The 230,686-nt window shown below is 70.0% G+C and carries 203 protein-coding genes, 2 tRNA genes and 5 pseudogenes (2 of these 210 only partly in view); 87 read left to right on the top strand and 123 right to left on the bottom strand.

What is annotated here, in order from left to right; all coding sequences use genetic code 11:
* The 3 genes in view from gltB to pyk are tightly spaced (at most 43 nt apart) and all read left to right on the top strand, a layout consistent with a single transcriptional unit that may run on beyond the window.
* On the top strand, positions 1 to 1,317 hold the 3' portion of the coding sequence (gene gltB / locus QM720_RS11365; RefSeq protein WP_415126591.1) for a glutamate synthase large subunit. 3,270 nt of this gene lie to the left of the window's left edge; only the last 1,317 of its 4,587 coding nucleotides appear in the window; its start codon lies off the left edge, out of view; its stop codon occupies positions 1,315 to 1,317.
* Entirely contained in the window at positions 1,310 to 2,779 is a 1,470-nt protein-coding gene (locus QM720_RS11360; protein ID WP_415126589.1) for a glutamate synthase subunit beta, read from the top strand. The genes gltB and QM720_RS11360 overlap by 8 nt, the downstream gene beginning before the upstream one ends.
* 43 nt (positions 2,780 to 2,822) lie before the next feature.
* On the top strand, positions 2,823 to 4,271 hold the full coding sequence (gene pyk / locus QM720_RS11355; RefSeq protein WP_415126587.1) for a pyruvate kinase: 1,449 nt from the start codon (positions 2,823 to 2,825) through the stop codon (positions 4,269 to 4,271).
* Positions 4,272 to 4,407: 136 nt separating this feature from the next.
* Here the strand turns inward: pyk and QM720_RS11350 are convergent.
* Positions 4,408 to 4,490, bottom strand: a tRNA-Leu gene (locus QM720_RS11350).
* A 51-nt stretch (positions 4,491 to 4,541) separates the two neighbouring features.
* Between QM720_RS11350 and QM720_RS11345 the strand changes: the two genes are divergently transcribed.
* The 4 genes from QM720_RS11345 (at position 4,542) to QM720_RS11330 (ending at position 8,192) form a co-directional block, all read left to right on the top strand.
* Positions 4,542 to 5,174, top strand: coding sequence for an ANTAR domain-containing response regulator (locus QM720_RS11345; protein ID WP_415126585.1), 633 nt, complete (start codon positions 4,542 to 4,544; stop codon positions 5,172 to 5,174).
* Positions 5,175 to 5,407: 233 nt separating this feature from the next.
* Positions 5,408 to 5,635, top strand: coding sequence for a helix-turn-helix transcriptional regulator (locus QM720_RS11340; protein ID WP_415126583.1), 228 nt, complete (start codon positions 5,408 to 5,410; stop codon positions 5,633 to 5,635).
* 121 nt (positions 5,636 to 5,756) lie between these two features.
* Positions 5,757 to 6,806: a tyrosine-type recombinase/integrase gene (locus tag QM720_RS11335; protein ID WP_415126581.1), complete on the top strand. Its 1,050-nt coding sequence runs from the start codon at positions 5,757 to 5,759 to the stop codon at positions 6,804 to 6,806.
* Between the two features lie 78 nt (positions 6,807 to 6,884).
* Positions 6,885 to 8,192, top strand: coding sequence for an ISL3 family transposase (locus tag QM720_RS11330; RefSeq protein ID WP_415126579.1), 1,308 nt, complete (start codon positions 6,885 to 6,887; stop codon positions 8,190 to 8,192).
* 325 nt (positions 8,193 to 8,517) lie between these two features.
* Here QM720_RS11330 and QM720_RS11325 read toward each other — a convergent pair whose 3' ends face one another.
* From QM720_RS11325 to QM720_RS11315, 3 genes are all read right to left on the bottom strand, one after another.
* Positions 8,518 to 9,771 carry an ISL3 family transposase gene (locus tag QM720_RS11325; protein WP_415127910.1) on the bottom strand — a complete coding sequence of 418 codons (1,254 nt, stop codon included), beginning with the start codon at positions 9,769 to 9,771 and terminating at the stop codon, positions 8,518 to 8,520.
* Between the two features lie 426 nt (positions 9,772 to 10,197).
* Positions 10,198 to 10,554: a sulfate permease gene (locus tag QM720_RS11320; protein ID WP_415126577.1), complete on the bottom strand. Its 357-nt coding sequence runs from the start codon at positions 10,552 to 10,554 to the stop codon at positions 10,198 to 10,200.
* 327 nt (positions 10,555 to 10,881) lie between these two features.
* Positions 10,882 to 12,246 carry an IS1380 family transposase gene (locus tag QM720_RS11315; protein ID WP_415124034.1) on the bottom strand — a complete coding sequence of 455 codons (1,365 nt, stop codon included), beginning with the start codon at positions 12,244 to 12,246 and terminating at the stop codon, positions 10,882 to 10,884.
* Positions 12,247 to 12,497: 251 nt separating this feature from the next.
* Between QM720_RS11315 and QM720_RS11310 the strand changes: the two genes are divergently transcribed.
* On the top strand, positions 12,498 to 13,949 hold the full coding sequence (locus QM720_RS11310) for an Abi family protein (protein ID WP_415126575.1): 1,452 nt from the start codon (positions 12,498 to 12,500) through the stop codon (positions 13,947 to 13,949).
* Positions 13,950 to 13,957: 8 nt separating this feature from the next.
* Here the strand turns inward: QM720_RS11310 and QM720_RS11305 are convergent.
* Positions 13,958 to 14,479 (bottom strand): annotated as a pseudogene (locus QM720_RS11305) (DUF6349 family protein); the annotation flags it as partial.
* An 85-nt stretch (positions 14,480 to 14,564) separates the two neighbouring features.
* Positions 14,565 to 15,929, bottom strand: a complete 1,365-nt coding sequence (locus QM720_RS11300) for an IS1380 family transposase (protein WP_415124034.1) — start codon at positions 15,927 to 15,929, stop codon at positions 14,565 to 14,567.
* Between the two features lie 359 nt (positions 15,930 to 16,288).
* Between QM720_RS11300 and QM720_RS11295 the strand changes: the two genes are divergently transcribed.
* Positions 16,289 to 18,628 (top strand): AAA family ATPase, encoded by a 2,340-nt coding sequence (locus QM720_RS11295; RefSeq protein ID WP_415126573.1) that lies wholly within the window; start codon positions 16,289 to 16,291, stop codon positions 18,626 to 18,628.
* 138 nt (positions 18,629 to 18,766) lie between these two features.
* Here QM720_RS11295 and QM720_RS11290 read toward each other — a convergent pair whose 3' ends face one another.
* Positions 18,767 to 20,020: an ISL3 family transposase gene (locus QM720_RS11290; protein ID WP_415127910.1), complete on the bottom strand. Its 1,254-nt coding sequence runs from the start codon at positions 20,018 to 20,020 to the stop codon at positions 18,767 to 18,769.
* Between the two features lie 255 nt (positions 20,021 to 20,275).
* Between QM720_RS11290 and QM720_RS11285 the strand changes: the two genes are divergently transcribed.
* Complete coding sequence (locus tag QM720_RS11285) at positions 20,276 to 21,583, top strand: ISL3 family transposase (RefSeq protein WP_415126571.1); 1,308 nt, start codon at positions 20,276 to 20,278, stop codon at positions 21,581 to 21,583.
* A 199-nt stretch (positions 21,584 to 21,782) separates the two neighbouring features.
* On the opposite strand, the gene QM720_RS11280 is transcribed toward QM720_RS11285, so the two are convergent.
* Positions 21,783 to 22,208 (bottom strand): hotdog fold thioesterase, encoded by a 426-nt coding sequence (locus QM720_RS11280; RefSeq protein ID WP_415126569.1) that lies wholly within the window; start codon positions 22,206 to 22,208, stop codon positions 21,783 to 21,785.
* A gap of 66 nt (positions 22,209 to 22,274) precedes the next feature.
* Between QM720_RS11280 and polA the strand changes: the two genes are divergently transcribed.
* Positions 22,275 to 24,920: a DNA polymerase I gene (polA, locus tag QM720_RS11275; RefSeq protein ID WP_415126567.1), complete on the top strand. Its 2,646-nt coding sequence runs from the start codon at positions 22,275 to 22,277 to the stop codon at positions 24,918 to 24,920.
* Between the two features lie 33 nt (positions 24,921 to 24,953).
* Positions 24,954 to 26,628: pseudogene (locus tag QM720_RS11270) on the top strand (DUF885 domain-containing protein).
* 3 nt (positions 26,629 to 26,631) lie between these two features.
* Here the strand turns inward: QM720_RS11270 and secA2 are convergent.
* A complete protein-coding gene (gene secA2 / locus QM720_RS11265; protein ID WP_415126565.1) occupies positions 26,632 to 28,956 on the bottom strand; it encodes an accessory Sec system translocase SecA2 in 2,325 nt (774 codons plus the stop codon).
* A 270-nt stretch (positions 28,957 to 29,226) separates the two neighbouring features.
* Here secA2 and QM720_RS11260 point away from each other — a divergent pair, with 270 nt between their 5' ends.
* Entirely contained in the window at positions 29,227 to 29,991 is a 765-nt protein-coding gene (locus QM720_RS11260; RefSeq protein WP_415126563.1) for an SGNH/GDSL hydrolase family protein, read from the top strand.
* Positions 29,992 to 30,003: 12 nt separating this feature from the next.
* Here the strand turns inward: QM720_RS11260 and QM720_RS11255 are convergent, their stop codons facing one another.
* The 3 genes from QM720_RS11255 to QM720_RS11245 form a co-directional block, all read right to left on the bottom strand.
* Positions 30,004 to 31,254, bottom strand: coding sequence for an MFS transporter (locus QM720_RS11255; protein ID WP_415127908.1), 1,251 nt, complete (start codon positions 31,252 to 31,254; stop codon positions 30,004 to 30,006).
* Between the two features lie 216 nt (positions 31,255 to 31,470).
* Positions 31,471 to 32,211, bottom strand: coding sequence for a class I SAM-dependent methyltransferase (locus QM720_RS11250; protein ID WP_415126561.1), 741 nt, complete (start codon positions 32,209 to 32,211; stop codon positions 31,471 to 31,473).
* Positions 32,212 to 32,220: 9 nt separating this feature from the next.
* Positions 32,221 to 32,706 carry a DUF2087 domain-containing protein gene (locus tag QM720_RS11245; protein ID WP_415126559.1) on the bottom strand — a complete coding sequence of 162 codons (486 nt, stop codon included), beginning with the start codon at positions 32,704 to 32,706 and terminating at the stop codon, positions 32,221 to 32,223.
* A gap of 87 nt (positions 32,707 to 32,793) precedes the next feature.
* On the opposite strand from QM720_RS11245, the gene QM720_RS11240 reads away from it, so the two are divergent.
* From QM720_RS11240 to QM720_RS11225, 4 genes are all read left to right on the top strand, one after another.
* Entirely contained in the window at positions 32,794 to 33,042 is a 249-nt protein-coding gene (locus QM720_RS11240; protein ID WP_415126557.1) for an antitoxin, read from the top strand.
* Positions 33,042 to 33,479, top strand: coding sequence for a type II toxin-antitoxin system VapC family toxin (locus tag QM720_RS11235; RefSeq protein ID WP_415126555.1), 438 nt, complete (start codon positions 33,042 to 33,044; stop codon positions 33,477 to 33,479). The genes QM720_RS11240 and QM720_RS11235 overlap by 1 nt, the downstream gene beginning before the upstream one ends.
* A 105-nt stretch (positions 33,480 to 33,584) precedes the next feature.
* Positions 33,585 to 34,514: an AEC family transporter gene (locus tag QM720_RS11230; RefSeq protein ID WP_415126553.1), complete on the top strand. Its 930-nt coding sequence runs from the start codon at positions 33,585 to 33,587 to the stop codon at positions 34,512 to 34,514.
* A 131-nt stretch (positions 34,515 to 34,645) separates the two neighbouring features.
* Positions 34,646 to 35,200, top strand: a complete 555-nt coding sequence (locus tag QM720_RS11225; protein ID WP_415126551.1) for an HdeD family acid-resistance protein — start codon at positions 34,646 to 34,648, stop codon at positions 35,198 to 35,200.
* 84 nt (positions 35,201 to 35,284) lie between these two features.
* Here QM720_RS11225 and QM720_RS11220 read toward each other — a convergent pair whose 3' ends face one another.
* Together QM720_RS11220 and QM720_RS11215 are read right to left on the bottom strand one after the other, a co-directional pair.
* The gene (locus QM720_RS11220; protein ID WP_415126549.1) at positions 35,285 to 37,303 is read right to left on the bottom strand and encodes a S9 family peptidase; all 2,019 of its coding nucleotides are present in this window, start codon (positions 37,301 to 37,303) and stop codon (positions 35,285 to 35,287) included.
* Between the two features lies 1 nt (position 37,304).
* Positions 37,305 to 38,069 (bottom strand): SDR family oxidoreductase, encoded by a 765-nt coding sequence (locus QM720_RS11215; RefSeq protein WP_415126547.1) that lies wholly within the window; start codon positions 38,067 to 38,069, stop codon positions 37,305 to 37,307.
* Positions 38,070 to 38,245: 176 nt separating this feature from the next.
* Here QM720_RS11215 and QM720_RS11210 point away from each other — a divergent pair, with 176 nt between their 5' ends.
* From QM720_RS11210 to QM720_RS11195, 4 genes are all read left to right on the top strand, one after another.
* Positions 38,246 to 38,737 (top strand): NfeD family protein, encoded by a 492-nt coding sequence (locus tag QM720_RS11210; RefSeq protein WP_415126545.1) that lies wholly within the window; start codon positions 38,246 to 38,248, stop codon positions 38,735 to 38,737.
* A complete protein-coding gene (locus QM720_RS11205) occupies positions 38,734 to 39,678 on the top strand; it encodes an SPFH domain-containing protein (RefSeq protein ID WP_415126543.1) in 945 nt (314 codons plus the stop codon). The genes QM720_RS11210 and QM720_RS11205 overlap by 4 nt, the downstream gene beginning before the upstream one ends.
* Positions 39,675 to 40,445 (top strand): glycerophosphodiester phosphodiesterase family protein, encoded by a 771-nt coding sequence (locus tag QM720_RS11200; RefSeq protein ID WP_415126541.1) that lies wholly within the window; start codon positions 39,675 to 39,677, stop codon positions 40,443 to 40,445. Before QM720_RS11205 ends, QM720_RS11200 begins: the two co-directional genes overlap by 4 nt.
* A 124-nt stretch (positions 40,446 to 40,569) precedes the next feature.
* Positions 40,570 to 40,944, top strand: a complete 375-nt coding sequence (locus QM720_RS11195; RefSeq protein ID WP_415126539.1) for an RNA polymerase-binding protein RbpA — start codon at positions 40,570 to 40,572, stop codon at positions 40,942 to 40,944.
* Positions 40,945 to 40,947: 3 nt separating this feature from the next.
* Here the strand turns inward: QM720_RS11195 and lnt are convergent, their stop codons facing one another.
* The 9 genes and pseudogenes from lnt to QM720_RS11150 form a co-directional block, all read right to left on the bottom strand.
* A complete protein-coding gene (gene lnt, locus QM720_RS11190) occupies positions 40,948 to 42,531 on the bottom strand; it encodes an apolipoprotein N-acyltransferase (RefSeq protein WP_415126537.1) in 1,584 nt (527 codons plus the stop codon).
* 241 nt (positions 42,532 to 42,772) lie between these two features.
* The gene (locus QM720_RS11185; protein ID WP_415126535.1) at positions 42,773 to 45,220 is read right to left on the bottom strand and encodes a DEAD/DEAH box helicase; all 2,448 of its coding nucleotides are present in this window, start codon (positions 45,218 to 45,220) and stop codon (positions 42,773 to 42,775) included.
* On the bottom strand, positions 45,217 to 45,966 hold the full coding sequence (gene tatC / locus QM720_RS11180) for a twin-arginine translocase subunit TatC (RefSeq protein ID WP_415127906.1): 750 nt from the start codon (positions 45,964 to 45,966) through the stop codon (positions 45,217 to 45,219). The genes QM720_RS11185 and tatC overlap by 4 nt, the downstream gene beginning before the upstream one ends.
* 66 nt (positions 45,967 to 46,032) lie before the next feature.
* Positions 46,033 to 46,287: a Sec-independent protein translocase subunit TatA gene (tatA, locus tag QM720_RS11175; RefSeq protein ID WP_415126534.1), complete on the bottom strand. Its 255-nt coding sequence runs from the start codon at positions 46,285 to 46,287 to the stop codon at positions 46,033 to 46,035.
* A 57-nt stretch (positions 46,288 to 46,344) separates the two neighbouring features.
* Entirely contained in the window at positions 46,345 to 47,307 is a 963-nt protein-coding gene (locus QM720_RS11170; RefSeq protein WP_415126532.1) for a helix-turn-helix transcriptional regulator, read from the bottom strand.
* Positions 47,304 to 48,251 (bottom strand): helix-turn-helix transcriptional regulator, encoded by a 948-nt coding sequence (locus QM720_RS11165; protein WP_415127904.1) that lies wholly within the window; start codon positions 48,249 to 48,251, stop codon positions 47,304 to 47,306. Before QM720_RS11165 ends, QM720_RS11170 begins: the two co-directional genes overlap by 4 nt.
* Positions 48,252 to 48,384: 133 nt before the next feature.
* The gene (locus QM720_RS11160; RefSeq protein ID WP_415126530.1) at positions 48,385 to 49,332 is read right to left on the bottom strand and encodes an FKBP-type peptidyl-prolyl cis-trans isomerase; all 948 of its coding nucleotides are present in this window, start codon (positions 49,330 to 49,332) and stop codon (positions 48,385 to 48,387) included.
* A 4-nt stretch (positions 49,333 to 49,336) separates the two neighbouring features.
* Positions 49,337 to 50,404 (bottom strand): tRNA (adenine-N1)-methyltransferase, encoded by a 1,068-nt coding sequence (locus tag QM720_RS11155; RefSeq protein WP_415127902.1) that lies wholly within the window; start codon positions 50,402 to 50,404, stop codon positions 49,337 to 49,339.
* A gap of 132 nt (positions 50,405 to 50,536) precedes the next feature.
* Positions 50,537 to 51,082 (bottom strand): annotated as a pseudogene (locus tag QM720_RS11150) (HAD family hydrolase); the annotation flags it as partial.
* Between the two features lie 118 nt (positions 51,083 to 51,200).
* Between QM720_RS11150 and QM720_RS11145 the strand changes: the two are divergent.
* The gene (locus QM720_RS11145) at positions 51,201 to 52,064 is read left to right on the top strand and encodes a PAC2 family protein (RefSeq protein ID WP_415126528.1); all 864 of its coding nucleotides are present in this window, start codon (positions 51,201 to 51,203) and stop codon (positions 52,062 to 52,064) included.
* Between the two features lie 3 nt (positions 52,065 to 52,067).
* Here QM720_RS11145 and QM720_RS11140 read toward each other — a convergent pair whose 3' ends face one another.
* Both QM720_RS11140 and QM720_RS11135 read right to left on the bottom strand, forming a co-directional pair.
* Positions 52,068 to 52,901, bottom strand: a complete 834-nt coding sequence (locus QM720_RS11140) for an undecaprenyl-diphosphate phosphatase (protein ID WP_415126526.1) — start codon at positions 52,899 to 52,901, stop codon at positions 52,068 to 52,070.
* Between the two features lie 10 nt (positions 52,902 to 52,911).
* Entirely contained in the window at positions 52,912 to 54,246 is a 1,335-nt protein-coding gene (locus QM720_RS11135; RefSeq protein ID WP_415126524.1) for a M20/M25/M40 family metallo-hydrolase, read from the bottom strand.
* A 260-nt stretch (positions 54,247 to 54,506) separates the two neighbouring features.
* Here QM720_RS11135 and QM720_RS11130 point away from each other — a divergent pair, with 260 nt between their 5' ends.
* Genes QM720_RS11130 through QM720_RS11120 form a run of 3 tightly spaced genes read left to right on the top strand, consistent with a single transcriptional unit; the run spans position 54,507 to position 57,229 of the window.
* Complete coding sequence (locus tag QM720_RS11130) at positions 54,507 to 55,139, top strand: response regulator (protein ID WP_415126522.1); 633 nt, start codon at positions 54,507 to 54,509, stop codon at positions 55,137 to 55,139.
* Positions 55,140 to 56,261 (top strand): sensor histidine kinase, encoded by a 1,122-nt coding sequence (locus QM720_RS11125; protein ID WP_415126520.1) that lies wholly within the window; start codon positions 55,140 to 55,142, stop codon positions 56,259 to 56,261.
* Positions 56,258 to 57,229, top strand: a complete 972-nt coding sequence (locus tag QM720_RS11120; protein ID WP_415126518.1) for a hypothetical protein — start codon at positions 56,258 to 56,260, stop codon at positions 57,227 to 57,229. Before QM720_RS11125 ends, QM720_RS11120 begins: the two co-directional genes overlap by 4 nt.
* On the opposite strand, the gene QM720_RS11115 is transcribed toward QM720_RS11120, so the two are convergent.
* Complete coding sequence (locus QM720_RS11115) at positions 57,226 to 58,806, bottom strand: trypsin-like serine peptidase (RefSeq protein ID WP_415126516.1); 1,581 nt, start codon at positions 58,804 to 58,806, stop codon at positions 57,226 to 57,228. The two genes, QM720_RS11120 and QM720_RS11115, sit on opposite strands and share 4 nt — an antisense overlap.
* Before the next feature lie 329 nt (positions 58,807 to 59,135).
* Between QM720_RS11115 and QM720_RS11110 the strand changes: the two genes are divergently transcribed.
* Positions 59,136 to 59,525 carry a tautomerase family protein gene (locus tag QM720_RS11110; protein WP_415126514.1) on the top strand — a complete coding sequence of 130 codons (390 nt, stop codon included), beginning with the start codon at positions 59,136 to 59,138 and terminating at the stop codon, positions 59,523 to 59,525.
* A gap of 485 nt (positions 59,526 to 60,010) precedes the next feature.
* Here the strand turns inward: QM720_RS11110 and QM720_RS11105 are convergent, their stop codons facing one another.
* Positions 60,011 to 60,163, bottom strand: coding sequence for a hypothetical protein (locus QM720_RS11105; RefSeq protein WP_415126512.1), 153 nt, complete (start codon positions 60,161 to 60,163; stop codon positions 60,011 to 60,013).
* 66 nt (positions 60,164 to 60,229) lie between these two features.
* Here QM720_RS11105 and QM720_RS11100 point away from each other — a divergent pair, with 66 nt between their 5' ends.
* The 3 genes from QM720_RS11100 to QM720_RS11090 all read left to right on the top strand — a co-directional run bounded on the left by QM720_RS11100 (position 60,230) and on the right by QM720_RS11090 (position 62,580).
* Positions 60,230 to 60,421, top strand: coding sequence for a hypothetical protein (locus QM720_RS11100; protein WP_415126510.1), 192 nt, complete (start codon positions 60,230 to 60,232; stop codon positions 60,419 to 60,421).
* Positions 60,422 to 60,476: 55 nt separating this feature from the next.
* The gene (locus QM720_RS11095; RefSeq protein ID WP_415126508.1) at positions 60,477 to 61,595 is read left to right on the top strand and encodes an FAD-dependent oxidoreductase; all 1,119 of its coding nucleotides are present in this window, start codon (positions 60,477 to 60,479) and stop codon (positions 61,593 to 61,595) included.
* Between the two features lie 82 nt (positions 61,596 to 61,677).
* Positions 61,678 to 62,580 (top strand): IS982 family transposase, encoded by a 903-nt coding sequence (locus QM720_RS11090; RefSeq protein ID WP_415124060.1) that lies wholly within the window; start codon positions 61,678 to 61,680, stop codon positions 62,578 to 62,580.
* A 187-nt stretch (positions 62,581 to 62,767) separates the two neighbouring features.
* Here the strand turns inward: QM720_RS11090 and QM720_RS11085 are convergent, their stop codons facing one another.
* The 9 genes from QM720_RS11085 to QM720_RS11045 all read right to left on the bottom strand — a co-directional run bounded on the left by QM720_RS11085 (position 62,768) and on the right by QM720_RS11045 (position 69,280).
* The gene (locus QM720_RS11085) at positions 62,768 to 63,115 is read right to left on the bottom strand and encodes a hypothetical protein (protein WP_415126506.1); all 348 of its coding nucleotides are present in this window, start codon (positions 63,113 to 63,115) and stop codon (positions 62,768 to 62,770) included.
* 10 nt (positions 63,116 to 63,125) lie between these two features.
* Complete coding sequence (locus QM720_RS11080) at positions 63,126 to 63,881, bottom strand: ABC transporter permease (RefSeq protein ID WP_415126504.1); 756 nt, start codon at positions 63,879 to 63,881, stop codon at positions 63,126 to 63,128.
* 10 nt (positions 63,882 to 63,891) lie between these two features.
* Entirely contained in the window at positions 63,892 to 64,647 is a 756-nt protein-coding gene (locus QM720_RS11075; protein WP_415126502.1) for a hypothetical protein, read from the bottom strand.
* Positions 64,644 to 65,399 carry an ABC transporter ATP-binding protein gene (locus QM720_RS11070; protein ID WP_415126500.1) on the bottom strand — a complete coding sequence of 252 codons (756 nt, stop codon included), beginning with the start codon at positions 65,397 to 65,399 and terminating at the stop codon, positions 64,644 to 64,646. Before QM720_RS11070 ends, QM720_RS11075 begins: the two co-directional genes overlap by 4 nt.
* Positions 65,400 to 65,459: 60 nt before the next feature.
* Positions 65,460 to 66,119 carry a response regulator transcription factor gene (locus tag QM720_RS11065; RefSeq protein WP_415126498.1) on the bottom strand — a complete coding sequence of 220 codons (660 nt, stop codon included), beginning with the start codon at positions 66,117 to 66,119 and terminating at the stop codon, positions 65,460 to 65,462.
* Entirely contained in the window at positions 66,116 to 67,285 is a 1,170-nt protein-coding gene (locus QM720_RS11060) for a sensor histidine kinase (protein WP_415127900.1), read from the bottom strand. Before QM720_RS11060 ends, QM720_RS11065 begins: the two co-directional genes overlap by 4 nt.
* A gap of 84 nt (positions 67,286 to 67,369) precedes the next feature.
* A complete protein-coding gene (locus QM720_RS11055; protein WP_415126496.1) occupies positions 67,370 to 68,155 on the bottom strand; it encodes a Fic/DOC family protein in 786 nt (261 codons plus the stop codon).
* Between the two features lie 16 nt (positions 68,156 to 68,171).
* Positions 68,172 to 68,378, bottom strand: coding sequence for a hypothetical protein (locus tag QM720_RS11050; RefSeq protein ID WP_415126494.1), 207 nt, complete (start codon positions 68,376 to 68,378; stop codon positions 68,172 to 68,174).
* Positions 68,379 to 68,713: 335 nt separating this feature from the next.
* On the bottom strand, positions 68,714 to 69,280 hold the full coding sequence (locus QM720_RS11045; RefSeq protein WP_415126492.1) for a hypothetical protein: 567 nt from the start codon (positions 69,278 to 69,280) through the stop codon (positions 68,714 to 68,716).
* An 82-nt stretch (positions 69,281 to 69,362) separates the two neighbouring features.
* Here QM720_RS11045 and QM720_RS11040 point away from each other — a divergent pair.
* The 3 genes from QM720_RS11040 to QM720_RS11030 all read left to right on the top strand — a co-directional run bounded on the left by QM720_RS11040 (position 69,363) and on the right by QM720_RS11030 (position 73,201).
* Positions 69,363 to 70,606 (top strand): IS3 family transposase gene (locus QM720_RS11040; protein WP_415125651.1). Its coding sequence is split into 2 segments (ribosomal slippage): positions 69,363 to 69,669 and positions 69,669 to 70,606, totalling 1,245 coding nucleotides; the frame shifts between segments, so codons are not numbered across the junction.
* A 43-nt stretch (positions 70,607 to 70,649) separates the two neighbouring features.
* On the top strand, positions 70,650 to 72,398 hold the full coding sequence (locus QM720_RS11035; RefSeq protein WP_415126490.1) for an AAA family ATPase: 1,749 nt from the start codon (positions 70,650 to 70,652) through the stop codon (positions 72,396 to 72,398).
* Between the two features lie 134 nt (positions 72,399 to 72,532).
* Positions 72,533 to 73,201 (top strand): hypothetical protein, encoded by a 669-nt coding sequence (locus QM720_RS11030; RefSeq protein ID WP_415126488.1) that lies wholly within the window; start codon positions 72,533 to 72,535, stop codon positions 73,199 to 73,201.
* A 93-nt stretch (positions 73,202 to 73,294) separates the two neighbouring features.
* Here the strand turns inward: QM720_RS11030 and QM720_RS11025 are convergent, their stop codons facing one another.
* The gene (locus QM720_RS11025) at positions 73,295 to 73,498 is read right to left on the bottom strand and encodes a helix-turn-helix domain-containing protein (RefSeq protein ID WP_415126486.1); all 204 of its coding nucleotides are present in this window, start codon (positions 73,496 to 73,498) and stop codon (positions 73,295 to 73,297) included.
* 110 nt (positions 73,499 to 73,608) lie between these two features.
* On the opposite strand from QM720_RS11025, the gene QM720_RS11020 reads away from it, so the two are divergent.
* Both QM720_RS11020 and QM720_RS11015 read left to right on the top strand, forming a co-directional pair.
* Positions 73,609 to 74,169 (top strand): helix-turn-helix domain-containing protein, encoded by a 561-nt coding sequence (locus QM720_RS11020; RefSeq protein WP_415126484.1) that lies wholly within the window; start codon positions 73,609 to 73,611, stop codon positions 74,167 to 74,169.
* A gap of 30 nt (positions 74,170 to 74,199) precedes the next feature.
* A complete protein-coding gene (locus tag QM720_RS11015) occupies positions 74,200 to 75,486 on the top strand; it encodes a tyrosine-type recombinase/integrase (protein WP_415126482.1) in 1,287 nt (428 codons plus the stop codon).
* Between the two features lie 79 nt (positions 75,487 to 75,565).
* Here QM720_RS11015 and QM720_RS11010 read toward each other — a convergent pair.
* From QM720_RS11010 to QM720_RS11000, 3 genes are all read right to left on the bottom strand, one after another.
* Positions 75,566 to 75,650, bottom strand: a tRNA-Leu gene (locus tag QM720_RS11010).
* A gap of 71 nt (positions 75,651 to 75,721) precedes the next feature.
* The gene (locus tag QM720_RS11005) at positions 75,722 to 76,807 is read right to left on the bottom strand and encodes a VIT1/CCC1 transporter family protein (protein WP_415126480.1); all 1,086 of its coding nucleotides are present in this window, start codon (positions 76,805 to 76,807) and stop codon (positions 75,722 to 75,724) included.
* A 107-nt stretch (positions 76,808 to 76,914) separates the two neighbouring features.
* Positions 76,915 to 78,741, bottom strand: coding sequence for a DEAD/DEAH box helicase (locus QM720_RS11000; protein ID WP_415126478.1), 1,827 nt, complete (start codon positions 78,739 to 78,741; stop codon positions 76,915 to 76,917).
* Between the two features lie 117 nt (positions 78,742 to 78,858).
* On the opposite strand from QM720_RS11000, the gene QM720_RS10995 reads away from it, so the two are divergent.
* Positions 78,859 to 79,731 (top strand): SGNH/GDSL hydrolase family protein, encoded by an 873-nt coding sequence (locus tag QM720_RS10995; RefSeq protein WP_415126476.1) that lies wholly within the window; start codon positions 78,859 to 78,861, stop codon positions 79,729 to 79,731.
* A 54-nt stretch (positions 79,732 to 79,785) separates the two neighbouring features.
* Here QM720_RS10995 and QM720_RS10990 read toward each other — a convergent pair whose 3' ends face one another.
* Positions 79,786 to 80,580 carry a TrmH family RNA methyltransferase gene (locus tag QM720_RS10990; RefSeq protein ID WP_415126474.1) on the bottom strand — a complete coding sequence of 265 codons (795 nt, stop codon included), beginning with the start codon at positions 80,578 to 80,580 and terminating at the stop codon, positions 79,786 to 79,788.
* Between the two features lie 72 nt (positions 80,581 to 80,652).
* On the opposite strand from QM720_RS10990, the gene QM720_RS10985 reads away from it, so the two are divergent.
* Both QM720_RS10985 and QM720_RS10980 read left to right on the top strand, forming a co-directional pair.
* A complete protein-coding gene (locus QM720_RS10985) occupies positions 80,653 to 81,498 on the top strand; it encodes a Sir2 family NAD-dependent protein deacetylase (protein WP_415126472.1) in 846 nt (281 codons plus the stop codon).
* 27 nt (positions 81,499 to 81,525) lie between these two features.
* Entirely contained in the window at positions 81,526 to 82,131 is a 606-nt protein-coding gene (locus QM720_RS10980) for a histidine phosphatase family protein (RefSeq protein WP_415126470.1), read from the top strand.
* A gap of 974 nt (positions 82,132 to 83,105) precedes the next feature.
* On the opposite strand, the gene QM720_RS10975 is transcribed toward QM720_RS10980, so the two are convergent.
* The 3 genes from QM720_RS10975 to QM720_RS10965 are packed head-to-tail and all read right to left on the bottom strand — an operon-like array spanning position 83,106 to position 85,601.
* On the bottom strand, positions 83,106 to 83,915 hold the full coding sequence (locus tag QM720_RS10975) for an HpcH/HpaI aldolase/citrate lyase family protein (protein WP_415126468.1): 810 nt from the start codon (positions 83,913 to 83,915) through the stop codon (positions 83,106 to 83,108).
* Positions 83,912 to 84,421: a MaoC family dehydratase gene (locus tag QM720_RS10970; RefSeq protein ID WP_415126466.1), complete on the bottom strand. Its 510-nt coding sequence runs from the start codon at positions 84,419 to 84,421 to the stop codon at positions 83,912 to 83,914. The genes QM720_RS10975 and QM720_RS10970 overlap by 4 nt, the downstream gene beginning before the upstream one ends.
* A gap of 10 nt (positions 84,422 to 84,431) precedes the next feature.
* Positions 84,432 to 85,601: an acyl-CoA dehydrogenase family protein gene (locus tag QM720_RS10965; protein ID WP_415126464.1), complete on the bottom strand. Its 1,170-nt coding sequence runs from the start codon at positions 85,599 to 85,601 to the stop codon at positions 84,432 to 84,434.
* Positions 85,602 to 85,757: 156 nt separating this feature from the next.
* On the opposite strand from QM720_RS10965, the gene QM720_RS10960 reads away from it, so the two are divergent.
* Positions 85,758 to 86,363, top strand: coding sequence for a TetR/AcrR family transcriptional regulator (locus QM720_RS10960; protein WP_415126462.1), 606 nt, complete (start codon positions 85,758 to 85,760; stop codon positions 86,361 to 86,363).
* Between the two features lie 5 nt (positions 86,364 to 86,368).
* Here the strand turns inward: QM720_RS10960 and QM720_RS10955 are convergent, their stop codons facing one another.
* Genes QM720_RS10955 through QM720_RS10945 form a run of 3 tightly spaced genes read right to left on the bottom strand, consistent with a single transcriptional unit; the run spans position 86,369 to position 89,849 of the window.
* Positions 86,369 to 87,727: a dihydrolipoamide acetyltransferase family protein gene (locus QM720_RS10955; RefSeq protein ID WP_415126460.1), complete on the bottom strand. Its 1,359-nt coding sequence runs from the start codon at positions 87,725 to 87,727 to the stop codon at positions 86,369 to 86,371.
* Complete coding sequence (locus QM720_RS10950; RefSeq protein WP_415126458.1) at positions 87,724 to 88,734, bottom strand: alpha-ketoacid dehydrogenase subunit beta; 1,011 nt, start codon at positions 88,732 to 88,734, stop codon at positions 87,724 to 87,726. Before QM720_RS10950 ends, QM720_RS10955 begins: the two co-directional genes overlap by 4 nt.
* The gene (locus QM720_RS10945) at positions 88,734 to 89,849 is read right to left on the bottom strand and encodes a thiamine pyrophosphate-dependent dehydrogenase E1 component subunit alpha (protein ID WP_415126456.1); all 1,116 of its coding nucleotides are present in this window, start codon (positions 89,847 to 89,849) and stop codon (positions 88,734 to 88,736) included. The genes QM720_RS10950 and QM720_RS10945 overlap by 1 nt, the downstream gene beginning before the upstream one ends.
* A 181-nt stretch (positions 89,850 to 90,030) precedes the next feature.
* On the opposite strand from QM720_RS10945, the gene QM720_RS10940 reads away from it, so the two are divergent.
* Positions 90,031 to 90,513, top strand: a complete 483-nt coding sequence (locus QM720_RS10940) for an Lrp/AsnC family transcriptional regulator (RefSeq protein WP_415126454.1) — start codon at positions 90,031 to 90,033, stop codon at positions 90,511 to 90,513.
* Here QM720_RS10940 and QM720_RS10935 read toward each other — a convergent pair.
* Positions 90,496 to 91,470 (bottom strand): EamA family transporter, encoded by a 975-nt coding sequence (locus tag QM720_RS10935; protein ID WP_415126452.1) that lies wholly within the window; start codon positions 91,468 to 91,470, stop codon positions 90,496 to 90,498. The genes QM720_RS10940 and QM720_RS10935 overlap by 18 nt on opposite strands.
* A 69-nt stretch (positions 91,471 to 91,539) precedes the next feature.
* Here QM720_RS10935 and QM720_RS10930 point away from each other — a divergent pair, with 69 nt between their 5' ends.
* Positions 91,540 to 92,094 (top strand): CGNR zinc finger domain-containing protein, encoded by a 555-nt coding sequence (locus tag QM720_RS10930; protein ID WP_415126450.1) that lies wholly within the window; start codon positions 91,540 to 91,542, stop codon positions 92,092 to 92,094.
* Here the strand turns inward: QM720_RS10930 and QM720_RS10925 are convergent.
* From QM720_RS10925 to QM720_RS10910, 4 genes are all read right to left on the bottom strand, one after another.
* Entirely contained in the window at positions 92,054 to 92,953 is a 900-nt protein-coding gene (locus QM720_RS10925; protein ID WP_415126448.1) for an alpha/beta fold hydrolase, read from the bottom strand. The two genes, QM720_RS10930 and QM720_RS10925, sit on opposite strands and share 41 nt — an antisense overlap.
* 166 nt (positions 92,954 to 93,119) lie before the next feature.
* Positions 93,120 to 93,734, bottom strand: coding sequence for a hypothetical protein (locus QM720_RS10920; RefSeq protein WP_415126446.1), 615 nt, complete (start codon positions 93,732 to 93,734; stop codon positions 93,120 to 93,122).
* Positions 93,731 to 94,300 carry a helix-turn-helix domain-containing protein gene (locus QM720_RS10915; protein ID WP_415126444.1) on the bottom strand — a complete coding sequence of 190 codons (570 nt, stop codon included), beginning with the start codon at positions 94,298 to 94,300 and terminating at the stop codon, positions 93,731 to 93,733. Before QM720_RS10915 ends, QM720_RS10920 begins: the two co-directional genes overlap by 4 nt.
* A 109-nt stretch (positions 94,301 to 94,409) precedes the next feature.
* A complete protein-coding gene (locus QM720_RS10910; protein ID WP_415126442.1) occupies positions 94,410 to 95,381 on the bottom strand; it encodes a CPBP family intramembrane glutamic endopeptidase in 972 nt (323 codons plus the stop codon).
* Positions 95,382 to 95,406: 25 nt separating this feature from the next.
* Between QM720_RS10910 and QM720_RS10905 the strand changes: the two genes are divergently transcribed.
* Together QM720_RS10905 and QM720_RS10900 are read left to right on the top strand one after the other, a co-directional pair.
* Positions 95,407 to 96,006, top strand: a complete 600-nt coding sequence (locus QM720_RS10905) for a TetR/AcrR family transcriptional regulator (RefSeq protein ID WP_415126440.1) — start codon at positions 95,407 to 95,409, stop codon at positions 96,004 to 96,006.
* Positions 96,007 to 96,125: 119 nt separating this feature from the next.
* A complete protein-coding gene (locus QM720_RS10900; RefSeq protein ID WP_415126438.1) occupies positions 96,126 to 96,896 on the top strand; it encodes an exonuclease domain-containing protein in 771 nt (256 codons plus the stop codon).
* A 79-nt stretch (positions 96,897 to 96,975) separates the two neighbouring features.
* Here QM720_RS10900 and QM720_RS10895 read toward each other — a convergent pair whose 3' ends face one another.
* The 3 genes from QM720_RS10895 to glgA all read right to left on the bottom strand — a co-directional run bounded on the left by QM720_RS10895 (position 96,976) and on the right by glgA (position 99,335).
* Positions 96,976 to 97,227: a type B 50S ribosomal protein L31 gene (locus QM720_RS10895; protein WP_054683186.1), complete on the bottom strand. Its 252-nt coding sequence runs from the start codon at positions 97,225 to 97,227 to the stop codon at positions 96,976 to 96,978.
* 98 nt (positions 97,228 to 97,325) lie between these two features.
* Complete coding sequence (locus tag QM720_RS10890; protein ID WP_415126435.1) at positions 97,326 to 98,126, bottom strand: ABC transporter ATP-binding protein; 801 nt, start codon at positions 98,124 to 98,126, stop codon at positions 97,326 to 97,328.
* A 9-nt stretch (positions 98,127 to 98,135) separates the two neighbouring features.
* Positions 98,136 to 99,335, bottom strand: coding sequence for a glycogen synthase (gene glgA / locus QM720_RS10885; RefSeq protein ID WP_415126433.1), 1,200 nt, complete (start codon positions 99,333 to 99,335; stop codon positions 98,136 to 98,138).
* Positions 99,336 to 99,381: 46 nt separating this feature from the next.
* Here glgA and glgC point away from each other — a divergent pair, with 46 nt between their 5' ends.
* The 3 genes from glgC to QM720_RS10870 are packed head-to-tail and all read left to right on the top strand — an operon-like array spanning position 99,382 to position 102,047.
* The gene (gene glgC, locus QM720_RS10880; RefSeq protein WP_415126431.1) at positions 99,382 to 100,626 is read left to right on the top strand and encodes a glucose-1-phosphate adenylyltransferase; all 1,245 of its coding nucleotides are present in this window, start codon (positions 99,382 to 99,384) and stop codon (positions 100,624 to 100,626) included.
* Between the two features lie 47 nt (positions 100,627 to 100,673).
* The gene (serB, locus tag QM720_RS10875; RefSeq protein WP_415126429.1) at positions 100,674 to 101,309 is read left to right on the top strand and encodes a phosphoserine phosphatase SerB; all 636 of its coding nucleotides are present in this window, start codon (positions 100,674 to 100,676) and stop codon (positions 101,307 to 101,309) included.
* Positions 101,310 to 101,342: 33 nt separating this feature from the next.
* Positions 101,343 to 102,047, top strand: coding sequence for an alpha/beta fold hydrolase (locus QM720_RS10870; protein WP_415126427.1), 705 nt, complete (start codon positions 101,343 to 101,345; stop codon positions 102,045 to 102,047).
* Positions 102,048 to 102,170: 123 nt separating this feature from the next.
* On the opposite strand, the gene QM720_RS10865 is transcribed toward QM720_RS10870, so the two are convergent.
* Positions 102,171 to 102,881: a beta-ketoacyl-ACP reductase gene (locus QM720_RS10865; RefSeq protein ID WP_415126425.1), complete on the bottom strand. Its 711-nt coding sequence runs from the start codon at positions 102,879 to 102,881 to the stop codon at positions 102,171 to 102,173.
* Between the two features lie 95 nt (positions 102,882 to 102,976).
* On the opposite strand from QM720_RS10865, the gene QM720_RS10860 reads away from it, so the two are divergent.
* From QM720_RS10860 to QM720_RS10835, 6 genes are all read left to right on the top strand, one after another.
* Entirely contained in the window at positions 102,977 to 103,591 is a 615-nt protein-coding gene (locus tag QM720_RS10860) for a DUF4190 domain-containing protein (RefSeq protein ID WP_415126423.1), read from the top strand.
* A 51-nt stretch (positions 103,592 to 103,642) separates the two neighbouring features.
* Positions 103,643 to 103,999: a DUF3099 domain-containing protein gene (locus QM720_RS10855; protein WP_415126421.1), complete on the top strand. Its 357-nt coding sequence runs from the start codon at positions 103,643 to 103,645 to the stop codon at positions 103,997 to 103,999.
* Positions 103,996 to 104,199, top strand: coding sequence for a hypothetical protein (locus QM720_RS10850; protein ID WP_415126419.1), 204 nt, complete (start codon positions 103,996 to 103,998; stop codon positions 104,197 to 104,199). Before QM720_RS10855 ends, QM720_RS10850 begins: the two co-directional genes overlap by 4 nt.
* The gene (locus QM720_RS10845; protein ID WP_415126417.1) at positions 104,196 to 105,077 is read left to right on the top strand and encodes an SURF1 family protein; all 882 of its coding nucleotides are present in this window, start codon (positions 104,196 to 104,198) and stop codon (positions 105,075 to 105,077) included. Before QM720_RS10850 ends, QM720_RS10845 begins: the two co-directional genes overlap by 4 nt.
* A gap of 65 nt (positions 105,078 to 105,142) precedes the next feature.
* Entirely contained in the window at positions 105,143 to 106,741 is a 1,599-nt protein-coding gene (abc-f, locus tag QM720_RS10840) for a ribosomal protection-like ABC-F family protein (RefSeq protein ID WP_415126415.1), read from the top strand.
* Between the two features lie 98 nt (positions 106,742 to 106,839).
* Positions 106,840 to 108,144: a DUF222 domain-containing protein gene (locus QM720_RS10835; RefSeq protein ID WP_415126413.1), complete on the top strand. Its 1,305-nt coding sequence runs from the start codon at positions 106,840 to 106,842 to the stop codon at positions 108,142 to 108,144.
* A 159-nt stretch (positions 108,145 to 108,303) separates the two neighbouring features.
* On the opposite strand, the gene QM720_RS10830 is transcribed toward QM720_RS10835, so the two are convergent.
* Entirely contained in the window at positions 108,304 to 109,275 is a 972-nt protein-coding gene (locus QM720_RS10830) for an NAD-dependent epimerase/dehydratase family protein (protein WP_415126411.1), read from the bottom strand.
* 95 nt (positions 109,276 to 109,370) lie between these two features.
* Positions 109,371 to 109,904 carry a GNAT family N-acetyltransferase gene (locus tag QM720_RS10825; RefSeq protein ID WP_415126409.1) on the bottom strand — a complete coding sequence of 178 codons (534 nt, stop codon included), beginning with the start codon at positions 109,902 to 109,904 and terminating at the stop codon, positions 109,371 to 109,373.
* Positions 109,905 to 110,027: 123 nt separating this feature from the next.
* On the opposite strand from QM720_RS10825, the gene QM720_RS10820 reads away from it, so the two are divergent.
* Positions 110,028 to 110,660, top strand: coding sequence for a biotin transporter BioY (locus tag QM720_RS10820; protein WP_415126407.1), 633 nt, complete (start codon positions 110,028 to 110,030; stop codon positions 110,658 to 110,660).
* A gap of 59 nt (positions 110,661 to 110,719) precedes the next feature.
* Here QM720_RS10820 and QM720_RS10815 read toward each other — a convergent pair whose 3' ends face one another.
* Genes QM720_RS10815 through QM720_RS10785 form a run of 7 tightly spaced genes read right to left on the bottom strand, consistent with a single transcriptional unit; the run spans position 110,720 to position 118,127 of the window.
* The gene (locus tag QM720_RS10815; protein WP_415126405.1) at positions 110,720 to 111,748 is read right to left on the bottom strand and encodes an ABC transporter substrate-binding protein; all 1,029 of its coding nucleotides are present in this window, start codon (positions 111,746 to 111,748) and stop codon (positions 110,720 to 110,722) included.
* Positions 111,749 to 111,767: 19 nt separating this feature from the next.
* Positions 111,768 to 112,589 (bottom strand): ABC transporter ATP-binding protein, encoded by an 822-nt coding sequence (locus QM720_RS10810; RefSeq protein ID WP_415126403.1) that lies wholly within the window; start codon positions 112,587 to 112,589, stop codon positions 111,768 to 111,770.
* Complete coding sequence (locus QM720_RS10805) at positions 112,586 to 113,641, bottom strand: FecCD family ABC transporter permease (protein ID WP_415126401.1); 1,056 nt, start codon at positions 113,639 to 113,641, stop codon at positions 112,586 to 112,588. Before QM720_RS10805 ends, QM720_RS10810 begins: the two co-directional genes overlap by 4 nt.
* A complete protein-coding gene (locus tag QM720_RS10800; protein ID WP_415126399.1) occupies positions 113,638 to 114,645 on the bottom strand; it encodes a FecCD family ABC transporter permease in 1,008 nt (335 codons plus the stop codon). The genes QM720_RS10805 and QM720_RS10800 overlap by 4 nt, the downstream gene beginning before the upstream one ends.
* Positions 114,642 to 115,568, bottom strand: coding sequence for a siderophore-interacting protein (locus tag QM720_RS10795; RefSeq protein ID WP_415126397.1), 927 nt, complete (start codon positions 115,566 to 115,568; stop codon positions 114,642 to 114,644). The genes QM720_RS10800 and QM720_RS10795 overlap by 4 nt, the downstream gene beginning before the upstream one ends.
* 19 nt (positions 115,569 to 115,587) lie before the next feature.
* Complete coding sequence (locus QM720_RS10790) at positions 115,588 to 116,913, bottom strand: MFS transporter (RefSeq protein ID WP_415127898.1); 1,326 nt, start codon at positions 116,911 to 116,913, stop codon at positions 115,588 to 115,590.
* Positions 116,914 to 116,966: 53 nt separating this feature from the next.
* Positions 116,967 to 118,127, bottom strand: coding sequence for a MalY/PatB family protein (locus QM720_RS10785; protein ID WP_415126395.1), 1,161 nt, complete (start codon positions 118,125 to 118,127; stop codon positions 116,967 to 116,969).
* A gap of 123 nt (positions 118,128 to 118,250) precedes the next feature.
* Between QM720_RS10785 and QM720_RS10780 the strand changes: the two genes are divergently transcribed.
* The 6 genes from QM720_RS10780 (at position 118,251) to QM720_RS10755 (ending at position 126,667) form a co-directional block, all read left to right on the top strand.
* Positions 118,251 to 119,246 carry a LacI family DNA-binding transcriptional regulator gene (locus QM720_RS10780; RefSeq protein ID WP_415126393.1) on the top strand — a complete coding sequence of 332 codons (996 nt, stop codon included), beginning with the start codon at positions 118,251 to 118,253 and terminating at the stop codon, positions 119,244 to 119,246.
* Between the two features lie 119 nt (positions 119,247 to 119,365).
* Entirely contained in the window at positions 119,366 to 121,495 is a 2,130-nt protein-coding gene (locus tag QM720_RS10775; RefSeq protein ID WP_415126391.1) for a beta-galactosidase, read from the top strand.
* Positions 121,492 to 122,841, top strand: coding sequence for an ABC transporter substrate-binding protein (locus tag QM720_RS10770; protein WP_415126389.1), 1,350 nt, complete (start codon positions 121,492 to 121,494; stop codon positions 122,839 to 122,841). Before QM720_RS10775 ends, QM720_RS10770 begins: the two co-directional genes overlap by 4 nt.
* Positions 122,842 to 122,898: 57 nt before the next feature.
* Complete coding sequence (locus tag QM720_RS10765) at positions 122,899 to 123,813, top strand: carbohydrate ABC transporter permease (RefSeq protein WP_415126387.1); 915 nt, start codon at positions 122,899 to 122,901, stop codon at positions 123,811 to 123,813.
* Positions 123,810 to 124,700, top strand: a complete 891-nt coding sequence (locus QM720_RS10760; RefSeq protein WP_415126385.1) for a carbohydrate ABC transporter permease — start codon at positions 123,810 to 123,812, stop codon at positions 124,698 to 124,700. The genes QM720_RS10765 and QM720_RS10760 overlap by 4 nt, the downstream gene beginning before the upstream one ends.
* A gap of 29 nt (positions 124,701 to 124,729) precedes the next feature.
* Positions 124,730 to 126,667 carry a beta-galactosidase gene (locus QM720_RS10755; protein ID WP_415126383.1) on the top strand — a complete coding sequence of 646 codons (1,938 nt, stop codon included), beginning with the start codon at positions 124,730 to 124,732 and terminating at the stop codon, positions 126,665 to 126,667.
* Between the two features lie 183 nt (positions 126,668 to 126,850).
* Here the strand turns inward: QM720_RS10755 and QM720_RS10750 are convergent, their stop codons facing one another.
* The 5 genes and pseudogenes from QM720_RS10750 to sufB all read right to left on the bottom strand — a co-directional run bounded on the left by QM720_RS10750 (position 126,851) and on the right by sufB (position 131,008).
* A complete protein-coding gene (locus tag QM720_RS10750) occupies positions 126,851 to 127,180 on the bottom strand; it encodes a metal-sulfur cluster assembly factor (RefSeq protein ID WP_415126381.1) in 330 nt (109 codons plus the stop codon).
* Positions 127,181 to 127,190: 10 nt separating this feature from the next.
* Positions 127,191 to 127,961 (bottom strand): Fe-S cluster assembly ATPase SufC, encoded by a 771-nt coding sequence (gene sufC / locus QM720_RS10745; protein WP_415126379.1) that lies wholly within the window; start codon positions 127,959 to 127,961, stop codon positions 127,191 to 127,193.
* 21 nt (positions 127,962 to 127,982) lie between these two features.
* Complete coding sequence (locus QM720_RS10740) at positions 127,983 to 128,312, bottom strand: non-heme iron oxygenase ferredoxin subunit (RefSeq protein ID WP_415126377.1); 330 nt, start codon at positions 128,310 to 128,312, stop codon at positions 127,983 to 127,985.
* Positions 128,309 to 129,589, bottom strand: coding sequence for a Fe-S cluster assembly protein SufD (gene sufD, locus QM720_RS10735; protein ID WP_415126375.1), 1,281 nt, complete (start codon positions 129,587 to 129,589; stop codon positions 128,309 to 128,311). Before sufD ends, QM720_RS10740 begins: the two co-directional genes overlap by 4 nt.
* Positions 129,589 to 131,008 (bottom strand): annotated as a pseudogene (gene sufB, locus QM720_RS10730) (Fe-S cluster assembly protein SufB). Before sufB ends, sufD begins: the two are co-directional and overlap by 1 nt.
* A 250-nt stretch (positions 131,009 to 131,258) precedes the next feature.
* On the opposite strand from sufB, the gene QM720_RS10725 reads away from it, so the two are divergent.
* On the top strand, positions 131,259 to 132,221 hold the full coding sequence (locus tag QM720_RS10725; RefSeq protein WP_415126373.1) for a COX15/CtaA family protein: 963 nt from the start codon (positions 131,259 to 131,261) through the stop codon (positions 132,219 to 132,221).
* Positions 132,222 to 132,304: 83 nt separating this feature from the next.
* The gene (locus tag QM720_RS10720; RefSeq protein WP_415126371.1) at positions 132,305 to 132,790 is read left to right on the top strand and encodes a dinucleotide-utilizing enzyme; all 486 of its coding nucleotides are present in this window, start codon (positions 132,305 to 132,307) and stop codon (positions 132,788 to 132,790) included.
* 125 nt (positions 132,791 to 132,915) lie between these two features.
* On the opposite strand, the gene QM720_RS10715 is transcribed toward QM720_RS10720, so the two are convergent.
* Positions 132,916 to 133,836: a heme o synthase gene (locus QM720_RS10715; protein ID WP_415126369.1), complete on the bottom strand. Its 921-nt coding sequence runs from the start codon at positions 133,834 to 133,836 to the stop codon at positions 132,916 to 132,918.
* A 187-nt stretch (positions 133,837 to 134,023) separates the two neighbouring features.
* Here QM720_RS10715 and tkt point away from each other — a divergent pair, with 187 nt between their 5' ends.
* The 6 genes and pseudogenes from tkt (at position 134,024) to pgl (ending at position 142,142) form a co-directional block, all read left to right on the top strand.
* Complete coding sequence (tkt, locus tag QM720_RS10710; RefSeq protein WP_415126367.1) at positions 134,024 to 136,105, top strand: transketolase; 2,082 nt, start codon at positions 134,024 to 134,026, stop codon at positions 136,103 to 136,105.
* Positions 136,102 to 137,226 (top strand): transaldolase, encoded by a 1,125-nt coding sequence (tal, locus tag QM720_RS10705; protein WP_415126365.1) that lies wholly within the window; start codon positions 136,102 to 136,104, stop codon positions 137,224 to 137,226. The genes tkt and tal overlap by 4 nt, the downstream gene beginning before the upstream one ends.
* Positions 137,223 to 138,851, top strand: a complete 1,629-nt coding sequence (locus tag QM720_RS10700; protein WP_415126363.1) for a glucose-6-phosphate isomerase — start codon at positions 137,223 to 137,225, stop codon at positions 138,849 to 138,851. The genes tal and QM720_RS10700 overlap by 4 nt, the downstream gene beginning before the upstream one ends.
* Positions 138,852 to 138,872: 21 nt before the next feature.
* A pseudogene (gene zwf, locus QM720_RS10695) lies at positions 138,873 to 140,422 on the top strand (glucose-6-phosphate dehydrogenase).
* A complete protein-coding gene (locus tag QM720_RS10690) occupies positions 140,419 to 141,348 on the top strand; it encodes a glucose-6-phosphate dehydrogenase assembly protein OpcA (RefSeq protein WP_415126361.1) in 930 nt (309 codons plus the stop codon). Before zwf ends, QM720_RS10690 begins: the two are co-directional and overlap by 4 nt.
* Positions 141,349 to 141,365: 17 nt before the next feature.
* Positions 141,366 to 142,142: a 6-phosphogluconolactonase gene (pgl, locus tag QM720_RS10685; protein ID WP_415126359.1), complete on the top strand. Its 777-nt coding sequence runs from the start codon at positions 141,366 to 141,368 to the stop codon at positions 142,140 to 142,142.
* Between the two features lie 122 nt (positions 142,143 to 142,264).
* On the opposite strand, the gene QM720_RS10680 is transcribed toward pgl, so the two are convergent.
* The 6 genes from QM720_RS10680 to QM720_RS10655 all read right to left on the bottom strand — a co-directional run bounded on the left by QM720_RS10680 (position 142,265) and on the right by QM720_RS10655 (position 146,735).
* Positions 142,265 to 142,621, bottom strand: a complete 357-nt coding sequence (locus QM720_RS10680; RefSeq protein ID WP_415126357.1) for an RNA polymerase-binding protein RbpA — start codon at positions 142,619 to 142,621, stop codon at positions 142,265 to 142,267.
* Positions 142,621 to 142,869: a preprotein translocase subunit SecG gene (gene secG / locus QM720_RS10675; protein WP_415126355.1), complete on the bottom strand. Its 249-nt coding sequence runs from the start codon at positions 142,867 to 142,869 to the stop codon at positions 142,621 to 142,623. Before secG ends, QM720_RS10680 begins: the two co-directional genes overlap by 1 nt.
* Before the next feature lie 94 nt (positions 142,870 to 142,963).
* A complete protein-coding gene (gene tpiA, locus QM720_RS10670; RefSeq protein WP_415126353.1) occupies positions 142,964 to 143,746 on the bottom strand; it encodes a triose-phosphate isomerase in 783 nt (260 codons plus the stop codon).
* Positions 143,746 to 144,963 carry a phosphoglycerate kinase gene (locus QM720_RS10665; protein WP_415126351.1) on the bottom strand — a complete coding sequence of 406 codons (1,218 nt, stop codon included), beginning with the start codon at positions 144,961 to 144,963 and terminating at the stop codon, positions 143,746 to 143,748. Before QM720_RS10665 ends, tpiA begins: the two co-directional genes overlap by 1 nt.
* Positions 144,964 to 144,972: 9 nt before the next feature.
* The gene (gene gap, locus QM720_RS10660) at positions 144,973 to 145,983 is read right to left on the bottom strand and encodes a type I glyceraldehyde-3-phosphate dehydrogenase (RefSeq protein ID WP_415126349.1); all 1,011 of its coding nucleotides are present in this window, start codon (positions 145,981 to 145,983) and stop codon (positions 144,973 to 144,975) included.
* Positions 145,984 to 146,114: 131 nt separating this feature from the next.
* The gene (locus tag QM720_RS10655) at positions 146,115 to 146,735 is read right to left on the bottom strand and encodes a superoxide dismutase (protein WP_415126347.1); all 621 of its coding nucleotides are present in this window, start codon (positions 146,733 to 146,735) and stop codon (positions 146,115 to 146,117) included.
* Positions 146,736 to 147,062: 327 nt separating this feature from the next.
* Here QM720_RS10655 and QM720_RS10650 point away from each other — a divergent pair, with 327 nt between their 5' ends.
* Complete coding sequence (locus QM720_RS10650; RefSeq protein WP_415126345.1) at positions 147,063 to 148,085, top strand: hypothetical protein; 1,023 nt, start codon at positions 147,063 to 147,065, stop codon at positions 148,083 to 148,085.
* Between the two features lie 113 nt (positions 148,086 to 148,198).
* On the opposite strand, the gene whiA is transcribed toward QM720_RS10650, so the two are convergent.
* The 12 genes from whiA to rpsA form a co-directional block, all read right to left on the bottom strand.
* Positions 148,199 to 149,185, bottom strand: a complete 987-nt coding sequence (whiA, locus tag QM720_RS10645; protein ID WP_415126343.1) for a DNA-binding protein WhiA — start codon at positions 149,183 to 149,185, stop codon at positions 148,199 to 148,201.
* A 46-nt stretch (positions 149,186 to 149,231) separates the two neighbouring features.
* Positions 149,232 to 150,110 (bottom strand): RNase adapter RapZ, encoded by an 879-nt coding sequence (rapZ, locus tag QM720_RS10640; protein WP_415126341.1) that lies wholly within the window; start codon positions 150,108 to 150,110, stop codon positions 149,232 to 149,234.
* 51 nt (positions 150,111 to 150,161) lie between these two features.
* The gene (uvrA, locus tag QM720_RS10635) at positions 150,162 to 155,018 is read right to left on the bottom strand and encodes an excinuclease ABC subunit UvrA (RefSeq protein WP_415126339.1); all 4,857 of its coding nucleotides are present in this window, start codon (positions 155,016 to 155,018) and stop codon (positions 150,162 to 150,164) included.
* Between the two features lie 59 nt (positions 155,019 to 155,077).
* Entirely contained in the window at positions 155,078 to 156,592 is a 1,515-nt protein-coding gene (locus QM720_RS10630; RefSeq protein WP_415126337.1) for a Mur ligase family protein, read from the bottom strand.
* Positions 156,593 to 156,789: 197 nt separating this feature from the next.
* Positions 156,790 to 157,122 carry a TfoX/Sxy family protein gene (locus tag QM720_RS10625; protein ID WP_415126335.1) on the bottom strand — a complete coding sequence of 111 codons (333 nt, stop codon included), beginning with the start codon at positions 157,120 to 157,122 and terminating at the stop codon, positions 156,790 to 156,792.
* 20 nt (positions 157,123 to 157,142) lie between these two features.
* The gene (uvrB, locus tag QM720_RS10620; RefSeq protein ID WP_415126333.1) at positions 157,143 to 159,224 is read right to left on the bottom strand and encodes an excinuclease ABC subunit UvrB; all 2,082 of its coding nucleotides are present in this window, start codon (positions 159,222 to 159,224) and stop codon (positions 157,143 to 157,145) included.
* A 119-nt stretch (positions 159,225 to 159,343) separates the two neighbouring features.
* Entirely contained in the window at positions 159,344 to 159,955 is a 612-nt protein-coding gene (gene coaE / locus QM720_RS10615; protein ID WP_415126331.1) for a dephospho-CoA kinase, read from the bottom strand.
* Between the two features lie 136 nt (positions 159,956 to 160,091).
* A complete protein-coding gene (locus tag QM720_RS10610) occupies positions 160,092 to 165,101 on the bottom strand; it encodes a hypothetical protein (protein ID WP_415126329.1) in 5,010 nt (1,669 codons plus the stop codon).
* A complete protein-coding gene (locus tag QM720_RS10605; protein WP_415126327.1) occupies positions 165,098 to 169,000 on the bottom strand; it encodes a hypothetical protein in 3,903 nt (1,300 codons plus the stop codon). The genes QM720_RS10610 and QM720_RS10605 overlap by 4 nt, the downstream gene beginning before the upstream one ends.
* A 193-nt stretch (positions 169,001 to 169,193) precedes the next feature.
* The gene (locus tag QM720_RS10600; RefSeq protein ID WP_415126325.1) at positions 169,194 to 170,390 is read right to left on the bottom strand and encodes a diguanylate cyclase; all 1,197 of its coding nucleotides are present in this window, start codon (positions 170,388 to 170,390) and stop codon (positions 169,194 to 169,196) included.
* A complete protein-coding gene (locus QM720_RS10595; RefSeq protein ID WP_415126323.1) occupies positions 170,387 to 172,033 on the bottom strand; it encodes an ATP-binding protein in 1,647 nt (548 codons plus the stop codon). Before QM720_RS10595 ends, QM720_RS10600 begins: the two co-directional genes overlap by 4 nt.
* Before the next feature lie 116 nt (positions 172,034 to 172,149).
* Entirely contained in the window at positions 172,150 to 173,598 is a 1,449-nt protein-coding gene (rpsA, locus tag QM720_RS10590; RefSeq protein ID WP_415126321.1) for a 30S ribosomal protein S1, read from the bottom strand.
* A 187-nt stretch (positions 173,599 to 173,785) separates the two neighbouring features.
* On the opposite strand from rpsA, the gene QM720_RS10585 reads away from it, so the two are divergent.
* From QM720_RS10585 to QM720_RS10575, 3 genes are read left to right on the top strand one after another with little or no spacing between them, the layout of a single operon-like run.
* Entirely contained in the window at positions 173,786 to 174,304 is a 519-nt protein-coding gene (locus tag QM720_RS10585) for a hypothetical protein (protein WP_415126319.1), read from the top strand.
* Positions 174,298 to 175,050: a hypothetical protein gene (locus QM720_RS10580; RefSeq protein WP_415126317.1), complete on the top strand. Its 753-nt coding sequence runs from the start codon at positions 174,298 to 174,300 to the stop codon at positions 175,048 to 175,050. Before QM720_RS10585 ends, QM720_RS10580 begins: the two co-directional genes overlap by 7 nt.
* A gap of 28 nt (positions 175,051 to 175,078) precedes the next feature.
* The gene (locus QM720_RS10575; RefSeq protein WP_415126315.1) at positions 175,079 to 176,005 is read left to right on the top strand and encodes a 5'-3' exonuclease; all 927 of its coding nucleotides are present in this window, start codon (positions 175,079 to 175,081) and stop codon (positions 176,003 to 176,005) included.
* A 188-nt stretch (positions 176,006 to 176,193) separates the two neighbouring features.
* Here QM720_RS10575 and trpD read toward each other — a convergent pair whose 3' ends face one another.
* Positions 176,194 to 177,246 (bottom strand): anthranilate phosphoribosyltransferase, encoded by a 1,053-nt coding sequence (trpD, locus tag QM720_RS10570; protein ID WP_415126313.1) that lies wholly within the window; start codon positions 177,244 to 177,246, stop codon positions 176,194 to 176,196.
* A gap of 121 nt (positions 177,247 to 177,367) precedes the next feature.
* Here trpD and QM720_RS10565 point away from each other — a divergent pair, with 121 nt between their 5' ends.
* From QM720_RS10565 to QM720_RS10545, 5 genes are all read left to right on the top strand, one after another.
* Positions 177,368 to 178,012 carry a cytochrome c oxidase subunit 3 gene (locus QM720_RS10565; RefSeq protein ID WP_415126311.1) on the top strand — a complete coding sequence of 215 codons (645 nt, stop codon included), beginning with the start codon at positions 177,368 to 177,370 and terminating at the stop codon, positions 178,010 to 178,012.
* Between the two features lie 20 nt (positions 178,013 to 178,032).
* Positions 178,033 to 178,833 carry a c-type cytochrome gene (locus QM720_RS10560; protein WP_415126309.1) on the top strand — a complete coding sequence of 267 codons (801 nt, stop codon included), beginning with the start codon at positions 178,033 to 178,035 and terminating at the stop codon, positions 178,831 to 178,833.
* Positions 178,834 to 178,863: 30 nt separating this feature from the next.
* Positions 178,864 to 179,955 (top strand): Rieske 2Fe-2S domain-containing protein, encoded by a 1,092-nt coding sequence (locus QM720_RS10555; protein ID WP_415126307.1) that lies wholly within the window; start codon positions 178,864 to 178,866, stop codon positions 179,953 to 179,955.
* Positions 179,952 to 181,778 (top strand): cytochrome b, encoded by a 1,827-nt coding sequence (locus QM720_RS10550; protein ID WP_415126305.1) that lies wholly within the window; start codon positions 179,952 to 179,954, stop codon positions 181,776 to 181,778. The genes QM720_RS10555 and QM720_RS10550 overlap by 4 nt, the downstream gene beginning before the upstream one ends.
* Before the next feature lie 239 nt (positions 181,779 to 182,017).
* A complete protein-coding gene (locus QM720_RS10545) occupies positions 182,018 to 182,431 on the top strand; it encodes a rhodanese-like domain-containing protein (RefSeq protein ID WP_415126303.1) in 414 nt (137 codons plus the stop codon).
* Positions 182,432 to 182,564: 133 nt separating this feature from the next.
* Here QM720_RS10545 and QM720_RS10540 read toward each other — a convergent pair whose 3' ends face one another.
* From QM720_RS10540 to QM720_RS10515, 6 genes are all read right to left on the bottom strand, one after another.
* On the bottom strand, positions 182,565 to 182,999 hold the full coding sequence (locus QM720_RS10540) for a cytochrome c oxidase subunit 4 (RefSeq protein WP_415126301.1): 435 nt from the start codon (positions 182,997 to 182,999) through the stop codon (positions 182,565 to 182,567).
* A 13-nt stretch (positions 183,000 to 183,012) separates the two neighbouring features.
* Positions 183,013 to 184,725, bottom strand: coding sequence for a cytochrome c oxidase subunit I (ctaD, locus tag QM720_RS10535; protein WP_415126299.1), 1,713 nt, complete (start codon positions 184,723 to 184,725; stop codon positions 183,013 to 183,015).
* Complete coding sequence (gene coxB, locus QM720_RS10530; protein ID WP_415126297.1) at positions 184,725 to 185,630, bottom strand: cytochrome c oxidase subunit II; 906 nt, start codon at positions 185,628 to 185,630, stop codon at positions 184,725 to 184,727. Before coxB ends, ctaD begins: the two co-directional genes overlap by 1 nt.
* Before the next feature lie 127 nt (positions 185,631 to 185,757).
* On the bottom strand, positions 185,758 to 186,120 hold the full coding sequence (erpA, locus tag QM720_RS10525; protein ID WP_415126295.1) for an iron-sulfur cluster insertion protein ErpA: 363 nt from the start codon (positions 186,118 to 186,120) through the stop codon (positions 185,758 to 185,760).
* A 174-nt stretch (positions 186,121 to 186,294) separates the two neighbouring features.
* Positions 186,295 to 186,507, bottom strand: coding sequence for a hypothetical protein (locus tag QM720_RS10520; protein ID WP_415126293.1), 213 nt, complete (start codon positions 186,505 to 186,507; stop codon positions 186,295 to 186,297).
* A 33-nt stretch (positions 186,508 to 186,540) separates the two neighbouring features.
* A complete protein-coding gene (locus QM720_RS10515) occupies positions 186,541 to 187,944 on the bottom strand; it encodes a dipeptidase (protein WP_415126291.1) in 1,404 nt (467 codons plus the stop codon).
* A gap of 60 nt (positions 187,945 to 188,004) precedes the next feature.
* Here QM720_RS10515 and QM720_RS10510 point away from each other — a divergent pair, with 60 nt between their 5' ends.
* The gene (locus QM720_RS10510) at positions 188,005 to 188,562 is read left to right on the top strand and encodes a DUF3043 domain-containing protein (RefSeq protein WP_415126289.1); all 558 of its coding nucleotides are present in this window, start codon (positions 188,005 to 188,007) and stop codon (positions 188,560 to 188,562) included.
* 76 nt (positions 188,563 to 188,638) lie between these two features.
* Here the strand turns inward: QM720_RS10510 and QM720_RS10505 are convergent, their stop codons facing one another.
* From QM720_RS10505 to dnaE, 5 genes are all read right to left on the bottom strand, one after another.
* A complete protein-coding gene (locus QM720_RS10505; RefSeq protein WP_415126287.1) occupies positions 188,639 to 189,661 on the bottom strand; it encodes a quinone-dependent dihydroorotate dehydrogenase in 1,023 nt (340 codons plus the stop codon).
* Between the two features lie 227 nt (positions 189,662 to 189,888).
* Positions 189,889 to 190,350: a transcriptional regulator NrdR gene (gene nrdR / locus QM720_RS10500; RefSeq protein ID WP_415126286.1), complete on the bottom strand. Its 462-nt coding sequence runs from the start codon at positions 190,348 to 190,350 to the stop codon at positions 189,889 to 189,891.
* Positions 190,351 to 190,353: 3 nt separating this feature from the next.
* Positions 190,354 to 191,667: a histidinol dehydrogenase gene (gene hisD / locus QM720_RS10495; RefSeq protein ID WP_415126284.1), complete on the bottom strand. Its 1,314-nt coding sequence runs from the start codon at positions 191,665 to 191,667 to the stop codon at positions 190,354 to 190,356.
* Positions 191,668 to 191,675: 8 nt separating this feature from the next.
* Positions 191,676 to 192,866, bottom strand: a complete 1,191-nt coding sequence (locus QM720_RS10490; protein WP_415126282.1) for a hypothetical protein — start codon at positions 192,864 to 192,866, stop codon at positions 191,676 to 191,678.
* Between the two features lie 56 nt (positions 192,867 to 192,922).
* Positions 192,923 to 196,441: a DNA polymerase III subunit alpha gene (gene dnaE / locus QM720_RS10485; RefSeq protein WP_415126280.1), complete on the bottom strand. Its 3,519-nt coding sequence runs from the start codon at positions 196,439 to 196,441 to the stop codon at positions 192,923 to 192,925.
* A 144-nt stretch (positions 196,442 to 196,585) separates the two neighbouring features.
* Here dnaE and QM720_RS10480 point away from each other — a divergent pair, with 144 nt between their 5' ends.
* From QM720_RS10480 to QM720_RS10470, 3 genes are all read left to right on the top strand, one after another.
* A complete protein-coding gene (locus QM720_RS10480) occupies positions 196,586 to 198,406 on the top strand; it encodes an amino acid permease (RefSeq protein WP_415126278.1) in 1,821 nt (606 codons plus the stop codon).
* Between the two features lie 12 nt (positions 198,407 to 198,418).
* Complete coding sequence (locus QM720_RS10475; protein WP_415126276.1) at positions 198,419 to 199,330, top strand: universal stress protein; 912 nt, start codon at positions 198,419 to 198,421, stop codon at positions 199,328 to 199,330.
* Positions 199,331 to 199,391: 61 nt separating this feature from the next.
* Positions 199,392 to 199,865 carry an NUDIX hydrolase gene (locus QM720_RS10470; RefSeq protein WP_415126274.1) on the top strand — a complete coding sequence of 158 codons (474 nt, stop codon included), beginning with the start codon at positions 199,392 to 199,394 and terminating at the stop codon, positions 199,863 to 199,865.
* A gap of 129 nt (positions 199,866 to 199,994) precedes the next feature.
* On the opposite strand, the gene QM720_RS10465 is transcribed toward QM720_RS10470, so the two are convergent.
* From QM720_RS10465 to murC, 9 genes are all read right to left on the bottom strand, one after another.
* Positions 199,995 to 200,915 carry an RluA family pseudouridine synthase gene (locus QM720_RS10465; RefSeq protein ID WP_415126272.1) on the bottom strand — a complete coding sequence of 307 codons (921 nt, stop codon included), beginning with the start codon at positions 200,913 to 200,915 and terminating at the stop codon, positions 199,995 to 199,997.
* A gap of 2 nt (positions 200,916 to 200,917) precedes the next feature.
* Positions 200,918 to 201,499, bottom strand: coding sequence for a signal peptidase II (locus QM720_RS10460; protein ID WP_415126271.1), 582 nt, complete (start codon positions 201,497 to 201,499; stop codon positions 200,918 to 200,920).
* A gap of 5 nt (positions 201,500 to 201,504) precedes the next feature.
* On the bottom strand, positions 201,505 to 202,137 hold the full coding sequence (locus tag QM720_RS10455) for a DivIVA domain-containing protein (RefSeq protein ID WP_415126270.1): 633 nt from the start codon (positions 202,135 to 202,137) through the stop codon (positions 201,505 to 201,507).
* Between the two features lie 109 nt (positions 202,138 to 202,246).
* Positions 202,247 to 202,552, bottom strand: coding sequence for a YggT family protein (locus QM720_RS10450; RefSeq protein WP_415126269.1), 306 nt, complete (start codon positions 202,550 to 202,552; stop codon positions 202,247 to 202,249).
* 2 nt (positions 202,553 to 202,554) lie between these two features.
* Complete coding sequence (locus QM720_RS10445) at positions 202,555 to 203,022, bottom strand: cell division protein SepF (protein WP_415126267.1); 468 nt, start codon at positions 203,020 to 203,022, stop codon at positions 202,555 to 202,557.
* 31 nt (positions 203,023 to 203,053) lie between these two features.
* Complete coding sequence (locus QM720_RS10440; RefSeq protein ID WP_415126265.1) at positions 203,054 to 203,767, bottom strand: YggS family pyridoxal phosphate-dependent enzyme; 714 nt, start codon at positions 203,765 to 203,767, stop codon at positions 203,054 to 203,056.
* Positions 203,764 to 204,909 carry a cell division protein FtsZ gene (gene ftsZ / locus QM720_RS10435; RefSeq protein ID WP_415126263.1) on the bottom strand — a complete coding sequence of 382 codons (1,146 nt, stop codon included), beginning with the start codon at positions 204,907 to 204,909 and terminating at the stop codon, positions 203,764 to 203,766. The genes QM720_RS10440 and ftsZ overlap by 4 nt, the downstream gene beginning before the upstream one ends.
* A 177-nt stretch (positions 204,910 to 205,086) precedes the next feature.
* On the bottom strand, positions 205,087 to 206,142 hold the full coding sequence (locus QM720_RS10430) for an FtsQ-type POTRA domain-containing protein (protein WP_415126261.1): 1,056 nt from the start codon (positions 206,140 to 206,142) through the stop codon (positions 205,087 to 205,089).
* A 3-nt stretch (positions 206,143 to 206,145) separates the two neighbouring features.
* Entirely contained in the window at positions 206,146 to 207,570 is a 1,425-nt protein-coding gene (gene murC / locus QM720_RS10425) for a UDP-N-acetylmuramate--L-alanine ligase (RefSeq protein WP_415126259.1), read from the bottom strand.
* 296 nt (positions 207,571 to 207,866) lie between these two features.
* Here murC and QM720_RS10420 point away from each other — a divergent pair, with 296 nt between their 5' ends.
* Both QM720_RS10420 and QM720_RS10415 read left to right on the top strand, forming a co-directional pair.
* The gene (locus QM720_RS10420; protein WP_415126257.1) at positions 207,867 to 208,229 is read left to right on the top strand and encodes a PadR family transcriptional regulator; all 363 of its coding nucleotides are present in this window, start codon (positions 207,867 to 207,869) and stop codon (positions 208,227 to 208,229) included.
* Complete coding sequence (locus QM720_RS10415) at positions 208,220 to 209,026, top strand: hypothetical protein (RefSeq protein ID WP_415126255.1); 807 nt, start codon at positions 208,220 to 208,222, stop codon at positions 209,024 to 209,026. Before QM720_RS10420 ends, QM720_RS10415 begins: the two co-directional genes overlap by 10 nt.
* Before the next feature lie 189 nt (positions 209,027 to 209,215).
* Here QM720_RS10415 and QM720_RS10410 read toward each other — a convergent pair whose 3' ends face one another.
* The 10 genes from QM720_RS10410 to QM720_RS10365 form a co-directional block, all read right to left on the bottom strand.
* Positions 209,216 to 210,292 (bottom strand): UDP-N-acetylglucosamine--N-acetylmuramyl-(pentapeptide) pyrophosphoryl-undecaprenol N-acetylglucosamine transferase, encoded by a 1,077-nt coding sequence (locus QM720_RS10410; RefSeq protein WP_415126253.1) that lies wholly within the window; start codon positions 210,290 to 210,292, stop codon positions 209,216 to 209,218.
* A 10-nt stretch (positions 210,293 to 210,302) separates the two neighbouring features.
* Complete coding sequence (gene ftsW / locus QM720_RS10405; protein WP_415126251.1) at positions 210,303 to 211,541, bottom strand: putative lipid II flippase FtsW; 1,239 nt, start codon at positions 211,539 to 211,541, stop codon at positions 210,303 to 210,305.
* 33 nt (positions 211,542 to 211,574) lie between these two features.
* The gene (murD, locus tag QM720_RS10400; protein WP_415126249.1) at positions 211,575 to 213,083 is read right to left on the bottom strand and encodes a UDP-N-acetylmuramoyl-L-alanine--D-glutamate ligase; all 1,509 of its coding nucleotides are present in this window, start codon (positions 213,081 to 213,083) and stop codon (positions 211,575 to 211,577) included.
* Positions 213,080 to 214,189, bottom strand: a complete 1,110-nt coding sequence (gene mraY / locus QM720_RS10395; protein ID WP_415126247.1) for a phospho-N-acetylmuramoyl-pentapeptide-transferase — start codon at positions 214,187 to 214,189, stop codon at positions 213,080 to 213,082. Before mraY ends, murD begins: the two co-directional genes overlap by 4 nt.
* On the bottom strand, positions 214,186 to 215,622 hold the full coding sequence (locus tag QM720_RS10390) for a UDP-N-acetylmuramoyl-tripeptide--D-alanyl-D-alanine ligase (protein WP_415126245.1): 1,437 nt from the start codon (positions 215,620 to 215,622) through the stop codon (positions 214,186 to 214,188). The genes mraY and QM720_RS10390 overlap by 4 nt, the downstream gene beginning before the upstream one ends.
* 32 nt (positions 215,623 to 215,654) lie before the next feature.
* On the bottom strand, positions 215,655 to 217,466 hold the full coding sequence (locus QM720_RS10385) for a peptidoglycan D,D-transpeptidase FtsI family protein (RefSeq protein ID WP_415126243.1): 1,812 nt from the start codon (positions 217,464 to 217,466) through the stop codon (positions 215,655 to 215,657).
* A 4-nt stretch (positions 217,467 to 217,470) separates the two neighbouring features.
* Entirely contained in the window at positions 217,471 to 218,058 is a 588-nt protein-coding gene (locus tag QM720_RS10380) for a hypothetical protein (protein ID WP_415126240.1), read from the bottom strand.
* A complete protein-coding gene (gene rsmH / locus QM720_RS10375; RefSeq protein ID WP_415126238.1) occupies positions 218,055 to 219,056 on the bottom strand; it encodes a 16S rRNA (cytosine(1402)-N(4))-methyltransferase RsmH in 1,002 nt (333 codons plus the stop codon). The genes QM720_RS10380 and rsmH overlap by 4 nt, the downstream gene beginning before the upstream one ends.
* 98 nt (positions 219,057 to 219,154) lie before the next feature.
* The gene (gene mraZ, locus QM720_RS10370; RefSeq protein WP_415126236.1) at positions 219,155 to 219,586 is read right to left on the bottom strand and encodes a division/cell wall cluster transcriptional repressor MraZ; all 432 of its coding nucleotides are present in this window, start codon (positions 219,584 to 219,586) and stop codon (positions 219,155 to 219,157) included.
* A gap of 167 nt (positions 219,587 to 219,753) precedes the next feature.
* Entirely contained in the window at positions 219,754 to 220,149 is a 396-nt protein-coding gene (locus QM720_RS10365) for a DUF3040 domain-containing protein (protein ID WP_415126234.1), read from the bottom strand.
* Positions 220,150 to 220,213: 64 nt separating this feature from the next.
* Between QM720_RS10365 and QM720_RS10360 the strand changes: the two genes are divergently transcribed.
* Positions 220,214 to 221,308: a polyprenyl synthetase family protein gene (locus QM720_RS10360; protein WP_415126232.1), complete on the top strand. Its 1,095-nt coding sequence runs from the start codon at positions 220,214 to 220,216 to the stop codon at positions 221,306 to 221,308.
* 142 nt (positions 221,309 to 221,450) lie between these two features.
* On the opposite strand, the gene QM720_RS10355 is transcribed toward QM720_RS10360, so the two are convergent.
* The gene (locus QM720_RS10355; RefSeq protein WP_415126230.1) at positions 221,451 to 221,825 is read right to left on the bottom strand and encodes an Rv2175c family DNA-binding protein; all 375 of its coding nucleotides are present in this window, start codon (positions 221,823 to 221,825) and stop codon (positions 221,451 to 221,453) included.
* A gap of 143 nt (positions 221,826 to 221,968) precedes the next feature.
* Here QM720_RS10355 and QM720_RS10350 point away from each other — a divergent pair, with 143 nt between their 5' ends.
* On the top strand, positions 221,969 to 222,952 hold the full coding sequence (locus QM720_RS10350) for a LysM peptidoglycan-binding domain-containing protein (protein ID WP_415126228.1): 984 nt from the start codon (positions 221,969 to 221,971) through the stop codon (positions 222,950 to 222,952).
* Between the two features lie 69 nt (positions 222,953 to 223,021).
* Positions 223,022 to 224,986, top strand: coding sequence for a Stk1 family PASTA domain-containing Ser/Thr kinase (pknB, locus tag QM720_RS10345; RefSeq protein WP_415126226.1), 1,965 nt, complete (start codon positions 223,022 to 223,024; stop codon positions 224,984 to 224,986).
* A gap of 201 nt (positions 224,987 to 225,187) precedes the next feature.
* Here the strand turns inward: pknB and QM720_RS10340 are convergent, their stop codons facing one another.
* On the bottom strand, positions 225,188 to 225,913 hold the full coding sequence (locus QM720_RS10340; protein ID WP_415126224.1) for a hypothetical protein: 726 nt from the start codon (positions 225,911 to 225,913) through the stop codon (positions 225,188 to 225,190).
* 432 nt (positions 225,914 to 226,345) lie between these two features.
* Positions 226,346 to 228,178 carry an AMP-dependent synthetase/ligase gene (locus QM720_RS10335; RefSeq protein ID WP_415126222.1) on the bottom strand — a complete coding sequence of 611 codons (1,833 nt, stop codon included), beginning with the start codon at positions 228,176 to 228,178 and terminating at the stop codon, positions 226,346 to 226,348.
* A 132-nt stretch (positions 228,179 to 228,310) separates the two neighbouring features.
* On the opposite strand from QM720_RS10335, the gene QM720_RS10330 reads away from it, so the two are divergent.
* The 3 genes in view from QM720_RS10330 to QM720_RS10320 are tightly spaced (at most 41 nt apart) and all read left to right on the top strand, a layout consistent with a single transcriptional unit that may run on beyond the window.
* Positions 228,311 to 229,246 carry an ROK family glucokinase gene (locus tag QM720_RS10330; protein WP_415126220.1) on the top strand — a complete coding sequence of 312 codons (936 nt, stop codon included), beginning with the start codon at positions 228,311 to 228,313 and terminating at the stop codon, positions 229,244 to 229,246.
* A gap of 2 nt (positions 229,247 to 229,248) precedes the next feature.
* Positions 229,249 to 229,929, top strand: coding sequence for a lysophospholipid acyltransferase family protein (locus QM720_RS10325; RefSeq protein ID WP_415126217.1), 681 nt, complete (start codon positions 229,249 to 229,251; stop codon positions 229,927 to 229,929).
* A 41-nt stretch (positions 229,930 to 229,970) separates the two neighbouring features.
* Positions 229,971 to 230,686: the 5' portion of a class II 3-deoxy-7-phosphoheptulonate synthase gene (locus QM720_RS10320; protein WP_415126215.1), read on the top strand. The gene runs 622 nt beyond the window's last position; the window shows 716 of its 1,338 coding nt (coding positions 1–716); the start codon lies at positions 229,971 to 229,973; its stop codon lies beyond the right edge, outside the window.

Genomic DNA, 230,686 nt, shown 5'->3' with positions numbered 1-230,686 from the left:
GACATGCGCGACCGCGTCGTGGTGCAGGCCGACGGCCAGCTCAAGACGGGACGCGACGTCATCGTCGCGGCGTTGCTCGGTGCCGAGGAGTTCGGCTTCGCGACGACCGCGCTCGTCGTCGAGGGGTGCATCATGATGCGCGTGTGCCACCTCGACACGTGCCCGGTGGGCGTCGCGACGCAGAACCCCGTGCTGCGCGCGCGGTTCAGCGGCAAGCCCGAGTTCGTCGTGAACTTCATGGAGTTCATCGCGCAGGAGGTGCGCGAGTACCTCGCCGAACTCGGCTTCCGCTCCATCGAGGAGGCCGTCGGGCACAACGAGCTCCTCGACGTCAACGGCGCGATCGAGCACTGGAAGGCGGGCGGGCTCGACCTGACGCCGATCCTCGACGGCCCGGCGTTCGCCGCCGACGCGCCGCGCCGCCACCAGCGTGACCAGAACCACGAACTCGACGAGCACTTCGACGTGCGGCTCATCGAGCTCTCCCGCGACGCGCTCGTGGACCGCGAACGGGTCGTCATCGAGCTGCCGATCCGCAACACGGAGCGCGCCGTCGGCACCATGCTCGGCCACGAGGTGACCAAGCGGCACGGCGCCGACGGGCTGCCGCGCGAGGCGATCGACGTGACGCTGCACGGCACCGCCGGCCAGTCGTTCGGTGCGTTCCTGCCGCCGGGCATCGCCCTGCGACTGGAGGGCGATGCCAACGACTACGTCGGCAAGGGTCTGTCCGGCGGCGACATCACGATCCGCCCGCACCGCGAGGCCGCCTTCGCGCCGCACGAGAACGTCATCGCGGGCAACGTCATCGGGTACGGCGCGACGGCGGGCACGATCTTCATCTCCGGCGTCGCGGGCGAGCGGTTCCTCGTGCGCAACTCCGGTGCCACCGCCGTCGTCGAAGGCGTCGGCGACCACGCCCTGGAGTACATGACCGGCGGGCTCGCCGTCATCCTCGGCGCGACCGGCCGCAACCTCGGCGCCGGCATGTCCGGCGGCACCGCCTACATCCGCAGGCTCCGCCGCGAACTCGTCAACGAGCAGTCGCTGGCCAGCGGCGAGCTCCTTCTCGGCGAGCTGGACCGCGCCGACCTCGAAGTGCTGCGGAGCCTGCTCATCGAGCACGTCGAGCGCACCGGATCGCCGTTGGCGGCGGAACTGCTCGCCGACTTCGAGACGACGGCGGACGAATTCGTCAAGGTCACGCCGCGCGACTACGCCGCGGTGCTGCAGACCCGCCAGGACGCCGTCGACGAGGGACTCGACCCCGACAGCGACGTCGTCTGGACCCGCATCCTGGAGGTGACCGGTGGCTGACCCGAAGGGCTTCCTGAAGACCACCGAGCGCGAGCTCCCGGCGCGCCGGCCGGTTCCCGTGCGCATCATGGACTTCAAAGAGGTCTACGAGCCGGGCGACTCCGCGACCCTGCGCCGCCAGGCCGGACGCTGCATGGATTGCGGCGTGCCGTTCTGCCACAAGGGCTGTCCGCTGGGCAACCTCATCCCGGAGTGGAACGACCTCATGTGGCGCGGCGAGGGCCGCGCCGCCATCGAACGCCTGCACGCGACCAACAATTTCCCGGAGTTCACCGGGCGGCTGTGCCCGGCGCCGTGCGAGAGCGCGTGCGTGCTGGGCATCAACCAGCCGGCGGTGACGATCAAGCAGATCGAGGTGTCGACGATCGACGACGCCTTCGCGAACGGCTGGGTCGAGCCCGAGCCGCCCGCACGCATCACCGGCAAGACGGTCGCCGTCGTCGGCTCGGGGCCGGCCGGTCTCGCCGCCGCGCAGCAGCTGACCCGCGCAGGCCACACCGTCGCGGTCTTCGAGCGCGACGACCGCATCGGCGGGCTGCTGCGCTACGGCATCCCCGACTTCAAGATGGAAAAGCGCCACCTCGAGTCGCGCCTGCGGCAGATGCAGGACGAGGGCACGCGCTTCCGCGCCGGCGTGGAGATCGGCGTCGACATCACGTGGAGCGACCTGCGGGCCCGCTACGACGCCGTCGTGATCGCCACCGGCGCCACGGTGCCGCGTGAGCTGGCGATCCCCGGCCGGGACCTCGCCGGCGTGCACTTCGCGATGGAGTACCTCGTCGAGTCGAACAAGGCCGTCGCCGGCGACCAGGTGCCGCACCAGATCTCCGCCGAGGGCAAGCACGTCATCGTCATCGGCGGCGGCGACACCGGCGCCGACTGCATCGGCACTGCGCACCGGCAGGGTGCGCTGTCGGTCACGAACCTCGCGATCGGCGCGCAGCCGCCGGCCGAGCGCCCCGGCCACCAGCCCTGGCCGATGATGCCGACCGTGTTCGAGGTGTCGTCGGCGCACGAGGAGGGCGGCGAACGGTCGTACCTGGCGTCGACCGTCGAGTTCCTCGGCAACGAGGCCGGTGAGGTGCGCGCCCTGCGCGTCGCCGAGACCGAATACCTGCCCGACGGCCGGCGCGTGCCCCGCAGCGGCACCGAGCGCGAGATCCCGGCCGACCTCATCCTCATCGCCATGGGCTTCACCGGCCCCGAGCGCGCCACCCTCGACGAGCAGCTGGGCACCGTGTTCACGGGCCGCGGCAACGTCGAGCGCGACGACGACTACCAGTCCACCGCTCCCGGTGTCTTCGTCGCCGGCGACGCCGGTCGCGGGCAGTCGCTCATCGTCTGGGCGATCGCCGAGGGCCGGGCTGCCGCGGCATCCGTCGACGAATACCTCATGGGCCGCACGAGCCTGCCCTCGCCGGTGCGCCCGCGCGATGCCGCCATCGGCCTGCAGCCCGCCTAGGCTGAGACCATCCCGAAAAGAAGAAGACCGGAGAGTCAGTTACGTGAGACGCGCGAAAATCGTCGCCACCCTGGGGCCCGCCACCGAGTCGTATGAGATGATCCGCGCGATCATCGATGCGGGCGTGGACGTGGCCCGGATGAACCTGAGCCACGGCTCGTACTCGGACCACGAGGTCCGCTTCGCCAACGTGCGCAAGGCGGCCGACGACGCCGGCCGCGCCGTCGCGATCCTCGTCGACCTGCAGGGTCCCAAGATCCGCCTCGGCAAGTTCGCCGACGGCCCGCACGACCTCGCCGTGGGCGATGTCTTCAAGATCACGACCGAGGACGTGCCCGGCTCGAAGGAGATCGTCTCGACGACCTTCGCGGGCCTGCCCGGCGACGTGAAGGCGGGCGATTTCCTGCTGATCGACGATGGCAAGGTGCGCGTGCAGGTCACGAGCGTCGACGGTCCCGTCGTGACCACCGAGGTGATCGTCGCCGGCACCGTGTCGAACAACAAGGGCATCAACCTGCCCGGAGTCGCCGTGAGCGTCCCGGCGCTGTCGAAGAAGGACGAGGCCGACCTGCGCTGGGGTCTCGGCGCCGGTGCCGACCTCATCGCACTGTCGTTCGTGCGCGACGCGAGCGACGTCGCGCGGGTGCACGAGATCATGGCGGAGGAGGGGCGCAAGGTTCCCGTCATCGCGAAGATCGAGAAGCCGCAGGCCGTCGACAACCTCGAGGAGATCATCGACGCCTTCGACGGCATCATGGTCGCCCGCGGCGACCTCGCCGTCGAACTGCCGCTGGAAGCGGTTCCCATCGTGCAAAAGCGCGCGGTCGAGCTCTGCCGCCGCATGGCGAAGCCCGTCATCGTCGCGACGCAGATGCTGGAGTCGATGACCCACGCGCCGGTGCCCACCCGCGCCGAGGCCTCCGACGTCGCCAACGCCGTCCTCGACGGCGCCGACGCCGTGATGCTGTCGGGCGAGACGAGCGTGGGCGACTACCCGGTCGTGACGGTGGAGACGATGGCGCGCATCGTCGCATCCACCGAGGAGCACGGGCTGGAGCGCATCCACCCCGTCAACACGCGCCCGCGGACGCAGGGCGGCATCATCACGCTCGCGGCCAACGAGGTCGCCGAGTTCATCGAGGCGAAGTACATCTGCCTGTTCACCGAGTCGGGTGACACGGCGCGTCGCATGTCGCGGCTGCGCCCCCGCATCCCGATGATGGCCTTCACCGTCGACCCGGCGATCCGCCGCCGCATGGCGGTCACCTGGGGCGTGCAGTCCACGCTCGTGGAGCATGTCGCCCACACCGACCTCATGTTCATCCAGGTCGACGAGTTCTTCCTCGGCCGGGGTCTTGCCGCCGAGGGCGACAAGGTCGTCGTGATCTCCGGGTCGCCTCCCGGGCTGATCGGCTCGACCAACGACATCCGCGTGCACAAGATCGGCGACGCCCTCAACGGCAAGGCGCCCGCCTACCAGGCCGAAATCTGACCTCGACGGGGGCGGATGCCCCGGCATCCACCCCTACCGCCCGCGAGACTGCATCCGTGCACCGAGACTGCGGATGCCGGCTGCAGTCTCGGTGCACCGATGCAGTCTCGCCGGGTGTGTAGCCGGGGGGAGTACGTGCCGGTGGTGGGAGTCGAACCCACACGCCCTTGCGGGCAACCGAGTTTGAGTCGGTCGCGTCTGCCATTCCGCCACACCGGCGCACGTCGCGCTCTTCACGCGTCCGCATTGACCATACCGTAGGATTCAAACGTGACTGAGCAGGAACCGAGCACGACTCCCACCGCCTCCGCCTCCGGATCGGCACCGCGCCGCGTCGTCGTCGCGGAAGACGAATCGCTGATCCGCCTCGACATCGTCGAGATTCTCCGCGACAACGGATTCGACGTCGTCGGCGAGGCCGGCGACGGCGAGACCGCCGTGCAGCTGGCCACCGAGTTGCGGCCCGATCTCGTCATCATGGACGTGAAGATGCCGGTCCTCGACGGCATCAGCGCCGCGGAACGGCTCAGCAAGGCGCACATCGCGCCCGTCGTGCTGCTCACCGCCTTCAGCCAGAAAGAGCTCGTCGAGCGCGCGAGCGAGGCCGGTGCGCTGGCCTACGTCGTGAAGCCCTTCACCCCGAACGACCTGCTGCCGGCGATCGAGATCGCGCTGGCCCGGTACGAGCAGATCATCACGCTCGAGGCCGAGGTCGCCGACATGGTCGAGCGCTTCGAGACCCGCAAGCTCGTCGACCGCGCCAAGGGGCTGCTGAACGAGAAGATGGGCCTCACCGAGCCCGAGGCGTTCCGCTGGATCCAGAAGGCGTCGATGGACCGCCGCCTCACGATGCAGGACGTCGCCAAGGCCATCATCGAGCAGCTCTCGCCCAAGAAGGGCTGAACCGGCATCCGATTCGGCGAGACGGGGTCGCAGGTTCAAATCCTGTCATCCCGACCACTAGGCCGCGGAAACTCAACGGTTTCCGCGGCCTTTGAGGTTTCTGAAATTGAACCGTCCACGTAAAACCCACGTAAAACCCAATCCCGACACCCTCCCTGCGGCATGGCTCTCCGACCGAGAATGGTTGCTCCAAGTTGACCCTGTTTCTTGTCCGACCAGCGCACCTCGCTGGCATGGATACGAAGCCCACCCCTCACCGCTCCCTCGAACCACTGTTCGACATCACCGAGCTTGCCGACTATCTCGGGGTTCCGGTCTCGACGCTCTACGACTGGAGGGCACGCGGACTCGGCCCTCGCGCCTACCGATTCGGCAAACGGCTGAAGTTCGCGCTCTCCGACGTGCAGACCTGGATGGAGACGCAGCGCGATCCCGGCAGCCTCGAATCGGATCGGGGGTGAAATGATGAGCAGGCCACGTCTCCCCATCGGTACCTTCGGTGACATCTGGTTCATTTCTAGGCCGAACAATCGCGTTGAGGCGCGCGCAAATATGCGAGATTGGGATGGAGCCACCCGCCCCGTGCAGGCCACCGCTGCGACGAAGAAGGCCGCCGAGGCTGCGCTTAAGGTGAAGCTCGCTGAGCGCACTCAATTCCAGCCTTCGAACCTGACCCTCACGCCAGACAGCCCGTTCACTGAACTCGTGACCTACTGGCTTGAAGACCTGGAACTTGAAGATCATCTTGCCAAGGCCACCAAGCAGCTCTACGAGCGGAACATGCGAACTCTCGTGCTCCCCGCGTTCAAAGACTTCACGCTGCGGGAGATTGGCGTTGCTCGCTGTGACCGACACATTAAACAGCTTGCCCGTCAGAGCTACAATCGCGCGAAGCAGGCGCGCAACGTCATGCGTCTCGCTTTCGGGCTTGCCGTGCGGCATGAGGTTCTGCCACGTAACCCGATGGACGGCATCGCCAAGCTGCGGAAGCCACAACACACTCCTGATGCGTTGACCTCGGCTGAGGTAAACGCGGTGCGCGCCGCAATCGCTCATTGGGAAACTGGCCTTTCATCGTCTGGCCCAAAGCCAGACGGTCAGCTTGGGCAGATTGTTGAGGTGCTGCTGGGCACTTCCAGCCGTATCGGAGAGGCGTTGGCTTTCCGGCGTATGGATGTCGATGTGGCTTCGGCTGTGCCGACGATGGAGGTTGCGGGCACGATCGTTTGCCCGAAGGGTGAGCCAGTGCAACGCCAGGATCATCCGAAGACCTCGAAGTCGAAGCGCACGGCAGCGATTCCTTCGTTCACTGCCGAAGCAGTACGCAGCCGCCTGAGCAAACTCACCGATACCTCGCCAGAGGCACTGCTGTTCTGCTCCCGCGAGGGCACTCCGCTCTCTCCGGCGAATGTGCGCCGTCAACTTCGTCAGGCTTTGAACCTGGCAGGACTCTCGGGCATCACCCCGCATATGTTCCGCCGAACCGTCGCTACCGCAGTAAGTGAAGCGGCCGACGTGGAACTCGCTGCTGAATTGCTCGGGCACACTGATCCGAGGATCACGATTCAGCACTACATCCGCCGCAATCAGATGGTTAATGGGCTCTTCACGATCGAGGGTGTAGCTGGGTGAGCGCGTCGTTGGCTGGATAGGGGTCGAGGTCTCCCTGAGGATGGAAGTTCTCACACTCCCCATCCGGAAGACCTCGACGTGCCCCACCCTACTTTCAGCGCGCCCTGCTTGACCACGTTCTGCCGTCTCGACGAGCTCGGCCTCGAAGCCATCGGACAACACCTCGACGCGGAGCGGGCGGTGTTGGAGTGCCGGCCTATCGAGCCGGACCCGTGGTGCCCGAAGTGCGGGTGCGAGGGGACGCCGCGTGACACCGTGGTCAGGCAGCTGGCGCATGAGCCGTTCGGGCACCGGCCCACGACGCTGCTGATCCGCGTCCGCCGCTACAAGTGCACCGGGTGCGGGCGAGTGTGGCGTCAGGACACGACGAAGGCGGCGCCGCGGCGGGCGAAGATCTCCCGCGGCGGGCTGGCGTGGGGCCTTGCTGGTCTCGTGCTCGACCACCTGTCGGTTTCCCGTGTCGCAGCAGGCCTCGGGGTGTCGTGGTCGGCGGCGAACACGGCGATCCTCGCGGAGGGCAGACGCCGTCTGATCGATGATCCCGGCCGGTTCGACGGTGTCACCACGATCGGTGTCGATGAGCACGTCTGGCGTCACACGAGGCTCGGAGACAAGTTCGTGACCGTGATCATCGACCTCACCCCAGTGCGCGAGAAGACGGGGCCGTCGAGGCTGCTGGACATGGCCCCGGGCCGCTCGAAAGCCGTGTTCAAGCAATGGCTCGCCGGGCGGCCGAAGGCGTGGCAGGACGGGGTCGAGGTCGTCGCGATGGACGGGTTCACCGGGTTCAAGACCGCCGCCGCCGAGGAACTGCCCGACGCGATCCCGGTCATGGACCCGTTCCATGTGATCCGACTCGCTGGCGACGCGCTGGAGAACTGCCGGCGCCGTGTTCAGCATGACGTGTTCGGCCGCCGCGGGATGAAGGGCGACCCGCTCTACCAGGCACGCCGCACCTTGCTCACCGGCGCCGGCCTGCTCACCGAGAAACAACAGAGCAGGCTGACCACACTGTTCGACGACGAACGACACATCGAGGTACAAGCGACGTGGGGCGTCTATCAGGACATGATCACCGCCTACCGGGAGAAGGACCGCGCCCTGGGCAAGTTCTTCCTCCAGCACACGATCGACCGGATCAGCACCGGCATCCCGGCCGAGCTCGCCGAGGTCCACAAGCTCGCCCGGACACTCAAGCAGCGCGCCGCTGACGTGCTGGGATACTTCGACCGGCCGGGAACGAGCAACGGCCCGACCGAGGCGATCAACGGCCGGCTCGAGCACCTCCGCGGCACCGCCCTGGGCTTCCGAAACCTCACTCACTACATCGCGAGAAGTCTGCTCGAAACCGGCGGATTCAGACCACACCTACACCCTCGATCGTGAAGAGCCGGTTAATGCGAAGACCGCCGACATTCTTGAGAGCGCATTCGCAAAGCCAGAGTAGAGTTCAGGAGCAATGGCTGAGGCCCCGAGTCGAGTTACTCGGGGCCTCAGCCATTTCTGAATTTCAGTAGGTTTTTGCGCTCTTCACACGGAGGTGCGGGAACGTGAAGACTCATCTTCAGCTAGAAGTCGGAAGTAGGCATCTTCGTCGGCACGGCGCGAAGCCACATCGGCTTTGACGAACTCTACGAAGTCAGCATCGCGGTCAACGATGGGAGTCTCCGCCCCGGTCGGGTATGGGGGCTCTTCGGACATTCGGTGGGGGTCATGGGGTGAGTCCGCCGGCGGCGATGAGCATGCGTAGGCGGTAGTTCTCGTGGTTGCGGAATCCTCTCGCGAGGCGCCGGTGGAGCTCGATGATTCCGTTGATCGCTTCGGTGCCGCCGTTGTTCGCCCGATGCGTGGCGAAGTAGGCCAGGAACGCGTCCCGCCAACGGCGTAGCGTCCGGCCCAGACGTGCGATCTCGGGGATCGGGCAGGTGTGGAACGAGTCGACGACCTTCTGCGCGATGCGCCGGCCCTCGGCGAGGTCCTTGGCGTGGTAGGCGGAGCGGAGTTCTTGCGCGGCCTGCCAGGCGACGTGCACTTCGACGTGAGCTTCGTCGGCGGCGATCGCCGCGTCCAGTCGGGCGCGTTGCCGTTCGGTGAGGTTCTCCTGCCCGGCGCGGAGGATGGTCTGGATCCCGAACAGCGGGTCGCCCTTGCGGCCGCGGTGGCCGAGGGTGTCCTGCTGCACCCTTCGGCGGACCTCGTCGACGGCGGCGGTGCCGAGTTTCACGACGTGGAACGCGTCGAGCACGGCGGTAGCGTCTTGCAGCTTGTCGTCGATCGCGGTCTTGTAACCGGCGAACGGATCCAACGCCGCTACTTCCACGTTGCGGCGAAACGCGTCGCCGCGCTGGTCGAGCCAGGACGCGTAGGCTTTCCCGGACCGGCCCGGCACCAGATCCAGCAACCTCGCCCGCGTCTTTCCGGTGCTGTCGCGGCTCAGGTCGACCATCCCGGTCAGCTCCTTCGGTCCTCTCTTGCGGGGGTCGACGTGATGCCAGATGTGCTCGTCGACACCGAGGGTCGTGACGCCCTCGAACCGGGACTCGTCGGCCGCCAGCTTCACGAGCTCGGGTTCGATGGCCCGCCAGACCGTCTTCCACGACGTCCCGAGCTGACGGGCCAGGCCGTGAACGGTCGCGTGCTCACGACGTAGTTGCCCGATCGCCCAGGAGACGGCGCGCCTGGTGATCGACCCGCGCGCTGCGACGAGTGTCGGGATCTGCTCGACGAACGTTTTCCGCGGGCAGCCCTCGTCCCCGCACCGCCAGACCCGTTGCCGCCACACGATCCGCACCCGCGTCGCGCCCGGGACATCGTGCAGCACGCGGCGGCGACGGCCCCGACCGACAGCGAGAACCCCGCACCCTGGGCACCCGGTCCGCGTCGACGGGCTCGAGACCGTCACGACCAGCAACCCGTCGCGGCGGTCAACGTGCTCCACATGCACGCCATCCAGGCCAAGCAGCAGATCGCAGCGGGAACACGGGCAGAAGGCAGAGCGCGCGTCAGCGCACCCCGAAGTAGGGTGAAGCACATCGAGGTCCTCGATCGGAGTCAGAGAGTTAGCGCTTCTGATCCTCGGGGACCTCGACCCCTACCCGCCAACCATCACCCAGCCAGCCTCACCCCCACCGAATGTCCGAAGAGCCACATTACCGAACTGCAGCCTGAGTCGCCGCTCGAACCAGGAGTGAAACTGTATGAGCTCCGGCCCCCTGGGCAAGCATTCTTCCGGGTTTGGGCACCAGAGCAGGTGCAGGTTTCAAGTGACGCTGATCTCGCTTCGCCTGTTCCCTGGGGCCTGCCGGGGATACAGGAGGCCGAGCCTCTGGAAACGGATGCTGCGTTGATCGAGCCAGACCAGCAGGAGCAATGAACTGCGCGCAAAACGAGGTTACCCAGTTCTTTGATCCTGGGAGGGCTGTCGAGTTCGAGAGGCGCTGACTCGCTTTGCTTCGCGGAATCTCGCTTTGGCGAGGTAAAGGAGGCTGACCGGCCCCCATACGAGGAACTTGATCGCGTTCCAGATGCAGAGAATGAACACGAGATACAGCCACTCGGGAGCACCCACCTCGATCAGAGCGAGAGCGCCGCGTGCGATCAACAGGTAGGGGATCGAGAGCAGCATCGCCGGTACACCGTAGCGGAGGTTCTCGCGGCGGCGCAGGAACCAGATCAGCCGGTTCGTCGGAGCGTACCTCTGCAACAGATCGTTCGCGAAGCTGCTGAGATGCCAGATGAGAGTGAGCATGACGAAGTCCTTTACAGATCAACCGGCGGTCAGATTCGTGTAAAAGCACTTCGCAGCCGAGGCTGCTCCGTCATTCCCCAGGCGGGGCTTGTTTGCCGTGTGCTCCCACTGTACGCCCGAAATCTTGAAAGCGCAGTAGTTGGTGAGCCGGAGGTCGATATCGTTGGGACGTTCGCTGCATCTCAGCCCTGATCCACCGTGTCGGTTTTGACGGGGTGGGACTCTGGTGTTGGTTCAGTGGTGGCCTTTGTGGGCGTGCGGGTGCTGCCAGCTGGTGCTCTGGCTCTTCCACTTCGGCTCCGGTCGCGCCCGTCATGGGCTGGGTGGTCAGGGCGTTGCCGTGCGTGGCGGGTCGGTCGCGGTCGCCCAGAGCAGCGCCCATGCTGGCGCCCAGGGCCAGTGCGTGGGCAGGTGCATCACGAGCCGCCGCCCTGTCGAGGCGAGTCTTGCGGGGGTGCTGATGATGGTGCGCTGTAGCGTCGCCATGCGTGCTCTGCCGAGGCCGGCGGCAGTGGCTGCGGCGCGAGAGAGGTTGTGAGCGATGACTGCGAGCTGGAGCCAGGCGTGGTTCGCGGTGAACTTCCCGGAGGGCAGATGAGCGAGTGGGCCGCTCTTGAGCTCGGCGATGACCTGCTCGATGATCGCGTGACCGCGGTGGAGCTTGTCCGCCTCGATCTGGTCGAGGTCGCTGTTGGTGATGAACGCGTGATACCGCCAGGTGTCGAACAGCGTCTCCTGCCCCTGCGCGGCGTTGACGTTCAGGCGCTTGACGCGGCGCACGATCAGCCGGCAGGCGATGTGCTCGTCTTTGGGTCGGGACACGAACGCGGTGAACGGAGCCTCGGCGACCTCGGCGTCGCTGATCCATTCGCCGGTGTCCTCGTCGCGGACCGCGTTCGTGTATTTGATCTTCGTCCATGCGTCTTCGCGGATGCCCGCGATCGCGGCCTGCACGGTGCGCCATTGCGGGATCGTGAACGAGTACCACGCCCCGCCTCGGGCCGCGGCGGTCACGTTCTCGTGGGTGCAGAACGCCGAGTCCGCCCGGGTCAGAACCCGCCGCCGCGGCATTGTCTCCCTCACCGTCGTCAGCGCGCGGGCGAGGTGGTGGGCGGCGTTGTCGCCGGAGCGGACGTTCCCGCGCCGCAGCGACGCCTCCGCGACCAGCGGGGCCGCGTCTTGCCCTGTGATCGTCACGACCAGTGCGTTCAGCCCGCGGACCCCGGAGTATCCGAACGCGGCGGCCTGCTTCTGGTAACCGTGGACCTCACGGATCGTGTCGTCCATGTCCACCAACACCAGCCCGCCCTCCGTCCCTGACAACGCGGGAACCTCGCCCAACAGGCGACGCAACAGAACCCGGTTAACCTTCCCGAACTGCAGGACGTGACCATGGGTGAACGAGCGCAGGAACGTGCCGATCGTCGACGGCGCCCGCACCTGCCCGAGCACCCGGGCCGTCGCCCCAGAGCGCAGCACGCCAAGATCGTCGATGCTGTCCGCCCCGGCGAGCATCCCGCCGAGGATCGTGCGGACCTTGATCGCCACGCTCGCCGCCGGAAGCGTCGAGGACGCTTCGACCAGCTCGGTCAGGCCCGCTTTCTCGGCCAGCTCCAGCACCGGTACCAGGCCCGCGTGCGACACGAGGTTCCGGTCATCGAACACCGGAGCGATACCGTGAGATGCTTTCACTTACGAGATGTCCTTCCGGACTGCGGAACATTGATCTAGACAATCAACATTTTCCCAGACCAGAAGGACATTTCACTTCACGCCACGCGGTCCACAACCCAACCACCACGGTGGATCAGGGCTCAGTAGAAGCTGTGGGCGTGGGCAAATTCGCCCACCGAGTGGGCGTGAAGTGGGCTAGACTATAGACACCACGGCTGGCCGCTAGTTCCGACAAGGATAGGCGGCCAGTTCTTTTTCTAGGTAAGGCAATGGCAGACAGCACCTACGAGAAGCCGTTTCTCACCGTCGATCAGCAGATCGACCGGATCGAGCAGCGTGGCATGGTGCTCGGGGACCGAGATGCCGCTCGGAACGCGCTGCGGCGCATCGGGTACTACCGACTGTCGGGCTACTGGCACCCCTACCGCGTACCTGCCGAGCCGGGAGAAAAGCGGTCATCCGAGTTCCTGCCGAATACGCGACTCAGTGATGCGCTCGACCTCTATACCTTCGACGAGCACCTGCGCGCTGCACTGCTCGAAGCGATCGCTCAGATCGAGGTAGCGTTGCGGTTCGAACTCGGGCATCGGCTCGGCAGGCACGGCCCGTTCGCGCACCTTGACGAATCCCACTTTAACGCCGGGTTCACGAAGCCCCGAGACCGGGTATGCAAGCTGCCCGGCTGTGACGGTGACTGCCGCTGGGAGGAATCAGACCATCACGAATGGGTCGACCGGCAACGCCAGACTGAGCAGGTCTCGACCGAGGCGTTCGCGGCGCACTTCCGCGAGCACTACGGCGAACCGCTGCCGATCTGGGTAGCGACCGAGGTGATGTCCTTCGGCAAGCTCACCCGACTGCTCGATGGTCTTGACTCGACTGAGCGTGAACGCCTCGCGGCTGAATGGGATGTGATCGACAGTACCGGACAAGGCGACCCGTCGGCGCTATCAAACTGGATGGAGCATCTGCGTCAGGTGCGCAACATCTGCGCGCACCACGCCCGCATCTGGAACCGCAATATCAACGCGACTATCGCCATACCCTCCGGCCTGCCGGAACTGCAACATTTGCTTCTCGAAGTCCCGCGCGGTGACGAGTACACACCCCCGATGGTGCGCCGAGTCTATGGCACGTTCGCCATCCTGACGCATCTGCTCGCTGTGCTCGACGCACCCGTCCGCTATCGTGACCGACTCCGCACCCTACTCACAGATTTCCTCGCCGTGCGCCCGCAGGCAGAGGCGAACATGGGTTTTCCCACAGACTGGCAAGCGCATCGGATCACGGCTGAGGATTATCGGCGGGATCAGCAGCGTGCTGCACGGTTGGCGATGCTCAAAGCGACCGAGATGTTCGGTTCGGGTGAGGCAGCTGATGCGTTGACCGCTGTGCCGGAAGGGAAACCGCGCAGGTCGAGAGTGAACTACTATCGCAAGAACGGGGCGCTGCTCTCAGTGATGTGGAACGCTCGCCGAGCATACCCCGCATTCCAGTTCGGTTCAGCAACGGGCGACGTACCTGAACTGGTGATCCTCGCCAACCGGCGTCTGCTCGACGGCGGGAATGTCGACGAGGACGGGCAGTGGGCGGCGCTCGAGTGGTGGCTTACCCCGAACATCTCGATGCCAGACGAAACCAGCCCAGCAGAAGCGATGGATCGTGGCACTCTCACGCGTGAGGCGCTCGACCGGCTCCTGTCGCCGCGTGAGGATGAGTAACGCGAGCATTACCGAGTGATCCCGTTGGGAACTTGGGCTGATCGTGGAGACTCCATACTTGCCGTGATGAGCGCAGCGAGCGGCCGTAGCGCGTCGGACTTGGTAGTCGTTGGTCTGTTGAGCGCGGTCGATGAAAGGTCATAGCCACCCCAAGGCGAGTAACCGGCGACGTGGCGAGTCGCGTAACATGCACGTTCGGTGATGATCGGTGCACCAGACACTTGCATCTCGGCCGGGTAGTGCGCTTCGATCCATTTGCGGCCTAACTTGGTCAAGCCACCGCCATCGCGCACACGAATCTGCGCGGGCACGACTGGCAGCTCCCACCAGTTCGGGATCGCGTGATTGTGCCACCCCTCGACGCTATCGTTTTCCGAGTCGCTGACCTGATGCCATTCGCATGGTTCGCAGACCGCGAGATACATAAGGTCGCCCGGCCCTTCACACCTCGGCTCGGGGCGCAGGTCTGCTGAGCCCTGATCCACCGTGTCGGTTTTGACGGGGTGGGACTCTGGTGTTGGTTCAGTGGTGGCCTTTGTGGGCGTGCGGGTGCTGCCAGCTGGTGCTCTGGCTCTTCCACTTCGGCTCCGGTCGCGCCCGTCATGGGCTGGGTGGTCAGGGCGTTGCCGTGCGTGGCGGGTCGGTCGCGGTCGCCCAGAGCAGCGCCCATGCTGGCGCCCAGGGCCAGTGCGTGGGCAGGTGCATCACGAGCCGCCGCCCTGTCGAGGCGAGTCTTGCGGGGGTGCTGATGATGGTGCGCTGTAGCGTCGCCATGCGTGCTCTGCCGAGGCCGGCGGCAGTGGCTGCGGCGCGAGAGAGGTTGTGAGCGATGACTGCGAGCTGGAGCCAGGCGTGGTTCGCGGTGAACTTCCCGGAGGGCAGATGAGCGAGTGGGCCGCTCTTGAGCTCGGCGATGACCTGCTCGATGATCGCGTGACCGCGGTGGAGCTTGTCCGCCTCGATCTGGTCGAGGTCGCTGTTGGTGATGAACGCGTGATACCGCCAGGTGTCGAACAGCGTCTCCTGCCCCTGCGCGGCGTTGACGTTCAGGCGCTTGACGCGGCGCACGATCAGCCGGCAGGCGATGTGCTCGTCTTTGGGTCGGGACACGAACGCGGTGAACGGAGCCTCGGCGACCTCGGCGTCGCTGATCCATTCGCCGGTGTCCTCGTCGCGGACCGCGTTCGTGTATTTGATCTTCGTCCATGCGTCTTCGCGGATGCCCGCGATCGCGGCCTGCACGGTGCGCCATTGCGGGATCGTGAACGAGTACCACGCCCCGCCTCGGGCCGCGGCGGTCACGTTCTCGTGGGTGCAGAACGCCGAGTCCGCCCGGGTCAGAACCCGCCGCCGCGGCATTGTCTCCCTCACCGTCGTCAGCGCGCGGGCGAGGTGGTGGGCGGCGTTGTCGCCGGAGCGGACGTTCCCGCGCCGCAGCGACGCCTCCGCGACCAGCGGGGCCGCGTCTTGCCCTGTGATCGTCACGACCAGTGCGTTCAGCCCGCGGACCCCGGAGTATCCGAACGCGGCGGCCTGCTTCTGGTAACCGTGGACCTCACGGATCGTGTCGTCCATGTCCACCAACACCAGCCCGCCCTCCGTCCCTGACAACGCGGGAACCTCGCCCAACAGGCGACGCAACAGAACCCGGTTAACCTTCCCGAACTGCAGGACGTGACCATGGGTGAACGAGCGCAGGAACGTGCCGATCGTCGACGGCGCCCGCACCTGCCCGAGCACCCGGGCCGTCGCCCCAGAGCGCAGCACGCCAAGATCGTCGATGCTGTCCGCCCCGGCGAGCATCCCGCCGAGGATCGTGCGGACCTTGATCGCCACGCTCGCCGCCGGAAGCGTCGAGGACGCTTCGACCAGCTCGGTCAGGCCCGCTTTCTCGGCCAGCTCCAGCACCGGTACCAGGCCCGCGTGCGACACGAGGTTCCGGTCATCGAACACCGGAGCGATACCGTGAGATGCTTTCACTTACGAGATGTCCTTCCGGACTGCGGAACATTGATCTAGACAATCAACATTTTCCCAGACCAGAAGGACATTTCACTTCACGCCACGCGGTCCACAACCCAACCACCACGGTGGATCAGGGCTGAGAGCCCGACTCTTGTGCTGACGAAGGGGGTTACGTCATTGTCGCCTCGGTATTCTTATGTCATGTTGATGACTGGTGCCTTCGTTGATGTGGCTGGGTATGCGGTCGGACGTGACTCATGCGCTGTCTTTGACGGCCAGAATTCTGGTGTCTGCGTTGTGGCCATGCACGGAAGTATCCAAGCGCGCGCCTCGGGTTCATCTGCGGTGTCACGTCACCAGACGGAGAAATGACTATGCTCCAGAGCTTCACCAGCGACGTGGCCTTTCGCGGCCTAAGCAAGACTCCATTCGACGGAGCTTCGCCCTGCAGGCTAGGTAAGCGAACGGTGATCTACGGCCGAAACGGCACGGGAAAGACGAGTCTGTCAGAAGCTCTCAGGCTCGCTGAGGGTTCCGGACGCGCGGACAGTGCCACTCTTCAAGCCCGAATCATTGCGAATGGTTCTTCTTCGAGGATACGCCTTGAGCCCGGTAGCGCACCGTTTCGGCTGTTTGTCTACAACCGCTTTTACGTTCAGGAGTCTTTGCGGCTTTTCCTTAGCGGCGATGGTCACGCATCACCGATTGTGCAGCTCGGCATTGACAACATTAAGGCCGAAGCCGAACTGAAAGAGCATCAGGCATATTTGGCTGTGCTTGAAGCACGAGAAATCTCTATTCGTGAAGCTGTGAAGCGTATTGAACGTGATCGCGAGACGCTTGAGAAAGAAACCAAAGCTGAGATCATCTCAGTTCTCGCGCCAGCGGACGCAGCGTACTACAATCCGACCAGGTTCCAAGTCACTCAGGTGAGAAAACTGCTCGATGACCAGAACGCAGCTGTCCTATCGAAAGAGGAACTCGCTTCAGAGTTGAACGCGGCAACAGCCGCTCTGTTGGGTCAGGTCGACCTACCTCCTGCGCCCGAACAAATAGCAGCGAACCTGCATCTGACGGTCAACGATGAACTCCTCAGTGCGCCCGTGGAATCAGTGCCTTTATCTCGGTTAACCGAGAATGCTGATCTCTCGACTTGGGTCGAAGATGGATTGGCATTTCATAGCGAAGGTGATCTTTGCGAGTTCTGCCAGAACGGTACTGTCAACTCCGATGTTCTCGCGGCATACCGACAGCATTTCAGTGCGGCTCTCGACTCTCTACGAGAACGACTTGGAAAAGCAATCGCATACTTTGAGCGTCAGCGTGATGCTTTAGATTCTTGGCTCCAGAGTATCCCCAGTGAAAGCGAGTTTCTGCCGGACTTCCAGGAGCGCGCTAAGGATGCGATGGCTGATGTGAGGAAGGACGTCGAGGCTCTCCAGGTTGAGATTGGTAAAGCGATTGCCGCCATTCAGAGACGGCAAGCCGATCCTCTTCGTGTGAGGCCGGATGCAGACCTCCTCACAGAGTCATTCGCTGTAGTGGATGTTGCTGGGCTCAATCAAGTTCTGTCTGAGAATAATGCGGCTTGCGGGTCGCAAGCCGCACGTATAAAACGGGCGCGTGCATCCGTTGAGCTGCATTTCGGCGCTCAGAAGGGTGCCGAATACCGATTTGCTGCACGACGCCTGGAGCTAGCCCAAAGGGCGCTGTCGACGCTTCAACAGCGAACTGTTGAAGTGGATGCAAAACGGCTTGCGGCTCAACAGGAACTGCAAGACGTCGGGCAGATGGCGAACCTTATCGACGTGGATCTTCGAGAACATTTCGGTCATGCACACTTGAGGGTCTCGGTCACGCCGGACGGAACTGGCTATGTTGTGACGCGCTCCGGGAGCGTGGCTACTCATCTGAGCGAAGGCGAGCGAAACGCTATTGCCTTTACCTACTTCTTGCGCTCGCTTGAGGAAGAAGGCGTCGATCCCGAGCAGGCCATCGTGGTGATTGACGACCCAGTGACGAGCCTCGACAAAGAGTCACTATTTGCTGCATTCGCATTCGCCCGCGAGCGTACAGAACAGTTCATTCAAACTATATTTCTTACCCATGACTACGAATACTTCAGGTTGAACCTCATCGACTTAAAGAACCGTTGGGGGAGCTCTCAAAAACGCATTCGCATGAACGACGCGGCCGAGAAGCAAATGCCTGAAGTCTCATTCTTGGAGGTTCGTGCAGTCTCGCAGGCTGCGAACTCGCGACATGGAGAGGTGCGAGAACTTCCTCGAAGCCTGGTGCAACACCCTAGTGAATACCACTTCTTGTTCTTTCACGTGGCAGAAACATCTGTGGGAACTTCGCAAGAGTATCTACCGTTGGTCGGAAATGCGGCTCGGCGACTTCTTGAGGGTTTCCTCTCCTTCCGAGCCCCGGACAAAATCAATTTCCAAGAGAAGGTCAACGCGGTCGCAGCGAATGCGTCTATTGATGGAGCGTTGAAGGAGCGCGTCGTCAAGTTCCTCCATAGTCAATCCCATCGAGAAGAACCCCGGCCTTCGTCAGCGCTCGACTTTCCTTCGATTGAGGCGGAACTAGCCGCTACGTTGAAGTTCATCCATGCTGCAGACGGCCCCCATTTCGAAGCGATGTGCAAGTCGGTGGATCTCGACCCGGTCGCGATCCTTCAAAATTTGGCCGCGCAGCAGGTGGTGTAGGCACGGAGGAACGTGCGTCGGCCCAAGCGATGTGAGCCACGGGAAACCCATGCCAATCAACCGTGACGAGTCAGAAATAACCGGGTACACTCGGAAGTGGCGTAGCGCCAATTCGGCTCTTCGGACATTCGGTGGGGGTCATGGGGTGAGTCCGCCGGCGGCGATGAGCATGCGTAGGCGGTAGTTCTCGTGGTTGCGGAATCCTCTCGCGAGGCGCCGGTGGAGCTCGATGATTCCGTTGATCGCTTCGGTGCCGCCGTTGTTCGCCCGATGCGTGGCGAAGTAGGCCAGGAACGCGTCCCGCCAACGGCGTAGCGTCCGGCCCAGACGTGCGATCTCGGGGATCGGGCAGGTGTGGAACGAGTCGACGACCTTCTGCGCGATGCGCCGGCCCTCGGCGAGGTCCTTGGCGTGGTAGGCGGAGCGGAGTTCTTGCGCGGCCTGCCAGGCGACGTGCACTTCGACGTGAGCTTCGTCGGCGGCGATCGCCGCGTCCAGTCGGGCGCGTTGCCGTTCGGTGAGGTTCTCCTGCCCGGCGCGGAGGATGGTCTGGATCCCGAACAGCGGGTCGCCCTTGCGGCCGCGGTGGCCGAGGGTGTCCTGCTGCACCCTTCGGCGGACCTCGTCGACGGCGGCGGTGCCGAGTTTCACGACGTGGAACGCGTCGAGCACGGCGGTAGCGTCTTGCAGCTTGTCGTCGATCGCGGTCTTGTAACCGGCGAACGGATCCAACGCCGCTACTTCCACGTTGCGGCGAAACGCGTCGCCGCGCTGGTCGAGCCAGGACGCGTAGGCTTTCCCGGACCGGCCCGGCACCAGATCCAGCAACCTCGCCCGCGTCTTTCCGGTGCTGTCGCGGCTCAGGTCGACCATCCCGGTCAGCTCCTTCGGTCCTCTCTTGCGGGGGTCGACGTGATGCCAGATGTGCTCGTCGACACCGAGGGTCGTGACGCCCTCGAACCGGGACTCGTCGGCCGCCAGCTTCACGAGCTCGGGTTCGATGGCCCGCCAGACCGTCTTCCACGACGTCCCGAGCTGACGGGCCAGGCCGTGAACGGTCGCGTGCTCACGACGTAGTTGCCCGATCGCCCAGGAGACGGCGCGCCTGGTGATCGACCCGCGCGCTGCGACGAGTGTCGGGATCTGCTCGACGAACGTTTTCCGCGGGCAGCCCTCGTCCCCGCACCGCCAGACCCGTTGCCGCCACACGATCCGCACCCGCGTCGCGCCCGGGACATCGTGCAGCACGCGGCGGCGACGGCCCCGACCGACAGCGAGAACCCCGCACCCTGGGCACCCGGTCCGCGTCGACGGGCTCGAGACCGTCACGACCAGCAACCCGTCGCGGCGGTCAACGTGCTCCACATGCACGCCATCCAGGCCAAGCAGCAGATCGCAGCGGGAACACGGGCAGAAGGCAGAGCGCGCGTCAGCGCACCCCGAAGTAGGGTGAAGCACATCGAGGTCCTCGATCGGAGTCAGAGAGTTAGCGCTTCTGATCCTCGGGGGCCTCGACCCCTACCCGCCAACCATCACCGGCTCTTCACGATCGAGGGTGTAGCTGGGTGAGCGCGTCGTTGGCTGGATAGGGGTCGAGGTCTCCCTGAGGATGGAAGTTCTCACACTCCCCATCCGGAAGACCTCGACGTGCCCCACCCTACTTTCAGCGCGCCCTGCTTGACCACGTTCTGCCGTCTCGACGAGCTCGGCCTCGAAGCCATCGGACAACACCTCGACGCGGAGCGGGCGGTGTTGGAGTGCCGGCCTATCGAGCCGGACCCGTGGTGCCCGAAGTGCGGGTGCGAGGGGACGCCGCGTGACACCGTGGTCAGGCAGCTGGCGCATGAGCCGTTCGGGCACCGGCCCACGACGCTGCTGATCCGCGTCCGCCGCTACAAGTGCACCGGGTGCGGGCGAGTGTGGCGTCAGGACACGACGAAGGCGGCGCCGCGGCGGGCGAAGATCTCCCGCGGCGGGCTGGCGTGGGGCCTTGCTGGTCTCGTGCTCGACCACCTGTCGGTTTCCCGTGTCGCAGCAGGCCTCGGGGTGTCGTGGTCGGCGGCGAACACGGCGATCCTCGCGGAGGGCAGACGCCGTCTGATCGATGATCCCGGCCGGTTCGACGGTGTCACCACGATCGGTGTCGATGAGCACGTCTGGCGTCACACGAGGCTCGGAGACAAGTTCGTGACCGTGATCATCGGCCTCACCCCAGTGCGCGAGAAGACGGGGCCGTCGAGGCTGCTGGACATGGCCCCGGGCCGCTCGAAAGCCGTGTTCAAGCAATGGCTCGCCGGGCGGCCGAAGGCGTGGCAGGACGGGGTCGAGGTCGTCGCGATGGACGGGTTCACCGGGTTCAAGACCGCCGCCGCCGAGGAACTGCCCGACGCGATCCCGGTCATGGACCCGTTCCATGTGATCCGACTCGCTGGCGACGCGCTGGAGAACTGCCGGCGCCGTGTTCAGCATGACGTGTTCGGCCGCCGCGGGATGAAGGGCGACCCGCTCTACCAGGCACGCCGCACCTTGCTCACCGGCGCCGGCCTGCTCACCGAGAAACAACAGAGCAGGCTGACCACACTGTTCGACGACGAACGACACATCGAGGTACAAGCGACGTGGGGCGTCTATCAGGACATGATCACCGCCTACCGGGAGAAGGACCGCGCCCTGGGCAAGTTCTTCCTCCAGCACACGATCGACCGGATCAGCACCGGCGTCCCGGCCGAGCTCGCCGAGGTCCACAAGCTCGCCCGGACACTCAAGCAGCGCGCCGCTGACGTGCTGGGATACTTCGACCGGCCGGGAACGAGCAACGGCCCGACCGAGGCGATCAACGGCCGGCTCGAGCACCTCCGCGGCACCGCCCTGGGCTTCCGAAACCTCACTCACTACATCGCGAGAAGTCTGCTCGAAACCGGCGGATTCAGACCACACCTACACCCTCGATCGTGAAGAGCCCCATCACCCAGCCAGCCTCACCCCCACCGAATGTCCGAAGAGCCGCCAATTCCCTAGACAACACCAGGGAACCGTTGCTATTCGTATGGTCTCGAAACTAATCGTGATCAGGGGTTTTTAGAGACCCAGGCTCTGGATCGAGACCGCCGCCGCAGACGCGGGTCTCGACGCAGAAGCGGGGTCTCGACCGCGACTACAGGTCGCGGATCATGTTGGTGATCCGCACGGTCGAGCAGCGGCGGCCCTGGTCGTCGCTGATCGCGATCTCGTGAACCGTCAGGCTGCGGCCGAGGTGGATGGGCGTGCACACGCCCGTGACGATCCCCGATGTCGCCGAACGGGTGTGCGTGGCGTTGATGTCGATGCCGACCGCCAGGCGATCGGGCCCGGCCCACAGGTTCGCCGCCATCGAGCCGAGCGATTCGCCCAGCACGACGTAGGCGCCGCCGTGCAGCAGGCCGACCGGCTGCGTGTTGCCCTCGACGGGCATCGTGGCGACCGATCGTTCGACCGTGAACTCGACGAACTCCATGCCCATCTTCGCGGCGAGGGCGCCCATGCCGCGCTCGCGCACCCAGGCCAGGCCATCGACGTCTGCGGGGGAGTAGTCGGCGCTCATCGTCCACCTTCGGATGCTGCGGGTCGGGGTAGGTCGGGCGTCCGTGCCCACGTCTAGGCTGGCAGGGTGACGGACTCCGCAAAGCCTACCCTTCTCGTCGTGGACGGCCATTCGCTGGCCTACCGCGCGTTCTTCGCTCTTCCGGTCGACAACTTCACGACGAAGGACGGGCAGCACACCAACGGCATCTACGGGTTCCTGTCGATGTTCGTCAACCTCGTCAAGGCCGAGAAGCCGACGCACCTGGCCGTCGCGTTCGACACGTCGCGGCACTCGTTCCGCACGGATCGGTACGCCGAGTACAAGGCGAACCGCTCCGAGTCGCCGGCCGAGTTCACGGGGCAGATCCCGCTGCTGCAGGAGTGCCTGGCCGCGATGAACGTCACCGTGCTGACGCACGAGGGCATCGAGGCCGACGACATCCTCGCCACCCTGGCGACGCAGGGCGCCGCGCAGGGCTACGACGTGCTGGTGTGCTCGGGCGACCGCGACACCATCCAGCTGGTCACCGACGACGTCACGCTGCTGTATCCGAGCGTGCAGGGCGTGTCGCAGCTCAAGCGCTACACGCCGGATGCCGTCGTGGAGAAGTACGGGCTGCCGCCGGCGAACTACCCCGACATCGCGGCCCTCGTCGGCGAGACGAGCGACAACCTGCCCGGCGTGCCGAAGGTGGGGGAGAAGACCGCCGTCAAGTGGCTCACGCAGTGGGGGAGTCTCGACGCCCTGCTGGAGAACGCCGACAAGGTCACCGGCGTCGTGGGCGGCAACCTGCGGGAACACCTCGACGACGTGCGGCGCAATCGCTCGCTGAACGCCCTGCTGCGCGACGTCGATCTCGGGGTCGCCCCGGCCGACCTCGCGGTGCAGGCGCTCGACGCGCAGGCGGTGCGCGACATCTTCGCGCGGCTGGAGTTCCGCACGCTGCTGCCGCGCGTGTTCGACGCGATCGGCGGCGACCCCGACGAGGTGGCCGCCGCCTCCGCCCCCGCCGTCGCCGCACCCACGCCGGTCGAGCTCGACGGCGCGGCGCTGGCCGGCTGGATCGCGGCGCTGCCGGCCGACGCCGAGGTCGCCCTCACCCTGACGACCGAGGGCGGCCTGCCCGCGCGGCTCGGCCTCGCGACGGGGGACTTCGCCGCCGAGGCGAGCTGGGGCGACGCCGTGACCGACGCGCTGCGCGCCTGGCTCGAATCCGACACCCCGAAGGTGTTCGCCGATGCGAAGCCTCAGGTCAAGGCCCTGCGACGCGCCGGAGTGCGGCTGGGCGGACTCGTCTTCGACCCGGTCCTCGCGGGCTGGCTGCTGCGTCCGAGCTTTCCCGACAAGGGGCTCGCCGACCTCGTCGACCGCTACCTCGACGAGAAGCTCCCCGAGGCCGACCCCACCCAGCTCGTCCCCGAGACCGAGGGCGCGACCCCCGGTCAGCTGTCGTGGTACACCCTGCGGGTGACCGAGGCCATGCGGCCGGAGGTGCCGGCATCCGTCGCGGCGGTCCTCAGCAACATCGAACTGCCGACGCTCGACACGCTCGCCGACATGGAACTGGCCGGCGTCGCCGTGTCGCACGAGAAGCTGTCGGGCTTCTCGGCCGAGCTCGCCGCGCGCGCCGAGGGCGTCGCGCAGCTGGCGTACGCCGAGATCGGCCGTGAGGTGAACCTCGGCTCGCCCAAGCAGTTGCAGGAGGTGCTGTTCGACCAGCTCGAACTGCCGAAGACGCGCAAGACGAAGACCGGATATTCGACGGATGCCGCCGTCCTCGCCGACCTGCAGGAGTCGAACCCGCATCCCTTCCTCGATCTGCTGCTGCAGCATCGCGAGGCGACGAAGCTGCGCCAGATCATCGAGTCGCTGGATGCGGCGATCGACGCGAGCGGCCGCGTGCACACGACGTACGTGCAGACCGGCAGCCAGACCGGGCGCCTGTCGAGCACCGACCCCAATCTGCAGAACATCCCGATCCGCACCGAGGAGTCGCGCCGCATCCGCGCGGCGTTCGAGGTCGGCACCGGCTACGAGACACTGCTGACGGCCGATTACTCGCAGATCGAGATGCGCATCATGGCGCACCTCTCCGGCGATGCGGGACTGATCGAGGCCTTCAACTCCGGCGAGGATCTGCACCGGTTCGTCGGCGCCCGCGTCTTCGGCGTCGATCCGGCCGACGTGACGCCGTTCATGCGCACGAAGGTCAAGGCGATGTCCTACGGGCTCGTCTACGGCCTGAGCGCGTTCGGACTGTCCAAGCAGCTGCGCATCGAACAGGCCGAGGCGAAGCAGCTCATGACGGAGTATTTCGCGCGTTTCGGCGCCGTGCGCGACTATCTGCGCGCCTCGGTGCAGCAGGCCCGCATCGACGGGTTCACCGAGACGATCTTCGGGCGACGACGTCCGTTCCCCGACCTCGCCAGCCCCAACCGCGTGCTGCGCGAGAACGCCGAGCGGGCGGCGCTGAACGCCCCGATCCAGGGCAGCGCGGCCGACATCATGAAGATCGCGTTGTTCCGCATCCACGACGAGTTCCGGTCGGAGGGGCTTGCGTCGCGGGTGCTGCTGCAGATCCACGACGAACTCGTCGTCGAGGTGGCGCCGGGGGAGTGGGAGGACGCCGCGCGCATCGTGCGGGGCCGCATGGCCGACGCCGCCGAGCTGTCGGTGCCGCTCGACGTGCAGATCGGGCGTGGCGCGAACTGGGACGTCGCGGCGCACTGACACCCCGCGCGGCCCCGGGTTTAGGCTCGAGGGATGACGAACCTCCAGCGCACCCCCACGCCGATCGACGAGGTCGCCGAGGCCTGGGTCGACACCGCAGCCGAGCTCTCACCGGGGCTTGCCACCTACATCGGACGCTTCGAGCACAACGGACGCCTCGACGACCTGTCGCCCGCAGGCACCGCGGCGGGCCTGGCAGCCCAGAAGGAGACGCTCGCCGCGCTGCGCGCCGCCGAGCCGGTCGACGACGTCGACGTCGTCACGAAGGCCGACCTCGCGGGCGATCTCGAGCTGTCCCTCGCGCTGCACGACGCCGGGGCGCACCTGCGCGACCTCAACGTCATCGCCTCGCCGGCGCAAGAGCTGCGCAACGCCTTCGACCTCATGCCCACCGACACCGAGGACGACTGGTCGGTGATCGCGACACGCCTGGGCGCCGTGCCCACCGCGATCGCCGGCTACGTGCAGACCCTGCGCGAGGGCATCCGCACCGGGGTCGTCCCGGCGCGGCGCCAGGTCACCGAGGTCGTCGAGCAGATCGCCCGCTACACCGGTGCCGACGGGTTCTTCGCGACCTTCGTGGGCGACGCCGCTCCGGCCGGCGCCGGCGCTCTGCCGGCATCCCTCGTGCGCGACCTGTCGGCCGGCGCCGACGCGGCCCGCGCCGCCTACGACGGGCTCGCGGGCTTCTTGCGGGACGAGCTCGCTCCGGCGGCATCCGAGGTCGACGCGGTCGGTCGCGAGCTCTACGCGTTGCACTCCCGACGCTTCCTCGGGGCCGAGATCGACCTCGACGAGACATACGAGTGGGGGCGCGAGGAGCTTGCCCGCATGGTCGCCGAGCAGGAGGCGATCGCGAACGAGATCCTCCCCGGGGCGACCGTCGAAGAGGCCGTGGCGTTCCTCGAGAACGACCAGGCGCGCAAGCTCCACGGCACCAGGCCTGCAGGAGTGGATGCAGGCCACCAGCGACCGCGCCGTCGCAGAGCTGGGCACGACGCACTTCGACATCCCCGAGCCGATCCGCCGGCTGGAGTGCATGATCGCGCCGACGAACGAGGGCGGCATCTACTACACCGGCCCGACCGACGACTTCTCGCGCCCCGGCCGCATGTGGTGGTCGGTGCCGGAGGGCGTCGACTCGTTCGACACGTGGCGAGAGCTGACCACGGTGTACCACGAGGGCGTGCCGGGGCACCATCTGCAGATCGCGCAGGCGGTGTACAACCGCGCCGAGCTGAACTCGTGGCGGCGGCTGCTGGCCGGCTCCAGCGGCCACGCCGAGGGTTGGGCGCTGTACGCCGAGCGGCTCATGGAACAACTCGGGTACCTCGACGACCCGGCCGACCGCCTCGGCATGCTCGACGGGCAGCGCATGCGCGCCGCCCGCGTCGTGCTCGACATCGGCGTGCACCTGGGCAAGCCGCGTCTCGACGGCGACGGCACGTGGGATGCCGACTATGCGCTGGCGTTCATGCTGCGCAACGTCAACATGCCCGAGGAGTTCGTGCGCTTCGAGGTCAACCGCTACCTCGGCTGGCCGGGGCAGGCGCCGTCGTACAAGGTGGGCCAGCGCATCTGGGAGCAGATCCGCGACGAGGCCGCCGCCCGCGAGGGCGCCGGCTTCGACGTCAAGCGCTTCCACATGCGTGCGCTGCGCCTGGGTGGGGTGGGGCTGGATACCCTGCGGATGGCGCTCGCGCAGTAGCGCTCACTCTATGGCGAGCACGCGTGAACGCCACCACCGTCCCAGGGAGCGCGCGGCGCGATCCAAGGGGCTGCCCAGCGGATTGTCGCTGACCATGTACGTCCACGTCGCCGACGGGCGGCGCAGGCCGAGCGCCGCGATGTCCTGACCGAGCTGGTCGGCCGTCACGCCCGCGATGATCCCGGCGGCACGGTCGTAGGCCTCGTCGAAGAACCCCGCGAACGCGCGCAGCGCGAGGCGGTGGAACTCGTCGCGCGGGTTCACGCCGGCGAGCGCCCGCAGATGGATGCCGTCGCGCACCTCGCTCAGGTACGCCAGATGATCGCACCAGTGCTCGTCGAGGCACCAGAGCGTCACGTCCCGGGTCAGCGCGCCGACGACGTCGGGGGCGGATGCCGCGGTTAGCTCCGCAAGCGGACCCGCGGCCCGCTCTGCCACCGGCATCCGTTCCCCGGACATCACCTCTTCGCGCTCGACCAGCACGGTGTGCCGTTGCCGGGCGATGGCCCGGTTGAAATCCCACGTGGCGCGGTGACGGTCGCGGCGCACGCCCTCGGCGATGGCCTGCGCCTTGTCGACGATCTTCCCCAGCTCCTTCTGGTCGAGCCGGGCGCCGCGGCGACGGAGCTTGTCCACCAGGAACTCGGGCGCGTTGGCCTGCACGAGCTCGTCGGCCGCACTGACGAGCGTGACGGACTCGCCGGGGTCGCCCTGCCGGCCCGCGCGTCCGCGCAGTTGCGCGTCGAGCCGTCCGGACGGGTAGCGCCCCACCTGCACCACGGCGAGCCCGCCGATGCCGGCGACCCGGGCATGGTCGTGCTCGTCCTGGCCGCCGAGGCGAATGTCGGTGCCGCGCCCCGACATCTGCGTCGAGATGGTCACGGCGCCGAACTCACCCGCCCGGGCGATCACGGCCGCCTCCTGCGCGTCGTTGCGGGCGTTGAGCACGCGCGTCTCGACGCCGGCGACGCCCAGCACGGCGGCGAAGCGCTCCGACTCGGCGACGCTCTGCGTACCGACCAGCACGGGCTGGCCGTTCTCGTGCCGGGAGCGGACTTCCGCGACGGCGGCATCCGTGCGGCTCGCCTCGTCGAGGACGACCCGCTGCGGATGATCGACGCGCCGGTTCGGTCGCCGCCGCTCGACGCGGCCGGAGCGCAGGTCGTAGAACTCGGCCAGGTCTTCGGCGACCGCGACGACGGTGCCGCTCATCCCGACGAGAGTGCCGTATTCGCGCAGCAGATCCTGCACGGTGAGGGTGTCGAGGATGACGCCGGGGGAGGAGACCTGCACCCGCTCCTTCGCCTCGATCGCCGCGTGCAGCCCGTCGGGCCAGCGCTGCTGCTGCGCGACGCGTCCCCGGGCGGTGTTGATGAGCCGGATCGCGCCGTCGTCGACGAGGTAGTCGACGTCACGCGCGATCAGCACGTGCGCGTGCAGCGCGAGGTTGATGCGCGTGAGCGTCGCGGTGTGGGCGGTGTCGTAGAGGTTGATCCCGCCCAGACGGCGTTCCAGCCGGTCGAGCCCCGCGTCGGTGAGGGTGACGGTGGCGCGGTCGGCGTCGACGGCGAAGTCGCGACCGCCGTCGAGGTCGCGGACGAGCGCGTCGGCGAGGGCGAAGTCTTCCGGCGCGTCCGGGGCGGAACCCGCCAGGACCAGCGGCGACATCGCCTCGTCGATCATGACGGCGTCGGCCTCGTCGACGATCGCGACGCCGAGCCGCGGGCGCACCCGGCCGGCATCCGTCGTCGCGAAGCGGTCGCGCAGCACGTCGTATCCGATCTCGCTCACCGGGGCGTAGACGACGTCGCGGCGGTAGACCTCGCGCCGCGTGGTGGCGTCGGTGTCCTGGCCGATCCAGCCCGTCGTGAGATCGAGCACCTCGAACAGCGGCGCCATCCACTCCGCGTCGCGCCGGGCGAGGTAGTCGTTGACCGACACGACATGGATGCCGGAGCCCGCCGTCCCGGGCCTGACCGCGAAGGCGGCGGCCGCGAGGGCTCCGACCAGGGTCTTGCCCTCGCCGGTGTCGAGCTCGACGGCATGGCCGGTCAGCAGCGCGCACGCGGCGAGCAGCTGCTCGTCGAACGGTCGCTGGCCGAGCGCGCGTTCGGCGGCGACCCGCAGCACGGCCAGCAGGTGCGCCTGCGGCGCCCCGCGGCGGTCGGCCGGGCCGACGAACGCATGCGCGCGGGCGGCCGCGGCGAGAGCCTCGTCGCCGAGGGCGTGGGCCCATGCCTCGTGCTCGGCCGCCTCCCGTACGACGGGCTCCAGTCGAGCCAACGACGCGCTGCCCGGGGTGCCGATCGCTCGCGACAGCCACCCCATCCCGGCAGTCTATGGTCGCGGCGACCGCCGCCGCACCATTTCCCGAACCGTCCGGGACGCTCTCGACCTACGCCCCCTCCGGCCCCCGGCCGCCGTCACCGCCGTCACCGCCGTCACCCGCCGAGCCAGCCTCTTGTTGTCGAGCCTGCCGGTTGCGAACGGTCTGCAAGCGGCAGGGTCGTGCATATCGGGCTGATTCGACGACGAGAGTGGTGGGCACGGATGCGTGTGAGCGACGGCGCCGCCCTGCGGCGGCCGTAGGCTGAACGGGTGGCATCCGTTCGCTTCGTCGCCATCGGCGACTCCTTCACCGAGGGTGTCGGCGACGAGCTGCCGGACGGCACCGTCCGCGGCTGGGCCGACCTCGTCGCGCAGGGGTGGGCCGATTCGCGCGGCGAGAGCATCGAGTACGCGAACCTGGCGATCCGCGGCAAGCTCGTGTGGCCGATCGTCCGCCAGCAACTGGAACCCGCGCTGGCACTGCATCCGACGCATCTGTCGTTCAACGGCGGCGGCAACGACATGCTGCGCCCGCGGACGTCGATCGCGCATATCGCCGACGCGTTCAGCCAGGTGCTGCGCCGCTGCGACGAAGCGGGGGTGCGGCTCGTGCTGCTGTCGGGTGCGAATCCGTCGGCGCAGCTGCCGCTGGGCCGGCTCATCCAGCGCCGCGGCGACCTCATGTCGGAGGCGGTCATGGATCGGATGGGGGAGCGCACCGACGTCGTCCGCGCACTGAACTGGCCGGATGCCGCGTTGTCCGCCCCGTCGTTCTGGTCGGAAGATCGCCTGCACATGAACAACCGCGGCCACCACCGGGTCGCGGCGCGCGTGCTCGAGGCGCTGGGTGAGCGGGTGCCCGACGGCTGGTGGTCGCTGCCGGAACTCCCCGAGCGCGACGTGCTCGGCAGGCGCGACTATGCACGCGAGCATCTCGGACCGTGGGTCAAGCGGCGCCTGACCGGAACGTCATCGGGCGACGGCCGGGAGCCGAAGTTCGGCGGCGGGTGGATCGAGGTCGCGCCGCGGGCGTGACGGCATCCGTCGTCAGCTGCGCGGCCTGCGCGGCTCGTCGATACCCATGACGACGCGGGTGCGGCGCCGTTCGATCACGATGAACGTCCACCCCAGCACCCACAGCGGCACCTGCGTGAGGAACGCGAGGCGGAACGCGTCGAGGTCGTAGGTGGCGGGCGTGCCCGCGCCCTGCAGGTCGAGGGCGAGCCCGATCGCGAAGATGGCGATGAGGGCGGCGAGGAATCCGCCGACGTTCGTGATGCCGGTCGCGGTGCTCAGCCGGTGGGCGGGGTTGTGCGCGCGGGCATGGTCGAACGCGATCATGGATGCCGGTCCGCCCATCGCGAGCGCCACGGCCAGCGCATACAGCAGCCACAGCGGGGCCGGCCCCGGCCAGGCGATCACCGCCATCCACGCGACGAACTGCGTCGCGATCGCCGGCAGCACGAGCACGCGGGAACGCCGATAGGGGTTGCGGCGCGACAGCTCGCCCATGACGGGGCCGAGCACCATGCCGACGACGACGTAGGTCGACAGCACGGCGGCGGCATGCCCCTTCGAGAGTCCCTCGCCGGCCGTGAGGAAGGGCATGCCCCACAGCAGCACGAACGCGGTGCCGGCGAACGGCGTCGTGAAGTGCGACCAGAACGCGAGCCGCGTGCCCGGGTGCGCCCACGCCGCACGGATGCCGACGCCGGTGTCCATCGACGACCGCACGACCCGGATCGCGCCGGTGTTCGTGTCGACCGAGATGTCGGCACCGCGTTCGGGCGGGTGGTTGCGGATGAGGGCGAACACGAGCACGGCGAACAGCACGCACAGCCCGGCGATGCCGCCGAACACGGTCTCCCAGCTGGTCGCGTGCAGGATCGCCGCGAGGGGAGCGAGGGCGAGCAGCTGCCCGGATTGCCCGACGAGTCCGGTGAGCTGGCTCATGAGCGGCCCGCGCTGCGCGGGGAACCAGGTCGCGATCAGGCGCAGCACGCCGGGGAAGATGGCGGCGTCGCCCGCGCCGAGCAGCATCCGCGCGAAGATCGCGACGCCGACGCTGGGGGAGAAGGCGAGCGTCAACTGGCCGACCGCCATCAGGAGCATGCCGATCGTCATGATCGGGCGCGCGCCGTAGCGGTCGAGGAGCAGCCCGACCGGGATCTGCATGCCGCCGTACACGGCGAGCTGTACGACCGCGAACATCGACAGGGTCGCGGCATCCGCCCCGAAACGATCGGCCGCATCGACACCGACCGCCGACAGCGAGCTGCGGTTGATCACGGCGAGCATGTACGCCGCGACGCCGACGCCCCAGATGAACCACGCCCGCCAGGCGGCGCGGCGGTCATAAGTCACCCGTCCACGCTACCCCGCCGCCGCCCGCCCGCCGCGCCGCCGCCGCCCGCCCGCGTGAGAAACCACATCCTGCGTGAGAAACCACTGCAGATGTGGTTTCTCGGGCGCGATGTGGTTTCTCGCCGCCGGTGTGTGCGCGGCGGCGGGGAGTTAGCGCTTCTGTAGGGTGACGATGCGGGTCGCCATCCACGGGCCGCTCCACCACATCCGCCAGCCGACGCCGCGCACCTCGGGTGCGCCGCCGCTGAGATCGCGCAGCACGGCGGGATACTCGCGCACCTTGCCGATGTCGACGATGAGCAGTCGGCCGCCGGGGGAGAGGACGCGCCAGGCTTCGTGCAGAGCCGTGCGTCGGCCCGCGGCGGAGGGGATGTTGTGGATCGACAGGCTCGCCGTGACGAGGTCGAACTGCTCGTCAGCGAACGGCAACTGCGTCATATCCCCGGTCGTGACGTGCACGCGGTCGGCGACGCCGTTCTCCCGCGCGTTGGATGCCGCCGCCTCGGGGGAGTTGCCCGACTGATCGATGCTGCGCCACAGGTCGATGCCTTCCACCCGGGCGTAGGGAAACCGGTGCGCGATCATGATCGAGACGGCGCCTCGCCCGCATCCCAGATCGAGGACGCGTCGCGGCGACGGGTCGAGGTTCGCGAGGAGCTCGTCCCACACGAGAAATTTTCCGCGCAGCGTGGCATACCAGAACAGCGCGCCGCACGCGGCGAACAGGGCCGCGAGGATGACGACGATGACCGTGATGACGACGGGGGTTTCCCACCAGAGCGCGCCGCACACGGCAAGCGCGACGTAGGCGACGGCGAGCGCGATCCACAGCCACGGCACCCACGGTGCGTCGTTGCCGTAGCTGCCCGCGGGACGAGGAGGCGTCGTCATGCGCTCATGCTACGCGCGTGGCGCGGGCGCGTACTGCGAGCCCGAGCGGGTGCGCTCCAGCAGTCCGTGGTCGACGAGGTAGCGGCGCAGCACGGCGACGTCGCCGCCGGGAGCGTAGCGCTCGAGCCGCTCGCCGACCTCGGCTTCGGTGAGCACGTCGTCGGGCGCGAACGCACGGGCTGCGATCCACGCGAGCAGCGTGCGACGGTCGCCGGCGCCAGACGGATACCGGTCGATGCGGCCGTCGCGATCGAGGAAACGCTCCGGCCCGGTCGGCTGGGGACCGGTGGCCAGCAGCCCCCGCACGACCGCCGGGTCGAAGACGACGGCGTCGTGCTCGCGCCGGACGACTCCGAGCTCTTGCAGCCGCTCCAGCGCGCGCTCGCGTCGGCGCGCGGTGGGCGGGGCCGCCGTCTCGGCGAGGACGGCACGGACGTCGTCGTTCAGCAGCGCTGCGACGACGCCGCGCCACCGCTCCGGTTCCGTCGTCTCCACGCACCCACGCTAGCGGCGGTCGGCCCGCGACTGCATCGCCGAACAGTGATATCAAAGCATCAAATTTGGTGATGCTATGCTGTCAAAATGCGAACGACCGTGACTCTGGACCCGGATACGGAAGCGCTCGTCCGACGCCTCATGGCCGAACGCGGAGTGTCGTTCAAGCGCGCGCTCAATGACGCGATCAGAGGTGGAGTCACGGCGAAGCCGCGGGGGAGTGTCACGCGCACGCGCGCGATGGGAGCGCCGAGGATGGACCTCGACCGTGCGCTGACGATCGCGGGTGCGCTCGAAGACGAAGAGCTGGTGCGCCGCCTGCAGGTGGGCACGTAGTGAGAGTCGTCGACGCGAACGTCCTGCTGTATGCCGTCAACGAAGACGCGCCCCAGCACGACGCCTCGAGGGAGTGGCTCGACCGGGCACTGTCGGGGGAGGACACGGTGGGATTCGCGTGGGTGGCCATGCTCGCCTTCGCGCGGCTGTCGACTCGCGGCGACATCTTCGCTCATCCGCTGTCGCCCGGCGAAGCGTTCTCCCAGTTGGACGACTGGGTCTGTGCGCCCGGTGGACGTGTCGTGCACCCGGGGGAGCGCCACCTCGGCATCCTCTCGTCGCTTCTGGCCGAACTCGGGCTCGGCGGCAATCTGGTGAACGGCGCGCACCTGGCGGCCCTTGCGCTCGAACATCGAGCGAGCGTGGTCAGCTATGACAGCGACTTCACGCGGTTCTCCGGTTTGCGCTCGCACACGCCGGCTCAACTCCTGAGGTAGATGGGCGGAGTCGGGGGAAGCGGCATCCGAATCTAAACTGACATAATGTGTATTATCAGCGAACCGAAGAAGAGGCAGCGCCCGCACGGACCGTAGCATCGAAGGATGCTGGAGACGCTCACCGGGTTCGTCGTGGTCGGCGTCGCCATCGCGGTGGGATACGTCCTCGGGCGCATCGATCTGCTCGGGCCGCATGCGCGCCACGTGCTCAGCCGGCTCACGTTCTTCGTGCTGTCGCCGTTCCTGCTGTTCGTCGTGCTCGCGCAGGCGGATGTCCACACGCTCTTCTCGGCGCTGCTGCCGGTCTCGGCGATCGCGGCCGCCGCCGTGTTCGTCGTGTACGCGCTCATCGCCCGCTTCGCCTGGCGGCGCGACGTCGGCGAGACGCTGATCGGCACGCTGTCGGCTGGTCAGGTGAACTCGAACAACATCGGCATCCCACTGTCGCTGTATCTGCTCGGCAGCGCCGCCTATCCGGCGCCGGTCATCCTCATGCAGTTGCTCGTGTTCACGCCGATCTCGATGGCGATCTTCGAGGCCGTCACCGCGCACAGGCCGGGCCAGCGCCGGCTCGGGCCGATCCTGCGTCGCACGGTGACCAATCCCGTCGTGGTCGGGTCGGTGCTGGGCGTCGCGGTGTCGGTCTCCGGCGTGAAGCTCCCGCCGATCGTCCTCGACCCGGCGCAGCTCATCGCGAACGCGTGCGTACCGGTGCTGCTCATCAGCTACGGCATCTCCCTGCACGGCCAGCGGGTGCTGGGCAGCGCCGGCCGCCGCCGCGACGTGCTGCTGGCGACCGGCCTCAAACTGTTCCTCATGCCCGTCGTCGCCTGGGTCGTGGCGGCGTTCGTGTTCCATCTGCCCGCGCACGAAACACTCATCGTCACGGTGCTCGCGGCGCTGCCGACGGCCCAGAACGTCTTCAACTACGCGCAGCGGTTCGACATCGGCGAGACCGTCGCACGGGACACGGTATTGCTCACAACCGTGGGATGTGTGCCCGTACTGGTCGCGATCACCGTCCTGCTGGGATGACCGGTGTGCTCGACCCGGTCCCCACAAGTGAGGATCATGACGGCGTCTGCGCACGTCGTCCACGCTCCGCATCACTGCGGGCATAATCTGAAACTGCATCCCACACAGGGGATATTCAGAAAGGGCAAGTCATGACCACGGAAACCTCGTTCGAGAAATCGAGCGTCAACGGCATTCGTATCGCGCTCGGACTTGCGGGGCTATTGACGCTCATTGCGGGCGTCCTTGTCCTCGCGTGGCCCGGCCAGACCGCCGCGGTCGTCACGGGGATCATCGCGATCTACATCATCGCGACCGGCCTCGTGTACGCGGGCCTCGGCATCTTCTCGAAGACGAAGGGCGGATGGGCTCGCATCGGCCACATCGTCCTCGGACTCCTCTTCGTCATCAGCGGCATCGTCGCGTTTGCAAACCTCACGGCCACAAAGCTTCTACTGGCCATGTTCGTCGCGATTCTCGTGGGAATCTCATGGATCATCGAAGGGGTCGTATCGCTGTCGACGATCGGCGACAGCGGTTCGAAGGTGTGGACCGTCATCTTCGCGATCATCTCGATCATTGCCGGAGGCTACCTTCTCCTCTCGCCACTGTGGGGAGCCGTCGTACTCTGGTGGCTTCTGGGCATCATGCTGATCGCGATGGGGCTGGTGAACGTCATCCGCGCCTTCACTTTCGGCAAGGGCTGACATTCGCGCGTGCACACACGAAGCGCCCCGGTCCCTACGGCCGGGGCGCTTCGAGGTTCCGAGGCGAGGATGCCGCTCCCCCTCCTACCCCACCGGCAGGTGGCGGTTCCACCAGTCCAGCACGGCCTCGAACCGTTCGATGCGGTGACGCGGACGCCCCGAGCGGGTGAGTTCGTGGTCCTCCCCCGGGAACACGAGCAGTTCCGCCGGCGTCCCCTGGCGCTTCAGCGCCGTGTAATACCTGGTGGCCTGCTCGAGCGGGCAGCGGAAGTCGAGTTCGGAGTGGATCACGAGCGTCGGCGTCGTCACGTCGCCGACCACCGCCATCGGGCTCTGCGTGGCGATCTGCTGCGGGTCGAGGCCGACGTACTCGTCGCCGAAGAACGAGCCGATGTCGCTCGTGCCCTGGAAGCTGACCGGGTCGAGGAATCCGCGCTCGACGATCGCCCCGGCGAAGCGGTGGTCGTGCGCGATGATCCACGCCGTGAGGTATCCGCCGTACGAGCCGCCCATGATGCCGACGCGCGACCCGTCCAGCCGCGCATCATCCGCGACGACCCCGTCGAAGAAGTCGATGACGTCGTCGAAGTCGACCGTTCCCATCCGGCGCTGGATGCTGCGCCCGTGCGCACGGCCGTAGCCGGCACTCCCCCGCGGGTTGCTGTACACGACCGCGTAGCCGGCGTCGACGAGCACCTGCGTCTCGTCGAAGACATGTATGCCGTACGAGGCATATGGTCCGCCGTGGATCTGCAGGATGACCGGGAACGGCCCCTCCCCCTCCGGCACGGCCACCCAGCCGTGGATCGGATATCCATCGCGACCGGCTATTTCCCGCTCCTGCGGGACGACGATCCCGCTGCCACGCAGGCCGGCGCCGAAGTCGGTGACCGACCCCTCACCGACGACCGCGAGTTCGCCGAAGGTGTCGCGACCGGCGAGCGAGACGACCACCCGCTCCCCCGACGGGCTGTCGGCGCGAACGCTGACCGCGTGCCCTCCGACCTCGACGTCGCCCGCGAACACGGGTCGCACGGTGCCGTCGCGGCCGACCCGCAACAGGTCCACGCGCCCGCGCGTGCGATGCTGCACCAGGAAGTCGTCGCCGATCGGGGTGATGTGCGAGCCGACCTCGCCGAGGTCGATCGTCTCGGGGTCGGTGAGCGGCCGGGCGTCGCCGTCGCTCTCGATGACCCACAACCCGACGCCCGGCGCGACGAAATCGACGTGCGCCCCGCCGGCATCCGACGACCCGACCGCGAACGCCAGCAGCGCGATCGCGCCGTCGCCGGCCACCGCGACCTCGTCGATCGACAGCCCGGCGGCACGCCCGAGCACCTCCCGCGATCCGGAACCGTCGACCGCCACCGCGAGCAGCGGCGTGCGCAGATCGCGCGGACCGTCCTCGATCTCGTCGGCGATCGACAGGATCTCCGACCCGTCGGCGGAGAACGCGACGCCGAAGTGCGACACGCCGCCGTCGGTGAGCTGGGCCGCCGTCGCGGCGACCCGCACCGGCTTCGGCGCCGGCTCCCCCTCGGGCCGCACGGCGGCGGCCGGCGCGTAGAGGGGCTCGGCATCGACGTCGGGCGCATCGATCACGAAGAGGTGCGAGGGCCGGTCGCCGATGTACCCGAGTCCGTTGGCGTGCCAGCGGATGCCGGTGATCCGCCGCGGCGCCTCGGCCGCGGCATCCAGACCCTCGATCGTGCCGTAGCGCCCCTGCGCCGGCACGCGCGCCGTGAAGCCCAGGCGCGCCCCGTCCGGCGACCAGGCGAACCCACCGACGCCGCCGCGGGCATCGGTCGCCTGCACCGGCTCGCCGCCGGTGGCGGGCACGACGAACACCTGCGGTGTGCCGTCGGCATCCGCCCGGACGAACGCCACCCGCGACCCCTCCGGCGACACCCGCGGCTGCGCGTCGGCGACGCCGCGCGTCAGGCGTCGCCGGGCACCGCCCGGCAGCTCGACCCGCCACAGCTGGCCGACGTTGCGGCCTGCCGCGAGATCGGGCCGCGAGGTGGCGAAGACGGCGAACGAACCGTCGGGGGCGATCGTGGGCCGTCCGACCGCGATCAGGTGCTCGATGTCGGTGGCGCGCATGTCACTGCCCGCGGAACGAGCTCACGTCGCCGACGAGCCGCGTGTTGTCGGCGGGCACGGGGTCGACGGCGGCCTGTGCGACCTCGGCGGCGAACTCCGCGACGTTGTACAGCTTGCCTGCCTCTTCGCGGCGCGACGCGATCGCGCCGGGGTTCACACGCTCCAGCAGCGTCGCGGTGATCGTACCCTCGATCATGTCGCCCGAGACGACCGTGAAGCCGATGCCCCGCTCGGCGAGCCCGGGGATGAGCTCGCGCAGCGCATCCTCGCCGGCGCGCTTGGACAGCGCGACGCCCTCGTAGGCGTCCATCGTCGGCGTCGTGCGGATGAAGTGCGCCTGGTGGCTCGTCACGAACACGACGCGCGACCCCTCCCCCAGCAGCGGCAGGGCGCTCTCCAGCACATTCACCTGCGCGTCGCGGTTGAGCTTCAGGGCGTAGTCCTCGGCCATGCCGCCCTCCATGCCGCCGGAGGCGTTGAGGACGAGGATGTCGAGCGAGCCGAACTTCTCGCGCACGTCGTCGAACATCGCCTGCACCGAGGCCGGGTCGGTGAGGTCGGCACCCACGACGAGCGCCTCGACGCCGAGCCCCCGCACCTCGGCGGCGAGCTTCTCGGCGCGCGGCGCCTTGTTGCGGAAGTTGATGACGACATTCGCGCCGGCCTGCGCGAAGTACCGCACGGTGTCGGCGCCGATGCCGCGCGACGAACCGGTGACGAGTGCGGTCTTGCCGGCGAGGGTGCCGGCGGGGATGGGCTGCGACATGCGTGCTCCTGCGATGCGACGGGGTGGCCAGGCGGCCTCGTCCCGGCGATGCCGGGACGGTTCCGACACTACCAATCGCGCCGCGACGCCGAAGTCGGCGGCACGGCGCACGCGCAATGTTAGGGTTCGAGCAGGGAAACCAGCCCGGGACGGGCGGAACGAGGAAGGGAGCGAGGATGCTGCCGGATCTCACCGAGTACATGTGGATCGCCTGGCTCTCGCTGGCGGTGATCTTCGTCATCATCGAGCTGCTGACGCTCGAGTTCACCTTCCTCATGCTCGCCGCCGGCACGCTCATCGGCGGCCTCGGCGTGAACCTGCTCGGCGGCGTCTGGTGGCTGCAGATCCTCGCCGCCGCGGTCATCGCGGCCCTGCTGCTGTTCACGATCCGCCCGCTGCTGCTGCGGCTGCTGCACCGGTCGAGCGGGCTGCACCCCACGAACGTCGATGCCCTCTACGGCATGGGCGCCCGCGTCGTCGCGGCGTTCGTCGACGGCCGGGGGTCGGTGCGCCTGGACAACGGCGAGCAGTGGACCGCGGAGATCGCCGACGGCTCCGTCGCGCCCGCGATCGGCACGCGTGTCACCGTCACCGCCGTCCGCGGCGCCACCGTCGTCGTCGCGCAGACCTCACCAGAGAACCCCACCGAGAGGGGCACGGAATCATGATCGACATCGGCAGGTTCATCGGGCAGATCTTCATCATCGTGCTGCTGGTCGTCGTCGCGATCTTCGTGATCGTCGTCATCTTCCGCTCGATCCGGATCATCCCGCAGGCGTATGCGGGCATCGTGGAGCGGCTGGGCCGCTACCAGCGCACCCTCTCCCCCGGCCTGAACGTCCTCGTGCCGTTCATCGACCGCCTGCGCCCGCTCGTCGACATGCGCGAGCAGGTCGTCTCCTTCCCGCCGCAGCCCGTGATCACGGAAGACAATCTCGTCGTCTCGATCGACACGGTCGTCTACTTCCAGGTGACCGACGCGCGCGCCGCGACGTACGAGATCGCGAACTATCTCGGGGCGGTCGAGCAGCTCACCACGACGACGCTGCGCAATGTCGTCGGCGGTCTCAACCTGGAAGAAGCGCTCACGAGCCGCGACGAGATCAACGGTCAGCTGCGCGTCGTGCTCGACGAGGCCACCGGCAAGTGGGGTCTGCGCGTGTCGCGCGTCGAGCTGAAGGCGATCGACCCGCCGCACTCCATCCAGGACTCGATGGAGAAGCAGATGCGGGCCGAGCGCGAGCGGCGCGCGACGATCCTCACCGCGGAGGGCTCGAAGCAGTCGCAGATCCTCGAGGCGGAGGGCCGCCGCCAGGCTGACATCCTGCGCGCCGAGGGCGAGAAGCAGGCCGCGATCCTGCGCGCCGAGGGCGAGGCGCAGGCGATCCAGGCGGTGTTCGACGCGATCCACGCGGGGCGCCCCGACGACAAGCTGCTGGCCTACCAGTACCTGCAGACGCTCCCGAAGATCAGCGAGAGCGCGTCGAGCAAGCTGTGGATCATCCCCAGCGAGTTCACCGAGGCGATGAAGGGTCTCGGCGGTGCCTTCGCGGGCAAGGCGGCGGATGCCGGGTCGCACCCGCCCGCTCCCGGCGACACCCGCCCGTGACCCACCCCTGGTTCGCCGCACCCGCGCCGCGGGTGCTGGCGCACCGCGGTTTCGTGCCCCGCGACGCGGAGGGGATCGTCGAGAACACGCTCGCCGCCTTCGCCGCCGCCCACGCGGCGGGCGCGCGCCACGTGGAATCGGACTGTCACCTCACCGCCGACGGCGTCGTCGTGCTGTTCCACGACGTCGACCTCCGCCGTGTGACCGGCGACCCGCGCAGGATCGCCGAGGTGACGCACGCCGAGCTGGCGCGCATCATGGCCGATCGCGGCGGGCTCGCGACGGCGAGGGACGCGCTCGAGGCCTTCCCCGCGCTGTGTTTCAACCTCGACGTCAAGGCCGCCGCTGCCGCGGTGCCGCTGGGGCGCATCGTGGCGCCGCACGCCGACCGTGTGCTGCTGACGAGCTTCTCCGATGCGCGCCGCACGGCGGCGATGGATGCCGCGCGCGCCGCCGGCGGCTGGCCCGCCACCTCGGCCGGCCAGGCGACGGTCGCGCGGGTGCTCGCGGCGGTGACGACGCGCTCCGGCGCGCTGACCCGTCGGGCGCTGCGCGGCCTCGACGCCCTGCAGATCCCGGAGCGGCAGGGTGCGCTGCGCATCCTCACCCCGCGGCTGCTGCAGTTCGCGCACGACCACGGCGTCGAGGTGCACGTGTGGACCGTGAACGACGCGTACACCATGGGGCGCCTGCTCGATCTCGGGGTCGACGGCCTCGTCACCGACCGCACCGATCTCGCGCTGCGGGCGGTCGCCGAACGCCGCTGACGGCCGCGCCGCGGACTCGCGGAAGGGCTGAGCATCCGCTGTGAAACCGTGATGGAATCGGTCGGTTCGGATGATGCACACAGGTGGGGGCGTTATACCTGACACCTGACGAGAGGACCACAAAATGGCAGACCGCAGCCTGCGCGGCATCCGACTCGGCGCTTCCAGCCTACAGAGCGAGGAAGGCGTCGTGTTCCACGAGCGCGCCAATCACACCTACGTCTGCACGCAGTGCGGACGCGAAACCACCCTGACCTTCGCCGCCGACGCCGAGGTGCCCGAGGCCTGGGAGTGCCGCACGTGCGGCGCCGAGGCCGTGCGCCGGGTCGGCGACACCGTGATCGAGGTCGACCATTCCGCCGACAAGGCTCCCCGCACCCACTGGGACATGCTGATGGAGCGTCGCACGGTTCCCGAGCTCGAAGAGCTGCTCGAAGAGCGCCTCGCTCTCCTGCGCGCCCGCCGCGGCGCCGACGACGAGGTGCGTCTCAGCGCCTGACGCTCACTGCGATCCACCGACCCCGGTCGCCGATTCCCCCGGCGCACCGGGGTCTTCGGCGTTGCGGCGCCGTGAGCGCCGTGCGAGGAGGGCGACCACGACGAGGGCCAGGATGCTGCCCCAGCCGAGCACGAACTGGATCGCGGGACCGGCGAGCACGGCGGGCGTCAGGCCCGTGCGCAGCGGCACCTCGGTGACCATCGCCCCGGCGGTGTCGGCGGCGAGGCCGTCGAGTTCCGTGCCGTCGGGCGCGATGACCTGGCTCGTGCCGACGGTGGAGAGGTTCACGACCGCCCGCCCGGTCTCGATCGCGCGCATGCGGGCGAACGCCAGCTGCTGCAGGTTCTCGTCGGTGCCGCGGAAGTCGGCGTTGTTGGTCTGGAAGAAGTAGACCTCGGCGCCGTCGTGCGCGCCCTCCCAGATGACGTCGTCGTAGATGACGTCGAAGCAGATCGCGAGGCCCACGCCGACGCCGTTCACGTCGAGGAACGGCGCGTTGGTGCCCGGCGTGTACTCGCGCTGGATCAGGCCGATGAGGTCGGGGGCGAGCATCTCGTAGAACCAGCGGTCGGGGACGTACTCCCCCATCGGCACGGGGCGCCGCTTGTCGTGGTAGGCGACGGGGTTGTCGGCTCCCGCCTCCCAGAGCATCGACGTGTTGAATATCCGGTCGCCGCGGTGTGTCGCCGCGTTGACGACGAGCGGGGCGTCGAGCTTCTCCGACAGCCGGTCGAGGGCCTGCGCGACGGAGTCGTCGGTCGTCGGGTCGGCGTCGATGCCGCCCTCCGGCCACACCAGCACGTCGAGATCCTGCCCCACGATCGGCGCCGTCGCGTCCAGCTGCGCCTGGAAGACCGCGTATTGCTGGCGTTCGTCGAAGTAGCCGGCGGGGCCGTTGCCCTGGACTGCGCCGACGGTCCAGGTGCCGGCATCCGTCGTCGGGAACTGCGGCAGGAGCAGCAGCACCGCCGCCGTCACGGCCGCCGGCAGCGCCGTGGAGAGGTTGCGGAACCGGCGCAGGCGCGCCCACTCGATGACGGCGGCGGTGAAGAACACCATGGCGAACGTCACACCGCTCACCCCGGTCCACGAGGCGAGGTGGGCGAGCGGGCTCTCGGACTGGCTCATGCCGATGCGGCCCCAGGGGAACCCCGTGTACGGCCACGAGCCGAGGAACTGCTCGCGCGCCGTCCACAGTCCCGCCACGAGGGCGGGCAGGGCCAGCAGCCGGCCCCACGTGCCGGGCGCGACGCGCGGCATCCATCGGTAGGCGAGGGCGATCACGATCGCGCCGAGGCCGCTCAGCAGGGTCTCGAGGCCGGCGAGGGCAAACCACGGCACGACGCCGAGGTAGCGCGTGATCCAAACGATGTGGGTGAGAAAGAAGGATGCCGCGAACACTGTGCCGACGGCCCAGGCACCCCAGGCCGACCGACCGACGAGGCTCACGAGCGACAGCGCGACGCCGAGGAACGCGAGCGGCCACCAGCCGACCGACGGAAAGGCGCTGTCGAGCACGGGACCGCCGAGGGCCGCTGCGGGCAGCGCCAGCGCGAGCGGCATCAGCGGGCGGGGTCGTTCACTCACTCCCCGAGCCTAACCGCCCCGCCCCCGCCCCTCGCCCTCGCCCCTCGCCCCGCCCTCGCCCCCGCCCCCGCCCCTCGCCCTCGCGCTCGCCCCTCGCCCCCGCCCTCACCCCGCCCTCGCCCCCGCCCTCGCCCCCGCCCTCGGTGAGTTTCGGACGCGTGAAGCGTCCGAAACTCGTCTCAGCGCTGTTTCGGACGCTCGAAGCGTCCGAAACTCGGGGCGCGGGGCGCGATGGGCGTGCTTACAGCGACCCGTACGCGACGATGCCGCGGCGCACGGCGTCCAGCGCCGTGCGCGCCGTCGTCGCGACCGGCGGGTCGGCGACCATCGACAGCTGATCGAGCAGGTCGATCGTCTGCTTCGCCCAGCGCACGAAGTCGCCGGCGGCGAGGTCCGCCTCGACGAGCACGCGGTCGAGCGCGCCGCCGCGCGCCCACGAGTGCATCGCCTGCGCGAGCCCGGTCGCGACCGGCTCGGAGCCCGGCAGGTGGTGATCCTGCTCCAGGTCGTCCAGGCGCGCCCACAGCTCCTGGGTCGCCGTCAGCGCCGTGCGGAACGGTCCGCGCGGCAGCCCGTGCTCGGCTCCCTCGTCGCGCCGCGGCTCGTAGACGAGGCAGCAGGCCAGTGCGGCCAGGCCCGGCGCGTCGAGGTCGTCCCACAGGCGCGTGCGCAGCGACTCGGCCACGAGCAGGTCGCGCTCACCGTAGATCCGCTTCATCGTCGCGCCCGCGGGCATGAGCGTCGTCGTGCCGTCGGGGGCGATGTGCACGTAGTCGAGCGCGGCGAGCACATCCAGGACGCGGTCGAAGATGCGGGCGACGGTGCCGGTGCGGGTCTCGATCTGGCGGCGCAGCTTGTCGGTGTGGCGGCGCAGCTTCCAGTACCGCTCGGCCCAGCGGGCGTGCTGCTCCCGTTCGGGGCAGCTCTGGCAGGCGTGGCGCTTCAGCCGCCGCCGCAGCGATTCGATCTGCTCCTGACGCTGCCGCTGCACCTTGGGCGGTCCGGAGCGGTCGCCCTTGCGCTCCAGGTCGCTGAGCTCACGCCGCATCCGGGCGAACTCGGCGAAGTCGCCGCGGTCGCAGGCCATCGCCTCGGCGTAGCCGGCGAGCGAGCCCTCGGCCTCTTTGACCTCGCGGGCGAGCCCGACGACGGCGCGGTCGGCCTGGAACTGCGCGAACGACGACTCCAGGATCTCGCGCGCCCGCGCCCGCCCGAACTGGTCGATGAGATTGACGGCCATGTTGTAGGTCGGGCGGAAACTGGAGTTCAGCGGATACGTGCGGCGCGAGGCGAGGGCGGCGACCGCCTGCGGGTCGAGGCTCTCGCTCCACTGGATGACGGCGTGGCCCTCGACGTCGATGCCGCGGCGCCCCGCCCGCCCGGTGAGCTGCGTGTACTCCCCCGACGTGATCGCCACGCGCGCCTCGCCGTTGAACTTCTCCAGCTTCTCCAGCACGACGGTGCGGGCCGGCATGTTGATGCCGAGGGCGAGGGTCTCGGTGGCGAAAACGGCCTTGACGAGCTTGCGCTGGAAGAGCTCTTCGATGACCTCCTTGAACACCGGCAGCAGGCCCGCGTGGTGGGCGGCGATGCCGCGCTCGAGGTTCTCGCGCCACTCCCAGAAGCCCAGCACGGCGAGGTCTTCCTCCCGGAGCGTGCGGGTGCGCTGGTCGACGATGCGGCGGATCTCGTCGCGCTCGTCACGGTCGGTCAGGCGCACCCCCGCCCGTCGCACCTGCTGGACGGCCGCCTCGCAGCCGACGCGGCTGAAGATGAAGAAGATCGCCGGCAGCAGGGTCGCCCGCGCGAGCAGTTCCACCACCTCGGGACGGTCGATGCGTTCCAGCCGCGCGGTGTGCGGGCGCTTCTGACCCTTGTAGGGCCTTCCGCGACCTCCGCCGGCGCGCACCTGCTGCGCCCGGCGATTGCTTTCGAAGTTCGCGCCCTTGAACGAGCGCAGCCGCATGAGCTCCTGGTTGACCTGCGCCGTCGCGATGCCGGCACGATCGTCGAACAGCGGCAGCAGATCCCCCCGCACGAGGACGTGCTGCTCCAGCGGCACCGGCCGGGTCTCGGAGACGACGATCTCGGTGTCGCCGCGGACGGTGGCCAGCCAATCGCCGAACTCCTCGGCGTTGGACACGGTCGCCGACAGCGAGACGAGCCGCACGTCCGGCGGCAGGTGGATGATGACCTCTTCCCACACCGCCCCGCGGAACCGGTCGGCAAGGTAGTGCACCTCGTCCATCACGACGTAGCGCAGTCCGCGCAGCGCCGGGGAGTCGGCGTAGAGCATGTTGCGCAGCACCTCGGTGGTCATGACGACCACCCGCGCGGTGCCGTTGATGTTGGTGTCGCCGGTGAGCAGCCCCACGGCATCCTCGCCGTACACGGCCTGCAGCTCGCGAAACTTCTGGTTCGACAGCGCCTTCATCGGCGTCGTGTAGAAGGCCTTGTCGCCGGGCTGCAGCATCGCCAGGTGCACGGCGAACTCGCCGACGATCGTCTTGCCGGCGCCGGTGGGGGCGGCCACCAGCACGCTGCGGCCGTCTTCGAGTGCCTGGCATCCCGCGACCTGGAAGGGGTCGAGCTCGAATCGCTGCGCCGCCGCGAAGGCGGCGGTCAGCGGATGCGAACGCTGCGCCTGCGCACGTGCGAATCGCTCGGCGGGGGCTGCGGACTCCCTCAAGGCGTAAGCCCCGCCGCCGCGCGCTTGTCGCGACGCCGGTCGAACAGCATCGACAGCCCCGCCGCGGCGAAGAAGAGGACGATCAGGATGCCGGCGAGCATCAGCATGCTGACGATGTCGGCCGCGGGGGTGGCCAGGCCCGCGAAGGCCACCGTGACGATCACCGCGACGCGCCAGCCCTTGAGGATCGCCTTGCCGCTCATGACCCCGGCGAGGTTGAGTGCGACGAGGAAGACGGGGAGCACGAACGAGATGCCGACGACGACGACGAGCTTGAAGACAAAGTCGTAGTAGTACTTCGCGTCGTACCAGTTGGCGGCGCCTTCGGCCGAGAACGACGCCATGATCTCGACGATGTGCGGCATGACCCACCAGCCCACGAAGCAGCCGGCGAAAAAGAGCGGCACGGCGGCGCAGACGAAGCCGACCGTGTAGCGGATCTCCTTGCGGGTGAGCCCCGGCACGAGGAACGCCCACAGCTGCCACAGCCACACCGGCGCCGACAGGATGATGCCGACCACGAACGAGATGCGCAGCCGCAGGTCGAAGGGACCGGTGATCGTCGGATACATCAGGCTCACGAGCGCCGATTCGCCGCGCTTTTCCGCCACGATGCGGATGGGCTCGGTCATCGCCCAGATGATCCAGTCGGTGAGCACGTAGGCGATCACCATGCCGACCACGAGCGCTATCACGGCGATGATGAAGCGGCGGCGCAGTTCGACCAGGTGCTGCCCCAGCGACATCCGCTTGTCGCCCCGCGGAACGTCGTCCGCCGTCACGCGCGGATGTTCGGCCGTGGCCACGGAGGGCTAGGAGGTCGTGTCGGTGCCGGTCGATCCGGCAGCGGGGGCGGCCGGCGGCGTCGTCGCGTCGGCGGGCGCAGCGGTCGATGCCGCGGTGGCGGAGGGTGCGTCGTCGTCCTTCATGGCCTTCATCTCGCCCTTGAAGATGCGCGCCGACTGTCCCATGCTCTTGGCCAGTGCGGGCAGCTTGGCGGCACCGAACAGCAGCAGGATCACGACGAGAAAGATCCAGATGTGTGGACCGGCGAGCAGGTTACCCATGGCATCCCCTTGTCAGAAGCGTGTGTCAAGTGTAACCGGCCCCGGGTCCAGCCCGGGTCAGCGGTACTGGGCGAGCCCTGCTTCGGCCCACGCCGCGGCGGCCTGCCGTGCATCGCCCGGGGCGAGGATCTCGAAGTCGCCGCCCAGACGTGCCGCGATGCGCTTGAGACTGCGGGCATCGCCGACCCGCACGCGCGCGGTGCGCAGACCGGAGTCGTCGGCCGGGTCGGCGATGACGACGTAGTCGGCGAGCAGCGCCGCGGCCGCGGCACGATAGCGCACCTCGACCTCGACATCGTCGTCGGTCGCCTCAAACAGCGCCGGGGCGGGATCGGAGCCGTGCGTGCTGGGGATGTCGGTGAGCCGCACGTCTGACACGCGGTCGAGGTGGAAGGTCCGCATCGCCTCACGCAGATGGCACCATCCCTGCAGGTACCACTGCCCGCCGGCGATGTGCACCTTCACCGGGTCGACGGTGCGCGTGGTGGGTGCGGCATCCGGAGCACGATACGCGAACGAGACGGCGACGCCCGTGCGCACCGCTTCGGCGACCGCGGTGCGCACGTCGTCGACCGCCTCGGGCGCGACGATCACCTCGGCCGGCGTGCCCGACGCCCCCCGCGCGAGCTTGGCGAGGAGGGGCTGCACGACGCCGGCATCGCCGACGCCGGGCAGCGTCGCAGCCAGCTGCAACCCCGCCAGCAGCGCCGCCGCCTCGCGCGCGCTCAGCCGCGGCGCACGTTCGAGGGCCACGGAGTTCGTGATGACGACGATGTCCTGCTCGTCGAGCAGATCCCAGTCGATGTCGAACAGGTCGTTGGCCATCTGCCAGAACCCGCCTTCCCCGGGCAGGCCGATGACGGTGAGCTTCTCGACCATGGCGCGCATCTGGTCGGGCGTGACGTCGAACTCGTCGGCGGCGTCTGCCAGCGACACCTCGCCCTTGCCGATGAGGTACGGGACGAGCTGCAGGATGAGGGCGGCGCGCGCGGTCGCCAGCAGCGGCTTGCGCTCGCTCACGCGGTCGCCCGCCGATCCTCGTGCAGGGTCAGCGTCCGCTGCAGCCGCGCGACGACCTGTTCGCGCAGGTCCGCCGGCTCGACGACGCGCACTTCCGGCCCGTACGACGCGAGCTCGTCGGCGAAGATGTGCAGGTCGACGTACGGCACCCGGATGCCCTGCGCGTCGTGCGCGCCCGGCACGGCGCGGCGGCCGAGCCGCAGGGCCGCCTCGGTGCCCGGGGCGACCTCCAGCAGCGCCCGCCGGCGTGCGGCGACGCCGACGAGGCCGGCCAGCGCCCGCTCCCCCGCGCGCTCGCGCAGCGCGAGGTCGAAGGATGTCCGGGTGATCGTCACCGGGGAGGCGATGCGGGCGAGGAGGAACGTGCGCGGCTCGTTCTGGTCGAGGTCGAATCCGTAGACGTGCCAGCGCGCCTCGTAGTCCACGAGGGCGAAGGGCTGGATGCGGCGGCGGCGCACGGCATCCTCCCCCGCCTTCAGATAGTCGAACTCGACGACGCGACCGGCCTCCATCGCCCGCTGCAGCGGGGCGAAGGATGCCTCGCGCAGGTTGATGCGCGGCGAGTAGCCGATGATCTGCGCGTCGACGTCGTTGCCGAGCCCGCGGATCTTGCGCAGGCCGCTGCGCGCCTCGGCCGACATCGAGCTCTCGCTCCACACGCCGCCGGCGAGGTTGAGCACCGCCAGCTCGGCGGGGGTGAAGTCGATGTCGGCGGGCAGCTCGTATTCCGCGGTGGGAATGCGGTAGCGGGCCTCGCGCAGGTCGTCGGGGTCGGCGGAGTCGCCGATGGTCTCCACCGGGATGCCGAGGGCGCGCAGGCTCTCCTTGTCACGCTCGAACATCTTCTCCAGCGCATCCTTGGATGCGCCCGCCTCGGCCTGCTCGCGGTAGCCGGCGACCGACGCGAGAATCGCCTGCTTCGTCAGCCCCGGCTCCGTCGCCATGAGTGCCACGACGAGATTGACCAGGCGCTCCTCGGGCGCGGTGCGGGTCGAGTCGGTGGCCACGCGACCATCCTAGGTCGCGGCCCGGCCTCGTTCGCGATCCGGGCTGTCGCGCGGCGAGCCGCCCGGCGCGCTACTGCGTCGCCGGCGGATCGATGCCGAGGATGTCGATGACGAACACGAGCGTCGCGTCGCCCGGGATCGTGCCGCTGCCCTCGTCGCCGTAGCCCTGATCGGGCGGGATCACCACGAGGATCTGCGAGCCGACGGTCTGCCCCTCGAGGGCGTCGGCGAAGCCGGGGACGACGCCCGCGAAGGTCACGGCCACCGACTCGCCGTTCTCCCACGTCGAGTCGAACACCGTCTGGTCGGCCCACGTGACGCCCGTGTAGTGGACGCGGATGCTGTCGGCATCGGTCACGACCGCGCCGTCGCCCTTCTTCAGCACCTCGATGGCGGTCTCGGTCGGCGGGGCGACGTCGGGGATGATGAGGCCGGGGCGCCCGTTCGGCGCGAGCACCACCTGCGGCATGCCGCCGCGGTCGTTGTACTGCGGGGCGCCGTTCGCCGCCGCGAGGAACACCTTCTGGACGTCGATGGCCACGACGATGGCGTCGTCGGTGCCGAGACTCCACTGCGCGGCCGCGGCTTCGGACATGTCGGAGGCCGGAATCGCCCCGACGACGCGTGAGCCCTCACGCGCGCACATCAGCAGTTCGGCGATGCCGTTGAAGTCGGTGCGCCAGTTCGACACCGGGGTCACCTGCGTGCCCGACGTGAGGATCGTCGCCCCGCTGGCGCCGTCGACGATCGAGATCGAGAACATCGCGTCCTGCGCATCGGAGGTGATCGCCAGCCCGTCGCCTTCGGTGACGTCGCGCCCCACGGTGCGATCGACGTAGACCGGCGCGCTCAGCTGCACGGCCGGCGACCCGACGTCGCCGCTGACCTCCACGGTGTCGAGCACCGCGTCGGGCTGGGCGGCGCGTTCGCACGAGGCGGCCGCGGGGGCCGACGCGCAGCCGACGAGGGTCAGGGCGGACAGTCCGAGGACGGCGAGAACAGCAGGGATCCGGCGCACCGGATCAGTCTACGGCGTCGCCGCCCTGCTCCCCCGCATCGGCCCGCTCCCCCGTATCGGCCCGCTCCCCCGTATTGACACCGGGCGCCGACGCCAGCCGCGCGCCGTCGGCGGCGCGCTGCGCCTCGCGCACCCGCTTGCGGAGGTTCTTGTCGGTGATCTGACGGTCGCCGACCGCCCCCGGCGTCCACAGTTCGACGTCGTCGTCGCCGTACGACGGCTTCTTCAGCGCGCGCCGGCGCACGTCGGGCGGCACGGCGCCGGGTGCGAGGCGGCGCGCCGTCAGCAGGAAGCCGGTGTGCGCCACCATCCGGTGGTCCGGACGCACCGCGAGACCCTCGACGTGCCAGCCGCGGATCATCGTCTCGGTCGCCTCCGGGTCGGTGAACCGCCCGGTCGCCCGCAGGTACTCCGCGACGCGGCTGAGCTGCGTCGCCGTCGCGACGTAGCAGAGCACGACGCCGCCGGGGGTGAGGGCGTCGGCGACGGCGTCGATGCACTCCCACGGTGCGAGCATGTCGAGCACCACGCGGTCGACGGATGCCGGGGCCACCGCATCCGGCAGGCTCTCGACGAGATCGCCCACCACGACGGTCCACGCCTCGGGCGTGTGCCCGAAGAAGGTCTCGACGTTGGCCAGCGCGACCTGCGCGAACTCGTCGCGGCGCTCGAACGAGACGAGCCGCCCGGCCGGGCCGATCGCCCGCAGCAGCCACATCGACAGCGCGCCCGACCCGACGCCCGCCTCCACGACGGTGGCACCGGGGAAGATGTCGGCCGCCGCGAGGATCTGCGCGGCGTCCTTCGGGTACACGATCGCCGCCCCCCGCGGCATGGACATGACGAAATCGCGCAGGAGGGGCCGCAGGGCGAGGTACTCGTGGCCGCCGGAGTTCGTGACGACCGATCCGTCGGGCTGGCCGACGATGCGCTCGTGCCGCAGCACCCCGTGGTGCGTGTGCAGCTCGCCGCCCTCGCGGAGCGTGACGGTGTGCATCCGCCCCTTGGGGCCGGTCAGCTGCACGCGATCGCCGAGACGGAACGGGCCGGACGGACGCAGATCGGCGTTCACGCGTTCACCCCCCGCGCGGCGATGCGTGGCGTGGAAGGCCACGATGTCGGCGGCGCTGCGGCCGTCGAGCGTCGGCCACAGCGCGTGGGCGCCGACGCCGACGAGCGAGACGACGCCGGGTACCCCGATCGACGGGATGCCGGCCGCGAGCGAGGCCCGCAGCCCGTTGGGCGAGTCTTCGATGGCCACCGCGTCGCCGGGCATCACCCCGAGCGCCTCGCAGGCCTGCAGATACGGGTCGGGGTAGGGCTTGGGACGCGTGACGTCGTCGCCGGCGACGACGAGGTCGAACGCCGCGAAGTCGATGAGCCCGACGATCTCCTCGGCCATCCGGCGCAGCGACATCGTGACGAGGGCGGTGCGCACGCCCGCCTCGCGCAGGCTCAGCAGCAGCTCGCGCGCGCCGGGGCGGAACGGCACCCCCTCGGCGCGCAGCCGGGCCCGCACCCGCTCGGTGAGCAGGTCGACGATCTCGGGCACCGGCATCCGGACGCCGGCGTCCTGCAGCACGCGCGCGGCGTCGTCGAGCCCGAGGCCCACCAGCTGCAGCGACTGCTCGTGCGTCCAGGTGCCGCCGAAGCTCTCGACGAGGGGCGCCTCGGCGGCGATCCAGTACGGCTCGGTGTCGACGAGGGTGCCGTCCATGTCCCAGAGGACCGCGGCGGGGAGGGAACTCACCGGTCCATGCTATCGACGCCCCGGGATCTCTTCGCCCGGGGAGCGCGCCGCCGGCCCCGGTGCCGGCTGTGGCGCGTATCGTGGGGGCATCGGATACGGCTGAGGCGTGAGGAGCGGCGTGGACGAACTGGGACAGCGAGTGCTCGTGGTGGCCTTCGACGGCTGGAACGACGCGGGCGAGGCGGCCTCTGCCGCCGTGACCCACCTGCGCGAGTCGGGCGCGTACCAGGAGGCGTACGCGGTCGACCCCGAGCTGTACTTCGACTACCAGTACACGCGCCCGCAGGTGCGGATGGATGCCGATGGCTCGCGGAGCCTCGTCTGGCCCGACGCGACGCTGTGGCGCCCCCTCCACCCGGTCGCGCACGGCGCCGAGGGCACCCGGCTGTGGCTGCTGTCGGGCGTCGAGCCCGCCCGCGCCTGGCAGGCGTTCGTCGCCGAGCTCATCGACGCCGCGCTGAGCGAGGACATCACCGGCATGGTCGCGCTCGGCTCGATGATGTCGGACGTGCCGCACACCCGTCCCATCTCGGTGTTCGCGGGCAGCGAGAACGAGCGGCTGCGCAGGGCGCTGGGCCTGGAGCGTCCGACCTACGAGGGTCCGGCCGGCATCCTGACCGTGCTCGCGTCGGCGGCGGAGGATGCCGGCATCCCCTGCGCGGCGCTGTGGGCCAGCGTGCCGCACTACGTCGCGGGCCACACGCCGTCGCCGAAGGCGACGCTCGCGCTGCTCGACCGCGTCACCGCGCTCACCGGGGCAACGATCCCGCGCGGCGAGCTGCCCGCGGACGCGCTGGCCTGGGAGGCGTCGATCGACGCCGCCGCGGCCGACGACGAGGAGATGACCGAGTACATCCACCAGCTCGAGCAGACCCGCGACGCGTGGGACTCGCCCGAGGCCTCCGGCGACGCGATCGCCCAGGAGTTCGAGCGGTACCTGCGCCGCGGCGAGGGCCCGAACAAGCCCAGCCGCGACCGCTGACGCTCAGTACGCGTGCAGCACGCCGAGGCTCAGCAGCACGATGAGCACGACGCCCAGCGCGACGCGGTAGAGCACGAACGGCAGGAAGCTGCCGCGCTTGAGGTACTGCATGAGGAACGCGATGACGGCGAGGCCGACACCGAACGCGACGGCGGTCGCGACGCCGGTCTCGACCATCGAGAACACCTGCGCGCTCGGGTTCTTGATCGCGTCGTACAGCTCGTAGAGCCCGCTGCCGAAGACGGCGGGCACCGCGAGCAGGAAGGCGACCTCGGCGGCGGCGGGCCGGGTGTAGCCGAGCGCGAGGCCCATCGTCGTGGTGGCGCCCGAGCGGGAGACGCCCGGGATCAGGGCGAGCGCCTGCGCGAAGCCGAGCGTCAGCCCGTGCCGGTAGGTGAGATCCTGCTCCTCGCGCGTGCGGCGGCCGAGCGCGTCGGCGGCGCCGAGCAGCAGGCCGAACAGGATGAGCACGGCCGCGACGAGCCAGAGGTTGCGGAACGTGTCGCGGATGACGTCCTGGAAGAGGTATCCGAGCACGCCGATCGGCAGCGTGCCGATGATGACGATCCACCCCATGCGCGCGTCGGGGTCGTTCCGCGGCACGGCACCGGTCAGCGACCGGAACCACCGCCCGATGATGCGCGTGATCCGGCCCCAGAAGTACACCAGCACGGCGAGTTCGGTGCCGATCTGGGTGATCGCGGTGAAGGTCGCGCCGGGGTCCTGCGCCGACGGCAGGAACTCGCCGACGATCCGCAGGTGCGCACTCGAGGAGACCGGCAGGAACTCGGTGAGACCCTGCACGATGCCCAGGATGATCGCCTCGATGAGGTGCATGGACGGCCTTTCAGTACGTGCGGATCAGATCGGTGAGCACGCGCTGACCGAACACCAGCGCATCGATCGGGACGCGTTCGTCCACCCCATGGAACATACCCGTGAAATCCAGCTCGGCGGGCAGGCGCAACGGCGCGAATCCGTATCCGGTGATGCCCAGTGCGGCCAGCGCCTTGTTGTCGGTGCCCCCGCCCATGAGGTACGGGATGACGGGCACGCCGGGGTCGTGCCGCTCCAGCGCGCCCACCATCGCCGCCACCAGTGCCCCGGCGAACGGAACCTCCAGCCCGATGTCGCGGTGTGCGACCTCGATCTCGATGTCGTCGCCGACGATCCGCTGGATCTCGGCGAGGATCGCGTCTTCCTGGCCCGGAAGGGTCCGCACGTCGACCGCGGCGACCGCCGCGTCGGGGATGACGTTGTGCTTGTACCCGGCGGTGAGCCCGGTCGGGTTCGTCGTCGTGCGGAACGTGGAGCGCAGAAACCCGGATGCCGGTCCCGTCGCGGCGGCGACGGCGTCGGGGTCGGCGGCATCCGTCCCGCACAGCGCCGCAAGGCCGGCGACCGTCTGCCGCGTCGTGTCGGTGAGCTCGATCGGCCACGCCGTGCGGCCGAGGGCGGCGACCGCCTCGGCAAGCCGCGTGACGGCGTTGTCGTGGTGGTGGCGACTGCCGTGCCCGGCCGTGCCGCGGGCGCGCAGCCGCAGCCAGACGAGAGCCTTCTCCCCCACCTGCAGCAGGTAGGCGCTGCGTCCGCCGACCGGGATCGAATAGCCGCCCACCTCGCTGATCGCCTCGGTCGCGCCGGCGAACCACTCCGGACGGTCGCGCACGACCAGTTGCGAGCCCTCGACGCCGCCGTTCTCCTCGTCGGCGAAGAACGTCACGACGAGATCGCGCGCGGGCTGCTCCCCCGCGCGCAGCAGGTCGGCGACCGACGTCAGGATCATGGCATCCATGTCCTTCATGTCGACCGCGCCGCGGCCCCACAGCATGCCGTCGCGGACGACGCCGGCGAACGGATCGACGCTCCAGTCCTCCGCGACGGCCGGCACGACGTCGAGGTGGCCGTGCAGCACGAGCGCGGGCTTGTCGCGGTCGCGACCCGGGACGCGCACGCGGAGGTTCGTGCGCCGCGGGATCGGCTCGTAGAACTCCGGGCGCAGGCCGAGCGCCTCGAGGTAGGCACCGACGTACTCGGCGGCCTCGCGCTCACCGTTGCTGCGCCCCTCGCCCCAGTTCGTCGTGTCGAAGCGGATGAGGTCGCGGGCGATGCGGGCGACCTCTGGCAGATCGGGTGGCAGATCGGGTGGCAGATCGGCTGACAGGTCCTCTGACGGCGGCATGCGTCCACGCTAGCCGGTCGGGCACCCCGCCACACCGGGCGTGAGCCCCGGCGCCACCGGTTCGCACGGCGCGACGGGTGGGGGAAACGTCCTGGGGTTTCTGGTGGCACCGGGGCATCCTGAGCCTAGGGAGGGCGCGAACGCGCCGGTATCCCCAGCGATGGGGAATCCCGGTGCCGCGACGCGGCGGCGCACGCGGTCGTCCGGCGCTGCCGGTAGCGTGGATGCCGCGGGTCGCTCAGGTCGACCGGGAGGGCGCGATGAAGGCAGCGATCGGGATCGTGGACGATCATCCCGCCGTGCTCGCGGGCGTCACGGCGATGCTGGACGGGCAGCCCGACGTCGTCGTCGCCGGCACCGGTGCGACGGTCGCGGCACTGTTGCGCACCGGTGCGTCGTTCGACCTGGTGCTGCTCGACCTCGTGCTCGCCGACGGATCGACGCCCACCGGGAACATGCGCCGGCTCGAGGCGGTCGCGCCCGTCCTGGCGTTCACCAGCGGCGACCAGCCGCAGCTCGTGCGCGACGTCGCGCAGGCCGGAGCGGTGGGGATGATCCGCAAGTCGGAGCCGCCCGCCGTGCTGCTGCAGACGGTGCGCCAGGCCCTGGCCGGCGAACCGGTGCCGACGCCCGACTGGGCGGCCGCCCTCATCGGCGACAGCGAGTTCGTCCGCGCCGGCCTGAGCGATCGAGAGCGCGAAGTGCTGAGGCTGTACGCCTCGGGTGAGACCGCCGAGCGCGTCGCCGAGGCGCTCTTCCTGTCGCGCACGACCGTGATCGAGCACGTCAAGCGCATCCGCGCCAAGTACGGCGCCGTCGATCGGGCCGCACCGACGAAGGTGGACCTGTTCCGCCGCGCGGTCGAAGACGGCCTCATCGAGCCGGAGCATTGAGTGGACGCGGCGTCCGCGAGCGCTGATCGCGCCGTCGGAACCCTCGTGGCGGCGTCGTCGCTGCTGCTGAGCATCTGGTGGATTCCCGACGCGCTGGCGCAGGCGGGCGCCTTTCCGGCGTGGTGGAACGCCGGCGGCTGGGGCGTCGCGATGGGCCTGCTCGCCCTGGCCGCGGTGAGCGCATCGGCGCCGATGGCCGTCCTCCGCGGCGCGTGGACCGTGCTGCCGCTCGCGCTGCTCGCGCTGCAGTTCGTCTCGTTCGCGGTCGCGGTCGATCCGTCCGGCGACGTGGCGCCGTGGGTCTGGCTGCTCGAGTCGGCCACGGTGTGCCTGATGGCGCTGCGACTGCCACCGGCCGCGGCGGGCCTGTTCGCCGTGTCTTCGTCGCTGAGCGTGCCGCTGTCGGCGTGGATCTTCACCGGCGGCGTGTCGCACGTCGTGGCGGGCACGACGCCGCTGCGGCTGAGCAACCTCGTGCTGGTTGCGCTCGTGATCGGCATCCGCGCGCGGCTCGTGCGACTGTACCGGGCCGAGGCCGACGCGCGCGCCCGGCACGAGGAGCAGGCGCGCAGCGAAGCCGATGCCGACGCCCTCGCACGCTTCTCGCGCTTCGTGCACGACGACGTGCTGTCCGTACTCACCGCCGCGCAGCTGTTCGAGGGCGCCCCTCCCCCGCAACTGCGCGCCGAGGCGGCTGCGGCGCTGCGCGCACTCAGCGGGCAGCCGGCCGCATCGCCGGCCGATCCCGCCGAGGCCGTCGCGCACCTGCGAGCGCGGATCGAACGCATCGCGCCCGCGGCCCGGGTCGTCGTGGATGCCGACACCCTTCCCGCCCCGGCCGATCCGCTCGACGCCGTGGCCGACGCGGCGATCGAGGCCGTGCGCAACGCGGTCCGGCACGCGCACGCCGGACAGATCAGCGTCCACGTGGCCATCGCCGACCGCGCGATCTCGGCGACGGTCGCCGACGACGGGATCGGGTTCGATCTCGACGCGGTGCCGCCCGAGCGCCTGGGGGTTCGTGACAGCATCGTCGCGCGCATGCGCGATGCGGGCGGGCAGGCGCGCATCGTCTCGGCGCCGGGCGCCGGCACGGAGGTGACGCTGACGTGGAAGCCGTGACGACCCGCAGCATCGGCGCCGGCGGGCTCGCGACCGGCCGGGCGCGATGGGCGCTCGCGTTCGCGTGGGCGCTGGGCGGGGTGAAGGCCCTCATCGACGGGCACTTCACCGCCGAGTACCCCTCGCTTCCGATCGTCTGCGCCCTGTGCCTGATCGTCGTCTTCGTCGTGACACGCCGCGACGACGCGCCGCTGAGCGGCGCCCTGGCGGCCGTCTCGACGGCGATCCTGATCGCGGCGACGGTGCTGGCGCTGCTCGCGACCCCGGCCGCCGTATCGATCTGGCAGCTGCATTTCGTGGCCTACCTCCTGGCCCTGCTGTTCGTGCGCGGCAACGCGCTGGCCGCCGCTGTCGGCGCGGCGACGCACCTGATCCTCGTCGTCGCGTGGATGGCGCTGACCGCCGCGACGCCGTTCTCGTTCGGCCAGATCATGACACCCCCGGCGGTCGCGTACATCGCGGTCGTCGTCTGGGTGCTCGTCCTGCGCAGGATCGTCCTGCGCGAGCAGCGGCTTCGGTCGGAAGCGGCCGAGCACGAGCGGCAGATCCGCGCCGAACAGGAGGCCGCCGAACACATCGGCCGCCAGCTCGCGCGCGTGCGCACGGCGACCGAACCCGCCCTCACGCAGTTGCGCGACGGGGCCGTGCTCGATGTCGAGCTGCACCGGCGGATCGCGGTCGTCGAGGGCGCCTTGCGCGACCGCCTCCGCTCACCGCGGCTGCAGCATCCCGCGCTGGATCAGGCGATCGCGGCGGCCCGCGCGCGCGGGGCGTCGGTCAACGTGCTGGCCGGCGACCTCGACGCCGCCCCGGCGCTCGGCGACACGGCGGCGGCGCAGCTCGCCGGCATCCTGCACGCCGCCGCGGATGCCGACACCATCGTGATCGCCTGGACCGAGACCGACCGGGTGAGCGTCGTCGCCCGCAGCGGTGAGCGCACGACGCGCCACGTGGTCGAGGTCGGTTAGCCGCCGGCGATCGGGATGCGCGTCACCTCCGTCGTGTTGCCCGCGGCATCCAGTGCGTAGATGCAGTACGTCGCCGGCAGCTGATCGGGCTCGAGCAGGAGCGGGACGATGAAGAAGTCCTGGAACTGGTCGGTCGCGGGGCAGGCCACGTCTCCGGGCACCCAGGTGAAGCGCACCGTGGAGATCTCGGGCGGGTTCAAGAAGGGCGACACCCAGACGTGGCCGTCGCCGAGGTCTTCGACGCTCGCGCCGGCCGCGAAGATCGGCGGCGTTCGATCCACTTCGAACAGCACGGCGGCCGCGCCCGCGTAGTCGTCGCCGGCGACGGCGCAGAGGGCGTAGTGGCCCTCGACGTCGGGAAGGGTGATCGGGATGATCTGGCCGGGATCCCACTCTTCGACGCCCGCGGGCACCGAGGTGGATTCGGCCCCCGCGTACGCCGAGGGGTCTGTGCAGACCGCCGCGCTCGTGAGCGCGACGAGGGCCGTGCGCACCGGCGCGTCCCCGCCGAAGGCCTCGCTGGTCACCAGCCCCACATCGGGAGTGCTGCCGGTCGCGTCCGGGAGATCGCCGCCGCGGAAGATGCCGCCGCCGCTGTTCGCCCAGACCGAGCTCGTCTCCAGCGGGCAGTCGTCGCCGAGGGCGAATACGCCCGCATCGTCGAAGCAGCGGCCGATGCCCGCGACCGACACGGCGTACGAGGTCCCCTCGACCATCGCGATGCCCTGCTCCCCCAGCTCGCACGGGCGGTTCAGGAAGCACAGTCCGCCGTTCTCCTTCGAGGAACCTGCCGTGGTCGTGTTGATGACGGCGGCGATGGATGCCGGCCCGCCGTCGGCGTCGAGCGCGAACAGCGGCGACCCGGAGCTGCCCTGGATCACGCCGGGGCAGTCGTTGGCCCAGGCATCCGACCACAGCCAGCGGAACTCGAGGAGGTCGGTCTGATGCGCCAGCGTGCAGTCACCGCTGCGCAGCACCCAGTCGTCGTGATCGAGGTTCTGCACGGGCGCGGCGATGTTGCGCACCTCGGTGCCCGCGGCCGGCTCCTCGTCGATGATCGGCACCGGCTGGATGCCGAGACCCCGGAGGTAGCCGAGGCTCTCTTCGAGCCGGACGATCGAGACGTCGCGGCCGCGCATCGTGGAGTACTCGAGCACGGCGGCGTTCACCACGAGCGGGCTGGGATTGTCGTAGGTGTCCAGCAGATACCCCTGCCCGAACCACTCCGTGCCGACCGTGACGCGCTGCGGCGCCCGGCCGACGTCGCCGGTGCAGTGACCGTTGGTGATGACGTAGGCGGGGCCGTCCTCCACCCCGGTGTCGATGAGGGTGCCGGTGCAGTTGGAGCCCATGTCCAGACGCAGCACGCCGGTGAACGCGCCCAGTTCGGCGAGCGAAAGCGGCTCCGCCGGGTCGGGGAGCGGAACAGCGACCCCCGGGAGCGACGACTCCGCCTCGCTGACCTCGGCATCCGGCGTGCACCCGGCCAGGGCGATCGTGACCGCGACGACGAAGACCACCGCGGTCGCCGCGACCGGCTGGCGCCGAGGATGGGGGAAGTGTGTGCCTGCGCGCATGTCGCGAGTCTAGGCAAGCCGGTGGCGCGCCGTCTCGTTTCGCGCGCCGCCGCGGCGACGACGACGAAAGTTCCCCACAACTCAGGACAGCATCGCGCTCGGTCCCGGCGCTGGCCGTGACCTCGCGCATCCGCCCCGGCATCCCCCGCCCCCGCCCCGCCCTCGCCCCGCCCCACTCCACCCCACTCCGTGAGAAACCACATCCTGCGTGAGAAACCAAATCCTGCGTGAGAAACCAAATCCTGCGTGAGAAACCACAGCTGAAGTGGTTTCTCGTGCGCGATGTGGTTTCTCGCGGGGCGGGGGCGACGTGCGGGAAGATGGCGTGTATGGCTCAGGTGGTTGTCTACGGTCGACGAGAGTCGCTCGCTCGGCATCGAGCGGCGCTGTCGGCGGCGATCCATGAGGCGATCGTGGTCGCGCTCGAGTATCCGCCGGAGAAGAAGTTCCAGCGGTTCATCGCGCTCGACGCCGACGACTTCATCCATCCCGAAGACCGTGGAGCCGACTACACGATCATCGAGGTCTCGATATTCGAGGGGCGTACGGAAGCAGCCAAACGGATCCTGATCTCCGAGCTGTTCGCCCGCATCGAAGCGGCGACCGGCATCCCTCCGCACAGCGTCGAGATCACGATCAGCGAGACCCCGAAGGTCAACTGGGGCATCCGCGGACACAACGCCGCAGACCTCAGCCTGAACTATCGCGTGGACGTATAGCCATGTACGTGCGGCCACCGTTCCCGGTATCGAGCAGGCAGATGACGCCCGCGACGCGGTGCGGCCCCTCCGCCTTCCCGGGCTGAAGTTCCTCCACGGACACGAGGAGAACCGGGACCGCCGCCGTCAGATCGCCAGCGCCATCGCCGAACTCGGCACCCTGCACATCGCCGTGGTCGGCGCCTGACGATGCGACCCGGCCCGAGAAGGCGCGCACGCGGTGCGTGGCCCGTCTGGCGACGGAGTCCGCGTCGACCTGCCGATAACCCGGCACGCCAGAAAGCGTCAGGGTCGGTCCGACGGGGAGCAGCGGCCCTCTTCACACCCGCAGCGCGAGGTTACTGAGGCCGAGTCTCAGCCGATGATCGCGGCACGCCGCGTGTCGCGCTCAAGGCTCGGGCCCGCGCCACGACGAAACCCCGGCAATGTGGCTCAGCCTGGGATCGTTCCGGGGTCTGCGGGTTGTCTCGATCACCTGCCCATCCTCATCCCCGCCATGCGGCGGTGGAGCACACCAGGCGGCCCCGCTGGCCCTTCGTGCGACCGAGGATGCCCGCCTTGGCCAGCTCGGTGAGCGACGGGTGCGCAGCGGCCGGTGAGACAGCGAGGCGCGTGCTGACGGATTCGGCGGTGAGCACCGGATCGGAGGCGAGGGGGATGCGACGACTTGACCCCGCCCCGACGTCACAGTTCTGACTGGATGCGTGAGACTCGTTCCCGTCGCGTACTTGGCGTCCTCCCTGTTGTCCCTGCTCGGCACCTCGATCGCAAGTGTCGCCCTGCCGCTGATCGTGCTCCACGTCACCGGCGTCTTCACCGAGCACGCCGCCGGCCCGCTCAACGAGCAGCAACAGCACGCCCTCGAAGAATTCGAACGCCGACTCAGCGTTGCGTAGGCCGGTGCGTGCTCGGCTGGGAGACTGGGGTGGAGAAGGCGAACGAAGGAGTCGGATGCGCGTCGCGGTGATCGGTGCCGGAATCGGTGGTCTGACCGCGGCTTGCGGGCTTGCCGCGGACGGCCACGAGGTCATCGTGTACGAGCGCCGGGACGAGCCGGGTGCGACGGGGGCCGGGCTGACGCTGTTCGGCAACGCCTTCGGTGCGCTCGATGCGATCGGCCTCGGCGATACGGTGCGTGAGGTCAGCAGCGACGCGATCTCCCGGATGCGCGCCGGCCAGCGCGTGCCCTCCGGTGACTGGCTCGTGTCGATGCCGTCGGCGATGGTCCCGACCCTGCGCAGCCTGCACCGGGCGGAACTGCACCGGGCGCTGACGGATGCCCTGCCCGCCGAAAGCCTCCAGCTCGGGCGCAGCGCTGCGGTCGCATCGGACGGCCAGCCGATCGTGACGGTGGATGGGGCCGAGGAGCGGTTCGACCTGGTGGTTGCCGCTGACGGTCTGCGCAGCGCCGCCCGCGCCCGGCTGGGGGTGGATCGTGGCCTGCGCTATGCCGGGTACACCGCCTGGCGCGGTGTCACCGCCGCCGGCATCGACGTGCAGGACGAGGCCGGTGAGACCTGGGGACGCGGCCGCGTCTTCGGCATCGTCCCGCTGCCCGACGGACGGGTCTACTGGTTCGCCACCGAATCCACCGCAGCCGGCCTGCACGCCGAGGACGAGCGCGAGGCGCTGCGGGAGCGGTTCGGCAACTGGCACACGCCGATCCCGGCCTGCATCGACGCGACACCCGCCGAGACCGTGCTGCGTCACGACATCTACGACCTCGCCCGCCTCCCGGCCGCGTTCGCCAAGGGCCGGAGGGTCCTGCTCGGCGACGCCGCCCACGGCATGACGCCCAATCTCGGCCAGGGCGCAGGTCAGGCCATCGAGGACGCCGCCACCCTGACCCTCCTGCTCAGGACCGGCGACCCGGACACGGCGCTCGCGCGGTACGACCGCCTCCGCCGCACGCGCACGACGGCGATCTGGCGACAGTCACGCCAGATCGGGAAGATCGCCCAGGCATCCCGCCCGGTCGCCGCGGGACTCCGCGACGCACTCCTGCGCGCGACCCCGCCCGCGTTGATGGGACGAGCCACGCAGCGCATCCAACGGTGGACCGCGCCCTAGATGAGTGAGTCCGTTTGGCTTGTTTGGCTCTGACGCGGCGTGGACGCTGTTAATGCGAGGCGGAGGGTGTTAACCCCGGTGTGTGAAAACTGAACTCAACACCCTCCTGATCACACTCTACGTCCACCTCGATGACCGGATCCTTCCAGCGATCGGCTTCACCCGGGATCGTTCACCGGGCCGTAAGCCCGCGCTCAACGACGTCGAGCTGTTGTGTCTGCTGGTCGCGCAGCATCTGCTCGGGATTGCGTCGGACCGTAAGTGGATCCGGCACGCACGGAAGCACTTCATCGGGATGTTCCCGAACCTGCCTGGACAGTCCGGATGGGGCAAACGCGTCCGGCAAGCCACTGGGCTGCTGTCGGCGGTGATCACCGAGCTCGCTCGCGACACCCCGTCCTGGGGTGAGATCACCCGGCTGGTCGACTCGACCCCGGTGCCCTGCGCCGCGTCGAGGGAGACCGTGAAACGCTCCGACCTGGCCGGGCATGCCGGCTACGGGTACTGTGCATCCCACTCCCGATACTTCTGGGGGTTCCGGCTCTACCTTGTCTGCACTCCCGACGGGATGCCCGTGATCTGGGGGCTCGCGAACCCGAAGATCGGAGAACGCGAGGTCACCGAGGCACTACTCCGGCACGACCAGCATCTCGTCCGCCCTGGACAGGTGATCGTCGGCGATAAGGGGTTCGCGGGCCGCGAGTTCGAGGCCTTCATCACCGACGAACTCGGCGGACACCTGATCCGTCCCGACCGGAAGGACGAGAACCCCAGGTTCGGGAAGCTCGGCGGCATCCGGCAATGGGTCGAGTCCGTGTTCGACACATTGAAAGGACAACTCACCCTCGAAGACCACGGCGGCAGAACACCCGCAGGGGTCTACTCCCGCGTCGCCGCCCGCCTCCTCGCCCTCGCCGCCGGAATCTGGCACAACTGGCTCACCGACGCCCCCAACAAACGATCCCTCATCGCCTACGACCACTGAAAACGATCGGACTCACTCATCTAGGCGCAGAGGACGCTCAGCTCTCCTCGCCCGCGATCAGAATTTCGTAGTCCTGCCCGCCGTAGCAGACGCCGTGTATTTCGACCGTCGCCTCGTGGACGGCGAAGGCGATGACGGCGCGGCGGCGGAAGCCGATCGTGCGCAGGCCCGGTCGTAGCGCGCCAGGTCACGAGTCGCGCGCGGCGAGCCGCTGCGCGTGCAGCTGGGCGAGGTGCGCGCGCATGTCGGCGGCACTGATCGCCCGCGACGGATCGGCGCGCAACTCGTCGTAGGAGGCGACGACCTCGGTGCGCAGCCAGGTCTCGACGGCTTCCTCGCGAGCGAACAGCGCGCAGACCGTCACGGACGACTTCGCTCTCACTCGCATACGCGCCGCTGCTCGTCGGCCAGGCACGTCAGCGAACAGGGCCAGGAACTTCTCTCGCGGGATCACCACACGTCGGTCGATCTTCACCGAGGGGATAGTGCCGCCCGAGATCGTGCAGGAACGCCGCGGGCACTCCACCGTCACCACGACGGTGAACCTATGTGGCAGGGGTGTCGCGGATGCGGAAGCGCGCCCAGGCGAGGGCGCAGAACAGCAGCGCCCACGACGCCATGACGATGCCGCCGGTGAGCGGGTCGAGCAGGTCGATGCCGGGGTACGGCATGAGGAGCTGGATGCCCGCGAGGTCGGGCAGATACTTCACGATCGGGAGGACGCCGACGAGGGAGATGGTGACGCCGAGGACGAGCGGCACCAGCACGACGAGGGTCACGATGAAAGTGCGAGCGAGGATCGTGATGCTTGCGGCGAGCAGCGAGATCAGGGCGTAGTTGACGCCGACCCCGAGCAGGTTCCAGCCCATCCCGGTCGTGAAGTGGTCGACGGCGACTCCGTGCTGGCCGAGGGCCGCGCGCTCGACGAGGACGGCGAGTCCGATCGCGATCCACCCGATCACCGCGCCGAATCCCGCCGCGATGAGCAGTTTCGCAGCGAGCACCCGCCCGCGTCTCGGGGTGGCTGTGAGCGTGCTCCGGAGTTGTCCGTCGAGGTATTCGGTGCCGGTGATGAGAGCAGCGAGGAGGATCACGAGGGGCTGTCCGAATCCGGCCGTCTCGAAGCCGCGCGATTCGAGAGGTATCTGCGCCCCGCGGGCCGCGTCGAAGGAGAGTCCTGACGCAAGTGCGAGGAGTGCGGGCACGATGAGCGCGGCGGCGAGCGTTCCCTGCACGCTGCGGAGCGTCAGGGTCTTGGTGAGTTCGGCGTGCAGGGTGTGGCGGAAGCCGATCCGGGTCATATCTGCGTCCTCAGAGGTCTCGACGGGTGAAGGACACGGCTGCGATCGTGAGAAGGACGAGCGCCCAGCAGGCTTGGACGAGCGCGCCGGTCGCGGGGGCGAGGAAGATGCCGGATGCCGGGTCGTTGTACATCGACGCTCCGGCCGTTGTCGGAAGGAACCTCGCTCCGGCCCAGAATCCGGCGAGGAAGTCGCCGACGCCGATCACGAGCGGCACGATCAGGATGAGCGGCAGGATCGCGGTGCGGGCGATGACGCCGACCGCGAAGGCGATCAGTCCGGTCAATGTCCAGGCGAGGGTGACGCCGCCGATGTGCGCCCAGATCGCGGGCGTCAACGCCCACGGATCGACCCCGGTGCTCCCGGCGGCGTGGGTGATGACGATGGTGCCGGTCATGGTCACGAACGCGACGAGTGCGACGAGTGCGGCCAGCAGCGCGGTCTTCACCAGGAAGACGCGCAACCGCTTCGGGGTGGCAAGAAGTGTGGTACGAATCTGCTTGCAGCCCCCGTACTCGCTTCCCGCCCAAAGCGCGGCCAGCGCGACGACGAGCACATACCCGAACCCGGCCATCTCGAACCCCTGGTACTCGGGCGGGATCGGAACCGATGAGAACAGCAGCTTGCTGTCCGCGGGCAGATCAGCGGTGGACGCCGAGTTCGTCCACGCCATCGGCAACGTGCCGAACACCGTCACCAGCGCAAGAATCCAGATCCCTCGCGCGGTGAGCAGTTTCGTCGTCTCCGAACGGATGAGCGCGATCATCCCCGACCCCCGGCATCCCGGGTTTCGGGGTACTCGCTCGCCGCACGGTATTCGGTGTGTTCGTCGGTGAGCGCGAAGAACGCATCTTCCAGGCTCGCGTGTACGCCTGTGACCTCTGCCCCTGTACCGCAGGCCACGACCTTGCCCTTGGCGATCACCACGAAGTCGTCGGCGGTGTCCTCCATCTCGCTCATCAGGTGGCTCGACACGAGCACGGCCTTGCCTGCGTCGGCGAGTGAGCGCAGGAATCGGCGCATCCACCGGATGCCGTCGGGATCGAGGCCGTTCGTCGGCTCGTCGAGCACCAGCACCTCGGGGTCGCCGAGCAGCGCGGTCGCGATCCCCAGGCGCTGCCCCATGCCCAGCGAGAGCCCGCCGATCCGCTTCTTCGCCGCATCCTGCAAGCCCGTGAGCGCGAGCACCTCGTCCACGCGGGCCGCGGGGATCGCGTTCGACTGCGCCACCCAGCGCAGGTGCGCCCTGGCGGTTCGGCCCTTGTTCGCGCCGGGGCCGTCGAGCATCGCCCCGACGTGCAGCAGCGGCCGGTTCAGGGAGCGGTAGGGCTTCCCGCCGATCAGAGCGGTGCCGGAGGTCGCCCGGTCCAGGCCGAGCAGGATGCGCAACGTGCTCGACTTTCCCGCGCCGTTCGGGCCGAGGAACCCGGTGACCCGGCCCGCCGCGGCGGTGAAACTGACGTCATCTACGACTGCGCGCGGGCCGTGGCGTTTGACGAGATGGCTGACTTCGATCATGCATCCCAGCCAACCGGGAACAGCAGCTTGCGTCAGTCTGCGAGAGTCGACAATCCCGGCTCACTCAGGCGACAGCGCGCCGACCAACCCCGATTCGTAGGCAGCCACGACGAGCTGCGCACGGTCGCGCGCGCTGAGCTTGGAGAGGATGCGGCTGACGTAGGTACGCACCGTGGTCTGGGTGACGAACAGCGCCGCAGCGATCTCGGCGTTCGACAGGCCGCGTCCGATCAGTCGCAGCGTCTCCCGTTCCCGCTCCGTGAGACGACCCACACCACGATCAGCCCCGGCATCGCGTGGCGAACCGGTGAAGCGGTCGATCAGCCGCCTCGTCACTTCCGGCGCGAGCAGCGCTTCCCCGTCGTGCGCGACTCGGATCGCACGCAGCACGTCACCCGGCGGGCTGTTCTTGAGCAGGAACCCCGACGCACCGGCCCGCAGAGCCTCGAACACGTACTCGTCCAGATCGAACATCGTCAGCACGATCACCCGCGGCCCGGACGGTTCGGCGCAGAGCAACCGGGTCGCGTCAAGCCCGGTCATCCGCGGCATCTGCACGTCCATGAGCACCACATCCAGCCGATGCGCTCGTGCCAGTTCGACAGCCTCTTGCCCGTCAGCGGCTTCGGCGACCACTTCCATGCCCGCTTCGTGCGCCACCAGGAAACGCAGCGAGGAGCGGATCGCGGTCTCGTCGTCGGCGATCAGTACCCGGATCATGCTCCCGCCTGCCCCGCGTTTTCGTCCGAGAGCGGGAGACGAGCCGTCACCGCGAACCCCTCAGAGGTCAGGTCGATCCTGAGATGACCGCCCGCAAGCGCGACCCGTTCTCGCATCCCGGTCAGCCCGTGCCCTTCACGGACACCATCTCTTGCGCCGATACCGTCGTCACGGACTGTCACCTCCACCGTCGCATCGGCCCACACCGCACAAATGTGGAGCGTGGATGCCGCCGCGTGCCGGATGCTGTTTGTCACCGCTTCCTGGACGACGCGATACACCGTCGTGCGGACGATGACCGGCAACCTGTCAAGACTCTCGGAACAGTCCAGTTCGACGCGCAGCCCCGACCGTTCGGCCGTGTTCGCGACGTCGCGAAGGAGGCCAGTCAGAGGCAGTGAAGCCGTGGTCGTTTCTGTCTCGTCGGCGCGTTCACGTTGCAGCAACCCCTTCAACTCCGCCAACGAGCTTCGCGCCTGCGATTCCACTTCTCGTAGCGTTTCCCGCAGCTCGACCTCACCGAGAGCGGTGACGTGCGCTGCCACACCAGCACGAACGCCGATCACGCCGAGCGAGTGCGAGAGCACATCGTGAACATCTCGCGCCAGGCGCAACCGCTCCTCTGTCCGAGCACGAGCAGCGGCCTCTTGACGTACCTGACGCGTCCGTACACCGAGCACCCACGCAGCGACGAGCACGACGGCGCTCAGCAGGACACCCCGCATCCGAACCTCGAACTCCTGAGCACCGGGCGGATTCCCCAGCACCAACGCCGCGAGTGCCAGCAGAGCGCAGGCGGCGAACAACCACCACGGGAACCGACGTGACCCGCGCCGCTCGGCGACAGAGAACACCCCGACGCCCGCCAGGAGAAAGGGATCAGCAGTCACGCCGAATCCCCCTGCAACCGCTGTCGCGACCCCCGCCAGAAGCGCGCCAGTGAACGGCACCCACCTGCTGAGCACGGCACCCAGCACCGCCATGGCACCGAGCATCAACTGCGGCCACCGCCATCCGGCGGAGACGAGGACTGTGAGCCACAAGCCCGCGAAGACGGCCAGCGAAAAGAGCAGCACCCCGAGGCTGAGAGGCCACCCTTGAACCCTCGACGGCATCGAGAACCGAGCACGCAGCGTCTCACGCCCCGCCACACGCTCAGTCGCCATGTCCACCCTGCCGATTCTAGAATCGCCGGCTTTTCACGCTCAGTGGCACGCACAGAGCCGCATCATGGCGGCCCGGGACTGGGCTTATAGGCCGGGCGAGGGAGCGCCGCGCGGATCACGAGGCGACGCACCACCGAACGCATCGGGCGGCGGGAGGTTCCGTCGGTGCTGCCGGGCGGCGTCGAGCGCGCGATCCAACGTCTCGGGGTCGCGCACCGTCCGGCGCGTGGTGACGCCTTGCGCGTGCTCGTCTAGGCTCGCCCTGAGACGGTCTGAGCGTATGGCGTCTTCGACGGTGATGAGGTTCGGGCGGATCAGCGCGTCAAGCCCGGAGTGATCCTCCACGATGGCGAGGGTGCGGGCGTGGGCGAACACGTCGCCGGGGATCTGTGACCAGTCGATCACCCATCCGGCATCGCGGGCGAGCTGGTTGAAGAAGACATGCTGACTGCGTGTGTTCGCGTCGCGGAACGGGTGAATCGCGGTCGTCTCGCCCCACACCCACGCCAGGCCGTCCGAGAACGCATCCGCGTCGAGGCCACGCAGGTAGTCACGCTCAGCGAGTGCGCCGAACACGCGCTCCGTCTCGGGAACGATGAACTGTGGTCGGCAATGCGCGATGCCGGTGCCGCCAGGGTGCGTGTCGGTGGTACGAATCTCGCCACCCCAGGAGTACATATCTTGCGTCAGGTAGGCATGAACCGCCTGCAAGTGCGGCAGATCGAAACCGCCCGCGATGGGGTGTTCGCGGAGCGCACCCATGCGGGCACCGATGAAGTCAGGCTCAGCATCTTTCCAGTCGTCGTAGTCGGTGATGCCGAACCTGTTGACCAGAACATCGCTGCCCGGATAGGTGTACCGATCAGGCATCGCGACGCCGAACGGTTCAGGCGGTGCAAGCGGCCAGGCGTGCGCGCGTGCGGACGGCGATCGCTTCGACAGCCTGGTCCACGGTGATCTCGCCGCGCACCTGGCGGGCAAGAAGCTCCAGCCCCTCGGGGGTCATTTCCTCACCGGCGGTCTGCTGCCCGGCCTGCACCTCAGCGAGAACACGCTGAACGTGCGCCTCGGACACGCGAGTCTTCGTCGCCATGATAGGTGCCTCCTTGTGGTCGGCTTCGTGAGTTCAGTCTACGCAGCACGTCCGACATCACGGAGGAAGCCCCCGGGTTCCCGCTGGACATAACGAAAAATAGGCCCCGATGGAACCCATTTTCGCTGTGCGCGAGGGGGGACTTGAACTGTTCCGTTCCCCCTCGCACACAAAATCGCAAATCGGCGTTCTGCCGCATGATTCCGCCATTTCTGCGAAGTCTGCCTGTGGATAACTGCATTGCGATTCACGACCTAGCAGCGTCGGTAGCACATGAGTTAGCACATGAAATGCGCCGTGTGCCCTGCGGCCGCGTCGCCTCGCCCGCGCGAACTTCACGCCGCAAGTTTTCTGCTGGGGGCAGCTGCGCGGATCATCTTGCCCAACGCGGCATCCTCGCTCAGAGATTCCAGCGGCTCACCGCTGAGTAAGCGCAGCCGAACGCCGTCACCTATCGGGGTGCCTTGGTGCTTCGGCTCGGGGTGGCCAAGCATGACCCGCAAGAGAACTCCCCATGATCGTGAGGGCACCCCGAGCAGCACCGGCACTGCGCGGTCGCGGCGTAGCGACTCGACCGCAGTTGCTCGTGACCCTAAATCACCAAGCCGATACGCCACATGCTCAACGCAATCAATCACAAGCACCGCATCCCAGCCCGCAGACACGAACAGCCCTACAGTCTCCGAGAGAGCGGCGGCGACTCGTTTGTCATCGGCGCTCGGTTCGTCGTCCTCTTGCATCGTGGAGTTGATAGCCAAAGCGGGATGATACTCAGCAATGCCCTCTCGTTCTGCGAACCGTACAGCGTCATGGAAACCGGCGATCCGGCTCGTGTGGCGCGCCCGGTTGGTCGCCACCAACAGCCCAGCGGCTCGAATCTCAGCCTTGCAGGTGATCTGCACGGCGCGCGTGACAACGGCCCTTGACCCCTGATCTTGGACACGCTGATTCCAGCACGGCGCTGGGGAAGCGAGAATCCAAGGGATGGCAAGGAAGAACTACACGGATGATTTCCGGCAGCGGGCGGTGGATTTGTATGAGTCCACGCCTGGTGCGACGGTGAAGGGCATCGCGGCGGACCTCGGGATCTCCCGCGGCGCGTTGCGGGAATGGGTCGAGAAGCACGGCACCGGGACAACGACTGCTTCGACGTCGGTGCCGGCGTCGGGGCGGTCGGAGTCGCAGGCGGCACGGATCATCCGGCTCGAGGCCGAGCTGGCCGCGTCCGAGGCGGAGAAACGCAAGCTGGAGACGGAGCGGGACATTCTCCGTCAGGCGGCGAAGTATTTCGCCGGGGAGACGAACTGGTGAACCGCTTCCAGTTCGTTGAGGACCACAAGGACGCCTATTGCGTGAAGCGGTTGTGTGAGGTCATCGAGATCGGAAGGTCGTCGTACTACGCGTGGCTTGCCGCAGCGCCGGGACGCGCCGCTCGCGCGGCCGACGACGCGGCCCTCGCCGATCGCATCCGGGTGCTGCAGGACCCCGGCCAGGGCGGCGACCGCGCCTACGGGGCACCCCGGATCACCGCTGACCTCAACGACGGCGTCACGCCCGCCGAGCGGGTGAATCACAAGCGGGTCGCCCGGGTGATGCGCGAGCACAAGCTTGCCGGGATCCGGCTGCGCCGGCGGGTGAAGACGACGATCCCTGACCAGTCTGGCCGTCGCTTCCCTGACCTCATCGGTCGGGACTTCTCGATCGGTGAGCCGAACCGCCGGTACGTCGGCGATATCACCTACCTCCCGATCGCGGATGGCACGAGTCTCTACCTCGCGACCGTGATCGACCTCGGGTCGCGGAAGCTCGCCGGTTGGCAGATCGCCGACCACATGCGCACCGAACTCGTCGAAGACGCCCTGAACGCAGCGGCCCGTGATCGCGGGTCGCTGGCCGGCACCGTGTTCCACAGCGACCACGGATCGGTCTACACCTCGAAGGCCTACGCCGAGCTCTGCGAACGGCTGAAGGTCACGCAGTCCATGGGCGCGGTGGGGTCGAGTGCCGACAACTCACTGGCGGAGAGCGTCAACGCCGCACTGAAACGCGAACTCCTCGAAGGCGCTACCGCGTTCCCCGAGCAGGCCACCGCCTACCGCGCCGTGTTCCGCTGGGCAAACCGCTACAACACCCGCCGACGCCACTCCGCGATCGGCCAGATCACCCCGAACACCTACGAAACCGCCTACGCGGCCGCGAAGTCAGCTACCCTCACGGAAGCGGCATAAACGAAACGACACCGTGTCCACGATCGAGGGTCAAGGCCCGGGGATGCTCGACCAAGACACCACCCTCGCCCTGTTCACCGTCGCCGCCGAGACTGGCGCAACGCTCGCGCTCGTCGGGGATCGCGCGCAACTGCCCGCAGTCGGCAGAGGCGACGTGCTCGACATGGCCGCACAACTACGGGGGCGCACGTTCGACATGGCCGAGGTACACCGCTTCACCAACCCCGAATACGCCGAAGTCACCGTGCAGATGCGCGACCGCCGCAACCCCGCCCAGGTGTTCGACCGCCTGCGCGAACTCGGGCTGATTAGGCTGCACGCGGATGCCGACAAGTTGCGCGAACACCTCGCCGCCAGCAGGCGAGACGGCGAAGCCGTCACCGTGGCATCGAACGACGAGGCGGCACGGTTGAATGACCGCATCCGAGACGAACGCACTCGCGCGGGCGTCGTCGACGACACCACGACGGCGAGCGGCAGCGATGGTCTGAGCATCGGGCGGGGTGATCTGATCCAAACCCGCAAGAACAGCGCCGACCTCGGGGTGGCGAACCGGCAGCAGTGGATCGTGCAACACGTCGAGACGGATGGTTCGCTGTGGGTACGCGACGCACACAGCGACCGCAAACGCGAACACACGATCCACCTGCCCGCCGAGTATGTGCGCGAGCACACCCACCTGTCCTACGCCGCGACCGCCTACGGGGTGCAGGGCGTCACCGCGCCCGCCTCGCACACGGTTCTTGGAGAGCAGATGGGCGGCGCTGCGGTGTACGTCGGCATGACCAGAGGTCGAGAGAGGAACACGCTGCACGTCGTCGCCGACGATATGGCCGACGCCCGGCAGCAGTTCGTCGCGGCGATCGAACGCGACCGCGCCGACCGTGGCCTTGCCGACGCGACCCAGCGCGCTGCCGAGGAAGTCGCCGGACTGATCGCAGACGGCCCGGTGCGGTTCGTGAGTGACGAGATAGCCGCACTCCAGCAGCGGGCCGCGACCGCTGAGGTGCAGGCTGAACGCTGGCGGCGGGTCAGCACCGCCCTCGCCGATCTGAACCAGCGCGAGACAGCAATACGCGAGGCCGCCAGAGCAGCCGAGCAGACGGCAAAGCAGCACGCCGAGCGGGTGCGTGTCGAGGTCACCGCTCCGATCGTTTCGGCAGCGAGGTTGACGCTCGCAGAGTGGCAGGAGGCCGAAGCCGCCGAGCAGGCCGCAGGTGAACAGGTGCGGGGATCATCGTGGTTCGGGAAACGCCGCGCTCGCGACGAGCATGAGACCGCCAAGATGCGAACTCATGAAGCGCGCCAGCAGGTGGCGAGCGAGTGGGGTGAGCTACCGTGGTGGAACGAACGCGCCGACACCTGGGTCGAGCGAGTCACCCGCCCGAAGATCGACGCCGACCCCCGCGCGGTCGAGGCCGAGCAGGAGCGCCGAGCGGCGCGTGACGAAGTCTTGAGCAGGCCCGAGCGGGCACAGACGGCACGCTTGGCGGCGTTCGGTCGCGTCTTCGGCGCAGAGCAGGTGTTTCGCAATCGCGAGGCCTACCTGAGCACCGACCCTGCACAGCGCGCGGAGAGCGCAGCACAGACCGCGAAGGACGCGAGAGCAGAGTCCGAGCTACTGCGCTCGCTCACCCCCACCGAGGCAGTCGCACGAATCGAGCAGACCCGCGCCGCTGAAGCCGCCCGCGAAGCGCAGCAAGCCGAGCAGCGACGTGCTGCCCTCTACAACCCGAGCCACCATCGAGCCTCCCCAGGCCAGGCACTGCCCAGCCGAGGACTCTGGCTGTAGCGCGCTGAACCCGGCACGGGCCTCTAATACGGCGGGGCGGGGCAAGACGAAACCCCGGCGATGTGGCGTAGCCAGGGATCGTTCCGGGGTCTTCGTCGTCTATCTTAGCCGGTGCCCCGATAAAATCAATCGCAATGGATGAGTTCTCGGAAAGCGACTACGACGACCTCCTGTCACTGGTGACAGCGGAGCGTCTCGGGTCGTATGTGCGCGCCACGGGTGGCACGACTGCCGAGGCATTCGCGCTCTACGAGTGGAACATGCGTGCCTCCGCGAGCATCATTGAGCTGAGTTCCATCGTGGAAGTCATCACGAGGAACGCGATCGACCAGCAATTGCGAGAGTGGGCGCGCACCCGAGCGGGTGGCCGTTCCTGGCTTGACGCGGCTCCGCTCGACTCGCGTGGACGCGCCGACATCGCCAAGGCGCGTGATCGTGCGACGCTTCGAGGTCGCCGCCCAGAGGTTCACGGGCGCGTGGTTGCGGAGCTGACGTTGGGATTCTGGCGCTATCTCGCGGAGGCCCGCTATCTCACTTCGCTCTGGGTTCCCGCCGTACATCTGGCCTTCCCCTTCGGCGACTCGAATCTGCGTCAGCGTCAGCGGGATGTCGCCTTCCGGTTGCAGCAGTTGAACTTCGTGCGCAACCGCGCCGCGCACCACGAGCCGATCCACCAGCGTGATCTTCTCAAGGACAACGCGCTGGCGATGGAGTTGGCCGGGTGGGTCTCGCCCGCGGCCGCTCGCTGGGCGATGAAGGTATCGACGGTGCCGATGATCGTTGCGGAACGCCCCCAGTCGTAGGCGTCGGGCGCGCAGAACTACGAATCCGGCGCGTCACCGCTCATCACGTTGTGAGCGGGGTGGTGTCGATTCGGCATCACCGCAGTGTGCCGACTACGAACCGTTGGGCGTGGTGTCTGCGAAGAGCGCCAAGAACTTTTCTCGCGGGATCACGACCCGTCTGCCGAGTTTCACGGACGGGATCGACCCGTTGTCGATGCTCGCCGTGATCGTGCGGGGATCGACCCCGAGCGCCGCCGCAGCCTCCGCCCGCGTAATGACCGCGTTACGGGAGGCCCGTAAGTCGTCCAGCGTCACCGATATGTCTCTCGTCACCCTGCCTGCCGTTCCTCATCAAGCGTCTAGAGTTCCCAATAAAGTACAGTACGGTGCTTGACGAGTCAAGAGCGGGCATGTACGTTCCTAGTATGGAAACAGAACGAGTGCGGGGAAACCCCGCCGGAATCACGCACGAGCACGTCGCCCAGAACCTCCGCACCGCACGCCAGGCCATCGGCATGAACGTGCGCACCGCCGCCCGGCTGATGACCGAGGCGGGCCGGAAGCTCGCCCCGTCGGGGATCAGCAAGATCGAGAACGGCGACCGGCGCGTAGACGTGGACGACCTCACCGCCCTGGCCTACATCCTCCGCACCACACCCGCAGCACTCCTCACGCCGCCTGCTGAGGCGGTCACGCTGACCGGGGTGCCCGAGTCGTTCCTGCTCGAAGAGATTCAGGCATGGGTCGCAGGTGCCGTGAAGCTCACCACCGAGGACTTGGTGCGCTACTGGAAAGAGCAACGCTTCCAGGCGATCAACTCGGCGCGCTGGGCCGAGGAAATGCTCGCCAAGTACGACCGCGGCCAGGTCGGTATCACGCCGCGCGAGGTGTACCAGGAACGCTACGACGTGCAGACAGCGCGCGAGGAACACGCCACCGGCAGGTTGTTGCAGCTCGACCCGAATGCCTCGCTCGCATTCGAGTAACGAACCACCAGGAGAGAAAGGAGCGGGGCTATGGCACCAGCCAGTAACCCGCCGCCCGATAAGGCGGCCGCGAGCAGCGTTGAGGGGGTGAAGTATAAGCAGCAGCGACGTTCCCGGTCTCGTCATCAGGGATCGCTGGGCGACTACCAGACCCGCAAAGGGCGGCGGTGGAAGTTCCAGATCTATGTGCTGATCGACCCCGAGAAGCCCGAGCTTGGCGAGAAGCGGCTGACCCGTGGCGGATTCACCGACCTCGAAGAAGCACAGGCCGCGCTCACCGAGGCGCTGCGGAAGAAAGCGAGGAACGAGAAGTTCCAGGGCAAGACCCCCACGGTCGGCGTATACGCCGAGCATTGGGTGTCGAGCTTGCGGCTGGCCGATTCCACGATCAAGGGGTATCGGAAGATCATCCGCAACCACATCACCCCCGACCTGGGCCACATCAGGATCGACAAGCTCACCGCCACCCGGATCGGCTCCCACTACCGGGAGTTGGAGAAGAGCGGGCGCAAGGACGAGTACGGCAAAGGCAAGCCACTGTCGGCCAACAGCATCCACAAGGTGCATGTCGTCCTCGGCGCGATCCTCGACGCCGCTATCGACGACGGGCTGATCCAGGTCAACCCGGCGAAGAAGAAGCGCACCGTGAACGCCCCGAAGTCATCACAGGTGCGGGCGCAGAAACCAGAGATCGTGACGTGGACGGGCGAGCAGTTGCAGACGTTCCTCGCCTGGAACGAGAAGGAACTGCAAGACGAGCTGTTCCCGCTGTGGCGACTAATCGCCTACACAGGAATGCGACGCTCGGAAGCTCTCGCGCTCAGATGGAACGACATCAACTCCAGAACTGGCAGGGTCAGCATCCGGCGAGCGGTGAACACCGAGGACTGGACGACCACCAAGACCACCAAGACGGGCAACGCCCGCGTGATCGACGTGGACGCCGCGACCCTCAAAGTGCTCGCCTCCTACAAGGTCGCACGCGCCGAAGTGTCGTTCAAGCTCGCGGGGGCCGATGCCTATGTGTTCGGTGACGACGAGGGCAAGCTGCGCTCACCCGACGCCATGACGAGCCGCTGGGATCGCCGCATGAAGTGGCTCGCCAAGCTACACCCGACGCTGCCCCGCGTGACGATCAAGGGGCTGCGCCACACGCACGCCACACTCCTGCTGGAGTTGGGCGAGCATCCCAAGGTGGTACAGGAGCGTCTGGGGCACTCCACCATCACCACCACGATGAACATCTACAGCCATGTCAACCCAACGATGCAGAAAGCCGCAGCAGACCGCTTCGCGGCCCATCTCGGTGGGGCTTAGCACATATCTCAGCATATGGCACGAAAATGACCCCCAACCCGGTGATCTAAACCCCAGGTCAGAGGCCATTTTCCATTCGTGCGCGAGGGGGGACTTGAACCCCCACGCCCTATACGGGCACTAGCACCTCAAGCTAGCGCGTCTACCTATTCCGCCACCCGCGCAGAGTGGTTTCGGTTGTCGCAACCAAGGATCGACCTTAGCACGTCCCTCCTCGCAACCGGCAATCGGGCCACTACCCGATCGAGACGTCGAACAGCAGACCCAGCAGATAGGTGACGGCGGCAGCACCGTAGCCGATCGCGAGCTGCCGCAGGCCGCGACGCAGCGGCGACACGCCGGAGAGCAGCCCGACCATTGCGCCGGTCGCCGTCAGCGCGAGGCCGACGAGGACGAGCGCCAGCACGACGGCGGCGACGCCGCTGAGCCCGAAGATCCACGGCAGCACGGGAACGACAGCCCCCGAGGCGAAGAACAGGAAGCTGGATGCCGCGGCCCCGAGCGCGCTGCCGACGACCTCGTGGTGGCCCCCGGCATCCGTCGCGTGGCGCGACGCGATCGGCTGCCCTGCTTTCGCGGCCTCGACCTTCCGGCGGGCACGCTCCAGAGCCTCGGCCTCGGGCACGCCGCGCGTCCGGTACACCAGCGCGAGCTCGTTGGCGTCGAGATCGAGGTCGGACAGCGCGTCGTCGGCGTAGTCGCTCGGCTCGGTGGCATCGAGCAGCTCACGCTGCGAGCGCACCGAGACGTACTCCCCCGCGCCCATCGACAGGGCGCCGGCGAGCAGGCCCGCGATGCCGCTGAACAGCACGAACTGCGACCCGACGCCGGTCGCTCCGATGCCCATCACGAGCGCGAGGTTCGACACGAGCCCGTCGTTCGCACCGAACACGGCGGCGCGGAAGGTGCCCGACAGCCGCCGGCGGCCCCGCGCGGCGAGACCACGCACGACCTCGCGATGGATCTTCTCGTCGGCGACCATCGTCGCCGTGGCATACGGCTCGGTGCCGTACGGCGAGCGGCCCTCGGCGTTCTGAGCGAGCGCGAGCACGAAGATCGAGCCGAAGCGCCCCGCCATCCACCCAAGCAGCCTCGAGCCCGGGCTCGGCGACGGCAGCCTCGCCGGCTCACCGCCGAGCAGCGCCAGCCAGTGCGCCTCGTGTCGGCCCTCGGCGTCGGCGAGGGCGAGCAGGATCTCGCGCTCCTCGCCCTCACGCCGTCCGGCCAGCTCGCGGTAGACCTGAGCCTCGCTGCGTTCGTCGACGAGGTAGCGCGCCCAGCGGCGGCGGTCCTTCGCGGTCGGTTCAGGGGGTGTGCTCACGGGGTTCCACGGTATCGGCGGGGCGGGGCGCCCTCGGCATCCGCGGCGACATTGCCAGCATTTCGGGGCTCCGAACCGCGCTTCGCCACTGCGCGGGGCGCGAGGGCTCAGGCGCGGACGCGGGCGCGCAGCACCTCGATGCGCGCCTGCAGCTGCGCGACCGTCGCGCGGGCGACTTCGGGCCCGCCGCAGATGCGCCGCAGCTCGGCGTGCACGGCGCCGTGCGGCTCGCCGCTCTGCCGCGCGTACAGTCCGACGAGGCTGTTGAGCAGCTGCCGCTGCTCGCGCAGCGTGCGGTGCAGCGCGGGCGGCAGCGCGCCCTCCGTGACATCGCCGGCCTCCGCGGCGGCGCCCTCGCGCGCCTCACGCGCCCGCCGGTGCCGCCCCTGCCTGGCCTGCCGCTGCATGAGCAGCTCGTGCACGTGCTCGGGTTCGAGCAGCCCCGGAAGGCCCAGGAACTCCTCCTCCTCGGGCGTGCCCGGCACGGCGAGCTGACCGAACTCCTTGCCGTCGTAGACGACCCGGTCGAAGTGCGCGATCGAGCCGAGAGCCTGATAGCTGAACTCCTGCTCGAGCTCGTCCGAGGCCTTCTCCTCGCGCTCGGCGGCATCCAGCAGCTCGTCGTCGAGGCCGTCGTCGTCGCGGTCGCGGTCCAGGGCGTGGTCGCGCTCACGCTCCAGCTCCCCCGCGAGCGCCAGCAGCACCGGCACGTTCGGCAGGAAGACGGATGCCGCCTCCCCACGCCGCCGCGCCCGCACGAACCGGCCGACCGCCTGCGCGAAGAACAGCGGCGTCGATGCGCTCGTCGCGTACACCCCGACGGCGAGGCGCGGCACATCGACCCCCTCCGACACCATCCGCACCGCGACCATCCACCGGGTGGTCGCCTGCCCGAACGTCTCGATGCGCCCCGACGCCGCCTTGTCGTCCGAGAGGACGACCGTCGGCGCCTCGCCGGTGATCTCGCGCAGGATCGCGGCGTAGGCCCGTGCGGCGGTCTGGTCGGTCGCGATGACGAGACCCCCGGCATCCGGCACGTCCTGGCGCACTTCCGAAAGCCGCCGGTCGGCGCTGCGGAGCACCGCCGGGATCCAGTCGCCCTCGGGGTCGAGCGCGGTCCGCCACGCCTGCGCCGTGACGTCCTTCGTGTTGTCCTGGCCGAGGTGGGCCTCGAGTTCGTCACCCGCCTTCGTGCGCCAGCGCATCTTGCCGGCGTAGACGAGGAACAGCACCGGACGCACGACGCCGTCGGCGAGCGCCCGCCCGTAACCGTAGTTGTAGTCGGTGCGCGACAGGCGGATGCCCTTCTCGTTCGGGTGATATTCCACGAACGGAATGGGCGCCGTGTCGCTGCGGAACGGCGTGCCCGACAGGAGCAGTCGCCGCGTCGCGCGGCCGTACGCCTCGCGCAGCGCGTCGCCCCAGCTGAGCGCGTCGCCGCCGTGATGCACCTCGTCGAGGACGACGAGGGTGCGGGCGTCGTCGACGAGGTGGCGGTGCACCGACGCCTTCACCGCGACCTGCGCATACGTCACGGCGACGCCGTGAAACTGCCGCGCGTGCATCCGCTGCCGGTTGCTGAAGCGCGGATCGAGACGGATGCCGACCCGCGCCGCCGCGTCGGCCCACTGCGTCTTCAGGTGCTCGGTCGGCGCCACCACCACGACGCGGTCGACGACACCCCGGCGCAGCAGCTCGGATGCCAGCCGCAGCGCGAACGTCGTCTTGCCGGCGCCCGGGGTGGCGGCCGCGAGGAAGTCGCGCGGACCGCATCCGACGCCGTCCGGTCCGTCGGCGGCGAAGTAGGCTTCGAGGGCCTCGGCCTGCCACGCGCGCAGGTTCTGTGCCGTTCCCCATGGGGCGCGCTGCGGGAACGACGGCGACAGGTGCTCGGCGGCGAAGCTGCCGAAGTGCTCCTGCTGCTGTCCGTCCACGAGTGACCACGATAGACGAACCCTCCGACGCCCTGTGACGCCCCGCGACACCCTCGGACCTCGCAGTGCGGGTACCCTCGGAGCGGACCAAAAGTCCCGCAAACAGTCAGGAGCGTCATGCGCAGAAACGAACCCACCCCCGACCGGCACCGCTCACCGTACGTCCCCAACGAGCAGGCGCATCCGTGGCGCCGCATGGTCGCGATCGGCGACTCGTTCACCGAGGGCATCGGCGACCCCATTCCGGGCACCGACGACGGCCACCGCGGCTGGGCCGACCGGGTCGCCGAGGTGCTCGGCTCGCAGGTCGACGACTTCGCCTACGCCAACCTCGCCGTGCGCGGCAAGCTCATCGGGCAGATCATCGCCGACCAGGTCGAGGCCGCGCTCGCGCTCACCCCCGACCTCGTCACCTTCTCGGCCGGCGGCAACGACGTCATCCGGCCCGGCGGCGATCCGGATGCCGTCGCCGCCCAGTTCGAGGATGCCGTCGCCCGTCTCGGCTCTCAGGGCGCGACGGTCGTCGTGTTCACCGGGATCGACACCGACTTCACGCCGGTGTTCCGCGGCATCCGGGGCCGCGTCGCGATCTACAACGAGAACATCCGCGGCATCGCCGACCGGTACGACTGCATCGTCGCCGACCAGTGGGCCCTCAAAGAGGTGCAGGACATGCGCTTCTTCGACGACGACCGCCTGCATTACAACGCGCTCGGCCACCACGAGGTCGCACGGATGGTGCTGCGCGCGCTCAACGTGCCCAACGACCTGCAGCCGCTGCAGCCCGACCCGCTGCCGACGCTCACCTGGCGCGAGGCGCGCGGGAACGACCTCGTCTGGGCGCGCGCGCACCTCGTGCCGTGGGTGCTGCGGCGCCTGCGCCACCAGTCGTCGGGCGACAACGTCACCGCCAAGCGCCCCGATCCGCTGCCGGTGATCACCGAGGCGCCGGGTCGCGACCGCGCGGCCGGGCCGGGTCGTCCGGTCTGACCCGGGCGTTTCGTCTCGCTGCGCTCGCTCAACGACCGCCTACCTCAAGGCCCCCTACCTCAGAGCCCACAGGGCGACGGCAGCGGCCGAGGCGACGTTGAGCGAATCCACCCCGCCGGCCATCGGGATGGTGACGACGGTGTCGGCGGCATCCATGGCGTGCCGCGACAGGCCGTCGCCCTCGGCGCCCAGCACGAGTGCGACCCGCTCCGGCCGGCCCGCGGCGAACGCATCCAGCGGCACGGCACCGTCGGCGAGCGCGAGCGCCGCGAGGTGCAGGCCGGCGTCGTGCAGGATGCCGCGGGCCTCACCCCACCCCGCGGGAAGTCGCGTCCACGGCACCTGGAACACCGTGCCCATCGACACCCGGACGCTCCGCCGGTACAGCGGGTCAGCGCAGCGCGGGCTCACGAGCACGGCATCGGCGCCCAGGCCCGCCGCGGCGCGGAACGCCGCCCCGACGTTGGTGTGGTCCACGATGTCTTCGAGCACGAGGACGAGCCGCGCGCCCGCGACGACGGAGGCCACCGACGGCAGCGCGGGCCGGTGCATCGCGGCCAGCGCGCCCCGGTGCACGGCGTAGCCGGTCAGCGCTTCGGCGACGTCGTCGCTCACGACGTACACCGGCGCGTCGCCCGCGAGCGGCGCCGCATCGGCGAGCCACTTCTCCTGCACGAGCACCGAGCGGGGGCGGTGCCCGGCGGCGACGGCCCGGGCGATGACCTTCGCCGACTCGGCGATGTACAGGCCTCCGGCCGGCTCGAGCACCCGCCGCAGCGCGACGTCGGTGAGGTCGCGGTAATCGGTCAGCCGGTCGTCGGCCGGCTCATCGATGCGCACCACAGGCATGGCCTCATGGTCGCATGTCATCGCACGGGCACGCGTAACATGCCCGAAAAACGAGGCGCGTAGGCTCGCAGCATGTCCACCGTGCTGGAGTTCGACGCACAGACCTCCGTCGCGCTCGATCGGGCGATCGACGCACTGTCCGGCCGTCGCATCGCGGTGCTCACCGGCGCGGGCGTCTCGACGGATTCGGGCATCCCCGACTACCGCGGCAAGGGATCGCGCACGCGCACCCCGATGACGGCGCAGCAGTTCCTCTCGAGCGAGGCCGCGCGACGCCGCTACTGGGTCGGCAGCCACCTCGGCTGGCGGGCGTTCGCGAGCGCCGACCCCAACGCCGGCCACGACGCCCTCGCCGCGCTGGAGCACGCCGGCATCGCGACCGGCGTCGTCACCCAGAACGTCGACGGCCTGCACCTGCGCGCCGGCAGCCGCCGCGTCGTCGAGCTGCACGGCACCATGCGCCGCGTGATCTGCACGCACTGCGGCCAGGTGTTCGACCGTCGCGACCTCGCGCACCGCGTCGAGGCCGACAACCCCTGGATCACGACTCCGGATGCCGTCGAGCTCGGCCCCGACGGCGACGTGCTGCCGGCATCCAGCGACGGCTTCGTCGTGCCCGCGTGCAGTGTGTGCGACGGCGTACTCAAGCCCGACGTCGTCTTCTTCGGCGAGTACATCCCGGCGGTGAAGTTCCAGGAGGCCCAGCAGCTCCTCGCCGCCAGCGATGCCCTCCTCATCGCGGGGTCGTCGCTCGTGGTGAACTCCGGCATCCGCCTGCTCGAGCGGGCGCGTCGGCGGCGCCTGCCGGTCGTGGTCGTCAACCGCGGCGAGACCCGCGCCGACCGCGCCGCGACGGTGAAGATCGATGCCGGCACGAGCGAGATCCTGAGCGCCCTCACCACCGCTCTCAGCCGCTGACAAGCGTCGGTCACATAGGCTTCCGGGGTGACGACTCTCCTCCTCGTGCGCCACGGCGAGACCGACTGGAACGCGCAGCGCCGCATCCAGGGCTCGACCGACATCCCGCTCAACGACGAGGGCCGCGCCCAGGCGCAGGGCGTCGCCGAGCGGCTTGCGCAGCAGTTCGCCGGCATCCGTCCCGTCGTCGTCGCGAGCGACCTGTCGCGGGCGCGCGAGACGGCGAAGGCCATCGCCGCGGCCGTCGGCGCCGAGCCGCCGCGCCTGTACCGGCAGCTGCGCGAGCGCTCGTACGGCGTCGCCGAGGGGCTGACGGATGCCGAGTATCTCGCCCGGTTCGGCGCCTGGAACCGCGACAACGTCCCCGAGGCCGAGCCGACCCCGCACCTGCGCCGTCGCGCCGTCGCCGCCGCCCGCCGCGTCGTGCGCGATGCCCGGCGCCGCCACGCCCCGCTCGACGTCCCGGTGATCGCGGTCAGCCACGGCGGACTCATCCGCGAGCTGATCCGCCACGCGTCGGGCGACACGCTGCCGCGGGAGGGCGAGCGCCTGGCGAACACGTCGACGCACACCTTCCTGGTCGAGCGCGACCGCCTGAGCCTGCACGCCTACGCCGCCGTTCCCGTCGGCTGACGCCGTCGCGGCCGCGCCGCGCCGTGCCGCGCTGCGCCGCGCTCATCCGGCACAAAACACGGCCATCCCGCGGAATAGACACGATTCGCGACCGACCACGCCTGCGCCAGCGGCCGCCGCGGGCACGACGCGCGCCCCACTCATCCGACGCAAAACACGGCCATCGCGGCCGATAGCCACGGTTTGCGACGGATGGCGCCACCGACGCCGTGCCTCGCCGCGCTCATCCGGCACAAAACACGGCCATCGCGGCGAATAGACACGATTCGCGACGGACCACGCCTGCGCCCGCGGCCGCCGCGGGCACGACGCGCAGCGCAGCGCTCATCCGGCACGAATCACGGCCATCCCGGCCGATAACCACGGTTTGCGACGGATGGCGCCACCGACGCCGCACCGCGCAGCGCAGCGCTCATCCGACGCAAAACACGGCCATCCCGGCGAATAGACACGATATGTGACGGACGATGCCGACGGGCCCGCGCTCAACCGGCACGAATCACGGCCATCCCGGCCGATAACCACGGTTTGCGACGGATGGCGCCACCGGCGCCGCGCCGCGCCGCGCCGCGCTCAACCAGCACAAAACACGGCCATCCCGCGGAATAGGCACAATTCGCGACGGACCACGCCTGCGCCAGCGGTCGCCGCGGGCACGACGCGCAGCGCTCATCCGACGCAAAACACGGCCATCCCGCGGAATAGACACGATATGCGACGGACGATGCCGACGGGCCCACGCTCAACCGGCACGAATCACGGCCATCCCGGCCGATAACCACGTTTTGCGACGGATGGCGCCACCGGCACCGCACCGCACCGCGCAGCGCAGCGCAGCGCAGCGCAGCACCTCGCCGCGCCGGGCTCATCCGGCGCAAAACACGGGCACGGCGGCGAAGAGGCACGATTCGTGACGGATGGCGCCGGCGGGTGCGCGCGACACCAGGAGGCGCCCGTCGCGAGGCGCGGCCGGGTCAGCGGCCGGCGCGGGCGAGCAGGATGCGGGCCTGACGCAGCACGACCTCGTCGACCATCCGCCCGCGGTGGCGGAACGCGCCGGCGGAGGTGTCGGCGGCGGCGAGCACCCCGCGCGCCCACTCCCGCTGCGCCGCGGACGGGCGGTATGCGGCGCGGACGACCTCGACCTGGCCGGGGTGGATGCAGGCCGTGGCGGCGAAGCCGCTGGCGGCGGCATCCTTCGCCTCGCGGCGCTGCCCGCGCTCGTCGGCGATGTCGAGGTGCACGGCGTCGATCGCCGCGATGCCCGCGGCTCCCGCCGCCACGAGCACGCGCGAGCGCGCGTAACGCGCCACGTCGCGGTATCCCCCGCCCTTCTTGCGGCTCGACGTGCCGCCGAGCGAGGCGACGAGATCCTCGGCGCCCCACATCAGCGCGGAGACGTTCGGCTGGCGGGCGATCTTCTCGGATGCCGCCACCCCGCGCGCCGTCTCGCACAGCGCGATCACCTCGAATCGCGGGTCGAGACGACCGATCTGCCGGGGCGACTCGGCCTTGGCGAGCATGATGCGCCGGTAGTCGGTCTGCGACAGCGTCGCGAGATCCGCCTCGACCTCCGGCGAGTCGAGCGGGTTGATCCGCACGATCACCCGCTCGGGGTCGAGGTCGGAGTCGATGAGCGCGCCGCGCGCGGCGACGCGATCGGCGGGCGCGACGGCGTCTTCGAGGTCGAGGATGACGCCGTCCGCACGGGCGGCCGCCTTCGCGTACCGGTCGGGCCGATCCGCCGGGCAGAACAGCAGCGCGGGGCCGAGCGCGAAGCTCACGACGGCTCCGCAGAAGGTTCCGACGACCCCGACGCCAGCCGCATCAGCGCGACGCGGGTGGCGGTCGCGACGACGACGCCGTCCTGGTTGCGGCCGGTGTGGGCCATCGTGACGAGCCCCTCGCCGGGTCGCGAGTTCGACAGCCGTTTGGCGACGATCTCGGTCTCGGCGTAGAGCGTGTCCCCGGCGAACAGCGGATGCGGAAACGACACGTCGCACAGGCCCAGCTGCGCGACGAGCGTGCCCTGCGTGAGCTGCGACACCGACAACCCGACGAGGGTCGCGAGCGTCCACATCGAGTTCATCAGGGGGCGGCCGAACGGCTGCGTCGCGGCATACGCGGCATCGACGTGCAGCGCCTGCTGATTCATCGTGAGCGCCGAGAAGAGCGCGTTGTCGGCCTCGGTGACCGTGCGCCCGGGCCGGTGCAGGAAGCGGTCGCCGACCTCCAGTTCGTCGTAGTAGCGGCCCCGCTGCACCTGGCCCCGCGGTCGTTGCTCGGTCACGGTCGCCACGCTACCGGGTCAGCCCCAGTGCCCGCGAGACCACCAGCAGCTGCACTTCCGACGTGCCCTCGCCGATCTCGAGGATCTTCGCGTCGCGATAGTGCCGCGCGACGGGATACTCGTTCATGAAGCCGTTGCCGCCGAAGATCTGCGTGGCGTCGCGCGCGTTGTCCATCGCGGCGTCGCTCGCGGTGAGCTTGGCGATCGCCGCCTCGACGGCGAACGCACGCCCCGCGTCGCGCAGGCGCGCGGCGTGCAGCCAGGCGAGCCGCGCGAGGTGCACGCGCTGCTGCATGCGCGCGAGCATGAACTGGATCGACTGCCGTGAGCCGAGCCGTTCCCCGAACACGACGCGACTGGCGGCGTAGTCGAGCGCGGCCTCGAGGCACCCCTCGGCGGCGCCCGTGGACAGCGCCGCGATCGCGATACGCCCCTCGTCGAGGATGCTGAGGAAGTTCGAGAATCCGCGCCCGCGCTGCCCGAGCAGGTTTCCGGCCGGCACGCGGGCGCCCTCGAAGACGAGCGGATGCGTGTCGGAGGCATGCCAGCCGACCTTGTCGTACGCGGGTCCGACCGTGAACCCCGGCGTACCGGTCGGCACGATGATCGTCGAGATCTCCTTGCGGCCATCGCCCGTGCCGGTGACGGCGGTGACCGTCACGAAGCGCGTGATGGCGGTGCCGGAGTTCGTGATGAACTGCTTCGCGCCGTCGATGACCCACTCCCCGTCCTCGAGGCGCGCCGTCGTGCGGGTGGCCCCGGCATCCGACCCCGCTTCGGGTTCGGTGAGGCCAAAGCCCGCGAGCGCCCGCCCGGACAGCAGGTCCGGCAGCAGTTCGGCGCGCTGCGCGTCGGTGCCGAAGCGGAACACCGGCATGGCGCCGAGGCTCACCCCCGCCTCGAGCGTGATGGCGATCGATTGGTCGACGCGCCCGAGCGCCTCGATCGCGAGCCCGAGCGTGAGGTAGTCACCGCCCTGGCCGCCGACCTCCTCGGGAAACGGCAGGCCGAACAGCCCCAGCTCCCCCATCTCGGCGACGAGGTCGAGCGACAGCGTCTTGGTGCGGTCGGCCTCGTAGGCCTGCGGTGCGACCCGCTCGTCGGCGAAGCTGCGCACGAGCGTCGCGAGCTCGCGCTGTTCATCGGTCAATCCGTACCCGGACAGGTCCAGGGCGCCCATGCCATCTCCCTCGCTGTCGCGTCGTCACGCCGCCGGGCCCGCTGCGCACGGTCGATATCGATGCGATATCGGTGTCGCTGCGGCGCTGGTGAGCGCCGGCGGCAATGGGTTAGTGTGCACTAACCCGACACTCCAGGTTAGCGAGGATTAACTGGAATGACAACGCACATCGCCGCCACGCCGCGCGACCTGGCGAAAGCCGAGCGCCATGACGCGCTCCTGCGCGAAGCGGCCCGGCTGTTCGCCGCCCGGGGGTTCGACGGCGTCAGCCTGGAAGATCTCGGCGCGGCCGTCGGGATCACTGGCCCCGCCGTCTACCGGCACTTCCGCAGCAAGCGCGCGCTGCTGGGCGCGATCCTGCTGCGCGCGAGCGAGGATCTGCTCGCCGGCGGCCGCCGCGTGCGGGAAGAGGACGACGACCCGCACCGGTGCCTGCGCGACCTGATCGACTTCCACGTCGACTTCGCCGTGACCGACGCGGAGGTCATCCGCGTGCACGACCGCGAGCTCGCCACCCTCAGCGACGACGATCGTCACCGCGTGCGGCGGCTGCAGCGCGAATACGTCGAACTGTGGATCGGCGTGCTGCAGCGGGTGCACCCCGACCGCACCGAGAACGACCTGCGCCTGCGGGCGCACGCCGGATTCGGCCTCATCAACTCGACCCCGTACTCGGTGCGGGCGCTGCGGGAGATCCCCGAGGATGCCGAGGTGCACGACATCCTCTCCGACATGGCGTACGCCGCCCTCGCGGCGCACTGACCCCCTCACCCGAACAGCATCGCCCGCCCGGGATCGGTCAGCACGTCGCCCACCGCACGCAGGAACCGCGCGCCCTGCTCGCCGTCGACGAGGCGATGATCGAACGACAGGCTGAGGGTCATGACCTCGCGGAGGGCCAGCTGCCCGTCGTGCTCCCACGGGCGCCGGCGCACGGCGCCGAGGCCGAGGATGCCGGCCTCCCCCGGATTCAGGATCGGCGTGCCGGCATCGACCCCGAACACGCCGAAGTTCGTGATCGAGAACGTGCCGCCCGACAGCGCCGCGGGGCTCGTCCGCCCGGCCCGCGCCACCCGTGTGAGCTCGCCGACGGCATCGGCGAGCTCGACGAGGGTCAGCGCGCCGGCATCCGGGATGTGCGGGACGATGAGCCCGCGCTCGGTCGCCGCCGCGATGCCCAGGTTCACGAAGCGGTACTGCACGATCTCGCCGCGCTCCTCGTCCCACCGGGCGTTCAGGCTCGGCTCGGCGCGCAGGGCGAGACAGGCCGCCTTGGCCGCGACGGTCAGGATGCCGATGCGATGATCCGCCAGCCGCGGGTCGGCGCGCAGGCCCGCCACGAGCCGCGTCGTCGCGGTGACGTCGACCTCGAGGAAGATCGTCACGTGCGGAGCCGTGAAGGCACTGCGCACCATCGCGGCGGCGGTGTGCTTGCGGACGCCGCGGATGGGGATGCGCACCTCGCCGTCGCCGCGCGGGTGCGGCGCGGTCGCCGGCGCGGAGGCCGCGGGTGCGGCCGCGGCCAGCGACTCGACGTACCGATCCACGTCCTCGCGGCGGATGATCCCGCCGGACAGCGCGAGGGATGCCTCCACCAGCGCGAGGTCGACACCGCGCTCTTTCGCATACACCCGCACCGGCGGGGTCGACCGCGGGCGCTCGTGGCGCCGGTCGTCGGCCGGCGCCGGGGCGACGATGTCGTGCGGCGCGTCCGCGAGAACCGCGTCGGCGGCCGTCCGCGTCGCCGGGCGCCCGCCGCGGGCGCGCCGCTGCGGCCGGCCCGCGGGGCGCGGGGCGGCGCCGTAGCCGACGAGGTTCGGGACGGCCTGCTCCGCCTCCCCCGCCGCGGGCACGGGCGTCGAGCCCTCCCCCGCCGGCGACCCGGCACCGCCGACCTCGAACGCGATGAGCGGCGCGCCGACCGCGACGACGTCGCCGGCGGTGGCGCGCAGCGCCGAGACGGTCCCGGCGAACGGCGAGGGCAGTTCGACGACCGCCTTGGCCGTCTCGACCTCGGCGATCGGCTGGTTGAGGGCGACCGCATCACCCTCGGCGACGAGCCACTGCACGACCTCGGCCTCGGGCAGCCCCTCGCCGAGGTCCGGCAGCAGGAACTCGGTGATCACGACGACACCTCGCTGAGACTGTTCGGCCGATCCATCACCCGGTCGACGGCGTCGAGGATGCGGTCGAGGTCGGGCAGGTGGTGCTTCTCCAGCTTGGCCGGCGGATACGGGATGTCGTGCCCGGTGACGCGCTGCGGCGCGGCCTCGAGGTGGGTGAAGCACTGCTCGGCGACGCTCGCGATGATCTCCGCGCCGACGCCGGCCTCGCCGCCGGCTTCGTGCGTGACGACGAGGCGCCCGGTCTTGCGCACCGACGCCGCGAGCGTGGTGTAGTCGACCGGCGAGATCGAGCGCAGGTCGACGACCTCGATCGAGATGTCGTCGTCCTCCGCGGCGGTGGCGGCATCCATCGCCGTCACCACCTGCGCGCCGTAGGTCGCGAGCGTCACGTCGGCACCCTCGCGCACGACGCGGGCGAGACCCATCGGCGGGCAGTCGGCGATGTCGGTGTCGAGGTCGACGTCGCCCTTCGCGTGATAGAGCCGCTTGGGCTCGAAGAAGACGACCGGGTCGTCGCAGGCGATGGCCTGCTGCAGCATCGTGTAGGCGTCGTGCGGGTTCGACACGGCGACGACCCGCAGGCCCGCAGTGTGCACGAAGTAGGCCTCGGGCGACTCGGAGTGGTGCTCGGCGGCGCCGACGCCGCCCGCCCACGGGATGCGGATCGTGATCGGCATCTTCACGTGGCCGCGCGTGCGGTAGTGCAGCTTGGCGACCTGGCTGACGATCTGGTCGAAGGCCGGGTAGACGAACCCGTCGAACTGGATCTCGACGATCGGCCGGAACCCGCGGATGGCGAGCCCGACCGCCGTGCCGACGATGCCCGACTCGGCCAGCGGCGTGTCGATGACGCGCTTCGGGCCGAACTCGTCGAGCAGGCCGTCGGTGATGCGGAAGACGCCCCCCAGCGTGCCGATGTCCTCACCCATCACGAGCACGCGGTCGTCGCGGCGCATCGCGACGCGCATCGCGGCCGTGAGGGCCTTGCCCATCGAGAGCTGGCTCATCACGCACCCGCCTCGTCGGCGAACCCCTCCAGGTAGGCGGCGAACCGGTCGCGCTGCCGGTCGATGCCGGAGTGCGGCTCGGCGTACACGTGGTCGAGGACGGCGAGGGCGGGCCGGCTCTCGGCGGTGACCGCGGCCTGGCGCATGCGCGCGGCGAGCGCGTCGCCCTCGGTGTGGACCTCGGCGAGGAAGCCGTCGTCGCACTCGCCCAGTGCCCGCAGGTACGCCTCGAAGCGGTGCAGCGGGTCGCGGGCGCGCCACTTCTCGACGAGTTCGCGGCTGCGGTACCGGGTCGGGTCGTCGGAGGTCGTGTGCGGTCCCATCCGGAACGTGACCGCTTCGAGGAACACCGGCCCCCTGCCCGAGCGGGCGTGATCGAGCGCCCAGCGCATCGCGGCCGTGCAGGCCAGCACGTCGTTGCCGTCGACGCGCATGCTCGGGATGCCGTATCCCGGCGCGCGGCCCGCGAGGGGGAACCGCGACTGCACCGTCACCGGCTCGGAGATCGCCCACTGATTGTTGGAGCACACGAACACGACGGGCGCCTGGAACGACGAGCCGAACACCATCGCCTCGGCGGTGTCGCCCTCGCTCGTGGCGCCGTCGCCGAAGTAGGCGACCGCGACCTGGTCGCCGCCGTCGCGCTGGATGCCCATCGCGTACCCGACGGCGTGCAGGCTCTGCGCACCGATGATGATCTGCGGCGTCGCGACGTTCAGCAGGTAGGGGTCGAAGGTGCCCTGCACCTCGCCGCGCCAGCCCAGGACGAGGTCGGCCGGCTGCGCGCCGCGCACCACCAGGACGCCGAGTTCGCGGTAGCTCGGGAAGAGGAAGTCGTCGTCGCGGCACGCGCGGGCGGTCGCGACCTGCACGGCCTCCTGGCCCTCGGCCGGAGGCCACAGACCCAGGTGCCCCTGCCGCTGCAGCGCGAGGCCCTCGGCGTCGAGCCGGCGGGTCAGGGCCATGTCGCGATACAGCCCGCGCAGAGCCGCGGCGTCGAGGTCGGCGACCCAGCCGTCGAGGCGCGGATCGCGCAGCCGCGTGCCGTCGGGGGCGAGAAGTCGGGCGGTGTCGTCGAGCGCTGTCGCGACATCGTCCATGGTCAGGGTGTGCATCGTCGCCAGCCCCTTTCTGTCCGCGGCGCGTGCTCTTGTGGGGCGCGCCCGCATCCGGGTTCCCGGCGTCGTCGCCGGACATTCGAAGGGTACGTCGATATCGCACCTAGCTCAAGCATCCTTGCCATGGTTGAGCATGTTGCACAATTGTTATCGACCCTTCCTGCTATTGTTGGGCAACATGAGCCCCCTCGACCGTGTCGATCTCGAGCTCCTCGATGCTCTCGCCGACGACCACCGCGCGACGGTCGTCGCGCTCGCCGACCGGCTCGGGCTCTCGCGCAACACGGTTCAGGCGCGCCTGGCCCGGCTGGAGCGGGCGGGGGTGTTCCAGTCGTTCGAGCGGGCGATCGCGCCCGCCGCGCTCGGGATGCCGATCGAGGCCATGGTGAGCGTCGTCGTGCACCAGGCCGACCTCCCCCGCATCACCGCGGCGCTGGCCGAGATCCCCGAGGTGATCCAGGCGCACGGTCTCAGCGGTCAGGTCGATCTGCTGGTGCGCGTCGCCGCGCGCGACACGCGGCACCTGTTCGAGGTCGATGCCCGCATCCTCGCGATCGACGGCGTCGTGCGCACCGAGACCTCGCTCGTGATGGGCGAGGTCATCGGCTACCGGATCCGGCCTCTCCTGGAGGCGGCGCGCTCGTCAGCGGATCGACGGTGACGAAGCGGCGCCTGCGGCATCCATCCGCACGAGCACGACGCCGGCCAGCAGCAGCGCCCCGCCGAAGAACTGGATCGGCGCGGGGGTCTCGCCGAGCAGCAGCCACGCGAAGCCGAGCGCGAACAGCACTTCGCTGAGCCCGATGAACGACGCCAGCCGCGCGCCGACGCGCGGCACGGCGATGACTCCGAGCCCGTAGCCGAGGGTCGTGCCCACGCCCGCGACCCACAGCAGGGGCAGGATGCCGGCCACCTCCACCCCGCGGAAGGCCACCGTGACCTCGGGTGCCGTGAACGGCATGACGCCGGTGATGGCGAGCAGGCCCATCGTCGCCGCCCCGACGATCAGCCCGCCGGAGGCGAGGGCGAGCGGCGGCAGGTCGTCGCCGGTGCGCTCGCTCATGACGAAGTAGACGCACACGCAGACGGCGGCGCCCAACGCGAGCAGGGTGCCGAGCAGGTCGAACCGCGCGCCGGAGATGTCGACGACGAGCACGAGCCCGACGATGGCGACGACCGAACCGACGATCACGAGGCGCGACGGGGTGCGGCGCGTGCGCAGCCAGACGAAGCCGACGAGCATGACCGGTGCGAGGTACTGGATGAGGAGGGCGACGGCGACCGGCATCCGCTGCATCGCGGAGAAGAACAGCAACTGGCAGCCGGCGACCGGGATGAGGCCGAACGCCAGCAGCGACCGGTAGTGACGGCGCAGGAACGAGCGCTCGCGGCGGACGGCGGCCAGCAGCGCGGGCGAGAGGATGAGACCAGGCAGGCCCATCCGCACGACGAGGACGGCCGACAGCGACCACCCGGCCTCGAGCAGGGGCTTGACGAGCGGGCCGCTGGAGGCGAACGCGAACGCCGAGACGACGGCGAGGACGATGCCGAGGGTGCGGCGGTGCGGCGCGGGCCCTCCCGCGGGCGCGATCACGTCGAGCGGGGCGGTGTGGGTCACCGGCGGTCCTGTCATGAGCATCCGTTGTTTACACTGGTGACAGTACCGCCGGTCAATTCAGGAGTCAACATGGTGTTCATTCATGACACTCGTCAGGCGCTGATCGCCGCCGTCTCGCTCGTGAACACGCTGCCGGGCTTCGACGGCGACGACCGGATGCAGACCGTGGCCGACCTCGACGCGTACCTCGCGATCAACCCGTACACGGGCGACCTGCGGCGCGACGACGCCGAAGTCGCGGCGGTCGCGGCGATCCGCCCGCGCCTGCGCGCCCTGTGGGGCGTCAGCCGCGAACAGGCCGTGCCGCTCGTGAACGCAATGCTGCGCGACGGACATGCCCTGCCGCAGCTGGCGATCCACGACGGGTACGACTGGCACATCCACGCCGCCACCGACGATGCGCCGCTCGCGACCCGCATCATGGTGGAGGCGGCGATGGGCTTCGTCGACGTCATCCGCTCCGACCAGTGGAGCCGCGTGCGCGTGTGCAGCGCCGACGACTGCGACTCGGTGTACATCGACTATTCGAAGAACGGCTCGAAGCGCTACTGCGACGAGGGCAACTGCGGCAACCGCATGAACGTCAACGCGTACCGTCAGCGGAAGGCGTCAGAAAGCGCGTGATCGCGGCCGCCGCCGCGCGCGGGGTCTCGTAGTGGATGAGGTGACCCACCCCGGCGATCTCGACGAGCTCGGCATCCGGGAACAGCGTCTGCAGGTGCCGCTCGGCCTCGATCGGGGTGATGTCGTCCTTCTCCGCCGCGATGAGCAGGGTCGGCTGCGCGATGCGCGGCGCGAAGGCGCGCACGTCGTTCGACACCGACGCGAGAAAACCCTCGTGCAGCACGTCGCGGTCGCTGAAGCGCGAGAAGTAGGTGTCGTGCTGGTCGTGCACGAACGCGAGCAGCTCGGGGTCTTTCGTCTTGGCCATCGACACGCTCATGACGCGCACGATGAGTCGATTGCGCAGCAGCGCGTCGCCGAGCCGCCGCGGCAGCTTGGCCCCCGCCCAGTAGTAGAAGATCGCGAGGCGCGTCAGGATGCCGCGCGGCCCCTCCAGCGCCGGCGCGCCGATGGGGTTCACGAGGATCACCCGCGGCGTCGGCAGGCCACCCGCGACGGCCGCCGCGACGACGATCGAGCCGAACGAGTGCCCGAGGATGACGGCGCCCGGCGCGACCGCCGCGACGAACTGCGTCAGCCAGTCGGCGTAGGCCTGCAGGTCGTGCTCCCGGTCGGGCAGGGGCGCGGTCTCGCCGAACCCGGGCAGGTCGGGCGAGATCACCCGGATGCCGCCGAGGAACGCGACGACCGGTTCGAGCCCGTGGTGCTCGCCCCGGTAGCCGTGCACGGCGACGAGGGTGGTCTCGGCATCCGCCGGCCCGTACACCCAATACGCCGTCACACCGCCCGCGACGGCGACCTCGTGGCGCGCCACCGGGATCGCCGCGAGGGCGTCGGCGTAGGGCGAGGGTGCGGGCACCAGACGAGTCTACGGAGTGTGTCCGGCACAGCTGCTTAGGAGCGCGGTGCGAACCGGACAGCATTCGTCCCCCCTCCCAGGTACGTTCGGGATTGTTCAGATTTGCGCGATTCTTACGCACGCGAACGTCGGTCCCGGGCACTGCGCGCGGCGGCGCCGACGGGTGTCAGGATCCGATCCTCGGCGGTGGCGGGGTCGGTGGTGCGGCCGGATGGGTCTCGAGAAGTCGGCTCACGATGCTTGCCGTGGACTCGGTGAACTCATCGCCTGGGTAGAAGTCTGCGTAGAGTACCTCAGCTTCTTCGACGGTCGAGATGCCGCACGTCGGCAGCAATGCAAGGAGGTCTTCTGCTTCACGGAGGCGCCGGCGCTGGGCCGCATGAAGCTTCATCGCCAAGAGGGTTTCGGGGCTGGCTGCCTCGATCGTGACCAAGTGGTCCTTGTGAATGATCGTCCACTCGGGCGCTCTGCCGTAGCCGTCGGGGACGAACTGTGCCGCCTTGTCGTTGAGCCAGTCAATCGGCCATCCGCGCGTCAGGGCTACCTTCTCAGCGGCGGCGAGCACATCAGCGGCGGGAGTCAGGGGCGCGTCGACGTCACGAGTCGCGACACGGTCGGCATTGATGGTGAGCGCGATCGCTGCTCCGCCGACGAGTTGAATTCGAGCTGGCGCGTCGGCGTCATGCAGGCGCTTGACGAGTTCGGTCAGCCCGGAAATGATGTCGTCACGCGTCAGGGTGACGCTCGACGTGAGATGGCTCGACCGAGGTGATTCGGTCACGCTGCGATCAGTTCTTCTGCTTCAATCGCGATCCCGCGTCGACGCAGAGGCTCGGGCGCCCGTCGAATGTCTGCGTGCACCGAAAGTGGAACGTTCGTCCTCTGTGGCTCCCATATCGTGTCGACATCACCGGTACGATCGGATACCCAATCGGGAACCGGCGCATCCCGCTTCACGAGGAGCCACTCGACGAGGCCCGCGATCGCATCATCCCATCGCGTGCTAGTTGCGACGGGCTCCTCTGCAGCCAGGATCACTCGATCGAAGGCGGATGCAGCCTCGAGATCGTTGGCGAGCTGAAGAAACGCACGGTACGCGACCTGTGGGCTTGCGGCGCGTGCGATGGCGTCCGCAGTCGCTGCCGCCGTCACTCGCCCCCTCGTGTTCAGCGCTACAAGCTCAACTCCGAGCGCGCGCGCTACCCGCTCCGCGGTGGTGGCGGTCGGATCGCGGCGTCCATTCTCGATGACAGAGAGATTCGCCGCAGCGATACCCGTTCGCTCAGCAAGGGCGCGAAGAGTCAACGACGAATTGGCCCGCGCGCGTCGCAGTGTCTCGTGAATCACGGCCTCTCCTTCTGTTATCTAAAACGATAACACCGAGTCGGTCATTCAGGCAGGCTCACGAGAACCGTCACTGCGCCGCAACGGACTCCACGTGTTGACAGCGCGGATGTCAACGTGTCGTGAGTCGTCGAAGAAGGGAGCGCTGGCAGCGCTGCCGCCGAGCATGCGACGCCACCCTCCCGGCTGCAAACCGAACCAGGTGACGAGTCGGCCTTCCAAGCGGGATGCTCGCAGCACGATGATCGCGACGATCGCGGGGATCCATCGACCGACGATCACGAACCACTCGGGGATCGCCACGCCGAAAATCAGAAAGCAACAACAAATCAGGCTGACCACCGCGTAAACCATGACGATCAGGACGATGCCTTCGATGCTGTGGAGGATGATCGAGAACCAGATCGTGCGGTAGCGCCCAGATCTTGTGCAGGTGGTACGCCGCGAAGAGAACGTTGTTCATGAACCAGTCCCACTTGCCGAATGCGCCGCGCATCTTCGGTGGCAATACTCCGCGGAAGAGGAGTTCTTCGCCGAGGAGGTGGTTCAACGCGAAGCTGACGACCGCGACGCCCAAGATCCACCACTGCCCAACGAACTCTGGGCTCGCGAGCTGTCGTGCGTCTGTGCCCTGCGGAGCGACCCAGCCGAGCGCATCAAACACAGGACCAAGCAACTCGCTGGCGAACGTGAGCGCGGCAAAGACGATGGTGATGGGCACGAGCGCCCACCACGAACGCGGCGACTGCAGTCCGGTTCGCGGATTCCTCGGCTGCTGCGCCCAGATTCGCGGGGCGACAACCGACCACCGGAGTGTTCCCAGTTCGCGGCGAAGGACGATGAGCGAAAGGACGAATTGCCACACCATGCCCGCGACCATGAGGAGCCAGAAGAGCATTCCCGCGTTCAGGTCGGTCGCATTCCTGAGCAGCGGCCACACGAGCCAGGCAAGCGATGCCATCGGAATGGTCGTGGCGGCCCAGATACCGAGAATGCGTCCAAGCGAGTATTGTTTCGCCTCTCGCGCCCCGGTCGGATCAGGCTTGTCGAGTGTGGCTGCGGGTCGGAGGCGGCTGTCGGTCATGCCCTCGCGACCGTTCCCTGCGGCGGTGAAGATCGCGGACTCGTCGGGCCTAGACGCCGTCACCATGCGAGGGCTGGCCGTTGAACTGGGCGTGCGACCCATGTCGCTGTACCACCACATCGCCACGAAAGAGGAATTGCTCGACGCGCTCATCGACGTGGTGCACACGGAGGTCTACGTCCCTCGAACCGGCGCGGACTGGCGAGAAGAACTCGCTCGCCGGTCGCGGTCGCTGTGGGACGCACTGGGGCGGCACCCATGGGCGCTGCCGGTGATGGAAACGCGGGTCGATCCGGGGGCGGCCAACCTGGCAGGCCACGAGGCCGTGCTCGACGTGCTGCGTACGTCTGGTTTCTCGCTCGAGGCGACAGCCAATGCCTATGCCGTTCTCGACGCGTTCGTCTACGGCGCTGCGCTCCAACGGATCATGCTCGCCACCGCCGGCCTCGAAGACACAGCCGGTCAGGTAGCGCAAGCGATGAATCTGAGCCGTCATCCTCGCATCGCCGAACTGGCGGGTCACTACGTCAACGCCGCCGAGTATCCATTCACGAGGACTTTCGATGTAGGCCTGGAACTCGTGCTGGACGGCATCGCGAGACTTCGTGACGCGGACCCTGCCTGAGCTACGCGCCACCTCCCCCGGCACTCGTACGCGCGAGGGCTTCGAGACGCAAGAGCCGACCGCGCCACTGCGGCGTGGCGCCCGGCGCGATGTCGGCGGTCGCCCCTAGCGTCGTTGACATGGACCACTGGCAGCAGGTTCCCCTCTGGGACGACCTCCCGCAGCTCGCCGCGCCCGCCGCGGAGGCACCGGTGTCCGAGACGGCACCGCGGTGGAGGGACACCGTCGGCGTCTTCGATCTGGAGACGACCGGCGTCGACGTCGAGCACGATCGCATCGTCACGGCGCACGTCGGGCTGCTGGGGCCGGACGGCGCGGCCCTGCGCTCGCACTCCTGGCTGGCCGATCCGGGCATCGCAATCCCGGAGGGCGCGACGGCGGTGCACGGCATCGCGACCGAGCACGCCCGTGCGCACGGGCGACCGGCATCCGTCGTCGTGGCCGAGATCGTCGCGGCGCTGCGCGAGCTGTTCGACGCCGGCATCCCGGTCGTCGCGTACAACGCGCCGTTCGACTTCTCGCTGCTCAAGCACGAGGCGGTGCGGCACGGCGTCACGCCGATCGACTCCCCCGCGCCGGTGATCGACCCGCTCGTGCTCGACAAGGCGCACGACCGTTTCCGCAAGGGCAAACGCACGCTGGAGGCCGTCGCCGCGCACTACGCCGTGCCGCTGCTCGGCGCGCACGATGCCGCCGCCGACGCGATCGCCGCGGGCCGGGTCGCGCAGGCGCTCGTGGAGCGGTTCGGGCTCGACGCCTCGCCGCACGAGCTGCACGCGCAGCAGATCGGCTGGGCCCGGGCGCAGGCCGAGAGCCTCACCGACCACTTCATCCGGATCGGCCGCCTCGACCCGTCGGAATCCCTCGACGGCAGCTGGCCCATCCGCTGAGCCCGACAACCCCGCGGCGGCCCACCGGGGCCGGAAACGACGAGAACCCCGCCGAAGCGGGGTTCTCGAGGTGGCTGGATTACTTCGAGCCGAAGTTCTTGAAGCGCTGGTTGAACTTCTCGACGCGGCCGGCCGAGTCCATGATGCGCTGCTTGCCCGTGTAGAACGGGTGCGAGGCCGACGAGATCTCGACGTCGATGACCGGGTAGGTCACGCCGTCCAGCTCGATCGTCTTGTCGCTCGTGACCGTCGAACGAGTCAGGAACGTCTCGCCGGAACCGAGGTCGCGGAACACGACGGCCTGGTACTCGGGGTGGATGTCAGTCTTCATGTGGGTTCCTATCCAGAGGTGCCCTGGATTTTGCCAGGGCGCGGAAAGTCTGCGGTGCGAATGCACCAAAGGTCGAGTCTATCAGCCCGCAGGCCGGCTCAGGAACTCTCTGCGGATGCCGTGGCACGCGCCGCATACCGGCCGTCGACCTCGGTGAGCGCGATCGGCATGCCGAAGGTGGCGGACAGGTTCTCGGCCGTCAGCGTCTCGGCGAGCGGGCCGGCCGCGACGACTCCCCCGTCGCGCAGCAGCAGCACGTGGGTGAAACCGACGGGAATCTCCTCCACGTGGTGCGTCACCATGACCATGGCCGGCGTCGTCGGCTCGGCCGCGTAGCCGCCCAGCAGCGCCAGCAGCTCTTCCCGCGCGCCGAGATCGAGGCTCGCGGTGGGCTCGTCGAGCAGCAGCAGCTCGGGGTCGGTCATGACGGCGCGGGCGATCTGCACGCGCTTCTGCTCGCCGTCGGACAGGGTGCCGAACGTGCGCTCGGCGAGGTGCTCGAGCTTCCACTCGGCCAGCACGCGGCGGGCGCGCTTCTCGTCGATCGCCTCGTACGTCTCGTTCCACCGGCCGAGCACCGAGAAGGCGGCCGTCAGCACGACGTCGATCACCGTCTCGTCCGGCGGCACGCGGCGAGCCATCGCCGACGAGGCGAAGCCGATGCGCGGGCGCAGTTCGAACACGTCGGTGTGCCCCATCCGCTCGTCGAGGATCGTCACCTCACCCGACGTAGCGTGCAGGAGGGTCGACGCGAGCTGCAGGATCGTCGTCTTGCCGGCGCCGTTGGGCCCGAGCACGACCCAGCGCTGGTCGTCGGTGACGCTCCAGCCGATGTGGTCGACGATGTTGCGGGCGTTGCGGCGGACGACGACGTCGGCGAATTCGAGGACCTGGGGCATGCCCCCAGCCTATCGGGCGGTCCCGCTGACCTCGCGGTACAGCGCGGCCGTGGCATCCGCGATCGCCTGCCAGCTGAACGCCGTCGCCGCGCGTTCCCGCCCCGCCTCGCCCCAGGCCCTGGCCCGCTCCGGGTCGGACACGACCTCGGTGAGCGCCGCCGCGAGGTCGGCGACGAATCTCTCCGGATCGGTGGGCGTACCGGTGCCGTCCTGCACCTGGTCGATCGGCACGAGCCGACCGGTGACGCCGTCGACGACGACCTCGGGGATGCCGCCGGTCGCCGTCCCGACGACGGCGGCGCCGCACGCCATGGCCTCGAGGTTCACGATCCCCAGCGGCTCGTAGATGCTCGGGCAGACGAACGTCGTCGCCGACGTGAGAATCGCGCACAGCTGGTCGCGCTGCAGGAACTCGTCGATCCACACGACGCCGTCGCGCTCGGCCTGCAGGTCGCGCACGAGACCCTCCACCTCGGCCATGATCTGCGGCGTGTCGGGAGCGCCCGCGCACAAGATCACCTGCACGTCCTGCGGCAACCGGGCCGCGGCCCGCAGGAAGTACGGCAGACCCTTCTGCCGCGTGATGCGGCCGACGAACACGACCGACGGCTTGTTCGGGTCGATGCCGTACCGCTCCAGGAGGGCGTCGTCGCTGACCGGACGCCACGACTCGACGTCGATGCCGTTGTAGATCACGCGCACCTTCGCCGGGTCGAGGTCCGGGTAGCTGCGCAGGATGTCGCGCCGCATCCCGTCGCTGACAGCGACGACGGCGGCGGCCTGTTCGTACGCGGTCTTCTCGACGTAGCTCGACACTGCGTAGCCGCCGCCGAGCTGCTCGGCCTTCCAGGGCCGCAACGGCTCGAGCGAGTGCGCCGTGACGATGTGCGGGATGCCGTGCAGCAGCGAAGCGAGAAAGCCCGCGAAGTTGGCGTACCAGGTGTGCGAATGCACGACGTGAGCCCCCGCGACGTCTCCGACGATCTCCAGGTCGGTGCCGAGCGTCTGGATGGCGGCGTTGGCCGCCGACAGCTCCGCCGGAACGCCGTACGCGGACGTGTCCGGCTCGTCGCGCTCGGCGCCGAACGCCCGCACCTGCACCTCGAGCTCGGGCAGCGCGCGCAACGCCTTCACCAATTCCGTGACGTGCACACCTGCACCGCCGTAGATCTCCGGCGGATACTCCTTCGTGACGATGTCGACTCGCATGTCACGAACGCTAGTACAGACGGCATCCTCGGCATAGTGTGGTGCCATGCCAGCAGCACCCAAGATCTTCGGAATCATCCTCGCCGGTGGCGAGGGGAAGCGATTGATGCCCCTCACGGTCGATCGCGCCAAACCCGCCGTGCCCTTCGGGGGACAGTACCGATTGATCGACTTCGCGATCTCGAATCTCATCAACTCGGGGCTGCGTCAGATCGTCGTGCTGACCCAGTACAAGTCGCACAGCCTCGACCGGCACATCTCGCAGACGTGGCGGATGTCGGCCCTGCTGAACTCGTACGTCACGTCGGTGCCGGCCCAGCAGCGGCTGGGCAAGCGATGGTTCTCCGGCTCCGCCGACGCGATCCTGCAGTCGCTGAACCTCATCTACGACGAGAAGCCCGACATCGTCATGGTGATCGGCGCCGACCACGTCTACCGGATGGACTTCGACCAGATGCTCCAGGCGCACATCGCCTCGGGTGCGAAGGCGACGGTGGCCGGCATCCGTCAGCCAATCTCGCTCGCGAACCAGTTCGGCGTCATCGACGTCGACCCCGAGGACCCCACCAGCATCCGGGAGTTCCTGGAGAAGCCGCAGAACCCGGTGGGCCTGCCCGACTCGCCGCACGAGGTGCTGGCGTCGATGGGCAACTACATCTTCGACGCCGACGCGCTGATCGCGGCCGTCGAGGAGGACGGCGAGCTGTCGGGGTCGAATCACGACATGGGCGGCGACATCATCCCCTACTTCGTGGGGCGCGGCGAGGCCGCCGTCTACGACTTCAAGCGCAACGACGTGCCGGGTTCCACCGAACGCGACCGGGACTACTGGCGCGACGTGGGGACGATCGACTCGTTCTTCGACGCGCACATGGATCTCATCTCCACGCTGCCGGTGTTCAACCTGTACAACATGGACTGGCCGATCCACTCGCAGGCGATCAACTCGCCGCCGGCGAAGTTCGTCCGCGACAGCGTGGGCCGCATGGGCAACGCGATCGACTCGATCGTGTCGCTCGGCTCGGTGCTGTCGGGCACGCACCTGGAGCGGTCGGTCGTCGGCCCCTGGACGCTCGCGGCCGGCGGCTCGACGATCACGGATGCCGTCCTGTTCGACCACGTCGACGTCGGGTCGGGTGCGCGGGTGCATCGCGCGATCCTCGACAAGAACGTCGTGCTCGAGCCGGGCGCGACGGTCGGCGTGGATCGGGAGCTCGATCTCGCGCGCGGGTTCACCGTGACCGACAGCGGCATCACGGTCGTCGGCAAGGGCGTGCGCGTCACGCGGTGAGGGTCTTCCTGCGCGGCCGGCGGTGCACGCGACGGTAGGTTTGACGGGTGCCTGACGCCCGCTTCCTCGTCGTGTTCGACGCCGACTCCACCCTGCTGCGCAACGAAGTCATCGAGCTGATCGCCGACGAGGCCGGTCGCGGCGCCGAGGTCGCCGCCGCGACCGAGGCGGCGATGCGCGGCGAGGTCGACTTCACGACGAGCCTGCGCTCGCGCGTCGAGGCGCTGGCCGGCGTGCCGCTGTCGGCGTTCGCGCGGGTGCTCGCCCGGGTCGAGCCGACGCCGGGAGCTGCCGAACTGATCGCCGCGATCCACTCCCGCGGCGGCGTGGCCGCCGTGGTGTCGGGCGGGTTCCACGAGGTGCTCGACACGGTCGCCCCGTCGCTCGGGGTCGACGTGTGGCGCGCCAACCGGCTGGCCGTCTCGGAGGGCGTACTGACGGGTGCCGTCGACGGCGAGATCGTGGATGCCGCCGGCAAGGCCGCGGCGCTGCGGGAGTGGGCAGCGTCTGCGGGAGTGCCGCGGGCCTGCACGATCGCGATCGGCGACGGCGCGAACGATCTGCGGATGATGGATGCCGCCGGGCTCGGGCTCGCCTTCAACGCGAAGCCCGCCGTGCGCGCGGCCGCCGACCTCGTGATCGGCGACGTCGACCTGCGTCAGGTGATCCCGCTGCTGCCGTAGGACGTGTCGGAGCCTGCGCGTACGCTCACGCACATGGACATCATTCTCGTCCCCGGTCTCTGGCTCGACGCATCCTCGTGGGACGGTGTGGTTCCCGCACTGCGGGCGGCGGGGCTGAATCCGCGACCGCTCACGATGCCCGGAGTGGGGGCGCCGGCATCCGAGAGCGCGGAGATCGGCATCGCCGACTGGGTGGATGCCGTCGTCGCCGAGATCGACGCCGCCGACGGGCCGGTCGTCGTGGTCGGGCACAGCGGTGGAGGCAACGTCGCATGGGGTGCCGCCGATGCACGACCCGATCGGGTGGCGCGGGTGATCCTCGTCGACACGGCGGTGCCGTTCGACGGCGGCGCGATCTCCGAATTCGACCTGGTCGACGGGGTCGTGCCCTTCCCCGGGTGGGACTTCTTCGATGAGCCCGACGTCGCCGACCTCGACGACGAGACCCGCGCGGCCACGGCATCGAACACGTTCGACGTGCCCGGACGTGTCCCGACCGATCCGATCCACCTGCACGACGAACGTCGCTATGCGGTGCCGGTCACGGTGCTCTCCGGCCCGTTCGACGAGGCGGAGTTCCGAGAGTTCGTGCAGCAGTGGGGTCGGTACTACGACGAGTTCGCCGCGATCGCCGACACCGAGATCGTGAAGCTCGGCACCGGCCACTGGCCGCAGTTCTCGCAGCCGCAGCGCCTGGCCGAGGTGATCACCGCCGCCGTCCAGCGCACCGGACGCTGAGCCTGCGTTTCGTCTCGCTCCGCTCGCTCAACGCCCGGAAGAACGACCGGGTGCCCACTTCCCGGTCGTTGAGCGAGCGAGCGCAGCGAGCGAGACGAAACGGAGAAACGTGCGGCCGACCGGTCAGTGGCCCATGCCGAGGCCGCCGTCGACCGGGATGACGGCGCCGGAGATGTAGGCGGCATCCTCGGAGGCGAGCCACACCACGACGCCGGCGACCTCGTCGGCCGTCGCGAAGCGGCCGGCGGGGATGTTCCGCTTGTACTCGGCCTGCGTCTGCTCCGGCAGCTCCGCCGTCATGTCGGTCTCGATGAAGCCCGGTGCGACGACGTTCGCGGTGATGCCGCGACCGCCGAGCTCGCGCGTCAGCGACCGGGCGAAGCCCACGAGCGCCGCCTTCGACGACGAGTAGTTGATCTGCCCCGGCGAGCCGTACAGCCCGACGACGCTGGAGATGAGGATGACGCGGCCCCATCTGGCGCGCAGCATCCCCTTCGACGCCCGCTTGACGACCCGGAACGTCCCGCCCAGGTTCGTCGCGACGACGGAGTCGAAGTCGTCCTCGGTCATGCGCAGCAGCAGCGTGTCCTTGGTGATGCCGGCGTTCGCGACCACGACCTCCACCGGCCCGAGCCGCTGCTCGACCTCGGTGAAGGCGGCATCCAGCGAGGCCGCATCGGTGACGTCGGCGCGGACGGTCAGGGTTCCCTCCGGTCCCTCGCCCGAACGCGCCGTGACCGCGGTGCGGTACCCGGCGGCGACGAAACGCTCGGCGATCGCGCGCCCGATGCCGCGGTTGCCGCCGGTGACGAGGACGACTCGGTCGTGAGACATGGTGCTCCAATCGGCGGGGACGTCGCCAGCCTACCGGGCGAGAGCGCCGGCCCGGCGCGGCCGGGTAGGCTGGCGGTGCGAGACAGGAGCCCTCCATGACCGATGCCGCGAACACCCCCTCTGATGCCGTGCGGGCCGATGCCGCACCGTCCGCCGCTGTGCCGGCGAACGAGACCCAGCCGACGCTTCCGCTGGACCCGCCGACGTACGCGCCGCCCGCGGCACCGTACGTCGCCCCGACGGCGCCGTCGTACGCAACCGCGCCCGCCGCGGCGCCGGTCTACCAGCCGCCGTCGTCCCCGGCGTCGCAGCCTCCGGCGCAGGGCTATGCGACGCCCCCGCCGTACGGAGCAGCGCAGGGCTACGGGACGCCGCAGGGTTACGCCGCGCCGCAGGCCGGCTACGGGGCGCCCGCGTACGGCGCCGCACCCTACGCGTACGCCGGACCCAAGACGAACACGATGTCGATCGTGTCGATGATCCTGTCGATCCTGGGTTTCGTGTGGGTTCTGCCGCTGATCGGCGGGCTCGTCGGGGCGATCCTCGGCCACATGGCGCTCGGTCAGATCAAGCGCACCGGCGAAGGCGGCCGGGGGCTGGCTCTGACCGCCATCATCGTGGGATGGATCGGGGTGGGGATCGTGGCGCTGTTCCTGATCTTCATCCTGGCCCCGCTGTTCTTCTACGGCACGTTCCGCGACTACACCTGAGCGCCCGGGCGCGGATCCGGCGCGCCGCATGCGGCGTAGGCTGGAAGCACCGTGAAGCACTCCCCTGCCCAGTCTGCGACCTCGCTGCCGCGCGCACCGCGCGACGACGCGCACACCCGCATGACCAAGTACTTCACGATGATGGCGATCCGGGTCGCGTGCTTCGTCGCAATGGTGATGATCACACCCTACGGCTGGTACACGTTCGTCCTCGCGCTCGGCGCGTGCTTCCTGCCGTACGTCGCCGTCGTGATCGCCAACGTCGCCTCGTCGCCGGCCGAGCGCGCCACCTCCCCCGAGCGGGCGATCGAGGCCCCACCGGGCGAGGCCGGCCCTGCCGCGCCCGTGTCGGACGTCATCCGCATCCAGGAGTCGCCGTCGAAGACCACGGCTCCGGGCGCGTCGTGAGCGATCGCATCTGCTCGCGCGCCGGATGCCGGGCCGACGCGCGCTGGCAGGTTCTCTGGCGCAATCCGCGCATCCACTCCGCCGACCGGCGCAAGATCTGGGCGGCGTGCGACGAGCACGTCGCGTATCTGCGCGACTACCTCGCGGCGCGGGAGTTCCCCGTCGAGGTCGTCGCGTTCGATACCGAGGGGGTCTCGTGAACCGCCGCGCGGCGCTGCGCTGGAGCGGCTACGTCGTCGTCGCCATCGCCTTCGCCATCGCCTGCGCCTACCTGTCGAACTGGCAGTTCACCCGCAACGCCGACCGCGAGCACCAGCTCGCCCTCATCGCCGCGAACTACGACGCCGACCCGGTGCCGCTGGCCGACCTGGTCACGACCACCTCGGCGTTCGACGACGGCGACCAGTGGCGCCCGGTGACCCTCGTCGGCGAGTACCTCACCGACCAGACGCTGCTCGTCCGCAACCGCGCCCACGGCGGCACCAGCACGTTCGAGGTGCTGGTCCCCTTCCGCGGGGCCGACGGGACGGTGTTCATCGTCGACCGCGGCTGGCTCATGCCCGGCGAGCGGCAGAACGATCCCGACGTCGTGCCGGCCGCGCCCGCGGGCCAGGTGACGGTCGTCGCGCGCCTCAAGCCCGGCGAGCCCCTGCCGAGCTCCGGTCGCACCGCCCCCGAGGGCCAGGTGCCGACGATCAACCTGCCCCTCGTCGCGGACACGATCGGCGAGCCGGACACGATCACCACCGCCTACGGCTGGCTCGTCTCGGAAGACCCGGCACCGGCCACCGCGCCGAACCCCATGGAGTCTCCGTCGGAGGATCCCGGCCCGCACCTGTCGTACGCGATCCAGTGGATCCTGTTCGCCGTCATGGGCTTCGTCTTCATCTGGTACATGATCCGCACCGAACTGCGCCACCGCCGTGAAGACGCGGAGGATGCCGCGGCGACAGCCGCCGACATCGAGGGCGCCGCGGCATCCCCACCGACACGGCGCACCCGGGATGCCCGCCCGCGCGACCGCGACATGCGGGACGAGGACGCCCTGCTCGACGAGCTGACGCCCGGCCCCCGGTAGACTCTCTCTCCGGCCCGTGACGCATCCGGTGCCGCTTCCCACTCCCTGAAGAACGGACGTCCGCTGTGCTCGCCGTGCACGACCTCGAGATCCGCGTGGGCGCCCGCACGCTCATGTCGGACGTGTCGTTCCGCGTGTCCGACGGCGACAAGATCGGCCTCGTCGGTCGCAACGGGGCCGGCAAGACGACCCTGACGAAGGTGCTCGCCGGCGATCTCATCCCCGCCGACGGCAAGGTCGACCGGTCCGGCGAGCTCGGCTATCTGCCGCAGGATCCCCGCTCGGGCGACCCCGAGATGCTCGCGCGCACCCGCATCCTCGACGCGCGCGGACTCGGCAGCCTCGCCCTGCAGATGCACGAGGCCTCGCTGCAGATGGGCGACGCCGACGACACCGTCGCCGCGAAGGCGATGCGCCGCTACGGCAACCTCACCGAGCGGTTCGAGGCGCTCGGCGGATACGCCGCGGAGGCGGAGGCGGCATCCATCGCGCACAACCTCTCGCTGCCCGACCGCATCCTCGACCAGCCGCTGAAGACGCTGTCGGGCGGTCAGCGGCGCCGCATCGAGCTGGCCCGCATCCTGTTCTCGGATGCGCAGACGATGATCCTCGACGAGCCGACCAACCACCTCGACGCCGACAGCGTCGTGTGGCTGCGCGAGTTCCTGAAGAACTACAAGGGCGGTCTCATCGTCATCAGCCACGACGTCGAGCTCGTCGGCGAGACCGTCAACCGCGTCTTCTACCTCGACGCCATGCGCCAGGTCATCGACATCTACAACATGAACTGGAAGAACTACCTGCGCCAGCGGGTGGCCGACGAGGACCGGCGCAAGAAGGAGCGCGCCAACATCGAGAAGAAGGCGAGCGCGCTGCAGCTGCAGGCCGCCCGCTTCGGCGCGAAGGCGACGAAGGCCGCCGCCGCGCATCAGATGGTCGCCCGCGCCGAGAAGATGCTGTCGGGCCTCGAAGAGGTGCGCCAGGAAGACCGGGTCGCCAAGCTCCGCTTCCCCAAGCCCGCGCCCTGCGGCAAGACGCCGCTGATGGCGTCGGGGCTGTCGAAGTCGTACGGGTCGCTGGAGATCTTCACCGACGTCGACCTCGCGATCGACCGCGGCTCGAAGGTCGTCGTGCTGGGCCTGAACGGCGCCGGCAAGACGACGCTGCTGCGCATCCTCGCCGGGGTGGACCAGCCCGACACGGGGCAGCTCGAGCCGGGACACGGCCTCAAGATCGGGTACTACGCGCAGGAGCACGAGAACCTCGACGTGAACCGCTCGGTGCTGGAGAACATGATGTCGGCGGCGCCCGACATAGGCGCCACCGAGGCGCGCAAGGTGCTCGGGTCGTTCCTGTTCACCGGCGACGACGTGCTCAAGCCCGCCGGCGTGCTCTCCGGGGGTGAGAAGACGCGCCTGTCGCTGGCGACCCTCGTCGTCTCGTCGGCGAACATGCTGCTGCTCGACGAGCCGACGAACAACCTCGATCCGGCCTCGCGCGAGGAGATCCTCGGCGCGCTGGCCCACTACGAGGGCGCCGTCGTGCTCGTCTCGCACGACGAGGGCGCCGTGCAGGCGCTGAACCCCGAGCGCGTGCTCATCCTCCCCGACGGCGTCGAGGACATCTGGGGCCGCGACTACGTGGACCTCATCACTCTGGCCTAGCGCGGTTCGGCTTTCCGGCGCCCGCCGGCTCTCCGGCGTGGCGTGCACCGGCTGATGTGGCTGAGGCGATGTCGGAGGCTCTCGGCATAATCGAAGGTATGAACGAGATATCGCGCCGGGCGGGTCTGTCGTTGACGGCGCCGGACCTGGTGATGCTCGACCATCTCGTGACATCCCTGGTCGAAACGCGCCGCGGGATCGCGGCGTTCCAGGCGCTGGAGGCGCAGCTGCTGCACGCCGCGAACACCCTCGCCCAGGAACGGGTGGACGCGTCACGCAGTGACGGTGACCTCCCGATGCGGGACGTCGCCGCCGAGATCGGCGCGGCGTTGCGCGTGTCGGACCGCACCGTGCAACGGCAGCTGGGCCAGGCCAGCATCCTCGCCGAACGATTCCCCCGCACACTCGACGCCCTCACGACGGGCCGGATCAGCCGCGCGCACGTGCACGTCATCGTCGACGCCGGGCACCGCATCACAGACGACGAGGTCCGCGCCCGGTTCGAGACCGCCGTACTCACCGTCGCCGAACAAGAATCCCCCTCACGACTGAAAGGCTACGCACGGCTGACCGCGGAACGCCTGCTCCCCCGCACCCTCCAGGAGCGACACCAGGATGCGACTGCGGGCCGCCGCGTCGACGTATCCGATCTCGACGATGCGATGTCCCAGCTGACGCTCGTCGCCGCATCCACCCTGATCCACGGCATCCACGACCGCCTCACCCACCAAGCCCGCACCGTGACCACGACCGACCCCGACGATCCGCGCACCCTCGACCACCTGCGCGCCGACCTGCTCTGCGACCTCGCCCTGTCCGGCACACCCACAGCGCACGAACCCGCACAACTGCTCGGCACGATCACCGCCGAGATCCACGTCACCGTCCCCGCCCTCACCCTCGCCAACACAAGCAGCCACCCCACCACCCACGACGGCGTGCTCGACGCTGCACAGCTGGACCCCGCGATGCTCGACGGCGTGCAGCCCATCGACACCGCGACCGCGCTGCAACTCGTGGGGGCATCCCCCGGGTGGGACCGGATCCTCACCCACCCGATCACCGGAGCCGTCCTCGCCGTAGACCGCTACCGACCCTCCGCCGACCTCCGCCGCTACCTCCGCGCCATCGACCAACGGTGCCGGTTCCCCGGCTGCATGATGCCCACCCGCCGCTGCGACCTCGACCACATCCACGACGCCGCACGCGGCGGCCCCACCAACGCAGACAACCTCACCGACAAATGCCGCCGACACCACGTCCTCAAACACCACACCACCTGGACCACCCGAAAACAACCCGACGGCACCATCACCTGGACCAGCCCCACCGGACGGCACTACCCCGACCGCACCCCACCCCACGTCGCCTTCACCACCGACACCGATCCACCACCGTTCTGAGACACACGCCCCGTGCGCCGCTGCACTGTGGGACCGCCACGTCCACCACCGTCTCCGCGGCACCGTCGCGGTGTCTCCGACGACATACGCCGCTGGAACCCGCCCGGTTCTCGCCGCCCGGGCGCGACGTTATCCGGCATCCGCATCCTCGGCCCGGCCTCAGTGGCGAAGCAGCCGCAGCGTCTCCGCTTCCTCGGCGGCCGTGAGGCCGCAGCGGCGCGGCCGATCGAGCCCGCGCTCCGCCTCGTCCGTCAGGACGTCGGCGATCGTCTCGCCGAACGGACGCAACCGGCCACCGGCCCGCAGATACGCGGCGCCGCTGCGCTGCACGAAGCCGACGTCTTCGGCGGGCAGCCACAGCGGCAGGGACGATGGGCCCGCCCAGTAGGTCACGCCCGCCGCGAGCAGCCGGTCGTCGTCGATCTCGACGACCTCGCCACCGAAGCCGGCGAGCGCCGACATCTCGGCGAACGCCGCCGCCATCGGCACCGGAGTCCCGACCGCGTTCACGACACCCGCCAGACGCCGGCTGCCGGCCTCCCTGAGGGAGAGCGCAAGATCCCGCACGTCGATCACCTGGACGAAGCGATCCGCCAGGATCGGCGCCAGCGCCGTCCCCCCGCGCCGGAATCGGGCCGGCCAGTAGCCGAACCGGTCGCTCGGATCCCCGGGGCCCGCGATCAGACCCGGTCGCGACACGAACAGCCGATCCCCCACCGCCGCGAGGGTCACACGCTCGGCGGCCACCTTCGCATCCGCGTAGCCGGTCGGATCGGCCGGTTCGACGAGTTCGGCGGACTCGTCGGCACCCGCCTCGTCGGCCCGCGCGTACACCGACACCGTCGACACGAGCGTCCAGTGCGCGGCGTCGGCGGCGAGCGCGCGCAGCGCCGAGGTCACCAGGGTCGGCTCATAGGCGAGCTCGACCACTTCGTCCCAGTGGCCGGACACCGCGCGATAGGCGTCGGCGTCCCGCCGGTCGGCACGCACCAGACGCGCACCCTCCGGCACCGCCCCCGACTCACCGCGGGCCAGGCACACCACCTCGGCCCCGTCTGCAACGGCCGCGGCCGCCACGTGCCGTCCGAGCCAGCCGGTTCCGCCCAGGATCAGTACGCGCCGCGCCGCCATCGGGTCAGCCTATCGGCGCCCGTGATCGGCGAACCGTGTGCCAAATGCAGGGCGAACCGCAGTTCTCGGCCCGAAATCACCCTCCGGCGGTCTTTTCACCCTGCGTTTGGCACGTGCTGCCGCGGCTCAGCGGCCCGGACCATCCGGATCTCGCGGATGCCGAACTCCTCCTGCTCGGCACCGTCGGCGACGAAGCCGTTGCGGCGGTAGAACGCCTGCGCGCGGGGATTGGGGTCGGCGACCCACAGCAGCGCCGCGGCGCCCGGCGGCACGACGGCGTCGAGCAGCAGCCCGCCTGCCCCGGTGCCGTGGTGCGCGCGGAGCAGATACAGGATGTACAGCTGGAGGCCGGGGAGCTCGGCATCGTCGGCGCCCAGCCGCGGCCCCGAGAGGGCGATCCCGACGATGTCTCCGGCGAGCTCGGCGACCGCGAACCGCCGGTCGCGATACCGCGGCTCGGTGAGAGCCGCGGTCCAGAAGCGCACCTGGCGCTCCTCGAAGTCGGGCGCGTCGAGCAGGTCGTCGCGCATGAGGCCACGATAGGTCTCGCGCCACGAGGCGACGTGCACGCGAGCCATGCCCGCGGCATCCGCCGGCACCGGCGTTCGAACGAGAGGCGTGCCGGTCATACGGCGACGATACCTGTCGGCAGTCCACAGCGTGCCGGACCAACGTGAGTGGATAGCGTTCAAGAAGTCGGCAACGCGACGCCCTAGGCTGAATCGCGACGCATCCGACCCGACAGGAGAAGCATGTCCATCGCCGCCGCGCCCCGCCGTCCCGTGCTCGCCGACCTCATCGCCCGCCCGTCCGATCACGCCCGCGCCTTCGCCCTGGATGCCGGCCTCGTCGTCGCCGGGGCCGCCTTCGTCTGTCTGCTCGCACAGGTCGAGATCCCGCTGTGGCCCGTGCCGATCACCGGCCAGACCCTCGCCGTCGTGGTCGTGGGTGCCGCCCTCGGCGCGCGCCGCGGCGCCGCCGCGCTCATCACCTATCTGCTCGCGGGGCTCGCCGGTCTGCCGGTGTTCGCCGGCTTCACCGGATCGATCGCCGCCGTCGCGAAGCCGAGCTTCGGCTTCGTCATCGGGTTCGTCTTCGCCGCCTACGTCGCCGGCTGGTTCGCCGAGCGGGCGTGGGATCGCAAGCCGGTCCTGGCGTTCGTCGGCTTCGTGGCGGCCAGCGCGATCCCGTTCGCCTTCGGCATCCCGTATCTGGCGTTCATTCTCAACGTCGTCGGCGGCGGATCGTTCGGCATCGCCGAGATCCTCGACTTAGGCCTGTGGCCGTTCGTCGTCGGCGGGCTGGTCAAGGCGGCGGTCGCCGCCCTCCTCATTCCGGCCGCGTGGGCCGGGGTGCGTGCCGTCGATCGCTCGAAGCGCGGCTGAGGGCCGTACGCAGCCACGACGAAGGCTCCGGTCGCGCGACCGGGGCCTTCGTCGTGAGCTCAGCCCTTCGCGACGGCGGTGGCCTCCGCGAGCTTTTCGACGACCGTCGGCAGCAGGTACGGCAGCGTCAGCGCGGTCGGCGAGACGGCGTCGCTGTCGCCGACACCCGAGATGGTCGCGACGGCGCCCTTGGCGATCGCCGGGATCAGGTTGGTGCGCTGCGAGTGCAGGAACGTGTCCAGCGCCGCGTCGTCGACGAAGCCGTACGAGAAGATCACCTCGGCGGTGATCTTGTCGAGGTTCTCGGCGCTCACCGTCGTGTAGAACGTGGACTCCCCCGTGTCGAGCTCCTCGACAGACGGGTCGCTCACGAACCCGAGATCCTCGAAGATCTCGACGCGGGCGTCGGCCGGTAGGTAGAGGTAAAAGGTGTCGACGTCGTCTGCGGCGAACGCGATCGTCGTGCCGGCGAACTCCGGGTGCGCCGCCGCCGCGTCCGCGACCAGGCCGTCGAGGCCGGCCAGCACCTCGTCGGCCTTGTCCTGCAGGCCCAGCGCCTTGCCGGCATCGGTGATCACGTCGCGCCACGGGGTCGCCCAGAGGGCCGTCTCCGGTGCGATGACCGGGATGCCGGCGGCCGTCACCGCGTCGTACTCCTCCTGCGTCAGGCCGGAGTACGAGGCGATGAGCACGTCGGGGTCGGTGGCAAGCAGCGCCTCGACATCGAGCGTGTAGCTCGAGCTGTCGAGGATCACCGGGGCGTCGCCGCCGACCTCGTCGATGGCGTCCTGCACCCACGGCGTGATGCGGGTCTCGCCCCCGCCGTAGTCGTCCGACGGGATGGCGACGGGCATGACCCCGAGGGCGAGCACGGCGTCGGTCGCCCCCCAGCCCCACGTCGCGACGCGCTCGGGCGCCACGTCGAGGGTCGTCTGGCCGTACAGGTGCGTGAAGGTGACGGGGAAGACCCCGTCGCCGGCATCCGCCGAGCCGGACGGCGAGGCGGTGTCGGTGGCGGAGCAGCCGCCGAGGGCGAGCACGGCGACCACCGCCGTGACAGCGGTCCAGCGCAAGGATCGCAGGGACATGGTTTTCCTTTCGTTCGGGTCAACCGGCATCCGTCGCGGCGTGCACGCCGCCCGGGACGGGGATGACCAGGGGTGTTGCGGTCAGGGGGTCGGGCATGACGACGGCGTCCAGGCCAAAGGCCTCGGCGACCACGGCGGAGGTGAGCACGTCGGTCGGCGCGCCGTGCGCGACGACGCGACCGCCGCTCATCACGACGAGTTCGTCGGCGTAGCGCGCTGCGAGGTTGAGCTCGTGCAGCACGGCGACGATCGTCGTGCCGTCGGTGCGGTTGAGCTCGCGCAGCAGGTCGAGCACCTCGATCTGGTGGCTGAGGTCGAGGAACGTCGTCGGCTCGTCGAGCAGCAGGATGCGGGGCTCCTGCGCCAGCGCCATCGCGATCCACACGCGCTGGCGCTGCCCGCCCGACAGGTCGCCCACGGCCCGGTCAGCGAGGTCGGCGACGCGCGTCTTGGCCATGGCATCGTCGACGCGCGCCGTGTCGGCGGCGCTCCAGCGCTGGAACACGCCCCGATGCGGATGCCGGCCCCGCGAGACGAGTTCCGCGACGGTCAGGCCGTCGGGGGCGGTGGGATGCTGCGGCAGCAGTCCGACGTTCTGCGCGAACCTGCGACGCGACACCGTGGCGATGTCGACGCCGTCGAGTTCGATGCGTCCGCCGAGAGGCGGGTGCACGCGGGCGAGGGTGCCCAGCAGCGTGGACTTGCCGCAGGCGTTGGCGCCGATGATCATCGTGACGGCGCCCGGGGTGAGCCGCAGGTCGAGCCCCTCGATGACGCGCCGGTTCGGGTAGCCGGCGGCGAGACCCTGCACGGTCAGGCGGGGCGGGGAGGAGTCGGTCACAGCTGACGTCCTTTCGAGGTCGCGAGCATCCACAGCAGGAAGACGGCGCCGAGCGCGCCCGTGACGACGCCGACGGGCACGGCGTGCCCGGGCAGCGCGTACTGCGCGAGGAGGTCGGCAGCGGCCAGCAGCACCGCACCGACGGCGGCGCTCGTGCCGATCGCGACGGCGCCGTGGCCGAGGAGCGGACGCGCGATGGCCGGGGCACACATCGCGATGAACGAGATCGGCCCGGCGAAGGCACACGTGACGGCCGTCAGCAGCACGGCGGTGCCGATCGCGGCGAGGCGCACCGTGCCGGCGCGCACCCCCAGCGACGCCGCCGTCGGCGCGCCCAGCTGCGTCAGCGGCAGCCACCGCGCACAGGCGACGATCGCGGGCACCGCCAGCAGCGCGACGACCGCCACGGTGACGACGTTCCACCAGGGCGTCGATGCGAGGCTGCCGGTGAGCCAGATCAGCGCATCCTGCGCGAGCTCGAGCTTCGCGCGCACCATGAGGTAGCTCGTCAGCGCCGCGCACAGGAAGGCGACGCCGACGCCGGCGAGGATGAGGCGGTAGCCGCCGTCGGCCCGTCGGCGCCCGGCCAGAAGCAGGAACGCGGCGACGCCGATGCCGCCGGCGAAGGCGACGATCGCCAGCGCCGGCCCGCCGATGCCGAGGATGAGCAGTCCGAACACGGCGGCCGCACCGCTGCCGCCGCTGATGCCGAGGAGGTCGGGGCTCGCGAGCGGATTGCCGAGCAGCGACTGCAGGAGCGCCCCGGCCACTCCGAGGCACGCGCCGACGAGCACGCCCATCAGCAGCCGCGGCATCCGCACCTGGAAGACGACGTATGCCTCGCGCGCCGATCCGCCGCCCCACAGCGTCCGCCACAGGTCGGCCGGTGCGATCGCGTAGGCGCCCAGCGACAGCGCCGTCGCGGCGATGGCCACGAGGGCGACCACCACGCCGCCGACGACGAATAGGCGCCGACGGCGCACGGCCGCACGGATCTGCACGATCGACGCGCGCCCCACGGTCGACGCGCTCGTCACGATCGACGCACTCATAGCGTCACCCTTCCTCGGCGCAGCACGAGGAAGATCAGCATCGGCGCCCCCACGAACGCGACCACGAGCCCGGCCTGCACCTCGCCCGGTGCGAGCACGCGGCCCAGCACGTCGGCCGCGAGCAGGACGACGGCCCCGGCGGGCGCGGCGACCAACAGCAGGCCGCGGTAGTCGCCGCCGCCCAGCACGCCGCGCAGCAGATGCGGCACGACGAGCCCGACGAACACGATGGGCCCGGCGATCGACGTCGCGCCGCCGCAGAGCAGGATCGTCGCGACGATGCCGAGCGCCCGGGTGCGATCGACGTTGTGGCCGAGCGAGGCCGCCGTCTCGTCGCCGAGCGCCAGCAGGTCGAGCCCGCGCGCGCCGGCGAAGGCGAGCACGGCGCCGACGAAGATCGGGACGAGCACGACCACGACGGCGTCGAGCCCGCGCGCGGTCAACCCGCCGACCTGCCAGTAGCGGAAGACGTCGAAGGCCTGCACCGAGAGGATGAGGATGAGGGTCGACACCGCCGTGAGCCCCGCCGTCACCGCCGCCCCCGTCAGGGCGAGCTTGGCGGGGTTGCCGCCGTCGGGGCCGCGCGATCCGATCAGGGCGACCGCCACGGCGGCGACCGCGGCACCGGCGAAGGCGAACCAGACGAATCCGTCGGGCTTGGTGATGCCGAGGAAGGTGATCGCGGCGAGCACCGCGACCGACGCCCCCGCGTTGATGCCGAGCAGCCCGGGATCGGCGAGCGGATTGCGGGTGAGTCCCTGCATGAGGGTGCCGGCGAGGGCCAGCGCGGCACCTGCGACGAGGCCGATGATCGTGCGGGGCACCCGTTGCGTGAGCACGACGACGTGATCGGCCGAGGTGAGGTCCGGCCGCAGGAAGGCGTCGATCACGACCGACGGTGCGATCGACCGCGCACCGATCAGCAGGCTCAGCACGGCGACGACGATCAGCAGGGCGAGGCTGACCGCCAGGGCGAGGCGAGTGCGGCGCCCGGTGCTGCTCATTCCGTGCGCTCGGCCTGACCGAGCCGCCAGTACCCCATGAAGGCGACGCGTTTGCGGTCGACGCCGCATCCGCTCACGAGCAGCCGACGCAGCGTCTTGATCGTCGCCGCCTCTCCCGCGATCCAGGCGTAGAACTCCCCGTCGCCGTCGTCGGGGCTGTCCCACAGCAGATCGCGGTCGACGTCGACGTCCTCCAGTTCCTGCGGACGCGGTGCGGCGGCGCGCGCGAGCACGTCGCCGTGGCCCCGGGTCCACGCGGCGACGGCGTCGACCAGCCGTGCCCCGTGCGCGGCGTCGCCGCGAGCGATCCACGTGAGCCGGATGCCGGCCGGAAGCTCCACGGGAAGCGCGTCGGACGCCTCCGGCACCTCGATGAACGCGTCCACCTCGAAGCGCTCGTCGAGCGATTCGAGGATGCCGCTGATCGCGGGGGCTGCCGTCTCGTCGCCCGCGAGCAGCAGCCGCCGGGCGGTGCCGGGGTGCCAGTCGATGCCGAGACGGGAGTGCGGGCTGCGCTCGTCGGGTCCGACGACGACGAGCTCGTCGCCGACGACGGCCGCTTCGGCCCAGGCGCCGGCCGGCCCGGCATCGTGGTGCACGACGAAGTCGATGTCGAGCTCGCGCGCGGCGGCGTCGATGCGGCGCACGGTGTAGGTGCGGAAGGGATTGCGCTCGTGCGTCGGCAGCGCACGCCAGCGGTCGTACCAGTCCCCCGCCGCCTCGTGCTGGCCGAAGTCGGCGAAGGCGCCGTCGGTGGGGAAGACGACCTTGACACGCTGGTCGAGTCCGGCGGTGCCGAACCACTCCAGGTCGGCTCCGGTGAAGGTGACGCGCACGAAGTGCGGCGCGAGTCGTTGCACGCGGCGCGCGGTCACGAGGTAGGGACGGTAGGCAGGGCGGACTGTGGCTTCGGGTGTCGTCACTCGATAAGGCTAGCCTTACCTATATTGAAGCGCCAAACGACCTTTCGTCTGCCTCAAGGTCGGGCGTGGCGCCGGCGCGCCCGAGCCGCAGGCCCGGCAGCAGCGCCACCACCGCGAGCGCCGTGGCGATGCCGAACACGGCGGGGAACCCGGCATCCGTCCCCGTCAACGCGACGAACGTGAGCCCCATGATCGCGATGGATGCCGCCGCCCCGATCGAGTCGGAGATCGACAGCGCCGACGAGTTGAAGCCCTGATTGCTCGGAGTCGAGTACGCGAGGGTCAGCACCGTCAGCCGCGGATACATGAGTCCCATGCCGCCGCCGGCCAGCGCCCAGCCGGCGATGACGACCCACGGCGGCAGGTGCGCGGCGGCGGTCGTCGCCGCGACGAGCGTCGCCGCGACCAGTTGCGCACTGCCGATCAGGGTGATGCGCGTATTGCCGAGGCGATCGCCGATCCGACCCTGCAGGTCGGCGCCGAGCGCCCACAGCAGTGCGGCCGCCGTCAGCCCGAGCCCGGCCCACGTCGGCGAGAAGCCGTAATCGTCGATCAGCAGGTAGGGGACGTAGATCTCCGCGCCGAACAGGGCTCCCGCGATGAGGGCACGCATGAGGATGACGCTCGGCAGCCCGCGGCGTGCCCGCAGCGTCCCGGCCGGCAGCAGCGGGCGCGCGGCGACGGCGACCACGACGAGCGAGACGGCGACGACGACCGGGGCGAATGCTCCGGCGCGACCGGCGAGGCTCAGGGCGAGGGCGCCGACTGCCACGACGCTCGCCCATGCCAGCCGCGCGGCGACCGGCTCGCGCGACGGCTCGCCGCTGGCGAGCGGCAGCCCGCGCAGCTTCGCGTAGACGATCGCGAAGGCCGCCGTCGTCAGCACGGCGACGCCGAGGAACACCCACCGCCAGTGCAGGTACTCCGCGACCGCTCCCGCCAGAGCCGGCCCGATGATCGAGGGGATGACCCACGCGGCGGAGAACGCCGCGAAGACCCGCCCGTGCAGTGCCGCCGGATACACCCGTGCGACGACGACGTAGAGCGCGACGGTCTGACCGCCGGTGCCGAGCCCCTGCACGAGGCGCCCGGCGACGAGCACCTCCATCGACGAGGCGGCCCCCGCGATCGCGAGGCCTGCGACGAACAGCCCGACCGCCGTCGCCAGCGGCGCCACCGGATCGGTCCGGTCGCACCAGGCGCCGACGGCGACCATGCCGACGACGCTCGTGGCCAGAGTCCCCGAGAAGGCGACCGCGTACAGGTCGGCCCCGCCGAGATCGGCGCTGACGATCGGCATGACCGTCGTCACGGCGAGCGACTGCGTCGCCGCGAGGAAGATCATCGCGACGGCGCCGACGGTCACCCACACGTAGCGGGCGTGCCAGATCCCGGCGCTCACGAGCGCGCGAGCGCGCCGATGCGCGTGACGGCGTCGACGAGCACGTCGGGCCCGCAGCCGAAGTTGAGTCGCACGTGTCCGGCGCCCTGGGGTCCGAACAGCGGGCCGTGGTGCAGCGCGACCTTCGCCCGGCGCCGGATGTGCTGCGCCGGGTCGTCGCCCCAGCCGTAGGCGGACAGGTCGATCCAGGCGAGGTACCCGGCGTCGGGAGCGCGGTAGCTCGCGAGCGGCAGGTGCTCGGCGAGCAGGTCCGCCAGCAGGTGGCGGTTGAGGTCGAGCCGCGCGCGCAGCGCATCGAGCCACCCGTCTGATGCCGCATCGAAGGCGGCGACGCCGGCGATCGCGCCGAGCAGCCCGGTGCGCCACTCCACCTCCGCGCACAGGTCGCGCACGACGGCGGTCGTGGCGTCGGTCGCGGTGACCATGAGCGCGCACTTGAGCCCGGCGAGGTTGTACGCCTTCGAGGCGCTCGTGACCGCGTAGCCGACCGCCGCGGCGTCGTCCGATGCCGCCAGGAACGGCGTGTACGGCACCTCGCCGTGCGTGAGCGGCGCGTGGATCTCGTCGCTGATCACGACGGCGCCGTGCCGGGCGGCGAGCTCGGCGAGCGACGCGAGCGCGGATGCCGAGTGCACGGTGCCGGTCGGGTTGTGGGGGTTGCACAGCAGCACGGCGCGCGCCCCACGGGCCAGCGCCGCCTCGATGCCGTCGAGATCGAGTTCCCAGGCCGCGCCGGTGTCGGCGAGCGGAACGGGCTCCACCCGGCATCCGGCCTCGGCGATGCACATCGCGAACGGCGGGTACACCGGCGGCGTGGTGATCACGCGGTCGCCGGGCCGGGTGGCGGCGCGCAGCAGCTCGACGACTCCCATCATGACGTCGCCCGTGCTGCGGATGCGCGCGGGGTCGACCTGCCAGCCGAAACGGCGCCCCGCGAACTGCGCGAACGCGCGCCCCAGCCCGGGGTCGGGCGGCGTGTAGCCCGTGTCGCCGTTCGCGACGGCCTCGGTCAGCGCGGCCGTGATGGCGGGCGCCAGCGCGAAGTCGGTCTCGGCGACGAACATCGGCAGGACGTCCGCCGGATAGGTGCGCCACTTGCTGCTCGATCGGCGTCGCAGGGTCTCCAGAGGAAGCGCGTCGAGGGGGGTGGTGCTCACTCGACGAGCCTACCGGCGGCGCGGCGCGCCGGGGTTCCGCGGCGTCAGATCGCGCAGCCGACGTGCACGCATCAGGTTGCGTGGGGACCGAGCCCGTGACACCGCCGCTGCAAGAATGGCTGTATGAAGCCACCGACGATCTACGACGTGGCCCGCTCGGCAGGTGTCTCGCATCAGACGGTCACCCGCTATCTGCACGGGTTCCAAGGTATTCGCCCGGAGACCCGTGATCGCGTGCAAGCCGCCATCGCCGAACTCGGCTACCTGCCCAACTCAGCCGCAAGACAACTGCGACACAATCGCATCAACGTGATCGGACTGCTTGCCCACCGGGTCGACATGCCGGGTCCGGCGCGCATGGTGGTCGGCGTCATCGAGGCTGCGCGGCAGAACGGCTATCTCATCGAGCTCGTCGCAACGGAGGGGCAGGAACCGGACGAGATCGATGCCGCGCTCGACCAGCTCTTGGAGCACCAGCATGCCGGGCTGATCATCGAGTCGCAGTACGAGGGCCTCACCCGTGCGATCGAGGCTCGTGAACTGCGTGTTCCGCATGTCCTGGCCACCTCCCGGACGCTGACCTCCGACGACACGACGACAACGACCAACCATCAGACCGGACGGATGGCGGCCGCGCATCTGCTCGGGCTCGGCCACCACGATATCGGATACGTGAGTGGTCCGCGGTCCTGGTATGTCGCGAAAGAGCGACGTGACGGATTTGTGGCCGAGCTCGCTGCCGCCGGCAGAGAACCCGTCTGGGAGGCGGAGGGCGACTGGTCCCCCTCTTCGGGCGCCGCGGCGTGGCGAGACCGCCCCCGCTCTGCCGCGCCGGTGACAGCCGTGGCCCTCGGAAACGACGCCATGGCCATCGGCCTGATCTCGGCCGCGAATTCGAGCGGCGTGGCAGTTCCCACCGAACTGAGCGTGATCGGCAATGACAACATGCCGGAGGCCGCGTACGTGACACCGCCCCTGACGACGGTCGCCATCGACTTCGAAGCGGAAGGCGCGTTCTTGGTCGCCACCCTCTTGGGGAAGATCACCGGCCGGACTCCGCCGAACCCTCTCCCTGCCCCGCGGCTGCTGGTGCGCGCCTCGACGACAGCCCTTCGCTGACTCTTCGCCGACCTCCCTGCTTCCACCGCTCGACGTACTCTTGCCGACACCGGAGACTCTCTGCTAGGTTCCAATGTTGTCGACAACATGTTGTCGACAACATTGACAGAGAGGTCGCCATGGCATCCAACCCGCGGTTCTCCGGAATCCTGTTCGGAGCGGCCTACTACGCGGAGTACCAGCCGGAAGGCACCCTCGAACGCGATCTCGACCTCATGGCGGAGGCGGGGTTCACTGTCGTCCGCGTCGGCGAGTCCGTATGGTCGACCTGGGAGCCGCGTGAGGGTGAGTTCGACCTCGACTGGCTGCAGCCCGTTCTCGACGGCGCGCACGCACGCGGCATCGGCGTCGTCCTCGGGACGCCGACCTACGCCATCCCCCCGTGGCTGCAGACGCGCCACCCCGAGATCGCCGGAGAGTCCTCATCGGGCGCCCGCATCGGATGGGGCGCGCGACAGGAGATGGACCAGAGCCAGCCCGCATATCGGTTCTACGCCGAGCGCATCGTGCGTAAGGTGGTCTCGCGCTACTGCGACCATCCCGCCGTGATCGGCTACCAGGTCGACAACGAGCCCGGCAATGTGATCGCCCACAACCGTTCGACCTTCCACGCGTTCCTCGCCTGGCTGCGCTCCCGATACGGCACTGTCGAGCGGTTGAACGAGGAGTGGGGTCTCGTCTACTGGTCTCACCGCCTCTCCGAGTGGTCAGAGCTCTGGCGGCCTGATGGCAACCTCATGCCGCAGTACCAGTTGGAGTGGCGCAGATTCCAGGCAACTCTGGCAACCGACCTCGTCGGGTGGCAGGCCGAGGTCGTGCGCGAATACGCCCGCGACGATCAGTTCATCACCACGTGCATCTCGTACACGAGGCCACAGATCTCGGACGATGAACTCGTCACGAACCTCGACCTCACCGCGGGCAACCCTTACTACCTCATGCAAACCGGTCTGGACGCGCTCGATGCCATTGCGACGCCAGATCGCTGGTGGCACTCCGGCGTGCCCGCTCTCGTCCAGTGGGGCGACCGCGCGTGGTCCAGCGCCCAGGCACCCTTCCTCGTCACCGAGACCAATGCGCAGTCCATCGGGGGTCCGTGGACGAACCATCCACCCTTCCCTGGGCAACTGCGCCAGGCGGCGTTCGCTCTGCTGGCACGTGGCGCCCGGATGATCGAGTACTGGCATTGGCACACCCTGCACTTCGGCGTCGAAACGTACTGGGGCGGCATCCTGCCGCACAATCAGGTTCCGGGTCGGATCTATCGCGAGATCTCGGCCCTCGGCACCGCCCTCAGGACCATTGGCGGAGCCTTGGACGATTTCGTGCCCCACGCGGACGTCCTGATGCTGTGGTCCACGGACACGAAGTGGTCGTGGGACTTCTTTCCACCTCTGGCCAACATGGACGGCTCGCCGAACACGAACGCCTACACAGACATCTTCGACGCGTGGTACGACGGGTTGTTCGAGGCGGGCGCGCAGATGCGCGTGCAGCACGTGCGCCAGTTCCTCGAGGAGCCGCTCGGTGATCTCGTGGCCAGGTTTCCGGTGCTCGTCGCTCCGGCGGTCTACATCGCTGAGGACGCCGTGCTCGAGAAGCTCGTCGCGTACGCCGAGGCCGGAGGCCACCTCGTGCTGGGCATCAGAACAGGGTACGGCGACGACCTTGGTCGTGCGCGCCGAGAGGTCGCTCCCGCACGAATCGCGCCCGCAGCGGGTATCCACTACGAGGAATACACGAATCTGTCGAGTCCGCTCCCGGTGCTCCCCCGCCAGGGACTCGCGGTGGATCCTGACTCTGCCGGCGTCGGCTGGGCAGATCTGCTGGAAGTGGACGATGCGACGGTGCTCGCCGACTTTGCCATGACGGAGTTCGGCGCGCGCCCGGCGCTCACCACCAAGAACCACGGCAACGGGCGGGTGACCTACCTGGCAACCGTCCCCAACCGCGAGCTCGGCCGGAGTGTCGGTCGCTGGCTCGTTCCCCACGCAGAGCGGGGCCGTTGGGACGCTCCGGCGGAAGTCACTGTTTCCAGCGGATGCTCCGGCGGAGTGGAGTTGACGTTCGTCTTCAACTGGTCCGGTGCGTCCGGAGAGGTCACGGCCCCCGCACCGCTACGCGACCTCGTGTCGGGCGAGACGCACCGACAAGGAGACACCATCGTCCTCGACGCGCGCGAGGCGCGGCTGTTCGAGGTCGCCACGGGCAGGACACTGCCCATCCCAACACCGAGAGAGAAATCATGAAACGATCACGCAAGGCAATGGCGCTCGGAGCGATCGCACTGGCCTCCGGGCTCGCGTTGAGCGGCTGCACGTCCGGCGGCGGCACCACGCAGGAGAGTACTGCCCCGGTCTCGCAGGCGGACATCGACAAGGCGCTGAACACCGAGACAGAGCTCACGTTCTGGACGTGGGTTCCCGACATCCAGAAGGAAGTCGACCTGTTCGAGGCGAAGTACCCGAAGATCAAGGTCAAGGTCGTCAACACCGGCGGCGGCACGCAACACTACCCGAAGCTGCGCGCGGCGTTGAAGGCCGGCAAGGGCGCGCCGGACGTGGCGCAGATCGAGTACCAGTACGTCCCCTCGTTCCGGCAGACCGCGAGCCTGGCCGACCTCACTCCGTACGGCGCCGCCGACACCAAGGACCAGTTCGTGGAGTGGGTGTGGAACCAGGTCGCCAACGAGCAAGGCGTATGGGCCGTGCCGCAGGACTCCGGCCCGCTCGGCAACCTCTACCGCAAGGATCTCTTCGACAAGGCGGGCATCACCACCGCCCCCGAGACGTGGGACGACTTCGCCAAGGCCGCCGAGGCCGTCAAGTCCAACACCGGGTCCTATATCACCAACATGCCGGGCAACGACCCCGGCCAGATGGTGGGCCTGTTCTGGCAGGCGGGCGCGCAGCCGTTCGCCTACGACGGTGAGAAGACCGTGTCGGTCAACCTCGACTCGCCCGACACCCAGAAGGTCGTCTCCTACTGGCAGGATCTGATCGACAAGGATCTCGTCTCCGTCGACGCCGACTTCAACGACTCGTGGTACCAGGGACTGGCCAAGGGCAAGTACGCCAGCTGGCAGGTCGCCGCGTGGGGTCCGGTGTTCCTGCAGGGAACCGCCAAGGACACCAGTGGCAACTGGGCGGCCGGAAAGATCCCGCAGTGGGAGGCCGGACAGGACATCTCGGGCAACTGGGGCGGATCGACGGACGCCGTCATGGCCACCAGCGAGAACAAGATCGCGGCCTACGAGCTCGCGAAATTCATCAACACCGACGCCGAGTCGGCGCTCATGCTCGCCAACGAGCAGTTCCTATTCCCGACGACGACGGCGACCCTTCAGTCCGAGGACTTCCTCAACCAGGAGAACGAGTTCTACGGCGGCCAGAAGGTGAACGAGTTCTTCGCCGGAGTGTCCGAGACCGTCCAGCCCGACTTCCAGTGGCTGCCGTTCATGGACTACGTCTACTCGAGCTACAACGAGACGCTGGGCACCGCGATCGCCGACAAGGGCGACATGCTGGCTGCGCTCACGGAGTGGCAGAACCAAGTGAAGACCTACGCCACGCAACAGGGCTTCACGGTCGAGTGAGACACAGGGGGCGCCGGACCTCCGGCCCGGCGCCCCTCACGCGAAAGGACGACAATGATGTCAACGCAAGCAGCCTCGGCCCGCCGCCGTTCGAGCACCGGCCGACCGCAGACGATCGCGGCGTGGGTGCTCGTCACCCCGTTCCTCGTGGTGTTCGCCACGCTCTTCCTGGTGCCGTTGGCGTACTCCGCCTACCTCAGCACCTTCACCTCGCAATTGGTCGGCGGTGAGGTGTTCGACCTCTTCGCCAACTACTCGCGCGCCCTCTCCGATCCCAGCTTCTGGTCCGGACTCGGCCGCGTAGCCACTTTCCTGTTCATCCAGGTGCCGATCATGCTCGTCGCATCACTGTTCTTCGCGCTCGCGCTGGACAGCGGCCGGGTGCGCGGAGGCAAGGTCGTCCGGCTCCTGATCTTCCTGCCGTATGCCGTCCCCGGCGTGGTCGCGGCGCTCATGTGGGGCTATATCTACGGCCAGGACTTCGGGCTGATCGCCCAGGTGTTCCAGGCGTTGGGGAGCTCCGCCCCCAACCTGCTCGGGCCCGACGCCGTGCTCGGCTCCATCATGAACATCGTCTGCTGGGAGTTCATCGGCTACAACATGATCATCATGTACGCCGCTTTGCGGACGATTCCGACGGAGCTGTTCGAAGCGGCCGAGATCGACGGCGCGAGCCAATTGCGGGTCGCGTGGAGCATCAAGATCCCCGCGATCCGTCAAGCGCTGATCCTGACCGTGATCTTCTCGATCATCGGGTCGTTCCAGCTGTTCAACGAACCGAGCCTGTTGTATGCCATCGCGCCGAATGCGATCGGCACCGACTTCACGCCCAACCTGTACGCGTACAACGTCGCGTTCAAGAACCAGGACGTGAACTACTCCGCGGCGATCGCCTTCCTCCTCGGCATGGTGATCGTGGCCATCTCGGTCGTCGTGCAGACGATCGTCAACCGAAAGGAGCGCGTGTCATGAGCGCCCTCACCTCATCGCGCAGGCGGCGGCTGGTCCCGCCGAACGAGCGCCGCAACACGCTCCTGACGATCTTCGTGTGGATCGCGGTCCTGTACTTCCTGGTCCCGCTGGTGTGGCTGTTCATGGCCAGCACGAAGAACAACTCCGACCTGTTCACGACCTTCGGGCTGTGGTTCGGCACGGCGTTCGAGCTGTTCGGCAACATCGGCCAGGTCTTCACGTTCCAGGGCGGTGTCTTCACCAGCTGGCTGGGCAACACCATCCTCTACGCCGTGGTCAGCGCCATCGGCGCGGCGGCTCTGGCGACGGCAGCGGGGTACGCACTGGCGAAGTACCGGTTCGCGGGCCGCGACGCGGTGTTCTGGCTCATCATCGGCTCGATCATGGTGCCGATGACCGCCCTCGCCATCCCGACCTACCTGCTGTTCTCGGCCATGAACCTGACCGACAACATGCTGGGCATCATCCTCCCGTCACTGGTGAGCCCGTTCGGCGTCTACCTCATGCGGGTGTACGCGGCCGACTCCGTCGATGACTCGCTCATGGAGGCGGCGCGCATCGACGGGGCCGGGGAGTTCCGCATCTTCTTCACGATCGGAATCCGGCTGCTCGTGCCCGGCCTGGTGACGGTGCTGCTGTTCCAGCTCGTCGCGACGTGGAACAACTACTTCCTGCCGCTCATCATGCTCAACACTCCGGAGTTGTTCCCGGTGACCGTGGGCCTTGCCAACTGGCAGGCGGCGGCCAGCGGCGGCGGGGGCGGCCAAGTACTGTTCTCGACCGTGCTCACCGGAGCGCTCGTGTCGATCGTGCCGCTGATCATCGCGTTCATCTTCCTGCAGCGCTACTGGCAGTCGGGCCTGGCAGCGGGGAGCGTGAAGGGATGACGCGGGCAACGCTCCCTGGCCTTGACCGCATGTGGTACGGCGGAGACTACAACCCCGAGCAGTGGCCGCGCGAGGTATGGGACGAGGATGTCCGCCTCATGCAGCGCGCGGGCGTCAGCGTCGCCACCGTCGCGGTGTTCAGCTGGGCGAAACTGGAGCCCGAGGACGGCCGCTTCGCGTTCGAGTGGCTCGACGACATCTTCGAGAAGCTGCACGCCGCCGGCATCCGCATCGATCTGGCGACGGCGACCGCGTCACCGCCCGCCTGGCTCGTGCGGGCGCACCCGGAGATGTTGCCGGTGACCTCGTCGGGCACCCGGCTCGAGTTCGGCAGTCGTCAGCACTATCACCCGAACTCGGCCGTGTACCAGCGGTACGCTCTGCGCCTCGTGCGCGCGCTCGCCGAGCGCTACGGCAGCCATCCGGCGCTGGCGGCGTGGCACGTCAACAACGAGCTCGCCTGCCACGTGACGCACGACTACTCCCCCGAGAGCGCCGCGGCGTTCCGGGTCTGGCTGCGCGACCGGTACGGCGATGTCGAGACACTGAACGCGTCGTGGGGCACCGCCTTCTGGTCACAGGAGTACAGCGCGTTCGATCAGATCGAGCCGCCGCGCGACACCCCCACCTTCAAGAACCCCGGTCAACAGCTCGACTTCGACCGCTTCATGTCCGACGCGTGGAAGGGATGCCTGCGGGCAGAAGCGGAGCTCCTGCGCGAGCTCACGCCCGGCGTGCCGATCACCACGAACTTCATGGGGTTCTTCAAGGCCAGCGACTACTGGTCCTGGGCCGAGGAGGTCGACTTCGTCTCCGACGACGAGTACCCCGACCCGGCCGACCCGATCTCACCGGCGTACGCCGCGATGACCCGGGATCTCATGCGCTCGCTGTCCGGCGGCGCGCCGTGGATCCTGATGGAGCAGGCACCCTCGGCCGTCAACTGGCGACCTCGCAACGCCGCGAAGGCAGCGGGATGGCACCGCCTCCTTTCGCTGCAATCGATCGCCCGGGGCGCGGACGGCATCATGCAGTTCCAGTGGCGGCAGTCGCGGATCGGCGCGGAAAAGTTCCACTCCGGGATGCTGCCGCACGCCGGGGAGGACACGCGCGTGTTCCGCGAGACGGTGTCGCTCGGCGCCGAGCTCGCCGCCCTGCGCGGCCTCGTCGGCACGCGGTGCCCCGCCGCTCGCGTCGCGATCCTGTTCGACTGGACATCGTGGTGGGCGCTGGAGCAGGAGTCCACACCGACGTCCCTGTCATACCTGCACATCGTGTTCCGCTGGTACCGGGAGCTGTGGCGGCGCGGTGTGCTCGTCGAGTTCGCCAAGCCGGGCCAAGCGCTCGACGGCTACGACGTCGTCATCGCGGCCGGCGCCGTCGCACTGTCGTCCCGGGCTCGAAGCGAGCTCGCGCGCGTCGTCACACGCGGGGGACAGCTCGTCGTCGGCTACCAGACGGCCGTCCTTGACGACGGGCTGGGCGTGCTACTGGGCGGCTACCTCGGCGAGCTGCAACCCGTGCTCGGCGTCCGCGTCGAGGAGTTCATGCCGCCGGCCGAGCCGTCCCTCAGCGGCGGCGCAGTGCCGCGGCTGGAGATCTCCGGACTCGGTGCGGGCACCGCCAGTGAATGGGGCGAGGTGGTGCGCGTGCACGACGCGGAGGTGCTCGCAACCTTCATCGGCGGAGACCTCGCGGGCTGCCCCGCGGTCACTCGCCGCACCGACATGTCGGGAGGGGCAGGATGGTACGTCGCGACCGCCCCGAGCGCCCTCGGCGAGATCGCAGACGCGGTGCTCGATACGGCCGGCATCGAGCACGCGCTGCTGCCCGACCAGGTGGAGGTCGTCGAGCGCGGCGACCACCGGTTCATCCTCAACCACTCGAACGTCCCTGTGACGGTGGGCGAGATCGAGGTGGCGCCCCGCGGCGCGCGGATCGACTCCGTCCTCCGCCTCGCCGTCTAGCAATCAAGCCATGACGGCCGGTCCGCGCCAGAAGCTGTCTTAAACCGAGCCTCCGGGTACATGGCCGCCGCGCCGCAGACTTGGCGCAAACCGGTCCCATCCACACCCATGACCCCGGATACCGCCAACTCCGCTGACCGCCGCGCAGATATCGCGGGGCTCGGTCGGAGATCCCCGTTCGAGTCAGATCGCGAAACCGAGCGCGCGCATCATGTCGCGCCCGTCGTCGGTGATGCGCTCGGGACCCCACGGCGGCATCCACACCCAGTTGATGCGGAACCGATCGACGACCTCGTCGAGCGCCTGTGCGGTCTGCTCCTCGAGCACGTCGGTCAGCGGGCACCCGGCGGAGGTGAGCGTCATGTGGATGACGAGAGCGTCGTTCTCGTCATCCCAGCTGAGGTCGTAGATCAGGCCCAGGTCGACGACGTTGATCGCGAGTTCGGGGTCCATGACGTCTTTGAGCGCCTCGGTGACCTCGTCGTACTTCTCCGGGCTGAGCGTCGCGGTCATGGCCTCAATCCTAGGCGTCGACGATGTCGGAGGGGTCGAGATAGCGGTCGTATCCCTCGTCCTCCAGGCGCTCGGCGAGCTCGGGGCCGCCCTCCTCCGCGACCTGCCCCTTGACGAGGACGTGCACGAAGTCGGGCTTGATGTAGCGCAGGATGCGCGTGTAGTGCGTGATCAGCAGCACCCCGAGGTCGGTCGCCTCCTTGGCGCGGTTGACGCCCTCCGACACGATCTTCAGCGCGTCGACGTCGAGGCCCGAGTCGGTCTCGTCGAGCACGGCGATGGCCGGCTTGAGCACCTCGAGCTGGAGGATCTCGTTGCGCTTCTTCTCGCCGCCGGAGAAGCCCTCGTTGACGTTGCGCGCCGCGAACTTCGGGTCCATGCGCAGGTTCTTCATCGCCTCCTTGACCTCCTTGGTCCAGGTGCGGATGGCGGGCGCCTCGCCGTCGATGGCGGTCTTGGCGGTGCGCAGGAAGTTCGTCACCGTGACGCCGGGGATCTCCACCGGGTACTGCATCGCGAGGAACAGCCCCGCACGGGCGCGCTCGTCGACCGACATCGCGAGCACGTCTTCGCCGTCGAGGGTGATCGAGCCGCCCGTGACGGTGTACTTGGGGTGTCCGGCGATCGTGTAGGCGAGCGTCGACTTGCCCGACCCGTTGGGGCCCATGATCGCGTGCGTCTCGCCGGTGCGCACCGTGAGCGTGACGCCGTTGAGGATGGGGGTCTGCCCCGCCTCGGTCTCGACCGTCACGTGCAGGTCGCGGATCTCCAGTACAGCCATGTCAGGTTCCTTCTTCGGTCTTCAGTCGATCGTCTTGGTCACTGCGGGATCGATCAGGACGTCGTCCCCGTCGATCGTGACCTCGTAGACGGGCACCGGCTCGTACGCCGGCAGGTTCAGGGGCTTTCCGGTGAGGAGCGAGAACGCGGAGCCGTGCGCCCAGCACTCCAGCGTGTCCCCCTCGACGAAGCCCTCCGACAGCGAGATGTCGCCGTGCGTGCAGAGGTCGCCGATCGCGTGCACCTCGCCGTTCGCGTCGAGCACCACCGCCATCGGCACGCCGTCGATCTCGACGCGCACCGCGGTGTCCTGCTCGAGGTCGCTCAGGTTCAGCACCTTCTGAGCGGTCATGCGTCGGCGCCCGTGGTCTGCGTGCCGCCGACGACGGATGCCGTGGCAGCCAGCTCGGCCTCGATCACGGCGACGAGCTCGTCCTGCAGCGACGGCACCGAGACCTTCTGCACGATCTCGACGAGGAACCCCAGCACGACCAGGCGCCGCGCCTCGTCTTCGGAGATGCCGCGCGCCTGCAGGTAGAACAGCTGCTCGTCGTCGAAGCGTCCGGTGGCGCTCGCGTGGCCGGCGCCGCGGATGTCACCGGTTTCGATCTCCAGGTTCGGGATCGAGTCGGCGCGGGCGCCGTCGGTGAGCACGAGGTTGCGGTTGGCCTCGTACGAGTCGGTGCCGGTCGCGTCCGGTCCGATCAGCACGTCGCCGATCCACACGCTGTGCGCCGACGCGCCCTGCAGGGCGCCCTTGTAGAGGACGTCGCCGACGGTGTTCTCGCCCTTGTGGAAGAGGTACACCTGGCTCTCCAGATGCTGCCCGGCGTCGGCGAACGACAGTCCGTACAGCTCGGCCTCGGCGCCGTGGCCGGCCAGTTCCACCGACGGGTTGACGCGCACGACGTCGCCGCCGAAGCTCACGACGATGTGCCGCAGGAAGCCGTCGCGGCCGACCCGGGCGGCGTGCGCGGCGGAGTGGATCGCCCCGGCATCCCACTGCTGCACCGTGACGAGCTGCAGGCGCGCACCGTCGCCGACGACGACCTCGACGTTCTCGGCGACGGCGGCCGCACCGGCGTGGCGCAGCAGCACCGTGGCACGCGACTGGGGCCGGGCCTCGATCACGAGATGCAGGATGCCGCGGGCGGCGGCATCCGTCCCGGCGATGTCGACGACGACCGGCTCGGCCAGCTCGGCCTCGGCGGGGATGATGACGTGCACGGCGCCGTCCGCGCGGCTCGACGCGATGGCGCTCGGCAGATCCTCGGGCACGAGCACGGTGCCGCGCGGAGCCTCGCCGGCGCGCAGCGGCGTGCCGAGCTCGGCGCCGGAAGGGGTGACGGTCACGGTGATCGCGCCCTCGTCGGCCGGCTCGTCGCGCAGCAGCGCCGCCAGGCGCGCGACCGGGGTGTGCTTCCAGTTGACCTCGCGGCCGGTGGGCGCGCCGAAGTCAGCGGGGTCGAACGAGGCCGGGCGCTCGGAGCGGGTCTGCACGGGGATCTGCCCGGCGACGGTGCCCGCCGCGCCGACGAGTCGCGCCGCCGGATCGACGTGCGCAGAGTCGTGATGACCCTCCGCCGCCCTCTGTTCCGACGGGGCGGGGGTCTGAGTCGCTGTCGTCATCAGCCGACGGATCCTTCCATGCCCATCTCGATGAGCTTGTTGAGCTCGAGGGCGTACTCCATGGGCAGTTCGCGCGCGATGGGTTCGATGAAGCCGCGCACGATCATCGCCATGGCCTCGTCCTCCGGCATCCCCCGGCTCATGAGGTAGAACAGCTGCTCCTCGCTGACCTTCGACACGGTCGCCTCGTGACCCAGCTGCACGTCGTCGACGCGGATGTCGATCGCGGGGTAGGTGTCGGAGCGCGAGATCGTGTCGACCAGCAGCGCGTCGCAGCGCACGGTGTTGGCGGAGTGGTGCGCGTTGGCATCCACGCGCACCTCGCCGCGGTAGCCGGCGCGGCCGCCGCCGCGGGCGATCGACTTCGAGACGATCGACGACTGCGTGTACGGCGCCATGTGGATCATCTTCGCGCCCGCGTCCTGGTGCTGGCCGGGGCCGGCGAAGGCGACCGACAGGGTCTCGCCCTTGGCGTGCTCGCCCATGAGGAAGATCGACGGGTACTTCATCGTGACCTTCGAGCCGATGTTGCCGTCGACCCACTCCATCGTCGCGCCCTCGTGGGCGACGGCGCGCTTGGTGACGAGGTTGTAGACGTTGTTCGACCAGTTCTGGATCGTCGTGTACCGCACGCGCGCGTTGCGCTTGACGATGATCTCGACGACGGCCGAGTGCAGCGAGTCGGACTTGTAGATCGGCGCCGTGCAGCCCTCGATGTAGTGCACGTACGAGTCTTCGTCGGCGATGATGAGCGTCCGCTCGAACTGGCCCATGTTCTCGGTGTTGATGCGGAAGTAGGCCTGCAGCGGAATCTCGACGTGCACGCCCTTCGGCACGTACACGAACGAGCCGCCCGACCACACGGCCGTGTTGAGGGCGGCGAACTTGTTGTCCCCCGCGGGGATGACGGTGCCGAAGTACTCCTCGAAGAACTCCGGATGCTCCTTGAGCGCCGTGTCGGTGTCGAGGAAGATGACGCCCTGAGCCTCGAGGTCTTCGCGGATCTGGTGGTACACGACCTCGGACTCGTACTGCGCCGCGACGCCGGCGACGAGGCGCTGCCGCTCCGCCTCGGGGATGCCGAGCTTCTCGTACGTGTTGCGGATGTCTTCCGGGAGGATCATCCCACGACTGCGCCTGCTTCTCGGTGGAGCGCACGAAGTACTTGATGTTGTCGAAGTCGATCTCGCTGAGGTCGGCGCCCCACGTCGGCATCGGCTTGCGGTCGAACAGCTGCAGACCCTTGAGGCGGGTCTTCAGCATCCACTCCGGCTCGCTCTTGAGCGCCGAGATGTCGCGCACGACGGCTTCGGAGAGGCCTCGTTTCGCACTGGCACCGGCGGCGTCGGCGTCGTGCCAGCCGAACTCGTAGACGCCGAGCCCTTCCAGCTCCGGACGGTCGATGAGCACATCCGTCATGGCTTTCCTCCTTCGTACCCGGCGGTGTCATCCGCTCCGACCTGCCCGGCACCTCGGGAGTGCGAGGGCGGGTTGTCGCTGTCAGGGCCGCGTTGCGTCTTTGTCCCGTCTGCGCGCATCGGTCACACGCCTAGACTGGGGCTGGGCGCGACGCGTCTGGCGCGCCGCCGTTCCCACCTCTTCAGTCTACAGGCTCGCCCCGACCGCGGCGCGGCCCGCGCCCGTTCGGGCGCCCATCCCGGAGGCCCTCTTGTCCGAGCAGCAGACCGCGCCGCGCGCGGGCGCCCTCCTCTCCCGGCTCCCCGAGCGCATCGGCCGCGGCGCGCGGGTGCTGGCCTGGCTCGTGCTGATCAGCAACGTCGTCATCGTCGGCACCGGCGGACTCGTGCGCCTCACCGGCTCGGGCCTGGGGTGCCCCGACTGGCCGAACTGCACCGAAGGCTCGCTCATCCCGACCGAGGAGCTGTCGTGGCACAGCCTCATCGAGTTCGGCAACCGCACGATGACCGGCGTGCTCATCGTCATCGCGCTCCTCGCCTTCCTCTCGGTGGTGCGGCTGCGCGCGCAGCGCCCGGAGCTGTTCGCCCTCACCCTCGCCAACGGCATCGGCATCATCCTGCAGGCGGTCGTGGGCGGCGTCATCGTGTGGCTGCACCTGCCGCCGAGCCTCGTCGGCATCCACTTCGTGATCTCCGCGGGTCTCGTCGGCAACGGCGCGGCGTATGTCAACCGCGTGTACGCACCGGCGGGACCGCGTCGACTGGCCGTGCCGCGGCGCTACGCGATGCTCGTACACGTCACGAGCGCGGCCGCGGCCGTGACGGTGCTCGTCGGCATCCTCCTCACCGGCGCGGGCCCGCACGCCGGCGACGACATCGCGGCGCGCAACGGCCTCGACCCGATCCTCTGGCAGCACATCCACAGCTGGCCGGCGTATCTCCTGTTCGCGCTGACGATCGTCGTGTTCGCGGGTTCCTTCCGCATGCCCACGACGCTGCGGCTGCCGCTGTGGAGCGGACTGCTGCTCGGGGTGGAGTTCGTGCAGATCGGCGTGGGGCTCTGGCAGGCACGCACGGGGCTGCCCATCGTGCTCGTGAACATCCACATGGTGCTCGCCGTGCTGCTCGTGGCCGCCATGACGGTGGTCGTGCTGCAGTTGAAGGCGCCGAGGGCGATCCTCACCTTCGACGACGGGTCCACAGCAGGCTCATAGGCTGCGCAGGGCTTTCGCCATGGTGGCTCGCGGATAGTCGTACGGGCGCCCATCGTGGCGACGGAACCCAAGGAGAGAACTTCATGACCACTTCCCGCTTGAGCCGCAGCATCCCGTTCTGGGGCCTCGTGGCCGGATCGGTCGCCTCGGTCGCCGGCGGCACCTCCCTGATCATCGACAAGCTCGTCGGCATGGACGCCCGTCTCACCGACGGCTCCGCGACCACCAGCGACGTCTACGTCGGCCAGATCTGGGGCGTGTTCGGCGCGATCCTCATCGGTGCAGGCCTGGTCGGTCTGGCGCTGGCCCTGACCGTGGGCGCCCTGCGCTCGCTCTCGCCCCGGCCCGCCGAGGTCGTCGAGGCTCCCGCTTGGGACGACGCCGCCGACACGGACGCGGACGACGCCACAGACGCGGACGCCGTCGATGCCACGGACCTGGCCGACGCCGCGGACACGGACGCGGCCGACGCCACGGACCTGGCCGACGACGCCGCCACGGACCCGGTCGAAGCTGCCGTCGCCGAGTCGGACGCGGAGCTCGAGCCCGCGGCATCCGCCGCCCGCTGACCCCGCGTCCCGCGCGGACGCGCCACGATGCAGGAACGGGTGTGACAGAAGTCGCCCCGTCCTGCATCTTGGGCGTGTTTTGTCACAGGTGCTCCTGCATCTTGGCAGGGCGCGGACGCGGGCGACTAGTGCGGCAGCAGCGGGTCGATCGCGATGGCGAGAAACAGCAGCGTGAGGTACGTGATGGAGGCGTGGAACACGCGCATCGGCCGGATCTGCTCGCCGCGGGCGGCGCGGCTGTAGAGCACGTGCGACTCGACGATGAACCAGCCGCCGAAGACCACCGCCGACACCGCGTACACGAGGCCCATCCCGGCGACCGGGACCAGCAGCAGCGACGAGGCGACCGTCGCCCAGGCGTACAGGATGACCTGCAGCCCCACCTGGATGCCGTCGCGCGTCGCGCCGAGCATCGGCACGTCGGCCTCCTGGTAGTCGCCCTTGTACTTCATCGACAGCGGCCAATAGTGCGGCGGCGTCCAGAGGAACACGAGCAGGAACAGGATGAACGGCGTCCAGGTCAGCGACCCGGTGACGGCGGCCCAGCCGATCAGCACCGGGAAGCATCCGGCGATGCCGCCCCAGACGATGTTCTGCTCGGTGCGGCGCTTGAGGATGATCGTGTAGATCACGACGTAGAAGAAGATCGCGACGACCGACAGCACGGCCGCGAGCCCGTTCGTGGTGAGCCAGAGCCACACGGTGGATGCCGCCGCCAGCGTCCACGCGAACACCAGCGCACCGCGGGGCGAGACCTCGCCGGTCACGAGCGGCCGATTCTCGGTGCGGTGCATGTGCGCGTCGATGTCGCGGTCGAGATACATGTTGAACGTCGCGGCGGAGCCCGCGCTCATCGCGCCGCCGACGACGGTGGCCAGCACGAGCCACAGATCCGGCATGCCGCTCTGGGCGAGGATCATCACCGGAACGGTGGTCACCAGCAGCAGCTCCATCACGCGGGGCTTCGTCAGCATGATGTAGGCGCGGATGGTGCGGAGGGCCGGACGCGTCGTCGCCGCGCTCGCGCTCGTCGTCGTGATATCCATCTCCCCCGCCGCTGTCAGTTGACTCCCAGTCTACGCGGCCGCGCTTCGCGCGCGTCACGGGGCGCCGCACATGGCCCCGCGGGCACACCGCTTCGATATGCTGACAACTACATACGCGCGCCCGCGAATCCCCCTCGCCTGCTGTCGAGATCCACGAATGCGAGCGCCCCTGCAGAAAGGCGTCCGGGTGTCCGAGCTGATTTGGGATGACATCGATCGGCGCGCGGTGGACACCGCGCGGGTACTGGCGGCGGATGCCGTGCAGAAGGTGGGCAACGGCCACCCCGGCACGGCGATGAGCCTGGCTCCGGTGGCGTACCTGTTGTACCAGCGGGTGCTGCGTCACGACCCGACCGACACCGACTGGCTGGGCCGCGACCGCTTCATCCTGTCGGTGGGGCACTCCTCGCTCACCCAGTACATCCAGCTGTACCTCGGCGGATTCGGCCTGGAGCTGGCCGACCTCGAGGCGCTGCGCACGTGGGGCTCGCTCACGCCCGGTCACCCGGAGTACGGCCACACCCGGGGCGTGGAGATCACGACCGGGCCGCTGGGTCAGGGGCTCGCCTCGGCCGTCGGGTTCGCCTACGCGTCGCGCTACGAGCGCGGCCTGTTCGACCCGGATGCCCCCGCCGGCACGAGCCCGTTCGACCACTTCGTCTACGTGATCGCCGGCGACGGCGACCTGCAGGAGGGCGTGACGAGCGAGGCGTCGAGCCTGGCCGGTCACCAGAAGCTCGGCAACCTCATCGCGATCTACGACTCGAACCGCATCTCGATCGAGGGCGACACGAACGTGTCGTTCACCGAGGACGTGCGCCAGCGCTACGAATCGTACGGCTGGCAGGTGCTGAGCGTCGACTGGGTGCGCACGGGCGACTACGTCGAAGACGTGCGGGAGCTCGCCGACGCGATCGAGCAGGCCAAGGCCGAGACCGACAAGCCGTCGCTGATCGTCCTGAAGACGATCATCGGATGGCCGGCGCCGAACAAGAAGGGCACCGAGTCGGTGCACGGCAACGCGCTGGGCGCCGACGAGGTCGCCGCGACCAAGGAGGTGCTCGGCTTCGACCCCGGTCGCTCGTTCGTCGTCGAGGATGCCGTCCTCGCCCACACCCGCGCCCTGAAGGAACGGGCCGCGCAGGCCCGCGCCGCGTGGCAGCAGGACTTCGACGCGTGGGCCGCCGCGAACCCGGAGCGCAAGGCGCTGCTCGACCGGCTCGAGGCGCACGCCCTTCCCGACGGCATCACGGACGCGCTGCCGGTGTTCGAGCCCGGCACCGAGATCGCCACGCGCGCCGCGTCGGGCAAGGTTCTCAACGCCCTCGCCCCGCACCTGCCCGAGCTGTGGGGCGGCTCTGCCGACCTCGCCGGCTCGAACAACACGACCATCTCCCCCGCGGCGTCGTTCATCCCCGAGGAGTGGTCGACGCACGACTGGTCCGGCAGCCCCTACGGCCGGGTGCTGCACTTCGGCATCCGCGAGCACGCGATGGGCGCGATCCTCAACGGCATCGTCCTGCACGGCCCGACGCGGCCGTTCGGCGGCACGTTCCTCATCTTCAGCGACTACATGCGCCCGGCCGTGCGCCTGGCGGCGCTCATGAACGTGCCGAGCGTGTTCGTGTGGACGCACGACTCCATCGCCCTCGGCGAAGACGGCCCGACGCACCAGCCGATCGAGCAGCTCGCGTCGCTGCGGCTCATCCCGAACTTCACCGTCGTCCGTCCCGCCGACGGCAACGAGACGGCGGCGGCGTGGCTGGAGATCCTGCGCCGCCACGGCGCGCCCACCGGCATCGCCCTGACCCGTCAGAACGTGCCGAACTTCCCGCGCGGCGAGCAGGGCTTCGCGACGACCGACGGGGTCGCGAAGGGCGCGTACGTGCTCGTCGACGCCGACGGCGGCGACCCGGACGTCATCCTCATCGGCACCGGCTCCGAGGTGCAACTGGCCGTCGCTGCCCGCGCGACCCTCGCCGCCGAGGGCATCCGCGCCCGCGTCGTGTCGGCCCCGTCGCTGGAGTGGTTCGCCGAGCAGGATGCCGCCTACCGCGAGAGCGTGCTCCCGGCATCCGTCACGGCCCGCGTCTCGGTCGAGGCCGGCACCACTCCCCTGTGGCGCACGATCGTGGGTGACACCGGCCGCAGCGTCGGCATCGACCACTTCGGCGCCTCGGCCGACTACAAGACCCTGTTCCAGAACTTCGGCATCACCGCCGACGCGGTCGCCGACGCGGCCCGCGCAACCGTCAAGGAGAACGCATGACCACCCCCACTCAGGCTCTGTCCGACGCCGGCGTGAGCATCTGGCTCGACGACCTGTCGCGCGCCCGCATCGACTCGGGCAACCTGGCCGAGCTCATCGCGACCCGCAACGTCAGCGGTGTCACGACCAACCCCACGATCTTCCAGGGCGCGATCGGCAACACGAACGACGACTCCTACGCGGGCCGCCTCGCCGCCCTCGCCCAGCGCGGCGCGAGCGCCGACGAGGCCATCTTCGAGCTCACCACCGCCGACGTGCGCGACGCCTCCGACATCTTCCGTCCCGTCTACGACGCGACCGGCGGCGTCGACGGCCGCGTGTCGATCGAGGTCTCGCCCGACCTCGCGCACGACACCGACGGCACGATCGCCGAGGCGAAGAAGCTGTGGGCCACGGTCGACCGCCCCAACGCCCTCATCAAGATCCCTGCGACCAAGGCGGGCCTGCCCGCCATCACCGCGGTCATCGCCGAGGGCATCTCGGTCAACGTGACCCTGATCTTCTCCCTGGAGCGCTACGCCGAGGTCATCGACGCGTACCTCGCCGGACTGGCGCAGGCGCGCGCGAACGGGCACGACCTGTCCGGCATCCACTCGGTCGCCTCGTTCTTCGTCTCGCGCGTGGACACCGAGGTCGACAAGCGCCTGTCGGCGATCGGCGCAGACGCCGCCGAGGCGCTGAAGAGCAAGGCCGGCGTCGCCAACGCCCGCCTCGCGTACGAGCTGTTCGCGCAGCGCTTCGGGCAGGCCGACGCGCACGAGCTCGTCGCCGCCGGCGCCCACGTGCAGCGCCCGCTGTGGGCCTCGACGGGCGTGAAGGATCCGGCGCTGCCCGACACGCTCTACGTCACCGAGCTCGTCGCCCCCGGCACCGTCAACACCATGCCGGAGAAGACCCTCGAGGCGACCTTCGACCACGGCGTCGTCACCGGCGACACGGTCACCGGCGGCTACGCCGAGGCGCACCGGCTGTTCGACCAGCTCGCCGCCGTCGGCATCGACATCGCCGACGTCACCCAGGTGCTCGAAGACGAGGGCGTCGAGAAGTTCATCGCCTCGTGGCACGACCTGCAGAACACCGTCGCGGCCGCCCTCGAGTCCTCGCCGGAGATCCTGCGGTGAGTTTCGAGATCCACGTCTCGGGGCACGTCAAGGCGGTCGTCGATCAGACGCTGCCGGGCCTCGTGGACGCTCTCGTGGCGAGCGGGATCACGGCCGGCGACGCCGACCTGTGGGGACCGGATGCCGCGCCCGAGGCGGCGCGGCGCCTGGGCTGGGTCGAGGCCGTCTCGGTCTCGCGCCCGCTCGTTCCCGAGATCGTCGCTCTGCGGGGCGAGCTCGCCGCCCGCGGCGTCACGCGCGTCGTCCTGGCCGGCATGGGCGGTTCGTCCCTGGCCCCCGAGGTGATCGCGCAGACCGCGGGGGTGCCGCTGGTCGTCCTCGACGCCACGGCGCCCGGCCAGGTGCTCGCCGCGATCGACGGCGACAGCGAGAGCGGCGGGCTCGCGCAGACCCTGCTCGTCGTGTCGTCGAAGTCGGGATCGACGGTCGAGACCGACGCGGCCCGCCGGGCGTTCGAGGCGGCCTTCGGCGACCTGGGGATCGACCCCGCCGAGCGCATCGTCGTCGTCACCGATCCCGGCTCGCCGCTGGAGGTCTCGGCCCGCGCGGCCGGATACCGCGTCTTCACCGCCGACCCCACGGTCGGCGGCCGCTTCTCCGCGCTCACCGCGTTCGGACTGGTGCCCGCCGGGCTCGCCGGCGCCGACATCGCGGAACTGCTCGACGAGGCGGAGGCGACGCTGCTCGAGGTCGCGATCGACGACCCGCGCAACCCGGCTCTCGTGCTGGCCGCCGCCATCGCCGGCGCGACCGCCGACGCGCCGCGCCGCGACAAGCTCGGACTCATCACCGACGGCACCCACATCGTGGGCCTGCCCGACTGGATCGAGCAGCTCGTCGCCGAGTCGACCGGCAAGAACGGCACCGGCATCCTCCCGGTGGTGCTCCTGCCGGTCTCGCCCGAGGCCGACCAGACCCCGGCCGACCTGCAGCTCGTGCGGTTCGTCGACGACGCCGTGCACTTCCAGATCCTCGAGCAGCACCCCGACGAGATCCTCCTGAGCGGGTCGCTGGGCGCGCAGCTCATCGTCTGGGAGTACGCGACGGCGATTGCGGGACGGATGCTGGGCATCAACCCGTTCGACCAGCCCGACGTCGAATCCGCCAAGCAGGCCGCGCGCGGGCTGCTGGAGCACCGGCCGGCGGCCACCGCGCCGGCGTTCGTCGCCGATGGCGTCGAGGTCCGGGCCTCCGATGCCGCCCTGGTGGCCTCCGGCACCCTCGCCGGCGTGCTCGACGCCCTCTGGGCGCGAATCCCCGGCGACGGCTACGTCGCGGTGCAGGCCTACGTGGATCGCATCGCCGTGCCGCAGCTCGCCGGCATCCGGGAGCTCGTCGCCGCCGACAGCGGTCGCCCCACGACCTTCGGCTGGGGTCCGCGCTTCCTGCATTCGACCGGCCAGTATCACAAGGGCGGCCCGGCGAACGGGGTGTTCCTGCAGATCCTCGGCGCCGACGACGTCGACCTCGAGATCCCGGGGCTTCCGTTCACGTTCGGGCAGCTCGTCGCGGCCCAGGCCGCCGGCGACGCGGCGGTGCTCACCGCGCACGGCCGCCCCGTCGTCACCCTCACCCTGACCGACCCTCAGGCCGGTGTGCTGGCACTGTTCGAAGCCGCCCAATAGGCCCCTAGGAGCTACCCCTCGATGACTGCCGAGCTTTCGCGCGGGCACAATCCGCTGCGCGACCCCGACGACCGGCGCCTGAACCGCATCGCCGGTCCCAGCGCCCTCGTGATCTTCGGCGTGACAGGCGACCTGTCGCGCAAGAAGCTCATGCCCGCCGTGTACGACCTCGCCAACCGGGGTCTGCTGCCGCCGGGGTTCGCCCTCGTCGGCTTCGCGCGGCGCGACTGGGCCGACCAGGACTTCGCGCAGGTCGTCTACGACGCCGTGCGCCAGTACGCCCGCACCCCGTTCCGCGAGGAGACGTGGAAGCAGCTGCTGCAGGGCATCCGCTTCGTGTCCGGCGAGTTCGGCGACGACGACGCCTTCCGGCGCCTGCGCGAGACCGTCGAGAAGCTCGACGTCGACCGCGGCACGATGGGCAACCACGCCTTCTACCTGTCGATCCCGCCGCGCGATTTCCCCATCGTCGCGAAGCAGCTGAAAGACTCCGGGCTCGTCGACGACCGCTCGAACAACCCCGACGCGTGGCGCCGCGTCGTCATCGAGAAGCCGTTCGGCAGCGACCTGCAGACCGCACGCGAGCTCAACGCCGCACTGGAGGTCGCCTTCCCCGCCGATGCCATCTTCCGCATCGACCACTACCTCGGCAAGGAGACGGTGCAGAACCTGCTCGCGCTGCGCTTCGCGAACGAGCTGTTCGAGCCGATCTGGAACGCCAACTACGTCGACCACGTGCAGATCACGATGGCCGAGGACATCGGCGTCGGCGGCCGCGCGGGCTACTACGACGGCATCGGCGCGGCGCGCGACGTCATCCAGAACCACCTGCTGCAGCTGCTCGCGCTCACCGCGATGGAAGAGCCGATCTCGATGGATGCCGCCGACCTGCGCGCCGAGAAGGAGAAGGTGCTCGCCGCCGTGCGACTGCCGGAGGATCTGTCGGCGGCATCCGCCCGCGGGCAGTACGCCGGCGGCTGGCAGGGCGGCGAGAAGGTCACCGGATTCCTCGACGAAGACGGCATGAACCCCGACTCGGCGACCGAGACCTACGCCGCGATCAAGGTCGACATCGCCACCCGCCGCTGGGCGGGAGCGCCCTTCTACCTGCGCACCGGCAAGCGGCTCGGCCGTCGCGTCACCGAGATCGCGGTCGTGTTCAAGCGCGCGCCCGAGCATCTGTTCCAGCGCAATCAGACGCTGGAGATGGGCCAGAATGCGCTCGTCATCCGCGTGCAGCCCGACGAGGGCGTCACGATCCGGTTCGGGTCGAAGGTGCCCGGGGCGGCGAACGAGGTGCGCGACGTGACGATGGACTTCGGCTACGGCCACGCCTTCACCGAGTCGAGCCCCGAGGCGTACGAGCGTCTCATCCTCGACGTGCTGCTGGGCGACCCGCCGCTGTTCCCCCGCCACGAAGAGGTCGAGCTGTCGTGGAAGATCCTCGACCCGTTCGAGCGGCACTGGGCCGAGCAGGGCGGATCGCTCGAGCAGTACTCCCCCGGTTCGTGGGTCCCCCCTCGGCCGACGAGCTCATGGCCCGCGACGGCCGCGTCTGGAGGCGCCCGTGATCATCGACCTGCCCGACACCACCGTGTCGAAGATCGCCCGCACCCTCGTCAGCGTGCGCGAGGAGGGCGGCGCCGTCGCGCTGGGGCGTGTGCTGACGCTCGTCATCGTCACGACCCACGGCCCGCAGGAAGAGGCCATCGAAGCCGCCAACGACGCGTCGCGTGAGCACCCGATGCGCGTCATCGTGCTGAACACCGACCACGCCGGCGAGCCGCGACTCGACGCGCAGATCCGGGTCGGCGGCGACGCGGGCGCCAGCGAAGTGGTCGTCCTGCACGCGCACGGTGCGGCCGCGAGCAACCAGGAGGGCCTCATCACGGGGCTGCTGCTGCCGGACGCGCCGGTGGTCGCCTGGTGGCCGGACTACCCGCCGCAGCGGCCGTCGTCGTCGTCGATCGGGCGCATCGCGCAGCGTCGCATCACGGATGCCTCCACCAAGCCGTTCACGGCCGACCGCCTGTCCGAACTCGGCCGCGCGCACGCGCCCGGCGACACCGATCTGGCTTGGACGCGCCTCACCCACTGGCGCGAACAGCTGGCGGCCGTGCTCGATCAGCCGCCGTACGAGCCCATCACCGCCGTCGAGGTCGTCGGTGCGGGCAGCTCGCCGTCGACGGGGCTGCTGGCCGCCTGGCTGCGCCTGAAGCTCGACGTGCCGGTCACCTGGCGCTCTTCGACGGTCGACTGGCAGCACGGCATCCAGTCGGTGCGACTGACGCGCGCGAGCGGCGACATCCTGCTCGCCCGCAGCACCGAGGTCGACGCGACGCTGACCCAGCCCGGCCAGCCGTCGCACGACATCGTGCTGCCGCGGCGCACCCTGCGCGAGTGCCTCGCCGAAGAACTGCGCCGCCTCGATCCCGACCTGCTGTATGGTCGGGTGATCACCGAGGGATGGGAGCTGCTCGGACCGTCAACGGTCTGAGACTCCGGAGAGCTGCAATGACGCACCTGTGGACCGAGAAGCGCGTGGTGATCAGCACCGACGCCGCCGCGCTGACGTCCGCGGTGGCCCGGCGGCTCGTCGCGCGCCTGGTGGCGCGCTCGGCCGCGGGCAAGACGACGCACCTCGCACTGTCCGGCGCGCCGGCGGGCCGAGCCGTGCTCGAAGCCGCCGGGGCCGACGCCGCCCGCGGCGACGTGGACTGGTCGCGGGTTCACCTCTGGTGGGCCGACGAGGCGTTCGCGCCGCACAGCGCCGAGCGGGCCGACACCGCCGCACGGCGGGCGCTGCGGGGCCGCATCGAGATCCCGGCGGAGAACGTCCACGCCTATCCGGCGCCGGGCGAGGTCGTCAACGCGGATGCCGCGGCATCCGCATATGCCGACGAGCTCGCCCGCTTCGGCGACGAGGGGCAGCCCTGGCCCTCGTTCTTCGTCACCGTGCTCGAGGTCGAAACGGACGGCAGCATCGCTGCGCTGTACCCCGACCGCGGCGAGATCCAGCTGACCGAGCGCGCCGTCGTCGCGGTGCCCGGGTGCCCGCAGTCGCCGCACGAGCGGCTGACGCTGACGCGCCCCGTGATCAACTCGGCGCGGTGCGTGTGGCTGGTCGTCTCGGGCAGCGACAAGGCCGCCGCGCTCGGGCTCGCCCTCGCCGGCGCGAGCTACGAGACGGTGCCCGCCGCCGGCGCGAAGGGACGCAGGCGCACGCTGTTCTTCGTCGACCGCGATGCCGCTGCCGCCGTCCCGCCCGAACTCATCGACCAGGACTTCTAACCCTCCCCACCCGACCTCCCGCGAAACCTCACAAATGTCGCGCGACACGCCGTGGGATCGCTCCCAGGCCGGACATTTGCGAGGTTTCGCGGACGACGGGGCGGGGCGGGCGTGGGGCGGGGTCAGTCTTGGCCGCGGCGCTCGCGGAGCGCCTGCAGGGCGTCGTCGAGGAGGGCGTCGGCCTCTTCCTCGGTGCGACGCTCCTTCACGTAGGCGAGGTGCGTCTTGTACGGCTCGGTCTTGGCGAGAGCCGGCGGATTGTCCTTGTCGCGCCCGGCCGGAAGGCCCGAGTGCGGCGAGTCGATCGTCTCGGGGATCTCCTCCTCGGCGATGCCGGCCGCGAAGTAGCGCACCGTCTCGTTGCCGAGGGCATCCCAGTACGACACCGCGATGCGGTCCGCGTGGTGGCCGTGGTCCTGCTCGCCCATGGGACCGGCACCCACGCGGGTGCCGCGGATCGCGTTGCCTCCGGTGGCCATCAGATCCCCTGGAACTTCGTGATGAGACCGAGGGCGACGATCGCGACGAACCACACGAGTGCGAGGACGACGGTGAACCGGTTGAGGTTGCGCTCCGCGAGCCCCGACGAGCCGAGCGACGAACTCATGCCGCCGCCGAACATGTCGGACAGGCCGCCGCCGCGACCCTTGTGCAGGAGGATCAGGAGGGTCAACAGGAGGCTGGTGATGCCCAGCAGCACCTGGAGCACGAACTCGAGAATGTCCACAGTCGATGAAGCCTTTCACCGCACCCGCGACGGGGCGCACAAGGGTCGAGTATACCCGCCGTCGGACGAGACCGACGGCGGGTATCTCACGTTTTCAGACGCCGACGTGCTTCTGGTACCGGATGATCGCGGCGAACTCGTCGGCGAGAAGGCTCGCGCCGCCGACCAGCGCACCGTCGACGTCGGGCTCGCGCATGAAGCTCGCGATGTTGCCCGACTTGACCGATCCGCCGTAGAGGATGCGGGTGCGCGCCGCGGCATCCGCCCCGAGCTTGTCGGCGACGACCTGGCGCAGCGCGGCGCAGACCTCCTGAGCCTGCTCGGGCGAAGCGACCTGGCCGGTGCCGATCGCCCAGACCGGCTCGTACGCGACGACGACGTCGGCATCGGCGGGCACGCCCTCCAGAGCCACCTGCAGCTGCGCGACCGAGACCGCGGTCGGCCCCGACTCCTCGCGCTGCTCCAGCGTCTCGCCCACGCAGATCACCGGCACGAGCTGGTGCTTCAGCGCCGCCTGCACCTTCGCCGCGACGACCTCGTCGGTCTCGTGGTGGTACTCGCGGCGCTCGGAGTGCCCGATGATGACGTACCGGCAGGCGAGCTTGCTGAGGAACACGCCCGAGACCTCGCCCGTGTAGGCGCCGGAGTCGTGCGTCGACAGATCCTGCGCGCCGAGCGCGAACGGGATCTTGTCGGCGTCGAGCAGCGTCTGCACGGTGCGCAGGTCGGTGAACGGCGGGAACAGCGCAACCTCGACCGAGCCGTTCTCGTGCGCGGCATCCTTCAGCGTCCAGTGCAGCTTCTGGACGAACGCGACCGCCTGCAGGTGGTCGAGGTTCATCTTCCAGTTGCCGGCGATGAGCGCAGTGCGAGCCATCAGTTCTCCCATCCGAGGATCTCCAGCCCCGGGAGCTTCTTGCCCTCGAGGAATTCCAGGCTCGCGCCGCCACCGGTGGAGATGTGGCCGAACTGGTCGTCGGCGAAGCCGAGCTGACGCACCGCAGCGGCGGAGTCTCCCCCGCCGACGACCGACAGGCCGTCGACCTCGGTGAGCGCCTCGGCCACGGCACGCGTGCCGGCCGCGAACGCGGACATCTCGAACACGCCCATCGGGCCGTTCCAGAACACCGTCGTCGACGAGCGGATCGCGTCCGCGAACCGCGCCGCCGTGTCGGGGCCGATGTCGAGGCCGATGCCGTCGGCGCCGAACGGCGTCACCTCGATCGCGTCGACGGCGGCGACCTCGTGCGCGGCATCCGCGGCGAACGCGGCGGCCACGACGACGTCGGTCGGCAGCAGCAGCTCGACGCCGCGCTCGGCCGCCTGCGCGATGTACCCGCGCACAGTGTCGAGCTGGTCGGCCTCGAGCAGGCTCTTGCCCACGGCGTGCCCCTGCGCGGCGAGGAACGTGAACAGCATCCCGCCGCCGACGAGGATCTTGTCGGCACGCGGCAGCAGGTGCTCGATGACGCCGAGCTTGTCGCTCACCTTCGACCCGCCGAGCACGACGGCGTAGGGGCGCGCGGGGTTCTCGGTCAGGCGGTCGAGCACGTCGACCTCCTTCTCGATGAGGAACCCGGCCGCCGACGGCAGGATCTCGGCAAGGTCGTACACCGATGCCTGCTTGCGATGCACGACGCCGAAGCCGTCGGAGACGAGCGCATCGCCGAGCGCGGCGAGCTGCTGCGCGAAAGCGCGGCGCTCGGTCTCGTCCTTCGCCGTCTCGCCCGGGTTGAACCGCAGGTTCTCGATGACGGCGATCTCGCCGTCGTTGAGACCGGATGCCGCGGCCTGCGCCTCGGCGCCGACGGTGTCGGCCGCGAAGGCCACGGGCGCGCCGAGCAGCTCGGACAGGCGCTGCGCGACCGGCGCGAGGCTGTACTTCGGGTCGGGAGCCCCGTCGGGGCGTCCCAGGTGCGAGCAGGCGATGACGCGGGCACCCGCATTCAGCAGGTGGGTCAGGGTCGGGAGAGCCGCCCGGATACGGCCATCGTCCGTGATGACGCCCTCTTTCAGAGGGACGTTGAAGTCAACACGGACGATGACGCGCTTACCGGCCAGCGAACCCAGCGAGTCGAGGGTGCGCAGAGCCATGAGTGGAGCTCAGAGCTTCGAGCCGACGAGCTCGGCGAGGTCGACGAGGCGGTTCGAGTAGCCCCACTCGTTGTCGTACCAGGCCGAGACCTTCACGAGGTTGCCGGAGACGTTCGTCTGGCCGGCGTCGAAGATCGACGAGTGCGGGTCGAGCACGATGTCGGTCGACACGATCGGGTCGGTGTTGTACTTCAGGTAGCCGACGAGGGCACCCTCGGCCGCCGCCTTCTCGTACGCCGCGTTGATCGTGTCGACGGTGAGGCCCTCGGTCGGCGTGATGATCGTGAGGTCGACGATCGAGCCGGTGGGGATCGGCACGCGGTACGACGAGCCGCTCAGCTTGCCGTTGAGCTCGGGCAGCACGAGGCCGATGGCCTTGGCGGCGCCGGTCGAGGCCGGGACGATGTTCAGCGCGGCGGCGCGGGCGCGGTGCAGGTCGCTGTGCGGGCCGTCCTGCAGGTTCTGGTCGGCGGTGTAGGCGTGCGCCGTCATCATGAAGCCGCGCTCGATGCCGAACGCGTCGTTGAAGACCTGGGCCAGCGGCGCGAGGCAGTTCGTCGTGCACGAGGCGTTGGAGATGACGTGCATCGTCGCCGGGTCGTAGTCGCCGTCGTTGACGCCCATGACGAAGGTGCCGTCGACGTCGGTGCCGGGAGCCGAGATGATGACCTTCGTGGCGCCGCCGGCGATGTGCTTCTTGGCATCCACGGCCTTCGTGAAGCGGCCGGTGGACTCGATGACGATGTCGACGCCGAGGTCGCCCCAGGGCAGGTTGGCGGGGTCGCGCTCTTCGAAGACCTTGATCTTCTTGCCGTTGACGGTGATCGAGTCCTCGTCGTACGAGACGTCGGCATCGAGCCGGCCGCCGACGGAGTCGTACTTCAGCAGGTGCGCCAGCGTCTTGTTGTCGGTGAGGTCGTTCACCGCCACGATCTCGAGGTCTGCTCCCTGCTCGAGCGCCGCGCGGAGGAAGTTGCGGCCGATGCGGCCGAAGCCGTTGATTCCGATCTTGACAGACACGTTGTCTCCCGTTTTCTGTCGCGCACGCCCTGCCGGCGCCGACGCGAGTGTCATGGTGAACAGGAAGAGGATGCGGAGCCACCGCGGTCAATGCCCGCGGGACCCGGCATCCTCACCTGGTCACGACACTACTACGCGATCAGCCCGGCCGTCTTCTCGCGAGCCGTCGAAAAGCGCTCGGCGACGTTCTGCCAGTTCGCGATGTTCCAGACCGCCTTCACGTAGTCGGCCTTGACGTTGAGGTAGTCGAGGTAGAACGCGTGCTCCCACATGTCCAGCTGGAAGATCGGCACGGTGCCCTGCGCCGTGTTCGACTGCTGGTCGAACAGTTGCTGAACAATCAGTTGCGCACCGAGCGGATCCCAGCTGAGCACCGCCCAGCCCGAACCCTGGATGCCGGTGGCCGCCGCCGTGAAGTGCGCCTGGAACTTCTCGAACCCGCCGAAGAACTCGTCGATCGCCGCCTTCAGCTCGCCCTCGGGCTGACCGCCGCCCTCCGGCGACAGGTTGGTCCAGAAGATCGAGTGGTTGACGTGGCCGCCGAGGTTGAACGCGAGATCCTTCTCGAGCTTGTTGACGTTCGCGAGGTTTCCCGCCTCGCGGGCTTCGGCGAGCTGCTCGAGGGCGGTGTTGGCGCCGGCGACGTAGGCCGCGTGGTGCTTATCGTGGTGCAGCTGCATGATCTTGCCGCTGATGTGCGGCTCGAGGGCCGCGTAATCGTAGGGGAGCTCGGGGAGCGTGTAGACCGCCATGTTCTCTTCTTCCTGTCGGAGCCGCGCGAGCGCGCGGTTGGGGACGTCTTCATCCTATTGATGGGTAACGCCCGGGGAAGGGGGTTGTTCCCGCGTGACGCGGCGACGCGCGTGCGCGGTCTCGCCGAGACCCGCTCCGCGCATCGAGACCCGCGCGCACGGCGGCGGTCTCGATGCACGCGGTGGGTCTCGGCGAAACGCGGCCGCGGCGACGAACCGGGCGGTGCGGCGCTCATCACCTCCTCCACAGGCGGCCGATCGGGGCGATCCATCCACAGATCGCTGTTCGATCCCCCGATCGAACCCGGATCGCGATTGGCTGGGCTCATGCCGGTCCTCCCCACCTCAGCCGAACCCGTCGTGCGCCCGCGCACTCCGACCCCCAGCCCCGTCGCGCTGTTCCTGGGCTCCGAGACCTCCAACGCGTCGCGCGCCGTGCGCACGGGCGAGCTGGTCAAGGTCATGCGCGACGTCTATGCACCGGCGGGCGCGTGGCGCGAGCTCCCTCCGTGGGGTCGATACCTCGCACGCACGCACGCCGTCGCGCTCGTGCGCCCCGACGCCGTGTTCGTCGGCGAAGCCGCATGTGCGCTGCACGGCCTGCCGGTGTTCGGTGAGCCACCCGACGTGCACGTGATGCTCCCGGATCCGGCGAAGTCGCGACGGAGGCCGGGTATCCGCATCCACACGACGCAACGGATGCCGCAGACCGAGCGCCTCGGCGGACTGATCGTCGCGACACCCGCCGAGCTGGCGGTGGAGATCGCGCACTCCCGGCATCCTGCCGTCGGCCTCGCCGTCGCGGGCGCCACTCTCCGGGCGGACCCCGCGCTGTCGACGGCCGAGCTGAGCGCACTCGGTGCGACACGTCCGTCGGCCCGGGGAGTGCGCACCGCGCGGTGGGTGTTCGATCGAGCCACGCCCGTCGCCGAGTCGCCGCTCGAGAACGTGAGCATCGCCGTGATCGACTGGCTGGGGTTCCCGGCGCCAGAGCTGCAGCATTGGTTCCGCGATCCCTCGAACGGATCGGGCGATCGTGCGGACTACTGGTGGGAGCGCTGGCGGGCGGCCGGCGAGGCCGACGGCGACATCAAGTACAGCGGCGCGTTCGGCGATGCGCGCACCGCACTGCAGGCGCGCAATGCGCGAGACGCGCGGCTGCGCGAACGTGGAGTGCGCGCGACGGCGCACTGGGGCTGGCGCGACCTCACCGCGTATGCGCAGCTGCGCGCGCTCCTGCTCGCCGTGGGACTGCCGCTGGTCCGCCCGGAGCAGACCGCTCCCCTGAGCACCCTGGCCGCTGCGCTGCGCGGCGTGCCCACCCGCGGCTGGGAGACGTCCGGGCGATGAGACGGGGCGCCGAGACCCGCTCCGCGCATCGAGACCCGCGCGCACGGCGGCGGTCTCGATGCACGCGGTGGGTCTCGGCGAAACGCGGCCGCGGCGACCGGCGACCGGCGGGGCTAGTCCTCGAGACCCTCGGGGACGGCGGCGTCGGTCCCCGGGATGCCGTCGTGCGCCGCCTTCTTGTCGGCCATCGCGAGCAGCCGCCGGATGCGGCCAGCCACGGCATCCTTCGTGAGGGGCGGATCGGCGTGGTGGCCGAGCTCGTCGAGGCTGGCGTCGCGGTGCGCGAGGCGCAGCTCGCCGGCTTCGCGCAGATGCTCGGGCACGCCGTCGCCGAGAATCTGCAGCGCGCGCTCCACACGGGCGCACGCGGCGACCGCGGCCTGCGCCGAGCGGCGCAGGTTCGCGTCGTCGAAGTTGACCAGGCGGTTGACGCCGGCGCGCACCTCGCGGCGCTGGCGCAGATCCTCCCAGGCCTGGGCGGTCTTCACGGCGCCCATCTCAGCGAGGGCGACGCGGATCGCCTCGCCGTCGCGCACGACCACGCGCGGCACGCCGCGCACCTCGCGCGCCTTCGCGGCGATGCCGAGGCGGTGCCCGGCGCCGACGAGCGCCATCGCGGTCTCGCCCGACGGGCAGGCGATCTCCAGCGCCGCCGAGCGGCCCGGGTCGGACAGCGCACCGCTGGCGAGGAACGCGCCGCGCCACACCGCGGCCAGGTCGTGCCGCGCGCCCGTCGTGAGCTTGTTGGGCAGTCCCCGCACCGGCCGGCGGCGGGCGTCGAGCAGGCCGGTCTGGCGGGCGAGGGTCTCGCCGCCGTCGATGACGCGCACGGCGAAATGACCGCCCGTGCGTCCGCTGGGCCCGCCCGAGGCCTGCACGCGGTGCAGCTCGGGTCGTACGCCGTACAGCTCCATGATGTCGCGCGCGACCCGGCGGGCGAGCGGATCGGTCTCCAGCTCGGCTTCGACCGCGACGCGCCCTGCGATGGAGTGCAGCCCGCCGGAGAACCGCAGGATCGCGGTGAGTTCGGCGACACGAGCCGTGGGACGAGGGTCGCGAACGGCGGCCAACTCGGTCTTCACGTCAGCGGTCAACGACACGGCGGTCCTTCAGGGGCAGTCGGCGAGAGGGGAACGAAAGAACAGCCTACTCGCGACCGAGGTCGCGATGTTTCACGCGTACGCGCACCCCGGGCAGCTGGGCGAGCTTTTCGGCGAGCGCGATCGACGTCACGACCGAGCGGTGCTTGCCGCCGGTGCAGCCGATCGCGAGCACCGAGTGGCGCTTGTTCTCGCGCTGATAGCCCTCGAGCACGGGCCGCAGGGCCAGCGCGTAGGCGTCGATGAACTCCTGCGCGCCCGGCTGCGCCAGCACGTAGTCGCGCACCGGCGCCTCCTCCCCCGTGTGGCCCTTCAGCTCGGGGATCCAGAACGGATTCGGCAGGAACCGCATGTCGGCGACGAGATCGACGTCGGTGGGCAGCCCGTACTTGAACCCGAAGCTCATCACCGTCAGGGTGTGGGCGGCATCCCCCTCGTCGCTGAACAGATCGACGATGTGCGTCGCGAGCTGGTGGATGTTCATGTTGCTCGTGTCTACGATGACGTCGGCCGCCTCGCGGATCACCGCGACCCGCTCGCGCTCGGTGCGGATGCCGTCGAGGATCGTGCCGTCGCCCTGCAGCGGATGCGGGCGGCGCACCGACTCGAAGCGGCGCACGAGCACCTCGTCGGACGCGTCGAGGAACACGACCCGCAGCTGCCGGCCGGCGCGCAGCGCGCTCGTGATGGCGGGCAGCTCGCGGAAGAGGTCGCGCCCGCGCACGTCGACGACGGCCGCGATCTTGGGCAGAGCCTCGCCGCCGGCGAGTTCGGTGAGCTCGAGCAGGGGACGCAGCATCTGCGGCGGCAGGTTGTCGACGACGTACCAGCCGAGATCCTCGAGCGCGTCGGCCGCCGTCGAGCGCCCCGCACCCGACATGCCCGTGACGATCAGAACCTCGCCCGCGGGCTGATCGGCTGCCACGTGCCCTCCCCTGTCGTCCCTGGCGTCGCAGAGGCGACCCGTGGACCCAGCCTACCGATTCGCGAGGTGGCGGTGGATGGCCTCCGCCAGCCTCGGCCCCACCCCGGGCAGCGCCGTCAGCTCCTCGGGGCCGGCCTTGGTGAGGGCCGCGACCGAGCCGAAGTGGCGCAGCAGCGCCTTGATGCGCGCCTCGCCGAGGCCCGGCACCTCGCTGAGGACCGTCGTGATGTCGCGCTTGCGGCGCTTGCGCTGGTGCGTGATCGCGAACCGGTGGGCCTCGTCGCGCAGCCGCTGCACGAGGTACAGCGCCTCGGACGTGCGCGGCAGGATCACCGGGTAGTCGTCGCCGGGCAGCCAGATCTCCTCCAGCCGCTTCGCGATGCCGCACAGCGCGATCTCGGGATGCCCGGAGTCGTGCAGCGCCCGCGCCGCGGCGGCCACCTGCGGCGCTCCCCCGTCCACGACCAGCAGCTGCGGACGGTACGCGAACCGGGGCTTGCGACGGCTCGTGACGACGGGGGCGTCGTCGTCGGGAGCCTGGGGCGTTTCGTCTCGCTGCGCTCGCTCAACGACCGGGGGGGACGCCCGCTCAACGACCGGGGGGGACGCCCGCTCGGCGACCGGGGAGTCGGGGTCGTCGCGGTCGACGTGTGCCAGCCGCCGCATCAGCACCTGGTACAGCGAGTCGGTGTCGTCGGTCGTGTCCGTCACCCCGAACGAACGGTACTGGTCCTTGCGCGGCAGGCCGTCTTCGAACACCACCATCGAGGCGACGACGTTCGTGCCCGACAGGTGCGACACGTCGTAGCACTCGATCCGCAGCGGAGCCTCGTCGAGCCCCAGCGCGAGCTGCAGGTCGGTCAGCGCCTTCGTGCGCGAGGTGTAGTCCGACGTGCGCCGCGTCTTGTGCAGCATGAGCGCCTGCTGTGCGTTCAGGTGTGCCGTCCGCATCAGGTCGGCCTTGCGCCCGCGCTGGGCGACCTGGACCGAGACGCGCCTGCCGCGCCGTTCCTCCAGCCAGCGCTGCAGCCCCTCGGCATCCTCGGGGAGAACGGGAACGAGCACCTGCCGCGGGATCTCCCCCGGCGCCGCCGACCCGTAGGCGCGCTGCAGGATCTGGTCGACGAGCTCGGCGCCGGAGATGTCGAGCTCCTTGTCGATCGTCGACGCACGCACGCCGCGCACGCGCCCGCCGCGAACGACGAAGTGCTGCACCGCCGCCGCCAGCTCGTCCTCGGCGATGCCGAACAGGTCGGCATCCGTGTCCTCCGCCAGCACGAGGGCGCTGCGGCTGAGCACGGCGTCGATCGCCTGCAGGCGGTCGCGGTAGGTCGCCGCCGACTCGTAGTCCATCGCCGCCGACGCCTCGCGCATCCGCGCCGTCAGCTCCCGCGTGAAACGCTGGTCGCCGCCGGACATGAACGCGACGAAGTCGTCGACGATCGCGCGATGCTCCTCGATCGTGACGGTCATCGAGCACGGCCCGCCGCAGCGCCCGATCTGGCCGGGGAAGCACGGGCGCCCCGTCGCCATCGCCTTCTTGTACGACGCGTCGGAGCACGTGCGGATCGGGAACGCCTTGATCATCAGGTCGATCGTGTCGTGCACCGCCCACACCTTGGGGTACGGGCCGAAGTAGCGCGCTCCGGGGATCTTGCGGTTGCGCGTGACGATGACGCGGGGCGCCTCGTCGGCGAGCGTGATCGCCATGAAGGGGTAGGACTTGTCGTCCTTGTAGCGGACGTTGAACGGCGGCGAGAACTCCTGGATCCACATGTACTCCAGCTGCAGCGACTCGACGTCGCTGTTCACGACGGTCCATTCCACGGATGCCGCCGTCGTCACCATCCGGCGCGTGCGCTCGTGCAGCGTGTGCAGCGGCGCGAAGTAGTTCGACAGCCGTGCGCGCAGGTTCTTCGCCTTGCCGACGTACAGCACGCGGCCATCGGCGTCACGGAAGCGGTACACGCCGGGCTGCGTCGGGATCTCCCCCGGCTTCGGCTTGTACGGCAGGACCGTGGCCATCTCAGCCCGCCTTGCGCACCGGCGGGCCCCGAGCACCTCCGCGAGGAAGCGCCCCGTGTGGCTGTCTTCGACGCGCGCGACCTGCTCCGGCGTTCCGGTGGCGATGATCTGGCCGCCGCCCGCACCGCCCTCGGGGCCGAGGTCGATGATCCAGTCGGCCGACTTGATGACGTCGAGGTTGTGCTCGATGACGATGACGGTGTTGCCCTTGTCGACGAGCCCGCCCAGCACGTCGAGCAGCCGCGCGACGTCTTCGAAGTGCAACCCCGTGGTCGGCTCGTCGAGCACGTAGACGCTGCGGCCGTTCGAGCGCCGCTGCAGCTCGGTGGCGAGCTTGACGCGCTGCGCCTCGCCGCCCGACAGGGTCGTCGCCGACTGCCCGAGCCGCACGTAGCCGAGGCCGACGTCGACGAGGGTCTTCAGGTACCGGTGGATCGCCTGGATCGGCTCGAAGAACTCCGCCGCCTCGGAGATCGGCATCTCGAGCACCTCGGCGATGTTCTTGCCCTTGTAGTGCACGGAGAGCGTGTCGCGGTTGTACCGCTTGCCGTGGCACACCTCGCAGTCGACGTACACGTCGGGCAGGAAGTTCATCTCGATCTTGATCGTGCCGTCGCCCGAGCACGCCTCGCAGCGGCCGCCCTTGACGTTGAAGCTGAACCGGCCCGGCTGGTAGCCGCGCACCTTCGCCTCGGTCGTCTCGCTGAACAGGGTCCGGATGCGGTCGAACACGCCCGTGTAGGTCGCCGGGTTCGAGCGCGGCGTGCGGCCGATCGGCGCCTGGTCGACGTGCACGACCTTGTCGAGGTTGTCGAGGCCCGTGACGCGCGTGTGCTTGCCCGCGACGCGGCGCGCGCCGTTGAGCTTCGTCGCGAGAACCTCGTACAGGATGCCGTTCACGAGCGACGACTTGCCCGAGCCGCTCACGCCGGTGACCGCGGTGAGCACGCCCAGGGGGAACTCGGCGGTGACGTTCTGCAGGTTGTTCTCGCGCGCGCCGACGACGGTCAGCATGCGCTTGCGGTCGATCTTGCGGCGACGCTTCGGCGTCGGGATCGTCCGCCGGCCGGCGAGGTACGCGCCGGTGAGCGAGCGCTCCTCTTCCAGCAGCGATGCGAGCGGACCGGAGTGCACGACCTCGCCGCCGTCGACGCCCGCGCGCGGGCCGATGTCGACGACCCAGTCGGAGGCGTGCACGGTCTCTTCGTCGTGCTCGACGACGATGAGGGTGTTGCCGAGATCCTTCAGGCGCACGAGCGTCTCGATGAGGCGGCGGTTGTCGCGCTGGTGCAGGCCGATCGACGGCTCGTCGAGCACGTACAGCACGCCGGTCAGGCCCGACCCGATCTGCGTCGCAAGCCGGATGCGCTGCGCCTCGCCGCCCGACAGCGAGCCCGCCGCCCGTCCGAGGCTGAGGTAGTTCAGCCCGACCTGGATGAGGAAGTCGAGCCGCGCCCGGATCTCGCGCAGCACCGCTGCGGCGATCTTCGCCTCGCGGTCGGTGAGCTCGAGCGTCGCGAAGTACTCCTGCGCCTCGCCGAGGCTCAGCCGCGAGGCGTCGGCGATGGAATGGCCGTGCACGAGCACGGCGAGCACCTCGGGCTTGAGCCGGTCGCCGTGGCAGACCGGGCAGGGCACTTCGCGCAGGTACTCCGCCCAGCGCTGGCGCTGCGCGTCGGTCTCGGCCTGCGTGTACTGCCGCTCGATGTAGGGCACGACGCCCTCGAAGCCCGACGAATACCGCATCTCGCGGCCGTAGCGGTTGCGCCACTTGACCGTGACCTTGTAGTTCTCGCCGCGGAGCACCGCCTCCTGCACCTGGTCGGGGAGGTCGCGCCAGGGGGTGTCGAGCGAGAAGCCGAGGTCGTCGGCGAGGCCGACGAGCAGCCGCTCGTAGTACTGGAACAGCCCCTTGCCCTGCGTCGTCCACGGAATGATGACGCCCTCGGCTATCGACAACGCGTCGTCGCCGAGCATGAGCTCGACATCGACCGACATCCTCGTCCCCAGGCCCGAGCAGGCCGGGCAGGCGCCGAACGGCGCGTTGAACGAGAACGTCCGCGGCTCGATCTCGGTCAGCTGCAGCGGGTGACCGTTCGGGCACGCGAGCTTCTCGCTGAAGCTCTGCCAGGCGGCATCCCCCTCTTCGTCGACGTAGTTGACCTGCACGATGCCGCCCGCGAGCCGCAGCGCCGTCTCGACCGAGTCGGTGACGCGGCCGAGGATGTCGGGCGCCGCGACGAGCCGGTCGACGACGACCGCGATGTCGTGCTTGTAGCTCTTCTTCAGCGCCGGCGGCTCGGCGAGCTGGACGAGGTCGCCGTCGACGACGGCACGCGCGTAGCCCTTCGCCGACAGCTCCTTGAAGAGGTCGGCGAACTCGCCCTTCTTCTGCGTGACGACGGGCGCGACGATCTGGTACCGGGTGCGCTCGGGCAGCTCCATGAGCTGGTCGGCGATCTGCTGCACCGTCTGACGCTGGATCTGCGCGCCGCATTCGGGGCAGTGCGGGATGCCGATGCGCGCCCACAGCAGGCGCATGTAGTCGTGGATCTCGGTGATCGTGCCGACCGTCGAGCGCGGGTTGCGGTTGGTCGACTTCTGGTCGATGGACACCGCGGGGCTGAGGCCCTCGATGAAGTCGACGTCGGGCCGGTCGACCTGGCCGAGGAACTGGCGCGCGTAGGCGCTCAGCGACTCGACGTAGCGGCGCTGCCCCTCGGCGAAGATCGTGTCGAACGCGAGGCTCGACTTGCCCGATCCGGACAGCCCGGTGAACACGACGAGACTGTCGCGCGGGATGTCGAGATCGACGTTCTTCAGGTTGTGGACGCGGGCTCCGCGGACGCTGAGTTTCGATGAGGCAACGGGGACGATGGGCACCGCACAAGTCTAGGCGGGGCCTCCGACATCGGCTCCGGCGGGTGGGTTTCGCGCCGCCCTCAGACACCGGCAGCGGCGCGGGGCGCGCGCAACGGCGACTCCACCAGTCCCTGCACGATCTCGTCGGGATCGCTGTGCGGCACGATGCCGTGCGCCATGATCTGGTGCCGTTCGTCGCCCTTGCCGACCACGACGAGGGCATCGCCCGGCCGCGCGAGCGACACGGCGAACCGGATCGCGGGTCCGCGCCCGGCGACGTCGTACACCTCGGCGCTCGTCGACCGCGCGCCGGCGGCGACCGCGGCGCGGATCAGCGCCGGATCCTCGTGCGCGGGGTTGTCGTCGGTGACGACGACGACGTCCGACGCGGTGCCGGCGAACCGGCCCATGAGCGGGCGCTTGTGCGCATCGCGGTTGCCGTTCGATCCGATGACGCAGATCAGCCGGCCCGTCACGATCTTGCGCAGCGCCACCAGCAGCGCGTTGATCGCCTCGGGCTTGTGACCGGCGTCGATGACGACCGTCAGGTCGGGGTCGAGGTCGAGGAACTGCATCCGCCCCTCGACGCCGGCGAACGCCGCGATCCCGGGCCGGGCCTCGGCGGGGTCGTGGCCGACCAGCGCCAGCGCCGCGACGGCCGCGACGATGTCGGTGACGTGGAACTCGCCGCGCAGCGGTGTCGTGAACGGGATGCGGTCCCCCGTCGGCGTGCGCAGCACGAACTGGGTCCCGGCGGCGGTGTCGCGGACCTCGTCGGCGAACCAGTCCGCCTCGGGGCGGACGATCGAGAGGGTGGCGGCATCCAGTTCGGCGTCGCGCGCCATCCGGCGCCCGACCGACGTGTCGATGCACACGAGCGACTGCCGCGACGACGCCCGCGTCAGCAGCGACCGCTTGGCGGCGTAGTACGACTCCTGATCGCCATGGACGTCGCGGTGGTCGTGCCCGAGATTGAGCATGACGCCGACGTCGAACTGCAGCGCCGCCGTGCGGTGCTGCACGATGCCCTGGCTCGACGCCTCCATCGCCACCGTCGTGACGCCGCGTTCGCGCATCTGCGCCAGCATGCGCTGCAGCGAGGGCGCTTCGGGAGTGGTGAGGGCGGATGCCACGGGCTCGCCGTCGATGAGCGCGCCCATCGAGCCGATGACCCCCGCATGGCGGTGGCCGAGCGCCGCCGAGACGAGATGCGTCGTCGTGGTCTTGCCCTGCGTGCCGGTGATGCCGATCGTCGTCAGCGCCGCGGCGGGGTTTCCGTAGAACCACGCCGACAGCGCTCCGAGCCTGCAGCGCGGCTCGTCGACGACGATGCGCGGGACGGCGTCCGGCACCAGCGCCTCGCCCTCGGCATCGGTCAGCACCGCGACGGCGCCGCGGGCGATGGCGTCGCCGACGTGCAGCGCGCCGTGCGTGCGCGCGCCGCGCACGGCCGCGAACAGGTCGCCGGGCTGCACCGTCGCCGTGCTCACACTGATGCCCGATACGACGGCACTCCCGCACACCCGTGCCCCCGGCACCGCGGCCGCGAGTTCGTCGAGGGAGCGCGCAGACCCGCCGGTTCCCATCGTGGACATCGCGCCTCCCCTTTGGCCGCACACGAGTCCTATTCTATGAACCTTCTCTGAAATCTTGCCGTATCCGCAGCGCGCGCCGCGTGGGTTCGTCGGCGGCGCTTCGCCGCGCCGACGCGCCGACGCGCCTGGAGCGCGAACGGTCGTTTCGCGCATCGTGAGGGGGCAGTACGCGACCCAGACTTCTACGGCGCCGGGCCTCAAGCACCACTGGCGGCGTGGAACTCGCGGGCGATGTCGATCCACTCCAGCAGCTCTTCGTCGGTCGCAATGACCTCGCCCGACACGGCGAGCCACCCCGGTCCCATCGTGCGGCGGGACGGCCCCATCTCCGCCACGGCGACGCCCGGCTGCAGGCACAGCTCCGGCCCGCGGTCGGGGTCGACGCGCACCAGCAGATCGCCGTCACCCCAGGTGCACACCAGGATGCGTCCGTCGACGAGAAATGCGATCGAGCCGAACATGCGCTTCTGCTCGGCCCCGACGACCATCATGCGGACGCGGTCGGCCAGTTCGTCGCGCTTCGGGGTCACGGGGTCAGTCTAGGAGTGCGCTACGCGTGGCCGGCGCGCTCCATGGCGCGCAGCTCTTTCTTGAGATCCTGCACCTCGTCGCGCAGGCGCGCCGCGAGCTCGAACTTCAACTCGCCCGCGGCGGCGAGCATCTGGTGGGAGAGATCCTCGATCGTCGCCTCCAACTGGGCGGCGCCTTCGGCGGCGATGCCGGTGCGGCTCAGCTGCGGCGTCGGGCTCTTGCCCCGGCCCGACTTCGTCGTGCCCGCATTGCGCTTGGCCATCATCCGGTCGGTGTCCGACGCCTCGCGCGTCAGCACGTCGGTGATGTCGGCGATGCGCTTGCGCAGCGGCTGCGGGTCGATGCCGTTCTCGAGGTTGTACGCGATCTGCTTCTCGCGCCGCCGCTCGGTCTCGTCGATCGCCGAGCGCATCGAGTCGGTCATGTTGTCGGCGTACATGTGCACCTCGCCCGACACGTTGCGGGCGGCGCGGCCGATCGTCTGGATGAGCGAGGTGCCGCTGCGCAGGAACCCCTCCTTGTCGGCGTCGAGGATCGCCACGAGCGACACCTCGGGCAGATCGAGGCCCTCGCGCAGCAGGTTGATGCCGACGAGCACGTCGTACACGCCGCTGCGCAGCTCGGTGAGCAGCTCGACGCGGCGCAGCGTGTCGACGTCGGAGTGCAGGTAGCGCACGCGCACCCCGTGCTCGCCGAGGAAGTCGGTCAGCTCCTCGGCCATCTTCTTCGTCAGCGTCGTCACGAGCACGCGCTCGTCGCGCGCGGCGCGCACCCGGATCTCCTCCAGCAGATCATCGATCTGCCCCTTCGAGGGCTTCACGACGATCTTCGGGTCGACCAAGCCGGTCGGGCGGATGATCTGCTCCACGACGCCGTCGGCGATGCCCATCTCGTACCGGCCCGGCGTCGCCGACAGGTACACCGTCTGCCCGATGCGCTGCTTGAACTCGTCGAACCGCAGCGGGCGGTTGTCGAGGGCGCTGGGCAGGCGGAAGCCGTGGTCGACGAGGGTGCGCTTGCGCGAGGCATCCCCCTCGTACATCGCCCCGATCTGCGGGACGGTGACATGCGACTCGTCGATGACGAGCAGGAAGTCGTCGGGGAAGAAGTCGAGCAGCGTGTGCGGCGGTTCGCCGGCCTCACGGCCGTCGAGGTGCCGCGAGTAGTTCTCGATGCCCGAGCAGAACCCGAGCTGCTGCAGCATCTCGAGGTCGAACGTGGTCCGCATCCGCAGCCGCTGCGCCTCGAGCAGCTTGCCCTGGCCCTCCAGCTCTTTCAGCCGCTCGCCGAGCTCGGTCTCGATCGTGCCGATCGCACGATGCACGGTGTCGGTGCCCGCGACGTAGTGGGATGCCGGGAAGATCGGCACGGCGTCGAGCCGCTGCACGACATCGCCGGTGAGCGGATGCAGCATGTACAGCGCCTCGATCTCATCGCCGAACAGCTCGATGCGCACCGCGAACTCCTCGTACACCGGGATGATCTCGATCGTGTCGCCGCGCACGCGGAAGTTGCCGCGCGAGAAGTCGACGTCGTTGCGGTTGTACTGCATCGCGATGAACTTGCGGATGAGGGCGTCGCGGTCGTACCGCTCCCCCACCTGCAGCGCCACCATCGCGCGCAGATACTCCTCCGGCGCGCCCAGGCCGTAGATGCACGACACGGTGCTCACCACGACGACGTCGCGGCGGCTCAGCAGCGCGTTGGTCGTGGAGTGGCGCAGGCGCTCGACCTCGGCGTTGATCGACGAGTCCTTCTCGATGAAGGTGTCCGTCTGCGGCACGTACGCCTCGGGCTGGTAGTAGTCGTAGTAGCTGACGAAGTACTCCACCGCGTTGTGCGGCATGAGGTCGCGGAACTCGTTCGCCAGCTGCGCGGCGAGCGTCTTGTTGTGCGCGAGGACGAGCGTCGGCCGCTGCACCTGCTCGATGAGCCAGGCCGTCGTCGCCGACTTGCCGGTGCCGGTGGCGCCCAGCAGCACGACGTCGGTCTCGCCGGCGCTTATGCGCGCGGCGAGGTCGGCGATGGCCTGCGGCTGATCGCCGCTGGGGACGTATTCGCTGACGACCTCGAAGGGGCGCACGGAACGTGTGGGCTGCATTCCTCCAGCGTAGGCGGGGGCTCCGACACGCGGGGCGATCCGGCTCCCGCGTACGCTGAGAGCGTGCTGGAGCTACTCGTCGGGTCGATCATGCTGCTGCGGCGCGCCCGCCGGCGGCGTCAGAGCCCGGCCTGAAGCCGCTCCCACAGCGCATCGGTCCGCGCGCGCGTGTCCTCCCGCGTGCCCGTCGTCTCGATGACGACGTCGGCAATCGCCAGCCGCGCCTCGTCGGGCGCCTGCGCCGCGATGCGGGCCCGCGCCTCTTCGGGGGTCATGCCGCGCAGTTCGACGAGCCGTTCGGCGCGCACCCGCTCGGGCGCGTGCGCCACGACGACGAGATCCCACGGGTCGTCGACCCGCGCCTCGACCAGCAGCGGTACGTCGTAGACGACGACGGCCCGCGGGCCCTCCGCGAACGCGGCGGCGAACCGGCGCGCCGACTCGGCCCGCACGGCGGGGTGCACGACGGCATTCAGGCGCGCGAGCGCCCGCGGGTCGGCCCGGTCGCCGAAGACGAGGGCGCCGAGGGCCGCGCGGTCGAGACCGCCGTCGGCGGCGATCACCTCGTCGCCGAACGCGGCCGCGATCTCGGCCAGCACCGGCGACCCGGGCGCCTGCACCTCGCGGACGAGGGCATCGGCGTCCACCACCACCGCGCCGTGCTCGGCGAGGCGCCGCGCGATCGTGGACTTGCCCGACGCGATGCCGCCGGTGAGCGCGATGAGGGGCATGGCACGACCCTACCGGCCTCCTCACGCGCGGCCCGCGTGCCAAACGCAGGGCGAATCGTCACTTCGACCCGGATGTCGCGTGCCGACGTGCGGTTCAGCCTGCTTTCGGCACATCGGGCCGGTGTCACAGCCGGTGTCACAGGTAGACGTCGTCGGCGTAGACCAGCCGCTCCTGCACGATGGGATCCCGGCCGTACTGCGGCACCTCGGCGCGCGGCGGCGGGTCGCCTTCGAAGCGCTCCCACTCCTCGACCCGCACCCGCCACGTCGAGCCGTCCGTCGCCGGGTCGGAGGCGCCCGGCGGCGTGCGCACCTCGATCACGCCGTCGGCTTCGAGCTCGCCCACCCAGACCAGCTCCTCGGCGCGGCTCGCCCGGCCGCGGATGGCCAGTTCGACGGCGTCGACGCTCTCCCAGGCGAGGTCGCCGCCGATGTCGGGCCGGTGGCGCTGCAGGCGCGCCACCACCCGCCGGCCGGCCGTGACCGACCGCGCGTAGTCGCGCGACGCGCTGCTGCGATGCCCCGCGAACCCGCTCACCACGACGCGGGCGTGGGTGTCGTCGGTGCGGCTGACGCTGGCCGTGCGCTCCGGCGCGAGCTGCACGAAGTCGAGCTGCACCGGCGTCGACAGGTGCGCGCCCGGGACGGATGCCGGCTGATAGCGCGCGACGGCCAGGCGCACGAACGGCCAGAACGTCGCCCGCGGGTCGAACGCGATGTCGACGTACCACAGCCGGCGCTCCTCGTTGTACTGCGGCCGGTAGCCGACGGCCACGACCGGCACGGTCTCCGGCGCCCCCGCCGCCGTGGCCGTCCCCAACGGCAGCGGAAGCGGGGCCGCGGGAGCGACCGGGCGCCCCGGGTCGCGACGATCGTCGACTCCCCAGAGCGAGAGTGCGTCGTCCAGCTCGATCAGCGAGACGGGCCGCCGGGGTACCCCGGGTGCCGTCCAGATCGGGTCGCTGCCCCACTGGCTGACGAACGGGAACCCCTCCGCCGGGTTCGGCTGCGGCGGGTAGCCGGCGGTGTCGTCGCCGTTCGGTGTGAGGAGCACGGCCAGCAGCTCGCCGTCGCCGCTGGAGAACCAGGGCCGCTCCAGATAGATGCGCACGCCGGTGCCGCGGGTGCGGCGCCGGCCGAAGGGCTGCTCGGGCTCCTCGCCCTCACCCCAGCGCAGCAGCGGCAGCACCGAGTGCACCTTCGGCGCATCGGGCCGAACGGTCGAGGGCACCGATATCGCGATCTCCGCGCTCACGACGCTCTGCCCGTCGTCGAGCGGGTTCGCCGCGTCGGGGGCGATCAGCGCGGGCGCGAAGTACTCGCGGAACCGCGTGCCGGCCCGGAAGCGGTATTGCGCGAGGTGGTGCTTCGTGTCGGGGAAGGCGTGCAGCGAGCTGTGCAGCAGCACCCCCTCCCAGCCGGGCAGCGCGACCTGCTGGTCGACCGGCCACAGCGGCACGATCCGCTCCTGCGGCTGCACGTGGGTGGTGAACCCGGCCGCCTCCGCGAAGCGCTCGACAGGGCCGTCGAGGTTGACGTCGTCGACGGTGTCGGTCCAGTGCATCGTCACCGTCAGCTGCTCGGTGCTCGGGCCGTGGACCTCCACGCCGCCGATGAAGGTGGCCAGCGTCGAACCGGGTGCGCGCACGATCGTCAAAAGCGTCGGGCGCGGGGCTGTCACGGGCCGGGGCACGGCGTGCACGAGCGTGACGTTCTCGCCCGTGGTCAGCGCCCACAGCAGCCCGTCGGCGGCCGCCTCCTGCACCGCGGGGTCGTCGGTGAAGCGGTCGGCGAGGGTGCGCCACACGCCCATCCAGTCGAGGCGGTCCTTCGGGATGCCGCTGGCCAGCCGGAACGTCTGCACGTCGCCCGCCGGCAGCCCGATGTCGATGCGGTGGCCGTCGATCGCAGCGCCTAGCCGCCCCGCCGCGTCCAGATCCTGCGCCGCGCACAGCGTGAGGAGGAACGGCTGCACGTCGGGCCACTCCCCGGGGTACCGCGCGGTGATGCCCTCCGAGGCGTACGGGAACGCGATCGTGCGGCCGGCCCCGGCCTGCGTGAACGCGAGCGAGACCCCGGTGGCGAGCGGATCGGGCAGGTACGGCAGCGCCAGCTGCTGCGTGTCGTGCACGACGTACTGACCGGGCGCGGGCGCGTCGCCGGGGCGCAGGATCAGCGCGGGGTCGACGCCCGGCTCCCCCGGCGGCAGCACCTTCAGCGGATGTGCCGGGTCGCTGGGATTGAAGTGGTCGTCGCCCTGCGGTTCGGGGAGCAGCCGCACGCCCGGCTGCGGCGACGGCGTGCCGTTCGGGTCGGTGAGGTGCGGCACCGACTGGTCGAAGAACGTGCCGCTCTCGCGCAGCGCCCACGCCAGCATCCGGGTGCGGGCGTCGGCGGTGCCCTCGTCGATGCCGGCGTCGAAGACGCCGTGGAGCTCGGCCTGGTTCTGGCTGGTCTTGGGCGGGGCGACGTGCCGCTGCGCGTTCTGGGCGTACAGCGGCGCGGTGGCGGCGACCGCGGCGGCATACTCGGCGGGCGACTGCGTCGTCACTTCGAGCGTGTCGGCATCCTGCGTCACGCCGGAGCGCACGACGACCACGCGCAGCGACTCCCCCTCGGTGTACGCGCCGAGCGGCACGACGACCGGCACGGGCACCGGATCCCAGCGCAGGAACGGGCGCGGAGGCGTCACGGTGCGCAGGGCGTAGGCGGCCAGGTCGGGCGTGACGGCGGGACGCGGGCCGCCCAGCACGGCGGCGAGGTGCGAACCGACGAGCTCTCGCGTCGCGGCGAGGTCGGTGAGCACGGTGCTGCGGGCGATCGGCTGGGCGTCGTCGGCGACCAGGGTGCGGAACGTGTCGGCGAGCGCTTCCACGCGCGACCGCGCGGGGGCGGCCACGCCGGCGTCCACGACGCGCGACGTGGTGCGCGCGGCGTTCGCGCGCGCCTGTTCGCGCAGCGCCGCGGCTCCCCGCGGCCCGATCGTCCGCAGCGCCGTGAGGTCGATGCCCGCCGCGCGCACCGCGCGGCGCCCCTTCGCGGTGTCGATGACGTCGACGGCCGCGCTGCCGAGGTCGATCCCCGTCGCCACCGTGCGCAGCGCCGACGCGTCGAGCTGGTCGAGCACGAGATCCCCCGCGGTCGAGGCTGCGGCGTCGTCGGTCGCCGCGTCGTCCGCCGCCGCGCCGTCCAGCGTCGTCGCCGACGCGGCGCGCGCGATCGTTCCGAGATGGATGCCGCGCACGACCTCGGCGACCGCGCCGTTCACGTCGCGCGCGGCGACGTCGTCGATGCGGGCGCGGAACGCGGCGGCACTGCCGAGCACGGGCGACGCGGACTGCAGCTGCGTCACCAGTGCGGCAAGCTCCACCGGCGGGCGCGGCCCGATCCGGTGCGGCCGCACGTTGCCGCCGAGGTCGACGCCCCACGCGCGGAACGAGTAGTCGCGGCCGAACCGCAGCCGCGGCAGCGTGCCCTCGGCGAACCGGTGCGTGAAGACGAACGGATGCGGCGGCTTCTCGCCCGGCAGCGGCTCATCGGGCGTGTCCTCCACCGTCTCCACGACGCGCGACCCGCCGTCGGGGGCGTCTTCGAGCTGCCCGCGCACGCGCTTTCCGGGGCGCGGAGCCGACAGGCTCCACCCGTCCCAGCCGAACATCGCCTCGTGCACGTGGACCGCCGAGTCGTCCTGCCCGCGCGTCTCGGTCGCGGTGGTGCCCTGGATGAAGCCGTCGTTCTCGTCGTCGGCGTACACGACCTCGCCGTTCACGGCGAGCGTCGAGCGGCGCCGGTGCAGCGAACGCCACACCCGGGTCACCGAGTCCCAGACCTCGACGCGCACGCCGCGGGTCACGTCCTGCGTGAAGATCTCCGGCATGTCCGCGGGCGCCGCGAAGCTCTGCAGTGCGGACTGGTACCCTTCTTGCCGGGCCAGCTGGGTGAGGGCACGCCCGGCCTGCTGACGGCGGGTGACGGTCAGCCCGGAGGCGCGCATCGCCGGGGTGGCGGCATCCGCCGGCGTCTTGTTCAGCTGCGCGATCGCGAGCCGCGGGAGCGTGGTGAGGAACCGCTCGGCCTTGATCGCGGAGCCGTCGACATCGACGTCGACGACGTCGAAGACGCCGCTCTCGCCGAGCGCCAGCGCGCCGCCCGACCAGATGGCGGGATCGTCCGGATTGGGCTGCGGGATAAAGGAGTCGTCGGAGAGCACCGACACGCGCAGCCGGGGCGAACGGCAGGCCGTCTCGGGCACGCGACCGCTGACGGCGACCGCGAGCCAGCGGCTCTTGCGCAGCCGGGCGACGTCGGCGGTCACCGGGATCAGCAGACCGAGGCGCCGCAGGAACTCGGGGTGATCTCCCGCCGCGGCGACGCGCTCGTGGAACTCCGGCGCCGGCGAGGGCAGCGGCGCCGCCTTGTCGGGCGGGCTCTTCACCCGCTGCGATTCGGCCTGGCTCTCGGGACGCTCGTAGAAGCGGCGCACCCGGTGCAGCTCGCGCAGCGCCTGCGCCGCGGCGCCGTTCTGATCGGCAGGGACGCTGCCGTAACCTGCGAGGGTCGGCGGCGCCGCATTGGTCCACGCGCCGCGCGCCCCGCGCGGCAGGCTGTCGTCGAGGTGGCGGGTGAGGACGGATTCGTCGTAGATCGGGGAGTCCGGACCCTCATGACGAAGCCCGGGCAGGCGCAACGCGCCGGTCTGCGTCGCCAGGCCCAGCACGCCCTGGGCGAGCGGATGGCGCAGCGGGGCCACCGGGTTCACCGGATCGGCGACGACCGTGGCCAGGTGCACGGTCTTCGCGATGTCGGCGGCATCCTTCGCCGAGAAGCTGCGCCAGTCGCGCTCCTGCCACTGCGGCACGGCGTTCGCCGCCACCGGGGTGCGTTCGTCGAAGGCCCGCTCCCACAGTGCGGGGTCGACGGCCGTCGTGTCGGCGGTGGTCGCGATCGGCCCGTTCTGGTCGACGAGGGTGAACTCCACACCGCCCGCGACGAGCGCGCCCCACTTCGGGAAGACGTCGAACTCGCCGAGCACCGCCGGATCGTGATCGGGCGTGAGCCGCGGCGAGACGAAGATCGTCGCGTTGACCTTCGCGTCGCCGGCCACCGACACCGGCAGCGCGACGGCGGCGAACCACTCAGTGTTCATGCCGACACCTCCTTCGCGAAGGCGAGCAAGTAGTCGTCCCACGCCGGCGCCGTGCCGTCCGGCTCCATCACGACCTCGCGCAGGCTCGGGTCGCCGTTGGAACCCGCGAACTGCCGCTCGGCCTCGATCGTGACGCTCCCCGAGAAGAAGAGCACCTCGACCTCGACGGTGATGCGCGCCCGCCCGAGCATCTTGCCGGTGTCGAACTGGTAGACGAGCTCCATGTACAGCTCGATGGATGCCGAGATCAGCCCGAGCACGTCGACCTCGCCGCGCAGGCGGAAGTAACCGGTGAGCGAGCCCTTCTCGCCCTCGAGCCGGATGTAGACGCCGATCGCGGCGGAGATCGAGCCCGACGCCACGCCGAAGTCGACCGCCAGATACGCGCCGGCCTCGAGCCCCAGCTCGAGCACTTCGAGCCCCTTCGGCGAGAGCCGGATGAGGAACCAGCCACCGCCGCCGAGGAACACGACCGACAGCACGAACGGCTTCTCACGGGTGCAGAAGTTGAAGCCGACGCTGAGCGCCTCGCCGAGGAAGGGCACCTGCACGTCGGCGCCGAGCGACATGTTCGACAGGTTGAACACGCCGACCGCGAGGTTCGGCAGCGTGAGCGTGAACCCGGCGGTGAGCCCCGCCGGGGTGACGTCGACGAACGGCGGGTCGGAGAACCCGTCGAGCGGGATCAGCTCCTTGACCGTCTGGACGAACTCCAGAAAGCCGCCGAACACGATGTCCTTGATGACGACGTCGATCTCGGCCTTGCCGGTCGACCCGGCCTTGAAGCTGATGTGCTCGAACGGGATCGTCATGAGCGGGTCTTTGCTGAAGAGGTTCAGCTGGAAGTCGCGCAGTTCGGCGAGCACCTCGACCTTCGGCGCCGCGGTGGTCTTGAGCGTGCCGGCGACGGCGAGCACGAGCGAGTCCTTCTTCAGCTGCAGCAGCGGCAGCGCCGCGCTCGGCCACGACGTCAGCTCGGGCTTCCACTCGTACCGGAACGTGATCTCCTTCTTCTCCAGGTCGAGCCCGTTGAGGAAGCCGACGAGGTCGCTCGCGAGCTCGGCGCCGTCGGCGAGGGCGCCGAGCGCCTCCGCGAGCTGCTGCAGCCGCGTGCGCGCGAACAGCGGCAGCGGCGGGCGGGCCAGCGCCTTCGTGGCGGCGATCGCGGTGGACAGCCGGGGGCGGATGCCGTCCGGCGCGTCGTTCAGCGCGGCCTCGACGGCGTCGCCGTCGAGGCCGGTGAGCGCGTCGATGAGGCCCGGCAGCGCCGCGACCAGGTCCGCGTAGGCGGTGGCGAGCGCCTCGGCATCGGTCACCAGCTGCTGCGCCTCGGCGAGCTTCGAGGCGCCCTTGTCGACGAGGCTCTGCAGCGTGCGCTCGGCCTCGGCGACGGCATCCTCGGCGATGCTCTTCGCGCGCTCGACCTCGCGGACGAGCGCGGTCACGGCATCCAGGGCGTCGGTGACGAGGGCGGGCGCCTTGTCGAGCGTGCCCGACGGCAGGATGTCGGTGAGCTTCACGAGCCCGAACAGCTTCGGCAGCGCGTCGCCGAGCAGCTTCGCGGGGTCGAACTGCGAGGTCGCCACCGAGTCGAGGTCGCCGATCGCGCCCTGCTTCGTCGAGAGCCCCTTCACGGTGAGGTTGGGCTGGATGAAGCCGCCGGCCTTGTCCGAGCCGACATCGCCCGCCTCACCGCCGAAGCCGATCTTCGGCAGCGCGACGGTCGGGTCGGGCGCGGCGCCCGCGGTCTGCAGCACCGACGCATAGTCGGATGCCCCGGCCAGCGGCCCCAGCACGGTCGCCGCCCAGACCCGCCCGCTGTTGGCGGCCGTGAACCCGTGGTCGCGATAGTCGGCGTAGTAGGTGATGGTGGTGGGGCCGGTGCCGGCGATCGCCTGCGCGGCGGGCAGCACGACGTCGGCCGTCGTCATCCACACGTCGCTCCCCTTCGGACGCGCCGTGCCGCGCAGCCGGATCGTACGCGTCTGCACGCGGGCATCGCCGGCATCCGCATCCTTCGGCGTGAACGCGACCGCCTGGCCGCGCAGGTCGATGACGCGGTGGGCGCTCTCGGCGTAGTGCTTGTCGATCGCGGCGAGCCGCGCGGCGCCCTTGACGTGCTCGGCGACCCACAGCAGCGGCGCGGCGAAGGGCGTGTCGCGGCCCTCGCGGTCGTGCGTGTCGACGCGGAACGCGAAGGGCTTGCCGCCCACCATCGGCCAGAACGCGTCTTTGGGGCCGAGATCGGGCGGGGCGATCGCGATCGGCGGGTCGATGTTGGGCGTCACGAGCGGCGACAGCTCGGTCTGCGTGAACGGCAGCCGGAACCCGGCGTGCGTGCGGATCGGATCGATCACGATGAGGAACTGCCGCTGGTAGAGCCCGGCGGCGGGGTTCGCCTGCGGCCGGATGCTGCGCTCGGTGAGCTTCACGAGCACGGCGGGCTGGCCGGTCGGGTAGAAGTAGCCGGGGTACACGACCCGCACGTACTGGTCGCGCCCGCCGGTGGCGATGTGGTCCCACGCGAGGATGCTGGCGATCTCGGCGTCGGAGTACGGCCCCGTCGTCCACTGGCCGTGGAACTCCAGCCACGCGCCCAGCGCGGTCAGCCACAGACGGTCGGCGCCCACCGGCGTCGGGGCGATCGTGCTGCGCCCGTCGCCCGGCCACGCCTCCGCGCTCTGGCGCACCAGCCGGTGCCGGTCGGCGCGGTCGAGCGAGCCGAGGAACGGATCGACGGCGGGCGGCGAGGCGGCCAGGTCGTCGGGCGACAGCACGCGGCCGGTGCCCTGGTCGGCGAGGCGGTCCTGCCACTGCGCGGCGGTGAGGTCGTCGCGGTCGCGGGTCCACACCGCGCGCACGACGCGGGTCTGCGCGTCGGCGGCGCTGCCGGGCCGGCCGAGGTTCTCCGGGGTCCGGATGCCGGTGTCGAGCCTCGTGTGCCACAGTTCGACGTTGCCGGTGGCGTCGTCGGCTGCCGCCGGGGCCGCGGTGTGCACCCAGCGCCCCTGGCTGGTCGGCGAGATCTGCAGCCGGAACGGCGCCTCGATCGCCGTCTCGTCGAGCGTCGCCTTGCGGCTGTACGTGCCACGACGGATCACGACGGGCGGGATGCGCGTCGGGTCGAGCAGCGTCCCGATCGTCGCCGCGAGGTCGGTGGCGCGCACTCCGCGCGCGAGCGTCGCGCCGCGCTGCGCGACGGCCTCGGCGACGATGCGGGCGTTCGTGGCCTGCTCGCGCCGCGCCAGGAGACCTGCGCCCTGCGCCCGGGCCTCGGCGGCCGACTGCTTCGCGATGACGACGCCGGCGTCGGACACGTGGGCGACGAGCCCGCCCGCGAGGACGTAGCTCAGGCCCGGTGTCAGGCTCGCCTGGCCCGGCTGATAGCGGGGCGGACGGATGCCGGGAGCCTGCCCACGCGGGTGCAGTACGGCATCCAGCCACGGGATCGCGCCCAGGATGCCGACGGTACTGTACTCGACGCGGCTGCCCTCGGGCAGGGCGAAGACGAGCCGGCTGCCGCGCGACGCCCGCAGCCGCGCCGGCTTCGAGGCGGGGGCGATGACGACCGTCGGCATGCTCTTCGGCGTCAGCTCGGGATGCAGCGGGTCGGGCAGCAGCGACGGCTCGGAGATCTCGTACGAGGCCTGCTCGTAGGTGTGCTGGAAGGGGAAGTCGACGTAGAGCCGCGCGCCCGGCCCCGCGACGATCGCGGCGGGAGCATCCGGACTCGGTCCTTCTCCCGGCGGCTCGAGCGTCGCACCGCGCACCGTCACCGTCAGGGCGACGAGGTCACGCGGCCGGATGACGTCGACGACGATGTCGCCCGCCTGGGCGACGTGGTTGTAGGGGTGGAGCTTGCCCGAGTCCGGTGAGCCGGGAACGGTGCGGTTCGTCATGGCAGACCCCGCGATCGCGCGATCGACCGGCAGAGGCCGGCGACGCGATCGCGAACGCCGTCGGTCGAAGATGAAGAGGCCCGGAAGCATCCGGGTGATACGTGGCGGCCTCCCCCGAGGCACTCCGACACGCGTCAGCGTCGTTACGGCGGAAACTCTAGACCCTCGGGCGCCCGGGCGGTAGGGGTGCGTGTCACGACGACGGCGACGAGAGGTCCGGGGCCGGATCGGCCGCGCCGACGAGGACCGACGCCTCCGCCGACGCGGCGGCCCGCAGCGCGGCGGCGTACGCGACGGCCTGCAGCCGCGCCAGGTCGTACCCCGCCGCGTCGGTGACCGCCACGCCCACGCCGACGAACGGGAAGAGCCCGCGAGCCGTGGTGGACAGCTCGTCGACGCACCCGCGGTAGATCGCGGCGCCCATCCGTCGCGCATCGATCGCCGTCGCGGCCAGCGCGCACACGATCAGCTGGTCGTCGGCATCCTCCCCCACGAGCGCCGCCGCCGGCGCGTACCGCCGGGCGGCGAGGCGGCAGGCGGCGACGACCTCGTCGGCGACCTCGACGCCGAACGACGCCCGGATCTGCGCGAGGCCCTCGATGCGGATGACGAACAGCGCGACCCCCTCGGAGCGCCACGAGGCACGCTCGACGATGTCGCCCGCGGCACCGGCGAACGTGCGCGGCAGCATCACTCCGTCGGCGGCGACGCCGTTCTCGGTGAGCCACTCGTAGCGCTGCAGATCGGTGCGATGCGAGCGGAGCACCGAGGTCGCGATCGCCGCGACCATCGTCAGCACGACGGTCACGAAGTTGGCCGTGATCGGTCCGAACCATCGCGAGAAGAAGTCGCTGTCGGGCCCGATCGTCACGAACAGCACCAGCCGGACGAGGTAGAAGACCCCGGCGATGCCCAGCACGGCGGACAGCGCCCACGAGGTGCGGATGCGGCGCATCGGCGAACGCAGCGTCTCGACCGTGCCGGCGACGAACAGCACCGTGAGACTGCCGGCCATGGTCGACCATCCGCCCCAGCTGCCGAGCGCTGCGGCCTCGAGCAGGCTGACGACGAAGGTGGCTCCCGCGCCGACGGCGATCACGACGGCGGGCACCGCGAGCGGCCGGTCGTTGAACTTCCGGCATCCCAGCCACATGAATCCCGGGACGCCGACGAACAGCGCGTTGCCGATCGCGACCGCGACGGCGCCGCCGACACCGGACGACCACGCCAGGTAGGCGAACGTCGCCGACAGGCCGCTGAAGAACGCGACCGCCCAGAGCCTGCCGGCGCCCGCGTCGCTGCGGACGATGGTCTCCACGATGAAGGTCAGGCCGGCGACCAGGACCACCACGGCCGTCATCACCGTGACTGTGAACAGATCGAGGCTCACGCGCCCTCTCCTCCCGCGGCGGCGGTCGCCGGCAGCATGACGGTGAACACCGAGCCCACCCCGGCCTCCGAAGCCACCGTGATCGTGCCGCCGTGCGCGCGCACCAGATCGCGGCTGATCGACAGTCCCAGCCCGTTGCCCGGGAGGTCCGGCGCGGCGCGGAAGAAGCGCTCGAACACCCGCTCCTGGTCGGCGGCACGGATGCCGATGCCGCTGTCGCGCACCTCGATCGTGGTCGCATCCCCCTCGCGCCGCGCGGTGACCGTCACGGTGCCGCCGTCACGGTTGTACTTGATCGCGTTGCCGAGGAGGTTGTCGACCACCTGACGCAGGCGCGCGGGGTCGGCGAAGGCCTCGACGCCCGGGGGCGCGTCGACCGAGACGTCGACGACGCGATCGGCGGCGGTCAGCCGGAGGTCGGCGACGGCCGCGTGCAGCAGCGTGCTCACGTCGGTCGGCCGCGGGCGGACGGTGGCCTCCATGGATGCGCGGGAGGAGTTCGAGGCCGCCAGGATGTCGGCGACGATGACGAGCAGCCGCTCGCTGTTGCGCAGCGCCGTGCCCACGTTGCGACGCGCCCGCTCGGAGAGGTCGTCGTCTTCGAGGGCGAGCTCCAGGTAGCCGAGCACCGACGTGAGCGGCGTGCGCAGCTCGTGCGACACCGAGGCGACCAGATCATCGCGGGCCCGCAGCGCCTCGCGCTCGGCGGTGATGTCACGGGCGACGAGCACGCTGCCGGCCGGTTCGCCGTCGTGACCGGCGAGCCGCCGGGCCGTGAAGGTGAGCGCGACCTGCTGTGCGGGCGGCGCCCCGTACCAGACGACGACGTCGTCGAACACCTCGCCGCGGCGCAGCCTGATGAGCGGATGCCGGTCGGCCGGCAGCGGGGTGCGACCGTCCGCCGCGAAGACCGGGGCGCCGGGGTCGTCCCACCGCACGCCGGGCATGGCGCGCCGCAGCCGTCCGATCGCGTCGTTCTCGAAGACCACGTCGCCGTGCGCCGAGATCCGCACGACGCCGAAGTCGACCGTGTCGAGCACCTCGGTGACCAGCTGCTCCTGCCGCGCGGCCTGTGCCCGCGCCGCCGCAAGGCGCTCGGCCTGACTGTCCAGCAGGTCGCGCTGCGCCGTGAAGCGCCGCGTCGCGTCGAAGCTCGCCCAGCCGATCGCGATCACGGCCAACGGCAGCAGCAGCGCGGCATCCGTCCGCTGCCCGAACACCGCCAGGAGCATCCAGTACAGCCCAGGGATCAGGGTGCACACGAGCACGAATCCGAACAGGCCGATCGACGAGAGCCACATCGCCGGGAACGCCCACAGCAGTGCCAGTCCGCTGCCTGACTCGGCGGTACGGAGGATGCCGATGGCGACGATGTCGGCGACCGGGATCACCGCCACCCAGCCGGGACGGAGGCGATCCCAGGGCACGGCCAGCGCGGCGATGCCGCCGAGAACGACAAGCAGCGCTCCGACGCCGAACTGCGCGGGCGACGAGAGCGTGCCCGCGGCCAGGCCGAAGACGAACAGACTCGCGACGATGCCGCACAGCAGCAATTGGTTGACCGCGGTGATGCGTCCGCGCAACTCGGATCGCGGACGGGGCGTGACCGATGCCGCCGCCGCTGCCTGTCGCACCTTGTTCACACCTCGACGTTACTGCCGTCCTGGCCCGGCGCGGCGGCCCGGCGCGGCGGACAAAGCGACGGGGCCGTCGCCCTCTGGACTCAGAAGGCGACGGCCCCGTCGAAGGGGGGTGCGGATCAGCGACCCGACAGCTTCTCGCGCAGAGCCGCGAGCGCCTCGTCGTCGGCCAGCGTGCCGCCGCCGGTGCTCTCGGAGGAGAACGACGACGCGCCGGTCTCGACCGGGGCGGCGGCCTCGGTCTCGAGCGTCTTGGCGACGGCGGCCTTGTGCGCCTCCCAGCGACCCTGGGCAGCGGCGTACTCCTGCTCCCACTTCTCGCGCTGAGCGTCGAAGCCCTCGAGCCAGGCACCCGACTCGGGGTCGAAGCCCTCGGGGTACTTGTACTCGCCGTTGTCGTCGTACTCGGTCGCCATGCCGTACAGCGCCGGGTCGAACTCGGTGCCGTGCGGGTCGACCGACTCGTTGGCCTGCTTGAGCGACAGCGAGATGCGGCGGCGCTCCAGGTCGATGTCGATGATCTTGACGAAGACCTCTTCGCCGACCGACACGACCTGCTCGGCGAGCTCGACGTGCTTGCCCGACAGCTCGGAGATGTGCACGAGACCCTCGATGCCGTCCGCGACACGCACGAACGCGCCGAACGGGACGAGCTTGGTGACCTTGCCCGGCGCGACCTGACCGATCGCGTGCGTGCGGGCGAACACCTGCCACGGATCCTCCTGCGTCGCCTTCAGCGACAGCGAGACGCGCTCGCGGTCGAGGTCGACCTCGAGGATCTCGACGGTGACCTCCTGGCCCACCTCGACGACCTCGGAGGCGTGCTCGATGTGCTTCCACGACAGCTCGGAGACGTGCACGAGGCCGTCCACGCCGCCGAGGTCCACGAACGCGCCGAAGTTGACAATCGACGAGACGACGCCCTTGCGGACCTGACCCTTGTGCAGGTTGTTGAGGAACGTGGTGCGCGACTCGGACTGCGTCTGCTCGAGCAGCGCGCGGCGCGAGAGCACGACGTTGTTGCGGTTCTTGTCGAGCTCGAGGATCTTCGCCTCGATCTCCTGGCCGAGGTACGGCGTGAGGTCGCGGACGCGGCGCAGCTCGATGAGCGACGCCGGCAGGAAGCCGCGCAGGCCGATGTCGACGATGAGGCCACCCTTGACGACCTCGATCACGGAGCCGGTGACGACACCGTCGTTCTCCTTGATCTTCTCGACGTCGCCCCAGGCGCGCTCGTACTGGGCGCGCTTCTTGGAGAGGATGAGGCGGCCTTCCTTGTCCTCCTTCTGGAGAACGAGGGCTTCGACCTCGTCGCCGACCTTGACGACCTCGTTCGGGTCGACGTCGTGCTTGATGGAAAGCTCGCGCGAGGGGATGACGCCCTCGGTCTTGTAGCCGACGTCGAGGAGCACCTCGTCGCGGTCGATCTTCACGACGGTGCCTTCGATGAGGTCTCCGTCGTTGAAGAACTTCAGGGTCTTCTCGACCGCGGCCAGGAAGTCCTCAGCAGATCCGATGTCGTTGATGGCGACCTGCTTGGTGGCTGGGGCGGTCGTTGCGGTAGTCATGTAGTGGGTTGTCCTTGTTGGGTTGGATGTTCGGGCTGCAGACGAAATCGATCGCCGGCAGCGAATGGATGGGAGTGCTCGTCACGAGTGCATGGCAAAACAGCCACACGAGTGACAGTCCAGGGTATCAGAATCCGGCCTGTGGATAACCTCAGCGGGCGCGGGATGCCGCGGCTACCGTGGAGGCATGACGCGACGGATGCGGGGCACGGCGGCGATCCTCGCCGCCGCGGCGCTGTGCGCCCTGCTCGCCGGATGCGCGCCGGAGCCCGCACCGACCCCCACCCCGACCGGCTTCGCCTCGGAGGAGGAGGCGTTCGCCGCCGCCGAGGCGACGTATCGCGCGTACGTGGATGCGGTAAATGCGCGCCGAACCGCCGCTGACTCACAACCTGCGCCCAACGACTTCTTGTCCGGATCCGCTTTGCAAGACAGCATCGATGGCGCCGGTCTACTCGAAGATGCGGGCCGGCACATTGTCGGGGCCACTGAGGCGAAATCCATTGAACGGATTGCAGCGTCTCAGTCCAGCGCCACCCTCGCCGTATGCGTTGATTCCTCGCAGACTAGAGTGCTCGATTCACACGGTGCCGATGTGACGCCAACAGACCGGGCTGAGACATTCTTACTGCGCGTCGAAGTCGTCTATGCAGTTCCACAACCACTGATTCTTCGATCCGATCCGGACGGTGACGGGTCATGCTGACTGCAGTTCTACTCCTGATGGCGCTGGCGCCACTCCAATCGGGATGCTCAATTGACGTCGTCAATGCTGGGCTGTGCTCGGTCACGAACACGGGTACGACGGTCGACATCACGCAGACGCAGCCGGGCGGCGGGTCTGACGGCGGCTCCACCGGCGACACCGACACCGACACGTCGGACCAGACCGACACGTTCCAACGTCCATCCGATGAGGAGTGCGCGGCCGAACCGCTGCGGTACGGCTGCACCCCGCTGCTCGCATCCGTCTTCCCCAAACTCACCGACGTCGCCTCGTTCGCCCCCGCAGCCCTCACCATCACCGGCGAACCCGGCGGGTTCGGCGTCGTCGGCATGCCCGTCAACTTCGTCGTCGACGCCACCGTCCAAGAAACCACCGGCGAACTGTTCGACCTGCCAGTCACAGTGCGGTTCACCCCGGCATCCATCGCATGGGACTACGGCGACGGCACCACCCGCGAAACCAGCAACGGCGGCCGCACCTGGGAACAACTCGGACTCCCCCAGTTCAGCGCCACCGCCACCGGCCACGCATATGCCGCGCGCGGCACGTACACCGCGTCGGCGATCGTCCGCTACTCCGCACAGGTGAACTTCGGCACCGGCTGGATCGGCGTCCCGGGACTGCTCGAGATCCCGACCGCGACAAGCCCGATCCACGTGGTCGAAGTCCGCACCGCACTGGTCGACCTCACCTGCCTGGAAAACCCCACCGGCCCAGGCTGCTGACCGACCCGGCGCGTGACAGGATGAGCCCGTGCCCGACCGACTCATGCTGCTCGACACCGCCTCCCTCTACTTCCGCGCGTTCTACGGCGTGCCCGACACGGTCCACGCACCCGACGGCCGGCCCGTCAACGCGGCGCGCGGGCTGCTCGACATGATCGCGAAGCTCGTCGCGCTCTCCGAGCCGACGCATCTGGTCGCCTGCTGGGACGACGACTGGCGGCCGCAGTGGCGCGTCGACCTCATCCCCAGCTACAAGACGCACCGCGTCGCCGAGGTCGTCGCCGCCGGCCCCGACGTCGAGGATGTCCCCGACCCGCTCGAGGTGCAGGTGCCGGTGATCCGCGAAGAGCTGGCGGCGCTGGGCATCCCCATCGTGGGGCGCGCCGAGCACGAAGCCGACGACGTCATCGGCAGCCTCGCATCGCAGTCCACCGTGCCCGTCGACATCATCACGGGCGACCGCGACCTGTTCCAGCTCGTCGACAACGACCGCGCCGTGCGCGTCGTATATACCGGACGCGGCATGAGCAACCTCGAGGTGCTCGATGCGGCGGCCGTCGTCGCGAAGTACGGCGTCCTGCCCGCCCAGTACGCCGACTTCGCCGTGATGCGCGGCGACGCCTCCGACGGGCTGCCCGGCGTCGCGGGCATCGGCGAGAAGACGGCCGCCGCGCTGCTGGCCGCCCACGGCGACCTCGCCGGCATCCGCGCCGCGGCCGCCGCGGGTACCGGCCTGACCGCCGGCGTGCGCGCGAAACTGATCGCCGCGTCGGACTATCTCGACGTCGCCCCGCGCGTCGTCGAGGTCGTGCGCGACCTCGACCTCGGGCCGGTCCCGAGCCCCGCCGCGCGGATCACGACCCCGGATGCCGCCGCCCTCGACGCGGTCGCCACGCGCTGGAACCTCGGCTCCTCCCTCACGCGCGCCGCGGCGGCCCTCACCGCGCGAGCCTGACGGCCGCCCCGCATCCCCTCATCCGGCGCACATCGCGCCTATCGCGCCGTTTCGTCGCCATATGCGACGGATCACGCGGCGGGCACCCGGTTCATCCGGCTCAGATCACGCCCCGCAGCCGCCGAAACCGCGATTCGCGCCGGATGAAGCGCGCACGCCCCGGCCCTCAGCGCGAGGTCGCCTCGCCCTCAGCGCGAGGTCGCCTCGACCCACGCCGCGAGCACGCCCGCGGCGGCCCCGCTGTCGATGGCGGCGGCCGCGGCATCCCGCGCGCGCGCGAGCCGCTCGACGATCGGATGCTGCACCTGCGCGGCGTCGCGGAACAGCTCGTACGACACGATGCCCGCCGCCGCGTTCAGCAGCACGATGTCGCGCACCGCGCCGGTCTGCCCGTCGAGCAGGCGGTGCACGACCTCGGCATTGTGCGCCGCATCGCCGCCCAGCAGGTCGTCGATGTCGGCGAGCCGGATGCCGAGATCGCGCGGATCGAGGTCGTGCTCGTGCACGTCGCCGCGACTGATCTCCCACAGGCGACTGTGGCCGGTCGTCGTGAGCTCGTCGAGCCCGTCGTCGCCGCGGAAGACGAGCGCCGTCGCGCCGCGGGTCTGGAACACGCCGGTGATCAGCGGGACGCGGTCCAGGGACGCGACGCCGACCGCGTTGGCCTCGGCACGCGCCGGGTTGCACAGGGGCCCGAGGAAGTTGAACACGGTCGGCACGCCGAGCTCGGCCCGGGTGGGGCCGGCGTGCCGGAAACCGGGGTGGAACGCCGAGGCGAACGCGAACGTGATGCCGACCTCCGACAGCACCTCCGCGACGCGTGCGGGCGACAGGGTGAGGTCGATTCCCAGCGCGCCGAGCACATCGGAGGATCCGGATGCCGAACTGGCGGCGCGATTGCCGTGCTTGACCACCGGGATGCCGGCGGCCGCCGCCACGATCGCCGACATCGTCGACACGTTCACGGTGCCGAACCGGTCGCCCCCGGTGCCGACGATGTCGAGCACCTCGGCGGGCACCGGCAGCGGCAGCGCCGCCTCGAGGATCGCGTCGCGGAAGCCCACGATCTCGTCGACCGTCTCGCCTTTCGCGCGCAGCGCGAGCAGGAATCCGCCCAGCTGCGAGGGGGTCACCGACCCCTGCATGACCTGCCGCATCGCCCAGGTCGACTCCGACACACTGAGGTCGCGCCGGTCCAGCAACGTCGTGAGGATCTCGGGCCACGAGAAGAGCTCCGCCATGGTCGTCGATCCTATCGGGACTTCCGTAGCGGACTCTCGGCGGGGATTCAGCCCGCACCGAGCACGCGAAAAGAAGAACCCACCTTCAGTGATGCGGAAACCGGGCGCCGTTTCCGCCATAATGGGGAACGTGACGACCACTCCAGCGACCTACTCTCACGCCTTGCGATCCGTCAAACGGCCGGATCCGGTGGCCGTCGGGACCATCGTGTGGCTCGGCAGCGAGGTCATGTTCTTCGCCGGCCTGTTCGCGATCTACTTCACGTTGCGCAATGCCTCGCCGGATCTGTGGGCCGAGCGCACGCAGGAGCTGAACGTGCCGTTCGCCGCGGTCAACACCCTCATCCTGGTGCTCTCGTCGTTCACGGCGCAGGCCGGCGTCTTCGCCGCCGAGCGCTTCCAGCCCTACCGCAAGGGCTCGTTCTGGCAGTTCCGCCAGTGGGGCATGGTGGAGTGGTTCTTCCTCAGCTTCCTCATGGGCGCCGTCTTCGTGTCGGGCCAGGTGTGGGAGTACGCGACGCTCGTCGCCGAGGGCATGCCGATCAGCGCCGACTCGTACGCCTCGGCGTTCTACCTGACGACCGGTTTCCACGCCCTGCACGTGACCGGCGGCCTGCTCGCCTTCCTGCTCGTCATCGGCCGCGCCTTCGCGGTCAAGAACTTCGGCCGCAAGGAGATGACCTCCTCGATCGTCGTGTCGTACTACTGGCACTTCGTCGACGTGGTGTGGATCGTCCTGTTCGTCGTCATCTACGTCGTCAAGTGAGAGCGGAGCTGAGAACCTCCATGGCATCCAAGACCACGCGCCCGCGCACCGGCCGCCGCAGCAAGTGGGCCGCCGCCGCGCTCATCGGCATCGGCCTGCTCGTCACCGGCGGCATCTACGCGGGAGCATCGGCCGCGATGGCGGCGACCGAGTCCACGTCCGCGGCCAGCACCCTCACCGTCGACGACGGCAAGAAGCTGTTCCAGGCGAACTGCGCCACCTGCCACGGCCTGAACATGGAAGGCACCTCCGACGGCCCGTCGCTGTACGGCGTCGGCGAGCTCGCCGTCGAGTTCCAGATGTCGACCGGCCGGATGCCGCTGCAGATGCAGGGGCCGCAGGCACAGCAGAAGCCCGTGCAGTTCACGGAAGACCAGATCGAGGCGATCGCCGCCTGGGTCCAGTCGGTCTCGCCCGGCCCGACCTACCCCTCCGACGAGGTGCTCGACGGGGGTGGCGACGTCGCCAACGGCGCCGAGCTGTTCCGCACGAACTGCGCCATGTGCCACAACGTCGCCGCCGCCGGTGGCGCGCTGACCGAGGGCAAGTACGCGCCCGCGCTCACACAGACCAGCGCCCTGCACATGTACGCCGCGATGGTGACCGGCCCGCAGAACATGCCGGTGTTCAACGACATGACCCTGACGCAGGACGAGAAGCGCGACATCATCTCGGCGCTGCTGTTCCTCCAGGAGAACGAGTCGGTCGGCGGCATGTCGCTCGGCTCGCTCGGCCCCGTCTCCGAGGGTCTGTTCATCTGGATCTTCGGCATCGGCTCCCTCATCGGCATCACCGTGTGGATCACGGCGAAGTCCAACTGATCGATCACTGACGTACGGAACGGACGCACCATGGCACACGAGGAAGACCCGCTCGAGCACGAGAGGGAGTCTTGGCAGCCCTCCTCCGGGCTCGCCGTCGCGGTCACCGACCCCGTGCAGAACCCCGGCCTGCCGCCGCACCGGGAGCGCATGACCGACAAGGATCCGGCCGCCATGAAGCGCGCCGTCCGCACGGTCTACACGCTGTTCTACCTCTCGCTCGCGGGCAGCATCTGGGCGATCGCCGCCTACATGCTGTTCCCGATCGAGAGCGGCCGGCTGATCGACATCCGCCACAACAACCTCTTCATCGGCCTGGGCATCGGCCTGGCGCTGCTGGCGCTCGGCGTCGGCGCGATCCACTGGTCGAAGGCGATCATGTCCGACAAGGAGTTCATCGAGCCCCGGCACGCCACGCGCGGCCGCGACGCGGTGCGCGAGGGCGCCGTCCAGGTCTTCCGCGACGCGAACGAGGAGTCGGGCTTCGGGCGCCGCACGGCCATCCGCGGGTCGCTCATCGCGGCCCTGGTGGCATCCATCCTTCCCGGAATCACGCTGTTTCGCGGCCTCGCGCCGCAGAGCGACCCGGACGGCGACGAAGCGGCGCAGATCGCCGGCGACCCGGTCGCCCTGCTCAGCCACACGATGTGGAAAGAGGGCGAGCGTCTCGCGCACGATCCCAGCGGTGAGCCGATCCGCGCCGCCGACCTGACGCTCGGCTCCGCCGTGCACGTCATCCCCGCCTCGCTCGCCGACCTCAGCCACCACGACGGCTACCTCGAAGAGAAGGCGAAGGCCATCGTGCTGCTGATGCGCCTGCTGCCCGAGCAGTTGGTCGAGGCCGACGAGCGCAAGGACTGGTCGTACAACGGCATCGTCGCCTACTCGAAGGTCTGCACGCACGTGGGCTGCCCCGTCGCGCTGTACGAGCAGCAGACCCACCACCTGCTGTGCCCCTGCCACCAGTCGCAGTTCGATGTCACCCACGGCGCCGCCGTGATCTTCGGCCCGGCGGCGCGTCCGCTGCCGCAGCTGCCGATCACCGTGGATGCCGAGGGCTACCTCATCGCCCGCAGCGACTTCGAAGAACCCGTCGGCCCGAGCTTCTGGGAGCGCCATTGAGCACCGCGACTGTCACCGAGACGGCCCCTGAGCCGGGCCGGGCCGAGAACGAGAAGCCGCTCGGCGGCAAGTTCGTCGCGGGCGTGGCGAACTACCTCGATGAGCGCACGAGCATCTCCGGCATCGTCAAGGAGCTCGGCCGCAAGATCTTCCCCGACCACTGGTCGTTCATGCTCGGCGAGATCGCCCTGTGGAGCTTCGTGGTGGTCCTGCTGTCGGGCACCTTCCTGACGTTCTTCTTCCAGGCATCCATGGTCGAGACGCACTACGACGGCGCGTTCCTGCCCCTGCGCGGCGTGGAGATGTCGGCGGCGCTCGATTCGACCCTGCGGCTGTCCTTCGACATCCGCGGCGGCCTGCTCGTGCGTCAGATCCACCACTGGGCCGCGCTCGTGTTCGTCGCCGGCATCGGCGTGCACATGCTGCGCGTGTTCTTCACCGGCGCGTTCCGCAAGCCGCGCGAGCTGAACTGGGTGATCGGGTTCATCCTGTTCATCCTCGCGATGGCCGAGGGCTTCACCGGCTACTCGCTGCCCGACGACCTGCTCTCCGGCAACGGCCTGCGCATCATCGACGGCATGATCAAGGGCTTCCCGCTGATCGGCACCTGGACCTCGTTCCTGCTGTTCGGCGGCGAGTTCCCCGGTTCGCAGATCGTCGGCCGCCTGTACACGCTGCACATCCTGCTGCTGCCGGCGATCCTCGTGGCGCTGCTGGCCGTGCACCTCATGCTCATGATCATCAACAAGCACACGCAGTTCGCCGGCCCCGGTCGCACGAACAGCAACGTCGTGGGCTACCCGATGATGCCGGTGTACATGTCGAAGATGGGCGGGTTCCTGTTCATCACGTTCGGCGTGATCGTGCTGATCGCCTCGCTGTTCACGATCAACCCGATCTGGAACTACGGCCCCTACGACCCGTCGCCGGTGTCGGCGGGCACCCAGCCCGACTGGTACATCGGCTTCGCCGACGGCGCGCTGCGCCTCGCGCCGCCGCACCTGGAGTTCGTGCTGTGGGACCGCACCTGGTCGTTCAACATCCTCCTCCCGGTGGGCGTGCTCGGCATCTTCATCGTGCTGGTGCTGCTGTACCCCTTCATCGAGTCGTGGGTCACCGGCGACAAGCGCGAACACCACATCGCGCAGCGTCCGCGCAACGCGGCGACCCGCACGGCCATCGGCGCCGCCGGTGTCACGTTCTACGCGGTGCTGTGGGCCGCGGCCTCGTCCGACATCATCGCGACGCACTTCTGGCTCACGATGGAGGGTGTCATCCACGCCCTGCAGCTGCTGCTGTTCGTGGGGCCGGTGCTCGCGTACTTCGTCACGAAGCGCATCTGCATCGCACTGCAGAAGAAAGACCGTGAGATCGCGCTGCACGGCTACGAGTCGGGTCGCATCGTGCGCCTGCCCGGCGGCGAGTTCATCGAGGTGCACCAGCCGGTCGACGAGTACGAGGTCATCAAGCTCGTCGACTACGAGACGAACGCGCCGCTCGTCGTGCGCCCCGACAGCCGGGGCCGCATCCCGTGGCACGAGAACCTGCGGGCGTCGATCTCGCGCTGGTTCTTCGAAGACCGGCTGTCGCCGATGACTCAGGGCGAGCTGGAAGAGGCCCGCGCGCACCAGCACCACACGCTGGAGCACCTCGCCGAGGAAGAGGCCGCGGAGCTGCAGGCGGCCCACGAGCGCGCCGGCGTGCCGGACGCTCCCCTGCATCCGATCGACGACGGCCACCGCACCGAGACGGCGAACCGCCCCTCCAACCAGATCATCCGCGACGAGGGCGACGACAAGGGCAAGCCCAAGAAGCACGACTGACGCACGACGACAGCGGCGGGACATCCGAGGATGCCCGCCGCTGTCGTCTGTCGCGGACCCGATCCGGTGCACGCCGAAACAGGAGATCACGCGAGAACAGGCCGGATTGAGCGACATCCGTCCTGTTCTCGAACGATCTCCTGTCTTCGCGCGGAGGATGCCGGGATTCGGCAGGAAAGCGCCGAGGTCTGGCCGTCGCGGTCGGGCCGCTGCGTCGCGTGCAGCGTAGCGTCGGAGGCATGACCGCAGACCCGCTCGCCTACTTCTCCGCCAAACTCGCCCACGAGACCGACGCCTCCGACGTCTACGCCGCGCAGCGGGCGGGAGAGCGCTTCGTGCTCGTCGATGTGCGCAGCGACGACGCGTGGGCCCAGGGGCATCCGGTCGGCGCCGTGCACCTGCCGTACCGTCAGATCGCCGCCCGCGCCCCGCAGGAGCTCGACCCGGCCGTTCCTGTCGTCGTGTACTGCTGGAGCCCGGGCTGCAACGCCGGCGCCAAGGGCGCCGTGGAGTTCGCGAAGCTCGGCTACGCCGTCACGGAGATGATCGGGGGCTACGAGTACTGGGTGCGCGAGGGGCTGCCCACCGAGAACGCCGCCGGCCCCCTCCCCCGCGTGTTAGACCCGTTGGTCATGTACGTCCGCCCGGCCTGATCCGGCACGCGCGAAAACAGGAGATCACGCGAGAACAGGCCGGATCGACCGGCATCCGTCCTGTTCTCGGACGATCCCCTGTTTCGGGTGACGGATGCCGCCGCCTCAGACGACGGATGCCGCCGCCGACAGCTCAGCGCGCGAAGTAGCCGCGGTAGTACTCGTAGACCCAGCCGATGATGGCGACGACGAACACGGCCAGGCCGATCGGCAGCAGGAACGAGCCGACCGCGAGGCCGAGGATCCCCAGCGACGCCGAGAAGGCCAGCACGAGCGGCCACCACGACCACGGGCTGAACTCGCCCAGCTCGGGGTCGGCGTCGTCGATGTCGGCCGTCAGGGTGTCTTCCGGCAGCTCACCGCCCTGCGCCGCGTGCACACGATTCGTGTAGAACGCGATCATCGCGGCCATGAACACCGTGAACAGCAGCGCCACGGTGCCGACCCATTCGATCGCGTGATACCACGGCTTGTCGGGGTACTCGATGATGTTCCAGCCGGTGTACACCACCGCCATCAGCCCGAAGAAGGCTCCAAGGATCCACCAGAGATTGACGTTCGTCTTCACGTGCGGTGACCTCTCAGTGGACCGGCTCGGCGGCCGGTGCGGCCTCGGGGTGGTTCAGATCGAACGCGGGCCGCTCACTGCGGATGCGCGGGATCGAGGTGAAGTTGTGCCGTGGCGGCGGGCAGCTGGTCGCCCACTCGAGCGACCCGCCGTAGCCCCACGGGTCGTTGACCGTGACCTTGGGCGCTCTGCGCGCCGTCAGCCACACGTTCAGGAAGAACGGGATCATCGACGCGCCGAGGATGACCGCACCGATCGTCGACACCTGGTTCTGCCACGTGAAGCCGTCGGCGGCCGAGTAGTCGGCGTAGCGGCGGACCATGCCATCCACCCCCAGCCAGTGCTGGATGAGGAACGTCATGTGGAAGCCGATGAACAGCATCCAGAAGTGCACCATGCCCAGGCGCTCGTTGAGCATGCGTCCCGTCCACTTCGGCCACCAGAAGTAGAACCCGGCGAACATGGCGAACACGACGGTGCCGAACACGACGTAGTGGAAGTGCGCCACGACGAAGTACGAGTCGGACAGCAGGAAGTCCAGCGGCGGCGACGCCAGGATGACGCCGGTGAGACCGCCGAACACGAACGACACGAGGAAGCCGAGGGCGAACACCATCGGGGTCTCGAACGTCACCGAGCCGCGCCACATCGTGCCGATCCAGTTGAAGATCTTCACGCCGGTGGGAACGGCGATGAGCATCGTCATGACCGAGAAGAACGGCAGCAGCACGGCACCGGTGACGTACATGTGGTGGGCCCACACCGACACCGACAGCGCGGCGATGGAGATGGTCGCGTACACGAGCGTCTTATAGCCGAAGATCGGCTTGCGGCTGAACACCGGCATGATCTCGGAGACGATGCCGAAGAACGGCAGCGCGATGATGTACACCTCGGGGTGACCGAAGAACCAGAACAGGTGCTGCCACAGCAGCACTCCGCCGTTGGCGACGTCGTAGAGGTGCGCCCCGAGCACGCGGTCGGCGGCGGCGGCGAGGATCCCCGCGGCGAGCACCGGGAAGACCATCAGCACCAGGATGCTGGTGATCAGCACGTTCCACGAGAAGATCGGCAGCCGCCACATCGTCATGCCGGGGGCGCGCATCGTGATGATGGTCGTGATGAAGTTGACGCCACCCATGATCGTGCCGAAGCCCGACATGCCCAGTCCCAGCATCCACAGGTTTCCGCCCACGCCGGGAGAGAACGTCGCATTGGCCAGCGGCTGATAGGCGAACCAGCCGAACGAGGCGGCGCCCTGCGGCGTCAGGAAGCCCGCGACGGCGATGACCGAGCCGAAGATGAACAGCCACAGCGCGAACGCGTTCAGGCGCGGGAACGCGACGTCGGGCGCACCGATCTGCAGCGGCAGGATCGCGTTGGCGAAGCCGGCGAACAGCGGCGTCGCGAACATCAGCAGCATGATCGTGCCGTGCATCGTGAACAGCTGGTTGTACTGCTCTTTCGTGGCGATGACCTGCATGCCGGGCTCGAACAGCTCGGCGCGGATGATGAGGGCCATCACACCGCCGAGCAGGAAGAACAGCACCGACGAGATGAAGTACATGTACCCGATCGTCTTGTGGTCGGTGGAGGTGATCCACTTGACGATGAGGTTGCCCTTCTGCTCCACGCGGGTCGCGCTCATGAGCGCTGCCTGACGCGGCGGGAGGGTGGTCGGGCGGTGCGGAGCCTCGCCCTGGAGAGGAAGCGTCGTCGTCGCCATCAGTGTTCTCCCTCGGAGTCGGAGGTTGCGCCCGTGCCCGGGAAGTTCTGCAGACGGTCGTACGCGTCGTTGATGTCGCCGGTCTGGTCGGCCGCGCGCAGGGAGTCGAGGTAGGCCTCGTACTCGGCGGGCTCGACGACCTTGACCTTGAACAGCATCATCGAGTGGTAGTCGCCGCACAGCTCGGCGCACTTGCCGTCGTACTCGCCGGTGCGGGTGGGGGTGAACGACCAGTAGTTGTCGTGCCCGATGTACATGTCCTTCTTGTACAGGAAGTCGATGATCCAGAACGAGTGGATGACGTCACGGGAGGTCAGCTTGATCTTGACCTCCTGGTTCACCGGCAGCACGAGGACGGGAAGGTCGTTGGTGATGTTGCCCTGCTCGTCGGTCTGCGCCTGCACGCCCATCGACCACACGGCATCCTCGCCGGCGGCGCAGTCCTTGGCGTCGTCGTTGTACTGGAAGTCCCACGCCCACTGCTTCGCGATCGCCGTGACGCACACGTCGGGGTCGTCGTACTGCGTCTCCAGGATCGTCTGGTCGCGCGCCGTGAGGGCGAAGAACCCGACGACGAGGATCAGCGGGATGATCGTGTAGAAGATCTCGATCGGCATGTTGTAGCGCAGCTGCACCGGCAGGCCGCTCTGTCCGCGGCGGCGGCGGTAGGCGATCGCCGCCCAGCCCATGAGACCCCACGTGATGACGCCGACGATGAGCAGCACGATCCAGGAGTTGACCCACAACGCCGAGACGCGTTCGGTGTGGTTGGTGGCCTGGACGCCGTCGTCGGTGAATCCCGGCAGGAACCCGTTCAGCTCAGTCGTGGAGCAGGAGGAGAGAGCGATCGCCGTAGCGATCCCGAGCGGGATGACTGCCCAGCGGAGGCGGCGTTTGACGCGCACGGTGCACCTTTCGGGGTCATGAAGGTTCAACACCGTTCAGTCTAGGGCAAGCTCTCACTCAATTCAGGCCATCCGTCCAGGATGTCGGCCCGGATCGGGGGGAACTTCGCCCGCGTGGCCGAACCGGTCAGTGGAAGCTGTCGCCGCAGGCGCAGCTGCCCGCCGCGTTGGGGTTGTCGATCGTGAAACCCTGCTCGGAGATGGTGTCCTTGAAGTCGATCGTCGCGCCGTCGAGGTACGGCACCGACATGTCGTCGACGATGACCTCGACGCCGTCGAAGTCGACGGCCTGGTCGCCGTCGAGGAAGCGCTCGTCGAAGTACAGCTGGTAGATCAGGCCCGAGCATCCCCCCGGCTGCACGGCCACGCGCAGGCGCAGATCGTCGCGGCCCTCCTGCTGCAGCAGGCTCTTGACCTTGTCGGCGGCGGCGTCGGTGAGCAGCACGCCGTGGGCGGCGTCGGCGACGGGGTTGGCGGCGAGGTCGGTCATGGCAAACTCCAATCGGGCCCGCTGTCACGCGGATGCGGCAATTCTACGCCGTGGGATCGGCGTCGGCGTCAGCGCGGGATCGCCCCAGCATCCGTTCGCGCGGTCGAAACCTGCACGCGCTGCGGATTATTCGACAGCGCGTGCAGCTTTGTGCAGCGCGAAGCGGGGTCGCGCTCAGTCGATGACCGTGTGCCGGCGGGGACCGAGGGATGCGCGGCGCCCGGCACTCCCGGCGAAGTACGCTCCGCTGTTCACGTAGACGATCGCACCGTCCGCTGCGGCGGCAGCCGCGTGCTCGGGGACGTCGCCGTCATCGCAGGTCCACGCCTCGGGCGCCCGCGTCGTCCACGAGCCCGGCCGCAGTGGCCAGGTTGTCCGCGAAGGCACCGGGTGCCGCCTCAGCCTGCACCGCAGCGACCCTCAATCCGCTCGGACAGCCATCGCGTCGAGGCTCTCCAGCAGCAGCGCCTCGGACACGAGGGCGTTGCGGAACGTCTCCAGGTGCAGCGACTCGTTCGGGCTGTGCGCCCGCGCGTGCGGGTCTTCGACGCCCGTGACGAGGATCTGCGCGGCGGGGAACTCGCGCACGAGGTCGGCGATGAACGGGATGGAGCCGCCGACCCCGATGTCGACCGGGTCGACGCCGTACCCCTCCGCCAGCGCCGCCCGCGCCTGCGCGACCGCGGTGCCGCTCGTGTCGACGAGGAAGGCGTTGCCGGTGTCGATGTCGTGGAAGCTCAGCTGCGCGCCGAACGGCGCGTGCGCGCGCAGGTGGGCCTCCAGCGCCGCGTAGGCGTCGCCGGCATCCTGTCCCGGAGCGACGCGCATGCTGATGACGACCGACACCTCGGGCGTCAGCGTGTTCGAGGCGTTGCGGACGCTCGGCGCGTCGATGCCGGTGATCGTGATCGAGGGCTTGTTCCAGATGCGACCGAGGATGCTGCCGCCCCCGATCGGGCTGACCCCGTCGGGCAGGCCGGCCTCGTCGCGCAGCGTCGCCTCGGAGTACTCCGGCGTCTCGGCGTCGCGCTCGGCGAGCCCGGCGACGGCGACCGCACCGTCGGCGTCCCACAGGGTCGACAGCAGCGTGACGGTGGCGAGCATCGCGTCGGGCACCGCTCCCCCGAACATGCCCGAGTGCGACGCGTGCTCGAGCGTGCGCACCGTGAGCGTGAACCGCGCGTTGCCGCGCAGCGACACGGTGAGGGCGGGGGTGGCGGCATCCCAGTTGCCGGAGTCGGCGACGACGATGACGTCGGCGCGGAGGGCATCGGCGTTGTCGCTGAGGAACTGCGCGAACGATGCCGAGCCGGCCTCCTCCTCACCCTCGATGAACAGGTTCACGCCGAGGTCGACATCGGTGCCGAGCGCGTCGATCAGCGCGCGCAGCGCGCCGACGTGCACCATGACACCCGCCTTGTCGTCCGCCGCGCCGCGGCCGTACAGCCGCCCGTCGCGCACCGTCGGCTCGAACGGCGCCGACTCCCACAGCGCCTCGTCGCCGACCGGCTGCACGTCGTGGTGCGCGTACAGCAGGATCGTGGGCCGGCCGGCCCGCGCTGCGCGCGTGGCGAGCACCGCCGGCATCCCCTCCGCCCCGGTCGCGGGTACGACGGCGGTCTTCACCTCGACGCGCTCGAAGATGCCGAGACCCTGCAACAGACCCTGCACGGCGGCGGCGCTGCGCTCGACCTCGGCGCGGTCGAACCCGGGGAAGGCGACCGAGGGGATGCGCACGAGGCCGCCCAGATCGGCGAGCGCGGCGGGGACGGCGGCGACGGCCGCGGCGCGGACGGCGGCACGGCGGGGCAGGTCGGAACTCATGCGGGTAATCTTAGGGGGCGCTCTTCGCGCAGCATCCGTGTAGATACCGAGGACTCCACCGTGGCCAAGACCCCCGACGCACCCGACGCCGCCGAGGTTCCCGCCGGACCGGGCAAGAACCGTCCGACCCCTTCGCGCGCCGAGCAGGAGGCCGCGCGGCGGCGCCCGCTCGTGCCGGACACGAAGGAAGCCCGCGCCCAGGCGAAGGCAGACCTCAACGCCCAGCGCGACCGCGCCCGGGTCGGCATGGCCAACGGCGAGGAGAAGTACCTGCCGCTGCGCGACAAGGGTCCGCAGCGCCGGTTCGTGCGCGACTACGTGGATGCCGGGTGGCACATCGGTGAACTGCTCATGCCGTTCATGCTGCTGGTGATCGTGGCGACGATGTTCAGCACCCTCGTCTCGTACTACGCGTTCATCGCGCTGTGGGTGTTCATCCTGTTCGTCGTCGGCGACATGGTGATCGTCGGCATCCAGGTGCGGCGCAAGGCGCAGGCGCGCTGGGGCGAGCGCACCGAGAAGGGGCTGCGCTGGTACGCGGCCATGCGCACGGTGCAGATGCGCTTCATGCGCCTGCCGAAGCCTCAGGTCAAGCGCGGACAGTACCCGGCGCTCTGAGCCGCGGCGCCGGCCGATTGCGCCGTCGCAACTGCGCCGTGAGGGGCCACCTGCGACGGGGCAGCGACGGATGCCGTCAGTGCTGCGCGAGGGCGCGGTTGATCTGCCGGGCCCATAACGGGCCGCAGTAGATGAACGCGGTGTAGCCCTGCACGAGGTCGGCACCGGCGTCGAGGCGCTCGCGCACGTCGGCGGCGGTCTCGACTCCCCCGGCCGCGACGACGCAGAAGCCGTCCGGCACGGCCGCGCGCACGATGCGCAGCACCTCCAGCGCGCGGTGCTTCAGCGGGGCGCCCGAGAGCCCGCCCTCGCCGATCGCGGCGACCTCCGCGGCGGGCGTGGCCAGTCCCGCACGGGAGATCGTCGTGTTCGTCGCGATGAGCCCGGCCAGCCCCACGTCGACGGCGAGGCGCGCGACGGCGTCGACCTCGTCGTCGCGCAGGTCGGGGGCGATCTTGACGAGCAGCGGCGTCGTGCCCGCGGCATCCCGCACCGCCTCGAGCAGGGGCCGCAGCGTCTCGACCGCCTGCAGCCCGCGCAGACCCGGCGTGTTCGGCGACGAGACGTTGACGACGAGGTAGTCGGCGACGGGGGCGACGAGCTTCGTGCTCGTGACGTAGTCGGCCGTGGCGTGCTCGACGTCGACGATGCGGCTCTTGCCGATGTTCGCGCCCAGCACGGCGCGGCGGGTGCGGCGGCGCGCGCGGGTCAGGCGCTGCGCGGCGGCGGACGCCCCGGCGTTGTTGAACCCCATCCGGTTCACGAGCGCCCGATCGGCGATCAGCCGGAACAGCCGCGGCTTCGGGTTGCCGTCCTGCGGCACGGCCGTCACGGTGCCGACCTCGACGTGCCCGAACCCGAGGGCGTACAGACCCTCGGTCATGACGGCGTTCTTGTCGAAGCCGGCGGCGACGCCGAACGGCGACGCGAAGACGAGGCCGAGCGCCTCGGTGCGCAACCGCGGATCGGGTCGCGTGATCGCGCGCACGATCGGCGCGAACGGCCACACGCCGAGAACCCGGATCACCGGCACGACGAGCCGGTGCGCCGTCTCGGCGCCCAGGCGTGCGAAAACGGTGCGGAAGATGAAGGGATACATCCTCTTCAGCCTACGGCTCCGCTGGACCCGCCCCGTTCCCCAGGTCGACGCGTCCCCCTGTCCACGCGCGATGTCCACGCGCGATGTCCACGCGCGATGTCCACGCGCGAGTTTCGGTCGCTTGAAGCGTCCGAAACTCCGGTTGAGCGAGTTTCAGGCGCTTCACGCGTCCGAAACTCCGCAGGCGGGATTGCGGGCGGGGCGCACGGTGTCCGCGGGCGACGGCCTCAGGATGCCGCGGTGTCGTGGTCGGCGCGCAGCTGCGCGATCGACGCCTCGAAGTCGTCGAGCGAATCGAACGCCTGGTACACGCTCGCGAACCGCAGGTAGGCGACCTCGTCGAGCTCACGCAGCGGCCCGAGGATCGCGAGGCCGATCTCGTTGGTGTCGATCTGCGACGAGCCGGTCTGGCGCACCGACTCCTCGACCGCCTGGGCGAGCATCGCGAGGTCGGCCTCGGTGACGGGACGGCCCTGGCACGCCTTGCGCACGCCCGACATCACCTTCTCGCGGCTGAACGGTTCGACGACGCCGGAGCGCTTGATGACGTTGAGGCTCGCCGTCTCGATCGTCGAGAACCGGCCGCCGCACTGCGGGCACTGCCGCCGGCGACGGATGCTGAGGCCGTCGTCGCTCGTGCGCGAGTCGATGACACGCGAGTCGGCGTGCCGGCAGAACGGGCAGTGCACGCGCTACTCCCCCCGCTCCCGCGCGAACCGGGCCGTGACGGCCTCGCCGTGCGCGGGCAGCGCCTCGGCGGTCGCGAGCGCGACGATCGCGGGGCGCACGGCATCTAGGGCGTCGCGATCGTACGCGATGACCTGCTGCGGACGCAGGAAGGTGGATGCCGACAGCCCCGACGCATACCGGGCCTGTCCCCCGGTCGGGAGCACATGGTTGCTCCCGGCCAGGTAGTCGCCGAGGCTCACCGGCGCGTGCGCGCCGACGAAGACGGCGCCGGCGTTGACGTAGTCGTCGACGCGCGGGTCGGACAGGTGCAGTTCCAGGTGCTCGGGTGCGTAGGCGTTGCTGAACGCGGTGGCCGCCGCCAGGTCGTCGACGAGCACGACCGCCGACTGCGGGCCGGCCAGAGCCTGCGCGATGCGCTCGGCGTGCCGCGTCGCCGCGGCGCGCACGGCGACGCGGCCCGCGACCGCCGCCGCAAGAGCCTCCGACGCCGTCACGAGCACCGCCGAGGCCTGCTCGTCGTGCTCGGCCTGGCTGACGAGGTCGGCGGCGACCCAGTCGGGGTCGGCGGTGTCGTCGGCGACGATGAGGATCTCGGTCGCCCCGGCCTCGGAGTCGGTGCCGACGACGCCCGCGACGACGCGCTTGGCGAGCGCGACGAAGTTGTTGCCCGGCCCGGAGATGACGTCGACGGGCTCGAGGCCGATGCCGGGCACGCCGTACGCGTAGGCGCCGATGGCTCCGGCGCCGCCCATCGCGTACACCTCGGTCACCCCCAGCAGGTGCGCCGCGGCGAGAATCACGGGGTGCACCCGCCCGCCGAACGCGGCCTGCGGCGGCGAGGCGAGGGCGACCTGCGACACGCCCGCCACCTGCGCCGGCACGACGTTCATGACGACGCTCGACGGGTACACCGCCTTGCCGCCGGGGACGTACACACCGACGCGCTGGACGGGCCGCCACCGCTGCTCGACGCGGGCGCCGGGGGCGAGCTCGGTGACCTGCGCCGGCGGCACCTGGGCGGCCGAGGCCGCGCGCACGCGGCGGATCGCCTCGTCGAGCGCCGCGCGGACGTCGGGGTCGAGCCCGGCGAGCGCCTCGTCGAGATGCGACTGCGGCACCCGGATGGCGTGCCCCTCGACGCCGTCGAACCGGGCGGCCTGCTCGCGCAGCGCCTCGTCACCGCGCGCCGCGACGTCGTGGACGATGGCCGCCGCGGTCGCGAGGGCCTCGTCGCGCGCGGCGGTGGCGCGCGGGACGGCCGCGAGTAGTTCGGCCGTGCTCAGCGCGCGTCCGCGCAGATCGATCGTGCGAAGCATGCCGGGGGTTATCCGCGGGTGACGCCGGAGACGTCGGTGAGGTAGCCGATGCGGCCGTCCTCGTGGCGCACGACGTAGTGGTCGCCGCGGTCTTCGATCACGAGCGCCCACGCGGTGGGGCCGATCGTGAAGACGGGCACGCCGTGCTCGTCGACGACATCGCGCGAGGTCGGCGCGAGCGCCCAGAACGCCTGGGATGCCGCGGGCGCAGGCTCGGCCGCAGCGGGCTCGGCCGCGAGGGGCTCGACGGCACCGGTGGCGTACGGGTCCGCGGCACCTGTCGCGCCGGGCTCGACGGGACCGGTCGCAGAGGGCGACTCGGCACCGTAGGCCGCGGGTGCGGCGCCGTACGGTACGCCGTACGGCGCCGCGGCCGCGGGCTGCGGCACGACGACCGGCGCCGGCCGGGCCACGACGGGACGGGCGGGGCTCGCGAAACGGTGCGCGGGCACCTCGGGACGGTGTCGGAAGTCCTCGCCGAACACGGGGATCAGCGGCGCGCACACGGTCAGCACGACGCCGGCGAGCATGAGGACGAGTTCCACCCACACGACCCAGGTCGCCAGGAACACGCCCGCGGCGAACAGCGTCGCGAACGCCTTCCAGAGGATGCCGAGCCAGAGCACGGCCGACACCGAGAAGGCCACGGAGGCGAACTGGTCGACACCGAGCGAGCCGACCCGGCGGATGCCCTGCGGCGAGAGGCGGCGAAGGCCGATCAGGAAGACGGCGACGGTGGGGACGCCGATCGTGAGGGTCCAGTCGATGCCGCTCGCCCACACCGATGCCCCCGATCCGGCGCCGATGCCGACGTAGATCGGGAAGAAGGAGACGAGGAACGCGACCAGCCAGAGCCCGCCGAGGGCGACCTCGCGCACGGAGAACGGGCCGACGCCGTACTGCGGCGCAGCCCCGGCGTCGACGCCCTCGGGTCCGTCGGTGGCCGCCGTGAACGCGTCGGAGACGGAGGCGAAGGTCACGTCGGGGTCGGCCGCCGGCACCTCGGTGATCGGCGTGGCGGCGGCGGCTTCGATCGGCTCGGGTGCGACCTCGACGGCGTCAACAGGCTCGGCCGACGCAGCCTCGACGGTCTCGATGACGTCGACAGCCTCGACGGTCTCAGCCGCGGCGACGGAAGCGGTGACGGCGTCATCCGCCGCCCGGTCGTCGGGTTGGGGGGTGGTCTTTCGTGCGGTCACGGTGCGGCATCCTTCCGGGACGGGTCCAGAGCGATCCTACCCGCCCGCGCTCCGGGTCACCCCAGACACTGCGGCCCGAGCAGCCCCTTCAGCTCGCCGTAGAGGTCGACGCTCACGCCCACCTGCGCCGGAACCTCGAACACCTTCGCGACGCCCGCCTTGTGCAGTTTCAGCGTCACCTCGGTGCTCCCGGGATGCCGGGCGAACACCTCCGCCAGCTGGCCCACCGTCGACTCGGTCGCCCGGTGCTCGGGCATGAGGAGGACGAGGGGGCCGGCGGCATCCATCGTCCCGAGATCGGGGACGAACGCCGACTGACCGTGCAGGTTGAGCCCGTCGTCGCGGCGCGACACGCGCCCCCGCACGACGAGGATCGCGTCGGCCTGCAGCATCGTCTGGAACTCGGTGTAGGTCTTGCCCATGAACATGACCGTGACCTCCCCGTCGAAGTCTTCGACGGTGATCATGCCGTAGGGGTTGCCGCTCTGCTTCGCGACGCGGTGCTGCACGCTCGTGACGAGCCCCGCGACGGTGACGATGTCGCCGTCGTTGACGTCGTCCGAGGCCAGAAGGTCGTGGATCGACGTCGAGGCATGCTTCGCGAGGGGGATCTCCAGGCCCGCCAACGGGTGGTCGGAGACGTAGAGCCCGAGCATCTCACGCTCGAACGCGAGCTTGTCCTTCTTGGTCCACTCCGGCCGCTCGGGCACCTTCTGCACCTGCTGCGGTTCGTCGTCGCCCCACAGGCTGTCGAAGTCGAACCCGACCTCGCCGTTGGCCTCGCGGCGCTTGTCGAGCACGGCCTGTTCGGTGGCATCCTCGTGGATCTCCATGAGCGCCCGGCGCGTCGCACCCAGCGAGTCGAACGCCCCCGCCTTGATGAGCGACTCGATCGTGCGCTTGTTCGCGACGTGCGCGGGAACCCGCGCCAGGAAGTCGTGGAACGACGTGTACCGCCCGTCGGCGCGCGCCGCGACGACGCCGTCGACGACGTTCGCACCGACGTTGCGCACGGCGCCCAGGCCGAAGCGGATGTCCTCCCCGACGGCGGCGAAGTACCGGATCGACTCCCCCACATCCGGCGGCAGCACCCGGATGCCCATGCGGCGGCACTCGTTGAGGTACACCGCCATCTTGTCCTTCGAGTCGCCGACGCTCGTCAGCAGCGCCGCCATGTACTCGGCCGGGTAGTGCGCCTTCAGGTACGCCGTCCAGTACGAGATGAGCCCGTACGCCGCCGTATGCGCCTTGTTGAAGGCGTAGTCGGCGAACGACTCCAGCACGTTCCAGAGGGCGTTCTGGGCGCCCTGGGAGAAGCCGTTCGCGGTCATCCCGTCGAAGAAGGTCTTCTGCTCCTTCTGCAGCACGGCACGCACCTTCTTGCCCATCGCCTTGCGCAGGATGTCGGCCTGTCCGAGCGTGTAGCCGGCCAGCTTCTGCGCCGCCTGCATCACCTGCTCCTGGTAGACGATGAGACCGTACGTGCCGTCGAGGATCTCGCTGAGCGGCTCCTCGAGCTCGGGGTGGATGGGCGTGATCTCCTGCAGCCCGTTCTTGCGCAGGGCGTAGTTCGTGTGCGAGTCGACGCCCATCGGGCCCGGGCGGTACAGCGCCAGCACCGCCGAGATGTCCTCGAAGTTGTCGGGCTTCATGAGGCGCAGCAGCGACCGCATCGGCCCGCCGTCGAGCTGGAACACCCCGAGCGTGTCGCCGCGCGCCAGCAGTTCGTAGGATGCGGCGTCGTCCAGGGCAAGCTCTTCGAGCACGAGCGTCTCGCCGCGGTTGGCCTCGATATTCTCCAGCGCGTCGGAGATGATCGTGAGGTTGCGCAACCCCAGGAAGTCCATCTTGATGAGCCCGAGCGCCTCGCACGACGGGTAGTCGAACTGCGTGACGATCTGCCCGTCCTGCTCGCGCTTCATGATCGGGATGATGTCGATCAGGGGCTCGCTCGACATGATGACGCCGGCGGCGTGCACGCCCCACTGGCGCTTCAGGTTCTCCAGGCCCACCGCCGTGTCGTAGACGGTCTTGGCCTCGGGGTCGCTCTCGATGAGCGCGCGGAACTCGACGGCCTCCTTGTAGCGGGCATGCGCCGGGTCGAACATGTCCGTCAGCGGCACGTCCTTGCCCATCACCGCCGGCGGCATCGCCTTCGTGAGCTTCTCGCCCATGCTGAAGGGGAACCCGAGCACGCGGCCGGCATCCTTCAGCGCCTGCTTCGCCTTGATCGTGCCGTACGTGACGATCTGCGCGACGCGCTCGTCGCCGTACTTGTCGGTCACGTACTGGATGACCTCGCCGCGGCGGCGGTCGTCGAAGTCGACGTCGAAGTCGGGCATCGACACGCGCTCGGGGTTGAGGAACCGCTCGAACAGCAGGCCGTGCTGCAGCGGGTCGAGGTCGGTGATCTTCATGGCGTAGGCGGCCATCGACCCCGCGCCGGAGCCGCGGCCGGGGCCGACCCGCACGCCGTGGTCCTTCGCCCAGTTGATGAAGTCGGCGACGACGAGGAAGTACCCCGGGAACTTCATCTGCACGATGATGCCGGTCTCGTAGTCGGCGCGCTTGCGGACCTCGTCCGGGATGCCGGCCGGGTACCGCTCGTGCAGGCCCTTCTCGACCTCCTTGACGAACCAGCTCTCCTCGGTCTCGCCGGCGGGCACCGGGTAGCGGGGCATGTAGTTCGCGCTCGTGTCGAACTCGACCTCGCAGCGCTCGGCGATGAGCAGCGTGTTGTCGCACGCCTCGGGGTTGTCGCGGAACACCTGCCGCATCTCGGCGGCGGACTTCACGTAGTACCCGTCGCCGTCGAACTTGAACCGGTTCGGGTCGTCGAGCGTCGACCCCGACTGCACGCACAGGAGGGCCGCGTGGCTCGTGGCGTCGTGCTGGTGCGTGTAGTGCAGGTCGTTCGTGCCGACGAGCGGGATGTCGAGATCCTTCGCGATCTTCAGCAGGTCGGCCATGATGCGCCGCTCGATCGACAGCCCGTGGTCCATGATCTCGGCGAAGTAGTTCTCCTTGCCGAAGATGTCCTGGAACTCGGCCGCCGCCGCGCGCGCCGCGTCGTACTGGCCGAGCCGCAGGCGGGTCTGGATCTCGCCCGACGGGCATCCTGTGGTCGCGATGAGTCCCTTGCTGTAGGTCTGCAGCAGCTCCCGGTCCATGCGGGGCTTGAAGTAGTAGCCCTCGATGCTCGACAGCGACGAGAGCCGGAACAGGTTGTGCATGCCCGCGGTCGTCTCGCTGAGGAGGGTCATGTGCGTGTAGGCGCCCGAACCGGAGACGTCGTCGGAGTTCTGCTCCGGCGTGCCCCAGCGCACCCGGGACTTGTCCGACCGGTGCGTGCCGGGGGTGACGTACGCCTCGATGCCGATGATCGGCGTGATGCCGGCATCCTTCGCGGCCTTGTAGAACTCGAACGCCGCGAACGTGTTGCCGTGGTCGGTGACAGCGAGGGCCGGCATCCCGAGCCGGACGGCTTCGTCGACCATCGGCTTGATGCGCGCGGCGCCGTCGAGCATCGAGTATTCGCTGTGCACGTGCAGATGTACGAAGGAGTCGGATGCCACGGATTCGAGTCTACGGCGGGGATCCGACACCGCTCAGATAACGTTCCGGCCACGGGACGGGACAAATTACTTGCGGAAACCTCTTGCGCAAGACCAGGCTAAAGCTCACCGCAGTGTAGAACTGCGACAAACCGAGGAGGAACCATGGCCGGATCGCCGGAACTTCGCAAGGGACTCAGTCAGCGCCAGCTCTCCATGATCGCGATCGGCGGCGTCATCGGCGCCGGCCTGTTCGTCGGCTCCAGCAACGTCTTCCTGAGCACGGGACCAGGCGCCTTCATCACGTACGGCATCACGGGCGTGCTGATCATCCTCATCATGCGGATGCTCGGCGAGATGGCCACCGCGAACCCGTCGACCGGCTCGTTCGCCGACTACTCGCGCAAGGCGATGGGCGGCTGGGCGGGGTTCTCGGTCGCGTGGCTGTACTGGTATTTCTGGGTCATCGTCGTCGGGTTCGAAGCGGTCGCCGGCGGCGAGATCCTGCGACACTGGTTCCCCGAGGTTCCCCTCTGGGTGTTCTCGCTCATCCTCATGGCGGCCATGACGGCGACGAACCTGTTCTCGGTGTCCTCGTTCGGCGAGTTCGAGTTCTGGTTCGCCGGCATCAAGGTCGCCACCATCGTGATCTTCCTCGCCCTGGGCACGCTGTTCGTCGTCGGACTGTGGCCGGGCGCGCAGCTGGACTTCTCGAACCTCACGTCTCACGGCGGGTTCTTCCCGAACGGCACCGGCGCGATCTTCAGCGGCGTCGTCGTGGTGGTGTTCTCCATGGTCGGCGCCGAGATCGCCACGATCGCGGCCGCGGAGTCGCCCGACCCCGCCAAGGCGATCGGCAAGGCGACGAACTCCGTCATCACCCGGATCGCGATCTTCTACGTCGGATCGGCGCTGCTTCTGGCCCTCATCGTCCCGTGGGACGAGAACCAGCCCGGCTTCTCGCCGTTCGTGGCGGCGATGGAACGCATGAACATCCCGTTCGCCGCCGACATCATGAACCTCGTCGTGCTCACCGCCGTGCTCTCCTGCCTCAATTCGGGCCTGTACACGGCCTCGCGCATGCTGTTCGTCCTCGCCGCGCGTCGTGAGGCGCCGGTGAGCCTGATCCGGGTGAGCAAGGGCGGCGTGCCCCGGCGCGCGATCCTGATCTCGTCGGTCATCGGCTTCCTGTGCGTGATCGCGGCGGCCATCTCCCCCGACACCGTCTTCAGCTTCCTGCTGAACTCGTCCGGCGCGATCATCCTGTTCGTGTACCTGCTCATCGGCATCTCCCAGATCGTGCTGCGCCGGCGCACGGACCCGTCTCAGTTCAAGATCAAGATGTGGGGCTTCCCCTTCCTGTCGATCCTTGCGACCGTGGGCATCCTCGCCGTCCTCGTGCAGATGGCCTTCAACCCGGACACGCTGATCCAGCTGCTCCTGAGCCTCGGTTCGTGGGCCGTCGTGATCGTGGCGTACTTCGTCACGAAGGCGCGCGGAGGCTCGACCGACCCCGAGGCGCTGCAGCCGGAGGTCAACGACAAGGCGACCCGAGTGCTGGTCCTGGCCAACGAGACCGTCGCCGCGGACGAACTGCTCGAGGAGCTGCGCCGCATCGACCAGGCCGGCAAGGCCGAGTACTACGTCTGCGTCCCCGCCAACCCCGTCGACACCGGTCAGGCCGAGCACAAGGGCGCGGTCTTCCTCTGGGAGGCGACCGCGGCGGCGGCCCAGGCACGTCTGGATGCCATGGTGAGCACGCTTCGGGCCGAGAACCTGAACGTCACCGGGGCGCTCGGCGACTACCGACCGCTGCGCGCCCTCGCCGACGCCGTGGAGACGTTCACCCCCGATCAGCTCGTCGTCTCGACCAAGCCCGAGACGGAATCCGACTGGTTGCGCTACGACGTCGTGCAGCGGGCGAAGGCGATGTACGACATTCCGCTCACGCACGTGATCGCCGCCGCGCCGGTCACGGCCGACTGACGGGACACGCTCGTGACGATTCTCGTAGGGTACCGGGCCGACGAGTCGGGAGCCGCGGCGCTGAGCCTCGCGACGCTTCTGGCTCGATCCGCCGACACCGATCTCGTGGTCTGTGCGATCGTGGCCAATGCCTGGCCCGTCGATCCCACGAACCTCGACACCGCCTATCTCGACTACCTCGACCGGATGGCCGAACAGCACCTGGCCCAGGCGCGCGCCCGCGTCACGGGCGAGGTGCGGGCCACCTTCGTGGCACACCACGCCGGGTCGGTGCCCAAGGGGCTCATGGCGGTGGCCGCCGAGCACGACGCCGACATGATCGTGGTCGGCTCTTCGAGCGCGGCCGCCCACGGCCGGCTCTCCCTCGGGGCGACCGCCGAGCGTATCGCGCACAGCTCGTCGCTGCCGGTCGCCATGGCCCCGCGCGGCTTCCGCGCCGGGCCCGCCACGACCGTGCGCCGGGTCACCGTCGCGTACGGCGGTTCCACCGGCGGCGGCGAGCTCGTGCAGGCGGCGGCACGGGTGTCGGCCCGCGTCGGCGCCTCGCTGCGCCTGGCCGCGTTCGCGGTGCGCCCGACGACACCGTTCGCCGGCATCGTGGTGGGAGGCGAGGACGATCTCGTCGTCGAGCAGTGGGCCCGGCGGGCCACCGACGCCATCCAGGCCGAGCTGGACGCCGTCCGCCAGCTCCCCGAAGTGCCCGGCGAACTCGATGCCGTGCTCGGCCAGGGACTGTCGTGGGCCGATGCGATCGACGATGCGGGATGGGTCGAAGGCGATGTACTGGTGATCGGTTCCAGCCGCGGGGGTCCGGTGGCCCGGGTCTTCCTCGGGTCGCGGTCGTCGAAGATCCTGCGCAACGCCCCGGTTCCGGTCGTCCTGGTGCCGGGTGCGGCGGCGGAGGCGATCGTCGACGAGGCCTGACCGCGTCGGCAGCCGATCACGGCGAAGGCTCCGTGGGACGACCCTCGATAGGGTGGATGCCATGGCCACTCCCGCCTTCGTCCTCGCGCTGCGCGAGAAGATCGGGCACGACCCGTTGCCCCTCGTCGGCGTCACCGCCGTCGTGTTCAAGGACGAGAAGGTGCTCGTCGGCCGCCGCGCCGACAATGGCGCGTGGCAGTGCGTGTCGGGCATCGTCGAGCCGGGCGAGGAGCCGGCGGATGCGGCGGTGCGCGAATGCCTCGAGGAGGCGGGCGTCGTCGTACGGGCGACGCGGCTCGCCCTCGTGCACCAGCTCCCCCGCATCACGTACGCGAACGGCGATCAGGTCGACTACCTCGACCTCGTGTTCCGGTGCGAGTGGGTGTCGGGCTCGCCGCATCCGGCCGACGGAGAGCTCACCGAGGTGGGCTGGTACGGCCTGGGCGAGCTCGTCGACGTCGCGCAGGTCCACGTGCGCAAGATCGCACTCGCGATCGCCGAAGACGACCCCGCATCGTTCGCCGGAGGTCGCTGAGGCCGCTGAAGCCGCTGAGGCCGCTGACGCGCGCACGAGAACAGGAGATTCATCCAGAACAGGATGAAACAGGCGGCATCCGTCCTGTTTTCGCTCGATCTCCTGTTTTCGAGCGAGGGATGCCGGCGCCTACGCCGCCCGCAGCACCTCGAGCGCGTGCGCGAAGTCGGCCGGATACGGCGACGTGAACGTCACCCGCTCCCCCGTCGCGGGGTGCGCGAACGACAGCTCATGCGCGTGCAGCCACTGCCGCGTGAGCCCGAGCCTCGCCGACAGCGTCGGATCGGCGCCGTACAGCGGATCGCCCACGCACGGATGCCGGTGCGCCGCCATGTGCACGCGGATCTGATGCGTGCGCCCCGTCTCGAGGTGGATCTCCAGCAGCGACGCCGCGGGAAACGCCTCGAGCGTCTCGTAGTGCGTGACGGAGTCCTTGCCGTCCGGCGTCACCGCGAACTTCCACGAATGCGACGGATGCCGCCCGATCGGCGCGTCGATCGTGCCCACGAGCGGATCGGGGTGGCCTTGCACGACGGCGTGATAGATCTTCTCGACCTCGCGCTCCTTGAACGCCCGCTTGAGCGCCGTGTAGGCGCGCTCGGTCTTCGCGACGACCATGAGCCCGCTCGTGCCCACGTCGAGCCGATGGACGATGCCCCGGCGTTCCGCGGCGCCCGTCGTCGCGATGCGGAAACCCGCCGCCGCGAGCGCACCGAGCACCGTCGGCCCCTCCCACCCCAGCGACGGGTGCGCCGCGACCCCCGCGGGCTTGTCCACCACGACGATGTCGTCGTCGTCGTACACGATGCCGAGCTCGGGCACCGCGACCGGCACGATCTCGGGCTCGCGACGGTCTTCCCAGTCGACCTCCAGCCACCCGCCGGCGCGCAGCCGGTCGGACTTGCCGAGCGCGCGCCCGTCGAGCCGCACGCCGCCGGCCTCGGCGACCTCCGCAGCGAAGGTCCGCGAGAAGCCGAGCATCTTCGCGAGTGCGGCGTCGACGCGCGCGCCGTCGAGCCCGTCCGGGACCGGGATGCTGCGGAAGGGCATCGTCAGCCGGCCTGCGCCGACGCGCCGGCATCCGCCGCACCGTCGGCGTCGGCGCCGTTGGTGCCGCGCGTGCCGTCGAGGCGGCGCCCGGTCAGGATCAGCAGGGCGACGGAGATCATCATGGTGACGATGAACATGTCGGCGACGTTGTAGATCGCCGAGGTCATCCCGAACCACATCCACGGCGTGTTGATGAAGTCGACGACGTGGCCGACGAGGAATCCGGGATCGCGCAGCAGCCGGTCGGTGAGGTTGCCGAGGATGCCGCCGAGCAGCAGCCCGAGCACGATCGCCCACGCCCGTGAGCGCACTCGCGTGATCGCGAGGACGACGATCGTCGCGGCAGCGGCGGCGAGCACCAGCGTGAAGACCCACGTGACGCCCTCGCCGAGCGAGAACGCGGCGCCGGGGTTGCGGGTCAGGTAGAACTGCAGGAAATCGCCCCACACCTCGACCGGCTGGTCGAGCGGCAGGTGGGCGAGAGCGAGGTACTTGGTGAACTGGTCGGCGGCCAGCACCAGCGCCGCGAGAATCGCGACGATGATGCCCGCCGCCCCAGAACGCAGGGTTGCCCGGTCGGTCACCGGGTTCAGGAGGCGACGGGCGTCGAGGTGCTGCCGGCGACGTCGAGGTCGCGCAGCTTCGACTCGATGAAGCCGCGCAGCTGCGAGCGGTAGTCGCTCTCGAACTGGCGCAGCTCGCTGATGCGGGTCTCCAGCGTGCTGCGCTCGGCGTCGAGGCGCGCGAGCTCGTCGCGGCCCTTCGCCTCGGCCTCGGCGACGATCGCCGCGGCCTTCGACTCGGCCTCGGAGATGAGCTTGTCGCGCTGCGCGACGCCCTCGGCGACATGCTCGTCGTGCAGGCGCTGCGCGAGCTCGATGATGCCCGCCGACGCCGCCGCGGGCGCCGCAGCGATCTCTGCTGCCGGGGCGAGCGCCGCCTCGGTCCACGACGGCGTCTCCTCGACGACCGGCTCGGGCTCTTCGACGACGGCCTCTTCGACGACCGCTTCTTCGGCGACCGGCGCGGCGGCCACGGGGGCGGCCTCGCCGGACTCGTAGGCCTCGAGCTTGGCCTTCAGCTCTTCGTTCTCGGCGATGGTCTTGCGCCACTCGACGACGATCTCGTCCAGGAAGTCGTCGACCTCATCCGGGTCGAAGCCCTCCTTGAACCGAACGTGCTGGAATTGCTTGGTGACGACGTCTTCGGGGGTCAAAGCCATGGTGTTTCCTCTTTCGGGGCTCACGACGCGGGCCGATTTCGGTGACCCGCTCTCGGCGAGTCGTACTGACACAGCATAGTGCGCACACCGGGGGGCGTGCGAGACGGACTCACCCGATTCGTTCGACGACACGCACGACGGTCAGCAGCACGAAGCAGGCGAGCATCGTCACCGGGAAGCCGAGGTCGAGCGCGATCGGACCGAGCCGCAGCGGAGGCAGCAGCCGGCGGAAGAACTTCAGGGGCGGGTCGGTGACCGTGAACACGGCCTCGGCGAGCACGAGACCGACGCCACGGGGGCGCCACTGCCGATTGAACATCGGAATGTACTCGAGGATGAGTCGCGCCAGCAGCACCAGGATGTAGACGAGGAGAAGGACGTCGACGACAAGCGCCGCCAGGCGCACGATCTCCACGACTACTGCGAGAAGGGTGCGGCCTCGGGGTCGGCCTGAGCCACCGTGCCGTCACCCGAGATCGCGACGTTCTCGGGCGACAGCAGGAAGACCTTGCTCGTCACGCGCTCGATCCGCCCGTACAGGCCCAGCGACAGCCCGCTCGCGAAGTCGATGAGGCGGCGCGCGTCGGCGTCGCTCATCTGCGAGAGGTTGATGATCACCGGGATGCCGTCGCGGAAGTTCTCCGCGATCAGCTGCGCGTCGCGGTACTGCTTGGGGTGCACCGTGAGGATCTCACTGACCGTGCCGACGGTCGGCTGACGCACGACCGCGGGGCGGTGCAGCGGCGTCACCGGCGCGGCCTTTTCGACCGCGCGCTCGGTGGCGCGCTCGCGGCGCACCGGCGTCTCGGCGACCGGCTCGTCGTAGGCGTCCTCCTCGTCGGCGAGGCCCAGGTACACCATCGTCTTCTTCAGCGGGTTCGACATCGCGTCCTCCGTTTGCTCGTCTGGTCTGAGGCTATCCGCGGTCGGGGCGCGGACCCGTGATTGCCGTGCCGATCCGCAGGTGTGTCGCACCCGCCGCAATCGCCTCGGCGAAGTCGCCGGACATTCCGGCCGACATCCACGCGGCATCCGGCACGACGCGGCGCACCGCGTCGGCCGCGGCCGCAAGTCGTTCGAACGCCGCGGTCGGGGCGCCCGCCAGGGGCGCGACCGCCATGACGCCGCGCACCCGCAGCGACGGGCACCGTGCCGCGACGTGCTCGGCGAGGGCCGCGACGCCGCCGGGGGCGATGCCCCCGCGTGCCGGGTCGTCGGTGAGGTTGACCTGCAGGAACACGTCCAGCACCTCCCCGGCATCCGGATCGGCGGCATGCAGCGCGTCCGCGACGCGGTCGCGGTCGACCGAGTGCACGCAGTCGGATGCCGCCCGCACCGCCCGCGCCTTCTTGCTCTGCAGCTGGCCGATGAAGTGCCACCGCAGGTCGCCGAGGGTGGGATCGCCGGCGAGCTCGGCGCGCTTGGCGGTGAGCTCCTGCTGCCGGTTCTCGCCCACCTCGCGCACGCCGAGGGCGTGCAGGTCTGCCACGAGCCGCGCCGGGTGGAACTTCGTGACGACGATGCGGGTCAGCTCCGACGGGTCGCGACCCGCCGCCCGGGCCGCGTCCGCGATGCGGGCGTCGAGGGCGGCGAGCCGCGTGCCGAGATCGGGCTCTGGAACCGAGGTCACTTCAGGAAGTCGGGGATGTCCAGGTCGTCGTCGCCGAAGACCGAGCTGTACGGCTCGCTGACCGCGCCGACCGAGACGGGCTCCTTCTGCTCGTGCTCGGCGAGCTCGCGGGCCACCTCGTCGGCGGGCACCGACGGCACGACCGGGACCGCCGCGGGGCGCTGCGCCGTGATCGGCTCGATCCGCGCCTGCGGCTCGCCGCCGTCGAAGCCGGCGGCGATGACGGTGACACGCACCTCGTCGCCGAGCGTGTCGTCGATGACGGTGCCGAAGATGATGTTGGCCTCGGGGTGCGCGGCCTCCTTGACGAGCTGCGCCGCGTCGTTGATCTCGAAGATGCCGAGGTTCGACCCGCCCTGGATCGACAGCAGCACGCCGTGAGCGCCCTCGATGGATGCCTCCAGCAGCGGCGACTCGACGGCGAGCTCCGCGGCCTTGATGGCGCGGTCGGCGCCGCGCGCCGAGCCGATGCCCATGAGCGCGGAGCCGGCCCCCTGCATGACCGACTTGACGTCGGCGAAGTCGAGGTTGATGAGACCCGGCGTCGTGATGAGGTCGGTGATGCCCTGCACACCGGCCAGGAGCACCTGGTCGGCGGTGGCGAACGCCTCGATCATCGAGATGCCGCGGTCGCTGATCTCCAGCAGCCGGTCGTTGGGCACGACGATGAGGGTGTCGACCTCTTCCTTGAGCTTGGCGACGCCGGCCTCTGCCTGGCTCTGCCGGCGGCGACCCTCGAACGAGAACGGCTTCGTGACGACACCGATCGTCAGCGCGCCGATCGACTTCGCGATGCGGGCCACGACGGGGGCGCCGCCCGTGCCCGTTCCGCCGCCCTCGCCGGCGGTGACGAAGACCATGTCGGCACCCGCGAGCGCCTCTTCGATCTCTTCGGCGTGGTCCTCGGCGGCACGACGGCCGACCTCGGGGTCGGCTCCCGCGCCGAGCCCGCGCGTGAGCTCGCGGCCGACGTCGAGCTTGACGTCGGCGTCGCTCATCAGCAGCGCCTGCGCGTCGGTGTTCACCGCGATGAACTCGACACCTCGCAGCCCGAGCTCGATCATCCGATTGACGGCGTTCACGCCGCCGCCACCCACACCGACGACCTTGATCACCGCGAGGTAGTTCTGGTTCTGGCTCATGCCGGCCTCCATCTTGTCCCGAACCGCGTCTCTAAACCTTGAACCTCAAGTTGAGGTTTAAAGAATTGCCGAGTATGCAATTCCTTGATTGAAGGTAAGCGCGCACCGGTCGCTGCCCCGTCAGGCACTGGGCGTGTCGCGCAATCGCGTTCTCAGACGGTCGTGCGCAACGGCGCGTCAGCGGATGACGACGGCGTCGGGCGAGGACACGTCGTAGGTGTAGACCTGCTCGGGCGGGCGCGCCGCCATCGCGGCGGCGAGCACGACGGCCTTGTACGCCGACCGGTCGGCGTTACCCCAGACGACCTCGGTCCCGGTGCCGCCGAGGGTCAGCGTGACGTCGTTGGCGGTCGTCGCCGACATCGCCGTGACCTGCGTGCGGATGTCGGCGGGGAGGGCCCGGAAGACGGTGCCGATCGCATCGAAGGCGGCAGATCCGATGCCGCCCGTCGCGTCGATCACCGGAAAGCCGGCGGGCGGGTCGGGCGTCGTCGACAGCGCGACGCCGGCCGCATCGACGAGCGTGTATCCCGCGGCCGAGGCGACCGCGCCGATCGGCGTGCGCTCGACGATCCGCACGACCAGCTCGTGCGGCGGGCGGGCCTCGAGCGTGTATGACTCCACGAGCGGGAACTGCACGAGCGCGGCCTTCACCTCGGACGAGTCGACCAGCGGCAGCGGGCGGCCCAGCTGATCGGACAAGGCCGCCTCGACCGCGGCGGCATCCAGGGTCGAGGTGCCGACGACGCGCACCTGCTCGACGGCGAACAGCGGGCTGTACGCGGCGCCGAGCGTGCCGAGCACGAGCAGCACGAGCGCGACGCCGGTGCCGATCCACAGCATCCTCCGGCGGCGCTGGCGCACCGTGAACCGGCGCACCTCGGCCCGCAGCGCCCTGCGGCGCGCCCGGGCGGCGGCCCACACCTCGCGCACCCCGACGCCGTCGAACTCGCTCGGCGCGTCGTCGACGAGGGATGCCGGCGGCGCGTCATCCGGGGCGAGCGGGGTCCGCGGATCGACGGGCATCGTGGTGACGGCATCCGTCGCGGCGGCATCCGTCGCGGCGGCCTCCGTCGCGGTGGCCTCCGTCGCGGTGGCCTCCGTCGTGTCGGCCTCCGTCGTGTCGACCTCGGCGCGCGGCGGTGCGACCTGCCGCACCGGCAGCGCGACCGGCTCGGCCGCGCTCTCGCGCGGTGTCGACGGGGACGCCGGCAGGGGCGCTGGCCGGCGCATGGGCTACGCCCCGTCCCGGCGGTGGCCGGCGGCGTCGGTGGCGCCCAGCGCCTCGAGCACCTGCGGGATGATGAGATACACGTTGCCGCAGCCGAGGGTGATGACGTAGTCGCCGTCGCGCGCGACCGTCGCGGTGTAGTCGGCGGCCTGCTGCCAGTCGGCGACGAAGTGCACCTTCGACGGGTCGCGGAACGCGCCGCTCACGAGCTCTCCCGTCACGCCGGGCACCGGGTCTTCGCGGGCGCCGTAGACGTCGAGCATGACGGTGTGGTCGGCGTGCGTCTCGAGCACCTCGGCGAACTCGCGGAACATCTCCTGCGTGCGCGAGTACGTGTGCGGCTGCTGGATGGCGATGATCCGGCCGCCGCCGATCACGCTGCGCGCGGCGGCCAGCGCCGCGGCGACCTCGGTCGGGTGGTGCGCATAGTCGTCGTACACGCGCACGCCGCGCTCGGTGCCGTGCAGCTCGAACCGCCGCACGGTGCCGCCGAAGCCCTCGACGGCGCGCAGCGCGGGCTCCAATTCGTGGCCGAGCGTCACGAGCACGGCGACGGCGCCCGCGGCGTTGATCGCGTTGTGCGCACCCGGCACGGCGAGGCGGCCCGCGACCGTCTGGCCGTCGTGCGTGAGCGCGAACGACACCGGCCCGTCGGTCGTGATGTCGTGCACGCGGATGCTGGCATCCGCCGCCTCGCCGAACGTCACGACGTTCGCGTGCGTCAGCGCCGCCGCGACGCGCTGCGCGCCGGGGTCGTCGGCGGAGATGACGACCGCCTCGCGCGCCTCGTTCGCGAACCGCACGAAGCCGTCGTAGAACGCGTCGCGGGTCTCCCAGTGGTCGAGGTGGTCGGGGTCGACGTTCGTGATGAGCGCGATCGCCGTGTCGTACAGCAGGAACGTGCCGTCGGACTCGTCGGCCTCGATGACGAACACCTCGTCCGATCCCGTGCCGCTGGAGACGCCGAGACCATTGATCACTCCCCCGTTGACGAACGTCGGGTCGGCGCCGAGAGCGCGCAGCGCGGTGACGATCATCCCGGTCGAGGTGGTCTTGCCGTGGGCGCCCGCGACGCTGACGAGCCGCCGGCCGCCGATGAGCCAGTGCAGAGCCTGCGAGCGGTGGATCACGGGCAGCCCGCGCTGCTTGGCGAGGAGGAACTCCGGGTTCTCCGGCCAGATGGCACCCGTGTGGATGACGGTGTCGGTGTCGCCCGGCAGGTTCGCCGCGTCGTGCCCGACGTGCACCTGGGCGCCGCGGGCGGCGAGCGCGCGCAGTGCGGCCCCGTCGGCGCGATCCGACCCCGACACCCGGATGCCGCGGTCGAGGAACATCCCCGCCAGTCCCGACATCCCGGAACCGCCGATCCCGATGAAGTGGGCGGCGGTGATGTCGTCGGGGATGGGCAGGGTCAGGTCAGGGCGAATCATGGCCCCTAAAGTCTAGGTCGCGGCATCCTGAGCAGACGCTGCGGCGCGCCCTGGCTCGCCGACCGCCGCCCAGGCCCCCGGGCCGCACCCACCGCCCCCCGCACCGCGGTGCCGGTGTCGCCGTTCGGTGTCGCAGTTCTGTGTCGCGAAAAACGGAGAAATCGCGAAACACGGACGCTTCGCGGCCCCGGCATCCGTTTTTCGCGTCATCTCCGTTTTTCGCGACGGGCAGCGGCGACGATGCGGCGATGATGCGGAGGTAGCTATATTCCTGTGTCGGGTATATAGTGGGCCTCATGACCACGCTCGGCGACACCGCCTTCTGGATCCTCACCGCCCTTGCCGACGGTCGCAGACACGGCTACGCAATTCTGCGCGACGTCGCCGACTCCTCCGGTGTCGCTCCCAAGGCGACGACGCTGTACGCGAGCCTGGAGCGCCTGGAGCAGCAGGGGCTCGTCCGCGCCGATGGCGACGAGATCGTCGACGGGCGGGCGCGCCGCTACTTCGCCCTGACGGATGCCGGCATCCTGCGTCTGGAGGCGCAGGCCGCCGAGTTCGAGGGCCGCGCCCGCGCCGCTCGCGCGGCACTGGTCCGCACCGCTCTGGCCCGCACCGCGATGCCGCGGCTGACGCAGGCGACCGCGGCATGGGCGTGAACGACCGCGACGAGCCCTTCCGCCGTCTGCTGCACTGGTATCCGCCGTCGTGGCGGCGCACGCACGGCGACGTGGTGGCCGGGATCATGCGCGACGTCGCCGAAGCCGACGGGCGCACGCGGCCGTCGCGGGCAGAGACGCGCGCGGCGATCGTCGACGGCCTCGCGCACCGTCTCGACCGCCGGCTGGCGATCGGCTGCGCCGTCGCGGCGATCGTCCTCGGCGCCATCGGCTTCGCGATGTGCCTGGTCGTGCCGGCGATCATGCGGACGACGTCCGTCGTGCTGCCGATGGAGGGCGAGCCGCCCACCTGGGCGAGCATCATCGCGGCGCTCGTCACCATGGGCGCGCCCGTCTTCGTCGTCGTCTCGCTCGTCGCGACGTTGCGCGGGCGTGGCATGCGTGGCGCACTCGCACTGTCGTCGCTCGTGCTCGTCGTGCCAGCGGTCGTGCCGCTGGCGGCGATGACGGCATCCTGGTTCACCCGCGCCCACGGCCCCCTGCTGTCGCTGGCCGCCTGGATGCTCCTGGCCGCAGGCTCGGCAGTGCTCGCCGCGGCGGCGACCGCGATCCTGATCGGCGCCACGCTGTCGCGACGATGGCGCGGCTGGGGGTACGCGGTCGGTGCGATCGTCGGCGCGTGCGCGGGGTATGTCTTCGCGACCACGCTGCCGAGCCCGGCCACGCTCATCGTGGCCGCCGTCGGCGCGCTCGTGGTCGCCGTCGTCACGACGCGTCCGCGCGGAGAGCGCGCCGACACGGCCGCGTCGGCGCCGACGCGCACCGCGGCGGGCTGACCGGCGCTGCCGCCGCGCCCGAAAAACGGAGAAATCGCGAAACACGGACGCATCGGGGCCCGGCATCCGTTTTTCGCGTCATTTCCGTTTTTCGCGACGCGCGCGGCGGCGCAGTCGACGGCGGTGGCGCAGTGGACGGCGGCGGCGCGACGGGCGGCGCAGTGGACGGCGGCGGCGCGAGGGGCGGCGTCAGCGGGCGAGGGCGGCGTCGAGCATCGCGATGACGTTCGCGGTGCCCGCCCGCGAGCCGGCCGCGGCGGCGCGCATCGCGGCCAGGGCGTCGGCGTCACCGAGCAGGGGCACGATCTCGTCGCGGATGCGCGCGGGCGTGAACTCGGCATCCGGAATCAGCCGGGCCGCGCCCGCCGCCACGGCGGATGCCGCGTTCAGCGCCTGTTCGCCGTTTCCGACCGCGTACGGCACATACACCGCCGGGATGCCGAGCGCCGATAGCTCGCTCACCGTCGCCGAGCCGGCGCGCGCGACGACGAGGTCGGCGACGGCGAGGGCCAGGTCCATGCGATCGAGGTACGGGACGACGCGGTGATCCGGATGCCGGGGGCTCGCGTCGGCGGCGAGACGGTCGCGCTCCCCCGTCGCGTGCAGCAGCTGCCAGCCCGCCTCGGTCACCGCCGGCCACGCTGCGGCGAAGGCCTCGTTGAGGCGGCGCGCGCCGAGCGATCCGCCGAACACGAGCAGCACGGGCCGGGCGGGGTCGAGCCCGAAGAAGGCCGCCGCCTCGGCGCGCAGCGCCGCACGGTCGAGGTCGACGAGCTCGCGGCGCAGCGGCATCCCGACCGTGGTCGCGCCGCGCAGGCGCGTGCCCGCGAAGACGACCCCGACGCCCGCCGCGCCCCGCGCGCCGAGGATGTTCGCCAGCCCGGGCCGCGCGTTCGCCTCGTGCACGATGTATGGGACGCCCTCCCGCCGCGCGGCGACATAGGCCGGAGCCGAGGCGTAGCCGCCGAACCCGGCGACGATGTCCACCGCCCGTTCGCGCAGATGCGTCCGCACCTGCCCCACGGCGCGGCGCCAGGCCGCGGGAAAGCGCACGGCGGCCCCATTCGGACGGCGCGGGAAGGGCACCTTGTCGACGATCAGCAGTTCGTAACCGCGTTCGGGCACAAGCCGCGCCTCGAGCCCCTCTCGGGTGCCGAGCACGAGCACCGCCGCGTCGGGGTCGCGCTCGCGCAGGCCGTCGGCGACGGCCAGCAGCGGGTTCACGTGGCCCGCCGTGCCGCCGCCGGCCAGCAGGTAGGTCGTCACCGGAACGACACTACCGCGCCGGCGCCACGGGAGTCTTCACGAGCAGCGTGCGGGCGAACGACAGCAGCACGCCGCACGCGATGAGCACCGACAGCAGCGACGTGCCGCCCTGCGACAGGAACGGCAGCGGCACGCCGAGCACCGGTGCCAGGCGCAGCACGACGGCGATGTTGAGCAGCGCCTGGCCGACGATCCAGACGATGAGGCCGCCCGCGACGATCCGCACGAACGGATCGCGGGTCTTGCGGATGACGTGGAACGCCCCCACCGCGAACAGCGCGAACAGCGTCAGCACGACGAGGCAGCCGACGAGGCCGAGCTCCTCGCCGAGGATCGCGAAGATGTAGTCGTTCGCCTTCGCCGGCAGCCAGCCGTACTTCTCGCGCGAGTTGCCCAGGCCCAGCCCGAAGACTCCGCCGTTGGCCAGCCCCCACACGCCGTGCAGCGCCTGGTAGCAGCTGCCGACGACGGCGTTGTAGCAGCCGAGCGAGTCGACGTCGAGGAAGCTCATGATGCGCCGCATCCGGTTGGGGCTCGTCACGGCGAAGTACGCCGCGACACCCACGACGAGCAGCAGCGGAATGAGGAACAGCCGCAGCTTCACCCCGGAGAAGAAGAGACAGCCGAGGAGGATCGCCATGAGGATGAGGCCCGTGCCGAGGTCGTGGCTGCCGACGGCGACGAGACCGATCACGAGACCGCCGACCGGGACGACCGGGATGAACACGTGCCGCCACAGGCCCAGCAGTGTCTGCTTGCGGTACAGCACGTAGCCGAGCCACAGGGCCAGGGTGAGCTTGAGGAATTCCGACGGTTGCATCTGCAGGCCTGCGACCTGGATCCAGTTGCGGTTGCCGTCGTTCTCGACGCCGAGGCCCGGCACGAACACGAGCAGCTGGAACGCGGTCGACACGATGAGCGCCGGCCACGCGATGCGCTTCCAGAAGGTCACCGGCACACGGCTCGCGATGAACATCAGCGGGATGCCGATGACCGCGAACACGGCCTGCTTCAGCACGACCTCGAACGGGCTCTGTCCTTCGGCGACGGCCGAGGCCATGGTCGCCGACAGCACCATCATGAGACCGAATCCGGTCAGCAGCAGCGCGGTCGAGGCCATGAGCAGGAACTCGCTCGGCACCGGTGCGAAGACCCGGCCGAGCGACACCCGCGCCGCGTAGCCGCGACCGGTGGATGCCGGCGCCGGCTCGACGGCCGGACGGGTGGGCGGAGGGGTCGTCGTCGTCACCGGCGTGCTCCCTCTCGTCTGGCTCGGTCCTGCCTACTGCGCGCCGTCGATCCGCTCCCGGACCGCTCGTGCGAATCTGTGCCCGCGATCCGCGTACGAGGCGAACTGGTCGAACGATGCCGCTGCCGGAGCGAGGAGGACCACGTCTCCGTCACGAGCGATCGCAGCCGCCAGTTCGACGACGCGGGTCATGACGTCTTCAGTCTGAGCGTGGTCGACCTCGGTCAGCGGAACCCCGGGCGCGTGTCGCGCGAACGCGTCGACGATCGGGGCGCGGTCGATGCCGATCACGATGGCGGCCTTGACGTCGGCACCGCGCGCGGCGACGAGCTCGCCGATGTCGACGCCCTTCAGCAGCCCCCCGACGACCCACACCGCACCCGGGAAGGCCGCCAGCGACGACGCGGCGGCGTGCGGGTTGGTGGCCTTCGAGTCGTCGACCCACGTGATGCCGCGCGCGACGGCGACCACCTCGATGCGGTGCGGATCGAGGCGGAAACTCTCCAGCGCCCGGGCGATGGATGCCGGGGCCACGTCGAGCGACCGGGCCAGCGCCGCCGCCGCCAGGATGTTGGCGACGACGTGCGGCGCGGCGAGCCCGTGCGCGGCGAGGCTTCCGACGGTCGTCAGCTCCCGCGCGCTCGTGCGCCGGTCATCGAGGAAGGCGCGGTCGACGAGGATGCCGTCGACCACCCCGAGGTCGCTCGGCCCCGGCACGCCGAGGTCGAAGCCGATGGCCCGGCAACCCTCGACGACGTCGGCGTCTTCGACCATGGCGCGGGTGGCGGCATCGGCCTTGTTGTAGACGCAGGCGACCCGCGTGCCCCGGTAGACGACGGCCTTCGCGTCGCGGTAGGCCGCGGCCGACCCGTGCCACTGGAGGTGGTCGTCGGCGAGGTTGAGGCACACGCTCGCGTGCGGCGAGACGCCGCCGGCATCCGGGGCGTCCTCGCTCAGGCCGAGGTACCAGAGCTGGTGGCTCGACAGCTCGACCACGAGCGCGTCGAACCCCGACGGGTCGCGCACGGCGTCGAGGACGGGCGTGCCGATGTTGCCGCACGGCACGGCGCGCAGTCCCTGCGCGACGAGCATCGCCGCGGTCAGCTGCGTCGTCGTCGTCTTGCCGTTGGTGCCGGTGATGAACAGCCAGTCGGCGGGGGTGCCGTCGGCGCGCAGCACCTTGTCGCGCACGCGCCAGGCGAGCTCGATGTCGCCCCACAGCGCGATGCCCTCGGCCCGCGTCCAGGCGATCACCGGGTGGTGCGGCGCGAAGCCGGGCGAGGCGACGACGACCTCCGGCGCGAAGTCGGCGAGCTCGGCCGGGGTGGCATCGAGCGGGCCGGTCCACAGCCGCGCGCCGATGACGGGCAGCAGCCGGGCGTACTCCTCGCTCGCACCCTCGCTCACCACGAGCACCTCGGCGCCGAGTTCGGCGAGCGTGTCGGCGACCGAGAACCCCGTCACCGACAGGCCGAGCACGGCCACGCGCAGCCCGCGCCAGTCGGCGTGCCAGCTGCGCAGGGCGTTCAGGTCACGGCTCACAGGGCCGCCAGCCACGCGACGTAGAACAGGCCCACGCCGACGACGGCGAGCATGCCGGCGATGATCCACATGCGCACGACGATCGTGATCTCCGGCCAGCCGCGCATCTCGAGGTGATGGTGGAACGGGCTCATGAGGAACAGCCGCTTGCCGCCGGTGAGCTTGAAGTAGTACCGCTGCAGGATGACCGATCCGGGGCCGATGATGAAGACGCCCGCGATGATGACCGACAGGATCTCGGTGCGCGAGAGGATCGCCATCGCGGCGACCACGCCGCCGATCGCCATCGACCCGACGTCGCCCATGAAGATCTTCGCCTTCGGCGCGTTCCACCAGAGGAACCCGACGAGGGCGCCCACGAAGGATGCCGCGATGATCGTGAGGTCCATGGGATCGGGCGTCGGGTAGCACGCCGAGACGTACTCGGGCACGAGGGCGGAGCTCGTGCAGCGCTGCTGGAACTGCCAGAACGTCACGAGGCTGAGCGCGGCGATCGTGAAGATGCCCGAGCCGGTCGCGAGGCCGTCGAGCCCGTCGGTGAGGTTCGTCGAGTTCGACCACGCGACCGAGATGAAGGTGACCCATGCGAGGTAGAGGATCCAGCCGACGATCGCGCCGAGCGCCATGAACGACAGCAGCGGGATGTCGCGGAAGAACGAGACGTACGCAGATCCGGGCGTGACGCCGTCCTTGTTCGGGAAGTTCAGCGCCAGGATGCCGAACGGCACCGCCACGAGCACCTGGCCCACGATCTTGCGCCACCCCGACAGCCCGAGGCTGCGCTGCTGGCGCACCTTCATGTAGTCGTCGATGAAGCCGACGATGCCGAGGCCCACCATCATCCAGATGACCAGCAGCCCCGAGGCCGACGGCGGCGCGCCCCCGGTCAGGGTGCCGGCGAAGTATCCGACGATCGATCCGACGATGAAGACGATGCCGCCCATCGTCGGCGTGCCGCGCTTGGCCTGGTGGCTCGGGTTGTTGATGTCTTCCGGCGTGCGGATCACCTGTCCCCAGCCGAGCCGCTCGAACAGGCGGATGAACAGCGGGGTGAGAAAGAGCGTGAACGCGAGCGAGATCGTCGCGGACGTCAGCAGTGATCTCACGAGAACGATTCTCCCAGACGATCCCCGAGAAACCGCAGACCCGCCGAGTTCGACGACTTGACGAGCACGCGGTCGCCGTCTCGCAGTTCGCCCTGCAGGTAGTCGAACGCCTCGTCGGCGGACTCGAAGAACACCGCCTCGCCGTCCCACGAGCCCTCGCCGACGGCGGCGAGGTACAGGCGTCGCGCGTCGCGGCCGACGACGACGATGCGCTCGATGCGCAGGCGCACCGCGAGCAGGCCCACGCGGTCGTGCTCCTCGCCGGCGTACTCCCCCAGCTCGCTCATGGCGCCGAGCACGGCGACCTTGCGCTGGCCGGGCTGGGTGATCTGCGCCAGGGTGCGCAGGGCCGCGGCCATCGAGTCGGGACTCGCGTTGTAGGCGTCGTTGATGATCCGGATGCGCTCGGAGCCGAGCGGCTGCATCCGCCACCGCTCGGCGAGCGCGACGGTCTCCAGGCGTGCGATGCCCTCGGCGATCGGCACGCCGAGCACCTCGGCGGCCGTGAGCGCCGCGAGGGCGTTCATGACGTGGTGCTCACCCAGCACGCGCAGGCGCAGCGGCATCCGCTCGCCGTTCGCGACGACGACGCACGTCGTGCCGTCGGGGCTCACCTCGACCTCGTCGGCGCGCACGTGCGGCACGCCGGGGTGCGTGGCAGGCGCTGCCGCCCCCCGCCCGAACCACCGCACCGAGACGCCGCGTGCGGCGGCGACAGCGGCCATCGTCGCCACCCGCGGGTCGTCGGCGTTGAGCACCGCCACCCCGCCGGGGCGGATCGCCTCGACGAGCTCGGTCTTGGCCTTCAGCGTCGCCTCGACGCCGCCGAACCCGCCCGCGTGGGCCATGCCCACCATGAGCACGACGCCGACGTCGGGGGTCACGAGGCCTGCGAGGCGCGCGATGTCGCCCGGGCCGGAGGCGCCGAACTCGCTCACGAGGTAGCGGGTGTCACCGGTCACGCGCAGCATCGTCAGCGGGGCGCCGACCTCGTTGTTGAACGACGCGCGGGGCGCGACGGTCTCGCCCTCGTCCTGCAGGATGCGGGCGAGCAGGTTCTTCGTCGTCGTCTTGCCGTTCGAGCCGGTGATGCCGGTGATCTGCAGCGCGCCGCGGGCGCGCACGCGCCCGACGACGGTGCGGGCGAGGTCGGCGAGGGCGCCGACGACATCCGGCACGACGATCTGGCTGATCGGCACGTCGACGACGTGCTCGACGATCGCGAGCGCGGCGCCGGCGCCGGCGGCCGCCGGGACGAACAGGTGCCCGTCGGTGGTCTCGCCCGGCTTGGCGACGAAGATGCCGCCGGGTGCGATCAGCCGCGAGTCGGTGTCGACGGCGCCCGCCACGACGGTGGTCTCGGTGTCGGCGCCCGCGGTGAGCAGGGTGCCGGACACCGCCGAGGCGACATCTGCGAGTGTCATCGGGATCATAAGTCTTCTCCTGCGCGCGTCGCTTCCCGCGATCAGTTGACCGGGAGCAGCGGCGTCTCGCTGTTCGACGGCATCACGTGGTAGTGCGTGAGCACCTGCATCATCGCCTTCTTGAACGAGACGCGGTTCGCCGACGACATGCGGGTGTTCAGCGGCTCGTCGAACACGGTGATGACAACGTACTGCGGATCGTCGGCGGGCGCGTACCCGACGAGGCTCGTGAAGTAGACGCCGTCCTTGTACCCGGTGCCGTCGCCGTTGGTGATCTGCGCCGTTCCGGTCTTGCCCGCCATCCGGTAGCCGGGGATGGCGACGTCGGCGGCGAGCGTGCCCTGCGCGAAGACGTTCTCCAGCATCGTGCTGAGCGTGTGCGCGGTCTCGGGCTTGATCACCTGCACGGGGTCGGGCAGCTCGGGCGTCGTGACGGTGCCGTCGGCGGCGGTGCACGACTCGACGAGCGACAGCGGCAGCTGTTCCCCGCCGTTGGCGATCGTCTGGTACACGCTCGCGACCTGCGGCACGGTCACGGTGAAGGCCTGGCCGAACGTCGTCGTGTAGTACGTCTGCGGATCCCAGTCGGCGACCTCGTGATACTCCCCGCTGGGCGCGCCCGGCCAGTTCAGCGCCGTGCCCTGGCCGACGCCGAACTTCTTCAGGTAGTCCAGGCGCGTCTGCGGGTCGACCATGGCGCCCAGCTGCGACAGCGCGACGTTCGACGAGCGGACGAGGGCGCCCGTGGCGGTGAGGGTCTCGGGGTCGTGGGTCTCGTCGTCGTTGATGACGGCGCCGTTGGGGAAGACCATCCGGTCGGGATCTTCGACGCGCGTGTCGGGGGTGATCGCCCCGGTGTCCAGCCCCGACGCGATCGTCACCGGCTTGAACGTCGAACCGGGCTCGAACGAGAAGCGCAGCAGCTTCGAGCCGCGGTCGGCCTCGTCGGTGGCGCCGGGGTCGTTGGGGTCGACGGTGCCCGATTCGGCCGCGGCGCGGATCTTGCCCGTCTTGACCTCGACGACCATCACCCCGCCCCACGTCGCGTTCAGTCGCGTGGTCTCCTCGGAGATCATCTGCTGCATGAACCACTGCAGGTCGCTGTCGATCGTCAGTTTCAGCGTGCCGCCGTCGACGGCATCCTTGCGCACCTCCGTGCCGGGGATGATGACGCCGTCGTTGCCGCGCTGGTACGTGAGCGACCCCGACTCCGACTGCAGGCACGCGTTCTGCAACGACTCCAGACCCTCCAGGGGCGTGCCGTCGGAGCCGACGAACCCGACGAGGTTGCCCGCGACGGCGCCGTCGGGGTAGATGCGCGACGGATGCGGCGGGAAGCTCAGGAACGGCAGCCCCAGGTCCGCCAGCGCGCGGTACTCCTCGGTCGACACGTACCGCTTGACGTACGCGAAGCGCGACTTCGGGTCGGCGGCCAGCGCATCGTTCACGATCGCCTCGACGTCGGATGCCGACTGCCCGGTGATGGCGGCGATCTTCGCGGCCAGTTCGGGCCACTGCACCATGACGGGCTCGCCGTCGGCATCCTCCACCTCCGCCCCGTCGGCATCGCGCTCGGCGACACCCTTCGCGGCGAGCAGGGGGTCGATCTGCACGTCATACAGGAGCGTGCTGGTCGCGAGCACCGTCCCGTTCGTGTCGACGATGTCGCCGCGGGCGCCGTACAGCGTCGTCGTGGCGCCGGTCGCGTACTCCTGCGAGGCCTCGATGTGGTCGTTCGCGTTCACGACCTGGATGTCGACGAGCCGCACGACGAACGCGGCGAGCACCGCCAGCACGACACCGAGGGCGATGACCGTGCGCCGGCGCGGGCTGCGAGTGGCTCGGGACGTCATGTAATCAGTGTGTGGCGGGGGTGGGCAGACCGTCGGCGATCGGCGGGGGTGTCGTCGTATTGGCGATCGCCTCGTCGGCGACGCTCGCGCCCGACTGCAGGCTGGCGGCGGGGTCGCTCACGAGCGGCACCCCGGCCACGAGCGCGTTGCCGACGGCCGCCTGCGAGAGGGCGTTGACGGCGCTCGCGCCGACGATGCCGGCCGCGGTGCCGATGATCGCGTTGTCGCTCAGGCGCAGGTAGGTCGGGGCCTGACCGGTGACCATCCCGCGCGCCTCGGCGTTGGCGGCGAGGTACTGCGGCGAGGAGAGACCGGCGACGTCGTCGGCGAGGATCTGCTTCTGCCAGTCGAGGTCGCGCTGCTGCGCCGTGAGCGCCGACAGCTCGTACGACGACTGCGTCGTGAGGATCGACAGCCCCATCTGGGCCGCCGCGATCAGCACGGCGCCGCCGACCGCGACGATGCCGTAGAGCAGCCGCGGGCGACGTCCGCGCCGCGCCCGGTCGAGGGCGCGCAGGGTGCGCGCGGTCTCGGGCCTGGGCGCCGGGCGGGTGAACTCCTCGGGAACGCCCGCGAGCAGGTCGGCGCTCATGCCGCCTCCCGCAGCCGCTCGGCGGCGCGCAGTCGCACCGGGGTCGCGCGCGGGTTGCGTGCCTTCTCGTCGTCGCCCGCGAGTTCGGCGCCCTTGACCAGCAGACGGAACCGCGGGGCGTGCTCGGGCAGTTCGACCGGCAGGCCGGCGGGCGCCGTGGATGCCGCGGCATCCGCGAAGACCCGCTTCACGATGCGGTCTTCGAGCGACTGGTAGCTCATGACGACGATGCGCCCGCCGACGCGCAGCAGGTCGAGCGCGGCCGGCAGCGCCCGCTCGAGGGCCGTCAGCTCGGCGTTGACCTCGATGCGCAGCGCCTGGAACACGCGCTTGGCGGGGTGCCCGCGGCCCTCGCGCTGCACGGCGACGGGAGTCGCCGCGACGAGCACGTCGACGAGCCGGCCGGAGCGCTCTATCGGCGCCTGTGCGCGCGCCGCGATGATGGCGCGCGCGTAGCGCCCGGCGAGCTTCTCCTCGCCGTAGCGCTCGAAGATGCGCCGCAGGTCGCCTTCGCCGTAGGTCGCGACGACCTCCGCGGCGGTGATGCCGGCGGTCTGGTCCATCCGCATGTCCAGCGGGGCATCGTGCGCGTAGGCGAAACCGCGGCCGGCCTCGTCGAGCTGCAGCGACGAGACGCCGAGGTCGAACAGGATGCCGTCGACGCGGTCGACGCCGGCCGAGGCCGCGGCCTCTTCGATGCCGTCATAGACAGCGCCTGCGGCCTTCACGGCATCCTTGATGCCGTCATAGACGCTGTGGACGAGAGTCACACGGTCGCCGAAGCGGGCGAGCCGCTCCCCCGCGATGCGAAGCGCCTCGGTGTCGCGGTCGAGCCCGATGAGCCGCATCCCGGGGAAACGCTCCAGCAGCGCCTCGGAGTGCCCGCCCATGCCCTCGGTGGCGTCGACGAGCACCGCGGCGGGCTCGTGCAGCGCCGGGGCGAGCAGTTCGACGCAGCGGTCGAGCAGGACGGGGGTGTGGATGTCGGAGGAGGTCATGGTGTGAAGCGGGTGACCCGGAGTCGTGATCCCCATCCGCCTGACCTGCCACCGGGGAAGTGGTGTCAGGGCGTGCGGCTGGGAGTCACGGCCACGGCTCAGAACAGGCCCGGAATCACCTCCTGCTCCATGTCGGAGTAGCTGTCTTCGTTTCCTTCGGCGTACGCGTTCCACGCCGCAGCATCCCAGATCTCGGCGTGCGCGCCGACCCCGGTGACGACGAGCTCGCGGTCGAGGTGGGCGTAGGTGCGCAGGTGCGGCGGGATCGTGATGCGGCTCTGGCTGTCGGGCTTCTCGTCGCTCGCGCCGGAGAGGAACATGCGCTGGAAGTCGCGGGCCTGCTTGTTGGTCAGCGGCGCCTCGCGGATCTTCTCGTAGACCCGCTCGAACTCCTTCGTGCTGAAGACGTAGAGGCACCGCTCCTGCCCGCGGGTGACGACGAGGCCGTCACCGAGGTCGGTGCGGAACTTGGCGGGGAGGATGACGCGGCCCTTGTCGTCGAGCTTGGGGGTGTAGGTGCCGAGCAGCATCGGTTTCTCCCCCTTCCTCCGGCCCGATCAAGGTGCGCCCCACTTTACTCCACTTTCCTCCACTTTGATGATCGATTTTGGGAAGAGTTCTCCCCCGCGCTCCGCGCACGACAAAAAAGCACCGACCCGCAGGTCGGTGCTTCTCGGAAAGGGAGGCGGTGGGAGGGCTATTGGTCGTCGTGGCGACGGTCCCAGCGGTCGTTCATACGGTCCATGAACGACGACGAGGGCGAGGCGCTCTTGCCGCCGTGACCGCCGTGACCACCCTTTGGCGCGCCTGCGCTGTTCGAGCTCGGCGCGCCGACGCCCTTGGCGGGAGTGAAGGCGAGCACGACGCCCGCGATCATGACGACGAAGGCGACCACGCCGATCGCGATGATGCCGGTGGACACCCCGGCGACGAGCCCTCCGATGCCGAGGAGGACGAGCACCGTGCCGTAGATGATGTTGCGAGAACTCAGGGTCTGACCGTCCCGGGGCGCGCTGACGACGTCTGCGTCCTTGTTCATGAGATGACGTTCCATCTCATCGAGCAGACGCTGCTCCTGCTCTGACAGCGGCATGATTCCCTCCGGGCGGGTCCGTACCCACAATCCTACGCGTGTGGGTCAGAACTAGGCTAGGCCCGTGACGTCATCCACGGACCGGATCGAGGCTGTTTCTCAGCGACTGGAGAGGTTCGTGGCAGCGCAGCACGCCGCGGCGGAGGATGCCGGGGCCGAAGCGGTCGGATTCGTCTCGGCCGCCGGGTCGGCGCTGACCGGCGGCAAACGCCTGCGGGCACGGTTCTGCCTGACCGGATGGGAGGCCGTCGCGGGCGTCCGCGGCCCCGTCGCAGCTCCGCCCGACGCGGTGATCGCCGCCGCCGCGGCGCTGGAGATCTTCCACGCCGCCGCCCTCGTGCACGACGACCTGATCGACAACTCCGACACCCGGCGCGGCCGCCCCGCGGCACATCGGGCGCTGCAGGCGGTGCACGCGGATGCCGGCTGGGCCGGCGACGGCGACGCGTTCGGCCGTGCGGGCGCCGTGCTGCTCGGCGACCTGCTCGTCGCGTGGAGCGACGACCTGCTCGAGGAAGGTCTCGCGGGCGCGGAGCCCGCGGCATCCATCGCGGCGCGACGCGGCTACGCGCTCATGCGACGCGAGGTGACGATCGGCCAGTTCCTCGACGTCGCCGAGGAGGCGGCCTTCGTCACGGCGCCGGGCGACGAGCACGCCGCGCGGGCGCTGCGGGTCGCGTCGCTGAAGTCGGCGCGGTACAGCATCGAGCATCCGTTGCTGCTGGGTGCGGCGCTGGCCGGAGCCGGCGCGGCGCAGTCGGCGGCGCTGTCGGCGTTCGGGCATCCGCTCGGCCTCGCCTTCCAGCTGCGCGACGACGTGCTGGGCGTCTTCGGCGACGCCGACGTCACCGGCAAGCCCTCGGGCGACGACCTGCGCGAGGGCAAGCGGACGCTGCTGGTCGCCTACGCCCGCGAGCGGCTCGCGCCCGGCGCCCGGCGCGTCATGGACGAGCTGATCGGCGACCCCGGGCTGGATGCCGGGCAGATCGCGGCGCTGCAGCAGACGATCGTCGACACCGGTGCGCTCGCCCGCGTCGAGGAGCAGATCGCCCGGTTCGCCGCCGAGGCCGACCGTGCGCTGCGCGGCGCTGCGCTGGCGACGCCCGCCGTCGGCGCCCTGCGCGACCTCGCGCGCGACGCGACCGCCCGCGCCTCCTGACCCCCGCCCGCCCGCCCGCCCGCAGCCCCGCGAAACCTCACAAATGTCGCCCTTTTCGCGCGACACGCCGGGAAAACCGGACATCTGTGAGGTTTCGCGAGCCGCCGCGAGGTTCGCGGGAGGGGCGGCGGGGCGGGGCGATTCAGGCGAGGGTCTGGGCGACGCGGCGCACTTCGCTCTTGCGGCCCTGGCGCAGCGCCGCGATCGGGGCCTGGCCGATCGACTCTTCGTCGGCGAGCAGCCAGTCGATGGCCTCGTCGTCGCTGAATCCGGCGTCGTGCAGCACGAACACGGTGCCGCGCAGCGCCGCGATCGGCCGTCCGTCCTGCAGGAACACCGCGGGAACCGCGAACGTGCCGGTGCGCCGTGAGCCGATCAGGTGCTTCTCGTCGAACAGTCTCCGCACCCGCCCGAGCGGTTCGCCGAGCACCTCGACGAGGTCGGGCAGCGTCAGCCATTCGCGGTCATCGGCCCATTCGCGGTCATCGACAGGGGGCGCGGCGGTGTCGTCGGTCACCCTTCTACTATCCCACCGGTGCGGTCGATCTCCCCCGCAGCGTGACGCCTTTTCACTTCTGTCACACACATCACTTCCGTCACTTGCGTTGACACCCACCCCAGGTCCGTGACAGCGTGGCGGAGTCGAACGAAGGGAAGACCATGCGCCGAATCCGCCGCAGCGCCCACCTGGTCGCACCGACCGCCGTGCTCAGCACCCTCGCCCTCTCCCTCACCGCGGCGCCGGCTCACGCCGCGCAGGCCGGCGGCGCGCAGACGCACACCCAACGCACCGACCCGGCATCCGCCGCGCGGCGCGACGCGGCCGCCCGCGCCGCCACGGAGGCCGCTCCGGCGACGTACACGATCCGCGCCGGCGACACCATCAGCGCCGTCGCGGAGCGCTTCGGCCTGCACACCGCCGACGTGCTCGCCGGGAACGGGCTGGACTGGTCGACGACGATCTACCCGGGTCAGGTGATCACGCTCTCCCCGTCCCCGAGCGCTCCCGCGGCGGAGGCGGCCCCGGAGCCGGCCTCGGATGCCGTCGTGCACACCGTCGCCTCCGGAGACACGCTGTGGGCCATCGCGCAGGCGGGCGGTGTGTCGCTCGACGCGCTGCTGGCCGCCAACGGCCTGTCGCGCGCGTCGATCATCTACCCCGGCCAGCAGATCGCGGTGCCCACGGCGCAGCCCGCGGCTGCGGCATCCGCCCCCGCGGATGCGGCATCCGCCACCGCGCTCGATGCCGAACAGCAGGCGAACGCGCAGATCATCATCCAGGTCGGGCGCGAACGCGGGGTGCCCGACCGCGGCATCGCGATCGCCCTGGCCGCCGCGATGGTGGAGTCGTGGATCCGCAACGTCGACCACGGCGACCGCGATTCGCTCGGACTGTTCCAGCAGCGCCCGAGCGCCGGCTGGGGCACCGCCGACCAGGTGCGCGACCCGTACTGGGCCGCCGCGGCGTTCTTCGGCGGCCCGTCCGACCCCAACGGCACCGCCACTCGCGGGCTGCTCGACGTCGACGGCTGGGAGTCGATGGACTTCGGCGCCGCTGCGCAGGCCGTGCAGGTCTCGGCGTATCCGGAGCGCTACGGCCCCTGGGAGCAGCAGGCGTACCAGTGGCTGGCGGCACTGGGCTGACCGGGCCGAACCCGCATCGGGGGTGAGGCGCTCCCAGGAGAGGGCGGCAGCGCTCCGTAGACTCTTCGCGTGAGCACGAGTCAGCAGACCGACCCGCTGATCGGCCGTCTCGTCGACGGCCGGTACCGGGTGCGTGCTCGCATCGCCCGCGGCGGGATGGCGACGGTGTACGTCGCGACCGACCTGCGGCTCGAGCGGCGCGTCGCCCTCAAGGTGATGCACAGCCACCTCTCCGACGACACCGTCTTCCAGGGCCGCTTCATCCAAGAGGCCCGCGCCGCGGCCCGCCTCGCCGACCCGAACGTCGTGAACGTCTTCGACCAGGGCCAGGACGGCGAGATGGCCTACCTCGTCATGGAGTACCTCCCCGGCATCACGATGCGCGAGCTGCTGCGCGAGCAGCGCCGCCTGTCGATCCCGCAGGCGATCACGATCATGGATGCCGTCCTGTCCGGCCTGGCCGCCGCGCACCGCGCCGGCATCGTGCACCGCGACGTCAAGCCCGAGAACGTGCTGCTGGCCGAGGACGGCCGCATCAAGATCGGCGACTTCGGCCTCGCGCGGGCCACCAGCGCCAACACCGCGACCGGGCAGATGCTCCTCGGCACGATCGCCTACCTCGCGCCCGAGCTCGTCACCCGCGGCACCGCCGATGCCCGCAGCGACATCTACGCGCTCGGCATCATGCTGTACGAGATGCTCGTCGGCGAGCAGCCGTACAAGGGCGAACAGCCCATGCAGATCGCCTACCAGCACGCGACCGACTCGGTACCGCGGCCGAGCGCCCGCAACCCCGGCATCCCGGAACAGCTCGACGAGCTCGTCATGTGGGCGACCGAACGCGAGCCCGACGAGCGCCCCGCCGACGCGAAGGCGATGCTCGACCGGCTGCGCGAGATCGAGAAGGAACTCGGCGTCTACCCGCACGTCGTGCGCGCCCCCGCCGCGGGGATCGTGGCCGTCGACGACGGCGTCGATTCGGGCGAGCTGACCAAGGTCATGCCCGGCACCTTCACGGCGCCGATGGTCACCGCCGAGGTCGACAACGCGACCCGGCTGCGCTCGCGTGCGAAGCGCAATGCCCGCAAGGGCGGCTGGCTCGTCGCGCTCGTGCTGCTGCTGGCGGCGCTCGCCGGCGGCACCGGCTGGTGGTTCGGCTCGGGACCGGGCTCGATGGTCGCCGTGCCCGATGTGCACGGGCGCACGTTCGACGAGGCGACCGGCATCCTCGCCGACGCGAACCTCGTCGCGGTGTACGGCGAGGATCACAGCCGCGACGTCGCGGAAGGGCTCGCGATCCGTACCGACCCGGCATCCGGCGCGCGGCTCGACAAGAGCAGCGAGGTGACGGTGATCATCTCGCTCGGCCCGGCATCGCACGACATCGGGGCTCTCGCCGGGCTCGCCCTGAACGATGCGACCGACCTGCTCGCGGGTGCCTACATCACCCCGGTCGACGGCGATCCGGCGAAGTTGTTCAACGACGCCGCCCCCGACACCGTCCTCACGGCGTGGATCACGCCGCCCGGCGGCGGCGACCCGGTCGACTGCTCGAACGGCTGCACCGCGCTGGAGACCTCGACCGTCACGTTCGAGGTGTCGCTCGGCCCGATCCCCGACGTCGTCGGCCAGACGCTGGAGGCAGCCACCTCCACCCTCACCGGAGTCGGCCTGGAGGTGGCCTCGACCGAGGAGTACAGCGACGACGTCGAGGAGGGCAGCGTCATCCGCGTCGCCGACCACGACGCGCTGAGCCCCGGCGACACCATCACCCTCGTCGTCTCGAAGGGTCCCGAGCTGTTCGACGTTCCGAACGTCGTGGACACCTCCGCACCGCTGACCCGCGACGAGGCGAAGTCGATCTTGAAGGATGCCGGGTTCACCGTGAGCTACAACGGCCTGTGGGATGCCGTGCTCGACGACTTCACGAGCGTCACCGGCCAGTCCCCCGCGCGCGACGCGACCTGCAACTCGTCGGGGACGAAGTGCACGGCCGGCAGCACGATCGTCCTGACGATCACCGGATCCTTCTGACCCGCCTCCCCCCCTCTCTCCCCTCTCTCCCCCGCGAGACCTCACAAATGTCGCGTTCCACGCGGCGTGTCGCGGCGTGTCGCGGACATCTCTGAGGTTTCGCGAGACCTCACAAATGTCGCGTTCTTCGGGCGGTTTGCGGCGTGTTGCGGACATTTGCGAGGTTTCGCGGAGGGGCGGGCGACGAACGCGGGGCGGGCGCTAGGGGCGGTATGAGCGTCCGGCGAGGGCGCGGCGCACCCGAAGGGCGAGCGACGCGCAGTCGTCGTCGAACTCGTTCGCGCCGACCTCGATGACGCGGCATCCGGCGTCCTCGAAGAGCTGGCGGCGCCGGAGATCCTCGCGCCACTGCTTCTGATCGGTGCGATGGTGATCGCCCTGATACTCGATCGCGACCCGCTGCTGCGGGTAACCCAGGTCGGAATGAAGGATGCCGGCGGCCGTGGACACGGGCATCTGCACGACCGGCTCGGGCAGTCCCCGGTGCACGAGCGCCAGGCGCAGCAACGACTCACGGGGCGATTGCGGGCCGGTTCGGACCCGCTCCAGCGCCCAGGTCAACGCCTTCGCGCCCCGTTTGCCTCGGTGCCGCCGCGCGGCCGCGGCGAGGTCGACCATGGTGCACAGCGGAGACCGGCCCGCGGGCCCTCGCGGTCCGGTGAGCAGGTAGTCGCCGACCGCGACCAGCCACTCGCCGTCGAGCGCCCAACGCTTGCCCGTCTCGGCGTCGGTCCCCGTCGCGCCGGCGACCGAGAGCTGCGCCCAGACGCCGGCCGGGCTCACGACGTGGAGGCCGTCGAGCAGGACTCCCCCGGGGCTGTCGCGACTCTCCCATCCGACGACGCCCGGCCGTCGGATCGGCTCGGCACCCGGCAGCGTCAGGACGTGCAGCTCCTCGGCATCCGTCCACTCGCGCGGGAGCGGCATCCCCCACAGCCTCGCCGCCGTGACGTGACTGAACCACCGTCGTTCGCCCAGGAGCGGCCCGAGTCGGAGGCACCGCTCACGCAGGTCACTCCCCTCGCTCGGAGCGTAGAGCCCGTGGTGCGGATGCGCGACATCCGGCTGACGCAGACGACCACGACTGACTCCGAGGCCGCGCGCCTCCGCGAACCGGAACGGCGCACGATCGAGCGGAGCGGGCAAGGGCGACTGCGAATGCGACATGCCCCGATCGTGCCGAGATCTGCGCGCGCGCATGCGATTCATCCACAGGCCGCGCCCCCACGCCTCGCGAAACCTCACAAATGTACGCGACACGCCGAGGGATGCCCCCGGAATGCGGACATTTCTGAGGTTTCGCGAAACCTCAGAAATGTCCGCGGCGGCGGCGGCGCGCGGGGCGGCGGACGGGGCGCCTCAGCCCATCGGGGTGGTCGTCGTGGTGGCGGGGACGTTGTAGAGCTCGTCGATGTCGCGGGCGAAGTCGGCGAGGATGACGTTGCGCTTGATGCTCATCTTCGGCGTCAGGTGGCCGCTGGCCTCGGTCCACTCGGTGCCGAGGATCGCGAACTTGCGGATCGACTCCGCCCGCGACACGAGCTTGTTCGCCCGGTCGACCGCCCGCTGCACCTCTTCGCGCACCTTGGGGTTGCGCGCCGCGTCGGCCGGCGACAGATCGGCCGGCAGCCCGTTGTTCGACAGCCAGGCGGGCAGCATCTCCGGGTCGAGCGTGACCAGCGCCGCGATGAACGGCTTCTGGTCGCCGACGACGACGACCTGCCCCACGATCGGGTTCGCGCGGATGGGGTCTTCGAGCACCGCGGGCGCGACGTTCTTGCCGCCCGCCGTGACGATGATCTCCTTCTTGCGCCCCGTGATCGACAGGAACCCCTCGTCGTCGAACGCACCCAGGTCGCCGGTCTTGAACCAGTCGCCGTCGAACGTCGCGGCCGTCGCCTCGGGATTGTGCCAGTACTCCTTGAAGACGTTGATGCCGCGCACCTCGATCTCGCCGTCGTCGGCCAGGCGCACGCCGACGCCCGGCAGCACCGGCCCGACCGTGCCGATCTTCGACTTCTTCGCGAGGTTCACGGTCGCGGGCGCGGTCGTCTCGGTGAGGCCGTAGCCCTCGAGGATCGTGACCCCGAGGCTGTGGAAGAAGTGCCCGAGCCGCGGGCCGAGCGGCGCTGACCCCGACACGGCGTACCCGACCTTGCCGCCCATCGCCGCGCGCAGCTTGGCGTAGACGAGCTTGTCGAACAGGGCGAATTTGACCTTGGTGCCCAGCGGCACCTTCTTGCCCTCTTCGAGCAGCGACGAATGCTCGACGGCCGTCGCGGCGGCGGCGCGGAAGATCTTCCCCTTGCCGCCGGCTTCGGCCTTCTGCTCGGCCGAGTTGTACACCTTCTCGAACACGCGCGGCACCGCCAGCAGGAACGTCGGCTGGAACGACCCGAGCGCGGGCAGCAGCTGCTTCGTGTCGGGCTGGTGACCGGTCTTGACGCCGGCGTGGATGTCGAGGATCGAGATGAACCGCGCGAACACGTGCGCCGTCGTGATGAACAGCAGCGTCGAGGCACCCGGCGTGTTCACGACCTCTTCGAGCGCCTTGGCGGCGTTGCGCGAGAGCTCGACGAAGTTGCTGTGCGTCAGCACGCATCCCTTCGGCCGCCCCGTAGAGCCCGACGTGTAGATGAGCGTGGCGATGTCGGCGCCGACGGCGAGGTTGCGCCGCCGCTCGACCTCTTCATCGCCGACTCCGGCGCCACGCGCGCGCAGGGCGGCGAGGCCACCGGATGCCATGTTCCACACCTCGCGCACGAGCGGCACCTCGGAGCGGATCTCGGCGATGCGCGCGGCGTGCTCGTCGCTCTCGGCGATGACGGCGATCGCCCCCGAGTCGGACAGGATCCAGCCGATCTGCGAGGCCGAGCTCGTCTCGTAGATCGGCACCATGACGGCACCGGCGAAGAAGAGGGCGAAGTCGACCAGCGTCCAGTCGTAGGTGGTCTTGGCGACGAAGCCGACCTTGTCGCCGGGCTCGATGCCGGCCGCGACGAATCCCTTCGCGAGTTCGATCACCTCGCGCTGGAACTGCGCGGCGGTGATGTCGCGCCATCCGGCCCCGTGCGGCACGGCGAACAGCGCGAGCGACGGGGTCGCCTTCACCCGCTCGACGAGCAGGTCGGTGACGTTGGCCTGCGGGTCGGCCGGGATGACGGCGGGAACTTCGAACTGGACGGCGCTCATGGGCGGCAACTCCTTCGGTACCGGGTGGCGTCGGTTGCGACGATGGTCTCACGCTCCACACTAGACTCTCGGATGCCGGATCGCCGCTGTCGCCGACACCCCGCACAGCCGAACCGGCGGGAAGGAACAGCCGTGCTGAACGTCGGCATCGACATCGGCGGGACCAAGATCGCGGGCGGCGTCGTCGACGCCGACGGCACGATCGTCGAGCGCTTGCGCGTGCCGACCCCCGCCGACACCGGGGCTCTCGCCGCCGCCGTCGCCGACATGGTGCGCACGCTCGCCGGCCGCCACGACATCCACGCCGTCGGGGTCGCGGCCGCCGGTTTCATCGACCGCACCCGGTCGATCATGCTGCACGCGCCGAACATCGACTGGCACGACGAGCCGCTGCGGGCCGCCTTCGAGGCGCGCATCGGCCGCCCCGTGACGCTGGAGAACGACGCCAACGCGGCCGGCTGGGGCGAGTTCCGCTTCGGCGCGGGTCGCGGGACCACCGACCTGGTCATGATCACCCTCGGCACCGGCGTCGGCGGCGCCGTCATCGTCGACGGGCGCCTGCTCATCGGCGCGCACGGCAGCGCCGCCGAGCTCGGCCACCTCAACTACGTGCGCGGCGGCCGTCCCTGCGGCTGCGGGCAGCGCGGATGCCTCGAACAGTACGCCTCGGGCCGGGCCCTGCAGCTCGAGTTGAACGACGTCGCCGACGCCGGCGGCATCGGTGCGCCCCTCGCGGCGCAGCGCACCGCGAAGGGCAAGATCCCGGCATCCGCCCTGGCACTGCTGCTTTCCGAACAGGATGCCGGCGCCCTCGAAGCCGTCCGCCGTGTCGCGACGGCCGTCGGCGAGGCGTGCGGCGCCTTCCAGGCCGTGCTCGACCCCGAGCTGATCGTCCTCGGCGGCGGGGTCGCCGATCTCGGCGAGGTGCTGCTGGAGCCGACGCGCATCGCCTACGAGGCCGCGCTGCCGGGCTTCGGCGACCGGCCGCAGGCGCGGTTCGTGACCGCCGCGCTGGGCAACGACGCCGGCCTCGTCGGCGTCGCCGACCTCGCGGGACTGCGGAGCTGAAGATGTTCTACTGGGTCATGAAGTACATCGTCATCGGGCCGATCGTGAAGGCGATCTTCCGACCGTGGATCGTGGGCCGCACCAACGTCCCGGCGACGGGAGCGGCGATCCTCGCGAGCAACCACCTGTCGGTGAGCGACTCGATCTTCCTGCCCCTCATGATCGACCGGCCGATGAGCTTTCTCGCGAAGAGCGACTACTTCACCGGCACGGGCATCAAGGGCTGGGCGACCCGCATGTTCATGAAGGCGACGGGGCAGATCCCGATCGACCGCACCGGCGGCAAGGCGTCGGAGAACTCGCTGAACACCGGGCTGCAGGTGCTCGGCCGCGGCGACCTGCTCGGCATCTACCCCGAGGGCACGCGCAGCCCCGACGGCAAGCTGTACCGGGGGCGCACCGGGCTTGCGCGCATGGCGCTGGAGGCCCGCGTGCCGGTCGTGCCGGTCGTCATGGTCGACACCGGCGAGATCATGCCGATCGGGCGGACGATCCCCCGCATCGGCCGGGTCGGCATGGTGATCGGCGAGCCGCTGGACTTCTCGCGCTTCCAGGGGATGGAGAGCGACCGCTACGTGCTCCGCTCGGTCACCGACGAGATCATGGTCGCGCTGCAGCGCCTGGGCGAGCAGCGGTACGAAGACGTCTACGCCTCGACCGTGAAAGACCGCACGGGGCCCTGACCCCGGCATCCGGCGCATCGGCACGACGATAGACTTGACGGATGCCCTCCCCGCACGCCGACCTGGATCACTGGCGCACGCTCCCGATCAAGCAGCAGCCGACCTGGACCGACCCGGATGCCGTGGCTGCGGCATCCGCGGAGATCGCCTCGCTGCCGCCGCTCGTGTTCGCCGGCGAGGTCGACAACCTGCGCGACCGGCTGGCGCGTGCCGCCGCCGGCGAGGCGTTCCTGCTGCAGGGCGGCGACTGCGCCGAGACGTTCGCGGGGGCGACCGCCGAGCAGATCCGCAACCGCATCAAGACGGTGCTGCAGATGGCCGTCGTCCTCACGTACGGCGCGTCGATGCCGGTCGTGAAGATGGGCCGCATGGCGGGCCAGTTCGCCAAGCCCCGCTCGGCCGACACCGAGACGCGCGGCGACGTGACGCTGCCGGCCTACCGCGGCGACATCGTCAACGGCTTCGACTTCACCGAGGCTTCGCGCACCGCCGACCCGCAGCGGCTGCTGAAGGGGTACCACACGGCCGCCTCGACCATCAATCTCATCCGCGCGTTCACGCAGGGCGGCTTCGCCGACCTGCGCGAGGTGCACAGCTGGAACAAGGGCTTCGCGCAGAACCCCGCCAACCAGCAGTACGAGCGCCTGGCGACCGAGATCGACCGCGCGATCAAGTTCATGGAGGCCGCCGGCGCCGACTTCGACGAGCTGCGCCGGGTGGAGTTCTACACCGGCCACGAGGGTCTGCTGATGGACTA

This window comes from Microbacterium sp. (assembly GCF_047602155.1).
Lineage (GTDB): Bacteria > Actinomycetota > Actinomycetes > Actinomycetales > Microbacteriaceae > Microbacterium.
This window is presented reverse-complemented; position numbering and strand designations above follow the sequence as displayed.

What these genes read in the sequence shown, in the direction of transcription:
- QM720_RS11340 (WP_415126583.1), top strand. Translation starts at nt 5,408, where the DNA reads ATGGATACGAAGCCCACCCCTCACCGCTCCCTCGAACCACTGTTCGAC.
- QM720_RS11320 (WP_415126577.1), bottom strand. Translation starts at nt 10,554, where the DNA reads ATGCTCACTCTCATCTGGCATCTCAGCAGCTTCGCGAACGATCTGTTG.
- QM720_RS11310 (WP_415126575.1), top strand. Translation starts at nt 12,498, where the DNA reads ATGGCAGACAGCACCTACGAGAAGCCGTTTCTCACCGTCGATCAGCAG.
- QM720_RS11295 (WP_415126573.1), top strand. Translation starts at nt 16,289, where the DNA reads ATGCTCCAGAGCTTCACCAGCGACGTGGCCTTTCGCGGCCTAAGCAAG.
- QM720_RS11280 (WP_415126569.1), bottom strand. Translation starts at nt 22,208, where the DNA reads ATGAGCGCCGACTACTCCCCCGCAGACGTCGATGGCCTGGCCTGGGTG.
- secA2 (WP_415126565.1), bottom strand. Translation starts at nt 28,956, where the DNA reads ATGGGGTGGCTGTCGCGAGCGATCGGCACCCCGGGCAGCGCGTCGTTG.
- QM720_RS11255 (WP_415127908.1), bottom strand. Translation starts at nt 31,254, where the DNA reads ATGCTCGCCGTGATCAACCGCAGCTCGCTGTCGGCGGTCGGTGTCGAT.
- QM720_RS11250 (WP_415126561.1), bottom strand. Translation starts at nt 32,211, where the DNA reads ATGACGACGCCTCCTCGTCCCGCGGGCAGCTACGGCAACGACGCACCG.
- QM720_RS11240 (WP_415126557.1), top strand. Translation starts at nt 32,794, where the DNA reads ATGCGAACGACCGTGACTCTGGACCCGGATACGGAAGCGCTCGTCCGA.
- QM720_RS11230 (WP_415126553.1), top strand. Translation starts at nt 33,585, where the DNA reads ATGCTGGAGACGCTCACCGGGTTCGTCGTGGTCGGCGTCGCCATCGCG.
- QM720_RS11225 (WP_415126551.1), top strand. Translation starts at nt 34,646, where the DNA reads ATGACCACGGAAACCTCGTTCGAGAAATCGAGCGTCAACGGCATTCGT.
- QM720_RS11220 (WP_415126549.1), bottom strand. Translation starts at nt 37,303, where the DNA reads ATGCGCGCCACCGACATCGAGCACCTGATCGCGGTCGGACGGCCCACG.
- QM720_RS11215 (WP_415126547.1), bottom strand. Translation starts at nt 38,069, where the DNA reads ATGTCGCAGCCCATCCCCGCCGGCACCCTCGCCGGCAAGACCGCACTC.
- QM720_RS11210 (WP_415126545.1), top strand. Translation starts at nt 38,246, where the DNA reads ATGCTGCCGGATCTCACCGAGTACATGTGGATCGCCTGGCTCTCGCTG.
- QM720_RS11205 (WP_415126543.1), top strand. Translation starts at nt 38,734, where the DNA reads ATGATCGACATCGGCAGGTTCATCGGGCAGATCTTCATCATCGTGCTG.
- QM720_RS11195 (WP_415126539.1), top strand. Translation starts at nt 40,570, where the DNA reads ATGGCAGACCGCAGCCTGCGCGGCATCCGACTCGGCGCTTCCAGCCTA.
- tatC (WP_415127906.1), bottom strand. Translation starts at nt 45,966, where the DNA reads ATGTCGCTGGGGCAGCACCTGGTCGAACTGCGCCGCCGCTTCATCATC.
- tatA (WP_415126534.1), bottom strand. Translation starts at nt 46,287, where the DNA reads ATGGGTAACCTGCTCGCCGGTCCACACATCTGGATCTTTCTCGTCGTG.
- QM720_RS11165 (WP_415127904.1), bottom strand. Translation starts at nt 48,251, where the DNA reads ATGGCGACGGAGCCGGGGCTGACGAAGCAGGCGATTCTCGCGTCGGTC.
- QM720_RS11140 (WP_415126526.1), bottom strand. Translation starts at nt 52,901, where the DNA reads ATGCACCTCATCGAGGCGATCATCCTGGGCATCGTGCAGGGTCTCACC.
- QM720_RS11135 (WP_415126524.1), bottom strand. Translation starts at nt 54,246, where the DNA reads ATGCCGCCGTCAGAGGACCTGTCAGCCGATCTGCCACCCGATCTGCCA.
- QM720_RS11130 (WP_415126522.1), top strand. Translation starts at nt 54,507, where the DNA reads ATGAAGGCAGCGATCGGGATCGTGGACGATCATCCCGCCGTGCTCGCG.
- QM720_RS11115 (WP_415126516.1), bottom strand. Translation starts at nt 58,806, where the DNA reads ATGCGCGCAGGCACACACTTCCCCCATCCTCGGCGCCAGCCGGTCGCG.
- QM720_RS11110 (WP_415126514.1), top strand. Translation starts at nt 59,136, where the DNA reads ATGGCTCAGGTGGTTGTCTACGGTCGACGAGAGTCGCTCGCTCGGCAT.
- QM720_RS11095 (WP_415126508.1), top strand. Translation starts at nt 60,477, where the DNA reads ATGCGCGTCGCGGTGATCGGTGCCGGAATCGGTGGTCTGACCGCGGCT.
- QM720_RS11080 (WP_415126504.1), bottom strand. Translation starts at nt 63,881, where the DNA reads ATGACCCGGATCGGCTTCCGCCACACCCTGCACGCCGAACTCACCAAG.
- QM720_RS11075 (WP_415126502.1), bottom strand. Translation starts at nt 64,647, where the DNA reads ATGATCGCGCTCATCCGTTCGGAGACGACGAAACTGCTCACCGCGCGA.
- QM720_RS11070 (WP_415126500.1), bottom strand. Translation starts at nt 65,399, where the DNA reads ATGATCGAAGTCAGCCATCTCGTCAAACGCCACGGCCCGCGCGCAGTC.
- QM720_RS11065 (WP_415126498.1), bottom strand. Translation starts at nt 66,119, where the DNA reads ATGATCCGGGTACTGATCGCCGACGACGAGACCGCGATCCGCTCCTCG.
- QM720_RS11060 (WP_415127900.1), bottom strand. Translation starts at nt 67,285, where the DNA reads ATGGCGACTGAGCGTGTGGCGGGGCGTGAGACGCTGCGTGCTCGGTTC.
- QM720_RS11055 (WP_415126496.1), bottom strand. Translation starts at nt 68,155, where the DNA reads ATGCCTGATCGGTACACCTATCCGGGCAGCGATGTTCTGGTCAACAGG.
- QM720_RS11050 (WP_415126494.1), bottom strand. Translation starts at nt 68,378, where the DNA reads ATGGCGACGAAGACTCGCGTGTCCGAGGCGCACGTTCAGCGTGTTCTC.
- QM720_RS11035 (WP_415126490.1), top strand. Translation starts at nt 70,650, where the DNA reads ATGCTCGACCAAGACACCACCCTCGCCCTGTTCACCGTCGCCGCCGAG.
- QM720_RS11030 (WP_415126488.1), top strand. Translation starts at nt 72,533, where the DNA reads ATGGATGAGTTCTCGGAAAGCGACTACGACGACCTCCTGTCACTGGTG.
- QM720_RS11020 (WP_415126484.1), top strand. Translation starts at nt 73,609, where the DNA reads ATGGAAACAGAACGAGTGCGGGGAAACCCCGCCGGAATCACGCACGAG.
- QM720_RS11015 (WP_415126482.1), top strand. Translation starts at nt 74,200, where the DNA reads ATGGCACCAGCCAGTAACCCGCCGCCCGATAAGGCGGCCGCGAGCAGC.
- QM720_RS10995 (WP_415126476.1), top strand. Translation starts at nt 78,859, where the DNA reads ATGCGCAGAAACGAACCCACCCCCGACCGGCACCGCTCACCGTACGTC.
- QM720_RS10990 (WP_415126474.1), bottom strand. Translation starts at nt 80,580, where the DNA reads ATGCCTGTGGTGCGCATCGATGAGCCGGCCGACGACCGGCTGACCGAT.
- QM720_RS10985 (WP_415126472.1), top strand. Translation starts at nt 80,653, where the DNA reads ATGTCCACCGTGCTGGAGTTCGACGCACAGACCTCCGTCGCGCTCGAT.
- QM720_RS10965 (WP_415126464.1), bottom strand. Translation starts at nt 85,601, where the DNA reads ATGGGCGCCCTGGACCTGTCCGGGTACGGATTGACCGATGAACAGCGC.
- QM720_RS10960 (WP_415126462.1), top strand. Translation starts at nt 85,758, where the DNA reads ATGACAACGCACATCGCCGCCACGCCGCGCGACCTGGCGAAAGCCGAG.
- QM720_RS10950 (WP_415126458.1), bottom strand. Translation starts at nt 88,734, where the DNA reads ATGAGCCAGCTCTCGATGGGCAAGGCCCTCACGGCCGCGATGCGCGTC.
- QM720_RS10945 (WP_415126456.1), bottom strand. Translation starts at nt 89,849, where the DNA reads ATGCACACCCTGACCATGGACGATGTCGCGACAGCGCTCGACGACACC.
- QM720_RS10940 (WP_415126454.1), top strand. Translation starts at nt 90,031, where the DNA reads ATGAGCCCCCTCGACCGTGTCGATCTCGAGCTCCTCGATGCTCTCGCC.
- QM720_RS10930 (WP_415126450.1), top strand. Translation starts at nt 91,540, where the DNA reads ATGGTGTTCATTCATGACACTCGTCAGGCGCTGATCGCCGCCGTCTCG.
- QM720_RS10910 (WP_415126442.1), bottom strand. Translation starts at nt 95,381, where the DNA reads ATGACCGACAGCCGCCTCCGACCCGCAGCCACACTCGACAAGCCTGAT.
- QM720_RS10900 (WP_415126438.1), top strand. Translation starts at nt 96,126, where the DNA reads ATGGACCACTGGCAGCAGGTTCCCCTCTGGGACGACCTCCCGCAGCTC.
- QM720_RS10895 (WP_054683186.1), bottom strand. Translation starts at nt 97,227, where the DNA reads ATGAAGACTGACATCCACCCCGAGTACCAGGCCGTCGTGTTCCGCGAC.
- QM720_RS10890 (WP_415126435.1), bottom strand. Translation starts at nt 98,126, where the DNA reads ATGCCCCAGGTCCTCGAATTCGCCGACGTCGTCGTCCGCCGCAACGCC.
- glgA (WP_415126433.1), bottom strand. Translation starts at nt 99,335, where the DNA reads ATGCGAGTCGACATCGTCACGAAGGAGTATCCGCCGGAGATCTACGGC.
- glgC (WP_415126431.1), top strand. Translation starts at nt 99,382, where the DNA reads ATGCCAGCAGCACCCAAGATCTTCGGAATCATCCTCGCCGGTGGCGAG.
- QM720_RS10870 (WP_415126427.1), top strand. Translation starts at nt 101,343, where the DNA reads ATGGACATCATTCTCGTCCCCGGTCTCTGGCTCGACGCATCCTCGTGG.
- QM720_RS10865 (WP_415126425.1), bottom strand. Translation starts at nt 102,881, where the DNA reads ATGTCTCACGACCGAGTCGTCCTCGTCACCGGCGGCAACCGCGGCATC.
- QM720_RS10860 (WP_415126423.1), top strand. Translation starts at nt 102,977, where the DNA reads ATGACCGATGCCGCGAACACCCCCTCTGATGCCGTGCGGGCCGATGCC.
- QM720_RS10835 (WP_415126413.1), top strand. Translation starts at nt 106,840, where the DNA reads ATGAACGAGATATCGCGCCGGGCGGGTCTGTCGTTGACGGCGCCGGAC.
- QM720_RS10830 (WP_415126411.1), bottom strand. Translation starts at nt 109,275, where the DNA reads ATGGCGGCGCGGCGCGTACTGATCCTGGGCGGAACCGGCTGGCTCGGA.
- QM720_RS10825 (WP_415126409.1), bottom strand. Translation starts at nt 109,904, where the DNA reads ATGACCGGCACGCCTCTCGTTCGAACGCCGGTGCCGGCGGATGCCGCG.
- QM720_RS10820 (WP_415126407.1), top strand. Translation starts at nt 110,028, where the DNA reads ATGTCCATCGCCGCCGCGCCCCGCCGTCCCGTGCTCGCCGACCTCATC.
- QM720_RS10815 (WP_415126405.1), bottom strand. Translation starts at nt 111,748, where the DNA reads ATGTCCCTGCGATCCTTGCGCTGGACCGCTGTCACGGCGGTGGTCGCC.
- QM720_RS10805 (WP_415126401.1), bottom strand. Translation starts at nt 113,641, where the DNA reads ATGAGTGCGTCGATCGTGACGAGCGCGTCGACCGTGGGGCGCGCGTCG.
- QM720_RS10800 (WP_415126399.1), bottom strand. Translation starts at nt 114,645, where the DNA reads ATGAGCAGCACCGGGCGCCGCACTCGCCTCGCCCTGGCGGTCAGCCTC.
- QM720_RS10790 (WP_415127898.1), bottom strand. Translation starts at nt 116,913, where the DNA reads ATGATCTTCCTCGCGGCGACGCAGTCGCTCGCCGTGACGACGGTCATG.
- QM720_RS10780 (WP_415126393.1), top strand. Translation starts at nt 118,251, where the DNA reads ATGAAGCCACCGACGATCTACGACGTGGCCCGCTCGGCAGGTGTCTCG.
- QM720_RS10775 (WP_415126391.1), top strand. Translation starts at nt 119,366, where the DNA reads ATGGCATCCAACCCGCGGTTCTCCGGAATCCTGTTCGGAGCGGCCTAC.
- QM720_RS10770 (WP_415126389.1), top strand. Translation starts at nt 121,492, where the DNA reads ATGAAACGATCACGCAAGGCAATGGCGCTCGGAGCGATCGCACTGGCC.
- QM720_RS10765 (WP_415126387.1), top strand. Translation starts at nt 122,899, where the DNA reads ATGTCAACGCAAGCAGCCTCGGCCCGCCGCCGTTCGAGCACCGGCCGA.
- QM720_RS10760 (WP_415126385.1), top strand. Translation starts at nt 123,810, where the DNA reads ATGAGCGCCCTCACCTCATCGCGCAGGCGGCGGCTGGTCCCGCCGAAC.
- QM720_RS10755 (WP_415126383.1), top strand. Translation starts at nt 124,730, where the DNA reads ATGTGGTACGGCGGAGACTACAACCCCGAGCAGTGGCCGCGCGAGGTA.
- QM720_RS10750 (WP_415126381.1), bottom strand. Translation starts at nt 127,180, where the DNA reads ATGACCGCGACGCTCAGCCCGGAGAAGTACGACGAGGTCACCGAGGCG.
- sufC (WP_415126379.1), bottom strand. Translation starts at nt 127,961, where the DNA reads ATGGCTGTACTGGAGATCCGCGACCTGCACGTGACGGTCGAGACCGAG.
- QM720_RS10740 (WP_415126377.1), bottom strand. Translation starts at nt 128,312, where the DNA reads ATGACCGCTCAGAAGGTGCTGAACCTGAGCGACCTCGAGCAGGACACC.
- sufD (WP_415126375.1), bottom strand. Translation starts at nt 129,589, where the DNA reads ATGACGACAGCGACTCAGACCCCCGCCCCGTCGGAACAGAGGGCGGCG.
- QM720_RS10720 (WP_415126371.1), top strand. Translation starts at nt 132,305, where the DNA reads ATGACCACTTCCCGCTTGAGCCGCAGCATCCCGTTCTGGGGCCTCGTG.
- QM720_RS10715 (WP_415126369.1), bottom strand. Translation starts at nt 133,836, where the DNA reads ATGGATATCACGACGACGAGCGCGAGCGCGGCGACGACGCGTCCGGCC.
- tal (WP_415126365.1), top strand. Translation starts at nt 136,102, where the DNA reads ATGACCACCCCCACTCAGGCTCTGTCCGACGCCGGCGTGAGCATCTGG.
- pgl (WP_415126359.1), top strand. Translation starts at nt 141,366, where the DNA reads ATGACGCACCTGTGGACCGAGAAGCGCGTGGTGATCAGCACCGACGCC.
- QM720_RS10680 (WP_415126357.1), bottom strand. Translation starts at nt 142,621, where the DNA reads ATGGCCACCGGAGGCAACGCGATCCGCGGCACCCGCGTGGGTGCCGGT.
- tpiA (WP_415126353.1), bottom strand. Translation starts at nt 143,746, where the DNA reads ATGGCTCGCACTGCGCTCATCGCCGGCAACTGGAAGATGAACCTCGAC.
- QM720_RS10665 (WP_415126351.1), bottom strand. Translation starts at nt 144,963, where the DNA reads ATGGCTCTGCGCACCCTCGACTCGCTGGGTTCGCTGGCCGGTAAGCGC.
- QM720_RS10655 (WP_415126347.1), bottom strand. Translation starts at nt 146,735, where the DNA reads ATGGCGGTCTACACGCTCCCCGAGCTCCCCTACGATTACGCGGCCCTC.
- QM720_RS10650 (WP_415126345.1), top strand. Translation starts at nt 147,063, where the DNA reads ATGCCGGTCCTCCCCACCTCAGCCGAACCCGTCGTGCGCCCGCGCACT.
- QM720_RS10630 (WP_415126337.1), bottom strand. Translation starts at nt 156,592, where the DNA reads ATGTCCACGATGGGAACCGGCGGGTCTGCGCGCTCCCTCGACGAACTC.
- uvrB (WP_415126333.1), bottom strand. Translation starts at nt 159,224, where the DNA reads ATGCAGCCCACACGTTCCGTGCGCCCCTTCGAGGTCGTCAGCGAATAC.
- coaE (WP_415126331.1), bottom strand. Translation starts at nt 159,955, where the DNA reads ATGCCCCTCATCGCGCTCACCGGCGGCATCGCGTCGGGCAAGTCCACG.
- QM720_RS10610 (WP_415126329.1), bottom strand. Translation starts at nt 165,101, where the DNA reads ATGAACACTGAGTGGTTCGCCGCCGTCGCGCTGCCGGTGTCGGTGGCC.
- QM720_RS10605 (WP_415126327.1), bottom strand. Translation starts at nt 169,000, where the DNA reads ATGACGAACCGCACCGTTCCCGGCTCACCGGACTCGGGCAAGCTCCAC.
- rpsA (WP_415126321.1), bottom strand. Translation starts at nt 173,598, where the DNA reads ATGACTACCGCAACGACCGCCCCAGCCACCAAGCAGGTCGCCATCAAC.
- QM720_RS10585 (WP_415126319.1), top strand. Translation starts at nt 173,786, where the DNA reads ATGACGCGACGGATGCGGGGCACGGCGGCGATCCTCGCCGCCGCGGCG.
- QM720_RS10580 (WP_415126317.1), top strand. Translation starts at nt 174,298, where the DNA reads ATGCTGACTGCAGTTCTACTCCTGATGGCGCTGGCGCCACTCCAATCG.
- trpD (WP_415126313.1), bottom strand. Translation starts at nt 177,246, where the DNA reads ATGGCGGAGCTCTTCTCGTGGCCCGAGATCCTCACGACGTTGCTGGAC.
- QM720_RS10565 (WP_415126311.1), top strand. Translation starts at nt 177,368, where the DNA reads ATGGGGAACGTGACGACCACTCCAGCGACCTACTCTCACGCCTTGCGA.
- QM720_RS10560 (WP_415126309.1), top strand. Translation starts at nt 178,033, where the DNA reads ATGGCATCCAAGACCACGCGCCCGCGCACCGGCCGCCGCAGCAAGTGG.
- QM720_RS10555 (WP_415126307.1), top strand. Translation starts at nt 178,864, where the DNA reads ATGGCACACGAGGAAGACCCGCTCGAGCACGAGAGGGAGTCTTGGCAG.
- QM720_RS10545 (WP_415126303.1), top strand. Translation starts at nt 182,018, where the DNA reads ATGACCGCAGACCCGCTCGCCTACTTCTCCGCCAAACTCGCCCACGAG.
- ctaD (WP_415126299.1), bottom strand. Translation starts at nt 184,725, where the DNA reads ATGGCGACGACGACGCTTCCTCTCCAGGGCGAGGCTCCGCACCGCCCG.
- erpA (WP_415126295.1), bottom strand. Translation starts at nt 186,120, where the DNA reads ATGACCGACCTCGCCGCCAACCCCGTCGCCGACGCCGCCCACGGCGTG.
- QM720_RS10515 (WP_415126291.1), bottom strand. Translation starts at nt 187,944, where the DNA reads ATGAGTTCCGACCTGCCCCGCCGTGCCGCCGTCCGCGCCGCGGCCGTC.
- QM720_RS10505 (WP_415126287.1), bottom strand. Translation starts at nt 189,661, where the DNA reads ATGTATCCCTTCATCTTCCGCACCGTTTTCGCACGCCTGGGCGCCGAG.
- hisD (WP_415126284.1), bottom strand. Translation starts at nt 191,667, where the DNA reads ATGCTTCGCACGATCGATCTGCGCGGACGCGCGCTGAGCACGGCCGAA.
- QM720_RS10480 (WP_415126278.1), top strand. Translation starts at nt 196,586, where the DNA reads ATGGCCGGATCGCCGGAACTTCGCAAGGGACTCAGTCAGCGCCAGCTC.
- QM720_RS10470 (WP_415126274.1), top strand. Translation starts at nt 199,392, where the DNA reads ATGGCCACTCCCGCCTTCGTCCTCGCGCTGCGCGAGAAGATCGGGCAC.
- QM720_RS10465 (WP_415126272.1), bottom strand. Translation starts at nt 200,915, where the DNA reads ATGCCCTTCCGCAGCATCCCGGTCCCGGACGGGCTCGACGGCGCGCGC.
- QM720_RS10455 (WP_415126270.1), bottom strand. Translation starts at nt 202,137, where the DNA reads ATGGCTTTGACCCCCGAAGACGTCGTCACCAAGCAATTCCAGCACGTT.
- QM720_RS10445 (WP_415126267.1), bottom strand. Translation starts at nt 203,022, where the DNA reads ATGTCGAACCCGCTGAAGAAGACGATGGTGTACCTGGGCCTCGCCGAC.
- ftsZ (WP_415126263.1), bottom strand. Translation starts at nt 204,909, where the DNA reads ATGAGCCAGAACCAGAACTACCTCGCGGTGATCAAGGTCGTCGGTGTG.
- QM720_RS10430 (WP_415126261.1), bottom strand. Translation starts at nt 206,142, where the DNA reads ATGCGCCGGCCAGCGCCCCTGCCGGCGTCCCCGTCGACACCGCGCGAG.
- murC (WP_415126259.1), bottom strand. Translation starts at nt 207,570, where the DNA reads ATGATTCGCCCTGACCTGACCCTGCCCATCCCCGACGACATCACCGCC.
- QM720_RS10420 (WP_415126257.1), top strand. Translation starts at nt 207,867, where the DNA reads ATGACCACGCTCGGCGACACCGCCTTCTGGATCCTCACCGCCCTTGCC.
- QM720_RS10415 (WP_415126255.1), top strand. Translation starts at nt 208,220, where the DNA reads ATGGGCGTGAACGACCGCGACGAGCCCTTCCGCCGTCTGCTGCACTGG.
- QM720_RS10390 (WP_415126245.1), bottom strand. Translation starts at nt 215,622, where the DNA reads ATGATCCCGATGACACTCGCAGATGTCGCCTCGGCGGTGTCCGGCACC.
- QM720_RS10385 (WP_415126243.1), bottom strand. Translation starts at nt 217,466, where the DNA reads ATGACGTCCCGAGCCACTCGCAGCCCGCGCCGGCGCACGGTCATCGCC.
- QM720_RS10380 (WP_415126240.1), bottom strand. Translation starts at nt 218,058, where the DNA reads ATGAGCGCCGACCTGCTCGCGGGCGTTCCCGAGGAGTTCACCCGCCCG.
- rsmH (WP_415126238.1), bottom strand. Translation starts at nt 219,056, where the DNA reads ATGACCTCCTCCGACATCCACACCCCCGTCCTGCTCGACCGCTGCGTC.
- mraZ (WP_415126236.1), bottom strand. Translation starts at nt 219,586, where the DNA reads ATGCTGCTCGGCACCTACACCCCCAAGCTCGACGACAAGGGCCGCGTC.
- QM720_RS10365 (WP_415126234.1), bottom strand. Translation starts at nt 220,149, where the DNA reads ATGCCGCTGTCAGAGCAGGAGCAGCGTCTGCTCGATGAGATGGAACGT.
- QM720_RS10350 (WP_415126228.1), top strand. Translation starts at nt 221,969, where the DNA reads ATGCGCCGAATCCGCCGCAGCGCCCACCTGGTCGCACCGACCGCCGTG.
- QM720_RS10340 (WP_415126224.1), bottom strand. Translation starts at nt 225,913, where the DNA reads ATGCCGCTCCCGCGCGAGTGGACGGATGCCGAGGAGCTGCACGTCCTG.
- QM720_RS10335 (WP_415126222.1), bottom strand. Translation starts at nt 228,178, where the DNA reads ATGAGCGCCGTCCAGTTCGAAGTTCCCGCCGTCATCCCGGCCGACCCG.
- QM720_RS10325 (WP_415126217.1), top strand. Translation starts at nt 229,249, where the DNA reads ATGTTCTACTGGGTCATGAAGTACATCGTCATCGGGCCGATCGTGAAG.